Raw genomic sequence first — 175,386 nt, forward strand, 5'->3', positions numbered from 1 at the left:
AGCCGGGCCGTTCCGGGGGAGGAGTGTGCTGTCAGGGTGCGTCCAGCCTGATCACGGTCCAGCCGGTCGGCTGTCGGCTCCATCTGTCGCCGATGATCGCGCGTAGGCCCGTTTGCCGGGGCGTGCCGTTGGCCGAACGGTCACGGTGACCGCGCCGCTCCTCAGATCGCGCAGCGGCGTGCGGACGAACAGCGGGGCCGGATGGCTGATCCTCTCCGGCCCCGCTGTCGTCTGTTCGCGGTGGCCACTCACCTCAGCAGCCGGGGGAGTCATCCGCAGCCGGGATAGCCATCCGCAGCCATCCGTTTGAACGCTGCCTGCGATCCCGATCCGAAGATCCCGTCGATCGCGCCGGTGTAGCCCCAGGCTTCCTTGAGGAGGCGCTGCAGGGCCTTCTTCGTGCCGGTGCCGACGATGCCGTCGATCGCGCCGGTGTAGCCGTAGTTGGCTTGGAGATTGCGCTGGAAGGCCTTCCAGCTGTTGGTCCCGAGTTGCCCGTCGATCGCGCCGGTGTAGCCATAGCCCCGCAGCCAGCACTGGATGTTCTTGGCCTCGGTCGTGTTCAGGCCCAAGTTGTTCACGGCCAGCGGAGTGACAGCCTCAGCGCCCACCGCTGGCTTCGAGACCGACGCGGGCGCCGCAAAGCTTACGCCCGCCCCTGCCAGGCTTCCCGCGGCGATACCAGCGACGGCAATGGTGCTGAGGAGCCCCCTCGTCAAAACTCGCATTCGTTTACCCCTTTTGGCTTGAGTTGGAAATGCGGCACCTGACGGGCCTGGTGTGCCCATCATGAGTCGCAGGGCGAGCCAGTGTCCGAAAGCGGGACTCGGGAGCGGAAAACCTGGGCGCCCGTTAATGACACGTGCAGCACTCCAGGAATTGTTCAGCACCCGACTCCGCTACGGTAAGAACTGATGCATGCCTGCGGCACTGGGCGTCCGGATCGGCCACCGGCCCTGTCCTTCATGATGGCCAGGCCGGCCCGGGACCCGTCCCGGTGACCTGCACGGCCGCATCGATGAAGAGGGTGCTGGCGGTCGGAGCCAACCGGCTCCGCGGCCGTCGCAGGCACACACAACAGACGTTCTTCGAGGACGACAATCGAGACGCCGATACCGGCCAGGACGACGGCGGCCTGGCCCGCCCGGCGGGCCAGCAGCTCCAGCACGGCGAACTCCCGGGGTGTGAGTTCCACCCGGGTCCCGGCCCGGCGGCAGACCCGGCCGGCGACATCCAATGAGAGGTCGCCCACGGCAAGGACGGCCCCAACAGCCGTTCATCCAGGGTGCGTTGGTACGGACTGTGCACGCGTTGCGCTTGCTTCCGGTAGTCCGGGCACCGGCCCGGGCGACCGGTGGATATCGCCTCCACCACCAGGTCGCCGACGGAGTGGTCGACGCGCTCCACTCGCACATCGATCCCTGGAAACAGCACATCCTCGACCGTCTTGCTCGCCATGGCAGGAAACACCCTGCTGAAACGATCCCCCATTCCCGCCTCTGACCTGGGGATTCACGGAACTGCGGACAGAGCCACATTCAAAGATCCCTAATCAACACTTCCACCGTCGTCCGCAGGACTCGCGCAACACCAACCGCACGGACTGGTCCAGTTGGACGGAACGTGCTGTGCAGCCTGACAAACGGTGCTGTACGAACCAGCCATGACCCTTGTCTCGCCCGGTTCGACCACGCGGAGGGTGTCCGCTCTGGTACACGCAAGCGGCGGGCGGCATAGCGCCGTCCGCTACCGGCTCACCGAGCTCGGCCTGTCCTTGGAAACGCCGCTCTCCGCCCTGCGGGTCTGGGCCGACACACACATGCCGTCGGCGATCTGCCGCATCGCCTCCGGCCGAGCCGTCCTGCTTTCCGGCGATCGCGATGGCCGGGACCGTGATCCGCGAGAGCCGGTCCAGGACGTCCAGGCGGGCCATGGCGCGCCAGGCCGCCGCCCACTCCTCGGCCCGGTCCCGGCGTGCGCGTGCGTAGCGCACGCGCACGGCCCAGCCGTCGGCAGGGAGGGGTTACTAGTAACATTACAGAACTACTTTCGATTCAAAACTACCAGCCGGTTCGCCGGGGAGGAGAAGTCGTGTCCGACCACAGCAGCCACGTCAGCTACCAGCACGGGCAGGAGTTCCTGGCCGCGATCTCCGAGCGCTGGAACTACCAGATCCTGCGGGAGGTGTTCTTCGGTGTCCGCCGGTTCGGCGAACTCAAGCGGACCCTGGGCATCTCGGCGAACATCCTCACGGCGCGGCTCAACAGCCTGACCGAGCTGGGCCTGCTCGCCAAGCGCGCCTACCGCCCGGACAAGCCGTGGTACGAGTACGAGCTCACCGACAGCGCCCGTGAACTCGTGGTCCCCGCCATTGCGGCCATCACGCGCTGGGCCGAGACCCAGACCGCGGACGGCGACATCACACGGTATCCGCTGATGCACACGACGTGCGGGAACCCGACCAATCCTTACCTCGCGTGCAGCAGCTGCCATGAGCCGGTCGAGGCTTCGACTCTGCGGCCGGTCTCCGCCGAGGAAAGCGGCGCCGGTCAGAAGTAGGGGGTAAGGCCGGTCCGTGGTCCCGCCGGCCACCCGGGCTGGGCGCAAGGTGCCTAGTAGCGTTTTGAAACTAGTAGCGTTATGCTACTAGTGCAGGACTTGAACGTCTCCTCGTCCACGCAAAGGACTGATCATGACTACGAACTGGCTGGAAGGAACCACCGAGAAGCTGATCCCCACCTCGCTCGGCCTGATCAATGTGCGCGCCGGTGGCCGTTCCGACGGCCCCGCCATGGTGTTCTGGCCCAGCCTGATGATGGACTCGACCATGTGGCGGTACCAGTACGAGCACTTCGCCCCGACCCACCGCGTCGTGCTGATCGACAGCCCCGGACACGGCAAGTCCGACGCGCTGCGCAAGATCATTGATCTCGAGGACTGCTCGGACGCGCTCGTCGAGATCCTCGACGCGCTCGACATCGACAAGTGCGTCCTGGTGGGCAACAGCTGGGGCGGCATGCTCGCCGGGGTCTTCCCGGCCTACTACCCGGAGCGGACCGCGGCGGCGATCGGCATCAACTGCACCGCCTCCCTGCCCACGATGTTCGAGAGCATCTGGGCCACCGCGCTGTCCGCTTTCCTCTCGCTGCACGCGAAGATGCCGCCGCTGGCCGCCAAGGCCGCGCGCGGCGCGTTCGCCGGGCCGACCGCCGAGGCCACCAACCCCGAATTCGTCGAGTTCACCAAGTTCGTCCTGCGGGACGACCCGAAGTCGGTCGCGTGGGCGCTGCGCAGCATCCTCATCGGCCGCAAGGACGAGCACCGCCGCCTGAACACCATCAAGGACGTGCCCGTCCTGATCATCGCCGGCGAGGAGGACAGCCAGTTCCCCGTCCACGTGGTGCGGAAGATGGCCGACGCCATCGAGGGCAGCACCTTCCGGGTGCTTCAGCACACCGCGCACCTCGCCGCCCGCGAGAACCCCGAAGGCGTCAACGCCGAGATCGACGCCTTCCTCGCCGACCTGCCTGCCGCGGCCTGATCAGGAGGCCATCACCATGACATGCATAACAGGCACCGCACACGCGACGGCCGTGCCCGACTGGGTCCTGAAGTTCATGGACGCCATCGACACCCTGGAGTTCGATGAAGGATTCGCGCCGCTGACCGAGGACACCGACATGTTCTTCGGCACCGCGCACATCCACGGCGTCGAGGCCATCAAGGCGTTCTTCGTCAAGATCGACGCACCGCTGATCATCACCCATGAGGTCCTGGAGTACTGGACTGCGGGCGACGGCGTCCGCCTGCTGCGCGGCGAGGCGGTCATGGCCAAGAAGAGTGCACCGGACCAGGTGGTGCGCGCTCCGTTCATGCACATCTTCTCTCTCGACCGGGAAGAACCGGTCCGCGTCCGGACACTCCGTATCACCGCGGGCCCGCTTCAGACCGACTCCGTGATGTGACTCTGGAGTTACGGCCTGCTCCGCCCCTGCTGCGGCCCGCTCGTACTGGTTGAGGTCGGTGCGGGCGAGGCCCTCCAGCCCGGCGAACTCGCCCGGGGATGAAGGACTCCAGCCATGCTGGGGCGGCGTCGTGCGGGCCTTGGGCATACAGCCGGTCGGCCCGCATGCCGTGACCTCCCTGCCCACACGGGGAAGGCTGTGAGGTCAACGTCTGTGGCGGCCAGTGCTCTGGTGGGGCGGTTCACCGGGCGGGCGGCGGACGCTGTCGGGCGAGGGCGGACGCAACCAGAACTGCGGCATAGGCGGGACGGTTCGCGCTGGTCACATGGGCAACGACAGAAGACACACCGGACCGGAGGACCATCAAGGTCTGTGCCAGAGCCTGAGAAATGACGGCGTTGCGGGTCAGCGAAGTCTCTTGGCCAACACCTGCTCCCTGGTCACTCCACCGGGCAACAGGTCTCCAGGCTCTTCGGTGGCGACGAACCCATGGCGTTGGTACAGGGCGATGGCGGGCTCGTTTCCTGGGATCACCGCGAGCTTCAGTGTTGTGGAGTCCGATCGCAGGGCCCACGTCGTGACTGCTTCGATCAGCCGGTCTCCGACACCGTCGCCTCGCGCCTCGGGGCTGACCCATAGCGACCTGAGTTCGCTCGTCTCGCCGTCCCCAGGGATGCCTCTGACCATGCCGACAGGCAGGCTTCCCCGCAACGCGACGACGTTGTAGGAACCGGGGATGGCCAGACGAGCACGCCACTGCTCCTGTCCACCCCTGTGCCAGTCGGCGAGCCGGGATCTGAACGCATGCGGCGCTTCGGTCAGGGCTGCAACACGGATCTCCTGCCACAACGGCCAGTCATCCGACGTGATGATCTGCAGTTTCACCATGCAGTGGAGTTTGCCGCACGGCCGCAGGCTGGCCCGGCCGGCGGAAGTGCCTTGCACGGCCCAGGTCTGGGGGAGGAAGGCGAACACGCTGCACAACACGGCGAGATAGATCAGCTGGGCCCAGGTGGTGGCACTGCTGTGGACCAGGTCAGGCAGGTGGGTGACGGCGGGCGGCAGGAACAGTGCCGAGCCGACGACGGTCTGGGCGATCGTCAGGTGCAGCGGGTCCATGGGACGGCCCGCGGTGAGCCGTCCGACGAGAGCGACGTGCCCGCCCGGACGACTGCGGCGGCGAGCATCAGCACGTCTCCGAGCCGTGGTGCGCGCAGCCCGGCGCTGGAAGTGAGCAGCCCGAACGGCCACAAGGCAGAGTCCGGCGGCGAGGAAGAACGTCCACGGCAGCCGGGGGCCGCCGGTGCGGTCCAGCAGCGGTGTCAGCACGATGGTCAGGCTGATGACGAGCCCGGCGTTCGCGGCGCTGGTGTGCGCCACCCCGTAGGTCTCCATCACGAGCACGGCTGCCTGGGTGACTCCCAGCAGCGACCTGACGCGGACCTCCGCGCGGGTCCAGCGGCACCAGCGGCGCTTTTGGCGGCGGGAGGCGACCAGGGCACCACACGCGAGCGCGGAGATCGCATACCGGGCGAACAGGACCGCCAGGACCGGGAGCGCGACGGTGGCCGTCTTGGCCGCGAGATAGCTGGAACCCCAGACCAGCGCGACCGGGAGAAGTACCGCATCGGTGCGGCGGGCAACATGCATGCCCCCACGCTGCCCACCGGCCCGAGCGCACCGCCCGAAAGGGCGTCCGAACGGTCCTTGCCGAGTTGCACCGCGCCGCCGCACAGATCCAGGGCCGAGACCGCTGAGCCACCCACTACCGCTACCGGTATCGGTGTGCACATGCCGAGGAACAGCCAGGAGCGATCAAACGGCCTTCGCCGGCCGCCCTGCGGGGCGAGTTCTCCGTCCGAGGGCTCCTCGATGCCGGAGAGCCTGGTGAGCAGCATCCGGGTCGTGTATTCGGTGTGCTCGCACAGCAGTTGGGCGCCCAGGTCTGCGTCGCGGTCGACGGCGACCCGGGCGAGTGCCTGGTGGTCGCCGACGAGGCGCAGGCCGAGGCTGCCGTCACGCGCATCGCCGAAGAGCTCGGAGCATCGACGATCCTCGTGAACAAGACGTGGCCGCGTTGTGGCGGGCCTTGGAGGAGGTCGCGCCCCAGGCCGCGCTCTCCAGCGCGGCCGCCACGGTGGTGAGCCTGGTGCCGGAGGACGACGACACGGCGGAGACTGCGCTGCGCGGGGCGCTGGTGCTGCGCTACAACACCGTCAAGCCGTTCCTGTCGCTGCTGGGCGAGTCGAAGGCGCTGGACGCGGTGCCCGGCGGCAGCAGGATCCTCACCGGAGTGCAGCGGCTCCCGGTCCTGTCGCGGCGGAAGGCAGGCGAGAAGCCGTGCTCCGTACGCCGATCCGAGTACCTGCGCCAGGAGACCGAGCTGAGCCCGCGCCACCTCGCCGTCGAGTGCATCGACCGCTACCGACGGCAACAGGACTGACTGTGCGCCGTGCTCAACGCCGTCGACCGAGCGACGGCAGCCCTCCCGACACAGCCCGAACCTCCGGATCGTTCTTCGGCCAGAGGCGCAGCCCGAGGGGACTGCGACTCTTGCGTCGGCTCGCGGAGGCAGCAGGAGAGTGGCCTCCAGATGCCCGCACAGTGGGGCCACTTCGGGCCGTTCCGGACGCCTGTCGGCGCAGGCGGTGACCGTTTCGCCGGGGCCATTTACGGTCGTCGTAGCCACCTGATCGCTTCGATGCCGCCGCCTTCTCAGCTGGTCAGCTCCGCAAGGCGCTCGAACAGCTGAGCGTCGCTGGTGCCGGCGCGGCTGGACTCCTCGCTGAGCACCCCGAACATAGGGTCCCACTGGGTGACCGTCATCTCTTGGACCTGGCCCTCTGCGAGGTAGGGGTCGGTGCCGACGATCTCGAGCAGTGCCTCCTCATCGGTTGCTGCGAACACCAGCAGTGCGGTGCGCTCCCACGCCTGGCCCGGCTGTCCCGGCGTCGTGTTTGTGCGGGTGGTCGGTCCTGAAGCGCGCAGCTGACCCGACTCGACGCGTTCGACGAGCCACCGCAGGTGCGCATCGAGGTGGCGCGCCCAGCCGGTGGGATCACGGTGGACGTAGCTGACGACAAAGTGTGGCATGGCATGTCCTTCCCCGGGCTCTCGGCGATTCGCGCGGCCGCCCGGCAGATGCGTCAGCATGCTTGCAACCAGATTCGCATGCTTATATTGTAGCAGCATGCTTACGGATGGGCGAATTCCATGTTTCCTTATGCGGGTCCCGACCCGGCATGGTTTTCGGTCCGTCCCCAGCGGCATCGTGGCAATCCCTCGCGTGACGCACACAGCAGGCCTGTCGGCATGGCATCCCATCGGTTGCGCCGGCTCGATGCGGTCCTCCCCAGCAAGGCGTCCACCCCCTCCCGTTCATCCGATCGCCACCTGACGCGGCGGACCCTCATCCCGAACCTCAATGGAGAGGTGTGTCATGGCCCATCCAGCAGACATCCCGGCCGGAACGTTGAGACGTACGACGCTTGCGGCGGCGGTCGGTAACACGGTGGAGACGTACGACTATGCGGTCTACGGCTTCCTCGCCACCGTGCTGGCGAAGGTCTTCTTCCCGGCCTCGAGCCCTACGACCGCGCTGCTGTCGTCGTTCGCGGTGTTCGGTTCGGCCTTCCTCGCCCGCCCGGCGGGTTCCCTGGTCTTCGGGCCGCTCGCCGACCGGCTGGGCCGCCGGCCTGCCCTGGTCGCGTCGCTACTGCTGATGGCAACAGTCAGCACACTGATCGGCGTGCTGCCGTCGACGGCGACCATCGGAATCGCCGCGCCCGTCCTGCTCGTGCTGCTGCGGTTCGCCCAGGGGCTGGCGGCCGGCGGCGAGTTCACGACCGCGATCATCTACGTCGCCGAGTTCGCCCCGCCGCACCGGCGCGGGGCATTGTCGAGCCGCGTACAAGTGGGCAGTCTCGCTGGATTGCTCATCGGCGCTGTCGTCGTGCTCTTCCTCAACGCGGAGCTGACACGCGAGCAGATGCTCGCATGGGGCTGGCGGGTGCCGTTCCTGCTCGCGCTGCCTCTCGGCGCAATCGGCCTCTACCTGCGCAGCCGGTTCGGCGAGACCCCGGAGTTCCTCGCTGCGCGTAGCGAAACGTCCGCACAGGACGCCAATGTCAACGACCTGTGGGCCCGCGTTTTGCTGCTCGTGGGGGTGTCCGTACTGCACGTCATCGGCTTCTACATGACGTACACCTACGTCCAGAGTTACCTCATCCAGCTGGGTCTGTCCCCGTTCACCGCCACCTCGGTCATCGCCTTCGCGCTGCTGATCGGCCTGTTCCTGGTGATCGCGGGTGGCCGGGTGTCTGACCGGAAGGGCCGGCCCACAGCGCTGCTGGCGACCTCACTCACCGTGCTCATGATCACGTATCCGCTGTTCGCTGTGCTGTCCACCGCTCCTTCGCTGTGGCTCGTGATCCTCTGCACCGTGCTGCTGTCAGCCGGTCCGGCCTTCTACTCCGGCATCGCGCCGATCACTTACGTCCAACTCATCCCAGTCCGGATGCGCGGCAGGACCGTTTCGGTGTCCTACAACATCGCCGTGGCCGCACTGGGCGGCTCCGCGGTCTTCATCTGCCAGGCCCTGATCGAGCTGACCGGTGACAAGCGTTCCCCTGCCTACTTGCTGCTGGCCGCGGCCGCCGCTAGCGCGATCGCCGCGTTTGCGCTCACCCGCCGGGCCACCCAGCACGCCCAGCCCTCTCCCTCGCCCGTGTCCCTGTCCGCAAAGGCCGGTTCATGACGACTTTGACCCTGCCCGACGCCCACGCACTTATCGTGGCCGCGATGACCGCGTGCGGTCATTCAGCCGAGGCCGCCGAGACCATTGCGGACCACTTGCTCGACTGCGAACTGCGCGGTCTGTCCTTCGGAGGGCTCGCCCGCGCGCTGTCCATAGTGGAGCGCATTCGCACAGCCGACGCGCCGCCGCAGCCGATCCGGGTCGTCGCCGAGACGCCGGTGTCGGCCACCGTGGACGGCGGCGACCAGGTGGGCTACCTGGTCGGCATGCGCACGCTGCAGCTGGCCATAGCGAAGGCCCGCGCACAGGGAATCGCCATCGTCGGCGCACGCAACACTTGGTATACGGGGATGTTCTCGTACTACCTGGAGAAAGCCGCGAAGGCCGGACTCGCCGGGGTGATCGCAGGCAGCGCGCCAGCGCTCGTGGCCCCGCACGGCGGCACCGAAGCCCGCTTCGGCACCAACCCGATCGCCTTCGGTTTCCCAGCCACCCCGACTCCGATCATCTGGGACATCGGCACCTCCGCCGTGATGTACGGGGAGGTGAAGCTGAAGGCCCGACTCGGGGAGAAGCTGGCCCCCGGCCAGGCCTACGACGCCGCCGGGACTCCGACACTGGACCCGGCCGCCGCGCTCGAGGGCGCGTTCGGCGTGTGGGGCGGCCACAAGGGCTCCGGGCTCGCTCTGGTCGTCCAGCTGCTCGGCATGATGACCGGCGCGGCCGCCGACCCGCCCGGTGTTTCGGGCTGCGGCTTGTTCGTCGTGCTGTTCGACCCCGGCGCACTCACCGACGCGGGCGACTACCAACGGCGGGTCGCGGCGTTTGCCGAGATGGTCCGCGCAACCCGTCCCGTCGAGGGCGGCAGGCCGGTCCGGGTGCCGTTCGACCGCTCGGTGGCCTGCCGGGACGAGACGCTACGTCGCGGCACTGTCGATGTGCCCGAAGTGGTGGTCGCGGCCCTGCGGCAGGAGGCCGGACGTGCCTGAAAGCCCCGACGCCTTCGCGATCGAGCCGTCCCCGTCGGGCCGGCTCCTGTGCGGCGGATGCGCTCCACACGACTCCTGCCGTCTGGGCGTCGAGATCGCTGACGCGCAGGACGACAAGGTGCGGTTCGACGTCATCTGCCCACCGTTGTGGCACGGCGGGCCCGGCGTCGCGCACGGCGGCTGGAAGGCCGCGGTCTTCGACGATGTGTTCAGTGTTGTCGCACTGCGGGTCGAACCGCGGCTGGTGACCAAGTCGCTGTCGATCTCCTACCTCCGCCCGGTCCCGGTCGAGCGGCCCGTCGAGGTGCTGGCGCGGATCGACCGGCATGCCGGCAGGCAGTGGAAGGTCTCCGCCGACATGACGCTCGCCGGCATGGTGCCGGCCATCGCCCGGACCGAGTTGCGGACACGCCACCCGCATCACGTCGCCCGGCACGAGGCCTGGCCCGCCCGCCAACCGATGTCCCACAACGGATCTCGCGCAGAAAGCTGAGGGCACCATGGTCGAATTCTTCACCGGGCTGCAGCCCCTTCAGGCCGGCGAGACCGACCCCGACCGAATGATCTCCAGGATCCGGGAACTGGACCGCTCGAAGGCCATCGACCGGGTCCTTGTCGGGTACTCCTCCACCTGGCCGCACAACCACGCCACAGCGCCCTTCGCGCTGGCGCTGTCAGAGAAGTTCTCGCCGATTGTCGCGCACCGCCCCGGCGTCATGGCGCCGGTAGCAGCCGCGCGCTACTTCGCCACCCTCGATGTGCTGGCCCGCGGGAGGCTCGCCATCAATGTGGTCGTCGGTGGCTCTGACAAGGATCTGCGCCGTGAATCGGATGACCTGCCCAAGGCCGGACGCTACCGGCGGGCGGTCGAGTACCTCGACATCGTCCGCCGCGCCTGGACCGAAACCGCGCCCTTCGACCACCACGGCGAGTACTACACGGCCGAGGCGGTGAAGCTGCAGACCAAGCCGGTGCAGGGGCAGGTGCCGATCTTCATGGGTGGCGAGAGCGCCGACGCCGTGGACTTCGGCGCCCGGCACGCCGACCTGTACATGCTCTGGGGGGAACCGTTCGCCGGCACGAAGGAGCGCATCGACCGGGTCTCGGCGGCAGCCGAGCGTTACAACCGCCCGATGCGGTTCTCGCTGAGCCTGCGCCTCTTCATTGGTGACACCGACGACGACGCGTGGGCCCAGGCCCGGGCTGTGGAGCGGCAGATCGCGGAGGCCGCTGGAACTCCGACCTTCTTGCGGTCGTCGTCGACCGACACCTCCGTGGGGCGGCAACGGGCGCTCGCGCTCACGGCGGAGGAGCTGCATGACGACTGCTTCTGGACCGGGCTGACAAAGCTCCTGGGCGGCTTCGCCAACTCCCAGGCGCTCGTCGGCACCGAGGAGCGCATCCTGGACACCCTCGGCAGGTACCGGGAGCTCGGAGTCGACGCGTTTCTCGTGACGACCGGCGCCGAAGCGGCCTGGGACCCGTCGTTGGAGGGCTTCCTGGCTCGTGCGAAGAAGGAGCTGGCATGACGGTAACCACCGCCGCGGACAATGGAGTCCGAGGCCTTGAGGGCTTCTCCGATCTCGCCGACGGCACGGTCGGCGGTCTCATCGCTGCCCGCGCCGTAGAGCATCCGGACAGGCTCGCGCTTGTCTTCGAAGGCACCGAACTGACCTACGGCGCACTCGACGCGGCCGTCACCGACGTGGCGCGCGGTCTTATGTCAGTAGCCGCCACACCGGGCAGCTCGGTTGGGATCTTCCTGCCCAACCAGCCCGAATACCTGCTCGCCTGGCTCGGAGCGGCCCGCGCAGGCCTCGTCGAGGTCCCGATCAACACCGCCTACAAGGGCCCTTTCCTCGACCACGCGCTCCGCGGCACTGGCGTGCGCGTATTGGTCACCAATGCGGCCTTGCTGGAACTCGTCGCCGACCTGCCGGAAGTACCGCACACGCTCAAGACCGTCGTGCTGCTCGACGGCGACCGGCACCGCCGCATCCCGCCCGGGGTAGCGGTACGGACGTGGAGCGACCTGCTCGCGGCCGGCGACCCGGCGACAGAGCTCCCCCGCGTCGCGCCGCAGGACCCGGTCGCGATCATGCTCACCTCCGGTACCACCGGGCGCAGCAAGGGCGTGGTGCAACCGCACGTGATGCAGGTGGTCGCCGGGCGCGAGTGCGCGGTGCAGATGGCCACGACCGCCGATGAGAGGCTCTACACCTGCCTACCGCTGTTCCACGGCGCCGCGCAGATCAACATATCCATGCACGCCTTCTACGCGGGCACGACCGTGGTCCTCGGCCGTCGGTTCAGCGCCAGCAAGTTCTGGGACGAGCTGCGCACCCACCGGGTTACCCAGTGCAATGCCCTCGGCTCCATCCTGCCGATGCTCCTCGCGCAGCCCCCGTCCGACCGCGACTGCGACCACCAGCTGACGAAGGTGTTCGCCGCGCCCGCCCCGCCCCAAGTGCTGTATCCGTTCGAGGAGCGCTTCGGCGTGCACGTCGTAGAGGGCTACGGGCTCACCGAGATCAAGAACGTTCTGTACAACCCGATCGGTGCCCGGAAGGTCGGCTCGCTGGGCCTGCCCACCGAATCGTCCGTTCTCGAGATCCACGACGAGTCCGGGAACCGTGCCGCGCCCGGCCAGGCCGGGGAGATCGTGTACCGGCCTCGCCTGCCGAACATCATGTTCTCCGGCTACCACGACGATCCCGAAGCGACGCTCGCGACCATGAAGGACCTGTGGTGGCACACGGGTGACCTGGGCTACACCGACGAAGACGGCTACTTCTACTTCATCGACCGCAAGAAGGACGCCCTGCGCCGCCGCGGCGAAAACATCTCCTCACACGAGGTGGAGTCGGTGCTGCTTGCCTACCCCGGCGTCGTGGCCGCTGCTGCCATAGGCACGCCGTCGGAGCTGGGCGAGGACGAGGTTCTCGCCGTCGTGCAACTCGAACCCGGCTGCAAGCTGGAACGTGCGGAACTGTTCGCTCACTGCGACCGGTCGATGCCGCACTTCATGGTCCCCCGCTACTACCGCATCGTCGACCGGCTCCCGGTCACCCCGAACGGCAAGGTACGCAAGCACCAGTTGCGTGACCAGGGCCGCGCTGATGCCTGGGATGCGCTCGCCGCCGGGCTCAAACCCACCCGCCACACCTGAGGAACCACATGTCCCTACCCGATGCGGTACGCATCCGCGAGATCGCGCCCCGGTTGACCTTCCAAGACCATGTCGTCCCGACCGAAGTAAAGATCGAACTCGTTGGGCGGCTCATCGACGCCGGCGTCCGAGCGTTCGAGCTGTCCTCCTTCGTCCGGCCCGATCTCGTACCGGGCCTCGCCGACGCCGAGGAGGTGTTCGCCCGGGTGCCGCGGGTGCCCGGCCTCAGCCTCGGCTGCTGCGTCGGCAATACGCGCGGGCTCGCTCGCGCGGTCGGCGCGGGGGCCGACACGGCGTATTTCCTGCTCTCCGCTGACGAGGAATTCGCCCGCGCCAACACCGGACGGTCCACCACGGACTCGTTGCGTGAACTGGAGCGCATGGCCGCGTTCGCCGCGGACCGGAACATCGTGCTCGGCACCTACGTCATCTTCGCCTGGGGTGGGCCGACCGGCCCCGCCCGCAGCGGCGAGGACCTCGAACCGCTGGCCCGGCGGCTCCTCGACATCGGGGTGGACCATTGGATCCTCGCCGATTCCTCCGGCTACGCGGCCCCGCCCCAAATCCGCGAACTCCTCACCGCCGCGCTCCGGCACGTACCGCCTTCGAACCTGACCGTGCAGATCCACGACGGCCGCGGCATGGGCCTTGCCGCCCTGCTCTCACTCCTCGAACTCGGTGTCCACGCTATCGACACCTCCCTTGCCGGCAGCGGTGGCCACCCGGCGATGCCCGGCACCCAAGGCGGCGGCCTGTGCACCGAGGACGCCGTGCAACTGCTCCACTTGTGCGGGGTGGAAACCGGTATCGACCTGCCCCGCCTCATCGATACAGCGAATTGGCTCACCAGCGAGGTCGGCGTTCCCGGTAAGGGATTCGTCCGACACACCGGTTGCGTACCGAGCACTGCCCAGCCCGGCGAACCACTCGCCTTCACCTGGTGATAGCAACCAAGAGCTGCTGTCCCGTGCACCACAGCCGTCCCGACCAACACGGCTTGGGATCCGCGCCTCGGTGCCTTCCACCATCAGTCCAGTACGGCTTGCGCACCGCAAGCGAGATCAGCCGCTGAGTACCACTTCAGCGCTATGGGTCAAGGAGGACCAGTGACGAAAACCCGCAGGCCCACGATCGTCGTAGCCGGCGCAGGGCTGACCGGGCTCTGTGCGGCGGTCTCCGCCCGCGAGGCCGGCGCCCACGTTGTGCTGCTGGAAAAGGGCAGCCGTGAGGACGTCGGCGGGAACGCCGCCTTTTCCGGCGGGTTGTTTCTCTTCTGCTATGACGGGCCGGACGATCTGACGTCGATCACGGAAGAATTCGAGCCGGGCATGAAAGCCGACCGGATCGAGGCACCGCCCTACACCCGCCAGGCCTACGCAGCCGAGCTGATGGCGATGAGCGACGGCCAAGCCGAACCCCGGCTGGTCAACGCGCTGGCTGAACGGTCGTTGGCCACGGTCCGCTGGCTGGCCGCGAAAGGCGTCCGCTTCACATTCAACCGCACCCTGGGGGCCGAGGTCCGCGACGGCGTCCTGCACATCCCACCCGGCCAGGTGCTGACGTGCACCGGCGAGGGAATGTCGCGCGGGTTCGAGGTGATCCGTCCCTTGCTTGCGCACGCCGAGCGGGTCGGCGTGGAGATCCGCTGGTCCACACCACTGGCGGATGTGCTGCGCAGCGACGGCCGGGTTACGGGCGTCGCGATCGGCGACGGCGGCCAGACCGTGCCCGCCGACGCCGTGGTGATCGCCACCGGCGGCTTCCAGGCCGACCGCGAACTACGCCGCGAGTATCTGGGGCCGCAGTGGGAGTCGGTGCGTCTGCGCGGCACCCGCCTGGCCACGGGCGACGGGATCCAGGCAGCACTTCGCGCCGGCGCGGACAAGGCCGGTACCTGGTCGAGCTGCCATTCGGCCGCAGTCGACCCGACCATGCCCTCACCGGGGTCCAGCGAGGCCTCACCACCGTTCCCCCTGCACGGCTTCTGGCTCGGCGTGCTCATCAACCGCGACGGCGAGCGGTTCGTCGACGAGGGCCCCGGCCCGTGGGTCAAGAACTACTCGAGGATGGGCAAGGCGATCATGCGGCAGCCCGGGTGCGAGGCCTTCGAGATCTTCGACCAGCGGACCGCGGCCCGGGTGGCCGATGAGTTCGCCGGCGCGGCGGTGCCCCTCGTCGCGCACACCGTCCCGGAGCTCGCCGAGCGGATCGGGGTGCCCGTCGACCGGCTGACGCACACGCTCGAGACGTTCAACAACGCGTGCCCACCCGGCAACGACATAAGTGAAGATTGCGGCACGGACGGCATAACGCCACCTAAGTCCCGCTGGGCTACGCCCCTCGACCGGCCACCGTTCGTCGCCTATCCCGCCACCGCGGGGCTCACCTTCACGTTCGGCGGTATCCGGATCGACCCGGACGGCCGGGTTCTTGGAACGGACGGGGCACCGGTGACCGGTCTGTACGCGGCCGGCGAGGCTATCGGTGGTCTGTTCTACGGCGACTATCCCGGTGGCGCCGCCCTCATGCGCGCCGCGGTCTTCGGCCGCGCGGCCGGACACACTGCCGCGACCGAAACCAGGCCGACTCCTCACCTGGCCTGAAGAGCGCGGAGCAGGCCGGAAAGGGACGCACTGCGGTCAAGCTCGTCGATCCGATCCGCGATCGCCTGGCTGCCTGCCCGTCCGTAGATCGGGTCGGCAGCCAGGTGGAATCGCGCGATGACCTCTTCAGTGGTCATCGACGCGGGGGCGGCCCATGTTCCGGAGTTCGTTCTCCACCACGAGCGCGGCCTGCCGCAGGCGGCCATCGGTGGCGACGATGTCGTCCCGTCCAAGCGTGGCGTTCAACGTGTCGCTGATCTTGAGGACCTCGCGGCTCATCTCGTCCAAGGCGGCCAACCCTGCCTCGGTGACCTGGAGCGAGAGTGCCCGTTCGCTCTCTGGATGTGCGTCACGCGCAACGAAACCGCGGTTCTCCAGTTGGGTGACCATCCGCGTCATCGTCTGCGGCCGCACGTAGGAGCGGCGTGACAGCTGAGCGAGGGTCAGGCGGGGCTGACTGGCCAGGATCCGCAGGGCGCTGTAACTGGACAGTGTCATCTTCCACGGGCGCAGTCGCGTGTTCCCGATCCTGGTGACCGCCCGCTCGAACCGGAAGACGGCGTCGATCATCGAAGACGCTTCGTCCATACCGGCGGCAGCCTCGGTCGGCGAGCGACCGTCGTCGAACGGGTTGATGTAGGGGCGTCCGCTTGTCACCCATGCAGCATATGACTGCGGGACCGGAACTCAGCATGCTTGCCAGGTATTAAGCATGCTTGTATTGTGTAAGCATGCTTACGGACGTCGGCGATTCTTCACAACTGTCAGGCCCCGACGCTGCACGTTTCCGGGCCGTCCTCGGGCACTTCCCCAGCGGCATCACCGCTATCACTTCGCGCGATGCGCAAGGCAGGCCGGTGGGCATGACCGTCGCGTCATTCACCTCGGTATCACTCACCCCTCCACTCGTGGCGTTTCTGCCCGGCAAGACGTCGTCGACGTTCCCGGTCATCGCCGAGCGCGGCACCTTCTGCGTGAATGTCCTCGCTGCCGACCAAGAGCGGATCTGCCGTGCACTGTCGGTGTCGGGAGGCGACAAGTTCGCCGAGGTGGCCTGGCTGCCCGGGCCGCATGGCGACCCGGTCATCGACGGCGTGGTCGCCTGGATCGGCTGCACGGTCGAAGCCGTGCACGACGCCGGTGACCACTACATTGTCATCGGGCGTGTCGACGACCTCGATGCCGACAGCACGGCGTCGCCCCTGCTGTTCTTCAAAAGCCGCTACAACCACCTCACATCAGCCTGATGGGCGAGCATCTTGCAGCCCCACGAGGCGGAATCAAATCAGGCGTGCCTCAGAGCATTGACAGCAGGAGGTCCATCGACATGGAGCGCGGAGTTCTGGGCGAGCTGATCGCCGATCTGGCGGCGGAGTTCGACTCGCTGCGGGTGCTCATCACCTCTGGGACAGATCTGGTGCGGCCAACTCCCGCCGTCGGCTGGGACATCAGATCCAGCGTGTCGCACTTGATCGGCTGTGACCTCCTGGCCAAGGAAGCGATCGCCGCTCCCGATGAATTCCAGCGTGCCCGTCCCGCCACCGACGATGGCCTGGCCGAGCTTCTCGAAAGCCACATCGCGGCCCGCCGAGACCTCCCGGCAAAGGACCTGCGACAGGAATGGGATGAAGCCTTCGCAGCACTTCTGAGGGCTTTTGCGTCCTCGTGTCGAGACGAAAACGTTCCCTGGTTCGGGCCACCGATGAGCCCGGCGACGCTGGCCACAGCTCGCCTGATGGAATACTGGGCCCACGGCCAGGATGTCGCTGACGCCCTGAAGATCGTCCGCCAGCCCACGGACCGGATCCGGCACGTTTGTCACCTCGGGTTCGTCACGTTCGAATTCAGCTTCGTCAACCGCGGCCTGCCCGTGCCGCCGTCCCCACCGCGTGTCGAGCTGCGCCTGCCCAGCGGCCTGCCCTGGGTCCGCGGCCCAGAAGACGGCCGTGCCTTGGTTACCGGCGACGCACTCGACTTCGCCCTCGTGGTCACCCAGCGCAGGCACCGGTCCGACACGTCCCTGACCTGCCGAGGCGAAGTCGCCGAGCAATGGCTCGCCATCGCCCAATGTTTCGCCGGCCCGCCCGGCCCGGGCCGGGCGCCGAGCGAGGTTCCGTACTAGCGTGATGCGCCTGAAATGGTGGCGCTAAGAGGTCCTAACAGAAGTTGTCGGTCAAGTGACTGTCGGTTTGTCTGCTTGTTGGTCGTGTCATGAGGAAGCGTCAGTCGCGGCCGTGGATGGTGTCGGACGAACTCTGGGCTCTGATCGAGTCGTCGTTACTGACCGAACCGGGACCGAAACTGGTGGCGGGCAGGCCGCGGGTGCCGTGATCGACTCCTCCCACGTGCGGGCCGCTCGGCGCGGCGGCAAAAGCGGGCCCAGCCCGGTCGACCATGCACCGCCGGGCAGCAAGCACCACGTCATCACCGACGCTCAGGGCGTCCCGCTCGCGGTGTCGTTGACCGGCGGAAACCGCAACGACGTGACACAGTTGCTGCCGCTGCTGGAGAAGATCCCGGCCGTGGCTGGCGTCGTCGGCCGCCCCAGACGTCGGCCAGAGATACTCCTCGCCGACCGCGGCTACGACCACGACAAGTACCGCCGCCTGGTGCGGGTGTGAGTAGTTGCGGTACAGAAAGTGCCGCTGAGACTGATCTTGCTCCGTGCTGGGCTATTTCGCGGGGGCTTCGAGACGCCGCGGTAGGGCGCCGGCGCGCAGTTCCCGTAGATCGGGGATGTGGTGGTAGACGGTGCCCCGGGGAGACGCCGAGGAGCTTGGCTATCGAGGTGATGGAGCGGCCGGGGTCGGGCAGGAGGTCGCGGGCGGCGCGGATGACTTCCTCGGTGGCGAGGGTGGGGTGTCCGCCGATGCGGCCGCGGGCGCGGGCGGCGGCCAGGCCCTCGTTGGTGTCGATGACGATGAGTTCGCGGATGAACTCCGCAAGGGTGGCGAAGACGTGGAAGACGAGCCGGCCGCCGGGGGTGGTGGTGTCCAGGTTCTCGTGGAGCGAGGTGAAGCCGATCCCGCGCTCGCGCAGCTCGGCGACCATGTTGATGAGGTCCTGGAGGCTGCGGCCGTAGCGGTCGAGTGAGGGGACGGCGAGGGTGTCGCCGGGGTCGAGGAAGGCGTGGCATGCCTTCAGCTCGGGGCGCAGGGCGTTCTTGCCGGACTTCTGGTCCGCGAAGATCTTCCGGCACTCGGCGGCGGTGAGCGCGTCGATCTGCCGTTCGAGCTTCTGTCCGCCGGTGGAGACCCGGGCGTACCCGATCTTGATTTCGGTGCGGACGAGCGGTTCGGCGCCGAGCAGGTCCGGCCCGTCGGCCGGTTCGAGGGCGGCCATGGCCCCGGGTCATGTCAGAAAACGGTGGTCTGGGGTTGTCGAATGACCCCGGTTTACGCGGGACGGCCTCCTCCACCGCCGCCCACAGCGCGGCGACATCCGGGTCCGCGTCGTGCTCGGCGACCAGGTCCAGTTCCTCGGTGAGGATCTTCGACGCCTTCGCCAGGATGCGCGCCGCCTTCTCCAGCTGCGGCAGCATCGCCAACCGCTCCCGCTCCGAGGCCCGCCGCGCGGGGCTGATCAGCCGGTTCGCCATCAGCATCGCGAACAGGTCCAGCGCGTCATCGACCGCCTGCGCCTCCAGCTCCGCCACACCGCCGTCAGCAGCGCCGTGCGCCGCGGCTCCGGCGTCCGCTCGATCGTCGGTGCCTTGCCCAGCTGCCCGTACCGGGCCAGCGTGGACAGCCGGTCACCGGCACCCGCGACAGGTTCACCCGCCCGAGCGCGAATGCGGAGATCTCCTCCACCCGCTCCATCGCCCGCACCATCGCGGTGTCCGTCGACTTCACCGGCGGCGTGCGCAACCGCTCCAGCGCCGAGACCCGCTTGCCCTCCGGCACCGCCAGCAGCTCCGCCAGCGCCGGCGCGAGCGCGGGATCGGCCCGGTGCGCGGCGCGGGTCACCGCCTCGTACAGGCGCCGCTCGGCCGCCGTACGGGCCTCCGACACCTGCCGGGCCAGCACCGACACCCCCGGCAGCAGCACCCGGTTCTTCCGCAGCCACGTCACCGCGTGGTTGAACAGCGGCACCGGCCCCTCGGCGTGCGTCCACGCCCGCCCGTACAGGAACCCGCGGAACTCCCGCCCCCATCGCCGGTCGGTGAAGTCGCGGTACCTGAACCGCTCCTGGATCTCCTCCGCATGCTCGTACGGCGTCCGGCGCCGCTCGGGGCACCGCTTCACGCACGAGGCGTCGGTGATGCCGAGCTGCCCGGCCAGGTACTCCACGACCTCCCACGGCACCGCGAGCGGGTCCTCCCCGAGGAACCGGCCGATGTAGCGGACGGTGCAGATCTGCACGGCCATGCCCAGCCGGTGCGCGTCCGTACGCCGCAGCGCGATCAGATCGCGGTCGTCGTCATCGAGGAAGAAGAACCGCTCCAGCTCCGGGCGCGTGGGCACCTTGATGAACGTCCCGTACGCCTCGGCCTGCTCGTCAGTCAGAAACTCCACCGGCACGAGGCGGACCGTAGCCAGCGTCATCACCCGCCCGACGATCTTTCCGGGAACCCCAGCGAGGGCCCCGGCAGGTGAACGCGGCAGCGGCGCGGCCTGGGCATCTTCCGCTACGTGGTCGAGGGCACGATTGCCTGGCTGCACGGCTTCCGCCGACTGCGGATCCGCTGGGAACGATGCGACGACATGTCACGGAGCCTTCCTCGGTCTCGCCACCCGCCTGATCACCCACCGCCACGTCCAACGCCTGCGGTAAATCTCAGACTTAGAGGTCGCGCAGATAGGCGGCGTGGGGAGTCCCTGGCGACGAGGCGGGCACGGGTCCTGGTGATCAGGGGTTGCGACGCTCTGTGATCACTGGAGATAGACCTGCGTACGCGCTGCCGTCATGCTCAGGTCTGAGCCCAGGTGGTGGGGGTCGGTGTCAGCTGAGTGTTTCGCCGCCGTCGATGGTGATGATCTGGCCGGTGACGTAGTTGTTGGCCATGAGGAAGAGGGCCGAGGCGGCGGCTTCCTCGGCGGTGCCGAAGTGGCCGAGGGGAGCGGTCGATCCGGGGCGGCGGCGATCGCACGACCTCTTGGCAGAGCCGCACGCGCGAGGTCGCCGAGGTCAGTGGTGTGGTCGGCGTAGCCCTGCGACGAGGAGTTCGGCCATGCGGCGTGCGTCGTAGCGGGGATCGCTCTCCGCGCCGATGCAGAGGTTTCCGACGCCGCGCATGAGCTGGTACGCATCGATGTCGGGGGCGGATCTCGCCTGGCGACGGCTGCGGCTTCGAGCAGTTCGGTGCAGACGGGTAGGAGGCGGTCGAGGAAGTAGGCATGCAGCGCCTCGAACCCGGTGTTGTCGGCCTGCAGCACGGCGGCGAGTCCGTGTTTGGTCACCAGGAAATCGACGAAGAGGTTGATCCACTGCCCTAGGGCGTGTTTCGAAAGTAGCGCCGTCCGCCCGGAGGGCGGGCCCCGCGGCGTCTGGTGCGTGTGATCGCAAGGCGGAGGGTCGTCCTCGTAGTGGGCCTACTCGGACGATCCCGACAACGCAGCGAGCGCGCGTGCCAGGCGTCGCGGGGCAGGCGGGACTTTCGAAACACGCCCTAGTGCGGAGTGCGGGGACGGGTTAGTCGCCAGCAGGGCCGGACCGGCATCGGCGCAGGCGTCGACCTGGTGCCGATAGACGCCGATGATGAGGTCCGCTCGCGTCGGGAAGTGGCGGTAGATCGTGCCCACCCCGACGCCGGCCTTGGCCGCGATGTCGCGTACCGGCGCGTCTACGCCTGACGTGACGAAGACCGCGGCGGCCGCATCGAGCAGGGTCTTCTGGTTGCGCCGGGCGTCCTTGCGCCTGGACGGGGCTGCTTGTCCTGCGCCCTTGTCGCTGTCGTTCACCGCACTGCTCCTCCCGCTCGCCGCTTGCAAAGCGGAACCGTGTTCCGTATCTTTCGGAACAGGGTTCCGCTTTGCTCATGGTGCCAGAGCAGGGGCCCGGCAACCAAGCCATGCAATGCACCATGCTTCACCCGCAATGAGGAGACACGGTCATGCAGTACCGCACCTTGGGCCGCACCGGTGTGCAGGTCAGCACCCTCGCGCTCGGCGCGATGAACTTCGGAAAGATCGGGCGCACCACCCAGGACGAGGTCACCGCCATCGTCGACGCCGCCCTGGGGGCGGGGATCAACCTGATCGACACTGCCGACGTGTACAGCGGCGGCGAGTCGGAGGAGATGGTGGGCAAGGCCATCGCGGGCCGCCGCGACGACATCGTGCTGGCCACGAAGGCGACCATGCCGATGGGCGACGAGCGCAATCGCCAGGGCAGCTCGCGCCGCTGGCTGGTCACCGCTCTGGAGGACAGCCTGCGTCGGCTCGGCGTCGACCACGTCGACCTCTACCAAATCCACCGGTGGGACCCGAACACCAGCGACGAGGAGACTCTGTCAGCGTTGACAGACCTGCAGCGCGCGGGAAAAATCCGCTACTTCGGCTCCTCGACCTTTCCCGCCTACCGCATCGTGCAAGCCCAGTGGGCCGCCCGGGAGCACCACTTGAGCCGTTACGTCACCGAACAGCCCAGCTACTCAATCCTGCAGCGCGGCATCGAGACCCATGTGCTGCCCGTGACCGAGCAGTACGGGCTCGGCGTCCTGGTATGGAGCCCACTGGCCTCGGGCTGGCTGTCGGGCGCGATCCGCGAGGGCAGGGAGATCACCACCAGCCGCTCCACGTTCATGCCGCAACGCTTCGACACCACCATCCCCTCCAACCGGGCCAGGCTCGACGCCGTCGAACGGCTGGCCGGAGTCGCCGACGAGGCCGGCCTGACGATGATCCAGCTCGCGCTCGGCTTCGTGACCGCGCACCCCGGCGTGACCAGCGCGCTTGTCGGCCCCCGCACACTGGACCACCTGCACTCGCAGCTCGCCGCCGCAGACACCAAGCTCTCCGCCGACGTACTCGACGCGATCGACGCCATCGTCGCCCCCGGTGCCGACCTCGCCGCACACGAGAAGAACGACACCCCGCCCTCGCTACTCCACCCGTCCCTGCGGCGCCGCTGATCACCCCAGCGACAGCCTCCATATCCTCTTGTGCGACGTCCCGAAGCTGCAGCAGTGGATGGCGGTAGCAAATTCCGCTTCATGGTCGGCTTATGGGACTTCCATCACCTGGCGGTCCATCAGTAATCTGCCGCAGTCGGGCAGATGGGCTGCGTGAGGAGTCCCTGGCGACAAGGCGGGCCCAGGCCCGGTGATCACGAGTTGCGACGCTCTGTGATCACTGGGGGGACCTGTACCCGTGCTTCCATCATGGCTGTCCGCTGGGGTGCCACCGCCGCCGTATCAGCGACCGGATCGTGTTCGACAAGCTGCTGCAGCTCCTGCGGTTCGGCTGCTCCTACCAGGCGATCTCCGACACGACCTGCTCGGCGACCACCATCCGCAATCGCCGCGATGAGTGGATCCGGCTCGGCGTCTTCGCCCGGCTCAAGCAGATCGTGCTGGAGTCCTACGACCGGATCGTCGGGCTCGTGCTCGACCAGATCGCCATCGACGGCTCCATCACCAGGGCTCCCAGCGGCGGGGAGGTAGCCGGGCGCTCACCGGTCGATCGCGGCAAGCAGGGCTTGAAACGCTCGGGCATGACGGATGGTTACGGGATCCCACTCGGCCGTGTCCTGGCCGGGGCGAACCGCCACGACTCACCGCTTCTCGCGCCGACGCTGGACCTGCTGGACGACATCGGGCCGCTGCCCGACGACATCACAGTGCATCTGGACGCCGGCTACGACTCGGACAAGACCCGCGCCGAACTCGCCGCCCGCGACCTGCACGGCCGCATCGCGCACAAGGGGGAGAAGGCGCCGATCCAGGCGAGCCGGCGGTGGCATGTCGAGCGCACGCACGCCTGGCAGAACGCCTTCCATCGCCTTGCCCGCTGCTACGAGCGCCGTGCGACCGTCGTCAACGCCTTCTTCGACCTCGCGGACACGATCATCACCATCCGTAGCCTGATACGCCGAGCCTGGAGCACCCACCGCTGGGACGACCGCCCCAAGCGACGCCCATGAGCGCCCGCCTATCTGCGCGAGCTCTTATCCAGTTGCTGTGGTCAGTAGGGTTTGAATTCGGGGTAGTAGGCTGCGGCGGCGGTTGCGGTGTCGATGTTCCGTGGGAAAAGCGCGGCTTCGTAGGCGCGGATGGCCGCGTCGATGTCCTTGGGCTGTTCGGCGATGGCGTTGCCGAGCTGGCCTGCGTCGAAGAGCGCCCAGTTCGCCCCTTCGCCGTCCGGCGGTGCCAGGTGGGCGGCGTCTCCGATGAGCGTGACCCCAGGTATATGTTCCCAGCGGTGTCCGATCGGTAGCCCGTACAAGGGGCGGAAAATCGGCGGGATGTCGCTGTCCGCGACCAGGGCGACGAGCTCCGGCGCCCACCCCTCGAACATCGCCGCGACCGTGCGGGTGGCCGCAGGGCCGTCATTGAAGTCGATGCCGTCGAACCAGTCGAGCGGCTGGTCGAACATGGCGTAGGAGTGCAGGGTGTCCCCGCGCTCGCGCTGCACGCCAAGACCGATGCGGGTGGTTTCGTCGTAGGCGGTCATCGACCCGCCGCCGACCAGCGCCAGGGTGGCAGGGTGCCGGGTGTCGCTCTCATACAGGTACGTCTCGACCATCGAGCGTCCGGCATAGGCGGGCGTGGCGTCGGAGAGCAGCGGTCGCACCTTCGACCAGGCGCCGTCGGCACCGACGAGGATGTCGGTGACAATCGTCGATCCGTTGGCGAAGGTCACTTCGTGACGACCGTCGTCGAGGGTCCGAACGCTCCGAGTCTTGTGGCCCCAGACGACCCCGCCGGCAGGCAGGGATTCCAGCAGCAACTGTCGCAGCTCGCCACGCTGCACCTCGGGGCGGCCTCCGGCGGGGTCATCGGGCTGGTCCGCCAGGATGGTGCCGTCAGGCGCCACGTCACGGGATGCCTGGCGACCTTCGAGGACGAGGGATCGGAAGCCGTCCATCAGGCCGGCGGCACGGATCCCGTGCTGTCCGTTGTAGTCGTGGATGTCGAGCATGCCGCCTTGGCCTCGGGCCTGAGCAGACGCCTCCGCTTCGTACACCGTGGACGGGATTCCATGAACCGCCAGGGTTCGTGCCAGTGTCAGTCCCGCAAGACCGGCACCGATGATCGTTATCTGAGTCATACATGCGTTCCTTACTGCTGGTGGATGAACCGGCGGTCCTGCCCGCGAGGCTCCCGGCCGCCGTGCGGAGCAGTAGAGCCGGGTCAGGGAGAGCGGGGAGGCTCGATCCGGGACGCGAGCTGTTCCAGGAGTTCATGGAGCCGCGCCTGCTCTGCGGCGCCAAGCGGCGCGAGGATCGACTCCTCGACACGGTCCATGGCCTCTTCGAAACCCCGGATCAGTTCGGAGCCCGCTGGAGTGGCATGCACCCGACGGCTGCGCGTGTCATCCTCCTGCGTCTGGCGCTCCACGAGTCCGCGCCGCTCGAGTCCGGCCAGGAGCCGCGAGACGCTCGGCGCACTGGTGCGCATGGCCCGCGCGACGTCACGCTGAATGGCATCCGGATTCTTCGACAGGTACGCCAACACGGCACTCTGCTCGTGCGTGAGGCCGCGTTCCCGTATCCAGTCGTCAGCGATGCGTCGCTGCCCCCACACAATCCACCGCATCAGCTCCAACGTGCTCTCACGCTTCAATCTGCCCATAGTTAACACGCTAACTGTTGCTGCGTTAACAATCAAGTCTCCTTGGACTTTGCCCCACTACATGGACACACACGCTGCCGCGCCGGACCTCCTCAAGCAGAACCTGTCCGCGGTCACTCTCCGGCGATCAAGCGGACGCACGGGTTCGTCATACCGGCCGACGAGGTGCGGCTCGGGGTGGTCGTTTCCGTGACCTGTCCGCCGCCGCTGCGGCCGTAGCTGCCGCCCCGCGCCGGTTACGCGGAGCGCACCTACTGTTGACAGGGCCAGAACCTGTCACCCACGCCGATGTGGCCGCCGAGCTGACCCGAGCCCCGAACCGGGAGGTCGAGCACAGCCGGATCGAGCCCCAGCAACACCGGGAGGCCACGGCCCGACTTCTGTTACGGCCTCTGAGCCGGAGGCTATTTTCATGGCGTTTCGGGGCCCTCGTGCTGTCGAAGTCGTGCTGTTTGCTGAGGAGCGTGCGGAGTTGACACGTTGGGCGGGTGGAGCGGTGTCGGCCGGTGTGGCGGAGCGGGCCCGGATCATTCTGGCCTGAGCGGAGGGGCCTCAAATACCGCTGCGGCTGCGGACTTCGGGGTGTTTATGGAGACAGTGCGCAAGTGGCGTTCGCGGTTCGCGGCCCGGCGGACGGCGGGCCTGGTGGACGAGCCATGGCCGGGCCGGCGCAAGCCGGAGCTGGTGCTCTCCGAGGCCGAACGGGCGGAGCTGACGCGCTGGGGCGCGGCGGGCGAAGACCGCGCAGCCTGGCGCTGCGGGCGAGGATCGTGCTGCGGTGCGCGGAAGGCGGGTCGAACAAGGAGGTCGCCGCCGAACTCGGTGTATCGCAGGGAACGGTTAACCGCTGGCGGTCGAGGTTCATCCGCTTGCGGCTGGATGGGCTGAGCGATGAGCCGCGTCCCGGTAGGCCGCCCTCGATCCTGCCGGGCCAAATCGAGGATGTGCTCACGGCGACGTTGGAGTCCACCCCGGGCAAGGACACGCACTGATCGCGGGCCTCGATGGCGAAGCACTCCGGGCTGTCGAAGTCCACCATCGGGCGGATCTGGAAGAGGTTCGACCTCAAACCTCATCTCCGGGACGCGTTCAAGCTCTCCACCATCCGCAGTTCATCGCGAAGGTTGACGACGTCGTCGGCTTGTACCACGACGAGAAGAGCCAGATCCAGGCGCTGGACCGGTCCCAGCCGGTGCTGCCGATGATGCCGGGCATGCCCGAGCGACGCACCCACGACTACTGCCGGCACGGCATCACCAGCCTGTTTGCCGCCTTCAACATCGCCGACGGCAGCGTGATATCGGAACTGCCCATGACGTTCAGCGTGGGCTGCCCGTCCGGCGGGGTCTGGAAGGGGAAGGCGGCGCCCGAGGGCCCGGCGTCCAGTACGCGCTGATCTCCGAAGGCCGGCGCCGGGCGGGGCTGACCGTGTGCCGCTGCCGCAGGATCACAGCTCCAGGTTGCGGCCATCCGCGGCGCCCGCTCATCGAGCCCGCATCTCAACGGCTCGCCCGCCGCGCGGTCGCCTCCGCCCAGCAGGCGCCGACCTGGCCCCATTCCGCGGCATCCACGGCACGGGGGCAGGGGCGCAACGATCGTGGCCGCGGCTGCTCCAGGCCGAACACGAGAGGCTGTCGGTCAACGAGTAGAGGCCATCACCAGGGCACGACGCCGTTGTCGTCGAACTGCTGGCCGGTGGGGCCGTCGTCGGGCAGGGTCGCCAGCCGGATCGCGATCGCGGCGCCCTGCTCGGCGGTCCGGGTGCCGCTGAACCCGTTGAGGTCGGTGGCGACGTATCCGGGGCACGCGTTGTTGATCAGAATGCCGGTGCCGCTCAGCTCCTTGGCGTACTGGATGGTGACGGCATTGAGGTAGGTCTTCGTCGGCGCGTAGGCTCCGCTGATCCCTCCAAGATCGACACCCGGCGTGGTCTGCAGGGTCAGCGAGCCGACATGACTGGACTGGTTGACGATCCGCGGATGTGCCGAGCGGCGCAGCAGCGGCAGCATCGCATTGGTGACGCGGATGACGCCGACGACGTTGGTCTCCACCAGCCGCCGCACGGTCTCCAGGTCGATGCTCGATGGTTCCTCCGGCCAGCCGCCCGCGGCGCCGGCGTTGTTGACCAGCACGTCGAGCCGCCCTTCTTGCTCCTCGATCAGCCGCGCCGCAGTGGTCACGCTGGCGTCGTCGGTCACATCCAGCGGCACGGCGAACGCGTCGACGCCTGCCGCGCGCAGCTTCCCCACGGCCTCTGTCCGGCGCTGCTCGTCCCGGGCACCGACACCGACGCGCCACTCCAGCGCGCCGAGCCCGGCCGCGATCTCGTATCCGATTCCCTTGTTCGCGCCGGTGACCAGCGCTGTCTTCTTTTCGCTCATGGCATCGAGTGTGGGCGCGCTTCGATCAGACACCAATGGCCGTCTCGGTAAGGCACCAATACCTCAGCGACATCAATCGAGCCTCCGCCGGCGTGGACCGTGGGGGCGTGGAGATACGCGAGCTGCGGTATGTCGTCGCCCTCGCCGAGGAACTGCACTTCGGCAAAGCCGCCGAGCGTCTCCAGACAGCCCAGTCGCCGCTGTCGCGCGCCATCGCCCGGCTCGAACGACGGCGCGGGGTCACGTTGCTGGAGCGCACCAGCCGGAGGGTCACCCTCACCGACGCCGGGACCGTGCTCTTGTCCGAGGCGCGTGCGGTCCTCAGCGCGGTGACCGTGGCCGAGCGGCGTACCCGGCAGGCCGGGCAAAACCGACCCCGGCTCGTGCTCGCCGTCAAATCCGGCACCGCCGGGGATCTGCTGAGCAAGCTCCTCGACGCCTACCAGGCTGAACCCGGTGCGGCCACCGTCGAGGTGCTGCTGCGAGGCGCATCAACACCAGGAACTGCTGCGCGGGGGAAAGGCCGATGTGGCTCTTCTGCACCTGCCGTTCGACTCGGCGCTTGGACTCGACACCGAAAGTCTGTGCACCGAAGGACAGGTGGCGGTTCTGCCCGCAGCCCACCCCCTTGCCGGCCGCACTCGCCTTCGGGTGGCCGAAGTCACCGCGTTGCCGGACCTCCCGATGGCCCGCTGGCCCGACTCCGGTGGCGCTACCCGGAAGGACCCGGGGCAGAAGTCAAGAATCTGACACAGCTCTTCCAGCTGGTTGCGCTCGGCCGAGGCACCGTGATCGTGCCCGAGTCCGCCGTCGTCGACCTGCGGCCGGGATCTCGCCGCCGTGCCGGTTCTGGACGCGCCGCTGGTGACAACGGTGATCGCCTGGCCGCCGCTGAGTCGGCTTCGCGCGGTCGCCGACCTGATCGGCGTGGCAACACGTCTTTGACCAACCGTCCGCGTCCGCGCAGGTCAATCGACGAATGCAACACCCGCCGTCGTCAAGATGAAGGACCGGAGCAACTCCTCCGGGGTGGTACCAGGAAACGAGCGCTGCCGCTCCGGCTCGGTGTCCGCAAGCACATTCGCCACAACGCCTCCACCAGCACATGAAGGTGACTCCAGCGGCCACGGCGCCACGCCGCTCGGCCCGTGGCCCGACCGGCGCACTGTCACATGAGCGTTTCCGCTGGCCCGCCGGGGACGCCGGTGAGTAGCCCCGGCCGATCATTTCGGCTGTCGTGGCCGTACCCGGACGTGGTCGGAAGCGGCGCGGGTCAGAGTTGGTCGTAGATCGCGGCCAGGCGCCGTAGGACGTCGGTGGCAGCGTCCAGGGCGATGGTGTCGTGATGGGCCAGCGCTGAGGTGAGCGCTTCGGTCAGGAGTGTCTGGCGCTCCTGATGGCGGGCTCTGCCGGCGTCGGTGAGGGAGACCTGGACCGATCTCTTGTCGTGGGCGGGGCGTTCGCGGGTGACGTAGCCGGCCGTGACCAGGCCGTTGACCAGCTGAGTGGCTGCGGCTGCGGTGGTCTCGGTGGCCGCGGCCAGTTCTAGATAAGTACTTAGGTAGATCTCCCGGTTGCCCCTCACTGGAAGGACCACCGTCATGACCACTCGCTCGACCGGACAGAGCTGGGCCCTGGACGTCGCCCTGGCCCAGGGCGGCTTCGACGCCCTGCACCCCCAGGCCAAGGGCACCTTGGAGCAGCTCGGCCACGACCACACCGACTTCGACAAGGTCTTCGACCTGGTCGGCAGCGGCGCCATGCTGCCCAAGGCCTGGGCGACGGTGGCCGGACAGGCCGAAGAGCGCGCCGCCCACCACGAGCAGGGCGGCTTCCACCAGACCGCCGCAGACCTGTACCTGCGCGCCGCGGTGATGTGGGGCCGCGCCCAGTACTCGATCTTCGACGCCACCGACCCGCGCAAGCTCGCCTTCCGCGAGCGCGCCAACCACTGCGTCGAGCGCCTCGGCGCACTGCGCGAGCACCGCGTACGCCGCGTCGTGCTGGACTTCGAGGGCGGGCAGATCTTCGGCCTGCTGCACCTGCCCGCCGGCGAAGTCACCGCCGCCCCCGCCGTCATTCTCGGCCCCGGCATGGACATGATCAAAGAGGACTACATCTACGCCGCGGAGCGCTACTACACCTCCCGCGGCATCGTCGCCCTGTCCATCGAAGGGCCCGGCCAGGGCGAGACCCGCGCCAACGGACTGACCGTCGACCTGACCAACTACGAGCGCGCCATTAGCCGCTACATCGACCACCTGGCCTCACTCCCGCAGGTCGACCCGATACGGATCGGCATGTTCGGCATCTCCATGAGCGGCTACTGGGGCTCGCGCGCCGCCGCCACCGACCCGCGCCTGTCCGCACTGGCCGCCTTCGAGGCCGTCACCGGCGACTTCACCACCATCTTCGAGCGCGCCCAGCCGACCTTCAAGAACAACTACATGTACATGGCCGGCTACACCGACGAGGACGCCTTCGACCGCGACCTGGCCGCCCACATGCCACTCGGCGACCTCGTCAAGGACATCACCTGCCCCGTCCTGTACGGCATCGGCGAGTTCGACGAGCTCACGCAACTCGAGCAGGCCCTGGCCAGCTACGAGAAGGTCCGCGCACCGAAGGAGATGCGCGTATACGAGGACGAGTTCCACCCCCTGGGCGGCACCGCGGCCGAAGTATTCCGCTTCGGCACCGAATGGCTCGAGCGCGCCCTGAACGGCGAACTGCGCGAACCCGGCCGCGACGTACGCCACTACGTCCACCGCGACGGACGCATCACCGACCACACCGCCAACCCCACCTGGTGGCTCAACACCACCCCCGCCCAGGTCACCAACGCCCGCAACGCCTGACCCCGCTATCGGGGCGCCCCACCCACAAGGACCGCCCCGATACCGCACCCCACGACACCGCCCGACACCGCCCGACCTCCGTGGGCAACGGCTTTCCTCGCGACGGAGACTCGGTGATGGTCAACCCGTTCATCGAGGCGGAGAAGCAGGGCGGTCACAGCGTCAAGGGGGCGTGTGAACTGCCGAAGGTCTCCCGTGCCGCCTTCTACGTTCGCCGCAGCGGTGAGCCGGGACCGAGTGCCGTTCGCGATGCGGAACTGACCGGGAAGATCATCGGCAATCTGAATGCGGAAGCCACCGGCGAGCGTGTCCTTGGTGATGCACCGGGTCATGCGGCAGGCGGCTTCAAGAGTGAGGAGGCGGCTGTCCCCCGTAGTGCAAGTACGGGGGACAGCCCTTTTTCACGCGCGTTCACCCGAAGGTCAGGTCACACCGGCGGGATGCACGGCCGCAGGATGCCCGTCGAGGTGACGGTGGCGCCGCCGACGACGGCAGTCGCCTGGTAGGTGAGGTTGATGATCTGCAGCGGACCGAGGTTCACCGAGAGGGTGGCGGTACCCGTCGCGTCGGTCACCGCCGCCCCCACAGGCACACCGCCCACCAGGAACTGCACCGGGATACCCGCGGCCGCCGGCGTCACCGTGGCCGTCAGCGTGGCCGGGAAGAGGAGTGGATTGAACAGGTTGATCCGCCAGCAGGCGGGGAGAGCCTGCAGCGCTCCCGGAGCCGCCCCGGGCAGTACGACGATGGGGAGGGGGAGGGAGGCTGTGCCGGTGCAGTTGCAGGCGGTGCCGGCGGGGGTGGCGGTGACGGTGGCGGTGGCTGTGGTGGTGCCGGCGGTGGGGAAGGTGACGGTGGCTGTGGCTTGGCCGGAGGCGTTGGTTGTGCCGGTGCCGAGTGTTCCGCTTGGGCTGGTGAAGGTGACGGTGGCGCCGTTGAGGGGTTGGCCGTTGCACAGCACCAGTGCCTGGAGGGTGGTGGGCTGGCCTGCGGTGACGGTGCCGGTTGGGGGCAGGAGCAGGACCGTGCAGATGCCCTGAGGCAGTACGACGATGGGGAGGGGGAGGGAGGCTGTGCCGGTGCAGTTGCAGGCGGTGCCGGCGGGGGTGGCGGTGACGGTGGCGGTGGCTGTGGTGGTGCCGGCGGTGGGGAAGGTGACGGTGGCTGTGGCTTGGCCGGAGGCGTTGGTTGTGCCGGTGCCGAGTGTTCCGCTTGGGCTGGTGAAGGTGACGGTGGCGCCGTTGAGGGGTTGGCCGTTGCACAGCACCAGTGCCTGGAGGGTGGTGGGCTGGCCCGCGGTGACGGTGCCGGTCGGGGGCAGAAGCAGGACCGTGCACATGCTCGTTGTGACCGGAGCGAAGGTGCATGCGGGGCAGGTCCCGGCGGCTGCCACGAAAGTGGCCGTCACGGACTGACCCGAGGTCAGTAGCACCCCGAGGTCGACCGGCGTCACGACGCCGTTGGTGACGGGCGTCGACACCATCCCTCCGCCGGGCAGGGTGTACTGGACCGTGCCGTTGAGCGAGGCGGTATCACCACTGCAGGCGAGGGTTGTGCTGGCCTGCGTGGTCGTGCCCACGGTGGTTAGGGTGGTCGAGATCGTCCCGGGGGGTGCGGGGGTGATGGTGATCGGTACGACCTCGGTGCCGGTGATGGTGGCACCGCTGGTGTACACCACGGTGATGGTCTGGGGGCCGGACCCGACGGCTGTGAAGGTGACCGGAGGGGTGGTTGCGTCAGCCGCGACGGTCGCGGTCTGGATCTGGGCGTCGTAGGTGAAGGTGGCGGTGTTTCCGGCGCCTACCCCAGCAGGGACGGAAGTCACCTGGGCCGTGAACGTGGTACAGGCCGTGGGGGTGGGGGGAGTGATGGCGACTGGCATGGTGCAGCCCCTTCGAGTCGGTGTGTTCGCGGGGCTGCCACTCGCTGCCGGGGTGCCCAAGGGAACGGAACAGAGAACTCGAAAGCGATCTCTGTCCTGGCCCCGACAGGGAGATGGGCACCCCACAGTCGATGGGAACAGTAAAGCCACGGCTTGCGATGATTCACCACACTGGGTGCCAGATGCCAGCCTTTTGGCCTAGTGTCCTGGCGCAGAACCTGCCCGCTGCAGGCCTCCTCGAAGGGAAGACATGCTGCGTGGATGGAACGTCAGCCGGGGCGCCGCTGTATGGACGGCAACGCGGGGCCCAGCCACGGGGAAAGTGCTCCGCACGGGTGAATGGTGGTGGCCCGGCCTTGCCAGCCAGGCATGGGCGAGCGCACGGTGAAATAGAGTATGGCAGCCTATCCCGGACCGGAAACCCCGCTGTGGGGGGGAATCGGCTCTTCCGGACCGGGTTGGGCGTAACACTGACGACCATACCCGCGGCAATCGCGCCTCCTACACCCTTTCTGCCGGGCGACCGCCTGACTTGCGGACAGGACGAAGGACACCCTGAATCATCCGAGTGGACTTCCTGCGATCCAGAAGTCCCTCCGCCGGCACCGCATCACGGAGAACTTCAACGTTTTCGCGGTGGCCTTCACCACCCACGAGGTGGCGGCGGTCGATGCAATCAAGCCCGGGATGCGCGGTGGCCCGAACCTGGTGTGTAGGGCCGAGCGGCTTCACGCGCCTCACACGGTCAACTGACTTCTCGTTACCCCGCGCGGTCGGCGCCATCACCACCGCCGTGGCCGCACTGGATGTGGTGTCTCCCGCCGTCAGCGCTGGCCGGGAACTGGCCCTGGGGACATCTCCGCCCCCCACCGAGGAAGAAGCACTCGCCGGTCGGCTGACCGCCCGCCTGCTGCTCGCAACCGAGGCGAGCGAACCGCCCCCGCCTCCGGAGCCGGCCGTGGTGGCGGCCGCTGCGGTGTGGTCCGGCGCCGCGCGGCTGCGCGGCCACCAGCCGCGGGCCCTCCAGCCACGGGTGCGACGCACGCTGCGCCGAGCCGCCGCCACCTGCCCGGCGCTCGCTCCACTCGCCGATCAGACCGTCCCCCACAAATCTGACCCTGCGGTCCGCGGCCATCCGCGCGTTACTGGACCGCACGACCGAGGCGGCGCTGGCCGCAGGGGCATCACCGTGCGCTGGCCGCCGCAGCTGCGCACCGCCCTGGTCAGCCGCATCGTGATCGGCACACCCCATGGCACGCGGCCGGGGGCGGCCGCGTAGTTCGGCCTGCAGCACCTTCGGCGGGACTGGACGGGACAGTCGCTTCAACGATCCCGAGGTGGGGAGCCCACCGCCTCGGGGCCGTTGACCGTCAAGCGCTGCAAGGGGTGTTGCCTGGGCAGAAGCGGAAGTCAGGCCACCCACTCTTTGAGCTGGCGCACGAGTCCGGCGGGGTCGTCGCCGGTCGGGGTCACCTGGAGATTGGTGACGCCGGACTCGCGGAAGGCTTCGATCCGCTCCCGGACGTAAGAGGCCGGACCGACGAGGTTGGTCTGTTCAAGGAGTGGGAATGGGACCTTGGCCTCGGCTTCCTTCTTCTTGCCGTCGAGGTAGAGGTCCTGGATCTCCTTGGCCTCGGCTTCGTAGCCGTAGCGTCGGACGAGGTCGTTGAAAAAGTTCTTGCCGCGGGCGCCCATGCCTCCGATGTAGAGCGCGAGTACCGGCCGCGCGAGGTCGAGTATCTCCTTCACGTCCTCGCCGATAGCGACGATGCCACCGGCGACGACCTCCAGGGGCGCGAGGTTCTCGGAGCGCTTCGCGGTTCCCGCGGCGAGCGCGTCGCCCCATACCCCGGCGGCGCCCTCGGGGGAGTACAGGAAAGGCAGCCAGCCGTCGGCGTACTCCGCCGCGCCTTGGACTGATTTCGGTCCCAGCGCGGCGATGTAGAGCGGAACCGAGGGGCGTAGCGGCTTGGTCATGATCTTCAGCGGCTCACCAAGACCGGTGCCCTGACCGGCTGGGAGAGGGATCTCGAAGGAGTGGCCGCTGTAGTCGACCGCCTCGCGCCGCAGGGCCGCGCGGATGATCTCGACGGTCTCCTTGGTACGGCCGGTCGACTGGACGAAGGGCAGGCCGTGCCACCCTTCGATGATCTTCGGGTTGGAGGCGCCGAGGCCGATGATGGCGCGACCGCCGGACACGCTGTCGAGGCCGGCCGCAGTCGACGCGAGCATGGTCGGGGTACGGGAGTAGACGTTGAGGATGGCTGCGCCGATCTCCACGCTTGAGGTGCGGGCCGCCAGGTAGCCCATCAGGGTCGGCGAGTCGTAGCCGTACCCCTCGGCGACCCAGACGGTGTCGAGCCCGGCGGCCTCAAGTCGAGTGATGTGGTCAGCGGCCTCGTGCGGGTCTGTGCCGTAGGTGAGCATTGTCGAGATCTTCATGGTCCGCTTCATCAACAGGGCCTCACTTCGAAGTCGGCGAGTCGAAGCTTGCGCCCATGCCGATGCCGACGCCACCGTCAACCGGGATCACCGCGCCGGTGACGAATCGCACGTTGGGTGACACGAGCGCACTGACCAGGTCGGCAAACTCGCGGGGCTCCCCGATGCGTCCCATCGGTACCCCGTTCCCGAGGCCGGCCTTGGACAGCTCTGGCTGCCGTTCCAGCATTCCGCCCAGCAGGGCGGTGTCGAAGAATCCGGACAGCAGAGTGTTGACGTTGATGTCCTGCCTGGCGACCTCCAGGGCGAGGGTCTTGGCGTAGCCGATCACCGCCGACCACACGCTGACGGGCGCCGCCATGCCGATGGCCGGGCGCTCGACGACGCCGGAGACCACGTTGAGGATGCTGCCGCCTTCGGTGGTCATGTACGGCAAGGTGGCTCGCACAGACCTGACGACGTAGAAGAAGTGGCGCTCGAAGGCCCTCAGCCACGCCTCGTCGGTGAGCTCGGAGATGCGCCGGATCGGCGGTCCGCCGTCGTTGGTGACCAGAACGTGAACGGCTGGACCGAACCGCTCAAGGGTCGAGGCGGTGACGCGCTCGATGTCGGTGTCGGCCGAGCAGTCGGCGGCCAGCCCGAGGACTTTCTCCTCGCCGTATGCGCCGGCAAGCCGTTGCGCGGCGGCTGTGACCTTCTCCGCGCGCCGCGCGAAGATCGTGACATTGGCGCCTTCCTTCAGAAGACGATCGGCGATGGCGTATCCGAGGCCGTCGCTGCCGCCGCCGACGATCGCGACCTTGCCGGTCAGTCCGAGGTCCATCACTGAACTCCGATCGAGGTGAGGAAGGTCTCGGCGTTGCCGGAGAACACGTCGTCGAGGATGTCGGGGGAGAAGCCCTCCTCGCGCCACTCCTCGACCAGTCTCTCGTGGGTGAGCATCGGGTAGTCGGCTCCGAAGAAGACCTTCTTGCGCAGCCGCCTGCCGATCTCGTGCTTGAGTTCGTCGGGGAAATAGCGCGGTGACCAACCGTGGAGTTCCATCCACACGTTCGCCTTGTGCAGTGCGACCGCGATCATCTCCGACTGCCAGGGCCACGCCACCCGAGCCGCGATCACGTTCAGATCGGGATGCTTGGCCGCGATGCGGTCGACGTAGCGGGGGTGGCAGCCCTCGAGGGTGATGCCCATGCCTCCGCGGGTGCCGGCCCCGGTGGCCGACATGCCGACATGGACCAGGACGGGACGGTTGGCCTCGATGCACATGTTCAGACAGGTCTCCCATTCCGGCTGGTCGGGTGTCCCGGCCGGTGTGAACGAGTGGACCGTCAGTCCGACGAGTCCCGTCCCCTCGCTCAGGCAGCGTTCGAGTTCCTTGACATGAGCTGGTTGCGTGGGATCGATGCCGATCCAGTTGCCGAGTACGACGTCGGGGTGCCTGCGCGCATAGTCGAAGGCGTAGTCATGCTGGTCGCGGAGTGCACCGGCGTCCATGGTGTGGGTGAACGCGAAGTCGAGCATCGCCTTGACGTTGGCGCGGCGAAACTGGACGGCCTGCTCCTCCTCGCTGACGAAGCTCATGCCCCACTTGAAGTAGCCCTGCAGAGCCTCGCGGTCTTCGGCGGTCTCGTACGGGCTTCCCTTCCATCCTCGCTCTGTGCCCCAGTGGGAGTGGAAGTCGATCAGTCGGTCCGGCGGTGCGTTCACACTGAGTGCCTTTCGTGAATGGCCATGGGAAGGGCATCGGGATGGTCAGTGGACATTGCGGGTCGAGTCGGCCCAGAACGGCGCGCGCAGGCGCTTCTTGTCGATCTTTCCCACCGGCGTGACGGGAAGTGAGTCCACGACCACGACCTTCTTGGGCGCGTACATCGATCCCTTGACCTGCTTCACGTGGGACTGGAGCGCGGGAATGTCGACCTGTCGCCCCGGTCGCGGGACCACGAACGCGGTGACGATTTCGCCCCAGCGGCTGTCCGGCACGCCGATGACGGCGGCTGAGCCCACCGAAGGGTGCGTTGTCAGGACGGCCTCGACTTCGCTGGCGTAGATGTTGAAACCGCCCGAGATGATCATGTCCTTCTTGCGGTCCACGATGTAGATCAGGCCCTCGGCGTCCTGGCGGGCGAGGTCTCCGGTGTGGAGCCATCCCCCCTTGAGTGCCGCTTCTGTCTCGTCGGGGAGGTTCTTGTAGCCCTGCATCACCCCGCGGCTCCGCATGGCGATCTCGCCCACCTCGCCCAAAGGAACGTCGTGGCCGTCGTCGTCGATGAGCCTGATGCGGTTGCCGACCACCGGACGGCCACAGGAGGCGAGTTGCTCAAGGCTCGCGGTCTCGTGTGCGGCCTTGGTCAGGACCGTCCCGATGCCGGCCGACTCCGTCTGCCCGTAGACCTGGGAGAAGACCGGACCGATCCGCTCGCGAGCCTCCGCCAGGCGCACCGGCGACATCGGTCCGGTGGCGTACCAGATGACCTCAAGGCTGGAGAGGTCTCTGGTCTCCGGACGCTCCTGATCCAACAAGGTGTAGATCATCGTCGGAATGCCGTTCACACAGTTGATGTGCTCGGCCTCGACAACGTCGAGGAACCGGCTGGGTTCGAAGCCCTGCTCGATCACGACCGTGCCGCCACGCAGCAGTGCCGGGATGACGGCCAGCCCGGCCGCGTGGGTGAGCGGGGCCGCTGCCAGGTACCGCGGGAGGTGTGGCTGCTCGAAGTCGGCCATGTGCGCATAGACCATCTGCACCATCGACCGATGAGGCTGCATCACGCCCTTGGGTCTGCCGGTCGTCCCCCCGGTGTACTGCAGCCAGGCGACATCCATCTCCGTCGCCGGACCACGGTCGAGCGATCGAACCGCCGGGGGCTCGCCCTCGGGCGGACCACCGGCGGCGGGGATCACCATCAGGTGCCGCAGGGAGTCGACCTCGCCGAGGACCTGGCGTCCATGCTCCTCCAGGGGCGCGGTCACCACCAGCACCGCGGCCTCCGCGTCCTCGCAGACGGTGATGTGGTCCCTGACCGAGGCCAGGGTCTGCAGCCCGGTGAAGCGGCCGCCCAAGAGATACGTCGCGGCCTGGACGATCCATGATTCAGGCATGTTCGGACTGAGCATCGTGACCCCCACCCCGCGCCCCACTCCCCGACGGGCCAGCGCGGCCACGTACTGCGAGAGAAGGTCCCTCACGTGCGCATAGGTCAGTCGCCGATCACCAGCCACGAAGGCCTCGGACGAGCTGTGCCGGCTGAGCGCCTGCATGATCAGGTCACCTAGCGTGACTCCGGAGGATGCCGTCGTGGCGGCTGCCGAAGCCGCAGGGCCGTGACCCGGAAGGTGGTGAGACATGCCTCAAAGCGTGGCCGCCGAGCGGGCGGGCGTGCCACCGATGTTCCGCCCCGAATTTCGGATAACCCGCCAGGGTGGCAGAGGCAGTGCTCAGCCGTGAGCTGCACCCGCTGTGGAGCGGTAACGACCGGGCGTCTGGCCGACGAGATCGGTGAAGGCGTTGATGAAGCTGCCGGGGTTCGCCCAGCCAAGTCGGATCGCCGTCTCGGTGACCGAGGTACCTTCACAGAGTTCGAGCAGCGCTCGCTGAATCCGCAGCAGCGTGCGCCACTGATGGAAGCTCATCGACAGTTCGCTGCTGAACAGCCGACTGAGAGTCCGTTCGCTCGAGCCGGTTCGGTGCCCCAGCTCCGCCAGCGTCGCCGAAATGGCCGGGTCGGCGTGCAGCAGGTCGGTGACGGCCTTAAGGCGAGGATCGCTCGGCTCCGGCAGCCGTAGTGCCTCCTGCGGGGCGCGGATCAGCTCCGCGCCGATCACTGCGAGCAGCAGACGGCCACGCTCACTGGCGGCAGTCTCGTGCTCGCTGCTCATCGCCAGGTATGCCTCGCGCAGCAGCGCACTGGCCACGAAGACCGACGGCTCGGGCGGCAGTTCCTCGGACAGCGCTGCCGGAACCGGGAGCACGCGGACATCGGTCTCACCGTAGGAGCGACTGCTGTGGACATAGAAGGGCGGCACCCACGTGATGCGGTTGGCCGGCGCCACCCAGGTGCCGACCTTGGTCGTCGTGACGAGCGCCCCAGAGGCGGCGTACCGCAGCTGGCCGTAGTCATGGAAGTGCGCGGCGATGTCCTCACCGTGCGCCATGGGCTCGCAGACCGGCGAGTCGTCGGTCCAGAACACTGCTTGCTGCGCAACCTCAGCCACAGCAATCAGCATAACTTGCGTTGGCGGGCCATCAGAATAGGGGATGACGAATCCAATAACACGCCCGTGAGGGGCCACTCCGCATCGCTCATGTCCGAGGCGTACCGGAGCCGGCACTCGGGCCGGTCGGCCGCATTCTCGAACCGATGGGCGAGACAGCCACACCCAGGAGTGGACGAGCTGGACTCGGCGACCACGGCCACGCGACACTTCGACACCAGGGCCGTAGAGAACGGCCAGTCACCCAGTGCAAGAAATCGCCCCCCGACAGATCCGGGGGGGGGGGGAGTCGGCATAGGGTGCGGCGCATCCGTCTCTCAGCCACCAGACCTGACCACGTTGCGGTCCGATCACCACCAGCGTCCACCTCACCAGGCCGGTCGCTACCCAGCAGCACCGAGCCGTGCTGGTAGGTCTGGTGCAACAGGAACGAGTGGCGGGTGTGGTCGTAGTAGTCGTACGTCGTAGTAGTCGTACTCCCACTGCCATTCCTCCTCGAGCGGGAAAGGCTGACTGAGCACGCGTGCAGCGGTGCCATCGAAAGGCTCCGGGCTCCTCCAGCAGTCCGCTTCCCAGGCAGCCCAGCTGGCTGGCTTCTGCCCCACGGGCAGCAGACCACTCTCGTCCGGCGGACCGTCGTCGGTGCCGTTCGCGATCTCGGCCACCTGGTACGGCTCAGGCAACACCACGCCGTGCCGACGTTCCCATGCCTCAAGTGCCGCCCAGCCCAAAGGGCAGTGCCTCGGCAAAGCCAGGCCTGCCCAGCGCTCAACAAGACGGCCCCTGGAATTCGCCCATGCGGGGTGGGGCCTGTGCATGATGTACGTCCTGAGGACCGCCCAGCCCACCGGCCAGGTGGCACGAGGCGAGGACACAGGAGCGGATGCCTCCGCCCGGGCGGTGAGCCACTTATCGACCGACCGCACGCCGGGCAAGCTCCTTGAGCTCTATACGTGCGGCGGGCGTGCCCGACGGTCCGCACCAGTACGGGTGCCCGGCGATGTGTACCGAGAGTTCCTGCAGGCGTCGGCGGCTCCTCGCGGTGCTCGCCGTCGGACCGGATTCCGCGAGCTGCCAGTACGTGCGGTACCAGGCGGTCTGCGCCTCCACGAGGTCATGGAGGGCGTCGTGCTGGGCCATGCGCTGCATGGGATCGCTTGTTCGGATGTTGAGGCAAGCAGGCGCCCGGTACACGTGCAGCATGAGGCCGGGCGGGAAGGTCTCCGGCGATATCCCCGCGGGCCCGAGGACAGCTGGAGCCCGGCTGTCGACGAAGTGCAGCAGTACTTCGCCGACCATCCGACCACCCCGCCCCCCCCCGACCACGGAGGCGAAGATCGGCGGAACCCTCACCAGCATCCCGGCGGTACAGCGCAGCATCGACCCGGCACTGGTGCAAGGGCTCCGGCGGGCCTTCGCGATCGCCGATGCCCGCCCCGACCTGGCTGCGCGCTGAATCCACGCCACGCATCACCTGACGCGGCCGCACCACGCCCCTCGGCCGTCAGGGACGGTCAGTACAGGTGCGAGGTGTGCGGCTGCGGTGTTCCGAGCCTGTCCCGGACAGCTGCCTTGACCAGGCAGGACAGGTTCACGGTGTCCCGGACAGCCGGGATGCCTTGCTGGCGGGGATGCGCCTGGGAACAGTTGGTGTCATCGATGGCCCGGCGCGTCCCGTCCTGGTCTGGCTGTGCGGCGAGCCGGCACCGATCCGGGGGCCGGCGAGGCATCGCCGACTGGCTGATCAGCTGACGCAGGGCGGTCGTGGGCCTACTTCATTCGGGAGGAGATCAGTGTGAAACGAGGTAAGCAGCAAAGGACTTCGCGTAGATGGGTGCTCGTGGCGGCCAGTGGGACGCTGGCTCTGGCAGGGATGCTCGCCTCCGCCGGCACCGCTCAGGCAGCCACCCCCTGGAACGCGACGGGCACCCAGGCCGATGTGGTGGGGGCCTGGGCACATGGCGAGTACTGGGTATCCGGCGATACCAGCTACGCGAAGGTGACGATCACCGACTCGCAGTCGGACGGCGCCAGTGGGCGCGTCTACTTCCGTTGGCGTTTCGGGGATGGATCGACCAGCGGCGCGTACGGGCCGCTCACCGCCTCCGGGTACCAGAAGGAGACGACGCGGACGTACTCCTACCCCCGAGGGGCCCTCGACTCGTATGACCCGTTCGAGGTGAAGGAGGTCCGAGTCGACAACGGAGTGGAAGTCGACTGGGGCGGCTGGGATGTTCCGGAGCCCTTCAACAGCAACTGACAGACCATAGCCATCGGTCTCTATCTATGGGGTGGTCCCCGCCGTCTCACGGCGGGGACCACCCCATAGGACCTACGCGCTCGGGACTTACAGTTCGTCGACCGCCTCGCGGACGCGGTCAGTGTTCCAGGTGTCGCCATCTAACATGGGCCGCACAGTGGCCTCGTAGCGCTGGAGAATCTGGGGGGGGCGGCGTCGGCGCCGTGGCACCAGACACTCTCGAAGCGGCCAATCCAGCGCTCGATGCCCTTGAAGTAGATGCTGGAGTTGGTTTCTTGCGGGCCCCAGCGGCGTGCTGGTGGGCCCGGCAGGAGGTGGAGTCCACGCTCACCATCGACCAGTCGATGCGGCCCTCGGTGTCGGCGTCGGCCAGGACGGCTGCGAAGAGCCGGTCCCAGGTGCCGTCCGCCGACCAGCGTCGATGCCGCCCGTACACGGTCTTCCACTTGCCGGACGTGCAGGCAAATCCCGCCATGGCACCCCGTGCGGTTGCGGTACAGGATCCCGTTGATGACCCTGCGGTGGCCTGCCCAACGGCCGCCTCGGCTACCGGACTTCGGCAGATGCGGGCTCAGTCGAGCCCATTCCGCGTTCGTGAGAGTGCCATGAGCATGCCAACGACGTCAGTCACAAGGTCTGCCACGGCCAGAACCTAGCCACCCGTGTGTTCAGTCCCCGCTTGCGGGGACCCACGGAGGGAGGTGTCCAGAGCAGTCATGAGCTGCGCAGCGCGGCTCTTACCGCTGGGCGCGAGAGGGTATCGCTGGAGGATATCGATCAGGGCCGGTGTGGCTCGTTCGCGGGCCTCTTCGATCGCCCGGTTCCCGGCCCTGGGATCCTCGCCTGCGTCGATTTCGGCGATGCGTGCCGCATTCGCAGCGGCGCGCAGGATGTGGCCTACCTGGTGAGCCTTCGCGATCGGGTGCAGGTAAGCGGCAGATGCGGCATCGCCGGCGGCTTGCGCAGCGAGACGTGCGGTTTCAGTGGCAGTCTCCTTCGCCGCTCGGTGAGCGTCCATCGACGTGACGCGCTGGAGCTTGGTCCTGGGCGCACCGTTGATGAACTCCCATGCCGCATCGATGGCCGCCCGCGGTCGGGTGTCACCGGGGTTGGCATCCTCGAACACCGGGAGAACTTCCTGCGCAGTCTCGGCGACGTAGCGCGCTACGACTCGCAATTCGTCCATGGACAGTTCGAAGTCACCGTTCACGCTCGTCACGAAGGTGATCGTCGCACATTCAGGAGTGAGGCACGCTCGCGGGCAGGCCCAGCTCCTTGGTCCGGGCGGAGAGAGAGCTTGGCTCCGTCCGTGATCCGCCGGTTGGACCCTAGTCGCCGACATCAGTACCTGCGACCTGCCGTGCTGGCGCGGACAGAAGGCCGGCCGGCCCCGCTTCGATCCGGCGGGGGACAGCCATCTGTTGTGCCGAGACAGCGGTCGGAGCGCCTTAGACGGAGGGGTAGAGGGGCCGCTGCCGTTACGGCTTCCGCTTCGGGGTGCTTTTCGTGCGGCGCGGTGGCCGCTTGGCGTTCGGGTGGATAGCGCGCTGAAAGTCGGTTGCGGGCCGCAAGGACTGCATGCTGGCCGTCAGCGCGGCGTCGGGGGGCCCGATGTGGCCGTCGTAGAGGACTTCGACGAGATCGTGGGTTGGTTCGTCGTACAGGAAGACGACGCCTCGCGGCAGGCCGAGCTGGTGCTTTTTGGCCCGCAGGTAGCCCCGGAGGCTTTTCTCGGCGTCGTCGGGGGCCTGTCCGGCGGGGCAGGTGGCCCACACGAACAGCCATCCCTCGGCTGCGTCGATGTCTTGCGTGATAGGCACCGTCATGCTGCGGCCTCGGCCGTTGGGATCCGGGTGGTTGAGGAGCTGCTCGCCGTGGCGCGCGAACTGATGCTGAACGGCCTCTGCTATGGACAGCAACGTTGCACCGATACTCAGCCACCCGGTGACCTGACGTGACTGCAGTTCGTCGATGAGGGGGACGAGTGGCGTGGGCACCATCGCCGGCTTGGGCACAGGCTCAGAGCCCTCGTCGTCACACTGCTTGGCGTAGAACCACCTGTCGAGCGCATCGGTCCGGCTGCTCAGGTAGACCGGCTGCTGTTCGCGGTAGCGACGCAACTCCGCCGTGGTCGGCTCGGACAGGAACGGGAAGGCGACCCGTACCTGCGCCGGGTCGGGCTCGACCCACAGGCCCGCTTCGAAGAAGTACAAAAACAGGTCCAGCTCATCCGGGGCGCGGAACATGACGGTGACATCAGGATTGCGGCGTCGACGCAAGTAGAGGAGGAACTCGGCCGGGCGCGCCACGAGCTCGATGATCAACTCCAGGTCGTGCAGGGACACCGTCCAGGGAATGTTGTCCGGGTCGAGCAGGCCGGCCTTCACCATCTCCGCGGTCGCAGTCAGAACGGTCGAGAGGTCATCGAGACTGACGACGACGGTGTGTATCTCGCGGACATGGCTGAGGTCGACCCAGCCCTCGTTCTCGATACGCAGGCCACCGTCCCGCTGGATCGCGTCCCGCATGCGGCCGGACTGCTCGGCCGCTTTCGTGATGATGCCGGTCAGGTCGGTGCGGAGCCGTGTCCTCTTCCCTCCCCGGGACAGGGCGCTCAACGCGACGGCCTTGTCCTCCACAATGATGGCAACGTCGTCGAGAACGACGAGGTGGTCGCCCTCGACGCGCTTGGTGTACTTCGCCGGCTCCGCCGCCTCAGTTTCCTGGTCGTTCGCAGGCAGGTAGTACTCGAATGCGTCCCGGAACCGGGCCCCGGGAAGCACGCGGCCCAGCGCGTCACGCGTGCGCAACTCCAGAAGGTCTCCGCGGTGCTTGGCGTACTGGGCCCATACGGGCTGAGACGTCTTCAGCTGCTCCTCGAGGTTCTCCCGGACGGCGAACACGTTCAGCGCATGGTGCGGCAGCATGAGGCGCCCACTGTCGCTGACGATGAGCGGCCGGGTGCGCATCGGGTTCTTGCCGGTCGTGAACGCGTCGATGACGTCCGCAGGTCCATCCGTCCCAAGGTCGAGTCGGAACCGTTCGACCACGGCTCTGACACGCTCTACGGCAATGCCCGTGTGCGCGGCGATGTCGTCGACGGCGACCGTGGCCTGCTCGGCGCCGGGTTCGAACAGTGACATGAGGCTGGACCTGGCGCGCTCCTTCAGCCGGTCGTCCCCCCGGCCCTTGTGCGTCGCGGCCATCGCGATCTGCATGGCTCCGCCCATGGCATTGAGGCGGTCGTTCAGGCCCGCGTGTTGCAGGTGGTGACATGCGTCGAGGACAGCCAGGGCGTCGGTCGCGTCGAAGCCGAGCTGGTCGTTGAGTGCCGCGCGAACGCTCGGATCGCCATCGAGGAGCACAAGGTTGGTTTTCTCGACCATCTCCGAGTAGGACATGTTGCGCATCCACACCTCAGCGCCCCGAACGAGCAACGACATGAGCGCAAGCTTGTCTGCCGGGTCAACGGCGGCGAGGGACCGCAGCTGCGCGAGATGAAGAATTTTGCCCAGGTCGTCCTTCACCTCCGAGACGAAGTGGCTCATCTGCTGAAACTCGACTTCCGGGGCATCAGCCGTCGCCGTCTCATCCTGGGCGGCGAGAGCAACCAGCGCCAATAGTTCCAGATAGGCGGCGCCCGCCTCCGGGGTGACGGGCATCTGTCCCGCAGGGGCCAGCGGGAGGAATGCCAGGCGCGCCACCTCGATGAGCCGGATCGCGTCGAACCGCCGCAGCTTCGCGACGAGCTCCTGGACCGCGTCGTCGAATGCTGCATCTGCCTTCGCCACAGGGTCATCGCCGGCGACCGTCGGCACCAGCTCTACCAAGGCAGCAAAGGACTCCGCCATCACCTGCGCGTGCGGGTCGAACGCCGGCGTTGCCGAGCCGGCACGGCGCTTCCGCTTGTTGCGCGTGACGCGCCGCTTCGATCGAGAGCTCATGATCTGATCTCACCAGATGTCGGAATCGAGCGGGTAACGGTTTGTGTCCGTTTCGATCAGCCGGTCCGGCCCGGGCATGGCTGCCGACGGACGCCGAGCTGGAATGGGCCCGGCGGGTCGTGCGGGCCGCCGGGGACTTTGACGGCGCCGCGGTGCGCGTGGACGGACAGATGACCGACCGGCTTCCTCCGCCAGGCTCGGCCGGGGCTGCCCGCCGGGCCCGCCGCGCCGGCGGCGCCCCGCCCCGAGCAGGCCGCCGGCCGGGTCCGCCGCGGAGCCGCGCCCCGGCGCGCCCGCGCGGGAGGTCTCAGCGGCGGACGAGGCCGTCACGCGTCAGCGCGGTGGTGAACGCCGCACCGCTCATCCGGCACGGTCCGCGCGACGGCGCGTCAGGCCCTTCTGCTGCTGTCCCTCACCACCAGCCGGTACGGCGCTTTGGAGTCGGCCGGCGGCGGTGCCGTGCCCTCGATGACGGAGACGAGCGTGCCGACCGCGGTGCGCGCGATATGCGCTTTGTCGGGGGCGATGGTGGTGAGTGTGGGCGAGCTGTACTCGCCTTCCTGGATACCGTCGACACCGACCACGGCGATGTTCTCGGGCACCCGTACTCCCGCCTTGGTGAGCTCGCGCATGGCGCCGAGGGCGAGGAGGTCGTTGTAGCAGAAGACGGCGTCGGGCGGCTCGGGCAGGGCGAGGAGCCGGCGCATGGCCTGGGCACCGAGATGGCGGTGGAAGCGCGGTGTGGAGACGATGAGGTTGTCGTCGACGGGCAGCCCGGCCTGCTCCAGGGCCTGGCGGTAACCGATGGTGCGCAGCTGGGCGGTCTCGCCGGTGCTGTACTGCTGGTCGCCGATGGCGGCGATACGCCGGCAGCCCATGGCGACGAGGTGCTCGGTGGCCTCGCGGGCAGCGGCGACGTTGTCGATGGCCACGTGGTGGAAGTCGCCGTTGAAGATGTGTTCGCCGAGCAGCACGACGGGCACGCGGTTGGCGCGCCTGCGCAGTTCGTCCGCCGAGATGGCCAGCGGGCTCAGCAGCAGTCCGTCGAACATGGTGGCCCGTGACCCACGGCCGAGCAGCTCCCGTTCCCGCTCCCCGTCACCGTCGGTCTGGTCGAGCATGACGACGTATCCGTGCGCGCGGGCCGCGGTGATGATCTCACGGGCGAGTTCGGCGAAGTAGGGGACGTCGAACTCCGGCACGACGAGGGCGAGCATGCCGGTGCGGCCGCGCCGCAGGTTGCGGGCGACCAGGTTCGGCCGGTAGTCGAGCTCTTCCAGCGCCGCCTCGACCCGGGTCCGCAGTTCCTCGGAAACCGGCACAGAAGCGTTGACCACGTTGGACACCGTGCGGATGGAGACTCCCGCGCGCCTGGCGACGTCGCGGAGGGTTGCGCCGGCCATCCAGGGACCTCTCTCTGCTGGTGTTCCGTCTGCCGGAGTTCTCCGGCAGGGCTGCTCCGCTTCGCAGCAATCGAATGTTACCCAGGTATTGCATCGTTGCAAAAGGCGACGCATCATCTCTGCATCGTTGCAACCGGACGGCGGCGCAGACGCTGTGACGACGGCGGGCGCGGATGCGCGCCGCCCGCCGCACCGCATGCCCCGCCGGACCGAACACCCGCCGCACCGCACGTCGCGGTGGCCGCTTTCCCCCAGAGGAGCCGCGCTCATGTCCAGACCATCCGTTCCGCGCCGCAGTGTCCTGCGCGGCGCCTTGGGCGTCGGCGCCCTCGCCGTCGGCGCCGGCCCCCTGGCCGCCTGCGCTCCCGGCTCCACCGGAAGCGGACCGCGCAAGCTCACCGCGACGTCCAGCGCGTCGGCCAAGGGAGAGATCACCATCTGGAGCCGCTCGGGTGATCTGTACAAGGTCTTCGACGCGGCCATCGACACGTTCCGCAGGGCCCATCCGCACGTCACGGTGCACCATCAGGCCGTCGACATCGACTCCAAACTCGCCAACACGTTGATCACCGGGGCCGACCTGCCGGACGGCAGTTTCTGGGACGACGCCAAGATCGGAAGCCAGGCCGAACACCTCTACGACCTGACGGACCTGATCGCCCCGTACCGCAAGGACACGTCACCGTACAAGCTCTCGGTCAACACCGTCGACGGCCGGATCTACGGAGTCCCCTGGGACCTGGACCCGGGACTGCTCTGGTATCGCGAAGACCTGCTCGAGGACGCGGGGGTCGACCCGGCGGGCCTTGCCACGTACGACGATCTGCTGGACGCCGCACGGGCGTTGAAGGAGAGGAACCCCAAGGCGGGCCCGATCCACCTGGAGAAGGACCCCTTCCTCGGCCAGCTGTGGCTGGAGATGCTCGCCAACCAGCAGGGCACCAGTCTGGCGGACGCCAAGGGCGCGCTCCGTCTGGACTCCGAGGAGTACCGCACCATCCTCACCTGGGTCCGGTCGGCGGTCCACGAGAAACTGGTGACGCACACCGAGTACCTCAAGCAGGGCGACCTCGCCGCCCTGGAGGACGGCCGGCAGGCCCTCGTGCCCTGGGCGACGTGGTGGTCGTTCGCCCCCCAGCAACTGCTGAAGAAGACCAGGGGCAAGTGGCGGGTCACCCGGCTGCCGGCCTGGACGGCCGGCGGGGCGCGCAGCGGCGCGATGGGCGGCAGCAGCTTCATCATCCCGGCCAAGGCGAAGAACCCCGAACTGGCCTGGCTGCTGTACGAGTTCCTGTGCTTCAAGCAGCCTGGTTACAGCGCGGTGTACGGACCCGGCAGCGTCTACCCCGGCGGCCTCAACACCTCGGTGCCCAGCTACACACCCGCCCGGAAGGCCGACAAACCGCTCTTCAAGCCGGTGGACGCGCTCGGCGGCCAGGACCTGTGGAAGGTCGCCGTGGACGCGGCCGCCACCATCCCGGCCGCCGCGCCCATCCCGGCCTGGTGGGGCAAGTCGATCGACTACCTGGGCAACAATCTGCAGCGGCTGATGGAGGGGTCGATGACGCCCGACGACGTCATCGACGACTCCACGCGCAAGATCCAGCGCAACCTGGTGGACCGCGCGTGACTCCGGCAACCCTCACACCCCCGCGCAACGAGGAACACACGGCCCCGGCGCCGCTCCGCACCCGTCGCCGTCGGCTCTCCCTCACCCCCTATGTGTTCGTCGCTCCGTTCTACGTCGTCTTCGCCGCCTTCGGCCTGTACCCTCTGGTCTTCGCCCTGCAATTGAGCTTCACCAACTGGAAGGGCGCCGGCGAGGCCCGCTTCATCGGCCTGGACAACTACACCTACCTGCTGACCAGCCCCGAGTTCTGGGCGTCCCTGGGCAACAGCGCGGTGATGTGGCTGCTGATCGTGCCCGTCCAGATCGTGGGCGGCCTCGCCGCTGCGGTGCTGCTCGCCAACGCGCGGCTGAGGCTGCGGGGCATGTTCCGGGTGGCGTTCATCGCCCCCTTCGTCACGCCGTTGGTGGCCATGGCCCAGGTGTGGATCGTGGTCTTCGACTCCGATTACGGACTCGTCAACCACCTGCTGCGGCTGGTGGGTCTGCCCGGAGTCGACTGGCTGACCTCGACCACCTGGGCCAAGCCCACGCTCGCGCTGCTGTTCCTCTGGAAGACCACCGGATTCGCGGTCATCATCCTGCTCGCGGGGCTCCAGGCGGTGCCGTCCGACGTGTACGAGGCCGCCGCGCTGGACGGGGCCTCGCGCCGGCGCCAGTTCTGGTCGCTGACACTGCCGCTGGTGCGCCGCAGCATCGCGTTCCTGATCGTCGTACAGACCCTCGCGGTCTTCCAGATGTTCGCCGAACCGTTCGTGGTGACCCAGGGCGGACCGTACGGCTCGACCACCACCGGCGGCCTGTACCTCTACAACCACATCACGGCATCCGACCTCGGGACGGGAGCGGCCAACTCCTTCCTGCTCGTCCTCCTGGTGTTCGCCCTGTCCCTGCTGTCCGTGCGCCTGCTGCGCTCCCGAGACGAGTGACCCGTATGAAGCACAAGAGCCTGTCCCAGCCCAGACCCGGTCCTCTCCAGTACGTCTTCCTCGCCGGCCTGGCCGTCCTGTTCGTCTACCCCATCTGGTGGGCGATCAGTTCCTCCCTGAAGCCACCGAACGAGATCGTCCGCGCCCCGCTGTCGTTCTCTCCCGGCTCGGCCACGCTGCACAACTACCAGGCGATGTTCCACGACGTGCCGATCGGCACCGGTTTCCTCAACACGGTGCTGGTCGTCGTGGTCAAAGGGGCGCTGACCATGTGCTTCTGCCCGCTGGCCGGCTACGCCTTCGCCAAGTACCGCTTCCCGGGGCGGGACCTGCTCTTCGGCGTCCTCATGCTCACCCTGATGCTGCCGACCCTGGTACTGATCATCCCGCTGCTGCTGCAGATGAGCCAGCTGGGCTGGGTCAACACCTACCAGGCACTGATCCTGCCCGGCAGCATCGACGCCTTCAGCATCTTCTGGATGCGGCAGACCATCGCCGCGGTCCCCGACGAACTCCTCGACGCCGGGCGCGTGGACGGAGCCGGCGAGTTCGGGATCTTCGCCCGCATCGTGGTGCCCGTCATCCGCCCGGGTATCGCCGCACTCGGCGTGCTCACCACGATGAACATCTACAACGACTTCGTGTGGCCGGTCGTCGCCGTCAACGACGAGAGCCACCAGACCCTGCAAGTCGTCCTGTCCACCCTCGCCCAGAACGTCACCGGCAACCGCATCGGCGCCGACTTCGGGAGCGTCTGGGGTGAACTGCTGGCCGCCGGCAGCATCGCGATGCTGCCCGTCCTGCTGCTCTTCATCCTGCTGCAACGCCACTTCATCAACGGAATCCTCGCGGGCAGCGTCAAGGGCTGACGCCCGCACCGCACCCGGCTCGACACCGCGCCCCTTGAGCTCACGATCGGAGCACACCCACCCATGCCCGTCCCCCGCCCCGAGTACCCCAACCCGCTCTTCGACCGCTCGCACGCCTGGCTCAACCTCAACGGCAGCTGGGACTTCCGGGCCGACCCCGCCCAACAGCACACCGCGGCCGCCGCGGACGGCTACGACCAGCGGATCACGGTGCCCTTCGCCTGGGAGACCCCCGCCTCCGGCATCGCCGCGCACTGGCTGGAGACCGCCTGGTACCGCCGCACGTTCACCGTGCCGTCCGCCTGGTCCGGGCAGCGCGTCGTCCTCCACTTCGGCGCCGTCCACCACGAGGCCACCGTGTGGGTCAACGACACGGAGGTGGCACACCACGAAGGCGGCTACACACCGTTCTCCGCCGATGTGACGGACGCGCTCGGTGACGGCGAGCAACTCCTCGTCGTGCGTGTCCACGCCCCCGCGGACAAGCTGGACATCGTCCACGGCAAGCAGCGCAGCATGCCCCGCGACGACTACGACGGCGTCTGCTTCACCCCGTCGTCCGGCATCTGGCAGACCGTCTGGCTGGAGTCACGCCCCGCCACCCATCTCGCCACGCTGCGACTGCGCCCGGCCCACGACCTGACCGGTATCGCCGTCGACGCCACCGTGCGGGGCCCGGAGTCCGGCACCGCGCGGCTGCGCCTGCGGGTGCGCGGCGAGGACTCCACCGTCACCCTGGACATCGGCCCGGACGGACGGGCCGGAGCCGTACTGCCGGTGGCCACCCCCAGGCTGTGGTCACCCGAGGATCCGCACCTGTACTCCGTCGACGCGGAACTGACCAGCGCCGACGGCACCGACCGCGTCACCTCCTACACCGGGCTGCGTTCGATCGCGGTGGACGGCGAGGCGCTGTATCTCAACGGGCACCGGCTGTTCATCCGCGGCGTGCTCGACCAGGGCTACTGGCCCGACACCGGGATCACCGCGCCCGACGACGCGGCCCTGCGCCGGGACCTGGAACTCGCCGCGGACGCCGGCTACAACCTCGTACGCAAGCACCTGAAACTGGAAGACCCCCGCTTCGTCCACCACGCCGACACCCTCGGCATGCTGCTGTGGGCCGAGCCCGCCTCTCCCGGACGCTTCTCGCCCGAGTCCACCGCCCGGTTCGCCGAGCAGATCCAGCCCATGGTGGAACGCGACGGCAACTCTCCCGCCATCATCATCTGGGGCCTGTACAACGAGGAGTGGGGCCTGGACTGGGACCTCCCCGGCGACCCGGCCAAGCAACAGGCGGTCGCCGACGCCTACGACCGGATCAAGGCCCTCGACCCCACCCGGCCCGCCGTCGACAACTCCGGCTGGACCCATGTCAGAACCGACCTGCTCGACTGGCACTACTACGACGAGAGCGCCGCGTCATGGGCCGCCACGGTCGCCGATCTCCTCTCCGGCCGGCGCGATGACTTCCCCGTGAAACTCGGCCCGGACCTGGTCGTCCACAAGCAGCTCGCGGTCACCGGACAGCCGCTGCGCGGCCTGCCCAACCTCAACAGCGAATACGGCGGCGGCTTCACCGGCCTGGAACGCGCCTGGCACCTGCGCTGGCAGACACAGGAACTGCGCCGCCACGACCGGCTCGCCGGCTACGTCTACACCGAGCTGTACGACATCGAGCACGAGAGCGCCGGACTGCTGGACTTCCACCGCGGAGCCAAGGACCTCGCGGGCGTCGACCCGGGCCATGTGAACGCACCCACCACGCTCGTCCTGGACCTCACACCGGTCGCTCCCGGACGCGATCTGCTCACCGCCACGCGGGAGTTCACGGTCGGCGTCCGCGTCTCCCACCACGGCACCGAACCGGTCGAGGGCACCCTGCACACCACCTGGACCGCCGTGTACGCGGCCGCTCCCGAATCCCCCGGCAGCCCCGTGCCCGGGTGCCACGCCGAAGCCAAGCCGTACGTCCTCGGAGAGGCCGTCGAGGTGCCCGCGACGCTGCCCGAGGGCCGGACCAGCGGACGACTGCACCTGGCCCTGGTGGCGGAGGGCGGAAGCGTCGTGGCCCGTACCGCGCTCGACGTGGACACCCGGAGCGAGCCGCACATCGGGGACGATCCGCGAGCCGGCCGAGCCGAGTGAGCCGCACGAAGCAACCCGTTGCGGGCACCAGCCCCCCCTACTCATCCGCGAAGGAGTGGTTCCGTGCGCCTGTCCGCGCCCAGACACAGATCACCGGCCGTGCTCGGCATCCTGGTACTGCTGGCCGCGCTGATGTCCCTGTGGTCCTCGCCGGCCTCCGCCACACCCGCCGGACAGGTCCTGGCATCGCCGGACCTGTCCGCCAACCCACAGGGCGACAACAGCTACCCGCGCGCCATCCGCCTCGACCACGACGGCTCATCGGGCCAGACCATGCTGGCCACGTTCGCCCGGCGCAATCAGGGCGGCCCCAACTCGCTGCCCCTCTACCGCAGCACCGACGGCGGCCGGACCTGGAGCTCCACCCCCATGTCCACGATCACCTCACACACCGCGGGCTGGGACCTGGAAGCCCCCGTCCTGTACGAGGTGCCCCGCACCGCGAACGGCCTGAACGCGGGTGACCTGCTCGCCGCCGGCACCGCCTGGAAGGCGGGGGACTTCACGGCGCAGAAGATCGAGGTCTTCAAGAGCACCGACCACGGCCGGACCTGGCAGTACCTGTCCAACTGCACCCAGAGCAGCGGGATGCCGAACACCATCGGCCACGGCATCTGGGAACCGTGGTTCCTGCTCGCGCCGAACAACACGCTCGCCTGTTTCATCTCCGACGAACGGCCGGCGAACACCCCGACCAACAACCAGGTCATCGGCCACTACACCTCGACCGACGGCGGCCGGACCTGGAGCTCCGCACTCACCCAGGACGTGGCCTTCCCCGCCGACGACCTGGCCCGCCCCGGCATGTCGATCGTCGTCCCGGTGGCAGGCGGGAAATTCATGATGGCGTATGAGATGTGCCGGGACGCCACCGACGCCGACCACGCCTGCGAGGTGTACACCAAGACCAGTACGGACGGCCTGAACTGGGCACCTGCCGACGCACCGGGGACTCTCGTGCGGACCAGCGACGGCCGGCATCTGCTGCACACCCCGTACCTGGCCTGGCAGCCGGGTGGCGGCCCCAACGGCACGCTGCTGATGTCCGGTCAGCGCGTCGTCACCGGGCCCACGGGGAACAAGACCGTCATGGCGGAGTCCGGCACCGTCATCCTGTCCAACACCAACCTCGGCACCGGAGAGTGGACCGAGATCGAAGCACCCGTGAAGACGGACCCGACCGGCGGTTACCGCTCCGGCGAGCCGTCCTGTCCGGGCTACAGCTCCCCCATCACACCGCGGGCGGACGGCACCAGCTTCCTCTACCTGAGCGCGACCTGGCTCGGTACCGGCAACCAGTGTCAGGTCCGTTTCAACACCGGTCAACTCGGCGGCCCGGTCGGACAGGTCACCACCCCATGGGTCGCGGGCAAGTGCCTCGACGTCGACACCAACACCAGTGCCGACGGCAGGGCCGTACAACTCTGGGACTGCAACACGGCAACCGGGCAACGGTGGTCGGTGGCGCCGGACGGCACACTGCGCGCGTTCGGCCGCTGCCTGGACATCGACGGCAACGGCACCGCCAACTTCACCAAGGTGCAACTGTGGGAGTGCAACAACGCCGGCGGCCAGCAGTGGCGGCAGCAGGCCGACGGTTCCCTGCGCAACCCGCAGTCGGGCCGCTGCCTGGACATCCCCCAGGGCGCCACCGCGAACGGCACGCGCCTCCAGATATACGACTGCAACGGCCTCGGCACCCAGAAGTGGAACCTTCCCTCATAACACACTCCTAGCACCCCTGGCTCACTCCCAGGGCACACCAACGATCCGGCGGGCGCCCCGCCCCGCCGCACGGCAAAGGCCGCGTCCGGATCGCCCGGACGCGGCCTTCTCCTGCTCCGGGCCCGATCGGTCGCGTGGGCGTGGCCAACCGGCCCAGGCAGTGACGAGCCGTCGCCCCGCTTCGACGAGCCGGCCACCCGACCTCCCGCCGGCCCGCACCTCGCTTCACCCCCTCGTCCGGCACCGCGAGTACGCGACGTGATCACGCGCCGGAGAGGTCCTATAGTGGCCCGATGCCACTTGTGGAAGTGACCTACGCCCCGAGTGGCGCTGAATCGAAGCTCCGAGAATCGCTCGGCTTCGCGAGTCCCTGGCCGGGGCCAGCCGAGTGAGCCGCCTTCCCGCACCGCGAACCACGGTGATCGGGAGTTGCAGTTGCGACACCGACACGAAAGCGGACAATCCCTGACTTCTTGGTCAGATGGCGGGCTTCGGCAGGTGACCGAGGTGCTTGATTACGCGCTCGCGCAAGAGCAGGTACTCGTCCCAACGGCGCAGAGGGCCGGGCGGGCGTTCGACGACACGGGCTGCGGTTACAGCCTGGCCGCGTTTGAACTGCTCGTGGGTCAAGTCGAGCTCGACGCCGCTGGGCAGGCGGTTCCACCAGTGAAAGCCGTGCTGATCCCCGTCAAGGTGCACCTCACCGACCATGAGGTCGCCGCCGAAGATGTCATTGACGATCAAAGCTGTGATGTCACAGTGGCCCCAGGCAGGGTTGTCGGGATACCACTCGGCCTGATCGTCGGGCGAGCAGGTGTCGGCGGCCCAGCTGGCTCGCAGGGCCTTGTCCAGGACAAGCAGGTTCCAAGGAGTCATGGCGGCAGCATCGCAGCCACCGCTGACATCGCCCCAAGGGCCTTCGCCTGGGTCCGAGGCTGGCGAGCTCATCCGCGAGCACTCAAGGGTGTGATCCGCGTTACATATCTTCCTCTGGAATGCAACACGCTCGACGACCCCCGTTGCGAACCGAGCGTCGGGGGATCAGCCTGCCCAATCCCCACACGAGCACATCCGCACACGGGCTTTGCGGACACAAGCAGGTTCTTCGTGACCGACGCCGTCATGAACGGCCTGCCCCCGCACATTGCCCAGGTGATCTGCGGGCACAAAAGCATCGACACCACGATCGGATACAAGGCGGTCTATCCCGCCGAAACGATCGAGGCCCACCGGGCTTTCATTGCCCGCCGTCGGGCCTCCCGCCCCAGCGAGGAGTACCGGACCCCGACTGAAGAAGAGTGGGATGCCTTCCTCGCCCACTTCGAGAAGCGGAAGGTGTCCATCGGCACCTGCGCACGCGCCTTCGGAACCGCGTGCATTCATGAGCACGCTTGTGTCAGATGCTCGTTCCTCCGACCTGACCCGTCCCAACGGACACGGCTCGCCGAGATCCGCGACAACCTGATCGTCCGAATCGCCGAAGCCGAGCGGGAGGGCTGGCTTGGGGAGGTCGAAGGACTTCAGGTCAGCCTCGCCGGCGCGGAGAACAAGCTGGCCCAGCTCGACGCGGAAGCGTCCCGCAACCGGGTCATCCACCTCGGCATGCCGGAATTCCGCGAGATCGCCGGTCGCACCGTGGAGCATTCTTCCGCCCACCCCAACCGACCTGATCTCTGACGGTGCCCTGTCACTGGCGCCTGGCAGGATGACCGCCCATGAACGCTGAATCGGCCAAACTTGCTAGTCAGGAGGCTCCAATGAAGGTCATGCTGCGGGAAGTAAGCGACTCTGACCTGCCCGTTTTCTTCGCTCAGATGAACGATCCGGAGGGGATCCGGATGGCGGCGTTCACCGCCAAGGACCCATCAGACAGCGCCCACTTCCAGGCCCACTGGGCACGGATCCGCAAAGATCCAGCGGTCATAGCGCGCACCATCGTCGGCGGTAGCGGTGAAGTCGTCGGTCACGTTGCCGTGTTCGGCCCGCCCGAGGAACGCGAGGTCACGTATTGGATCGGGCGGCAATACTGGGGCCGAGGAGCTGCTACCGCTGCGCTGCGAGAGCTGCTCGGCGTCGAACCGCAGCGTCCACTGCACGCCCGCGTGGCTGCGGACAACGTCGGCTCCATCCAGGTCCTGAAGAAGTACGGATTCGTGGTCACCGGCAGCGAGCGGGATTACGCGAACGGGCGAGGCAAGGAAGTCGACGAGGTGCTCTTCACCTTGCCCGGATGACCCACACTGTCAAAGCCCTCAAGAGAGGTAGTAGGGGCGGGGCCTGAAGTAGTTCAGAGAAGCCTGCGTCCGATGCCCGATACCCGATGCCCGATGCTCCGCCTCGACCTCGCCCAAGCTCCCCGGCTGCTGGAGATCGAAGCCAACACCCGGGAACGGCTCCAAGAGGCCCGCCGGATGCAGTGGCTGGGCGAGGTTGCCGCCTTGCAAGAGAGCCTGCGGCACATCACCGACAAGAAGAAACAAGCCGACCGCCTTCGGCGGCAGGCCGACCACGGCGAAGTGCGGGACCGGCGCCCTCGGGTGAGGCAGCCCGCACCAGAGTGCCGCCCGAAGGCCGCAGACCGCTTCAGAGCCCGGACGACGTCCCCAGGTAATCGTCGGGAAGCGCGACTCCGGTGCGTGCCCGCAGTCGAGCCATGTCCAGCCGGTCCTTCTCGGTCAAGTCATAGCCACCGTGGCACTGCACCTGAGTCACTGCATCGACGCACCGCACCTCGTGCCCACCGATACTGCCGGCCACCGGCGCCGGGTAGTGGAACCGGTCGCCGTCCGGCAGCAGCTGATCCCCGCCCCCTCCCGCCGTTGCGGTGATGGGGTGCAGGTCGATCTCTCGGCCGGTGGCATCGGCCACCGCCAACGCGGTTGGCAGCCAGTCCCGGAGGACATGGACGAAGCCAGCCTGTTTCAGCGTCGTCCGGACCACATTGACCTGGTCGAGCAGTACGACGAGGTCAAGATCCGAGTGCTCGCGCGTGGTTTCGCCGATCAAGGCATCCACCCCCCCCACCCGCCATCCACCCACGCGGTCACTCCGGCGCTAGCCAGCAGGCCCAGCACCTCAATCACGTCAGACTCACGCATCACGAGGGCACCTTTCCAGACCTCTGGGCCTGCCACCAGCTGATTTCATAACCTCGGAGATCGTCAGGCCCAGGATTAACCGGTCCGACAACACTGACTGATTGAAGTACAGAGAAGCGTGTTCGCCTCCTGCGGCCAGGAGGCGTTCTTCGAAGGGCACGTTCACCCGCTGCGGACGCTGGGCGGTGTCCCTCGGGGCAAGCCCCGCTACGACAACCTCAAGGCCGCCGTCGCCCGCGTGCTCGGACTGAGCCGGGCCAGGGGCGAGCGGAAACCAGCAAACCGTCGCGCCCACGCAGTTCCTCACCGGACAGCTGGACTGGCGGCGCGAAGTGGCTGCCCGACTCATCCGGATTCTTCTTCACCGGCACCGACGACGACCCGGTCAGCTCCGCGCACGAGGTGTGGCTGCACCTGCGTCACGGCACGCCGTCGACGGTGGCGGTCGACGTGCCGTGGCTGCCGGGTGACGACTACCGTGCCGTCGTCGCCTCGGCGGACGGGCGGCATGCGGTGGCCGTGCAAGGGCTGTTCGCCCCGGTTCCGGTGGCGGTGACAAAGCTGCACGACCCGACGAACCTGGCGTGGCGGGAGTTCGTCACCGACGCTTCGTTGAACCTGGCTGGATTCCTGGTCGGAAACGAGTGGATCGCGGTTACCGACGCCGGGGCACCGCGCGGCCGAGTGGTGGCGATCGGCCTGAACAGCACCACCCCGGACGACCCCGCTCGTGGCGCACGATCGTGGCGGAGACCGACGTGACCGTGCGTGCCGTACGCCCGGTGGGGGACGTTCTCTACGTGCACGAGTTCGTCGAGACCTACTCCAGGCTGCGCGTGGTCGACCACGACGGCGCTGCGCGCGGAATGGTCCCCTTGCCGGGCAAAGGTGCGGTGGGGGAGCTGCCGTTCGCGATGATGAACATCCTCGGGCCCACGCCGACCGACCAGCTGCCGTTCGCGTTCTCGACGCTGACGAGCTCCTGGGGCACCTATCGGCACCGGCCGGGCGCGCCGCTGCTGGAGACCTTGCGGGAGCCAGAGGTCCTGCTGGAGGACTGTCTGATCGAGGACGGCTGGGCCACCTCCGCGGACGGCACCCGGGTGCCCTACCACCTGGTGCGCCGCCGGGACGTCCTGCTGAACCGGCCGCGTCCGGCTCTGATGTACGGGTACGGCGGCTTCGGCGCCCCGTGGGTTGCGCAGTACCCGGGGGCGATGGCCGCGTTCGTCGCGGCCGGCGGCGTGTTCGTGCACACGAACCTGCGCGGCGGCGGGGAGTTCGGCCGGGACTGGTGGCACGACGGCCGCCAGCAGGCCAAGCAGAACGGATACGACGACCTGTACGCGATCGCCGGGGACCTCGTCGCCACCCGGGCCACCAGCCCGAACCTGCTCGCCTTGACCGGGGGGTCGGGAGGCGGACTGATGTGCGGCGTCGCTGCGACGCAGCGGCCGAACCTCTGGCGCGTGGTGGTCCCGCGCGTGCCGATCTTCGACCTCATCGGCGCCTGCCGCGACGGCTATGGCCGGTGGATCGTCGATACGGAGTTCGCGCGCATCGACGACCCGGACGAGGTCCGGCGCCGCGCCACGTTCTCGCCCTACCACCTGCTCCGCGACGGCGTCGACTACCCGGCGGTTTCATCGAGGCCGGTGACACCGACCCGCGATGCCCGCCATGGCACGCCCGTAAGTTCGGTGCCCGCCTGCAGGCGGCCACAGGTGGCGACGCGCCCGTGTTCATCCGCATCTGGAGCGACTCCGGCCACGGCTGGGCCACCGACAAGGAGATCGTGCTCACCCAGCAAACCGAGTCGCTCGCTTGCATGCTGAAGACGCTGGGAATGGTTCCGCCGGAGCGACCGCCAGTCGCTGCCAAGTGAGAACCGGGGAATTGAACGGATGACATTCGAAGGAGGACCAGGATCATGTGGACAGAGACCACTCCGCCGCTGGCCGCGATGCTGCCGGGAACGCGATACTTTGAACTCGAGTCGGAGGCGGTGGGCGCCCAGTTCGGTGTATGGGTGACGACTCCACCCCGCTACGAATCCGAAACGGAACGCCGATACCCCGCGATCTATCAGCCGGACGGAAACCTGACAGCTCCTCAGACCGCTCCAGCCATGCAGATGGTGCGCGACGACCCGATCAATCCTGTAGAGCCCTTCATCCAGGTGAGCGTCGGCTACATCGGCGAAGACACCACCCGGCTGCTCGCGGTACGCGCTCGTGACCTGCTCCCCCCGGGCGAACCCCTGCTGCCCACCACTAACGCGGAGAGCCTGGATTTGCTCGTTCAGGCAGGGTACCTCGATGCAGACGCCGCAAAGCTCTATTGGCACAACCTGCAAAACCCTGCCGCCGACAAATTCCTTTCCTTTCTCGTCGACGAACTCCACCCACTCATCAGTGCAGAGTTTCGCGTCGATGACACATCGACCGGGCTGTGGGGCTTCTCGTACGGTGGGCTCTTCGCCACCTATGCTGCCCTGCGCCGGACCCCGTTCAGCAGGATCGGTGCCGGCAGCCCCGGCATCGTCCCTCAGTCGAAGGTATTCGAGCTGTACGACAGCGAGATAAAAGACGAAGCCGACTACAGCGGCCGCATGCTGCACATGACTGTCTGCGAAACAGAAGTGACAGCCGTATCGCCGTATCAAGCCTACGTCGGCCTCGGCGCCACCGAGTTCATTATCCAAGCGGGCAAGAACCCACTCAGCGGCTTCACGTTCAGCAGCAAGATCATTCCAGCAGAGTCACATGCCACCGGACTTGCAGCATCCTGGTTCAGCTTCTTGCGTCACTGCTACTCCACAAGTTCACCCGAGGCGACGATAATGTGCCAGTAACAGCCGCACTACAGCATCGTCAACCCATGTCCGGCAGGCGCTGCGGGCCGGGCGAAGGCGCGCTTGTCTGGAGATGGACAGGACGCGATGCGGTGGGCTATCTGCCGCAGGCTGAGCCAGCGGCGCGGATGGTCGTAGTCGTAGCCCTTGTCAGCATGCAGTTGACGGGGCGTCGGCGGCGCGGGCAACGGACGAGACGGTGATCAGCTCGCTGTCCGCGGTCAGCTTGTCGAGGACCTTCAGGCCACGGGCCCGGCGGCGCTCGGAGCCCGTCGGGCACCCGATCCACAGCAGTGCCGGGCAGCACGGCGTGCACGCCACGCCACAGCGCCCCCAGGCGAGCGGGTGCGGAATGGTGTCACCGGCCAGGCTGCTGCGGTGGACCTGATCGCGGCCGGCGATGAAGTCGCCGCGCGGTGGCTGGACGACCCGCAAGAGGCGGTCGCGCTGGTGCGCGAGCTCGCCGGCTCGCGCGGCTGCGCGCGTGGTGGTGCGGGAGACGGCCGGATTTCTGGAACCAGGCGCTGAAGGCGGGGATGATGCGGAATGCTGGCGCTGGCAGCATCTGAAGACGGGAGGGCCGTGCCATGGCGTCAGGGCTGCATGACCCGGACCGGCCGCGTGTCCTGCCCGGTGATTCCTCATGGCTGCACGATGTGCGGTACCTCGAGGAGGTGCTCCGCGTCGTTGCCCGAGCCGGCGGAGTCGCCGCGGAACGGTTCGACGGGGACCGGTTCGTGCTGTCCGTCGGCGTCTTGGAGGGAGCGGCCTGCGGCATCGGCCGCCTGGCCGCCGAGATGGAACAGCCGGCCGACTGTGCGGGCGAAGCCATCAGGGCGCTGTGCCTGCCCGGATGGGAGCTGGACTATCTCTGGCAGGTCCTGGTCGTGTTCCGCCGTGCGCAGGCCCGCGAGTCCGAGGCCGCCGACCTGCGCGAACTGCTCCACGATCTCGGGTACGGCCTCGACCGTACCGTCGAGCAGATCACCGAGGATGTGCAGCGTGTCGTGGCATGCTGATGCTGGACATCCCTGCTGTATTGACCACAAGCGTTGTTGATGGTGGCCAGTGCGGCCGAGGTGCCGGCCATGGCGACATGTTGCGGACGGAGAAATCGGACGGAGTTTTTGGTGCCGATGCCGGGTGTGCCTGTGCCGTAGGGCGGCCGTGGTCGAGCTGGGAGTCTGCGCTGCACGTGCGCGCTTATCGACTTCGGCACCGAAGCGCCTGAGCTGCTCGCTTGTGGTGCTGCGAGAGGTTCCCCTCAGTCTCGTCCCGCTGGAGATTGAGGGTGCATTGCGAGCCAAGACCTCAAAGTTTGACACCCAGGGCGGGAGCTCATAGGGCTCGGGAGTTGTGGCGGTGCGTCATTGCGGGAGCTCAGCGTCCTGTCCGCGTGCCGTGGGGTGACAGGCCGAGCAGCGGGAGCCACACCGTGTCCACGATCTCGACGATCTTCTCGTCCGGCACCGCGCCCATGGTCATCAGTACGTCGTGGCGCACCAAGTCGAAGGGCAGGTTCACCACGCGTTCGGAGCGAGGCGCATCCGTAAGCTCGCCGCGCTCGACGGCCCGGTCGACGAGCTGTGCGAAGGGGGGCGTCTGATCCGCAGGGCGCAGGCGGCTGCGCAGGTCGCTGAAGCTGGTGCCGGTCTCGCGGAAGTAGTCCGCCAGCTGGATGCGCAGGAGTATCACCGTGCGAGCCCGCTCGGCGTTGACCCTACGCAGGAGGGTGAGGGCGTCCTGGCGCAGGCTGCCGGTGTCAGGGATGTCGAGGGGATGCCAGTACCGGGTGAGTGTGGCGATGAGGAGGTCCTCGCGCTGCGGCCAGCGCCGATAGAGCACCGGTTTGCTGGTTCCGGCGCGTGCCGCGATGGCCTCGTAGGTGAAGCCGTTGTAGCCCAGCTCGACCAGCACCTCCCAGGCGGCATCGGTGATCGCGTTCTCCAGGGCGGCGCCCCTGCGCCGGGTGGGAGTTCCCTCCGTGCGCCGCTCACTCACCACTACCCCCTATGTCCATTCTCATGGTATTTCTCCATGCATTTAGATTCGCTTGCGTATCTTAACCTGCGGCTGTACGCTTGGCGCCCGTAAGAAACGGCATCGTGTCTTATCGGTGTCGTGCGCCACACAAAGGAAACGCACATGTCCATGATCAATGCCGCGCTTGTGGAGTCCTTCGACGAGCCGCCGCGCTTCCGCTCCATCCCCGCCCCCGAGGCCGCCCCCGGCCAGGAACTGGTGGACGTCCTCGCCGTCGGCGTGCACCCCGCCACCCGCGGCATCGCCGCCGGCAAGCACTACACGAGTCCCAAGACATTGCCCGCCCTGGCGGGTGCGGACGCCGTCGTCCGCCGGGCAGACGGCAGCCTCGGCTACGTCATGGTCATGGGCGCCGGCACCCTGGCCGAGCGCATCGTCATCGATCCGGCCGCCGTCATCCCGGTCCCGGACGGAGCCGATCCCGCACTCCTGGTCGCCACCATGAACCCTGCCCTGTCCTCATGGGCTGCGCTGCGCACGCGCGTCCCGTTCCAGGCCGGGCAGTCGGTTCTGGTGCACGGCGCGACCGGCAACGCCGGCTCGATGGCCGTCAAGGTCGCCAAGCACCTCGGCGCGGCGCGAGTGATCGCCGCCGGACGCAACCGCTCCCGCCTCGACGAACTCACGGACCAAGGCGCAGACGCTGTTGTTCAGCTCGTCCCCGACGAGGACGCCACCACGGCCGCGCTCGCCGAAGCCGCCGCAGAAGTCGACGTGGTCCTCGACTATGTGTGGGGGCCGCCCACCGAACTCGCCATGCGCGCCCTCCTCGGAGCGCGTACCCAGCACACCCGCCTGCTCGACTGGGTGCAGATCGGCGGCATGGGCGGAGACGCCATCACCCTGTCCGGGCACGCTCTGCGCTCCAACGCCTTCCGGATCCTGGGCAGCGGCTTCGGCTCAGTGGACATGCAGGTCATACAGCGGGAGTTCACCGAACTCGTCGCCGCGATCGCCGCGGGCGGAATGGCCGTGCGCCCGTACCGGTTCCCGCTCGACCAGGTCGAGGCGGCCTGGGCTCACCAGGACGCACCCGGCGAGCGCACCGTCATCCTCCTGTAACACGCCCGCCACCGGCTGCCCGGCTCGATTCCCGGCGCCGGCGGAGTGCTCGACCACCGCGAGCACCGAGTCGCCGGGCAGTCAGCTCAGCGCCCCGGTGATCAGGCAACATCCCCGATGGCGGCAGCGATCGGATCATGGCCCGCCAGCAGGCCGCCAATAATCGGCAGGTCACCACGGACGCCCGCAAGGGCGGCAATCCAGTGACCGGCTACAGCTTCGTCCACACAGCCATAGACGATCACTCGCGGCTCGCCTGCAGCGAGGTCCTAACCGACGAACGCAAGGAGACCGCCACCGCCTTCTGGGAGCGCGCCAACGCCTTCTTCACCGGCCACGGCATCACCGTTGAACGCGTACTCACAGACAACGGCTCCTGCTACCGATCCCGGCTGTTCAGCCGGACCCTCAGCGCCGCCGGCATCGTCCACAAACGCACGCGCCCTTATCGCCCGCAGACGAACGGCAAGGTCGAGCGTCTGAATCGCACCCTGCTCGACGAGTGGGCGTACGTGCGCCCGTACTCCAGCAACGCCGAGCGCACCAAAGCTCTGGAGGACTTCCTGCACGCCTACAACCATCACCGGTGCCACACCGCACTTGACGGTCAACCACCCATCAGTCGCGTGAACAACCCTGCAGGTCAATACATACGGCACCTCCAGGTCCTTCAGCGTCTGCGAATGTTTCTCCTCCGTGTCCATGTGGGCGCGGCTCACCCAGTCCTGGCGCCACAGATCGTTGCGGTTGCTGCGCAGATCCTCCGGCGGTTCCGGGTCGGCCACCTGCCCTGTCCAGGCGTCGCCCTCCTGGCCGTGGAAGAACTCCCAGGTGCTGTAGCGCCCGTGGTAGGAGGCGCCGCCGTCCTCCCAATAGTGCTGATGGTCGCTGGCCAGGTGGGTGTACACACCGTGTTGCTTCAAAAGCTCGGGCGTGGAGTTGTCGAACGGCTCCAGCGGACCCCAGCTGCGATGCAGGAAGTTGTGCCGGCCCGTGTGGAGTTCGCGGCGGGCCGGCATGCAGGGCATCGAACCTACGTAGCAGTTGTCGAACGTGGTGGAGCGGGCCGCGAGGCGCGCGAAGTTCGGGGCATGAACCCAGTCCGCGCCTTACGGAGGCAGCATGTGCCGGTTCAGGCTGTCGAACATGACCATGATGGCCTTCATGTACGGGGCCCCTCCCTGAGCTCGATGGCCGCGGGCCGGAGTTGCGCCGCCCGGATGCGCTCGATGTCGAACTTCTCCGAGCGGTCGAAGCCGAAGATGCCGTTCTGCTCCTGGAAGACGTCGGTCAGCTGCGTATAGCAGTAGCCGAACATGTCAGGGTGATCGAGCAGCGCGCCGACCAGTCCGTCGAATCGCGTGTAGAACTCCTCGACGCTGCGGACTCGGTCGCCGTAGCCCCAGGATGTGGTGGCGGACTGCGGCTGGTCGGCCTCGGCCGGGTTCCACCAGATGCCGCCGAACTCGCTGATGAAGAAGGGCTGTCCGCGGTAACCGATGGACCAGGATTCGCCGGTGCTGTCGGATCGGTTCACGTAGGGCTCGCCGGCGGACAGCGCCTGGTGATTGGCCGCGAACACCTTCGGGTCCTGTTCGTAGTCGTGGCTGTCGAACACGTCGGACTCGGCGATCCGGTGCGCGTAGCCGGACGTGTCGAGAACCGGCCGGGAGGTGTCGTGGGCCTTGGTCGCCAGGAACATGCCGCGCATCACGTCGTCCAGTGCGGTGATCCGGTCGCCGTAGTCCTGCCAGGTCTCGTTCATCGGGCACCAGCCGATGATCGCCGGGTGGGAGTAGTCCCGTTCCAGCACCTCCAGCCATTCCTGGACATACGATGCGTCCGGCTGCTGGTTCGTGGACTGGCCCTGGTCGGTATTGCAGCCCCAGTCGCCGAACTCGCCCCAGACCAGGTAGCCCAGTCGGTCGGCGTGGTAGAGGTAGCGTTCCTCGAAGACCTTCTGGTGCAGCCGTGCACCGTTGAACCCGGCCGCCTGGCCGAGCCGGATGTCGCGGATCAGGTCGGCGTCGCTGGGTGCGGTCATCAGCCCGTCCGGGTAGTAGCCCTGGTCGAGCACGAGCCGCTGGAAGACGATGTCGCCGTTGATGCGGATCTGTTTACCCGTGATGGCGACGCTGCGGAGGCCGGCGTACGACTCCACCTTGTCGACCACGTGTCCGTCCGCGTCGCGCAGCTCGATGTCGACGTCGTAGAGGTGCGGGTCGGCCGGCGACCACAGGTGGATCCGCTCCGGGGGCAGCGTCAGGCTCAGCCGCGCGGACAGGTCGAGGTCGGCACGTACCGTGTCGGCGATCACGTCGCCAGAAGCGTCGCGGACCCGGATGTGCACCGCACCGCCGGGCAGGTTGGCGGAGAGCGGCACCTCCACGTCGAGCGCTCCGGCAGCGACGTTCGGTGTGATGCGCGGGCGGCGGATGGCGGTCGGCGGCACGGGCTCCATCCAGACCGTCTGCCAGATGCCGGTGGTGCGCCAGTACTTGGCCGCGCGCGGGGCGTACGGCACCGACTGCTTTCCTCGGGCCTGGGGGGCCTGCGGGTCGTCGCGGGCGCGCACCACCAGGGGCACCAACTCCCCAGCGGGGGCGGCATCGGTGATATCGAAGGTGAAGCTGGAGAAGCCGCCCCGGTGCCGTCCGACCTCGATCCCGTTCACCCATACGGTCGCGTCGTGATCGACCGCGCCGAAGTGCAGCAGCACGCGGTCGCCCTCCCACGACCGAGGGACGGTGATCATGCGGCGGTACCAGACCGCCCGCATGAAATCCTGTTCCTCGACTCCGGAGAGCCTGGCCTCGGGGGCGAAGGGCACCACGATCTCATCGGCCAGCTCCCGCTCGACCAGCCCGCGCTCGCGACCGGTGTCGGACCGGTCGATCTCGAACTCCCAACTGCCGTTGAGGTTCAGCCAGCGGTCTCGCCGGAACTGCGGTCGGGGATACTCCGGCCGGGGCGGTTCGGACTGGTCAACCGACATGTGGTCTGCCTTTCCGTTCAGCTTGTCCATGCGTACAGCCTCAGGCCACCGGGTCGCGGAAGCGGAGGGTGAGCAGTTCGAAGGGGCGCAGTTCGAGCTCGACCCCGCTACCGGGCGTCGTCCCGCGGACCGCCTCGCTATCCACGGCACGCTCCAGGAGGTCGGTGGCGACGGCCTCGTGCCAGCCGAACCGGGTCCGCACGGTCGCGCGCGAGCGTTTGCCATGGGCCTCGTACAGGCGCACTACGAGATCTCCGGAGCGGTCCTCGGCGAGTTTGACGCTCTCGACGACGACGGCGCGGTCGGTGACCACGAGCAGCGGCTCGGCGGCAGCGCCCGGCACCGTGCGCAGAGGAAGGTGCAGGGCGTACCCGTCCGCGATGGCCTCGGGGATCCCACCCGGGCGAAGACTGACCGAGAACGCGTGCCGCCCCTGGTCCGCGAACGGGTCCGGATAGCGCGGCGCGCGAAGCAGTGACAGCCGCGCCGTCGTCATCGGCCGGCCGCTGGGCGCCTGCCCGCCTCGGATGTCATGGCCGTAGACCACGTCGTTGGCTATGGCGACGCCGTAGTCGGGCTCGCCGACATGGATCCACCGGTGCGCGACGGTCTCGAACCGGGCGGCGTCCCAGGAGGTGTTCTGGTGGATCGGCCGGTGCAGGTGACCGAACTGGATCTCCGAGGTGGATCGATCGGTCCGGATGTCCAGCGGGAAGGCGAGTTTGAGCAGCTTCTGCGACTCATGCCAGTCGATGTCGAAGGTGTAATCGATCTTGCCCTCGGACAGCCGGATCGACACGTTGATCACCGTCTTGCCACGCTCGTGCCGCACCACCACCGCATCGTCGACGATGTCGATCGACATCGGTTCGACGAGGTCACGGCCGCTGCGCTTGTCCTCGTCGTTGATGTCCCAGGCGTCCCACTCGCGTGGGGTGTCGCGGAAGAGCTGGAGGACGCCGCCCGCGACGCCCTGCGGCAGCAGTTCCCGGTCCGCGTCCAGATCGACGACCGAGACGAGCGTGCCGCTTCGGTCGATCTCGACGTGCAGCATCCCGTCGTCGAGCACGATCCGATCACCCGCCGGACGCGGTGTGGCCGTCGCGGCAGGCGTCGCCGGCCCCAGGCCCATCGCCGGTACGCCGTGCCGCGGGTACGGGCCGGCGTTGGCGGCGACCAGGGCGTCGTCCGCATCGGCGCGGAGCGCGTCGAGCGCGGTCGTTATCAGAGCCGTCAGCTCGTCCGCCACCCGCCCGTAGTCCCGCTCGGCGTCCTGGTGGACCCAGGCGATCGAGGTACCCGGCAGGATGTCGTGGAACTGCAGCAGCAGGACCGTCTCCCAGATCCGCCTCAGCTCGTCGTACGGGTAGGGGGCGCCCCGGCGAACGGCCGCGGTCGCCGCCCACAGCTCGGCCTCCCGCAGCAGGGCTTCGCTGTGCCGGTTGCCCCGCTTGCTCCGCGCCTGCGAGATCAGGGTGGCGCGGTGCAGTTCGAGGTACATCTCGCCGACCCACACCGGCGGCGCGGACAGCTCCGCCTCGGCGGCGCGGAAGAAGCTGCCCGGGTCGGCCAGCCGCACCCGTGGCGATCCGTCCAGGTCGTGCTTGCGCTCGGCCGCGGCCAGCATCTCCCGGGTGGGACCACCGCCGCCGTCGCCCCAGCCGTACAGCCCGAGTACGTGGCGCGCCTTGCCCTTTTGCCGGAAGGTCCGCTCGGTACGGGCGAGGTCGGCGGCGCCGAGGTCGGAGTTGTAGGTCTCCGCCGGCGGGAAGTGGGTGAACACCCGGGAGCCGTCGATGCCCTCCCAGAGGAAGCTGGAGTGGGGCATCGGGTTGGTCTCGTTCCAGGACGGCTTCTGGGTGAGGAAGTAGCGGGCGCCCGCGGCTCGGGCTATCTGCGGCAGCGCCGCGGTGTATCCGAACGAGTCGGGCAGCCACACCTCCTCGCTGTCCACCCCGAACTCCTCGGCGAAGAAGCGCTTGCCGAGCACGAACTGACGGGCCAGCGCCTCACCGCCGGGCATGTTGGTGTCGGACTCGACCCACATGCCGCCGACCGGGCGGATGACGCCGGCGGCCACCGCATGGCGGACCCGCTCGAACAGTCGCGGCTGGCTGTCCTTGAGCCAGGCGTACTGCTGCGCCGATGAGGCGGCGAACACGAACTCCGGGTGACGTTCGCTGAGGTCCAGCACGTTGGCGAAGGTCCGCGCCACCTTCCGCACGGTCTCCCGGGTCGGCCACAGCCAGGCACAGTCGATGTGGGCATGCCCCACCGCCGACACGATCAGCGAGCTGTCCGGCGCGCGGCCGGCCAGCACCGGCGCGAGGACCTCCCGCCCGCGCGCCGCGGTGCCGGCCACGTCGTCGGGGTCCATGACGTCGACCATCCGTTCCAGGGCATGCACGATCTCCGCGCGTCGCGCACCCTGCTCCGGAAGGACGTCGACCAGCCCGTCGAGGGTGGTCACGTCCTGCAGCAGTTCCCACACCTCCTGGTCGCGCCAGGCGACCGACAGGTCGGTGAGCCGGTACAGCGGTTCGTCGCCGGCCGTTGCCTTGTCGCCCATCGCCGTGGGTTCGTACTCGTAGGGCACCTGGACGATCGGGTTCGCGGCCGCCTCGATCAGCAGCCGGAAGGGGCCGTGATCGGGCAGCGGGACCCAGGAGTTGTACGGCTCGATCGCCTTGACGATCTCTCCGTCCGGCCGGTACACCAGCCCCTCGGCCTGGAAACCGGGCTGATCGCCGGTGAATCCCAGATCGACGACGAGTTCCGCCTGCCCCCCGGCCGCCCAGTCGGCGGGCACCTCACCGGAGACGTCGAACCACGTCGTGTCCCAGGGTCGTCCCCACGGCTCACCGAGCGCGAATGGCAGATACGGTTTCGTCACGGCGTCGGCGAACGGCACCGGTTCACCGCCGACCGTCCACGCGGTGATCCGGGTCGGACGGGTGTCGCGGTAGACGGCGGGCCGGATCCGGAACTTGGTGAACCGGCGGACCCGGAGCATCGCCAGTGCGGTGGCGTCCAGCTGGACCCGGCCGTTCGGGTTGTCGTCAACCAAGAGAGTGCCTCCTCTTGCTCATGGGATGTTGCCAGGCAGGGCGTGGCGGCCCGTCGCCCACGATGTGTCGGTAGACGCGAGCGGTCAGCCCTTGACGGCGCCGCCCAGGCTCGAACGCATCAGATGCCGACGCAGGAAGATGTACAGCACGGCCGGGGGCGCCATGTAGACGAGAGCGCTCGCGGCGAGCACGCCCCAGTCGACCTGGTGGAAAGCGGTGAACGAGCGGAACAGGCCGATCGAGAGCGGATAGAGGTCCGGCGACTGGAGCAGCACCAGCGGGGTGAGGAAGTCCCCCCACACGTGCATGAACGTCAGCATGGCCGCAGCGCCGAGACCGGGGCCGACCAGCGGGAGGATGATCCGGCGGATCGCGCCGAATCGAGTGTTCCCGTCGAGCCAGGCGGCCTCCTCCAGCTCGGCCGGAACGGCGTCGATGGTCCCCTTCAGCAGCCACAGTGTGATCGGCAGCGCCGCCGCGGCTTCGGCCAGGATCAGGCCGAGGTAGCTGTCGTCCAGCTCCATCTTGACCATCAGCAGGTACAGGGCCACGATCGTCGCCGGCGGCGGGATCACACGGATCAGCAGGATCCCGAACATGAAGGTCCTGCGCCCGCGGAACCGGTAGCGGGACAGCCCGTAGGCGCCGAGGAGGCCGCAGGCCAGGTTCAGCGCGGTCGCCGCGAAGGACACGATGACGCTGTTCAGGAACAGCCGCGGGGTGCCGCTGTCGGTGAAGAACCGGACGAAGTTGTCCGCGGTGAACGCCGGAAGTCTGACCGTGGGTCCCCCGTCGGCGTCCACTGCGGTGAGCGCGACCCATGCGAACGGTACGACGCAGAACAGGGCCAGCAGCGCCATCAGGGTGTACTGCAGTGCTCGTTGGACGACCGACCACGTCGGCGTACGACGACGCGGGGGACCGGCGGGTGCGGTGGCCGCCTGGGGCTCGACCGCATGCGTGGCCGCCATCAGACCTCCACCTTGGCCAGCCGGGCGTACGTCAGGCCCAGGATCATCAGCAGGACGAACAGGATCACCGAAGCGGCGCTGCCCAGGCCGATCTGGGAGTACTGGAAGGCGCGGTGGAAGATGTAGATGGAGGCCAGCTCCGTCCCCTGTCCGGGACCGCCCTGGGTCAGGAAGTAGACCAGGCCGAAGACGCCGACCGTCGTGATGGTGGTGAGCAGCAGGTAGAGGAACACCGGGCCGCGGATCAGCGGCAGGGTGATGTGCCGGAAGACCTGGAGCGCACTCGCACCGTCCATGCGCGCCGATTCGATCAGCTCGTCGGGGATGTCCTCCAGCGCGGCCTGGAACATGATCATGGCGAGCGCGATCCCGCGCCAGACGTTGATGATGACCACCGACGCCATCGGATGGTCCTGGAGCGGAGCCGCCGCACCGGAGCCGAACAGGGCGAGCAGCCGGTTGAGGGTGCCGTCCCCATTGGAGGAGAGCACGCTCGCCCAGGTCAGCGACGCGACGACCTCGGGCACCACCATCGGCAGCAGCACCAGCGCCCCGAACAGGCCCTTGCCGCGCAGCCACTTCGTGCGCAGCAGCAGCGCCGCGACCATGCCGAGCACCGTCTGCCCGACGATCGCCGACCAGAGTACGAACTCGCCCGTGCGGCCCAGCGATGCGAGGAAGTCCTCGGAGCCGAGCAGGTTCCGGAAGTTCTCCAGCCCGACGAACTGGGGGTCCCGTGCGGCCCAGCCGGTCAGCTGTGTGTCGGTGAGACCGAGGTAGACGCCGTAACCGGCTGGGGCGATCACGAAGACCGCGATCAGGAGGACCGAAGGCCCGAGCAACAGCGGCAGCACTCCGCGCTCCCGCCGTCGCCGGATCGGTCGGCCGGACAGGGCTTTGGCAGTGGTCATTCCGCCACCCGATTGTCGCCGAGCAGCTCCTTGGCCTCCTTCGCGAAGGCCTCGGCGGCCTGCCCGCCGTCTGCGCCCCCGGACAGCATCTTCCCCGTCGCGCCCTGGATCGCCTGGGACACCTGGTCCTCGCCGTCACCGCGCGGCGGCAGGATGCTGCCCGGCAGCTTGCGCTCCGCCTCGAGGAGCGACGGCTCGTTCTTGTACGGGGCGGTGCCGGTAAGGCCCTTGCGCGGCGAGACCGCCCCCACCGTCACCAGCTGCTTGGCCAGGGCCGTCCCGGAACTCAGCCACTTCACGAGCTCGACGGCGGCATCGGGGTTCTCGGCGTGGGCGTTGACGCTGTAGCCGTAGCCGCCGCCACTGACCGAGTACGGCTTGGTGCCCGATACCAGCGCCGGGTAGTCCCACGTGGCGACCTTCTCACGCAGGTTCTTCAGCGGTGCCGCGCCTTCGGGGCCCCAGTCGAACTTCCAGCCCCAGCTGCCCTGGGCCGACACCGGAAGGGTGCCCTTGACGAACTTCTCGTACTTGGTCGGCTCCCACGGGTTGGGGTTCTGCAGATCCCGCACCGGAAGGAGGTCGGCCTTGATGAGCTTGTCGTACAGGCCGAAGGTGGCCGACAGCCCCTTGCTCTTGAGCGTCCACTTCTTGGACTTGGCGTCGTAGAAGGTGCTGCCGGTGCCGGCCATGAGGGGGAAGAAGCCCTCCGTCCATGTGCCGGCGCCCCAGGCGGTGCCGGCGGGTATGACGATCGGGGCCTCGCCGGTCTTGGCCTGGACCTTCTTGAGCCTGCCGATCAGCTCGTCCCACGTACGCGGCTGCGAGGTGTCGATATTCAGCTGCTGCAGCACGTCCTTGCGGTAGAAGAGGCTCTGCACGCTCGCTTCGTGCGGGACGGAGTAGAAGCCGCCGTCGGGCTGGCGTGCGCTCTCCTTCGCCGACGTGTAGTACTGGCCCCAGCCGTCCCACTTGTCCAGGTAGTCGTCGAGCTTGAGTAGGTAGCCGGCGCCGGCCAAACCGGTCACGTTGCTGCCGCCCATGTCGAGGACGTCCGGCGCGGTGCCGGAGTGGAGCTGCTGCGTGATCTTGGTGTGGAACTGCTCGTCGGTGAGGGGGTCGGCGACCAGCTCGACCTTGATCTTTTTCCCCTGCTTGGCCATCGCCCTCTCGAACTCCGGGATGAGGGCCTTGATGACCTTGGCGCGGGGCTCCTGGTACTCCAGCAGCTTGATGGTCGCCGGGCCGTCCTCGCCCTCGTCCGCGCCCGAGCCCGAGCAGGCGGTGAGTGCCCCTGTCAACAACATCCCGGCCATGGCAGCGGCAAGGACACGGTTGCGGCTCATCGCGTCACCTCTCCTGACTGTGGTTCTTCCGGTCCATGCTTTTATCAAGTGGATCGGATAAAGTTTCGTGATCGTAAGTGGCGTGTTCGTGGCCAGTCAAGGCTTGAGTACAGGCATGTTTCCTGGCTCCGGATGCGCTCGATCGCGCAGGAATTATCAATCCAATTGATTAATTACGTAAGGCCGCGAGGATCGCTGGTCGTCGACGGATGTGAGGAGAGGGGCATGCGGCGAGGGAGCAACCAGCTGCGGGTGGCTGACTTCAACCAGGCGGTGGTGCTGGACCTGGTCCGCCGGTCTCATGGCGTCAGCCGTGCCGATCTACAGCGTGAGTCCGGTTTGAGCTCGCAGACCATCTCCAACATCACCCGCCGGCTGATCGACGACCGGCTGATCCGCGAGAGCACGCCGGAGGGCGGTGCCCGCGGCCGCCCGAGCATTCCGTTGGTCACCGACCCGGACGGGGCGTACTCGGTCGGTGTGCACATCGATCCGGCCCGGCTCATCATCGTGCTCCTCGGCCTCGACGGCGAGGTCCGGCTGGGCCGCCAGGACCATACGCCGCAGGCCACGAACCCGTCCGAGGTGACCGCCTTCATCGCCGACGCCGTCAGCGGTCTGATCACCGAGGCCGGCATCGACCGGGCCCGGGTGCTTGGGCTGGGCATAGCGGCGCCGGGCCCGCTGGACGTCGACGCCGGGCTGCTGCTCGACCCGCCGCAACTGCCCAACTGGCGCAACGTCCGGCTGCGCACGGACCTGCACGAAGCGACGGGACTGCCCGTCCTCCTCGACAAGGACGTCACGGCCGCCGCGACGGCGGAGCTCCGCTCATCACCCCAGTCCTCGACCTCGTTCGTCTTCCTCTACCTGGGATCCGGGGTCGGCGCCTCGGTGGTGCTCGACAACCAGGTCATCCGCGGCACCACGAACAACGTCGGCGAGGTCGGGGACCTGGTCGTCGACCCCGATGCCGAACAACTGGAGTGGAGCGGCCGGCGAGGAGGCCTGGCCGCCGCCTGCGTCCCGGAAGCGCTCGTCCTCCAGGCCGCCCGGGTCGGCCTGATGCCGCTGCCGAACCTGAACGACTACGTCGCCGTCGACGACGCCTGCTCCACGCTGTGCACCCTCGCCTCCGCGGGCGACGCCGTCGCGTTCCGCATCCTGGAGCGCGCGGCGCGCCGGGTCGCCGTCGGCCTCGGAGTGCTGGTGAACCTGCTGGACGTACCGCGGGTGGTGCTCGGCGGCCCGCTGTGGGACAGGCTCAGCTCGGTGTTCCTCCCCGTCATCCCCGGCCTCGTCGACCGCGAACTCGTGGCGGCGCGCGAGGAGGTGCTGGTGCAGGGGTCTGCCGTGGGTGATCAAGCGGCCGCCCAGGGTGCGGCCGAGCTGGTGATGGATCATTTCCTCGCACCTCGCGCCTCCGCGCTGATGGTGGGCTGAACCCTCATCACGTGCCCGGCAACCGTAGTCCCCGGTGGGCGTGCGGAGTCGAGCGGAAGGGCGGATCACACAGGTGCCGCTGCCGGAGAACAGCGGGTCGTGGTCCGTCCAACTGCCGAGCGGTCCGGTAACGGGGGTGGCTGAGGTGACCCCGGCGGGGTGGACACTCTGACAATGGAACTTGCAGATCCGAGGAAGGGTGTCCTGATGGGACGTAGGTCTCCGTATCCGGCGGAGTTCCGGAATGACGCGGTGGCCCTGGGCGGTACGGAGCCAGTCGGGGACGTCGTTCTGGTGGGAGATCCAGGCGAGCTCGAGCGGGTGCAGCGCGGAGACCCGCCTCGGTGACCGCCGCGCGCGGGGTGTTCGGCGCGGCGGCCAAGCGCGATGCGCATCATGTCATCGAAGATGACCGGGGTCGGCCGCCGTGCCGTCCCCCGGCCGCGGCCTGAGCAAGCCATCGCGGGTCCGCTCCGTAGAAACGACGACGAGGAGGCAGAACCTGTGGCCGTCCCATTCGAGGACCTGGCGCGCGCCCACGGTCTGGATCCCGCACGGCTGGTCACGGAGGACGCTGTTCCGATGTGAACGCTGCCGTGTCGTCCCGGGCGGGCTGCGTCGCCCGGTGCCGGACCACCGCCGACGTCCAGGCCGCCATCCGGACGCCCACGCGCTCGGGCTGCCGTTGTCGGTGTTCAGCGGGGGCAACGACTGGCTCGGTCGAGCCGTACGCGACCGTGGCCTGATCATCGACGTCTCGGCGATAACCACGATCGAGGTTGATGCCAAGGCGCGGACCGCCCGGATCGGCGGCGGTGCCCGTTTGGACGTGCTGAGCAATGCTCAAGCTCTGTGGATCGGGCTCGGGTTGGGCGCGACGGGCGTACCTTCCCGAGTGATCGATTGAAGGTCACCGAGTAGGCCGACGTTGGCGCGTCGGGCGGGAAGGCACGCCCGTGCTCAGCGTAGTCAATGCCGATGGCAGCACCTCGAACGGCTCCTTGATCGATGAGATCGTCCGCGAGGGCGCCCGGCGGATGCTTGCCGCCGCCCTGGAAGCCGGAGTCGATGCCTACATAGCCGAGTTGGCTGATCAGCGTGACGAGAAGGGGCGTCGCCTGGTGGTCCGTAACGGCCACCACCAGCCGCGGAAGGTTGCCACCGCGGCCGGGTCGGTCGAGGTTCGGGCCCCGCACGTGAACGACCGCCGGATCGACGAGGCCACCGGCGAGCGCAAGCGGTTCTCCTCGGCGATCCTGCCGCCCTGGGCCAGGAAGTCCCCGAAGATCAGCGAGGTACTCCCGCTGCTCTACCTGCACGGCCTGTCCACCGGCAAGGGGGAGAAGCCGCCACCGTGGAGGCCGACGCCCGCCCAGCTACTGAAGCTGACGGTTCTCTCTGTAGTCCCGATGATCTTTCCGGCGTACATCGGATGGGTGGTGGCCAGCCTGCCCTCGTTCGTGGGCTCCGCAGGGCAAAGGGATCGCGAGTGGCTCATCCTGATCAGCGGTGCGTGCCTACCTCGCCTTCACAGCCATCACGTTCCTCATAGCGACAGCGGCTGTCCTGTACCCCCTGCAGATGACTCCGCACCGCAAAGGCGCGCTGTGGTACGCCTATGCCGTCACGGCTGTGACGCTTATGGCATTGAGGTGGGCGCTTGCAGGTATTGCCGAGCCCGAAGTCCTCGGCCCTTTCAACGCCTCGGACATGTGGATCCCGTCAAAGACACAGCGATGAGAGCGAGCCGGTGCCGACCCTCGCCGCGCCCACGGCCCCAACTGCCTCCGGAACCCGTCGAGGAACGCTGTTCCTAACTTGATCTTTAACCTGTGCGGCGGGGTCGTGGAGTGGCTGACTTCTTCGTTCGTCGTTGCGCTGGCTGTGTTTTGTGGGGCGTGTGCACGTCGTGGCGGGGTGTCGGCCGGGTGTTCTTTCGGCCCGGTGGTCGTCCGGGACCGGGCCGGGAGGGTTTTGGTGCCTGGGCCGGGCAGGTGGTCGCTGGGCGGATGTGCCGGAAGTCCCGGCGAACGCGGGAGGGGGTGAGCCTGTCCGACGGGCTGGGTTTCTCCCAGGGCCGGCGCCGGTCGGCCGCCAGCGGTCGGGCAAGCCGCAGCTGGGTGTAGGCGGCGAGGACCAGCCAGGTCCATCGGTCGGCTGCCTCGGGGGTGCGGATCTTGGGGCAGGTCCAGCCCAGGGTCTGCTTGAAAAGGCGGAAGGTGTGCTCGATGTCGAAGCGCCGCAGGTATGCCTGCCAGAGCCGGTCGGCATCTGCGGGAGTTGCGTCGATACCTGACCACCACAGCCAGACCGGCTTGGGGGTGGCCCCGCTGGGCAGGCGGTCGATGTCCAGACGGATCACCGTTCCCTCGACGATGGGGAGGGTGCCGTCGGCTGCGGCCCAGGAGGAGCGGTGGGTCAGCTTGGGATGCAGCCGGTCCCAGGAGCGGGCGAGGGCGGTGCCATAGAGCCGGGTGTCGGTGACGGTCTCGGTGTCCGGGGTGCCCGCAGGTGTCGGGCTGCCCGAAGACGAACTCGCCTCCGTGCCGGGGCGGGCGGCCAAGGATGTGCGGCTGGCGGAGTGGGGCAGTCCTGCGCAGGACACGGTCCGAACGCATCCGGGCCAGCACCTGCACGGGCAGATCCCGCAGGAGGAAGGCCAGCCGAGGCGCGTCGTAGCCGGCGTCCGCGATGATGAGGACGTCCGGGTCGCCTGGCTGCCACTGCCCTGCGGCGATCAGACGCTGGAGCAGGTCGCGCAGCTGCCGGGCGGTGACGGTGGCGGTGTCATCCCCGGGAGCCAGCCGCAGTGCATCCAGCGGCGCGGTCCACGAGCTGCGGCCGGGCACGAGCGCGCAGATGATGGAGTCCGGCCAGCCGGGAACGGGGATGTGCTGGTCCTTGTCCCTGCCGTAGGTGTGGCACAGGATCCGCTGGGGTGAGGTGTGGGCGGCCGGCCGCAGCCAGCAGGTGATATCGATGGCCAGGACCAGCCGGCCATCGGCAGCCCGAGGCAGGGGCACTGCGGCCAGGGCCCGTCGCAGCCGGCCAATGTCGATCTCTCCGCGGGCCAGCGCCGCATAGAGCCCTCCATGGCCACGGCGGTGTTCGCCCACCAGTGACAACTCGGCCAGTGACCTCACCGGCCCGTCGCCGCACAGAACAGCGTCAGCCAGCTCGAACAACCCGTCCGAACGAGCGGTGAGACGGGAGTAGAACTCACCCCGGAAGCGTGACAGTTCAGCCAATGGCTCTCGCTGGGCATCGGCCATTGCGAAAACAGTTGGACACGTCCTGGCCTCTCCACGACGATTCGCGCTGTGACAGACAGAGCCGAGCGCCGGACCCCAGACTCCACGAGCCCGAAGTCCGTGCGATTTGTTGAGTTATCGAGCACGGCCATGATCGCCTTGCTGAAGGACGACCTGGCTCAAGCCAGTGCCGAAGTAGGCGTCGCTCTCACCGAGTACTTCGTCACCGACACGGCAAAGTGGGTGTGGCAGTATCGGGTCAATCAGCTGACCTCGGACCCGGGTTGCGCGGGGTGGCTCACGCAGATCGTGGTAGCCGAGCCGGAAGGCGCCGTCGTGGGGTATGCCGGGTTCCATGGGCGGCCGGATGAGGCGGGCATGGTGGAGCTCGGTTACTCGGTGGTCCCCGTCTACCGTCGTCAGGGCTACGCCAGGGCGATGCTCACCGCGTTGGTGCATCGGGCCACTGCCGAAGCCCGAGTCAGAACCGTGCGGGTGACGATCAGTCCTGACAACACCGCATCCCTGGCCACCATTTCCGGGTTCGGCTTCGTGGAGGTCGGAGAGCAATGGGACGAGGAGGACGGCCTCGAACTCATATTTGAAGTTCCTGTCTGATCAACAGACCTCCCCAGGGCGGCTCGCGCCGCATCGACCGAGCGACGCGGGCTCGGAAGAGGGGCCAGGCCGCCGAGTCCGAATCCTGTTAGCGGAGGACAGAGATGTCTATCGGAAGGGACTGTTCGTCTTGCTCTCCGAGACGGCCGACGTTGAGGTGGTCGGCACGGCGATCGACCGAGAGGAGTTGGTCCGGCAGTCGACCCGGCTGATGCCGGATGTCGTCGTCGCGGGATCCTCCTTGGTGCTCCCCGACGGCCCGGTGATGGTCAGCCGGTTGCCCAGTGCCGTATCGGGCGGCACCATCATGGCCGCCGAACGCGACACCGACGAACTGCTGTGTGCGGCGCTCGCGGCGGGCGTGCACAGCTACGTTCCGCTCAGCTCGCCGCGTGAGGATTTCGACGCCGCGATCCAGGCCGTCGCCGCAGGCGCAGCCTTTCTGCCGACCGACGTCACCCGACGTGTACGTCAGTAACTTCCACCTGGTGCCCCGTCTCACGGGGAGACCGGCGGAACTGGATCTGCTGAGCGAACGCGAGCGTCAGGTGCTCCTCCTCGTCGGGGACGGATGCAGCAATCGCGAGATCGCACGCAAACTCGGCGTCAGCGAGGCCACGGTCACTGGTTCTCCACGATCGGATGGTCCTCTTCGAAGACTTGCTGTTCAAAGCCGAGCACATCGGCCAGGTCGGCCCCCTGGCTGGCCGACACGGCGTCCGTGCCGGCCAGCCAGACTGCCGTACCCGCAGCCCGTCCGCCGAGACCGGGGTCGCCACCTGCGCGACCAGCCGGCGTCCGCCGGACGGCGAGGAGACACAGATCGACGCGAACACCGGCAGGGTGATGCGGTAGTCCAGCTGATGGCTGAGCTCCTCGGCGAGGTCTGCGGACACCCCTTCGGAGGCCAGCGAGGAGGACCAGCCGAGCTGCCAGCCGTCTCGCAGGATGCGATAGGGCTCCACCACCTTGTCCACGTGTCCCATCGAGTCGGCGTGCACGTAGGGGAAGTGGGCCTTGTCCCGGAAGTTCTCGGTCAGCAGCCGCATCCCGCAGTTCACGGTGTACGGCCGGCCCGCGCCGAGCTGCCAGCTGTCGTCGACGTACTCGGGCAGCCGTGGGAGAGGGCAGGAAAGGGTCGTCCAGGCAACTCCACACCAGGCCGTAGGCGACCTCGGCCGGATAGGTGCGCAGCGCCGCGTGCGGCCGGCTGCGGCCCGGCGGCAGGGAGGGGGTGCGCGTGCACCGCCCGCTGCCTGTTTCGAACAGCCAGCCGTGATAGGGGTATTCCAGCGCGCCCTCACGCAACTGCCCGAGCCTCAGCGCCGCCCCTCGGTGCGGGCAGAAGCCTTGCGCGACGGTGACGCGGTCACCGTCCCCGTACACCACGAGCTCCTCGCCGAGGATGCTGCCGCCCGCCACGCCGTTGTGCAGGTCGGCGACCCGGGCGACCGGGAACCACAGGTGCCGCAGCATCTCGTGCTCAACGGAATCCATCGTCACACCTCTGTTTCGGATGACTTGACACTCTGATGCCGCCCAGTCGTCGGTCGACGGAGAAAGGGAGATTTTGTCCACTATGGGAATCATTGAGACGCACCGTGAGCTGCTGAGCCGACTGCTGCCCGAAGACGCGACGGAGCAACTCGACGTGTACGAGGGTCAGTTCCACCGCGTGGTGATCGGCTCCGCCCGGGTGGTGTGCTTCGCCCGCACCGAGGCGGCCGCGGAACGGCTGCCCGACAGGGCGGCCAAGCTGCAGGCCCTCGCCGGGATCGACCTCGGCTTCCGCACCCCTCAGCCGCTCTCCGAGGGGGGTGCTCACAGCACGGATGAACCACCGTATCTGGTGCTGAGCCGGATCCCGGGGGCGCCGCTGGAGGAGGGTGCGCTTGAGAGCCCCGAGGTGGCGGAGACGGTGGCCCGGCAGTACGTCACGCTGCTCTCCGGGCTCGCGGCCGCGGGCAGCGACGAGAAGGTGCGTGCCGCTCTGCCCACGGCTCCCGCGGACGAGTGGCAGCAGTTCGCGGCGGCGGTGCGCTCCGAACTGTTCCCGCTGATGTCCGCCGACGGCCGGGAGCGTGCCGAGCGCGAGCTCACCGCGCTCGACGCCCTGCCCCATCTCACCTCCGCCGTGGTCCACGGCGACCTCGGTGGCGAGAACATCCTGTGGGAGACGGTGGACGGCATGCCGCGGCTGAGCGGCGTCATCGACTGGGACGAGGTCAGCATCGGCGATCCGGCCGAGGACCTGGCTGCCGTCGGAGCCAGCTACGGTCAGGAACTGCTGGACCGGGTGCTCGCCCTGGGCGGCTGGGCCGGCAACGGAACGGCCCAGCGGATCACGGCGATCCGCGGCACGTTCGCCCTCCAGCAGGCGCTCTACGCACAGCGTGACGAGGACGAGGAGGAGCTCGCCGACGGCCTCGATGGCTACCGGTGAAATCCGCAGGCTCCGGTCACGGCCCGGGCGGGGGGTCAGGCGCAAGCCTGGCCTCCCCGCGTCGTGACCTGCCGCGTACCAGTGCCGTCCGCTCTCGGGCGGCGCGGCCGGCGGACCGTGGAAGAGACAACAGCGGAACGAGCGCTCCGGCGGCGCGGGCGAACAGGCTCGGGGGCCGGCCGGGACCGCGTCCGGGCCTCGGGTCCGCAGCGGGTGAGCATGCAGTCCGGGGCGACGGCCGCGGGGGCTCCGGGCGTACGGCGGGCCATCTCGGCGACCGGCGCGGGCACCGGATCCGTGCCGAGGACGGTGCCCGCGCCGACCGTGGGGAGCGCGGTCATCGGGCGCTGAGCGGACGCAGGTCGGTCCAGACCGCCTCGATGTGGTCCAGACACGTCTGTCGCGTACCGATGGTTCCCTCGGCCCGCCAGCCGGCTGGGAGCGGCCGGTCCGCCGGTCAGAGGGAGTACTGCTCCTCGTCGTTCAGGACCACCTGGTACGCGGCGTCCGTGGAGGTGTCGTTCATCGTGTGGGCTCCTTCCAGAAATGATCAGTGAGTTCCGAGGAGTCGGCAGCGCCGGCGGGTGAGGCACGGGGAAGCCTCGGGACCTCGCCCGGCGGGGCGGCACTCGTCCGCCATCGCACGGGCCGTGTCCGCCTCGCAGAGGTCGGTGCCGTACTGCGGGAAGCCGCGCAGCCGGTCACCGACACGGTCGAGCTCCGCCTCCAGGCCCGCCGTCCACCCAGGCCGCGAACATCGACGCGCGGTCCGGCACCAGGTCGTACACGTGCAGGGTGTGCACGGCGGGGAAGTAGCGGGTCAGCAGTTCGGCGTGGGTCCGCGCCTGGGCGCCGCAGCCGATGACTGTCACCTCCCGGATGCTCCGGACCGAGGTGGCGCAGGCTCGCCATGGTGTACGCGCCGGTGCGAAGCGCCGACAGGTAGGCCGCCTCGGCGACGACGGCCGGGCGAGCGGTCTCCGCATCGAACAGGAAGCTGACGCCTCCCGCGCGGTCCCTGCTCTGGTCGGGGTTGGAGGTGGCGGCGTTGATCAGTTTCATCCCGTACACCGTCGGGTCGGCCGGGTCGGCCGCGCCGACCGCGCCGAGCATCGCGATGGAACGGCAGTAGCTTCCCTGGGAGTTGGGCCAGGGGAGGTAGCCCTCGGCGGGAAGCGCGGTCCGTCCCGCCGCGTGGGCGCAGCACGTCCTCCACCACCACCACGGGGTCGATGCCTGCGGCGCAGGCGCGCCCGCCCGATCGGTCGAGGAACAGCAGGTGCTCCGCTCCGGTCCCAGGATGGGGCACGGCTTGGGAGGTCATGTCGGCTGGGTGTCCTCTCACTGTCCGGAAGGCGGCGGTCGGTCGCTGACGGATCAGGCGTCGGCGCGCGGATGGCCCACGATCAGATGCAGCAACGCCTCGTCCGCACCGCCGGCCAGGCCGTAGGCACGGGCGTCGCGGTAGGCGCGCTCCACCGGACCGCCGTCGAGATACCCCGCCCCGCCGTGCAGCTGGAGCAGGAGGTCGGCGGTCTCGCGCTGCAGCCGGCTGGCGCGCAGTTTGGCGATGCTCGCCTGCCGCAGAGCGGCGGCTTCTTCGTCGAGCAGATCGAAGACTGCGCCGGTGTACTGCTCGACCAGCGCCAGTTCGGCGTCGAGTTCGGCCAGCCTGAAGGCGGTCGCCTGGTGCTGGAGCAACGGTCTGCCCAGCACGATCCGGCCCCTCGCATAGGTGGTGGCCTCGTCGAGCATCGTCTTGACGCTCGCCGCGCAGACCGCGGCGAGGAAGGCCCGCTCACGGGTGAAGACGCGGGTCAGCGCCTCGTAGCCGGAGCCGGACTTGCCCAGCAGGTTCTCCTCCGGCACCAGCACGTCGGTGAAAGTCAGCCGCCCATGGTCGCAGGCACGGTTGCCGAGTTTGCCGGTGTGCCGTTCTCTGCGGACACCGGGCAGATCCGTGGGGACCAGCAGCAGGGCCAGCGAGCCCAGTCTGCCCGCATGCCGTGGCGTGTCGTCCGTACCGGCGGGTGGTGTTGAACTTCCCCCACAACCCCAGTGGCGCCTGCGTCCTATGCCTCGCGCTGGACCTGCCCTTGATGCCCAAGCACGTCGAAGGCACCCGCGCGAAACTCAAACGCCTGGTCATCCTCGGATTCCTCGACGAGACCGAACCCGGACTGTTCGCACAGCCCGGCCCTCAGGCCCCGACAGCCCTCGCCGACCAGCAACCCTGATCCAGACCAACGGGCAAAACGCTAGAAGACTCGCTTATTGCCCGCTGAGCTCGCGCGTTGGCGTCAGGAACGAAGGGTGCGCAGGCCGGTGCGGATTTCGCTGACAAGGATCTCAGGCTGTTCCAAGGCCGCGAAGTGCCCGCCCTTGTCGGCCTCGCCGTAGTGGATCAGATTGCTGTAGGTGTCTTCGATCCAGCTACGTGGCACGCGTGGGATGTCCCTCGGGAAGACGGTCACCGCGACCGGAAGCGTCACCTTCGGGCCGGCGAAAGTGAGCGATTTGTTCTCCCAGTAGATGCGGCCGGACGACGCTGCGCTGTTGGTGAACCAGTAGAGGGATATCACGTCGAGCATGTCGTCGATGCTGAGAGCGTCCTCGGCGAGCCCGTGGTTGTCGGTCTTGGACTGGAACTTCTCGTAGATCCAGGCGGCCTGGCCGGCGGGAGAGTCCGCCAGGGCGAATCCGACAGTCTCCGGCTTCGTGCCCTGAAGGTGGTTCGACCCGCCGAGATCACCGGTGTAGAAGGCGAGGGTCTCCACAGCGTAGCGCTGCTCGGGCGACAAGGTGTCGGGTATCTGTGCGGGAAAGGCGTACTGGGTGTTCAGATGAATTCCGAGAAGCCCCTCAGGTTGCATGGCCCCGAGAGCGGTGGTGACGACGGCACCCCAATCGCCGCCTTGCGCGGCCCATCTCGTGTAGCCGAGACGCTTCATCAGCTCCACCCATGCGCTTGCGATGCGCGATACAGTCCACCCGGTCTGCGTGGGCTTCTGGGAGAACCCGAACCCGGGGAGCGACGGGACGACGACGTCGAATGAATCGGCGGCGTCTCCTCCGAACGAAACCGGATCGGTCAGCGGGCCGATCAGCTTCAGGAACTCGACGATCGAGCCCGGCCATCCATGCGTGAGTATCAGCGGCATCGCGTTGGGATTCTTGGACCTGACGTGGATGAAGTGGATGTCCAGCCCATCAATCTCGGTCAGGAATTGGGGGAAGCGATTGAACTCGGACTCGAAGCGCCGCCAGTCGTAGCCGCGCTCCCAGTAGTCGACCAGAGATCTGGCGTTCTCTACGCGAACCCCTTGCGACCAGTCGCCCACCGTTTCCGGATCCGGCCATCGAGTTCTGGCCAGTCGCTGCTTGACGTCGTCGATCTCCGATTCCGAGATCGAGACGGTGAACGGGCGGACGAGGGTCGAGGTAGGCGGCGTCGGTGCGGTCATTGCCTTCTTCTCTTCTCTTGAGCTTCGAAGCACAGCGCGACTCTCCGCTGCACACTGGTGTGCAGTCAGCCTCACTGTACACCGGTGTGCAATACTGGTGTCGTGTCCACCGAGTCCTCCCGTGTGCGCTCGATGAGCGAGACACGCGATCGCATCCTCGACGTCGCCCTCGATGTGCTGGGAGAGAATCCCGACGCCGGAATGGGAGACATCGCCTCCGCTGCCGGCGTCGTCCGTCGCACGGTCTATGACCACTTCCCCTCGCGCCTCGACCTGGTTCGGACACTCACGGAACGGGCCGTCACCGAGGTGACAGCCGTGCTCACCGAAGTCAACGCCTCCGGCGCGGAAGCGGACGCGACGTGGGTCGAATTCATCGCCCGCGTCTGGCCGGTGACGCACCGGTATCGAGTGCTGTTGGCGCTGCGCCGTGGCGAGTACGGCGAGGCGATCCACGGCCTGCTCGGGCCAGTCGATGATCTCCTCGCCGACCTCGTGAAACGGGGCCAGGACGGCGACGTGTTCGCACAGCACCTGCCGGCGGGCGTTCTGAGCCAGGTTGCCTACGGCGTCGTGTTCGCCATCGCGGACAGCGACCTGTCGAACGGGACCCTTGGCGCCCGAGCAGCGACGATCACGAGCCTGCTGATGCTGGGAGTTCCCGAGACGCGCGCAATTGCTCTCGTGGGCGACCAGCCCTGACCCGCAGCACTCGAGCGGAGCCGCGGATCGTCCTGCTCCGGACACGACATCGTCACCGCACCCCGCTTAGTATCCGGTGAGAACAGTGTGATCGCGACGATGTCGACGGGTCTCCAGGGCGTGTATCGAATGTACTGGTCACAGCCACTCGTTGATGGCCGCTACGAGGACAGTTGCCTCGTAGCGGACCGCGAGCTTGTCGTATCTCGTGGCTACGGCGCGGTGCCTTTTGAGACGATTGATGCCGCATTCGACCGCGTGCCGGGCCTTGTAGTCCTCGGCGTCGAATCGCGGCGGCCGACCGCCGCGAGAGCCGAGCTTCTTGCGGTTGCGTGCTTGGTCGGCCTTGTCCGGGATGGTGCAGCGGATCCCGCGTCGCCGCAGGTAGGCACGGTTCTTGCGGGAGGCGTACGCCTTGTCGGCGCGGACCGGACGGGGCCGGGTGCGCGGACGGCCAGCCCCCTGGCGGGTGACGCGGACCTTCTTCAGGACGGGCTCGAACTGCGGGGAATCGCCCCGCTGTCCGGCGGTGATCACAATCGCCATAGGCTTCTGGCCCTGCTCGACGGTCAGGTGCAGCTTGGTGGTCAGGCCGCCGCGCGAGCGCCCGAGGCTATGGTCATCCGGCTCGACGGTGATGCCGCCGGGCGGCTCTTTCTGCAGCTCCCCTTTTTCCTCGCCCCGGCGGCGTGCTGGTGGGCCCGGCACACGGTGGAGTCGATGTTGAGGTCCCAGGTGATGAGCTGCCTGGCGTCGGCCTGGGCCCGCAGTTCGGCGAAGATCCGCTGCCAGGCGCCGTCCCGCTGCCAGCGGCGGAACAGGTCGTACACCCGGGCCCATGGTCCGTACCGCTCCGGCACGGCCCGCCACGGGACGCCGGTGCGGGTGCGGAGCCGTATGCCGTCGATCAGTTGCTGCCTGGTCCATATCGGGGGCCGCCCTGACTTCTTGCCCCTGGACAACAGCGGCTCCAAGCGGGCCCACTGCGCACCCGTCAGTTCTCCACGTGCCACAGATCAAGATCATCTCACCTTGAGATCCACTTCCTATGCACGCCCTACGTAAGCTCCAGTTCGCCGACACGCTGGTCGCCACTCATCTCTCCGGTCAGTCGGAATCCAAGTCCGAGGTAGAAGGCTTCGGGGCCGTCGCTGCCGGGATGCCAGCAGGCGGTTAGGCAAGTGCCGCCACGGCGGCGGATCTCGCTGGCCACTGCCTGGACCGCGAAGCGGCCATAGCCGCGGCCTTGCTCCCCAGCGGCGATGTTCAGACGCCACAGCCCCGAGCGGATGTCGGTGCCGGTTCCGTCGCCGGCGAAGTCGATGTCGAAGAAGGCCATCAGGAAGCCGACAACTCGGTCGTCGTCGAGGATGAGCCGGGGCCAGGCGACGCCGGGATACACGTACGCCTCGGCGAGGGACTTGACGACCGGAGCGACCAGGTGGTCTTGGTCGGGACGTACCTTCAGGGCGATCGCGGCGTCGAAGTTGCCGGGAGTGATCTTCTCCAAGCGGGGCGTGGTCACCATGCGGGAAGCCTAAAGACGCAGTCCAGAAGGGCACACGCATTTTCGGCACCTGAGCAGGGAGCACAGCCAATCCGGCGTGCGATCGGGCAGGCACGGGGATCAGGCTTTGATCCATCTCACGACCGAGATCCACTTTCGACACACGCCCTAGTCGAGGGTGTCTGCCGAGCAGGCTGCGCAGTTGGCGTGCTTCCGTCTCATCGAGGTCGGTCAGCAGTTGGGCTTGCGCCTCGCCGAGGTGCTTCCGGGCTTGGGGGTGGGCGGTGGCGCCGTACGCATGACAGCTCGCGGCGACGGCGGGCAGTCGCGTCAGGCGAGCGGGTCGGCGTTCAGCGCGTGGGCGCAGCTGGCGGCGTCTTACGAAGCCCGGCTGCGGCTCGGGCCAGGGCGGTGAGGGGCGATGAGTGGTGGCCAGCTGGCCATGCGAGCACGGTCGTGATGTCCGGGGCGTCGACGACGGGCACCGCGACATGGTCGGGCCACTGCCAGGCGCGGCTCGAGGCAGGGATCACGAGTAGGGTCTTGCCGAGCGCGACGAGCTGAGCGAGCTGTGACTGGGTGTGCACCTCTGGCCCGGGACCGTCGGGGTAGGAGCCGTCGAGCCGGGGCCATCGGGCGATGGGAAGGTCCGGCACGTTGCCGACGTCCGCGAGGGTGAGCTGGGGACGTGCGGCGAGCGGGTGTCCCGATGGGAGGAGGGCGACTTGGCCTTCGGTGCAGAGGTCTTCGGTACCGAACCCGGCCAGGTCGTCGACCGGCCGGTGCATGAGGGCCACATCCGCGCGCCCGGTGCGCAGGAACTGTGCTTGCTCACCGACCTCGCAAAGGACGACTTCGACCGGTGCCGTGCCAGCCTCGGCTGCCGAGGCGAGGAGCCGCTGCAGCAGCTCGTGTGACGCACCGGCTTTCGTCACCAGTGACGCGACGGCGCCTCGGTAGGAGGCGAGGAAAGCGCGGAGGCCACCGTCGACGGCGACGGCCGCTGCGTAGTGGTCGAGCTCGGCGTCGTCGAACGTGTCGGGAGAGAGGGCCTTCACCTTCAGGAACCAGCCGACGTATTCCCGTTCGCGACCAGCGAGCAGCGTCTCGGGCAGGTCGGGCACAGTGTGGAACGCGAAATGCCAGGTCTTCCACGCCCGATCCGGGTCGGTGAATCGCTTCCGGGAGAGTGATGCCGGGAATTCCGGCGTCGAGCAGAGCAACCCCGCGAAGCTGGCTCTCGAAGTTGAGGGCGGGGGAGAAGGCGACCCAGGCGCCAATGTCGTGGGCGACCAGCCAGTAAGTCGACGCTCCGAGTGCCTTCACGGCGGCGTGGACGTGCGCGGCGACCGTGTGCGTGTCATAGCTACGCTTCGGACGCTCGGAGTGGCCCTGCCCCGGCAAGTCGATCGCGATGACGTGGAACCGGCCGGCGAGGCTGGGCATCACCCTTCGTCAAGCCCACCAGGTTTGCGAAAAATCCGGCGAGCAGGACAACAGCCGGACCGGTCGGCTGGCCGCCTTCGACGGCATGAAGACGGACGCCGTCCGCGTCGACAAAGCGGTGAGTGAATCCGGCCAGGTCGTGCAGGGGCAGGTCGGGGGGACAGGGTTACTTCCGGAGGCATGCCCAGCGCCGGTCACAGGGTCAGTCACGGCATCCTCCATCGGTGTGAGGTGTGCTGGTTCGGCGCTTCGCCCGAGGGGGAGGCCCACGCGCGCGGTGCAGATGACGAGAGCAGTCAGCGAGGTGCTCGAAATCCGGGCCCTACGGCGATCGATGAGGCGGGCGGGCCATGGCGGCTGGGTTGGCGATGCGGTCGAAGTCCTCGGCGCTGATGGAGCCGGAGTCCAGTGCGGCCTCACGCAGGGTGGTGCCCTCCTCGTCGGCCTTGTGCGCGATGACCGAGGCTTTGTCGTAGCCGATGACGGGGGAGAGGGCGGTGACCAGCATGAGGGACCGGTCGACATAGGAGTCGATTTGGTCGCGGTGCAGCTGGGCGCCCTCGATGCAGTACTGGCGCAGGTTGGCGCAGGCGTCGGTGAGGATGGTGGCCGCGTGCAGGAAATTGTTGATGACGACCGGGCGCATGGCGTTGAGCTCGAAGTTGCCCTGCGAGGCGGCGAAGGCGACGGCAGCGTCCTCGGAGAGAACCTGGAGGCAGACCATGACCATCGCCTCGCACTGGGTCGGATTGACCTTGCCCGGCATGATCGAGGATCCCGGCTCGTTGGCCGGGAGGATCAGTTCGCCCAGGCCGCAGCGGGGCCCTGAGGCCAGCCACCGGATGTCATTGGCGATCTTCATCAGCGGCACGGCAAGGGCACGCAGGCCGGAGGAGGCGCTGGCCATGGCATCCAGGCCGCCCTGGGCGGCGAACTTGTTCTCCGCGGTGCGGAAGGGGTAGCCGGTCGCGGCGGCGATCTTGTTGGCGATCTGCTCGCCGAAGCCGGGTGGGGCGTTCAGCCCGGTGCCGACTGCGGTGCCGCCCGCGGCGAGCTCGTACAGGCCCTCGGCGGAGGCGGTGACTCGGTCGACGGCTTGTGTCAGTTGGTGGGCGTAGCCGGACCACTCCTGTCCGACGGTGAGCGGGACCGCGTCCTCCAGATGGGTGCGGCCGATCTTCACCACGTCGCGCCACTGCTCCGCCTTGACCTCGATCGCCCGCTGAAGCGCCTGCACGCTGGGCAGCAGGTGCTCGTGGACCGCCTTGACCGCGGCGACGTGCATGGCGGTGGGGAAGGTGTCGTTGGAGGACTGCCCCATGTTGACGTGGTCGTTGGGGTGGATCGGGGACTTGCTGCCCAGCTCGCCGCCGACCAGCTGGATCGCCCGGTTGCTGATCACCTCGTTGGTGTTCATGTTGGACTGCGTCCCGGACCCGGTCTGCCACACATACAGCGGGAAGTGGTCGTCGAGCTTGCCCGCGATGACCTCGTCAGCGACCTTCTCGATCAGGTCGCCCTTCCAAGCCGGCAGCCGCCCGGCCCGTCCGTTGAGGATCGCGGCCGCCTTCTTGACATAGCCGTAGGCGTGGTAGACCGCCTTGGGCATCCGGTCGTCCCCGATGGAGAAGTGGATCAGAGACCGCTGCGTCTGGGCACCCCAGTACCGGTCCGCCGGTACGTCGATCGCGCCCATCGAGTCCGTCTCCCGCCGGGTTCCGGTCGCGTCCAGACCAATGGGCACGTCGAGAACCTCCGGGGTGTCCTCGTCCTTGCCCGAGCCCGACTGCCGCGCGGTCATGCCGTCGCTCCGTCGCCGTAGACGGGCTCCCACATGGCCTGGCGGACGGCTTGGCCGGGATCGGCCGGCTCGCTGGTGGCCACGCCCTCGCTGACCGCCGTTTCGACCACCGCCGCTGCGGTCATCGCGGAGGACTTGCGCAGGTTCTCCACAGGCGGCAGCAGGGAGGCGCCCGGTGCGCTGACGTCGACCTGGTCGGCCACCGCCCGGGCAGCTGCGAGCAGCATCCCATCGGTCACCCTCGATGCGCCGGAAACGATCGTACCCAGGCCCAGCCCGGGATACAGCAGCGCGTTGTTGGCCTGCGCGATCTCGTAGGTCACCCCGTCGTGCTCGACGGGTGGGACGGGGATTCCGGCGGCGACCAGGGCCTTGCCCTTCGACCAGGCGATGACGTCGGCCGGCATAGCCTCGATGCGCGAGGTCGGGTTGGACAGCGGGAGGATGATCGGACGCTCGGTGCCCTCGGCCATGGCCTCGACGACCTCGCGGGTGAACGCCCCGTGCACGGTGGAGGTGCCGAGCAGGATCGTCGGCTTGACCTGCTTCACGGTTTCCAGAAGGGAGATCCCGCCGTCGTCCTTCCTCCAGTCGGCGACCTCCGACGGATCGCGCGCGTAGGACTGCTGGAAGTCACGCAGGTCACTTGTGCCGCGGGTGAGCAGGCCCGGCTTGTCGATCAGCCAGACCTGGGCCGTGGCCTGCCGGCGGCCCGCACCGTCACGAACCATGGCATCGCGCAGCTGGTCGGCGATGCCCACCCCGGCGGTGCCCGCGCCGAAGACCACCACCTTCTGCTCTCGCATCGGCACATCGCTGACCTTGATGGCCGACAGGGCTGCGGCCAGGGTAATGGCACCGGTGCCCTGCATGTCGTCGTTGAAGATTCGGTAGCCGCCGTAGGTCTCCAGGATCCGCCGGGCGTTGCTGGGGCCGAAGTCCTCGAAGTGCAGCAGCGCACGCGGGAACATCGCCGAGGCCGTCCGCAGGTACGTCTCGATGAACGCGTCGTAGTCGGCGCCCCGGACCCTGGGGTGCCGGTTGCCCAGGTACAGCGGATCCTTCAGCAGCGCCTCGCGGTCCGTTCCCACATCCAGTGACACGGGGATGACGCGGGCCGGGTCGATGCCGGCTGCCGCGGAGTAGACCGCCAGCTTGCCGACCGCGATCTGAATGCCGCCCACGCCCCAGTCGCCGATGCCCAGGATCTGCTCCGCGTCGCTGCACACGATCAGGTCTACGTCCTCGGGCCCGAGTTGGAGCGTGGCGAAGGCCTTCTCGATGTCCTCGGGCCGGTCGATGGACAAGAAGACGCCGCGCGGGCGGCGGTACTCATGGGAGTACTTCTCGATCGCCTCGCCCACCGTGGGGTCGTACACGACCGGCAACAACTCCACCAGGTGATCGGTGAGCACCTTGTAGTACAGAGTCTCATTGCGGTCGTGCAGCTGCTCCAGATACACGTTCTTGGCCAGGTCACCGTCCTGAGCCTGCAGCTGCTGGTACGCGCGCTGCGCCTGCTGCTCCAGAGTCAGTACCGCGGACGGCAGGCGCCCGGTCAGGCCCAGCTCGTCCCGGTCCGCTTGCGTGAACCCCACGCCCCGGTTGCGGAGTGGATCAGTCAGAACGCGTGGAGTAGCCGGAGTCCGCGCGGTGTGCTTGGCCATCATTGCTCTCCCTATGCGCGTGTGCAGGCTGATACCGCCCCGGCGGGCCTGGGCCGGGAGCGTCACCCAGGTCCGTCACTACCGTACGCAGGCACCTGTCCCTGCCGCTCGTTGATATTGAGCCGGTTCGCCGGATCACCCGGGATTGCCGCCGCGGCCGGGACAATTGCGCGGGTATCCCCGCCGAGCCTGCTGACCCATGCTTGGCCTCACGACTATCGGGGATCGTTCAACGCCCACGACAAGGATCGCGCTTGGAGAATTACCTGCACCGTGCCGTCTGTGCAGGCACGATGTCTCTTCGGGCAGCTCAGGTCGCCATCGCGACGAACTGGGTGAAGGCGTACTGCGAAAGTGAAGCTCGGGGAATGTCCGGCTCGCATTCAGTCGCGTCAGCACGTGCGGAGGGTTGTGCTCAGCAGCCGGCCTCGTCCAGCCACTCAGTGACGGCGTCGGCAGCCTGTCGGCTCAGCTTGGGGCCCACTGCCGCTGCGTCACGCCGCAGGGTGCGCGGATCGATGTCCGCGGCGAGGAGAGCCTCGGCGTGGCCCATGAGCCAGTGTTCGATGTCACGGTGATCGGCCTCCAGGTGGAATTGGAGCCCGAGGACATGGGCTCCGACGGCGAACGCCTGGTGCGGGCACCTCGTGGTGGACGCGAGGTGGCGGGCGCCGACGGGCAGTTCGAAACAGTCGTTGTGCCAGTGCAGGACGGGGACATCGGCGAGGTGACGCAGGGCTGAAGTCATCCCGTCGGGTGTGAGGGCAAGGGGGGCGTATCCGATCTCTGTGGCTGGGCCGGGAGCGACTGCGGCCCCGAGCGCGCGGGCGAGAAGCTGGGCCCCAAGACAGATTCCCATCGTGGGTCTCCGCGTGGCGAGCCGTGCCCGCAGTGCGGTGAGCTCGTCGTGCAGGACCGGGTAGCGGTCGGTGTCGTTGGCACCGACCGGCCCTCCGAGCACGACGAGCAGATCGGCGCCGGTGATCGCGTCGGAATCGATACCTTCGGTGGTGACGTCGAGATGGCGCACGTCGTAGCCCCGATCGTGCAGCAACGGGTGGAGCAGCCCGAGGTCCTCGAAACCGAGATGACGAATAGCCAGGGCGATGGGAGGCATGCGGGTGGGCTTTCAGGTGCGTAGGTACGAGGCGCCGTTGAGGTCGACGATGGTGCCCGACGTCCAGGCTGCGGCCGGCGACGCGAGGAAGCACACGGTGGCGGCAATTTCCTCGGGGGTGCCGACCCGGCCGAAGGGACTCTGGCTACGGAGCAGATCCCCGTCGGGGCCGGTGAGTTTGGTGGACTGGCGTTCGGTGGCGACGAATCCCGGGGCCACCGACGTGACGGCGATGCCGTGTGGCGCCAGCGCGACAGCCATCGACTGCCCGAAGGCGTGCAGCGCGGCCTTGCTCGCTCCGTAGGCGGGAAAGTCGGGTTCGCCGCGGAACGCGCCGCGTGATCCGACGTTCACGATGCTCCCGCCGGTACCGCGGTCGATGAGGTGTCGGGCCACCGCCCAGGTCACATCGGCCGTGCCCAGCACGTTGACGTCCAGCATGCGTCGCCAGATCTGCTGCCAGGTGTGCAGTGGGACATCGGCGACCGGGTGGTGTGTGCCGGCCGCCGGTGCCACGGCGGCGTTGTTGACCAGGACATCGATGCTGCCGAGCGCCGTCACGGCCTCCGCCACGATCCGTTCGCCGGTACCAGGATCGCCGAGATCGCCTTCGATCAGCGTGTGCCCAGTGCCGGGCAGCTGCCGCAGCGTTTCTTCGGCGTCTGTACGTCGGCTGGCGTACTGCACCGCTACTCGGTCCCCGCCTGCCGCGAACGCCATTGCGATGGCCCGGCCGATGCCCCGGGAGGCGCCGGTCACCAGGACGCCCCTCATCGCGCGAACACCATCGACTCGTCGCGGAATGCTTTGAACTCCAGAGCATTGCCGGCCGGGTCGCGGAAGAACATGGTCCATTGCTCCGCTGGTTGGCCGGGGAATCGGCAGTGTGGCTCGATGTCGAAGTGCACACCGGCTGTCCGTAGCCGGTCGGCGGTGGTGTGGAAGCGTTCCTCGGTCAGCAGCAGGCCGAAGTGCGGGATGGGCACGGTGTGCTGTTCCACTGTGCTGACGCCGGCCGGTGCAGGTGCGGTGGGAACGAGGTGGGTCACCAGCTGGTGGCCGTGCAGGTCCCAGTCGACCCAGTGGTCGGTGGACCGTCCTTCCGGCAGGTTCAGGACGTCTCCGTAGAAGGTGCGGGCGGCGCCAAGGTCGTCGACCGGGATGGCCAGGTGCACAGCGGGACGGGACGACATGGGCGTCCCTCCTCTCGTGAGGGGATGGGCGAGCAACCCTGGCCACCTTCACTGGAAGATGTTCAGATGTCAACATTAGACATTGCGCGAACTTGTGACTTGCCTGATCGGTGCTCGGATGTCAACATCTGAACATGGGGTCCGCTCTGCCGAAAGCCGCTCTGCCGAAAGCCGCCCGCCGAGGGCTCGCCGACGAGGCAGCCGACCTGGTCCGCGAGGCGATCCTCGCCGGCCTTTTCCCGCCTGGAGCGCCGCTGCGGGAGGTTGAACTCGCAACGCACCTCGGCATCAGCCGCGGCTCGGTCCGTCAGGGCCTCGCCGAGCTGGAACACGAAGGCCTCATCCGCACAGGCTGGCACCGGGCGACCACCGTCATCGAGGTGCGAACTGAGGACGTCGAGGAGGTCTACGCCCTGCGCGCCGCGCTCGACCGCCTCGCTGCGACGACCGCGCGGCGGTCGGCGGGCACCGCCGACTTCGCCGAGCTCGACCGCCTCGTCGACGCGATGGACACTGAATGCCGTGCCACCGCCGACAGCCGTCGTCTGGTGGCACTGGACATCGCGTTTCACGACCAGATCTATGCCGCCGCCGGCAACGGGCGCCTCACTACGGCGTGGCACGCCATCCGATCTCAGATCCATCTGTTCCAGCTGCGCCGGGTCGAGTCCGGCTATGACCACTACCGTGCCCGGGTCGTCGACGAACATCGGGAACTGGCAGCCCTTTTGCGCGATGGCGACGTACGGACCCTGGCACGAAAAGCTGAGGAGCACGTCGACTCCGCTCGCCGCTCGCTGCTGGCGGGTCTGCCGAACGCGTCGCCTACATCGCCGTGATCGTGTTCGGTGGATTCTCGCTAGTGCTGTGCTCCGGACGTGAGATCCGCCAGGCCACGGACGGCCCGGAGCCGAAGGCACGCGGCGGCGGTGCCGGACGACCTTGGCCGAGCCGGCCAGCCTCGAGGCCGGGCTGGCCGGGGCGAAGGCGCTGCTCGTGCTGCTGTCCGGCGACCTGCACGCCGCCGGAGCCAGCCCGGCCGACACCGGCCCGGAGGTGATCACGCCGCACCACCAGGCGGAGGCCATCGCCGCCGCGCTGGGCTCGCCGGTGCGGTTTCACGACCTCACTTGCGACGAGGCCAAGGGAGCCATGGCCCAAAGCATGCTGGCCGAGTTCGCCGAGGACACCCTGGACATCCTCGGTTTCCCGAGCCCGAGGAACGCGAAATCAACGTGGTCTCCGCCAAGGTGCTCGTCGAGCGGTCAGTGCTCCTGGCCGAGCGCCTTCGCGAGCTCCTCGACGACGGCACCGGCAGCATGCGGGCCGAACTCCTGCCACTTTTCGATGCCCTACGGCAGATGCGCCGCCCGAAAGGCGCCCTGACCTGGACGAGTAAGCTCCACGTCCAGCGGAACCTGCTGGCTCTGGCCCGCGGCGAAGTTCCGCTCACTCACGCGGGCTTGAGCCAGCTCACCCCCTGGCGCTCGGTCGCCTACCTGCGCGACCTGCTCATCCAGGCCGGTGCTGCTGCTGTTCCAGCGATGGCTCGACGAGAAGCTGCCCGCCGTCAGGGGCGCCGAGCACCAAAGGCTGTTGGGACTCTTCGCCGCCTGGCACGTCCAGCGCCGCCTGAACATCCTGGCCGGCCGCGGTCCGCTCACCGGCAAGCAGATCCAGCAGGCCCGCAACGAGATTCACCTTGCGACCACTTCCTCAGCCACCTTGCCGAACGCGGACGGACCCCCGCCGACTGCACCCAAGCCGATGTCGATACCTGGTACGCGGGCGGCTACACATCCCGGAGCCTCACTCATGCCTTCCTGCGGTGGGCGATGCGGTCCAAACACATGCCGCCACCTGTCGTAGGCGACTACCAGGTCCTGCCCCGCGTCCGTCTCCGTGTCCATGCTCAGTGGCTGTTGTCGTTCCGATGTTGAGGGGTGCGCGTCGAACGGGAGTCTCGATCGGGTGATCGTCGCTGGCCGCGGGCATGAAGGCAGGGCCTCTTGGTAGCTCGGGGTTGCGAAGCCAACCGAGATCCAGGAGACCCTGTTGCCGCGGTTCTACGTCCTCGTGCCGGTGGAGTTCACCTCGGCGTCTTCGTCGTGTGATTGTGTCGCCCACCGGTTCGGAAACGCAGCCGATCACCCGGAACGTGTTCGGCGGTATCCGTCGGACATGACGGACGCGGAATGGGAGACGGTCAGGCCGCTGCTGCCGGTGCCGGCCTGGCTGCGCGGCCGGGGCGGGCAGCCGGAGGCATACTGCCACCGCGTGATGCTGGACGCAATCCGCTACCTCGTGGACAACGGAATCAAATGGCGCGGTATGCCGGTCGACTTTCCGCCGTGGGACCGGGTGTATGCGTTCTTCCGCCGCTGGCGCGACCACGGCCTGGTCAAGGGTTCCACGACCGGCTGCGCGGGCAGGGCCGCGAAACGCTGGGCCGCGACGCGGCACCGACGGCCGGTGTGATCGACTCGCAGTCGGTCAAGGCGGACGCCGTCGTCGGTGCCGACAGCCGCGGTTTCGACGGCGGCAAACTCATCAACGGCCGTAAGCGGCACGTCGTGGTCGACACGCTCGGCCTGCTGCTGGGCGTCATGGTCACCGCCGCGGACACCGGCGACCGCACCGCCGCCCACGTGCTGCTCGGGCAGGTCGCCGACGTGCACCAGCGGCTGGAACCGGTCTGGGCCGACGGCGGCCACACCGGCGGCCTCATCGCCTACTGCCTGGCCACGCTCGCGCTGGTCCTGGCGATCGTGAAACGCAGCGACGACATGCGCGGCTTCGTGGTGCTTCCCAAGCGATGGATCGTCGAGCGGTTCTTCGCCCATCTGATGCGCACCCGCCATCTGGTGCGCGACTTCGAACGCCGCACCGCCAGCGCCGAGGCGATGGTCTACTGGTCGATAATCCTGCTCATGACGCGCCGTCTTGCCCGGCCGGGCCCTGGGCGAGGGTGAACCGGCCCGGCTGCCGCGCGACCAGGCGCTTCGCCTACGACCGCAGCGCCTCCACCGTGGCCGGCACCGTGTCCAGACCGAACACCACCGCCAACTCCTGGCAGGTCAACGGCCCTTTATGGAGCCGGTGCCGGTCCGCGAGGGTGGTGAGGATGCGCTGATAGTCCACCGACATCACCGACCAGGCCAGCCCCTCACGCCACACCGGCACCTGCGACTTCGGCTTCGCCGCCTGCCTGGGCGCCGAGCGCGTCTCCGCGTCCCGTGGGCCGGGAACGGCCTCCTCATCAGCGATGTTGCCGTCGTCCGGAACCAGGACGGTGCCCACTCGCCTGCGGGCGATCGCCCACTCCTGTCATTCCTGCTCGGCCGCTGCCAGCTCGGCCTGGATGCGATCGGCTTCCTCGCGCAACCCGTCGACTCGACGGCGAGCGGCGAGCTCGTGCTGTTCCAGCAGTCCGACGACCGACGGCATCCGCACGGTGTGGGAGCGGTTCGTGATCGCCCGTGGGACGGTGGGCGAGGTTCTGGCGGAGCCCCGCGGAGGCGGGGACGCGGCGTCGGCCGTGGTGGTCGGCGAGCGGCCGGTGCAGGTCAGGCGGCGGTGCCCGGCTCAGTGGTGCCGCACTGGGAGGAAGGGCTCGTCCCGGCGGTTCTCGCACCGGACTACCAGCGGATCATGGACGTACTGGTCGGCGGGAACGGGATATGCGGGGAGGCGATGGACTGCCGTCAACTCGCGGCCGCGGTAGGACTGGAGCCGGTCCCGGCGAAGGTGGAAGGGGTGCGGTCGAAAGCCAAGCGGCTGGCCGCGCGGGGCTGGCTGGCGGAGGAACGTCCGGGGCTGTTCAGCGTGCCCGTCGGGCGAGGCGGCGGCTCATGACCATGCTCATCGACCATCGGACCACCGCTTCCGAGGTGCCGGTGCGCGTCTCGTAGTCGCGGGCCAGCCGGCGTGAGTGCATCAGCCACGCGAACGTGCCCTCCACCAGCCACCTCTTCGGCAGCACGGTGAGACCGCTGGTGCCGTCGCCGCGTCTGACCACGGTCAGCGCCATGCGCAGGACACCGCGGGCGAAGTCGGCCAGGCGCCCGGTGCAGCCGCCGTCGGCCCACACCCGCGTGATGTGCCAGTGCCGCTCGCGCAGCCGGACCAGCAGGGTCTGCCCCGCGTCCCGGTCGGTGACCGAGGCCGCGGTCACCATCACGGCCAGCAGCAGTCCGAGGGTGTCCACCACGATGTGCCGCTTGCGGCCGTTGGCTTTCTTCCCGCCGTCGAAGCCCCTGGTCGTGGCAGGCACCGACGCGGCTGCCTTCACCGACTGCGCATCGATGATGCCGGCCGTCGGCTCCGCATCCCGGCCCGCGACCTGGCGGACCCGGCCACGCAGCCGGTCGTGGAACTCGGCGGTCAGGCCCTTGTCCCGCCAGCGCCGGAAGAAGGCGTAGACGCGGTCCCACGCGGGGAAGTCCGCCGGCATCGCCCGCCAGGTAATGCCGCCCGCGACCAGGTAGCGCACCGCGTCGACCATCTGCCGGTGGCGATAGCTCTCCGGCTGCCCGCCGCGGCCCTCGAGCCAGCCGGGAACCGGCATCGCCTCGCGTACGACCGCCCACTCCCCGTCGCTCATGCCCGAGGGATACTTCGGTCGCCTGTACGGCCGGTCCGCAGCGTTCCCGAACCGGTGAGCGAGACAATCACACGGCGGGGACACCGAGTTGGACGCCATCGGCGCCGACACGGAAGACTTCAGCACCAGGGGCCTCCTGTTGCTCGGCTGGATTCGACACCCTCGAGCTGTGCAGGAGGCCCCGCTTTCATGCCCGGCCGGCCACGAGATGACCCGACCGAGTCGGCAACCTCGAACTCACGCCCACCATGATCGGTACGACAACGGCTTCTGAGAGCGGCTGGGTTTGTTGTAGGTAGCTCTGGCGTGTAACGGCGCGGTTGGCGTTTGCGCTGGTCAGGGCTGTCATGCTTGTCTGGTGGGTGGGGCTATTGGCCTCTGGTGCGGGGGCGGTGGTGGGTTTCGGCGAGGTGGTCGAGGCGGATGGCCTCGAGCGAGCCCTGTTTCTGGTCTCCGGCTCGGCCAGGGAGGGAGCGCAGCCCTTGATGTTCGCGCGGTTTCGGCCAGCGTTTACTGATTTCGGCGAATCAGGGTCCGTCCGGTCTGTCGAGAGCGAGGCCCGTCCCGGCGAGGAATCCGTCGAGGATGGCGTGCCGGTACTGCAGCGCCGTAACCGTCCCCTCAAACGAAAACGCGACGTCATCACCAAACTCCCCGGCTGGGCGGGCGCCCGGGGAGGCCGCGGTCGGCGGGTGCCCGGCTGGCGAACGTCCGGCGGTAGGCGGAGGGAGATACGCCCAGGATGTGTGCGAGGTGTTCGCGCAGGGACCGGGCAGATCCGAAGCCGGTGGTCGCCGCGATGTGCTCGATGGTCAGGGTGGTGGTCTCCAGCAGGGCGCGGGCGCGGTCGACGCGTTGCAGGGTGATCCATTGCCCGGGTGTCGTGCCGGTCTCCATGCGGAACCGTCGGTTGAAGGTGCGCACGCTCATGCCGGCATGCCGGGCGAGTTCGCCGAGTGTCAGGGGCCGGTGGAGCTGAGTGAGGGCCCACTCACGTGCGGCGGCGGTGGAGGCGCCGTCATCGGTGGGGACAAGTGCCCGCACGTACTGGGCCTGGCCACCCTCGCGCCAGGGCGGCACGACGCAGGCGCGGGCCACGTCGTTGGCGACGGACGCGCCGTGATCTCGGCGTATGAGGTGGAGGCACAGGTCAATGCCGGCGGCGACTCCGGCGGAGGTGAGCACGTCGCCGTCGTCGACGAAGAGCACGTCGCGGTCGAGCCGAACATCGGGGAAGGAGAGGCGGAAGTCCTCAGCTTCCCGCCAGTGCGTGGTGGCCGGGCGGCCGTCGAGCAGACCCGCCGCCGCGAGGGCGAAGGCGGCGGCGCACAAACCGACGACGCGCGTACCCGGGCGCAGGCCGGTGAGCAGGGGCAGCACGTCGACGGGGACCCCCTCGCGGCCCCGGTCCCGCATGGCGAGGGTGGGAGCGACGACGACGGTGTCCGCGTCGCGCAGGATCTCGGTGCCGTGCTCGATGGCGATCGAGAAGCCCGCGTCGCTGGTCACGGGCCGGGCGTCGAGCGAGCACACCCGCACCGCGTACAGCGGAGAGCCGTCCGGGGCGTTGGCTGCGCCCAGGACGCGGGTCGGAATAACCATCTCGAACGCGCGGACGCCGTCGAGCGCGAGAACGGCCACTTTGTGCATGACCAGATCCTGCCACAAGGTGGCATCCATGCCACTGTCGAGGTGAGAAGGGTGAGCAGAGCATGGCTGTCACGGGCAGAACGTGCCCGTTGTTCCTCCTCGAAAGGCCGCATGCCATGCACTCCGCCATCGCCCAGCACCTCGTCGGTTCCTGGAGGCTCGTCTCCTACCGGCTCACCGGCTGCGACGCCTCGTACCCGTTGGGCGAGGACGCGCACGGGCTGATCATCTACACCGGCGACGGCCACATGTCCGTTCAGATCAGTGCCCCCGGCCGGTCTCCGTACGCCGACGGCGAAGTACACGGTGGCACCGGCGCCGAGCAGGCCGGGGCGGCACACGGCTACCTCGCTTACGCGGGCACCTACACCGTCACCGACGACATCGTCGAGCATCACGTCGAGCACAGCCTCTTCCCGAACTGGGAGAACACGATCCTGCCGCGGCGTGCCACCCTGGACGAGAACCACCGGCTCCACCTGGCACTCGTCAAGCCGGTCATCGTCAACGGACAGGAGCGCGGCGGGGTCCTGACCTGGGAACGCTGAGTCACCCGGGACGCCTGGCGCCAGCCCCTGCCAGGTCGGCGAGGAGCCGGTCCAGCAGGAGTTCCTCCTCGATGCGGCGGCCGGACTGCTGCAGGGCGGCGGTGAGCCGGGGATCCCACGGCGCTTCGGCGGGCGTTTTGGTCCGTGGCCGGATATGCCGGGGTGCGCGGCCAGGGCGGCGCGGTAGCCGGCGGCGGTGCAGCGCCGCGGAGTCCAGGGGAGGTGACCGCGCAGGCGTGACGCGATGCGGATGCCGCCCCAGCCGAAGTCACCGTGGTAAGTACCTGACGCTGTCGGGGATCTTGGTTTCCGCTCTGTACGTGCACTGCGCGTAGTGGGAAGTTGGAGGGCCTGCAGCGGTCGGGTTGGTCCTCGACCTCAGGCTTTCCGCTCGCTGCAGAGGGGGCGACCGTGACTTCGGACCACGACATGCTGTGGAGTCGTTGCGCGCATCGGAGCCGTGTCCTGCTGCCGCTGGTGGACCAGGAGCCGTGGCGCCAGACCCGTCGCCACGAGCACCTGGGGCCTGGGGCATCAACATCGCGGAAGGCGAGCGTCTGATGGAGGTCTTCGCGGCCCTGACCGTCCACGCCGTCGCGACCGACACCTCCGTGTCTGCCTTGAGTGGTGAGCCCCTTATCGATCGACCGCACGCCGGGCGAGCTCCTTGAGCTCTGTATGCGCGGCGGGCGTGCCCGACGGTCCGCACCAGTACGGGTGGCCGGCGATCTGTACCGACAGCTCCTGCAGGCGCCGGCGGCTTCTCGCGGTGCTCGCTGTCGGACCGGATTCCGCGAGCTGCCAGTACGTGCGGTACCAGGCGGTCTGGCCTCCACGAGGTCATGAGGGAAGTCGTGCTGGGTCATGCACTGCATGAGATCCCTTGTTCGAATATCGAGGCAAGCAGGTGCCCGGTACACGTGCAGCATGAGGCCGGGCGGGAAGGCCTGTGGTCGATATCCCCACGGATTCGACGGCGGCTGGAGCCCCGCTGCCGCGTATCCACTATGGAGTGACAACCCCCGGGAAAAGAACGTTCGCTCCAGCGGGGCAGGCCACGGTGACAGCCATGATGGTGCGTCGCTGGGCCGCTGCTGCGGCCGGCATGCTGACAACCGCCGGCCTCATGGGTTCCGCTCCCTCCAGCTGGGCCACACCAAGCGCTCCGTCGTCCGTCACCGTTCCCGTATCAGCGGCGGAGCTCCCGGAGCCCCCGACGGCTGAAGAAGCCTGGGCGGAACTGCAAGAACTGATTCTGCCGGACCGCTGGAGGCCGCATCTCCAGCACGTCCGCGATCTCGTTGGTCGAGAAGCCGTTCAAATGCCAGGCGAACACCTGCCGCTGCCTCATCGGCAGCTGGGCCAGGGCCTCGTACACGTGTGTCTCGCCATCTTTGAGGACCACTTTCTCCAGTGGGCAGGAAAATGCCGGCCGGTCCGGCACCTCGTCTGTGAGTTCCTCCTGCGGGCGGGGAGCCTGGCGCGGGTACTGGCGAAAAGCCACCCGCCGCAGCCACGCCGCCGGGCACGTGATCAGGTGCCAGACCCGGAACGCCCCTATATAGGCGACTTGAGCAGCATCGGTAACCTCGTTCGGAGTTGCCCCGTATCACATAACATGCCGGATTAATTCCGACATGTATTCTTCGTGGTGGTTGACGAAGCTGGCGCGGATCACTTCGTTACGAGCGGCCGGGACGGACGACTTGCGTTGACTGGGAAAGCCCACTGGGAGCGTAGAGGTAGAGGCCCTGAGATGAGGCTTATCCACGAACTCCTCCCACCGGCGACCCGACCCGGACCCGAACGCGGACGCCGCCCCCGTCATGCTGCTCGACCAGCGTGCTACCCAGGGGCAGCATCCGCACACGCTCGCTGATGGACTGCTCCCGCAGCCGGGCCAGGCGCGCCCGGTCACAGCTGCCGATCCACACGTACAGCAGGCGCGCGACACACGCCGTTCCCACAGCTGTCGCGACTGCGATCTCCATGCGGCTCCTCACATCACTCTGCGGCGGTAACTCCTCGCACCGCCATCGACGTGTAGAAGTGCACAGAGGGTCCCGATGTGTGACATGCGACTTGAGAAAGAGTTGATTGTCCTGGCGGCGATGGAGCCCGACAGCTCCGCCCACCGGAAGGTGACGACCAAGCCGGTTCGCTAAGCTTGTTCTTTAACCTCTGCCCCTGCCTGGTGCTCCCCTTTAATGGGGTGATCATGGCGGCCTGATCAGACACACTGGTTCGGTGCAGCAGGATGAAGAACAGCCGCTGTCCGGCGGCAACGTCAGATGGTGTCGTTCGAGTCGGAGATACCGTCCGCCGTCCGACCGGACCCTGGACTCCCGCAGTGCACGCCTTGCTCACCCACCTGCACGAGGTGGGATTCCGAGCAGCGCCTCGTCCTCTGGGCATTGACGACCAGGGGCGGGAGGTCCTGACTTTTATGCCGGGACATGTGGTCTGGCCCGACCGGTTCTCTTTGCTGGAACCTGCCCAACAACTGGCTCGCGTGGCACGACTCATCCGGGACTTCCACGATGCAGTGCGGGACTTCACGACACCGCCCGACGCGCACTGGCAGGTGCTGATCCCTGCTGAGGGCAGCGACATCATCGCCCATCACGATTTGGCCCCGTGGAACCTAGTACTCCAGCAGCGTTTCGCTATCTGGCCTGGTCGGAGGCATCGTCGGGAGTGTGGTTGGCTGCTGGCATGTCAGGGGCGGTCTTGCCGGATCGCCCCTCCAACGAATGACGTCGTCGTCGGTAGTGACAGTGCCGGGCCACGGCCTGACGCCTTCGCCGCCATCGCGACCATCTCAGCGCATGGATGCGAAGTGGCGGGCGGGGCCGGTGTGCGGGGCCAGTTGCCAGCAGCCGGCGGACTTCTGCCACGGTGAGCGGAACCAGGGTGGAACCGTTTCTGCATCCCCCTTTGCCGCCGCCTGTGCCGCCGTGACCGCGAGAAAGGCATGCGCGAGCATGGCCAGGGTGATGTGCCTCATCCAGCCGACGTAGCGGCGGACTTCGTACTGGTCCAGGCCGCACTCGTTCTTCGCGGCCTGGAAGCATTCCTCGATCGCCCACCGGCGCCCGGCAACGCGCACGAGCCGGTCGACGTCGGCGCCCACCGGCGCGTATGCGAGGTAGTAGGCGATCTGATCGGGTCTGCTGCTACTGCGCCTGGCCAGCGCCCAACGGTGATGGGTCGGCCGCTCACCGTCGAAGTCCTCGATCACCGGGAGCTGGACGGCCGCCCAGTCACAGACGCGCGGGCCCTTGGCGCCGTCGCCGCACGAACGTTGCTCCCATGCCTCATCCGGCGCCTGGCTGAAGAGATAGTCGATCCGGCCGAAGCGGGGCACCGGCTGGGACTTCGGGACGGCGAGCACGTAGCCGACCGCGGCTTCTTCCAGCATCCGGCGAAAGCGCCACTCCTGGCCGTAGGCGGCATCCGCGGTCACCCAGGCGATCGGTAGCGGGGAGGCGAGTGCGCGCAGCACTATTGCCCTGGCCAGCTCTGGTTTGGTGGCGAAGGCCCGTTCGTCGGGGATCTTGGCGGCGCGGCAGCGTTCGCGGTCGTCCGTCCAGGACTTGGGCAGATACAACTCGCGGTCCACCAGGGCGCGTGCGCGGGTGGTGGCGTAGGCGGCGAAGACGCCCATCTGGCAGTTCTCGGTGCGGCCGGCGGTGCCGGAGTACTGGCGCTGCACGCCCGCGGAGGTGGTGCCCTTCTTGATGAAGCCGGTGTCGTCGAGGATGAGGACTCCGTCGGCCTCGCCGACCTTGTCGGCGAGGTATGTATGCAGGTCGTCGCGGACGTCGCCGGCGTTCCAGGTGGCTCCGTTCAGTAGCCGTTGCAGGCCGTCGGGGGTGCGGTGGCCTGCGTGTTCGGCCAGTTGCCAGCCGTTTTTGCGGCCGACCGGGCCGAGCAGGGCGCGGACGTAGTCACGCATGCGGCGTCGCAGTTCGGCGCGGCCGAAACGGTGGCCGATGCGCAGGAAGAGGTCGTCGAGTTCACGGTCCCAGTTCGCGTCGGCAAGGTCGTCGCATCACGCTGGGAGGCTGCCCTCATCACCGCGCAGACGGTTCTCGATGTCATTCGTTGGAGGGGCGGTCCGGCAAGACCGCCCCTGACATGCCAGCAGCCAACTACACTCCCGACGATGCCTCCGGCCAGGCCAGATAGCGAAACGCTGCTGGAGTACTAGGGCGTGTTTCGAAAGTGCTGGTCACAGCCATTCGTTGATGGCCGCGACCAGCACGGTCGCCTCATAGCGGACGGCGAGCTTGTCGTACCTCGTCGCCACCGCGCGGTGGCGCTTGAGGCGATTGATTCCGCACTCCACCGCGTGGCGCTCTTTGTAGTCGGCAGCGTCGAACTGCGGTGGTCGGCCACCGCAGGAACCGCGCTTCTTGCGGTTGGCGGTCTGGTCGCGCTTCTCCGGGATCGTGCAGCGGATGCCGCGCTTGCGCAGGTAGGCGCGGTTCGCGCGGGAGCCGTACGCCTTGTCGGCGCGAACCTTGTCCGGCCGGGTACGCGGACGGCCCGGCCCGAGCCGAGGCACCCGGATACGGCCCAGGACCACCTGGAACTGCGGGGAGTCACTGCGCTGTCCGGCCGTGATCACCAGCGACATCGGCTTCTGGGCCTGCTCGACCGCCAGGTGCAACTTGGTGGTCAGCCCACCCCGGGAGCGTCCGAGACCGTAGTCGTCCGGCTCGGTGAACAGACCACCGGGCGGCTCGATCTGCAGATCCCCTTTTTGCGGGCACCGGCCGCATGCTGGTGGGCGCGGGCGATGGTGGAGTCCACCGAGACGTCCCAGGTGATCAGTCCCTCGGCATCGGCCCGGGCCTGCAGTTGCTCGAAGATGCGGTGCCAGGTGCCGTCCCGCTGCCAACGGCGGAACAGTCCGTACACCGTCCCCCATGGGCCGTACCGCTCCGGCACGTCCCGCCACGGAGCACCGGCGCGGGCGCGCCAGCGTATGCCGTCTATCAGCTGCCGCTTGGTGTGTACCGGCGGTCGTCCGGACTTCTTCCCAGCAGGGAGCAGGGGCTCCAGCTTCGCCCACTGCGCATTCGTCAGATCGTGCCTCCCCATGAAGTGGATCTTGACACACCAAGATCCACTTCTGAAAAACGCCCTAAGCCGCACAACCAGCCGCGTCCGCGGCTTGACAACCGCATAGGGAGGTTCCTGAAACACGAGATCCACCAGAGCTAAAGGGCTCTATGTCTTCTGAGGAGTCAGTTGTCGCACCTCAGCGATGAGTCAATGACCGTCGCGGTCTCTCCTCTTCCGACGGGCAGATGGCTGCCTTCGAAGCTGTACTTGGCCTCACTCAGGGGGTCAGCACCACTACCAAGCGGGGGTTACCCCCATTACCTGCCGTGCCTCCACTGCGTAGCGTGATCGTCGTTCCCAGTTCTGTTCAATTCGATGGAGAAATAGCGACAATGAGGTACAGGCTTCGTCGGCGGGGTGGTCAACAAGGGAAGCGCCTCGTGGCCCTGGCGACGGCCACCGCGGCGATTGTTTCGGGGATGATGGTGTCGGGAAGTGGGCCGGCCGTCGCGCACGCAGTGGTGGAGCCATCCGTTCGCAGTGCCACCGCGTCACTGCGAAGTGACCTTGAGAAATATCTGGACGCTCAGGGCACTAAGGATCATTTCTCAGCGGTCTCCCTTCGGGTGACCTATGCCGATCAGCGACCTGATATCTCGGTCGATGCGGGGACGTCCCGCTACGGCGGTGGTCGACCGGTGAACAGCAAGGCGCTGTGGCAGATAGGCAGCAACACCAAGGCGTTCACGTCCGTGCTGCTGCTTCAACTGGAGGCCGAAGGAAAGCTGTCCATACGGGACAAGCTGGGAAAGTGGCTTCCCCAGTATCCGGCGTGGCGCGATGTCACCATCAAGCAACTGCTGTCGATGACCAGCGGCATCCCCAGCTACACCGAGCAGAATGCGTTCCTGAAGGATTTCGACGCCAATCCCTCCACGCGCTTCACGCTGGAGCGCCTGATGTCCTATGTGGAGGGCCTGCCACTGGGTCCCGCGAAGTACGAGTACTCGAATACGAACTACCTCCTCGCGCAGATGATTGTCGAACGAGCGTCGCACGATACTTACCATGAGCGGCTCGCCGAGCGCATCATCGAACCTCTCGGAATGAACGACACCTGCCTCCCCCCGGACTGCCCTCCGGACACGGCCTCGCGCATGCCGACGCCGTACTCCGCCCATTCCGTCCTGCCGAAGTATCTCAACAAGTCACTTCCTCGGCTCCGCCTGTCCTGGGCGCAGGGGGCGGGTGGCCTGGTGAGTTCACTGAGAGACATGACGGCTTGGGACAGGGCGCTGTACAGCGGTCGACTGCTGCCCTCAGCGCAGCAGCGCGAGCTGGAGTCCCTGGTCTCGGCGAAGACGAGTAAGCCCATCAAGAGCGTCACGGCCGACGATCCCATCGGTTTCGGGCTCGGTGTCGTGAAGTTCGTCCATCCTGTGGCCGGGACGGTGTGGGCCTATGAGGGGGCCACTTTTGGAAACCGGGTGCTGCACATGTACTTCCCGAAGACTGGCATGATCATCGCCATTGCTGTCAACAGCGCCGTTGGCGAAGGGGACACGCTGCCCGACCTCGCCGGTACCGTCTACAAGACTCTTTCGGCGCAGAAGGCACAGGCTCTCCCACGGCACCAGTAGCCCCGGAGCCAGCTGCGTGACTTCCAGGTAGCTGCACTGCGAGGTCTGAGCTCCCTTCTTCCTGAGCTTGGCCTTTAACGTCGCAGGTCACTCGGCCTGCTGAGGCCCCGGGAATCGGCAGGCCGTGATGCGGCCATTCTTCGCGGTGGCGACGAGGTGCTGTTCAAATGGGGCGTCGGCCTCGGTGCTGTCGCCTGTGTCATCGCCCTGGCCGCGCCCGTGGCACGGGTGCGGCAAGTGGCGCTCGCCGCCCAGGTCCTTGCGGAGTGCGCGGCACTGCTGGTGATCCTCAGTCACGCGTGACCCGCTGGCCGATTCCTTCGGTGCGGGACGATGGCTTCATATCGCCCTCCTGTCCGGTGGGTGGGCACGAAGGCGGCGCGGCCGGACACCTCAAGCACCACCAGGGCCTGGTGCTGGTCATCGCCTACGAGCGCGGCACAGCCGTGGGCTTTGGCTACGGCTTCCCTCGACATCGCCGGTGCCTGCGTGTCTTGGTCCCCGAACCGGCCGGAGACAAGTCCGGCGACCGCACGCCGTCCGAGGGGACACCGGACTCGCCGTGGCAGAGCCAGCGGTTCGCCAACCGCATCCGGTCCGGCACGCTCTTGTCCACGCAATGCTGGAAGCCGGTCACAGCCGCCGCTCCATCGGTCGGCAACTCCACATGACCCACCGGACCGTCACGAGCCTCGCCGACGCTGCCGATCCGGAAGACCTCTTCCGCGACCAGTGTGAGGCGCTGCCGTGGCGCCCGGCGGCCGCAGTTCTTCGTCGAGGTGGGTGGCGGAGCAGGGCGCCGAGCTCGATGTGACGCTGACCGAGTGGTGGGGCCGGGTCATCCACCACAGGTCGTGCTGGCTACCGACCGACGACCAGGGCCTCACGCTCGAGCAGGCGCTCGGCGAGCTCGCCCGCCCGGGCAGTGAGGCATGTACCGCCCGCCTGCGAAACCCGCCACCTTGTCCGGTCCTGACAGGGCCGGTCAGTCCCGCTCGCCCTCCGCGTCCACCAGCTCGCAGCTCGGTCAGCTCCCAAGCCACCATGTCCTGGAAGCCCGGCTGCGCCGCGGCCTCGCCTCCGTGCTTCGTACCGCAGGCGGGCGGGGAAGGCGGCCCTCGGCCCGCTGCCGCCGCACTCCTGCAACGCTCTCAGGGTTCATGACTTTCTGTCCGCTGTCGTCCCGGCGAGCTCGGCGGCGGTGAAATAGGCGAGCCACTCTTCGGTCCTCTCGCCACTCTCCTCGGCCTGTGCCAGTTGGGACGGCGCGGGCAAGATGACAGAGGCGAGGCCAAACACGGAGGCGGGGAGCACCCGCGTTGCGTCAGCTCTGATCGAGCCTCGTCTGTCGGCACTCGTCCGCGCTTGGTCTGCGTCTACCGCTCCCCGAAGCCCTCTTGAGGAAAGAGGTAGGCGGCGCCCCCTACACCGTTGGGTCAACCCCCGATAGCGGCTAACGTTCAGGACCCAGAGACTGGTAGATGAACAGAGCAGATAAAAAACCATAAGGAGTCGCAAAGTGGAATCGCGAACCTTTCGTGATGGCCTTGGATCCTTCGCGGCAGTCCCGAGCGCCTTCGCCAAGGCCCCGGAGGGCCTGCGGCCCGTATGTAAGATCTCCTTCAAGAGCGTGTATTAAGAATCGAGCACGAACCCACTAAAGCTGGAACATGTATTCTCATGCGATGGAATCCTGATTGGCATGGCGTCCGCAGATCCGGAGTCGTTCGACGCGGAGAGAATGTCACGGGATTGCGATCTGCTGAAATCGGCTCTCACGAAGCATCCTGGAAAGGTTCGAGAGCTAATCAAGGCAGTCCAGTCGACCGAACCCGACGCAGATTTCGGTCGAGCCCAGGCACTGGCGGAAGAAATGGGTCTAACGGAGGGAGCCTCACTCAAAGTGGGAGGGGGAATTATTCCCGTGCTCCTCTTCGCTGCCGCGCTCCTTCTTGCCGGCTGTCAGGCACATTGCAGCGGCAGCATCAAGCCCGACAAGTTTCCCCCGCCATAGCGATGAGGCGATGACGCTTGTCTCGCGGCGGACAAGACCCCTATGCAATGGTGCGCTGCGAGCCGTAGGTGCGTGACACGCTCTGGGCGCCTCGTGAACACGGGTTTCCTGACGTCGGTGCCGTGCTCGGATGTGTTCAAGAGGGCTGTTCAGCGAGCAGGGCGGGAGAATGTCCGTATGGCGACGTTCGTGCGTTGTGTCGAAGGGTGTGAAGGCTCGGAGCGCGGGGACGGCCTGGCGGCCACGCTTTGCGTCCGCTGCGATGGTTCCCTCTGCGTGCTTTGCCGTCGCGTCTCGGTGGAAGAAGTCGGCCTCGACGCCCCCACTGCTGTTATGGATTTGCAGACAGCCAACCTGAGGGGAGGAGGGCCCCCGCAGCAGAGGGAGTGTTGACCGCGGTGAGAAGACCCGTTGGCACTGGCCCCCTCGCCGTACGGAAGTCAACCGTGCCGCCGGAGAAGGTGGCGCCGTTGAAGGACACTCCGCCGCCCGAGAAGGTGGCGTGTGCGAAGGACACCCCGCCGCCGGAGAAGGCGGCGCCGTTGAAGGACACCCCGCCGCCCGAGACGACGCCGTTGATGTACGCCCTGCCGCCGCCAGTGATGGTCACCCTGCCTCTGGAGAACAGGCCGGAGAAGGCGGCGTGTTTGAAGGACACTCTGCCTGCGGAGAAGACGGCGCGGTCGAAGGACACCACCCCGCCGGAGAACACGGCGCCGGAGAAGTCCAGGTCACCGTCGATGGTGACGCCAGTGAGGTCGAGATTGCAGCCCTGCCAAGAGCGGTGCATCCCCTCGGGGATGTGGTAGCGATCTCCGATCACACGCAGAATCGTATGCCTGACCTCACGCATTGCGCGGTACCGGTCTTTCTCATCCCGGTGGACAGCGCGCCGCTACTGGCTGGGCGAGGTGCCATCGGGCAAGGGTTCGGAGAGGTCGCCGGGATCAGGAGGGAAGGGAAGCCGCAGGTAGGCACACAGGACGTCGATGCATGTTTGGCGCAGGTCTCGTGTGGGAGCGTCGTCGGCGAGGCCGGCCAGGGCGTGCACACCCCCGAGCCGGATGGCCGGTGCATCCTCACCGAGTTGGGAGACGGCGGTGGTGAACCGTTCAGTGTGCAGCCGGGTGGCCTCGCGCAGGGCACCGTCTTCATCGACCCGCTGACGCCGGTAGGCCACCACCAGGGCCACCAGCGCGCCGGAGCCGGCGACCACCCCGAAGGACATTTTGACCAGGTCGAACAAGGTTGAGGTGGTCAGCCGACGCTCGGGCTTGAGACCGTGGGCGCCAAGCAGATTCCAGCCCGCGAAGAAGGCACAGGCAGCCACCACGATCGCGGTGGCAAAGATGACGGCGAGAGCGGTCCCGACCGGCCACAGGCGCAGACCGTGCCGGGCTCCCCGCTCTTCTTCACCGTACCGAGGCCGGAACAAGTGGCGACTCATGCAAGTCAGGACTTCCTAGCCCCCCTACTGGTTGCGGCTAGGCGCTGGTAGACCCGACCCCCGCCCCGCCGCGCCTGACCCGCCGGCGGGGGCCGGCCCTCCGGCTTGACTTCGAGCGCGCTCCAAGTCCTAGCGTCGGAGGCATTCGTCAGCCCTCGAGGTACCGCCCGGTCCGCTGGGCAGGAGGAGTATCCGCGCATGATCACCCGAACCACGCTCGGCTCGCCCGGTCTCACCGTCAGCGCGATGGGCCTGGGGTGCATGGGGATGAGCGAGAGCTACGGCGCCGCCGACTGGGACGGCGGCCTGGCCACCATCGACCGGGCCCTGGAGCTGGGCATCACGTTCCTGGACACCGCCGACGCCTACGGCACCGGGCACAACGAGGTGCTGGTGGGCCGGGCCATCCACGGCCGCCGGGACCAGGTGCAGCTGGCCACCAAGTTCGGCATCGACCGCAGCGCCGGCGACCGGGCACGCCGCATCCGCGGTGCGCGGGACTACGTGCTGCGCTCCTGCGACGCCTCGCTGCTGCGGCTGGGCGTCGAGGTGATCGACCTGTACTACGCCCACCGCCCGCCCCAGGACGTGGAGATCGAGGAGACCGTCGGGGCGATGGCCGAGCTGGTCGAGGCGGGCAAGGTCCGCCATCTGGGCCTGTCCGAGGTCGACGGCGAGCTGCTGCGCCGGGCGCACGCGGTGCACCCGATCACCGCGGTGCAGAGCGAGTACTCGCTGTGGACCCGCGACGTCGAGGCGGTCACCCCGGTGATGGCCGAGCTGGGGGTCGGGCTGGTGCCGTACTCGCCGCTGGGGCGGGGGTTCCTGACCGGCGCCCTGGACCGCTCCACGCTGGGCGAGAAGGACTTCCGGCGTACCAATCCCCGCTTCGCCGGCGAGGCGGGCGAGGCCAACGAGAAGATCGCGCAGACCGTGCGTGAGGTGGCCGACCGGCTGGATGCCACTCCGGCCCAGGTGGCGCTGGCCTGGGTGTACGCCCAGGCCGAGCGGCTCGGGGTGGCGGTGGCGACTATTCCGGGCACCCGCAGCCCGGCCCGGCTGGAGCAGAACGCGGCCGCGCTGGAGCTCACCCTGGACGCCGAGGCACTGGCCGCGCTGGACCCGCTGAGCGACCAGGTGACGGGCGAGCGCTACACCCCCGCACACACCGCTGAGGTCGCTCGGGGTTAGCCGGTGGGCTCGACGCGCACGACGTCCAGCTCGACGACGTCGTTGACGGCGCCCACCGGTGACCTCGCCGGTCACGACCAGCCGGGGTCGGGCCGGCGGTGCCCCGTCCTGCTCGACGGCCAGGATCGCGCCCCGGTTGCCGGAGCCCGGGGCGATCTCGCCATAGGAGGCCAGCGCCCGGTCCCCGTCCGCGCCCACCGCGAGTACGCCGACGCTCAGCTATGTGTCGTCAACCGATGGCGAGCTCAAGCGGTCAGCGCATCACCGCTGTTCAGGAGGTCAGCGTAGACCTCTGCCGGAGTGCGATAGCCATGGGTCCTGCGCGGGCGGTGGTTGAGCTCGTGGGCGATGGTGTCCAGGTCGGCCTGGTTGAACGTGCGGAGGTCCGCGCCTTTGGGCAGGTACTGCCGAAGCAGCCGGTTGGTGTTCTCGTTGGTGCCGCGCTGCCAGGGGCTGCGCGGCTTGCAGAGGTAGATCGGCATCCCGGTCTCGGCGGTGATGGCCTGGTGCTCGGCCATCTCCCGGCCCCGGTCCCAGGTGAGCGTTCGTCGTAGCTGGGGCGGGATGCCGAGGAGGCTCCTGGTGAGGTGCGGCGTGACCTGCTCGGCCTTGATACCGTCGGGCAGCGCGACGATGGCCGGGTAGCGGCTGGTGCGCTCGACGAGCGTGGCGACGGCTGAGGGTCGGGTGCCCATCACAAGGTCGCCCTCCCGATGGCCGGGAACCTTGCGGTCCTCGACCTCGGCGGGGCGGGCGGTGATGGACACCATGCCGCGGATGATGTTCCGCCCGGTGGGCCGACGGGCGATCTTCGGACGAGGCATGGGCCTGCCTGACCGCAGCCGCTGGGTGAGGCTGCGGTCGATCGCCTGGCGCCGGCGAGGGTCGTAGAGCGAGAGGTAGATCGCTTCGTGCGAGATCTGCGTGGAGGCGTCACCGGGAAACTGCCGTCGTAGCCATCCTGCGATCTGCTCGGGTGACCAGCACAGAGCCGGCTTGGCTTCCACCAGGGTGCGTAGAGCGGGCCGTTGGGCGAGCTTGGCCTGCTTGGGGCGGCGCCCGCGTTCGTAGGCGGCTGCATCGGCCAAGGCTGCTCGGTAGCGGTTCCGGCCGCCGTTGCGGACGATCTCGCGGGAGACGGTCGAAGGGGATCGGCCCAGCCGCTTGGCCAGCTGCCGGGCCGATTCCCCGGCGGCGATACCGCGGGATATCTCCTCGCGCTCGCTGCCGCTCAGTTGCCGTCCTGACCGCTTGTGCGGGGTAAGGCGGACGCCGCCGCTCTGGTACAGGAAGCGACGGGCGTGCTGCATCGGCGCCCCGCCTACCTCGGCGATCCCCCCTCCAGCTCCTCCGCCGACGCGGGCTGCCCAGTGCTCACGCAGGTCCCGTACGACTGCCAGCGCCGCCAACCCGAGTCTCCTCGCCTTCGGCCCGACTGCGGATCGGTCGGACAGGGTGAGAACGCCTCAAGAATCCCGAAGTTACGTCACACAGCCGCAGAGCACACGAAGGAGGAAGAACCCCCTGGCCACGGGGGCAGGGACTCAGCGGGGCTCAGGGGAACTCACGGGATGTCGCACACTCATCGGGGACGCGGGGCGTCCGGGGTCAGGAAGTGGTCCTGTCCGACGACCTCGTCCAGCAGGGTGGGGCGCAGGCGGTCGGCGAGTGGGCGGGAGGGCTCCTCGTCGAAGAGCGGCAGGGTCGGTTCCATGGGTCTCTCGGTCGGTGGCGAGCGTAGCGAGACGGGGGTGCTGGCAGGCGTCGGCTCAGCCGCTGGTGGGCGCGCTGGGGGTGCTCATCGGGGGCCGGGGCGATCGCGTCGTGGCAACTGCTCGGCGACCAGGTCGTAGGAGTCCTCGACCGCTTCGGTGATCAGCCGTTTGGTGATGCCGGGTCCCGGCCCGAGCGTGATCCAGTGGCGTTTGTCGAGGTAGCGGCCCGGTGTGATCGAGGCGTGGGCGTGCACGTGGGTACGGGCGTGTTCGGGTTCGCACTTGACCGTGATGATCGGCTCGTCCGGGTCGTCGGTGACGATGAGGAACACCTTGCCCGCGACCTTGTACACCTCCAGCTGGGGGGTGAAGGGGCGTCCGTGGCTGACGTCGGGCAGTGCGAGGGCCGCCTTGCGGGCGGTGTCCTGGAGCCGGTCGCCGGCCGCGCTCACCGGGATGCCCGCGTGCCGCCGGCGTAGGTGTGCGGGTCGACGGGCTGCTCGGCCTTGGGCAGGTGGGTGACGACGAGCCGGTAGGACTCGGTGACGAGCTCCCGGACGAGGGATTTGTCCACGCCGTCCCCGTCCTCCAGGATGATCCAGCGCTTCTTGTTCATGTGGTAGCCGGGGGTGATGTGGCTGTTGTGGTCCCGCAGGGCGAGTGCCTCGCTGGGCTCCGCCTTGAGGATCACGACGGGACGCCCGGGGACCTCGGTCATCAGCATGAACACCTTGCCGCGCACCTTGAAGACCTCCCAGTCGTCCCCGAAGGGATGCCCCAGCTCGGCTCCGGGAAGCTCCTGCGCGCAGTCGGCAGCGGTCTGGTGCAGGGTCATGGGGCGTTGTCCTCCTTGAAGTGGTGGCGGGCTGCGGCGCTGAGGACCGCAGAGTGTGCGCCCCGCAGTTGCGGCGGCACAGTCCATCCTTGCCCGGAAGCCGCCGAAAAGGGGCGGTAGGCTGCGGACACATGATGGTCGATAAGCGACATCCAGGCTCGAATGGCCAGGCCGGACCGGCCGTGGTCCCCTTGTACGGCTTCCAGCCCCCGGTCGGCACGCCCTTCGGGCTGGAGGTGAGTACCGTGGAGGACTTCTTCGCCCAGCACGACGACTGGCCGTGGAACCCGCCCCGCCCGGGCCGCGCCACCTTTCACTACCTCATCGCGGTCACCGAGGGCGAGCTGCTTCATGACGTCGACCACCTCACGCAGACCGTCGCCCCCGGCCAGTGGTTGTGGGTGCGACCCGGACACACGCAGTGCTGGCATCCGCCCGGCACCGCCCGCGGCCCGTTCATCTTGTTCGAACCGGACGTCCTGACACCCGGCACCGCCCGCCTGCTGGCCCCGCTCACCTCGCACGAAGCTCCCGCCGTGCTGAAGCCGCACACCGACGACGCCGCGTGGCTTGAGCAGACGGCGCTCCAGCTCCTCGACGAACACCGGGCGCTCGGCCGCCGCCCCCTCGATGTCCACCATGCCCTGCGGCGCAGTCTGCTCGAGTCGCTGCTGCTGCGCCTGGCCAACGCCCCCGGCATCACCGCCACGGGCGCGGCGACGGCCGGTATGGGCCGTGGTGATACCTACGGCCGGTTCGCGGACGCACTGGAGCTGCACTTCCGCGAACTGCACCGGGCGGCGGACTACGCCGAGCTGCTCGGCTGCTCGGTCCGCACCCTCAGCCGCGCCGCCCGGGAGGCCACCGGCAAAGGGGTGCGTGACCTCATCGACGAGCGGCGCCTGCTCGAAGCCCGGCGCCTGCTGGGAGGTGCCCGGTGGGATGCCCGGAGTGTAGCCGCTCATCTCGGCTTCTCCGATACCGCGAACTTTGGCCGCTTCTTCCGCGGCCGCACCGGCCTCACCCCGGGTGCCTTCGCGGCCAGAGAAGACACGACCGGTCCGTGACCGGCGTGCGGCGCCCCGCATGCTCGCCGCTCAGTCGTTCAGGACAACGACGTGCTTGCCCGGGATGGTGCCGGACTCGACGTCGGCCTGGGCGTCCCGGACCTGTTCCAGACCGTGGTAGACCTTCGCGACCGGAGCCGTGAGGCGCCCATCGGCCAGGGCCTGGAGCTGGCGGGCGAAGACATCGGACGGCAGGTCGGTGGCCTGGCCCCCGTAGCTGGGTCAGCCGCACCCCACCGGGGATCATGAACGGGGTGAAGTCCGGGATGGACCACCCACTCGCCAGGGCACCCGTGAAGCAGACGGTGCCGTGCACCCGCACACATCCGAAGGTATCCGGCAAAACCGTGCAGCCCACCAGTTCCAGCGCCGCGTCGACGCCCTGCGGCACAAGGGCCCGGATCTTCTCGGCGAGGTGCCCGTCGTCCACGACCGGGTGGTCGACACCCACGGCCCGCAGCTCCTCAGCGCGGTCGGCGTGCCGCGTGGTGGAGATAACGGTGGCGCCGATCTCCTTGGCCATCGTCGCCGCGCTCAGACCCACCATGGAGGTGCCGCCGCGGATCAGCAGCGTCTGCCCGGCCTTGAGGTCCAGGCCCCGGGTCAGCGAGCCGTACGCGGTCTGGAACATCTCCGGCAGGGCACCGACCACGTCCCACGGCAGGCTGGTCTCGAACGGGATGACCTGCCCGGCGGGGACGGTCACGTACTGGGCGTAGGCGCCGTCGTAGGAGCGGCCCATGCCGCCCATCATGGTTGCGACCTGCTGTCCCGGGCGCAGCCCGCCGTCCTCGTCGGCCTCATCGACGACGCCGACGCCCTCGATGCCGGGGATGCGCGGGTAGGTGACGTCAGCGTCCGACTCCCCCTTGCGGGTGGTGACCTCGGACTCGTTGACGCCGAACGCCTTCACCTCGATCCGCACCCAGCCGGGCTTGCGGACGGGCACCGGCACGTCCTTGATCTCCAGGGCGTCGAGAGCGCCCGGGTGGGTGACGACGACGGCCCGCATCGTCGCCGGTGCGGTGCCATTGGCTGCTGTGGGGTGGCTCATGCCGAGCTCCTTGTCGTGTGCGTTCGCCCCCGGGTGCGGTCGTGGAGCCGGGTGAGGTTCCTGGTGCGGGCACCCGGCTGATCACGTCGGTCTTGACCGTTGTCCGTTGACTGTCAGGGGCGGTCGATGCCCTCGAACAGGCCGAGGGCCGCCTGGTAGTGCGCGGTGGCCTCGAAAGGCATGTTGCCGACGCTGCCCGAGGTGGGCCGGTCGACGACGGCGGGCCACAGGCGATTGTGCTCGCCGGTGGCGAAGTCGAGCACGATGTCGCGGATACGGGTGTCGCGCTCTGCCTGTTCGGCGCTGCGGCCCGGCTGCTCCTGGCCGACCAGGGCGTACATCTCGCTGCCGTGCACGGCGGGCACACCCTCGGCCGCCCCGATCACCAGGAGATGGGCGTTGCCGCCCGCGGCGGCGTGGGCCAGGGCGCCGCGCGCGGCGGGGAGCCCGTAGACGTAGTCCGCCAGGAGCGCGGCGCGGACCTCGGCCGGGGTGCGGCCGCCCTGGTCGTAGGCGTCGATGATCTGCCGGGCGCGGGAGCGGGGCAGGCGCCACGCCGCGACTTCATCGACGGTTGCGGTGGAGCTGGGTCTTGGGGCGACGCCGGCGAAGGTCGAGGGGCTGCGGTCGAAAGCCCGGCGCCTGGCGGAGCGCGGGTGGCTCCTCCTGGAGGCGTCGGGGGCATTCAGTGCCGGCCGGCGGCCCGTGGCCGTGCCAGACGCCGCCGGCCCATCCGCGTGACCATCGACCACCGGATCACCGCCTCGCTGGTGGCGGGCAGTGCCTCGTAGTCCCGGGCCAGACGGCGGGAGTTCATCAACCACGCGAACGTGCGCTCTGCCACCCACCGCCTCGGCAGCACCACGAACCCTGTCATGTCGTCGGTGCGTTTGACGATCTCCAAGGTCAGAGCGAGCTTGTCCCGGCACCAGCCGATGAGGCCGCCGGTGTAGCCGCCGTCGGCCCAGACGCGGGTGATGTCGCGGTGCAGGCGGCGCAGCCGGGTCAGCAGGCCCGCCGCGGCGTCCCGGTCGCCGATGTTCGCGGCGGTGACCGCGACGACCAGCAGCAGACCGAGCGTGTCGGTCACGATGTGCCGTTTGCGGCCCGCCACCTTCTTCCCGCCGTCGTAGCCGCGCGAGGCGGCCGGCACCGTCGCAGCGGCCCGCACCGACTGCGCGTCGATAATTGCGGCCGCGGGCTCGGCCTCACGGCCCTCGCGCTCACGGACCTTCCCGCGCAGCCGGTCGTGGAACTCGGCGATCAGCCTGTGCTCGCGCCAGCGGCGGAAGAAGGCGTAAACGCGGCCCCAATCGGGGAAGTCCGCGGGCATCGCCCGCCAGGAGATCCCGCCCGCGACCAGGTAGCGGACCGCGTCCGGCAACTGGCGGTGGCAGTAGCCCTCGGGCCGTCCGCCCCAGCCCTGAAGCCAGGTCGGCACCGGCAACAACGGCCGGATGGTCGCCCACTCCGCGTCCGTCATGTCCGACGGATACCGGCGAACCCGATCGGGGTGATCGGCCGCGTTGCCGTACACGTGCGCGAGGCAATCGCACGACACGGCGGGCGAGTTGAAGTCAACGGGCTCGGGCGCGTACAACAACGACAACAGGGCCTCCCGAACCGCTCGGAATGGGGTCGCACCCCCGAGCTACCAGGAGGCCCTGCCTTCATGCGCGCACCGCCGGAAAACCACCCGCCCAGGAACTCCGTTCGATCCACACGTTCCAAGATCCGTTGAGATACAACTTCTCAGCAGTTCATGACCGATGCACTGGTCATGTGGCATCTACGTGCCCGGGACGCTCAAGAGGCCGAGGAGCGCCGGTACGAGGTGGTGCAGAAGTACCTGCGCTGGCGGGACTACATAGACGGGGGCGTGGAGGGAATCCGTCGTTACGCAATCCGGGATAAATAGGTGCATAGGGTTCCCGTCGTCCGCGGTCGACGTGTTGCCCGTCCGCGGACGGCCCCCTCGGGCCGACGCGACTCTGACGACAAGTCGATGACGAATCACTTGGCAACGACCTCTCCAATCGGAATCTACATTCTTGTTCGCGGGCGGGTGGCGCCGTAGTCGCCGTCCGGCATCGCGGAGGTAAGGGGCACCAGCTCGATGTCGCGGCCGGTGCGCGGGGTTCCTTCCGTCAGGTTGTCCACCGCACTGACGAGGTAGTCCATGCCGCGTGTCGCGTGCGCCTGGGCGGTGAGAAGGGCGGGGGCGGAGGCTGCTTGGGTATGGGCGTGAACCGGCCGCTGCGTACAAGGGCGTAGCTGGGGTTGTTGGCGCAGCGTCCTCCAGGACGTCGGCTTGATCACCCCACCAAGCGAACGCCTACCGCCGCAACCGATCCGCCTACCCCCCGAGCCCCTTGTCGCCTTCCACCATGCGGACACGCGCCAGCCCTGGGGCGATCCGGAACGCGCCCGGACGCGCCCCCGCGCCTGGCGCCGCGCCGTATGAATGGTGCCGTGTCCCAGATTGTCAACGGCCATGTCGTTCTGACATGGCCGCCGTCACCCGGTCGACACCGGACTCCGTGAACGCCCGGCAGTCGTTGCGGCTACCGGGCAGCGGCGGGCCGATCGATGTAGACGGTGTCCTTGCGCGGTCGGCGGGCCGGCGAGATGGCCAGCAGAGGTGCCAGGTGATCGAGGATGCGGTCGGCGGCCGACTTCGAGATGCCGAACAACGGTGCCACCTGCCGCAATGTGAGGTTCGTGCGCCAGTATGTCGCCACCAGCAGCACCCGGTCCTCCAGCGGCAGCCGCCAGGGACGACCGCGTTGCACGTCACCGCCGTGGCGCCGCACCAGTGCCACCAGTTGATCGCCCTCCGGTGACTTTGGGGGGTCGGTCGTTGATGGGTTGTGCCAAGGCCGGGTCAGGTGACGAGTGCGGCCGGGTCGAGCAGCGGACGCGGTTGCTGCCGGCGCGGGTGGTGGTCTACTTCGTCCTGGCGATGTGTTCGTTCTTCGGACAGGGCTATGAAGAGGTGGCCCGGCTTCTGGTTCAGGGGCTGGAGCGTGAGGGCCGGTGGGCGACCGCTTGGCGGGTGCCCACGACGGCGGCGATCGGGCGGGCCCGGTTGCAGCTCGGGCCGGAGCCGTTGCGGGCCCTGTTCGGCCGGGTGTGCGGCCGGTGGCGGACGCGCGGACGCAAGGCGCCTGGTACCGGCAGTGGCGGCTGGTCGCGGTGGACGGCACAGTCTTCGACGTTCCGGACACCGCGGCGAACGCCCAGTTCTATGTGGTGAGACTTCATCGGCCGCACCCACGAGGACATCTGACAAATCCGCTAACGATCACTAGATGAGTGAAGCGATGACCTGGGGATCTAGTGATCGTTTCGGGATTCGTGACCGTGGTGTGGTGCGTCTTTGAACTGGGGTTTTCATGGAACTGCGGTAGCTGCAGGGGGCCCTGACGTGCAGATTTAGTGATCGTTTCGGAATGTATTGATCGCCACGGGATTTCCTTAGTGCTGCGCGGCTGGGGGAATTTGTTGGCCCTGGTCAGGGCCGATGTGGTGGATTGTTCCTGGGCCACGTCCCCCCCACGGCGCGAGTCGGACCGGCGACGACCGCCGCTGCCGGGGAGAGCTGTACGGAGGCGCCGCGCGCATGTGCCTGCCAGGAGTAGCGGGCCCGCGAGGACCCCAAGCGGCCATTGAGGAGCGGCTATGCCTCGTCCTCGTCATCAGGGCGCTTGAGGCCCTGGTTCAGCGCACGCAGCAAGGTGTGAGTGATGACCTGCGCCGACACTCTGCTCCAGGCCCCAGGACTCTGGCGTGGAAGGCCACACTCGGGGCCGGCCCCGAGTCGAGGGATGCCGGTACCAAGGTGCTGCCCTGGCCCGATGGCTCGGGCGTTCGCCGTGAGGAGTGAAGATGGCCCCGCCTCCGTGGCCAGTACTCACGAACACCGGCGCGGGACCTCTGACCGGTAGCACACTGGCGCTCCCGACCGCCGTCTATCAAGGGAGATGTTCGAGTGACCGAACCGATTGCCGTACTGGAACTGCGGATGGGTCGCTGCCAGTGTGGCGACATCGCTTACGAGGTGATCGGTGCCCCGGACGACCCCCACCTGTGTTTCCTGTGAGCACTGCATGCTTCTCGGCGCGGTCAAGACCACGCTCTTCGCCGACATGCTCGTTCTCACCGAAGCCTCCACGCTGCCCGGCGGCAAACTCATCGACCCCGACCGCGAACTCCTCCACTTCGAGACCTTCGTCCTGCTGCTCCTGGACTGGGTGCGCCAGTGGAACACCGAACACACCATCGCGGACCTGGACGATCGGACCCCGGCCCAGGTGTGGGCCGCCGACCCCACCCCCATCAGGACCGTCATCCCCCGGCGACATCCATGCCTTCACCCTGGAAGGCGTTGGAAAACCGCTGGCCATCACCAGCAAAGGAGTGCGCTGGCGGAAACGCGACTACTTCGCCGCCTGGATGGTGGGCAAGGGCGGCGAGAAGGTCCACCTGCGCTACATGCCCCACCACGACCACTACATCGAACTGTACGAACCGACAACCGGCCAGTACCTCGGCCCAGCCGTCATGGCCAACCAAGCACCCCCCGCTCTGCGCCGCGAACTCGACCGCGCCCGGAAACGCGAAGCCGACGAACTGCGCAACGGGCAGAAGGCGGTGGAGAAAAACCGCAAAGCCCGCTACGCGGCCATCAACAAAGGCCTCACGCAGCGGCTGGACGCCATCACCCACGATCGGGCCGTCCAAGAGCTACGCGACCTGGGCGGCGCCGACCACAGCGCTCAAGCACTGCCCGGCTTCCTGTCCCTTCCCGCACCGACGGACGGCTGGGCGGTACCTGAATCCCGCACCAACCCCACTGACTCCCACCGCCCCGATGACCCGGACCGCCCCGAGAAGGACACCCCATGAACACCGCATCGACCGAACCCCTCCGCGTCGGCCGGCTCCCCGCAGAGGCCGACGACCGACGACCATCACCTTGGCCTCCACGACGCCGCCCCTGTGGCCACTGACGCTGCGCGGTTCACCGAGGCCCTGGTGGACAAAGCCATCACCCGCAAAGCCATCACCCGCAAGGCCATGATCTGCGTCCACGGCCACGTCGGATTGGGCAAAACCTTCGCCATCAACGCCGCCTGCCGCAAACTCGCCCCAGGCGCCACACGATGGCTGCAGTTCGCTCAGTCCCCCAACGTGGCACAGATCCGCGCAGCGCTATGGGGTGCCCTGGAACTGCCCGGCCCGGCGCCGGTGAACACCGCCTGCACCTGCGACGAGCAGATCGGGCACGCCCTGGCCGGCGACTTCCACCTCCTGCTGCTGGACGAAGTGCAGCACCTCGGGCCTACCGCACTCGAATACATTAGGAGCCTGTGGGATGCAAACGACAGGACCGCCAAGAGCTTGTCCATCGTCTTCGTCGGCAGCGGAAACATCCGTCAGAAAGTCCTGCACCGCCCAGCCCTGTACTCACGCATCCACCGCTGGCAGCAGTTCAGCCCCCTCACCACGGCCGAAATCCTCACCGTCATCCCTACCTACCACCAGCTGTGGAAGGGTGCGGAGGAGGACCTGCTGTTCTGGATCGACGACTGCGCAGGACACGGCTGCTTCCGCAGCTGGGCCAATCTCACCGTCATCATCCAAGACGCCCTCGACGACGACCCCAACCTCACCCTCAGCAAGGACCTGGTTCGCCGGGCCCTCAGCCAACTCGACCCGACCGCCCGCTTTCCCGGCGACATCGGAACCGGCCACTGAACCCGCACCCTCGCCCGGGGCGCCCAGGCAACAAGAAACGTGCAGCTGCAGAAGAAGACTCCGGACATCCGGGCCGCCCGGGCCACCTCAGTCGACACAGCACCCACCAGCCCCCGATACCCACCGGAGACAACCACATGACCAAAACCCTCACCGGCGGCCTCCACGACCCCGGACAACCACCCCCTCGGCCAAGCGATGAACACGCAGAACGCATGGTCCTCGCCGCCCTCCTGCAGCACCCGGCATCAACCACTCACCTGACCGCGATCCTGGACACCAAACACTTCACCACCCCCGCCCACCAGCAAGTCTTCTCCGCCGCCGTCGCCGCATACAGGCGCAACCAGTCCTGCGCCCCAGCGGACGTCCTCGCCGAAATGGCCCGCCGCCAGCACGACCACCCCAGTGCCCCGACCGCGGCCGCCCCCGAGCAACTGGTGATCAGCCTGGCCAACTCAGCGCCGGTGGAAGCCGTGACGCTGTATTATGCCGCGATCATTCGCGACCTAGCCGCCCTGCGCCGCCGACACCAGCGAAACTGGCACCCCGAAGGGCTGCCTGACCCGCCCATGCGCGGTTTCCTCGTCGACGAGGACGACGACCATCCCTGAATAAACACACCATGTCGCCCAGCATTGCCTCACACACCGATGAAGTCGCCGTAGACACGCCGCTGTGGTTCCATCACCTGCAGCAGGTGGGCCGACTGCGGCTGGCCGGCCATGAGAACGTGCTGGGCCTGGGTCTGCTCGCGCTGGCTCTGGCGGCTCCACCAGGCGCTCAACAGCGCCGGCACACCAGCCAGTACCCCGCCGGCCACCGCGCCCACCACTCCGGCCCCACTGCTCATCCCTACCGGTCATCATCGCTCAGCACCACGCCCGGCCCAGGGTCGGCCCATCGGGCGTGGCCTCGGGGGCTTAGAGCGGGGGACAGGTGCGGGCTCCACGGGCTGCGGGACGGGTCGCGATCTGATCGGTGCGTACCCGCAGCGTCTTCTTCGTGAGGTCGGCTGTGCCCCGGGCCCGTTGCGGGTCCCATAGCCAGGTTTCGTCTCCGGTGACATCAAACATGAGGACCGGGTGACCGGTGGGCACCGGCCCTGGCTGCACAGCCGTCTTGGCCTCATCGAGCGGGCTCACACAGACCCGCCGGGCGCTGATGCCGAAAAACGGTGAAGGATCGTGCCCGGCTGCAGCCTGTGTAGCGGTGTGATCGGCAGCCTCAGCGGCGGAGGACAGCCCCAGTATTAAGGCCATCAGCATCATCAGCGTGGTGAGCGTGCTGACAATGACGATGCAGTACGACTTCGAGCCGGTGATCCAGTAGAAGTGCCGGGCCCAGCCGAGCGCGGCCAGCCCGCACAACGCGGCAGCGATGCACAGGCCGGCCGGTTTCACGCCAGCGAGATACATCCACAGGGGATCAACATTAGCGGTCGAAAGAGGGACACCAAGGCACACGGTCAGGTAGACGCCCTGGGCCAGGCGTCCCATCCAGGGCAGTACCCAGGCCAGAGGGAGAACGGCGATCGGGAGCAGAGCTACGGCGTTGCGGGAGAACCAGCTCTGACGCAGCGCGTACATACAGCCACGCAGCACCAGCAGCCCGCACAGTACGATCCCCGCCGGCCACAGGCCGCCCACGCTTCCCAACGTCGTGGATATCGCCCGGCTGATGAAGCCGCATAACCCCGCACCACCGACAAAGGTCAGCCCACACAGCCAGATGATCACCCGGGGGTGCCGTTCCCGGTCGGCGAACCACGAACCTACCCACCACGCTGCCGCCGGCACCAACGGCGCCAGCGCGATCTGCCACCACAGGCCCACGGCCGCCAGCACCCAGCCGAACAGCATCGCGGTCGCACCGACCGCCATGCCTGGAAGCCCCAAGGCCCGGGCGTGCCACGGAGCAGGATCCCGCGGACGCAGGGCATGAGCGGAGGCGATCCCGGGCCGCACATCATGAAGATCCTCATCGAAGGCCACACCTCCCAGATCCGGCCGCAGACGAACAGCTGCCAAAGCCTCCTGGCGCGTGCCCGGGCCGTCCAGACGTACCCGGCGGTGCACGTCCGCCGCCCCCACCTGCACCCACAGCCGTGCGGCCCAGCTGGGTCCCCAGCCGGTCTTCCGGTACACGTGCCAGGTACTGACAACCGTTCGTGCGTCTTCGGGCTCCAGCAGCGTGGCGTCACCGACATGTACCGTTACCCGGCCCGCCAGCGCCGCCATGACGCGGCGCTCAGCCTCACTTAACGCCCCCCAACGGCTGCCCCGCAGACGCACTTCCACCCGGTAGAGCGCCATCGCGTCATCCTGCTGGGCATGATCCACGCGGGAGAACAGCAGGCCGCACCGCTCCCACTGCTCGCGGGCGGTGTCCTCTTCCCTGCCGCCGGGCACGCGGACCATCACAACCGCACGGTGCGTGAAGTCCCCGGTCTGCGGCGACACGTCGGGCCTGTCACTGTCCTCGCTAGGCGGGGCGGGGACACGACAGGAGCGGAACGGGGCGACAAGCGCGCTTGCCATGATGGCGAACCTCCGGCACGGACCTGGCAGACACAGCGGAGCAACACCAGCGCGGTCGATGAAGGCACTCGCGCCGGAAGCCCGCTGGCCCGCGACTGCACTACGCAACAGTGACCCAGCGATGCTGCGACCTTCCCCCGGACTGTTGCGTCGCTCTTATCGTCCCGTCGCCCACTGACACTGCCGTGCACCTCGTGGCCCCGGAAGCGCCTCCATACGCCGGTCCCCAAGGTCGCTTCGCAGGCTGGGGCTGTTCGCACTTCCTTAGGTGGCGCGCCCGCAGGCGTGCCCCTCCCAGCGATCCAGCGTCGGCGGGTGCCGGCGCCATATCGGGCCCGACGTGCGAAAGGTGCGCACCTTTGGGATGCGGATGGGCGCCGTTTTCTCGACCTGATGCTGGGGTTCGGTAGTGTCATCCTCGGCTCGCCCGGCTGCGCGCTGCCAAACAGGGCCGCAAAGCGTCGGGCGGCGTGGGTACGCTGGTGCTGGACAACCCCACCCCCCCAGACAGTGTCCGTGTCCCGCTCCTTCGCGGTCTGAAGGCTCCGGCTCCTGGCAAATGCCGGCACCGGGCGGCACTCTCTCTTCCTCAGGCGGAGTGCGCAGGCCGAGCGAAGGAGACAGTCATCATGAGGTCGGGTGATGGTCAGGTTTCGTCATCTCCCGACACTCCCGCAGACCGGGGGAGCCCAGCGCCTCCTGCCTGGTGCAGGGGGCAGCAGAAGTAGGGGGCGTCGAAGTTCCAGTCCGCGCGTGGAGGGTAGCGCTGAGGTCTTACGCCGGAGGAAGACTGCATCCCAGGGGTTGCCTGCTCTCGTGCACGCTATGGGCTGTTGGCCGGTGAGAGCTGGTTAGAGGTTGTCACTGGTCTGCGGGTGGGCGGGTTCCGCGCTGCTGGTTGATGCGTGAGGCGCGCTCTTTCAGCGTGGCTGGCCGGGTGTCGTAGAGCAGCCTCAGGGCGTGTTCCAGGAGATCGACCCCGTCGAGGACATCAGCGACGGACAAAGAGTCCTCGTGGCTGGCGTCGTTGCCTATCCACTTCACCGCTTCGAGCAGGTCGGCTTCTTCCGGATGGCCGACGGTACGGAACTTCACGATGCGGTCGTGGGCCGTGAACCGCTGTGTCTTGCCTTTGGCTGTTGTCGCAGTGCGGGGGATGTTCTGATCGTCCAGGAGTGCTTCGGCTGCTGCTCGTACCCGGTTACCGGCTGAGCTCGGGTCCGCCCACAGGACAGTGGAGGCCGCCTGCAGTCGTTCCTCGATCGGAGCGGGTATCTCAAGGCGCGGCGCGGTAGGGAGGAGCTTGAGGGCGGGAAGGAAGAAGCGTGGTGTGAAGAGCGGGTAGAAGCTGTCCCCGTCCCAGCGGTTTTCGTCATCTCGCTGCTCGATCAGTTTCCAGTCGCCGGTAACCACGACGTACTCACGGCACTGCGCGCGGCCGCAGACCAGTGCCCCATGGAACTGGCCATGGATCCATTCGGGTTCCCAGAAGTCATGCTTGCGCCAGTCTCTGCTCTCCCAGCTTTCCTCCCGTGCGAGAGGGTGCTGATCGTCGGGGCCGAGCTCTCCGCGGAAGCAGGAAGGGCAGGGGATCATAGGCCAGGTGTCGTCTGTCCAGCCCCGCGCGAGGGTTTTCAGAACTTCGACTTCCATGACCGGCTCCTGACGGTGTCTGGAGGAGTTGCTGGGTGGGGACAGGCCTGTGGAACGTACACGCCGTAAAAGGGAGTACGGCTGGTATGAGGCTGTGGGATGGTACAAATCAGACGATGTGGACGCGTTCGGTGTTGCCGTTCTCGTCTCGCAGGAGGACCTCTTTTCCGTTGGCCATCTGCTGGGCGAGGAAGGCGTAGACCTGTACGGCCCGGTTGATGGTGTCGGTCTTGGATAGTCCGGTGATCCTCATGAGTGCGGTGACCGCCTGGGCGGCCACCGGGATGAGGGTGACGGTGAAGCGCTCGTTCTCCGTGCGTACGGCGTGAAGATTGTCCGCTTCTCGGGCCATGTCTCTCAGCCTCATTCAGGTCGGGGGAGGCACCTGCTTTGATGCCGGTCTCCCATCATGACATCTCCGCACCTGGGTGGCACCAATTTGGTGTGTGGATGTGGCCGATCAGGTGCTCCCAAGTTCTGCTGGACACAGCATGCAGCACCAATCTGGTGACTTGGCGGTGCGCTGTAGGTCTGCCGTCGTGTATTCTGGGGCTGCGGCGATTGCCGTGGAGTGCAGTCGATCAGAGGGGTCCACCATGCCAAATCTCCTATGCCAGCGGTTCAACGGGCGTCTTTGGAGAGCCCGTTGCTCGGCCCTCTACGACTCGTAGGGGCGAGCAGCTGGCTGGGAGTGAGTGATCGAGCTGAGTCGCGCGCCGGTTCGCGGTGCGGGGTTCGATCGCCGCAGCTTGGAGGACCCAGCCCTAATGATCGAGACCAATGCACCGGCCACCCTTCCGGCAATTGACGGCGAGCAGCCGTCGCCGCAGGCCGAGGTGCAGATCTGGACGACCTCCGTCGACCAGGAGGAAGCGCCCAGCAGCGAAGCGCGGGTGGACATCGAAGTGTCCAAGGCGAAGCTCAAGGCCGGTATGCGTGTCCCGGGCCATAATACCGGACAGATGATCAACGCGTCGACCCGTGTCCTGGGAATCACCGGCTCGGTGGCTGGCCCCTTCGTCGTGCTGAAGCTGTCTGTGGACCTGCAGATGCCCTGGCAGGGCATCTGGGCCCTGGCGCTGGTGATCGGGATCCTGCCCGTGATCCACGTCCTTCTCGGCAACCATCACGACAAGCAGTAGCCAGTAGCGGGCTGATCCTACGTTCGAATCGGCGCCGGATTTTGTCCGGCGCCTTTCGTGCCTGGTGGGTCAGCCAGCTGGGGCTGGGCAGTACCAACGGAACCAGGAGCTCGCGGCTTGCTCTCGAATCCGGCGTCTGGCTGGACGACCTCGAGTTGCTGACCGGCGTACGGCAGTCTCTGGCCAAGCTGATGCCATCATCCGAGAACATCGATCCGGACGACGACCTGTTCGATTCGGAGTGCGTCAACGTCGGGTACGACGAGGAAGCCTTCTGCGACGCGATGTGTGACAGTTCCGACGTGCCTGCTGAAGATGATGAATGACTCTGCGCTGTCAGGAGCCCATGGCCCCGGAGGTGATGCCTGAACAGGCCACGCCAGCCTGGGACTTAGGGCAGGGTGGTGGTATGGACAACAAGATCTGGGTGTTCACTACGAATGGCGAATGGCGGCAGGCGGAGGATCCGCTCGTATCACACCGGCATCTGGACGACTGGGAAGCCGAGGTGAAGGCAGCGGGCTACTCGTCTTGGGCCAAGTTTCCCCAGCAGGACGCGACCCCTCTCGCTCTGGAGATCTACCGCAGTGACAAGGCGGGGTCGGAGCTGCTGTTCATTGTCAACGTCTCCACCAGCTCGTACTACGAGACGGTGTATGCCGAAAGTGTACCGGCGCTGATGGAGCTCCTGGGGCGCTGGACACCGGTCGTTCAGGGTGCAGCCCTCGGAGCGTTGGCGGGACAACTCAACGATAAGGGCGTGATCACCTCAGTAGCCCGAAACCTGAACGCGAAGTAGGCACACCGGCCCGCTGAGTCCAGTCGCGGCCGAGAGCGTGACGCTCCGGGTCCCCAACAGCCACCGACCCTTTATGCCCACATCATGCCGAGTTCGTTTCAGGATTTTGGCCGTGGTGTGGCGTTGTCATGAGCAGGGGTTTTTCATAGGGGGAGTTGAGGCAGGTGCTGAACTGCGAGTTCAGTGATTGTTTCGGAATGTAGTGATCGTCGCGGGATTTCATATCCGTGGGGATGCCGCTCGCTCCCCGTGAGAGCGGTCCTTGCTGTCGCTCTGGGCCGGTGGCGTTGCCGTTGCCAGGATCGCCCTCAGCAGGAGCCCGTGCCGTGGCGCGAGTGGGCCGGTAGTCTTCCGCCCGGAATATAAGGGGTGGAAGTTGTATCTGGGGCGAGTCAGGGCCAAGGGCTTCAAGTCGCTGTTGAACATGGACGTTCCGCTGCGGCAGGGCGTCACGGTGGTAGTGGGGGAGAACAACGCGGGTAAGTCGAACTTCATCGACGCGCTTCGTCTGCTGACCGACCCGCTGGATGGTCGGCGCAGCAGGTGGTGGGAGGCCGAGGATGTCCATCCGTGGGCGGAAGCCTGCGCGGAATTGACCGCCGTCTATGGAGGGCTGACGCCTGCGGAGGCCGGCACCCATCTGCAGGCCCTGGTCCCCGCGGCAGAGGAACCGGGCCTGCCGGAAGGCCACTGCGCCCGCTACACCGTGCAGTTCACGCGCCGGCTGCCGACGCCCGGGCGCAGCGTCCGGTGTGGTCGGCGGGCCGACTGCTGGATGATCCGGAGCCGGAGGCGCGCCGCGCTATCCGGCACGTCTACCTGCCGCCGATGTGCAACGCCCAGCAGGAGCTGGCTTCCAGTGCTGGAAACCGGCTGCGGCTGATCCTCGCCGCAGAGCTGGGCGCGGAGGAGGCCATCAAGGACTTCGAGCGGGAGCAGGCTGACCACTTCAGGAGTCTGGAAGGGGACGAGAAGATCAAAGCGGCCCGCAAGAGGATCAACGGCCCGCTCGGGCTGCTGACCGCCGGGGCGCATCCCCAGCATATGGGGCTGTCGTTCGCGGACCTGACGCTGGTGTCCATAGCCCGGGCGCTGCGTACCCGGACGAGCGATGAGGGCCTGGCCGTCGAAGACATCGCACGCTCTGGTCTGGGTTATGCCAACCTGTTGTACATCGCCACCGTGCTGGCCGAGCTGGAAGCCGCCCGGGACGCGGATTTGACACTGTTTCTGGTCGAGGAGCCCGAGGCACATCTCCATCCTAAGCTGCAGATTCTGCTGCTGGACCGTCTGCGGACTCAGGCCCTGCGCTCTCAGCAGGCCCCGCCGCCCGCCGAGGGAGCGTCCCTGGGACGCATCCAGGTCGTCATCACCACCCATTCGCCGGTGCTGGCCGCGGCCGCCACGGTCGAGGACCTGGTAGTCCTCAGACGCTGCCGCACCCTCGCCCGCAGACCACGACAGCAGACGCCCCGGCCCAGGCGGACGGCGCCCCCGCCAGCGCTGACGCCGACACCGAAGCGGAAGAGAAACCGGCAGGCTTCGCGTTCACCACGGCCGCCGTTTCGGTGGCTAAGATTCCCTTCGCCAGACACGAAGCCGCCAAACTCGACCGCTACCTCGACATCACCAAGAGCGCCATGCTCTTCGGTACCCGGGTGATCCTCGTCGAGGGCCTGGCCGAAGCACTGCTGATGCCCGCCTTCGCCGAGCTCGTCCTGTCCGCGCTGCCGCAGGAGGAGCGGCGCAGGGCGAAAGCCGTCTTTCGCGGCACCTGCATCGTTGCGGGTGGTGATTCACACAACTCTCTGACTTGCAGACACCGAAGGGGTAGATGGTTCGCTGACACAGCCTTAGTCCGGTTCTTGGCACAGGCATGATGGCCCAGGGATCAGTCCTAATGGCGGCACTCTGGCCAGCGGAGACGAGGGCGGGAATATCCGGTTGTGGGATGTGGCGACCGGTGGGCTCCGCTCCACGCTGACCGGGCACGCCGACGACGTGAATTCGGTGGCGTTCAGCCCGGACGGTCACACTCTGGCCAGCACCAGCGACGACAGGACAATCCGGTTGTGGGATATCTTTCTACCTGACCCTGCCGCCGCAGTCAGGAAGGTCTGCGAAGCCGTCCATAGGGCCGTCACGCGAAGCGAACGAACACTCTATCTCGCAGGTCAACCTTCCAGCCCGGGATGTAAATCGTGAGATGAGCGGACCGGCCGTCACACCGCCGCGAAGCGGGTGACTCTGAAAGCTGGCGAGCGCCACCGAGTTCATACTGAGGAGCAGCCAGCCGCTCGGCTACCTCGCTACCGAGAGCCCTTGTACCTCACGGATCTCGAGCTCCCGCGGCGTAGAAGGCGGTCGCTCCTCGCCGCACCGCCGCGCTCGGGTGCGGCCAAGCCACTCGGCCGCGGCACCGACCCCGCCCAGTGGGCTGCCGAGGAATATGGCCGGCCCTACGACGCAGCCGTCACCCGATCACCGACGGCGTGCCCTCCTGCAGGCTGTCCTGTCCGTCGGTCGTGGTGGAGATGCTCGACCCCCTCTTGCTGGAACTCGGCCACGCGTCCTCGAACTGGGCGCCGGCCCTGGCAGGAACGCCGCCCTCCTCACCTGGCGGAGCTGGTTGGTCCTGATGCAGCTCACGCAGTGCACGCTCTCGGCCGGGCGGGTGTGCGCGTCGCATCGAGCTCGGTGATGTTCAGTTGGGGTCTGCGGTGGACGGGTCCGTGGGGTGAAGGGGCGCGCTGTGCGGGTCACTGGCGGAGGTGGTTTGGTGGCCGTGGAGCCGGTAGACCATTTCGTCGGGGCAGCGGAACATGCGGGCCTGTCGCCAGGCGGCATCGTAGGAAAGGGGGCTTTGGCTGCGGCGCTGGATGAGGAGGGCCCGCATGCTGGTGAGGGGGGCGAGCACGGCTCTCCAGAGGGTGAGTTTCACGGGTGTGCCTCGCGGAAGGTGCGCTGCTGGCCTGGCTCGGGTGTGGCGATGCCGGGGGGTGGGCTGCCACCGTTGAGGGTCTTGAGTGAGTCGAGGAGAGCGAGCATGGCCTGCTGCTGTTTCTCCGCGTCGTTGAAGCCTTCGCCGAGTTGCTCCCACTGCTGAAGTAGGGGGGACCACCAGTGGTCGCAGGCCTTGATCAGGCGGGCTAGGCGCTGTAGTTCGGCGACATGTTCGTCGTGCAGCGCGCCGGGGGCTTGATGTTCGAGCCGGTCCAGGACGACGAGGTCGGGGTGGTTGTAGAGGTGGGTTTTGAGGAAGTGCAGGCGTCGGATCCGGTTCTCGTCCGCCTGGCGCTGCGCGATGAGCTCCTTGGCTGCGGGCGATAGCCGCAGGGATGCCCTTGCGGACAGCAGGCGGTACTGCTGGGTGCGATGCCGGGGTAGGGCGAGAGCGGCGTTAATAGCGTCTTGGGCGGCTGGGAGATCCCCAGCGTCGAGGTGGGCGGCTGTCTCTGTTGCTGTGGCGTGGATGTGCGTGCGGACGGCTTCCTCGAGGTTGTGGCGGGTGCGCCCTCGGGGACGCCAGGTGATGGTGAAGACGGTCTCGAAGCAGACGCCTGCGGTTGCGCTGGGCAGGAGGCGAGGCTGGGGGCATGCACTGGTGCGGGCGGCGCGCTGCCAGGGCCACCTCATGTGACGTCCCCCTTGAGTGGGAAGACGGCTTGAAGACGGGTGTCGACGAGGTGGTGGTAGAAGTCGTCGGCCACGCTGATGCCGTCGGTGGTGGAGATCCCTTCCAGTTCCCGCATGAGGGCCATACCTGCCTGGAACATCTTGTGGCCGCGCAGGGACGGCAGAAGCCGGTCACGCAGCCGTGTATAGGCATCCGGATCGTCGGCACAAGCGCGGACCCAGGCTGTCAGGCGCGGGATGATCTCGGTGGCTGTGTCCGGGGCGCTGAGGAGGTCCTGCACGGCACGCTGCACATCGATGTCGGGTGCGGTTGCGGACATGAGCCAGGGTGTGCTGTCACCGCCCGCGGACATCAGGGCGAGGAAAGCGAGGCTGCCGCCTCTGGCGGAGGCTTTGTCCTGCTGCCAGTCCCTGACCTCTGTGACAAGGCGCGTTGCGCCGGCGGGCGTTTGGGCGATGTCCTCAAAGGCGGTGAGGACGGAGTCGCGAGTCGCGGCGTCTCGGGTGGTGTGAGCGATGCGGCGCAAGCGCACCATTGCCATCTTCGCTGTGGAAGTGGTGACCGACCCCTCTTCCAGGATGCGCCGGCACAGGGATATTACCGCCGGTGCGTACTCGTCCTGCCCCGCCCATCGGTAGAGGGTGGCCCAGGCCAGTCGGCCGATGTGCTCGTTGTGCACGGCGCTTTCCATCACCGCACTGAGCACACCGGGCTTGCCAGGGCAGGCGATGCTGCCCAGGACATTGAGATGGTCGGCTGTGCCGTGGCGCATGGTGAGGTCGGCGAGGGCTTCGACTGCCCGATCTTCGAGGTCGGTGTTGTCGGCCGATTCGATTAGCCAGGTGAGCAGGGGTTTACGCATGACGTCGTAGTTGTCCCAGACGTACTCCAGGATGGCCCGGCCGTACGCGGGCCGATCGAAGACCACGTTGTCCTGGGTGTCGACATCGGCGCCGACGTCATGGATGCGGCGCCGCAGCCCACGGCCGGCGAAGGCACTCGGGACCGGCGCGAGTGCGACTCCTGTGCCGGGTTGCATCTGGGTATGTCCGATGATCTCCTGCAGTTTTCCTGCGCTGCGGGCCACATCGGGCACGGACACGGACTGCCGGACCGCGAGAGCCAGCAGCAGACAGCGGTCCTCCACCGGAAGAGAGGGATTGTCGCCGCTGTGTAAGGCGGCTGCCTCGCCGAAGAGGCGGTCGAGTTCCTCTCGCCAGTCCGTGAGCGCGGCGGTGATACGGTCCTCCAGACTCACCTGTTCTTCGACATCGGCGCGGACCTGTTCCTGGGAAGAGGACTGGTGCACCCGGGTGTGTTCTTGCCAGGCCATGACCACGGTGCGGGCAGCCCGTACGGAGGCCACTGCGGTAAGCCCACGCAAGGACGCCTGCGCTTTGGGAAATGACTGCAGCTCGGTGACAAGTTGCGCGTAACCATTGGCGTGCAGGTGCGCTTCCACCACCTGCTGAGCCTCGGGCGCGGCGTGAAGGTGGACGATACGGATACCGGCGCGGCTGCTGAGACGGTGATCGTTCCACAGTTCCTGTGCCACGGTTAAGACCAGGTAGGAGCCACAGTCCCGGAGGTCCTCGGCGTGTGCGGACAGCGCGTCGAGGAAGTCGGCCGACAACTGGTCGTTCCCCGGGTCCTTGAGATCGAGCTGGAAAGCGTGCGCCTTCTCCAGGGGCAGCCGCCCCCTTTTCGGGGCGCTCCAGTCAGCATCCAGCTTCAGCAACCTCGTGTCGTTGCTGGTGTGTTCCGCCAGAAGGCGCAGAGCGAACGTCGTCGAGCCGAACGAACGAGGTGCCACGATGATGAGCACAGGTTGCAGCAAGCGGCCTGTGGCGGGGTCAAGCGATTGTTCCCACGCCGCAGCCCATTGGGGGTCTCGCACGAACGGCTGCTTCAGGAGCTGGCCGCGGTCGAGCTCGACGCCCTCCAGCAGGTCCTGTTTACGTGTTTCCATGATCAGGCGTTCGATGCGGTGTGCGACGACTTCGACGTCACCGTGCACGTTGGTCTGGGCACCGGCCGTTTCCAGGACATCCGGTACCGGCTCCGCGGGCGTTGCTCCCTGGTCGCCGAAGCCCTGCGCCGCGGGGGAGGGGGCCGGTTCGCTGGTGTCCTCGCCCGGGCCGTCGTGCCCCGGGCGCCGCCAGGGCAGCCAACCGTTGGAACCGTTGCGCTCGGCGTTTGTTCCTGGCCTGTAGGGGGCGGATTGCTGAGGGCGGACAGGGTCGAACTGTGAGTCGGACATGCGTGACACTCCAGTGTGTCGTGAACGGAAGGAGGAGAAGCAGGTGAGTCAGCGGCGTCAGCGCCGGCGGCGATCGATTCGCAGGTTCTCGATGGTTCCGGCGACCGTGGGGTCGTAGAGCGGCGCGTGGAACTGGAACGAAGGGCCGCCACCTGCCGACGCGGCATTCCCCGTGCTGGGGGCTTCCGAGTTGTCCGCGGGCGGATGCGAGGCTGGAAGGTCGTCGATGTACGGGCGCAGGGCCTGTGCCGACAGGCCCGGCACATGAAGCCAGCAGGGCTCTTCGAAGTCCGGTTTGTCACTGACACGGGCGACAGCCTCGAGGAAGTGAGACTGGCCGACATGCGGTGTACGCCCGGCGCGTACGGTGCGGCGGTACGTCGTCTCGGACAGGACGGTTCCCAGGAAAGCTCCGCTGTCGGCAGCGGCCGACAGGGCCTGCCGAGCTGCCTGGCTGTCGATCAGCCGACAAGCGTCATTGATGGCGTCGCCGCGGTGGTCGGGCAGCGACAGCGGCCCTACATGCAGACTGGCCCGAAGGCGGATCGTGGCCGCACTGGCCGGTCGTACCCGCTCGTGGCGGATCAGAGCTCCGTTGAGCTGACTCAGCAGCGGGTCTACGAGCCGGGGAAGTACTCGCGCCGGGAATACCAGGATCGCGCCGTCGCCGGTGTCTTTGAAGGTGCCATCGTGCTGGCGCGGGTCCTCGAGCGCGTTATGGGCGAGCACGGTGGTCAGGATGTCGTCCAGGTCGGAACGCGCAGGGGTCATTTTCGCTTCAGGGATGCGACTGTAGCCCTTCATATCGATCACGAGCAGGGCGCGTTCCGGCGGTACTTCGAAGGAATTGGAGGAGGTTGAAGATGCCACGAGACACCTGCCTTTCAGCTGGAGCGGTCAGATGGATGCACCATGCTGACCGGACCGAAGGGCGGGTGGTGCCCACTGCTGGGCACCACTACGGTGCCGCTTGTCACCTCTGGGTGCGCGCGTGGGACTGAATGGCGCTGATGTTACGGATGAGGAGACCTCCGCCGGAGGTGGTGTCCAGCCAGCCGTGCTCTCGCCAGGGCCTGAGCGCCGCTCCGACAGCGTTACGGGAGGCACCGATCATCTGGGAGAGCTCCGTCTGAGTCAGGCGCACGGCAAGCTCTGAGGCGGTGGCGGAAGCGGCCTCGACCAGGCGGCCAAGAGTCGACGCCAAGCGAGTGGGAACCGAGGCCGTGGCCAGTTCAAGACGGACGGTTTCTGCCTCCCGGACCCGGGCGATCGCGTGACGCAACAGCGGGGCGAGGAGATCGTTCTCCTCCACGAAGCTGAGGAAAACGCTGGCTGGAATGATGTGAACCTGGCAGGGCTCAGCAGCGATGACCGACGCGGTGCGCGGCTGAGAGTCCAGGACGGCCAACTCGCCCAGCAACTCTCCCGCACCGCGCACGGCAAGCAGTGTCCGTTCTCCGTTGTCCCCGGTCAGGGTGATCAGAGTTGACCCCGAGGCGAGCAGAATGACGTGCGTCCCGGGGTCTCCCTGGCGTAACAGCACACTCCGGGCTGGCCGGACCCGCGGTGGCGCGAGATCTTGCAAGCCAGTCCACAACTGGTCACCGATCACCTTGATGTGCGGCTGGTACACAACGCCCCCCAAATGTTGTGGCGTCCAACACCATCAGGAAATGTTCTCAACCTGAGATATAGGTGATCAATAGCCCCATTCCGGCCACTATCAGAGCCGCCAATATGAGGTCGACCGCGATGCGGGCGCCCTGAAGCTTCCTTCCGGCCAGAGCGGCCAGCACCCACAGTCGGCGTGCCTCCACGCACCGTTCCGCGTCCCCGCGTCCCTGCGCGACAGCAGCCGTGAAGGTCTCGGGGTTCTGAGCGTCCACTCCACCGACCAGCTCTCTGCGGAGACCGGTTCTAGGTACGACTGGGCGTATCACCCACAAAGCTGCGCCGACGGCGGCTCCCAGCAGCGCACACGTCAGCGCGAGCGAGAACGCCAAGACCCAAGATCGACTGCTGGCGTGGGGCAGGGCGGCGATACCGACGGTCAGCAGGCCACCCGCTACGCCGCACAGCGCCGTCGCCTTCGTGTCAGCCCGCTGCACCTCGGTGAAGGCGCGTGTGGCGTACTCCCTTAGCCACTCCGTCTGGCGCTGAGGAATCGTTGTCGTCACGGCGCTTACGCGGTCATCCATCGGAAGCTCCTTCTGAAGCGTCGTCCGCATGGCGATGACCGACACGATGCCTGGAAACCCATGGCGCAGGGTGCCCACCACGTGGCACTTGTTGCGCAGTGTTCGTCACGTCTTTTTGTCGTCAGGCAGGCTCAGTGTGACAAGCACGCACAGGACGCCACGGGGAACCGCCCGTCGGCCCAGAAGGTGCGGTATATGAGCGGCTGAGGCTGGCAGCGCGCCGACCGGACACGCCTCGGGGCACGCTCGTGATGCTGGGTGAAGCCTTGCTCAAGGGGCTGCTGGGCCGCTTTTTCTCTGTCCGACAGAGGTGGCTCACAGTACGTGGGTCGAGTGGGTATCGTTCCACCAACGGTTGAAGCGTACGTGCCACGCTGCAGCTTCTGTGGGGCTGATGTGGTCGATGCGGGCTTGGCGGCGGCCCAGACCGCTCGGGGAAGTGCCCACGCTCAGACCGCCCTGTTCCCAGATGTAGACCCGGTCGTGCCAGGGAACCTTCTGCGTGCCAGGGTCCCACGACCGGATCGTCAAGCTTGGCAGGTGTCCGTAGAGGTTGGCGGCGGGGGAAGCGACTGGAGTGATCCTCTGGCCGCGTTTCTTGTGTGCGGTGAGGACTCTGACCGGGACGCTGGTGCGGCGCAGCACCTCCCAATCATCGACCTTGTGCCCGAAATAGGGGTCGAGTACGAGGAGTTGGCTGCGGGCCTGCTCAAGCATGTCTCGCAGAATGTCCCGCGCCGTAGCGGGGTCGTCGGCGATCCGGTGGGCCAGCCCCTCCTCCAACATGCGGGTGTACTCGGCTTCGGCCATATCCAGGGACGACAGCCGAGTGACGGCATCGATTGGTGCAGGCGATGAGCCCACGCTGGTTGTCCTCGTGAGGCCTTCCGGCGTAGATGCCGTCACTACGACACGCTCCACGAAGTATGAGGCATCGAGGGAGTCAAGCAGACGGCCGCCGCGATCGTACAGCCGCAGCTGGCGCCGAAGTCCAGCACCGAGTGTGGGCAGGACAACAGTGATCCGCTCCGCTGTCTGCGAGGACAACGCAAGATCGGACAGACGAAGCCGCCGCGCCTGGACGAGTCCGTCATCGGTGAACTCCTCCAGATCCACTTCCAGACTTGCCGGGCTGGTTCGGCCGCTGTCGAGGACGATGTCTGCGTGTACCAGAGCGTCCACTCTCACATCCGAGAACCAGGCCGTTCGGCGAAGCCGTGCGACGGCGACGGCAGGTGTGGGTGCCTGGCCGTTGTGGGCAGTGAACCCGGTCAGCGTGGACAGGGGGGTTGCCAGGCGCCTGGACCCCGCTGGCCACACGTCTGGGAGGTCCGGCAGGGGGGCGGGCGGGTTCACGACGGGGAAGCGATAGCCGTGTACCGGGCGTGCGGCGGCCTGGGTCAACTGATGCAGCTCCGTGCGCATCCAACGACTGGCCAGAGCGAGAGCATCGGCAGGTGCCAGCTCCGCTCGCACAGTGTGCTCCACGCCCTGAGCGTCTTTGACGCGCACACCAGTCGTGACCAGCTGCTCCATCCATTGGCCTGCCCGTTCATGCGGACCGCCAGCGCTGGTCAGGGGGACACGGGCCAGGAGCCAATCGCCGTCGACGGTGGTGAAGCGGCTGTATTGGCTTAGCTCCACGCCAGAATGGGCAAGGGCGTGGCGATGCCGCAGGGCCCAACCGTCGCCATTGTCGGCACGCCAGTCCAGCCAGCAGACGGCTGCCATCTGTGCAGGTCCGATCAGCAGGCTGCCATAGACGACGTGCCAGGTCCCATCCCGGGCAGGGACGGCGGCCAACGAGGCGACGACAGCGCTGTCGCCATCCGTGTCCAGGCGGCCGAGCAAACTGGTGAAGGACGGACTCAGGGGATTGCTCACATCGACATTGTCGGCCGGTCACCACACAGGCCAAACATTCCCAGAGAACGTCGCCCAGCAGGCTATTCTCGGTGCTCACAGGTGAACATCTCGTACCGTGACCGCGTGGGCCCGGCCCGGTCCGCGCTCTCTCGCTCCATCCACTGCACAAGGACCGCTGCGCCCCGTTGGAACATCTGCTCCGCCTTGCTCGGACCCTTCCTCGAAAGCGTGCTGATCACAGCAAGTCGTTCTCAGAACTGTCCGTAAGACCGAGTTCCTCGTCAGTGAAAGGCTCACCGAGGTCGGGCATGGCAAACAGGGAACCCGCGCCGGTAGTGGTCTCAATGAACCTGACGAACCGGTCGACGGGCCGGTGTACCTGCTCTCTCTCCAACGATGCACGGCATGCGCGGCAGCGCCACGGGCGCTTCAGGGTGGTCCACTGAGCCCGTGTGCACGCTGGGCATGTCACAAAGTACGTGGAGGGCCCGAAGGGAGTCTCCCAGTTCGCGTATCCGCTGCGGGGGCGGTGGCCGGTCTCGGTCCGGTCGGAGGCCAGGGACGGCCTGCCGATGAGTACGAACTCGCCGCCGGGCCATCGGCAGGTGCAGGCGGTCTCGCATCGGCATGTGCGGGTGTGGGCCAGTTCTTTCGTCTTCTCGGTGCGCGGTATGCCGGGGCCTTTGACCTCGATCCAGGTGCCGAGTTCGGGTAGCCAGAAGTCGGGGACGTAGAGGGTGCCGGAGCCCAGGGTGATCGTCTCGGGTTCGTACGCCCACCGGATGTGGTTGTTGTCGAGGGTGGCGGCCCAGTCGGCTTCGAGCCGGGACCGGAACGTGGTGTCGCCGTAGCGGGTCGGGACGGCGTCCATAGACGGGCCGGGGCTGTCGGGAGTGCTGATCAAACCGGGCTCCTGTCCTGGAGTTACGAGCGTGCCGATTATGCCGGTTGCAGGCCGAGGCAAGCCCGGCGGACCCGCTCGTCGGGTGTGCTCTCGCCGCGCAGGGGCCACGGGTGTGAGCGCCCGCCCGGCCGCCTGCTGTGGACCTGCGGTTCGTTTCAGGTGCCGAGCTGGGCGGTGGCGGCGTCGATTTCTTTCATGGTGATGTTCTCGCTGCCGCTGCGGATCGCGATGACGGCGGCGGTGGAGATGACGTAGGTGAGGGCTTTGAAGTAGCCGCCGGTGCGCCGGTGTAGTTCGGCGGCGTGCTGGCTCAGGGCGTTTTCCTCGAGCCGGTACAGGCTCAGGTCGGCCTCGAAGCTTGCCAGGACGCGCCGGAACATCTTCTGTTCCTCGGTCTTGGTGCCCAAGGGGAGAGGGTGCAGCCAGGTCACCGGGAGCAGCGCGGTGGGGGAGGGCGAGACGGGTTCGGCCGGCCGTCCCGCCTGTTCGAGCCGTACCCGGTTCTCCTCGGTGACCCGGGTCAGGTCTCCGGCCAGGATGCGGGCCTGGTGCAGGCGGTGGCTGGCGCCGGTGCCGCAGAAGACGATGGAGATGCCCAGCTTGTCGCGCAGATACTCGAAGTAGGGCAGCACGTTCGCCAGGTGCTGTGGCGAGGCGCGGTTGATGTCGTCGATGAGCAGCAGACGGGTCTGTGCTGTCTCCAGGACGTAGTTGACCGGCAGGGTCACGTCCTGGTGCTTGCGCATCTCGAGGACTTCCTGGAGGTTTTTCGGCTCGGGGTTGAGACCCAGGTAGGAGCCGATCTCCCAGATCCAGTTCACCTTCGGCTCCGGGTCCGCGGGGGTGGTGATGTGCACCACCGGGATCGTGTTCTGCTGCCTGCCGTTCGTGACGGCTTCGATCTCCTTTTGTGCGGTGCGTCCCATCGCCCGCAGCAGGCAGGTCTTGCCGGTGCCCGGGGGGCCGTCGATGACTTGGTCCATCAGCCCGTCACGGCACCCGCTGTTGCGGTGGACCGCCTCGACGACCGTCTCCTGCATGTGGGTCGTCGCGTCGGTGGACACCATCCGCAGATGTCGGTGGTAGGCGATGGCCTGTTCGTCTTTCTTCCTGTCCTCAGTGGGACTGCTGCCCGCCGACAGGACGGGCGGCTCCACTTTCTCGTCGACGAAGTGGGTCCAGCCGGTGAGCTGGAACAGCGGCAGGGGCCGCATCGGGGTTTCTTTCAGCTGCTGGCGCAGGCGGGCCTTACGTTTGGCACGCAGTTCGATGGTTGCCTTCATCATGCTTCTTTCTCGTCACGGTCCTGGCTCACACCGGCAGACCGGCTCCGGGCAGGGAAACCTGTCGGCCCCGGGGCGGCCTGCGGCTGCATGGTTCACGGCCCCTGTCACCGGTCGCCTACATCTCCCATACGTCGCCCTCGTCCTCGGCACCGTCATCACCGTCCGGATCGAGGTCGTCGAGGAGTTCCGCCTGGACGACCTCGTAGGCAGCTGCCGGTGTTCCGGCCGCGGAGGCGTCCAACGCGCTGCCATCGCCGTCGTCGGGGAAGAGCGCTGCCAACGGATGCGGAGCCTGCCCGCTGTCCGACGGCTCCGTGCCGCCCGTGCCTGCGGGCAGCGCCGGCGGGGCGGGTACGGGCGGAGGAGCCAGAGGAGAGATGGGCTGCGCCGGGTAGGGCCGCAGCGTCGACAGGTCGAACTCCTCCAGATCCGCGTAGGGGTCCTGGGACGGCTGTTCGGTCTCCAACTCCAGCCCCTGGAAGGGCGGTTCGGTGCCGGTGCGCTTCGGCGGCGGTCTGCGACTGCGTCGTCTGCGGTCACGCTGTGCCAGGGACAGGGCGATAGCCTCCTCGTCCTCCTCGCTGCCGCCGGCCGCACGGTGCCGCTCGGCGTGCTCCTGCCACATGTCCGCGGTCCACGGGTCGGTGAGCAGGTGCCGCAGCCGGAAGTCGCAGGTCACCCAGGTGCCCGCCGTGTGGTCATACAGCCACACCCGCTCGGGGTGGTAGGGATCGAAGCGGCATTCCCACTGATCCTTGCTGCCGGGCAGCTTCGAACCGCCGCGCAGGAGGATCTCGCGGTAGTGTCCGGCGTCCTGCGCGACAGGCTGATAGGTCCGGTAGTCGATCATGAAGCCGCCCTTGCCGGGGGTGACCCACCGAGGCAGTAGGAAGAAGCGGTTCTGGGCGGGTGAGAGCGGCACGGGCCGGTAGCCACTGCGGGCGACCTGCACGGTGTACATGTCGTTGGGGGACAGCACGATGCCTGGACGGAAGGGGTCACGCAGCCCCGCATCAGGGGTCCGCTGGTACTCCAGAGCCACCCACTCCTGGGCCATCTGCTGGAGCTCGGCAATCGTGTACAGCGGCATCCGCTCGATGTCACGGCCCCGTTTTTTGTGGCTCCGGCCCTGCCAGCCATGCCGCACGTACTGGCTGAAGCGATGCGCGAGGGTGATGAAGAAGCTCTCGGCGAGCGGCTTGTCCGTCGGGGTCCTCTTGCGCGCCGGGCGGCGGGCGATACGCAGCCGGTCGCAGACTTCCTTGAAGTGCTCGCTCACATACGGGCTGCCCTGATCATAGATGATCAGCTCAGGGTGGATGACCGGGCGGGCGGCCGTGGCTTCGGTGAACCGCTCGTCCGCCGCCCGCAGCGCCCCGAACGGCAGGCTGGAGGCGGCAGCCGCGCTCAGCGGGTCCCAGCCGGGCATCACCGGCCAGGGGGCGAAGGCTTGCGCCAGCATCAGGGTCAGGTCGATCGCCCGGGTCGCCCGGCCCACCCGTCCGCTCTCAGTGTCCCCGGCATGGCTGGGGGTGATCATCAGGGCGCACACGCTGTGGTTGGCCACGTCGATCAGACTGGTCATCTCCGTGGCGGTGGGCCGGCCGTCGTCGCCGCGAGCCAGGATCCGCAGGGGCGTGGTGTCGGTCTGGGTCACCTGTCCCGGGCGCAGGACGGCCTCGCGCCCGCCGTGGGGGAGGGGCGGGGTGGAGGCCAGGGCGGCGCGGGCCCGTGTCGGCCCGGCCAGGACCTCGGCCAGGCCGGACTCCTTCATCCGCAGGTAGAAGGTGGAGCGGGAGGGCAGCAGGGCCGCCGCGGCAGCCGGGTCCTCAAGTTCCGCCGCGTACCGCGAGCGCAGGAGGTCCTCCACCTCCTCGCGGATCAGATCAATGGTCACGTCCGACGCGCGTGCGCGCTGGGCCACTACCTCCTGCATGGCGGTCAGGCACCGCGGGTCCGTGAAGCCCCCCGGCCGTTTGTCCCGAGTCCCGGGCAGCAGGACGGCAGGGTTCTCTCCGGCCGCTTTCCACTTGCGCCGCTTGTCGGCGAGCGTGTGGGCGGAGCAGCGGATGCCGTCGGCGGCCAGGCGTGCCGACATCGCGGCACACCGCTGGGCCAGCGTCGTCTCCGGCCCGAACCCCTGCTCGTGCTCGCTTCGGCCCGGTGCCAGACCGGTGTCGATCTCCACCATGCGCGCCTGCCACAGCGCTGCCTCCTCCTCCCGGCCCTCCTGCCGCCCCCACCCGCGCAGGGCGGCACCGACCGCTGTCGGCGCCTCGCCGGTGTCTAGGACAGCGAAGTCTTCCCCGCTCACCAGCCACCGGTACGACACCGCCAGGGGGCCCTCGCCGCCATCCCGCGGCACCAGAGTGACCTGTGGCCCCTGCCAGGCCACGACCTCCCACTCGCGCGCCTGCCAGCGCACCCGCCCCCCGATGCACAGCGACGCCGAAGGCCGGCCCCCACGTGTTCCCACCATGCGCCCCCTTCTTGTCCTTCAGGCCGTCCAGGCCACGGCGTCGGGCAGCAGCGGCTGCGCGAAGTCGAACAGCAGCCGCCGCTGCCAGAGCATCCGGTAGGCGAGGTCCAAACCCGTCAGCTCATCCAGCCCGCTCGCCGCCACCCCTGCCCGCAGGCCCGTCGGCTCCCTGAACGTCTCCAGCAGCGCCCGCCCCCGCCCGTCCTCGTCGCCCGCCGGGAACCGGTAGCCGGCCAGCCATCCCAGATTCCGCCCGCGCAGGCCCGACGGCTCGCTCACCTGACGCACCCGCCACCCAGCCGCCCGCGCCACTACCTGCAGTACCTCAAGCCTCACTGCCGGCAGGCTCTCCTTGCCGGGCGGCTTCAGTACCAGCACCTCACGCGCGCCATCGGCCGTGCGCGCCACGAAATCCGGGCACCAGCGGCGCCTCCGGCCTCCCGCCCGCCACCGCAGCTCCACCGGGCTGGCACTGAACGCCACCCAGGCAGGCTCGAAGTCCAGCTCCAGCGCCAGCCGCCACTGCCGCAGGCTGCCGCACACCACCGTCTGCTCCCGGGTCGCCACCGGCCAGTAGGTGATGATGCCCCTGCGACCCCGGTAGGGCACCGGCTCGCTCACCGGCCCGAACTCCTCCAGCGCCATCCCTCGAAGCCCGGCCGCGCTGCAGGAGTGCACCGGCCCGTACGGCTCGCGGTACAAGGCCACGATGTCCTGCCCTGCGCTCGGCACCACCTCGTCTTCCAGCAGGTCGCCAAGGCCTACCAGCGTGCTCATCCCGGCCGCCCCTGTCGTGACACCGTGCCGCCCCACATACCAACACCTCCGTCGGCCTCGACATCTCCTGCGTGGGCCTCGTCTGCAGGCCACAGTGCCCTGCCGCAGGGCGTCACATCTCGCATGCCGACTGCCCCAGTTGCCAGGGCAGGCAAGAGAACTCACCCAGGTCCCAAACCGGTTGGGCGTGGCGCTCGTGGCTGCCGGGCAGCCGCACCGGGGCAGCATGTTCGGCGTGACTGTTCTGCGGGTCAAGCTGAGCCGACTGCTCGCGGTGGTGGCTCAGCCAGTGGCGTAACGGCTCGATGCCCACGTCGGCGTCCACGCCCCATGCGGCCATGTCGTGCCGCACGCCCGCCAGCCACTTCTCCCGCGCGGAGCGGCCCCGTTTACCGAGCCGCTCGAAGTCCAGCATCCGTTTGGCCAACTGCGCAGCCTCGGGCAGAACCACCAATGGGGCAGCACGCACGCTGAATGCCTCCAGCTCCACACTCCACGCTCGCTGCACCCAGCGATCGGCATCCGGCAGACACGTCCAGCAATACACAGCGACCTGGAAAGCGTCCGCGAACAACTGCCCACCCACAGCACCGAATTGCTGCCGCAGTGTTTCCCACTGCTGCTGCGCCGATACCGTCTCCGGAAGCTTCTCCAGTGAGACCGTCACGGGCTCGCTGCTGCGGTGGTCATCTGTCCATTCCAGATGATGGGCGCACATCCGCCAACGACCTGGAGAGATCATCCACACCGTCTCCGTCACTCCGCGCGAGAGCCCGCACCCGGAGCACAACGGAACGAGATGCCCCTCCCTCGGCGTCCACGGCCACTTCCAGACCGCTTCCTCCCCCTCGGGCAGCAGATGCCGCTGCGCCAGGCTCGGCAGCGCCTCTTGCAATGTCTGCACGGAAAGCCCGCACAGCGTGGCCAGATACCGAAGTCCCAACGGGTTCACGTACATCTCGGTGACCTGTGGATAGGCCCGCACACGCTGTGGGTCACGGGAGGCTTGTCCGAATCCCACCCGCGTGAGCAGCTCATCCAGGTGCAGGCCCTGCCCGTGCGCCAAGCGGTTGACGAAGGAACCTGTTGACTCACCGCTGAGCGGCTCGACGAAAACCGGAAGCGGCTGCCTAGGACCGTACAACCCGCGTAACGAAGGCCTGTCACCCAACGCGACACCTCCCGCGAACTCGTCGCCTTCCTGGCCCCAGCACTCGCACGAAATGGAGAAGGCCCTGGGGCACCACGAGAGTTCAGCGTCCCGCTGGCTCAGCCATTCCGCCCCGGCAAGAGCCGTCGCTTCACTCGAAGGGATGAAATCCGGCCCGGATCGCACCCGCGTCCGGGCGGAATTCTCACGATGAACGTCGGTAGGGCTCGCCGCAGACACCGACCGGAGGGGCAGTGCCCGCAACGATGACCGACACTCTGAAGACCCCGCTGCGCGGTCACCAAGTCATCGCCACTCGAAACTGCCTCAACAGCATCCGCGAGGGGTTCCCCCGCATGACCGTGACGATGCCGACCGGCAGCGGCAAGACACTCGTCGCCATCCAAGTCGCCCATCAGGCAGCCCCGGTCGGCAACGTCCTGGTCGTCGTCCCCACTATTGACCTGCTCTACCAGACCGCCAACGCATGGCACGCAGAAGGACGCCCAGGCACTTATCTGAGCCTGTGCTGTGAGGACCCCGATCCCCTCCTGCCGGCCTACGACGCCCTCACCCGCGTCCGCAACGCACAAGAACTGGCTGCGCTGATCACGGCTGCACCGGGGCCGGTGACCGTCTTTTGCACGTACCAGTCGCTCAAGAAGGTCCAAAACGCGCACCAGGCACATCACCTCGCCGGGTGGGACCTGATCATCAGTGACGAAGCCCATCGCACCGCCGGCGACGCCGACAAAGCATGGGCACGATTCCACGACAACCACGCCATACCTGCCCGCCACCGGCTCTACATGACCGCAACCCCGCGCGTCGTCGATCCGGAAGCCGCTGAAGGCATCCTGGCGGACAGCATCGTCGCGTCCATGGATGACCCCCGCCTGTATGGCCCCGTTGTCTACCGCCTCTCCCTGGCCGAGGCCATCCAGGAGGGACTACTGGCCGACTATGAGATCGTCGCGGTCGAGGTCACGGACGAGGAAACACGTGTAGCTCTGAGAAACCTTCGGGGCTACAGCGTCACCGAGGAATCTTTGCGCCTGGCAGCCGCTCAGGTCGCCCTTCTCCGTGCCCAGCACACCTACGATCTGCGGCGCACCCTTACCTTCCACACCTTCATCGCCGACGCCACAGTCTTCGCCCAGACCCTCCGCGAAACGGCGGCCTACATGCCGACCCACATGCGCTGCGCATTGTCCGCCGGCGCCGTCCATTCCAAGCAAGGAGTCGTCGAACGCCGACAAGTGGTCCAAGACTTCATCGACACGCCACAGACAGGTCAAGGCGGTGAGCAGGCCCCACGGCGAGCCGTTCTCAGCAACTGCCGCTGCTTTTGCGAGGGGGTCGACATTCCCTCCATCGATTCGATTCTATTCGCCGACCCCAAGACCAGCTCCATCCAGATCGTGCAGGCTGTCGGACGGGCCCTGCGCCAAACGCCCGGCCAGGGCAAAATCTCCCGCATCATCATCCCCGTCTACCTCGCCCCCGGTCAGTCGATCGCAGAGGGAGTGGAGAACACCCGCTTCGATCTCCTGCATCAAATCCTGATCTCCCTCAGCGTCTGGGACGAGCACGTCTTCCACCGCGTACGGTTCCTCCGCGGTGAACTCACCAGGCGTCCCTACATCCCCGCACGGCCCGAACGCGCGGACGAGCTCATCGACATCTTCGATCTGCGGCACGTCTCAAGCCCCAACCGGATCTGGGACATGGCCTTCGAACAGGCGGGAGCCTTCTACGAGCAGAACCGGCACCTGGACGTCCCCAGCAGGTACCTCACCGAAGACGGCTTCTACCTGGGGTGGTGGATCGGCCGTCAACGCTCGCTGAAACAGTGCAACATGCTCCTGCCCGAGCGCGCCGCCGCCCTCGACGGCATCGGCATGCTGTGGGAACACCCACGCCACAGCATCGAATACCACATGGAAGTCGCCAGCGACTACGTTCGTCAGCACGGCCATCTCGTCCCTACCGGTAATGAGTCCCACGGCAACGTAAAGCTGGGCCGCTGGATCGCCGCGCGACGCCACGAAGACCTCGAAGGCAACCTCCCGTACTGCTATCACCGAGCCCTCAACGAAATCTACCCCTGGTGGAACAGCCGTTGGGATAAATCGGGACGCTGGCGTCGCACTTACGCCAGGGCCCTGAAAGCAGCCCGAGAAGGGCAACTGTCCTTCCCCGATGCCGCCTCCGACTCAGGCTCTGCTCTCACACACTGGCTCGAGGAACAGATCACCCGACTCTTCCAACTGACACGCACCCAATGGGACCTGCTGGGAGCACTGCCCTTGAACCACCCCCTCGCCTACCTGCTGCGCCGTCCCCGCGGGGCGTCGCAGCGGGCCTTCAGCAGGGGCTTGCACGGTGCCTACCTCTTCTGGCGACGCCACGAACACCTTGACGTCCCCTACGGTTACATGCACGAGGAGGGCGGCTACAGCCTCCACCTGGGGCGCTGGATCGCGGCCCGACGCCGACAGGTAACCCAGCTCAGAGCTGAGGAACTCGCCGCCCTCGAAGCCCTCGACATGCGCTGGATCCCTCGCCCCAGCTCACCAGGCCCGTTCCTGGTCGACTACTCGGCCATAAACAACCGAGCTTGTTGACCAGTCGCTGCATCCCCTGAGGGCCTGTGCTTCCGGCGGCCTCTGCCAGGGCCCAGCCGTTCTCGCGTTCCGCCTCGCTGAGCAGTCCCCACAGGCAGGACAACTGCCCATATGTCGGCCGACCTCTATTTCTTCCACCACGGAGTGATCAACGATCTGCACGCGCCACGTCACGGAGTGTCGATGCAGTACTGGGCCCGTCACCACCCGGAGACGCTGGCGGTATCTCAACAAAGCCGCCAACGCGGTTACACGGTGACGCGCCGCCAGGCCTCTCAACATGTGCCGGGCTGCGGTGGTCCGGCACATTTCTGGGAGGGCAACCGGGTTGGATACAGCAACCGTCATCCTGACGATCGCCTCGATCGTCACCGGCAAGGTCTGTCTGCTCGTCGGGCTGTGGCTGCGTCTGCGGTGGCGGACTCGGCACGAGCATGTACAGCGCGAGCACCTCACCTCGTTGACCCGGTCGATCGTGCAAGGTGGTCAAGGGGAGGTTGTGGAGCAGCGGCCCGACGGACACAGCGTCCGCATCAAGATCACCAGGAGTTCGGGGGAGAAGAGCGCGGCGTGAGTATCCATGACCGTGCTGCTGAGCGGGCAGCGGCCACCCGGGCTTTTTCTGCGTTCTACCGTGACACCATCAAGCCGTTGATCGCGTATGTGGTCGTCAGCGGCGCGCCTGCGGCGATCGCTGCGGAGATCGCCCAGGACTGCATGATCGAGCTGTTCAAACGGTGGGAGCGCGTCAGTCATCCGCGGGCCTACGTCTACAAGGCTGCGGCACGGATGTGGGGCCGTCGGGCCGCGAAGGTTCGGATGGAAGCGCCCCTCGACGCGCTACCCGAGCCGACGTCGCTGGTGCCCAAGCCCGATGCGCTGGCGGAGTTCGAAACCCGGCACGAGATGCTGCAGGTGCTGAAAGCCCTGCCCCCACGGCAACGGCAGGTCCTGCTCTTGACCCTTCAAGAATTCACTCCGGCCGAGATCGCAGAGCAACTGGAGCTGGAAGCAGGAACGGTCCGCGCCCACCTGATGAGAGCCCGCCGAGCCGCTGCTGCCCGCTTCGAGGAGGGGGAGGAGGAGCAGTGACCGACAACCAGCGCGTCTACCTGCACGCGGAGCTCGAGGGCCAAAGCAATCAGCCGCTGGTACGTCCGAAGGCGAGGACCGGCGGCCGGACCCGGCCACGCTACCAGGTCGCTATCGAGGCCCTGGTGAGCACAACGGCCGACCCTGCTCACGTCGCAGAGCTGCATACCAGCCAGCAGCGCATCTGCGACCTGTGCCGGGAGGCCAAGTCGGTGGCCGAGGTGTCGGCGCTCCTGTCGATTCCGCTCGGAGCCACCCGCCTCCTCGTCGCCGAACTCGCTGCGGCTGGCCTGGTGGCCGTCCACCAGGCGGGCAACGGCAACGCCAGCGGCCCACCAGAGGCGACGCTCCTCGAACGAGTGCTCAACGGGCTCCGCAACGACGAAGCAGTGGAGCGGTGGCTCGCGGATAGCTGCCAAGCGGTGGTCGACGACCTCGGCCATGCCCTGGACACAGAGGCAGGCCTTCGTGAGGTGCTGCTTCAGCACCACCACGACGCCGCCGTTGACAGTCTTGAGGATGTTCTGGACATCGAGGCCGGACTGCGGGAGGCCTTGGGAGTTCAAACCGATCTCGACAGCTGAGAGACCTGACCCGGTCAGCAGCGGTCCGTGAGGTGAAGGCGGTCTGGGACGGGGTGATGTCAGCTCCACGGCTACCGCCGTCTGCCGAGGGAGCGGCATCTGGGTGGGCGGTGATTGACGGTGGAGCAGGCTGCTGTCGGGGGATGTCGTGGTGGCGAGACGCGCAGCGGGCAGAGGGCGTCTCCGCAGAGCGATTCGTGGTTCATTCGGCGAACTGTGTACGTGACGGCGGCTTACCGTCGCGGGCTGGCGGGTCAGCCCGCCTGGCGGCCGCTGGCAGCCGGCCGAACCACAGCTCCGCGAGAGCCGCCCTTACGCCCTAGCCGTCGTCGCTCTGGGGTCAGCGTAGTTCCGCGCCATCACCACCCCTGCTCCGGGCTCTCCTCGTCACCCGCGGGAGTGAAACGCGGAGCAATTGATTGACGGACAGCGAGTCAATCGGTCGCAGCCTGCCGCCCGGGGGCCGACCGTGGGAGGGCTTGTGACCAGCGTCGATGTTGCTGCGGCCGCTCCAGCTGTCGGGCGGTGGGGATCACCGGCGCACTGCGTGCCCTGTCAGACCCGCTCCGTACGTTTCTGCCGCCAGCGCGCCACACACCGTGAGGCGCTACCGCATCAAGCGAGGAAAGAGATCACTGTGGATGAGCCGACTGTCACCGTGGACAATCTGCCGGACTTCATCAAGCAATGGGCCGCAGACTACGACATGTTCCTGCTACCCGCGTTATCGGCGTCGGACAGCCAGTACGCAGTGCAGCTTGGTCCTCAGGACATGGGCATCGAAGGCTTCTGCCACCTGGCATCCACTCTCGGAGCACGTGTCCTCTACCAGGACATCGACTGCTTCGACGTCGGCGAATTCGTCGACTGTTACACCGTCCCCGACGTACACACCGACAGCGAGAAGCAGGAAGACAAGCCCTTGGACGATGCTGTCCAGCAGGCCCTGACTGCCATCCGGACCAAGGCCCGCCCATACGACGGCAAGACCGCCCGTGTCGAGGTGAGTTTCGTGCACGGCGCCGTCGCCCACATCTGGGAAGCAGTAGCACCCTGGTACACCGCATTAGTCGCCGAGTGTGACGACGTCCATGTGCTGCAGCGCAGCGCCCAACAGGAACAGTACGAGGACCGGCACCAGGCCAGGGTGGCAGAGCGGCAGGCAGACGAAGAGCAGCAGGCAACCATGGCCGCGCACCTGGCTGAACGCCCCGATTTCCGCTCGGCCAAGAACGCAGGAGCACGCCGAGAGATTGCGGAACACGTCTTCCCCGAGCCGCAAGACAGCGAAGATTACCGTCACTCCTTCCGACTCAGCCGCGCTCTCGCGACCGCCCACGCCGCCGTCCAGGCAGCCGCCCGGGGGGTCTACGCGGAATATGAGTGTCGCCTCGATGAGTTGGCCGAGGAACTGCTGGCCAGCGGCAAGCTTGATCAGGCAACGGGTGCAGGGCCTCGTAGGATCCTGGCAGCCGACTTCCTCACTGAGCGCTCTGGGGGATACCCGCCGCCCGGCCGCACAGTGACGCTCTTGCTCGCCCGGCCGCCGCTGAAGCCGGGCAAGGCCCCGTCCTCCAGCGCGCTCTCATTGCCGCTGACCTGAGACAGGGAGCAGCTTGCGATGGCCGCCGCCGGAAAACGCAGCCACGTGGACCGGCGGCGCCCATAGCCGTCGGGCTGGCCTGCATGTATGCGCGAGAGCCTCGGATACACGCCGGACGTGCGTGCGGTGACGTCGACGAGGGCACCGGGACCTCCCGGGAGCGAGCGCCCGGCCAGGGAGACGCCGTCCACCACGGTCAGGGCGAGTCGGCGCCCGGCACAGGTGCCGAGCGACGAATGCGAGGGTGTCGCGGCGACCCCGGCCTGATCCGAACCATTCGCTCGCGGTGACGGAGCACTCCCGAACGCGTCCTTGCTGGCCGTCACCCTGCAGACCATGCGGGACCGGCTCCAGCAGTCTCAGCGGTACGCAGCGACTCCGGCAAAAATGATCGCGAGGGAAGAACCGGCGGCCCCACCAGCGACAAGCAGAGCACGCGCCCAGCCCGTGTCGGCATGTGCAGCGATCAAGCCTGCCCCACAGCCGATGTTCGCGGCGAAAGAGAGCGCAAGCAAGAGCGAGAGGACTTGGACAGACGACATCACTACTCCGTTCGAGAAGGAATCCTGGGCCGACGGGCCGACAGAGCCCAGGCTGTCTGTCCAGGCCGAGTGTCCAGCAGCCTTCTGCCGCAACTTGGACATACGGCAGCGAAGCCGCAGGCAGCGGCCTTACGATCTCGATGTCCAACACCGGTGCATACACCCGGTTGAGGACGGTTGGACATGAGAAAGGACGGGGCTTGATGACCGGCAGCGAATCCGGGTTTCTGAACACACTGCGAGCGTTGGGCACCTTCCGGCGCGAGCACCTGGGCAACCGGCCGTCGGACCGTGCCCTATCCCGGCTTGCTGGAACCTCTGCCTCAACGGTCGGTGACTGGCTGCGCGGCACACGCTTTCCACAACGCCTCGAACAGGTGCTGGCCGTCGTAGAGGGGATACGTTCCGAAGCCGACAGGCACGGCCTACCGACCGCGACAGCCACCTCGCTTCTCGACGACAGCCGCTGGCGCGCCGCTTACGACCAGGAACTGGAACGACGCACACAGAACACTCGAGCAGCCGTCGAACGGGCCCAGGCACTATCGGCGCAGCGGGGGGACCTCGGATGGCCGGTGCGGAACCTTGACGACCCGTTCACCATGGATGTCCATCACGCCATCGACGCAGGCGAAGACCCAAACGACACGGCGCTCCCTCTCCTGCCCACATACATCGAACGTGACCATGACGCCCTGCTGCACCGAGCCGCCAGACAAGCCGAAGAGGGCCGCAGCGCATTGACGACCCTGATCGGCGGATCCTCTACGGGCAAGACCCGCGCGTGCTGGGAGACGCTCCAGCGACTGCCGGGCACGTGGCGGCTCTGGCATCCGATCGATCCGAGCTATCCCGAGGCTGCCCTGGACGGACTGCCCCGGGTCGGCCCCCGGACAGTGGTCTGGCTGAACGAAGTTCAGCACTACTTGCTCACCATGGACCCCACGCTGGGCGAACGCGTGGCCGCCGGTCTGCGAGAACTCCTGCGCTCACCCGACCGCGGCCCGGTGCTGCTCCTGGCCACGGCACACCCCGAAGACTGGAACCGACTCACCGGCGCTCCCCACGGCACAGGCGACAACCATCCCCAGGCACGCGCCCTGCTCACCAGAGCAGGAAGCTTCACAAGAATCCCCGACACATTCATCTGCGACCCGCAGCACCTGCTCCAAGCCGCACAGAGCGACCCCCGAATCGCCGAGGCACATGCCCATGCCAAGGGCGGACGGCTCACGCAGTACCTCGCGGGCGTACCCGCGCTGCTCGAACGGATCGACACCGCTCCGCCCCTGGCCGCAGCCACCATCTGCGCCGCCATGGACCTGCGGCGTCTGGGCCACAGCCCCGCCCTGCCCACAGCATTACTGGAAGCAACAGCGCACGCGCTCGTCACGGACGAGCAGTGGAACCAACACGCTCATACTGGCTGGTTGAAAAACACCCTTACCTACCTGTCCACCTCCTGCAAGGGAGTCCCCGGCCCCCTCACCCTCATCAGGCAACGACCTGGCACATCGCCCCCGGACCAAGAGCACTACCGCCTGTCCGACTACCTCGAAGAACTCGGCCGCTACACCCGCCGCCGCTACTGCCCCGCTCCGCAGTTCTGGACCGCGGCACTGCAGTACGCTCTCTCCCGCGACGACCGGCGCGCACTCGCCCGAGCTGCGCACGACCGCGGCCGGGTCGGTATTGCCGCGTCGATTCTCGACGAATACAGCCTTCCTGGTCTCTTCGACCGCTCCTCCGACTACGCGCTCGGAGAGGAAGCCAGGACGGCCCGCGCGGAAGCCGCCCTGATACGGATCACGAAGGAGCGAGCACCCGACACACCGCGCGTGCTGGACCTCTTCTTCAAGGAGAAAGAGGCCCGTAGTCTGCAGGAACTCGGCGAGCAAGAGCGCGCTGACGCGATCTGGGAGGAACTCGCCGAAGCTCGCTTCCCCGGGGCATGCATGAGGATCGGCGACAGACACAAGGAAGCAGGGAGGCGAACGGAAGCCGAGCAGTGGTACCGGAAAGGCGCCGATTCCGGTGACCCCGAAGCCATGCAGGCGTTGGTGTTCCTACTTGCTGAAGACGGGCTCCTTGAAGAAGCCACCGAGTGGACCGAACGTATCGCCGACGTGGGCGACATCTACGCCTACTCCCGCCTCGCTTACCGATTCGAGGAGGTGGGCGATGCCAGCCGGGCCAAGGAGTACTTCCGCAAAGCCGTCGATGCCGGACTGATCGACTGCTACACAGACCTGATCCGAGTGCACTGGAACGAAGGAGACCAGGACACCGCACAGCGCCTCTACAATGAAGCCGTCCAGTCGGGTGAGACCAGCGGTCCCATGATGAAGGCGGAGCGCGCTGGTGAACACGCCACAGCGGACGAACTCGCTTTCACAGCGGTCGACCACGGAACAGTTCAGCCACTGCGACAACTGCTCTGGCACCGGCTGCAGCAACCGGACACCACCCTCGGCGAGACCCTCGCCCGCAAAGCCATTGACGCCGGCGAGGCCTTCATCGTCCACGGTCTGGCCGAACTTTTCTCCCCATCCGAGCACCCTCAGTCCCTCAAGGCCATGCAACGGGTATTCGAAAGCGCCGACGAGATTGGCTCGTCACACCCCGACGCATAGCCGGCACCGGCTGATCACATCAGCGAGGTAGGTCTTCACTGACATCGGCAACAGCACTTCCGACCCCTGAACCACAGGGCGGGGTCCTTGGCAGCCGGAAACAAGCGCAGCTCAAGCTTCGGCGACCAACCCGCTGGCCTGCTCGATCCGAAGAACGGCGTGGGCCTGGGCCTGGGCGGGCCGCGGGCGACGCTGACGAAGCAGCTGGCCGTGTGGTGGGACTATGAGAGGAGGTCAGACGGGCAGTAATCCCTCGCCGTTGGCGCATGATGCTCGGAGTCGTCCCGGCTACTTTTCCGGGGACCAGGAAGCCGACCGTCTGGCACCGCTGGGCGACGAGACCAGCGTCACCGCCCAACGGTCGGCCGTCCGCCGCCTTCGCGCCGGCGACTGCCGTGCCCTGTCCGGCATTGTCCTCTGCCCCCTGCCAGGCTCCAGGCTCGTCGGCCTGCGCCCGGGGTGACGATCATCACTTCGGGGCGGTGCCATCAGATCATGCAAATGAACGCCTAAAATATGCCTAAGCAATTTCCATCCTATGCCTAGGCGGATGTAGCCTTGAGGTATGGGTGATGAGCAATTCGACAGTGTGGAGGCGTTGCTGGAGGAGGCGCGGCTGACGGCGCGTATGCCGGAGCCGGCCGAGCGTCTGCGTCTGCGTCAGGCCGCCGGTCTCTCCCGTGCCCAGGTGGCGGCGGCGGTGGGCGTCGGCCGACAGACGGTCGCCAACTGGGAAGACGGCACCACCGATCCGCAGCCGCCGGGACGCTTCAAGTATCTGCGGCTGCTGGAGGGCCTGGCCCAGATTCACCCCGCAGCCCCGGCCCAAGGACTCGCCGAGACGGCCGCCCCGGTCGCAGGATCCGCTGTTCCGGAGACCGCGTGGGGCCCCGACGGGCTGGCCGTGCAGGGCGAGCCCGGCTCCTGCCTCCGCTGCGGCGTTACGACGCCCTATAAGGCCACCGACGGCCGTTCCCTGCACCCCGGTGCCATGTGCCAGCCCCCAGCCGCCGCGTCGCCGCCTCAGACCGCCGCCACGCCCGCGCCCGCTCCGACCGCTGCGCCGTCGGCGGCTCCGGCGCCGGTGCCCTCGCGGCCGCAGCGCCGGGCGAAGTCCGCGGCCCGCGCCCAGGCGGAGACCGCCGGCCTCATCGGCCAGGCCGTGCACGAAGAGCTGGAACGTGCTCAAGGTGACGCCGACGCTGCCATGAAGGCCCTGGTCAAGCGTGCCATTCCGGATGTCATGCGCCTGTTCGACGAAACCCGGGCCACCGCCCGCTATACCTACACCGCCTACCCGGCCCTGCCCGACATCCTCAAGAAGCCCTCGAAGAAGGAGCCGGACCAGATCTGGGAGGCCCGCCCCAACTTCCACCACCCCCACTACTCCCTCAAAAGCCGTGGGAGCGTCGCGGTCACCGCCCTGGACGTCAACGCCGCCTACCTCTCCGCCCTCAAAACCTGGCTCCCGATCGGGAAGCTGGAACACTCCACCGGCACGGACGGCGTGGACCCCAAGCGCTCCGGAGTCCACTTGATCACCCCCTCACCCTGGCATCACCCCCACCTGCCCGACCCCCTCGGCGACCGCGACCAACCCGGCCCCCTCTGGGTCACCAACGCCACCCTGCGCCTCCTGCTACGCCTCTCCGGGCCGAAATACGGCCTCCTCGACCCGCCGGTCATTCACGAATCGTGGACGTCCGGCGCGACCGAGAATTTCCTGGACGCCCTGCGGAAGACGCTCACCGCCGCACGGGAGACCGCCATCGTGGAGGACGACACCATCACCTTCGAATACATCAAGGCGATGTACTCGAAGTTCATCTCCACAATGGGCGAATCGATCCACAACCGCCAGATCATGCGCCCGGACTGGATGCACATCATCCACAGCCAGGCGTACGCCAACCTCTGGGGCAAGGCATACAAGGCCCACCAGGCCGGTCTGGACGTCATCGCCATGATGGGCACCGACGAGCTCCACGTCACCGGCGACTGGCGGAAGGTCTTCTCCGAAGGGCGGGGCGTCGCCCAGATGAAGATCAAGCACAGCGACGCCAAGGCGTCCGGTGAGTACACCATCGGCACGGCGGCCCGCTGATGGCCGGCACCAGCGGCCGGTGGAGAGACCTGGGCGCCTTCCGCGCCCGAGGCGTCCACGGCGGAGTGGCCCTGGCCGAAGGCATCGACCGCATGGTCACCGGCATCGAATCCCCCGTCGACTCCGAACGCGGTCTCGCCGCCCGCCTGCGCTACCTCACCGCCAGCGACGCCGGCTACGAGGCCATGGACCGCGCAGGCATCCACGTCCGCCCCCGCACCCTCATCGCATGGCTGGCCGGGGAACAGACCCCCACCAAGGCCAACCTCGCTCGCCTGGACGCCGCGTACTGGGACCTGCGCCGCCGCAACGTCGTCGCCGACCTCAAGCGCCGGCTCAACAACCGCGGCCGCGGAACCCGCATCGAGATCGACCCCGTCGACCAGTCCCGCGTCCAACACAGACACCAGCGCGACCTGGAGACCCGCAACATCAACGTCCGCGGCGCTGCATGGGACAGAGCCATCGACGCCTGGATCGCCGAAGATACGCAGGAACTCAAAGCCATCTGGGACGACATCATCCAAAGCACCCTCGGCACCGACTGGGACGCCTACACCCACGTCTCCTCCATCGGCTGGGCCGCCTGAAAGCCCCGTATCGCGAGAATCTCTATGGATCCAGCCGCTTTTGCGCAGGTCGGAGCATCCTCTTGAGCGCGGAACCACTCTCATCAGGTCAGATCCTCAAATCTGTCCAACCGGTTGTTCCGCGACGGCAGCGAGCTCCCTCGTCGGCCCCGGCTGGCCCGGCGAGGCAAGTCCCGTCACGGCCTACGCCTACCCGGGCCTACGGGAGCGGGGAACATCTCGCCGAGCACACTGCCGCAGCGCGCACCTTGGCGCTCTGGACGCCGAGTTGACGCAGTGCCGGAGCGCGCCTCCTGCACCTGCTGCGCAGCAGCCAGTGGCGTTTCCAGCCCGGGGCCGAGCCGGGCTGAGACGAAGAGGAACCTGAAGGCTGTGCCGTCCCTGCTCCCATGGCCGGGACCGCACTCCGCGTAGCATCTCGTAGAGTTCCAGGACCTCCGCGGTCACGCACCCAGGCCATACATACTTAAGGTCATGCCCTCTTCGCTTCGCCCACCGGCCCCCCGCCCCTGTGACAGCTGCCCCTACCGGTGCGATGTTCCCGCAGGTATCTGGGCGCAGGAGGAGTACGACAAGCTCCGCCGCTATGACGCTCCCACGCCTGACCAGCCACAGGCGTTGTTCCAGTGCCACCAGGCCGATGGTGACAGCGACGTGCGTCGTATCTGCGCCGGTTGGGCGGGATGCCATGGTGCTCATCTGCTGGCACTGCGGATAGCCGTGCTGGAGGGCCGCATCGAGGCCGCGACATACCAGACAGCGTCCGAGTACGTGTCGCCGGTGCCGCTGTTCGCCTCCGGCAGTGAAGCAGCCGACCACGGCCAGGCGGGCATTGACCAGCCCAGCGGTGAAGCCGACCGGTTGATCGCCAAGATCTCCCGGGTGCGTGGAGACCTTCGCACCTGATCGTCGAGGCGCCGCACCTGTGGCGAAGCACAGGCTGCCGCTATAAAGTCGGCCCGACTCAGTGACTTCGTGGAAACGCTGTCGCTGCGAGGGCTGGGAGCCGACCTGGCGGTCGTCGAGCGACTGACCGGGCCACGCCCGGACCGGCTGGCCATCCTTAACGATCTGACACCCGCACGCAGTCGGGGCAGGCCCAGAAATATGAGGTCGCCACGGCCAGCAGCGGTCTTCAGGGCGGGCAGGGCGGTATCGAGGTGGTCCTCGCACGGGCCTCGGCAGGGCTGGCGGACGGTACCATCCGCGGGGACGTCGGTCACCTGGATCAGGGGTTCGGCCGGCCCTTGTGGGACTTGATCACACCGGCGATCTGGCCCTGCGCCCGGCGCAGCCGGTTGACCACCGTCTTCAGTTCCTCAGCCGCCATCGCCAGTTCCACAACCCACACTCCTTCGTGATACCCCCACCCCCATGGGTACAAGGGGGATGTTGTGGGCGCCGGGCAGGTGGCCGGAGGCGTATTCGCCGGGGGGCGCACGTCAATGACGGTCAGCTCGTGCAGTCGGGCGTTGGCCTGGTCGGCGGTGAGGGTGGTGGTGGGTGCCACGGGGATTTCCCTTTGCTTGGTTGGGGTTACCCCTTCGGTAGGGGGCGCGACGGCGGCCCCCGCAGCCTGCCGCGACGCAGGGCACGGTCTGGCTCTACCTCAACCGAGTTCGCCCGGCCCTGCTGGACTGGTCAAACCGCTACGACCACCTGCGAGAGGTGACCCGCGACGACGTCCTCACCTACATCAAGACACTGCACGGCCACCAGCGCCACGACCAACTCGTCGCCCTGCGCTCGCTGTTCACCTGAGCCAAGCGGAACGGGCTGATCTTCCGTAACCCCACCAGTCGGATCAAGGTCGGACAATACGAGTACGCCGTGCTGCGACCGCTCGTCCCCGACCAGGTCGATCGCTCCGTCGCGGCGGCCACCACCCCGGCGACGCGGCTCATCCTCGCCCTCGCGGCGGTGCACGCCGCCCGGGTCGCCCAGATCGCCACCCTCATGCTCGACGACGCCGACCTCGGCAACCGTCGGCTGACCATCGCCGGACGCATCCGCCCGCTCGACGACCTCACCCTGAAGCTGCTGCTGGACTGGCTGGACCACCGACGAAACCGGTGGCCAAACACCGCGAACCTCCACCTACTGATCAACAACCAGACCGCCAACACGACCGGCCGCGCCAGCAACCACTGGATCAGCGCCGCGATGCGCAGGCAGGACGCGACGCTGGAACGGCTCCGCGTCGACCGCCAACTCGAAGAGGCTAGCTATGACCCACGGGCCTGACCCGCTCCACCTCGCCGAGGTGTTCGGGCTCGCCGAGAAGACCGCGATGCGCTACGCAGACACCGCACGGTCCCTGCTGCACCAGGCCGCTGAACAGCCACTTCAGTGAAGTCTGCTTGACCGGTCCACGCCTTTGCTGAGGATGAGCACGCCAGACACAGTCAGCATTCGGGGCCGATCGGCGGAGACGATGTCAGGACGAGGGCAGCGTTCCGCAACTGGGCCGCCCACGTCTGCTGGTCAAGCCCGAACGTGTACTCGATGCAGCAATCGCATTGCGGGATCAGCGCCACGAACGATTGCTCCGCCGCGGTCTCGACCTCCGTCTCCCACCAGTCGTCCGTCGCCAGGTCAGCGGGATCTATGTCTCCATCGATGAGTCTCGCCGCCATCCGGCGCAGAGCGTGGCGCCGTGCCAGGCCCCGATCCGGCAACTCGATCCCGGACTCGGCAAGTGCTTGCTCGAACGCCTTGCGAATATCGCGGGCATCCGCGTTGCGAGGCCAACCGGCGAGCTCGCACAATGTCGGGGTGTCCAGTCCGGCTGCGAGCGCCTCAGCGGCGATCATCGGCAGATCCTCCGGGCGTATCTCATCCGCCTGATAACGGCACGCCACCTCACCCAGACATGTGAGCCTACTCTGCACAGAGGTTTCCGGTTCTGGTGTCGTTCCTTCTGCTCTCATGACACCTACGGTGTCAGCACCGTTTCCAGGGAAGGCACCCAGGGGCGGGCCCGCTCGGCACCCACCCCGCGTGTTCGCCTGAACCCGGGGCTGAACCCACGAAAACACGACCGTCCGTCCTCGGGTTCCCGCAAAAGTCCTTCAGTTTCCGTGAACTCGCGGGCCTCCACCCGCAAGCGCCTCAGCCGCCTGCGCCGCACAGCCGCTGCGCACATCTTCCGCGGGCTCTGCTACGGCCTGGGGACCCCCGCCTCCGGTCTCATCGGCTACTGGATCCAATAGCAGTACCTGTGAGCTCTGCACGTCAGAACCTTCGGTGCACTTACGGCCGCCCGTTGTCGGTCACCTGGCAAGCAGCGCGTGCTCCGATCCGGCTTCAGCGCCCGTCGGATCCACCGGTGATCGCTCCAGCCGCCCCGGCACTGCGATCGGCCAGTTCGAGGAGGCCCTCGAATCGGTCGCAGCACGCCGGCAAATGTCGTTGGAGTCGCCGAGATGGCCGTTGGGTGTTGCGAACCCGGTGACCGTGGCGCGGCGCCTGGCTCGGGGCCGCCCAGCAACTCTCACAGCGTGAGCCCGCCGGCGATCGAGGCTGGATGAGCGCCGTTGGCAGCCGGTCGTCGCCGAGGGCCCTGTGCCGTGCAAGGTGGCGGCCGCACGGGGACGGAGGCACCGTCGGCGCCTCCGTTACCTGGCAGGTCCGGAGGCTCGGGCGGTTGCTTCGAGAGCAGGCAGTGCTCACAGTGTCGTGTCGGTGCGCCAGTCGCTCCCGGCCACCGGGACACCCGCGGCCTGTCACTTCTCGGCCGATATGCCGCCGACCCCGACGCCCGGGTGGAGCGGTGGCCTGGTGGCGTCACTCGGATGAACCGGGCCGGTGAGGCATCTGGGCGCGCGAGCGCGAACACGTGCGGCGCAACCGTCCGCGCTTTTACTGAGCACCCGTCGGACGGACACCGGCACTGTCGCGCCGTACGGGAGCGCACAGCACGCTGTGATCGCTGGCCTTCCCGCCAGCAATCGTCGGGTTTGCCGGTCCCGTGCCCGGCAGCCCTCGTGACACGCTTTTCCACCGCAGCTCCGACGGCAGTGAGTGGGCAACTTATGCTCTACGCACAGGGGCTGTGCCGCGGAGGGGCGGTGCCGTGGGCAGCCTGCAGAGCCATGCCGGGTACTGCTGACACCGCAGCGAAGGGGGACGCGTCGCCATGCCTGATCCCACCCCGCCTGCGGGCCGGCGGTCACAGGGCGGGGAGACGTACGCGCCGTGGGTGTTCGATCTGCTGCGCGAAGTCGCGCATCAGGGTCGGCGGTTCGACCGCCAGGATGCCTTCGAGCTCTTTCCAGCACCTGCCCTGGAGTGGGCAGATATCGAGCCGCTCATCACTGCTGCAGCCGCTGCCGGTCTGGAGCCGCTGGCTCCATGGTCTGTGCAGCCGGACGGACGAGATCCGACCACAGCCCTGGTGCGATACGAGCACAATGACGGGGGCGAGAGTGTCTGGAAGGCCGTTCACATCCGGGAGATGAACCCCCTGGCTTCCGGCTCGACATGGGGCGATGTCGTCTCACATGTGCTGGCACGCATGTCAGCGCTCTATCGCACGGTTCCCGATAATCGCCGATCACCTCGTGGTCCCGTAGTGGTCCCCGAGCTGGCCCCTGCGGTACGCACGGACACCACGGACACCGAGGAGAGCAACGCGTTGGACCTGCAAGGCAACCGGCCCAACGGGAGCGGAGAGCCGGCCGTCCTGCGGGTAAGAGCCCGCAGCAGCAGTGAGCCTTACGCCTTGGCGGAGCTGGACTCCGAGCACGCAACATGGGTGTACGAGATCCTGGTGTGCCTCGAGCATGCCGGGCACGGGCTCAAGCCGGATGACGCAGCGCTGCCCTTCCCCGACAACCTCGACTGGACACACGTCAAGGCCTTCATCGACGCCGCGTCCGAGGCTGAGGTGGCCCATCTGCTGGCATGGACCATCTTCCCCTCCCACAACGACCCCACCAGAGCTCTCGTCTGGCGCCATGACAACAGCGGCTCCGGAGCACTTTGGTCCGCCGTCGCCATGGCCGACCTCCTGGCGCCCGGAGATCTCCCGGAAGGCCCGCACCCGACGACGTGGGGGCAAGTTATTGAAGCGTGCATGACAGGCTTGCAGGACCTGCAGACGACGGCAGATGTGAAATACCAATCCGCAGGTGAACCCGCCCCGCAGATCCAACAGGGACTGCTGACGGAAGAAGCTGTGCGCGCTCTCGTCAACGACGCCCTCAACAGGGTGCAGCCGGCCCCCTCCCAGAACGATAGGGAAAGAACGCAAGGCCCAAACGGGAAGCCATCCGGGGGCGGTGACAGCAGGAGCGACCACGTGGAACGCACCCTCAAGCACCGCCGCCAAGCCGCCACCCTCATCGATCAGATACGCCTGGCGCGGCAATCCCGCTTCCTCGTCGCGGGCTCGTCACTGACGGCCTTCCTCCTACTCTGCGCGACGGCGACGGCCAACGCGATCGTCCGGCACCCAGACGCCATGCTTCCCTACAACGCGGCCTGCGTCGTGCTCCTGCTTCTCCTGCTATTCGTACGCCGAGCGGGACGCCGCATGAATACGGGGCACCCCGACGGAGCCGAACCGAAGTCGGTTGCAGCGCTGCAACTGGAACTCGAACTGCTGGAAGAACGGCGCATCCTGGAGGCCTCGGCCGGGGCCCGCTCGTCACGGGACCGCCAGCACTCCTACCGGGAAACCATCCCGCAGGAGATTGACCGGCTCCGACGGGAGACACGACGCTATCGCAGGGTGCACAACTTCTTTCAATGGTCCCTGTTCGTCGCGTCCGTGACGATGTCCGTGACGGCAGCGCTCTACGATCCTCCGCAGCCCGGTAAGTCGATCCTGATCGCTCTGGGCGCCTTCGTGTCCTTCACCACTGCGGTAACCGGCTACTTCAAGTACCGGGAGCGGGCCTTCAACCTCCAGCAGACCGCCGACGCCATCGAACAACACCTCACCGCCTACGATCTCGCCATCCCCCCGTACAACCAAGCTGATGAGGCGGCCAATCTCGAGCGGTTGGCTGAGAACATCGAGACACTCCGCGTCGAACAGCGCAAGCGTGAGCAACAACTTGAGCAGCCCCATCAAGGACAGCAAGAGGTCATCTGATCTGGCCGGCCAGTTCAGCGTGGGCTGTTCACGAATCGAGGTTCTGTTCGCGCAGGCCCCGGAAGAAGCGTGGGAGGAGATCTCCTGCGGCGACGGCGCGAAAGGGCCCCGCGTCTACGACTGGGCGGTGGTGCGGCTGCCGGCCGTCGCCGAGTTCGACCATCAGGGCGAGGTCCCTCACCGGATGCGGTGGGCACTGGCCCGGACCAGACAGCGTCCGAGTACATGTCGCCGGTGCCGCTGTTCGCCTCCGGCAGTGAAGCAGCCGACCACGGCCAGGCGGGCATTGACCAGTCCAGCGGTGAAGCCGACCGGTTGATCGCCAAGATGTCCCGGGTGCGTGGAGACCTTCGCTCCTGATCGTGGAAGCGCCACCCCTGTGGCGAAGCGCAGGCTGCCGCTATGAAGTCAAGTCGGCCGACTCAGTGACTTCGTGGAAACGCTGCCGCTGCGAGGGCTGGGAGCCGACCTGGCGGTCGTCGAGCGACTGATCGGGCCACGCCCGGACCTGCTGGCCATCTTTTACGATCTGCCACCCGCACGCAGTCGGGGCAGCTCCAAAAATACTGATGATGTACGGATTTTTTCGGTCACCCCTCGGGTGCGGCCGACGAGGAAACTGGGCCTGAGCCGCGTAAGAAGCAGCGCAACGGCAACAGTGTCGAAAGCACCATGCGCAAGCTGGCGCGGGACAGGTCCGACCTGCTGGAGGAGGTCACCGCAGGGAGGATGAAGGCATACACCGCTGCGGTGGAAGCTGGCTGGCGCAGGCCGCAGACCACGATCCCCCTGAGTGCCCCGGACTGTCGCTCGCAAACTACTCGACAAGCTGGGTGCCGAACAGGCTCGTCAGGTGTGCGTGACTCTGAGCCAATTCGTCGCAGAAACATCGAGTGATGGCTGACCTTCTGTCTCATCGGGGGGGATGTTCCGTTTGGGCGTGGTCTCGAGAAGATCGTGAGACGCAAACGGAGCCGTCACCGAGACCCTCGGACTACTGCTCGCGGTGCTCGTCACGGCCGCAAGTGTGCAGGTGGCGGCCCACTTGTCAGCCTGCGTGCGGCGTGACAGTGGCTTCTCGTCCTCGGCCGCGGGCTCGATCCCGAGGACCTGCTCCAGCATCCACTGCTGCACGGCGGTGAGCTTGTCCCACCCCAGGCGCTGGCTCGTACCCACCGCCCCAGATCCTCGCCCTGGCGCACGACGCCACCCGGCTCGGTGGGCAGCGCACTGCCCTCCTCCAGGTGCAGCCGGGTCAGATGGAACGCCCTCTGCCACTCCACCGGCCAAGCCGGACATCACGACGGGTCGATCTCCGCCAGCTGCTCGCGCCGCTCGGCCGATAGGGCACCGGCCGCCGACTCCACCAGCAGCCCCTCGGCACGCCACTCCTCGAGCTCGGCAGCCTTCCGGGCGGCGGCCCGCGCGTTCTTCAGCCAGATCCCCACGCGGTACCCCTGGCGCGTGGCGTCCAGCGGCGCCAAGAGGTGGCCCGCCTCGGCCGCCCACCCGCGCGCCGCCGCGAGCCCTTCCTCCCACGCGACATCGAAGTGCGACCACACCATGCCCAGCTTCTCCAGCTGCTCGACGCGAGCCTCGTCCATGTCCCCACGGGCCCACGGGCGTAGGAGCGGCGAGCATCCGCGATCCACTGCCCGAGAGGGAACGCGGCGAGCGAGGCCGGCCACCCCTCGGCCTCCACCGCCTGGTCGTCGCCGCCGGGCACCCGGTACGCGAACGGGACCTTCAGGTCGCCGTGCGCGGGCGCAGATGACGGCGGCCTCCACGCCGCGCCGCCAGTGCTCGTGCGCCTCCCGCCAGCCCGCTAAACGCCCGAGAGGTGAGCATGTTGTCCGCCGTCTCGCCAGGCCCGAGCAGGACCGGCACCACGAGCGAGGCGACCTTGCCCTCGCCCGGCTGCATCCGCAGCGCGCGGCCCACGCCCTGTGCTGGGCGAGCTGAGGTTTGGTGGCGAAGCCGATCTCCTCGGGGACGGCAGCCCGGGGGCACCGCTCGGGGTCGGCGCTCCAGGATCTGGGCAGGTACAGGCTCCGATCGATGCCGGCATGCCCGTGCCGGGAGGCGTAGGTGAGGTAGACAGCGGCCTGGGCGTTCTCGATCCTCCCAGCGGTGCCGGTGTACTGCCTCTGGACGCCGACGGTGTGCGTGCCCTTCTTCAGGCCGCCGGTCTCGTCCACCACCAGTACCGCCTGGTCGTCGGCGAGATGCTCCAGAACGAATGTGCGCATGTCGTCCTGGACGAGGTCGGCGTCCCACTTGGCCCGGCCGAGCAGGTGCTGCAGCCCGTCCGGTGAGGCGTCCCCGGTGTGTTCGGCGATCGTCCAGCAATTCTTGCGCGACAGGTCCGACAGCAAGCCGAGCACCAACTGCCTTGTCCGAAGCAGGGGTTCGACACGCACGAAGCGATTTGCGATCCGGCCCATCAGGTCCTGGAACATCGTCTGCCAGCGGTCAGGCACTACGCCGCCACCCGCGGCCACCGCCTGATCTTCAGTCTTCACAAACCGATGATCAGCGGTGGCCGCACCCACCTTCGGACCGGCCTGCACGACTCGATTACGGCCCGGTCACGGAGTGCCGCCTGGACCAGCCCGTGGCAGCCACGACCTCACCCGCGATGTCCAGAACAGCCCTACCATCCGTCACCACCCGCATAGTCTCTGCGGGGACGCGCTGGTCCAGGAGCCGCGCCTTGCGGGCACTGCCTTCCAGCTCTTGCTCCAGTTCCGAGCCGAGCTCCCGGCGCATCAGCCGCTCGCGGGCGGTGGCATCGGAGGCGGTGAGAAGGACTCGCACAATCCGGACACCTGTCCCCATGGCCCGCTGGAACATGCCGGTCTCCTCTGGCAGCACGCTGAGGGTGTTCGTATAGATCAGTCGGCGGTAGCCGCGCCGGGCGAAGTTGGCCCACACAGCGGCGAGGTTCGTCTCGGTGATCTCCGAGCGGTGAGGATCTCCCTCCGGGGCCGGGTGCACCTGCCCCATGAAATCACCATCGATGACCGCGTGAGGGACCTCCGCAGCCCGCAGCAACACCGAAACCTCCCACCCCACCGTCGTCTTGCCGACTCCGGCCCGCCCGCCGATCAGTAGCACTTCCGCGTGATCCATAGAGGCAGCGTGCCAGCCCGCATCCGTCTTACGCGATCCGATATCGAGCGACCCCATGGCCACATGCGCGACCAGCAAGATCACATCTACGGCTGGAGTATTAGCTGACAGGTCCGTGCTGAAGAGAAGCCGATCTGTGTGCTGAAACCTCAACCCAATGGGCGATCAAGTGATTTCTGCCCGGGGTCGTGGGTAGAGATGGACCGCTTCTGGACTGAATTCTTCTCGGCCAACGACATAATTCGCGAAACTCAACGAGATTGTCGGCTCTTTGATTCTTTTCAAGGGGGTGATGTCGGTGATGTCAGGCAGAGACGCGCGACAGTTGACGAAAATATCTTTCACATTGGGAAAGATATCCGGCACCAGGTCCAACTGGGTGTCTGAGCCGACAGGGGCAAGGTGCAGGTAAGTTACGGCATGTATGGGAGTGGCCTGCGCGAGGTCATATTTCCCGAGGGTAAGTGTCGATAGGTGGGGCAGGGCGGAAATTTCTCGCCATTCTGCTGGTGTAGGTGCTGCGTTGATCACCAGCTCCTGCAGTTGCGTCCATTTGGATATGCCTGTCAGGGGTATGCCGATCCATTCGGCGAGGCGTAGTGATGTCAGGTCTGCTGGTGCGGGTAGCTCTCCCAGGCTATTCCAGGGCAGGCGTGTGTAGAGAGCGAGTTCGGTGAGGTGGGGAAGAGAGGTCAGTGCGTTGAATGAGAAAGAGCCCGGGAGTTGAATCAGCCTCAGGTTGCGTAGTGGCAGTCCTGTAAGGTCTTCGAGGTGACTGAGTTGTGTGCAATTGCTGAGAGCGAGCTCCTTTAGGGCGGGGAAATCGCGTACGAATGTCAAATCTTCGAGCAGCTGACCCGAGTAGATTTCGATTTTCTGGGTGTGCTCAAGAGAGAGGTGCTCGGTGATCTCGGCTTGAGTGAATTCCCCCCTGAAGGCGACTTTGGTGACAGGCTTGAGGAAGCGGAGGGCGTTCCTCTGGTCTTGGGTCTGTACGCTCAGATGCAAGCGGTCTTTGAAGCGGAAAAGGATGTCCTGGGCGTATTGGTCTGCATCGAATTTCTCCCAGCCATCGACTAGCTCGTAGTTTGCCGGGGGAGAAGATAACGTTTGTGTGAAGTGTTGAAGGAAGGCGTATGCTTGGTCGCCGCCGATAACAGCAGACGTACGGAAAACCGCATTCACTTCATCCTGCTTCAGGCCCTGGGGACCGGGCAGCAGATCCAGGATGCCTGGCCCGAGCGCGGCAAGCTCCTCCGCTTCCTCAGAAGAGCGGGGAGGCATCAGGACACGCGCACGTTGTTCGACCAGTCTGCGGACCTCGGGCTCGATTTCGGTGGCGTACTGCAGGCTGGCGGCCGCCAGGAGGTGGAGTCTGCCCCTGTGTTCGCCCTCGGCATCACCGCGTTCGACGAGGCGGCGGAGTAGATCAGCGCTCTCGGCTGGGCGGGCGTGGGCGACAGCCATGCGTACGACGTCCTCCCACTGGTCGTCGTGTGCATTGTTGACCAGCAGGGGGAAGTCATGGGCTTCGATGGCGGCTTTGGCCCCGAGGTAGTCCTGGAAAGTGCGGTGGACGAAGTCGATAGTGTCCGCGGTGGGCTGGCGCAGAAGCCCGCTGCGGCCGACCAGGTGCGTCAGGACCTGGTCGGCAGTGCCCTGCTCGGCCACGGCCTGCATGGCTGGCAGCGCGTCGTCGACCAGGGCCATCGCGGTGGCCCGTTCCATCTCGGTCTGGCGGTTGCGAATGAGCCAGTAGGCCAGACGCTGCAGTAGCTGGACGCTCTGGTGTTCGGTGAGCTGAATGCCTTCCGGGACATCGATGCTGCGCTCAAGGTCGCGGCGCACGAGCAGCATCGACAGTGCTGCCTCATACAACTCCATGCGGCTGTGTGGCAGATGACCGCGGCGGTCCCGGTGCAGCGCGCAGATCAACGCACACATCAGGGGAGTGCTGGACAACTGCGCCAGGTCACGCTGAGCACGCACCGTCACCTGGAGCGCTGCTTCGAGATCATGAAGCTGTGACCGCTCGGCGTCGGTCGCTGCACTGTGCCGGGCGGCGGTATGCCACCGGCCAACGAACACCCCAGTGTCAGCGGCACTCATGGGCCGTACTGACAGTTCGGTGAAGTGCGACGAAGTCAGCCAGCCTTCTGGCACAGCTGACGGACGCGTGGTGACCACGAAATGTGCGTCCCTATACGCGGCCAAGAGTCGCTCGAGCCAGTCCCGCGTGGCACCCCGATGCTCCTGGGGGACCTCGTCGATGCCATCGACCAGGACGAGTGCCTCGCCTCTGGCGAGTACGTCATCGGCCCAGCCCTCAGGCTGCGAGGCGGCCAGGGGAGCGCCGACCGCAGTCAGGAAATGATGCGGCTCCGGAAGGGGGCCACGCCTCACTAGCGTCCGCAGCGGCAGGACGAACGGAATCCGCCCCCGCCAGTCCGCCAGTTCCTCCGGCAGTTCATCGCGCGCCGTGGAGACAGCCAGCCACTGCAGCAGCGTTGTCTTTCCGCTGCCAGCGAGCCCTCGCAGAAGAACGCGCCGGCAGTCGGCCAACGCGTGCTCGGCACGCTTCACCACGACCGATGGCCGATTCCATTCCTCACTGCCTGCAGACCAGTCTTCCGACCGCTCCGCCAGTTCCAAGCTCAAGTACGCCGCGTCCAGCGGCCAGCGCGCACGCTCCGGCCGACTCAGGTCCAGCCCTACGACGGTCAGCTGGGAATGCCGTTCCGTCACGTAGCTGAGGTACCGCTCCTCGAACGAAGGCTGCACTCTGGGCCGCACCGACCTGCGGGTAACTCTCCTCGGAGAGCCCTGGCGCACCTGCGGTACGCGGGCGGCGGCGTGGCGTAAGGCCAGCAATGGCTCCACATCCGTGCCCAGTGCCTTCGCCAGGGCCATCAGCGTGGTCTCGGAGGGCACCTTGTGGCCGTTCAGCGCCTGGCTGACCGTTGTCCGCCCCAGCCCGGTCCGCTGCTGCAACCCACCCATCTGCAGACCCCGCTGCGCCCTGAGGGTGCGCAGCCGTAGCGCGAGTTCCGCCAGCGGATCCTCGTGCACGTCCCCCATGTCCTGCTTCTCCGTCTCTCAAGCGACCGTCTTCGTTCATCTTTGTTCGCCCTGAACCCCGGTGAACACCAGAACTGCGAAATTCGCCGAAGTCCCCGTCGTCGGTTGTCCTGGGAAGAAGGCATGAACACCTCATCCATTCACCTGATGCTCCTGGTCCTGCTCCTCGCGGTCGTCGCGCTCTTGTGCATGCTCGTAGGAGCAGCGGCCGGTCTGCTCGCTCGTATCGACGGAGCCACCTATGCCACCGCTCTGCTGCGCGGTGCCGTGGCCTTTGCGGGCAGTGCCACCCTGTCCCTGGCGCTGCTGACCTTCGTCCTCGCGGTGCTGTGAACCGAGGATGCTTTGTCCTCCTACCTGCAGGCGAGAGCACGGCGCCCGCCCGTGGCGGGCGCTGTTACTGCTCGGCGCTGGGGTCCGGCCAGTGTCAGGGCGTCGACTACAGGACAGGGATTATCCATAGGTGCGCGGGCTTGTGTGGTGTGTTCGGTGTGGTTGCCACCTGGTCGTGTAGGAGATGTCTGGAAGCAGAGCCGGCTGGGGTCGGGCTTGGTTGTGTTTGGTGGGTGGAGCAGAGCTATGCGGCTGAGCGTTCGATCTCCCCGGTGACCGGTGTGGAGCGGTGGGTGGTGGCTGATGCACGTACCTATGACCTGCATGTGGAGGCGTGTGCGTTTTTGGCGGGTTGCGCAGTAAGGGCCGCTCGCCGAACACGGAGCGGGTCTACGCGGGCCGTCTCGCCCTCTATCTGAACTACTGCACCCAGCGCCGTATCGAGTGGTCGCGTCCGAGTTTCATGGCTCTGTCCGGGCTGCAGCAGTGGCTGGTCACCACGCCGCTGCCGGCCCGCAGCCGCCGCTCCCCGACCACGGCTGCGCCCCGCTACCGTTCGCAGGGTACGGCGAACGCGGTGATGACGGCGGTCACGGACTTCCTGCGCTTCGGCGCTCTCCACGGCTGGGTCCCCGCCCAGACGGCCGGCCTGCTGTCGGAGCCGAAGCTGCTGCGCTACCTGCCGGCCGGTTACGACGCCGGCGAGCGTGGCCAGTGGCGCCAGGTCCAGGTGTCGGCTTTTCGTTTCCAGGTCAGCGAACCCGGCTACGAGGACCTGTCCCCGCAGCAGATCCGCCGCATGATCGCGGATACGCCCCGGGCACGGGACTGTTTCCTCATCGCGCTGCTCGCCGCGACCGGCCTGCGGATCGGGGAGGCCCTGGGCCTGCGCCAGGAGGATCTGCACTTCCTGGCCTCGTCACGCTCGCTGGGCTGCCCGGTGGAGGGCCCGCACCTTCATGTGCGGCGCCGCACCGACAACCCGAACCGGGCCCTGGCCAAGTCCAGACACTCCCGATGCCTCCCCGTCACCCCCGACATCGTCGCCTTCTACACCGACTACCAGCACGAACGGAACCAGGTGGCCGCCGCGGCCGAGACCGGCATGGTGTTCGTGAACCTTTTCCGGCCCCCGCTGGGGCGGGCCATGACCTACCCGAACGCCAAGAGCGTCTTCGACCGGCTGGCCCGCCGCGCCGGGCACCCGGCTCGCCCGCACACGCTGCGCCACTCCGCGGCCACTCACTGGCTGCGTGAGGGAGTGGATCGGGACGTCGTGCAAAAGCTGCTGGGCCATGCCTCGCCGCTGTCCATGGACCGTTACCGCCACGTCGATGAGTCCGAGACCCGGGCGGCTGTCGACCGGGCCCAGGCATGGCGGGAGAACCAGTGAGCACGGCTGGTGCGCCTGCCGTCGCACCTTCCGCACCGACGAAGGCCACGAAGAAGTCGTGGGAGACGTGGCTGCGTGCCCACATCGATCCCGCGTGGCGGCCGGGGGAGTGGGACAGCGCCAGATGGCTGTTCACCGGAGAGGTCTGGGCCCTGGAGGAGAACCCTCGTCTGCTGACCGGGGAGGGACACCTGGCGCCGCATCGCGCCATCCTGCGGTTCATCGACTTGCTGCACGAGGCCGGGGTCGCCGGGATCGTCCGGCCCGCCTGCCCTCGCTGCCACCGGGTGGTCCGCATCGACAAGCCGCTCGACGGGCAGCGCGTCTGCCGCAACTGCATCGCCAAGTCCCGTTTCGAAGAATGCGTACGCTGCGGCGCCCGACGCGAGCCGGCCACCCGCAACGGCCAAGGGCGACCGCTGTGTCCGAGCTGCCTGGTCAAGGACCCGGCGAACCTGGAGACCTGCATCGTCTGCGGCGCGTCACGCATGGTCAACTCCCGCACTGCGGACGGGCCGATCTGCCCGAACTGCCGTCCCTTGCCCATTCTGCTCTGTTCGATCTGCGGCCGCACCGCACCCTGCATGCTCTCCAAGCTCACCGGCCTGCCCCGCTGCGGCGGCTGTGACAGGCGCCAAGCTCACTGCACCGTCTGCGGACGAATGCGCGGCATTCACTCCGGCACCGCCGACGCCCCCGTCTGCGGCCCCTGCACCATGCCGGACGCCGAGCTCTGGCGCCCCTGTCCCACCGGCGGACAAGCCGAACGGCTGCACGCGCCGGGACCGTGCCCCCGCTGCACCCTCAAGCAGCGGCTCCACGAACTCCTCGCCGATAACACAGGCTCCATAAGCCCGAAGCTGCAGTCGCTTCACGACGCCCTTGCCGACACCGAACGGGCTGGCACCGCGATGCGCTGGCTCTCCAAGGGCATCGTCTCCACCGTCCTGTCCGATCTCGGCTCCGGACGCCGGCCTCTCACCCATGAGGCCCTGGACGAGCTCCCTGAAGGCAAGGTCGTGGAGCACATCCGCAGCGTTCTTGTCGCCACCGAAGCCTTGCCCCGGCGGGACGAGCAGATGATCCATCTCGAACGGCACGTGAAGGGCCTCGTCGCCTCCCACACGTCGGCCCGAGGGCCGGAAAATCCTGCATCGGTACGCGACTTGGCACCTCCTGCGTCGGCTTCGCCGTCGCAGTCACGGCAAGGAGACCACGTACTACCAACTTCAGGTCGCGCGGCAACATCTGCGGGCAGCCGTCTATCTCCTGAACTGGATCGAGGGCCAGAACCTGACCCTTGCCACCTTCGCCAAGCCGACCTTGAACGCTGGATGACCAGCGACGATGCCCGCCTTCGCCAGGAGGCAGGCCACTTCGTGCGCTGGGCCCTTACTCAAAATATCGCCCAGGATCTCAGCTTCCCGGCCGAGCGATGGAACGGCCCCTCACAGCCGATGGACGACGAGGCCCGCTGGGCCACCGCCCGACGCCTGCTGCACGACGACACCCTCAAGCCCGAAGACCGCCTCGCCGGGGGCCTTGCGTGAAACGTGGCTGAATACTCTGAGTGAGCGTTCGCCCGCGCTGCGGCAAGGATGGGGACCGCCACTGAGGGCGGTCCCTGACAGGTTAGCGGATCGGACTGGGGTGGTGGGGCTGAGGCGGACACCTCAGCTCGTTCATGATCGGTGGTGGTCCCTCTCTTCACCGTTGCTGAGGTCTGTGGTTTCGGCGTCTGCGTCGGAGTAGGTGGGGTCTTCTTGGTAGCGGGCGGCGCTGGTGGCGTTCTGGGCGAGGAGGAAGCCGACCCGGCGAAGTGTGTGGTGAGCAATGCGGTACGCGAAGCCTGGGCCCTGCGATCTCCACAGTCGTCATCGCGTCGTCGCCGCCGACGCACGGCACCCGGCCTCCTCCCGGCCGACTGGCTGCGAAGCAGGACTGACGCCCACGCCCACCCGTGATGACCATCCGTCAGGTGGGCGGCGGGGCCCCCTGGGTGCGGTCCGGGTAGAGCGCCTGGCTGCTGCCCCAGAGGCTGCTGCGATTGAGGTGGTCAGGGTGCCGCCGGATCATGGCACTGTAGAAGCGCTCCGGTGTCGGCTCTGTTTCCAGCAGCTGGTCGGTGTCGTCGAGGTAGCGGCGGGTCTCGCGGATCTGCCGGTCCGCGTCGTCGTCGTACCGGTGGTTCTTGTGGCCGGCGACGATTCGGCGTGCGCCGAGTGCTTCCACAGCGGCGATGGCACGGCGCCAGGCGTCGCGTCCCCCGTCACGGGATTCGACGAGGTACTGGTGGACGCCGTTGTAGACGACGTCGCCCGCGACGACCAGGTCGAGGTCCGGGATGTGCAGCACGCTGGTGTCGTCGGTGTCGCTGTGCCCGACACCGAGGACGGACAGGGCGTGTCCTTCGAGGACGAGCCGGTTTCCGAGGTCCTCGGCGGCGACGGCCGTGACGGGTGATGCCGGGATCCGTCCGGGAAGGATCTTGTCCCAGAAGCCCGCGCGCGCCTCGGCGGTGCGGTGCATCTGCGCGATGGTTCCGCCCGTGGCCACCACCTGGGCGCCGGGAAACCGGTCGGTCAGACTCGGGGCGGTGAACCAGTGGTCGCCGTGCGCGTGGGTGGCGAAGATGTGCGTGAGCCTGCGGCCGACGGCGCGGACGCGGTCCGCGACGGCTTCCGCCTGGGCGGTGGTCAGCGGCGGGTCGACGAGTACCGCCTCGTCACGGCCGAAGACGAGCGTCGTGGACACCGGCGCCCAGGTACGCGCGCCCCCATCGGGCGTGCGTCCCGGCAGGGCGAGCGGGATCGCCTCGGACACGATGACCTCGTAGCCGAGCCGGGTGGCGCTCACCGCGCGGCTCCGAGCGAGACCAGAGCTTCCTCGGCCTGGGCCCGGTTCAGCAGTTGCACCAGGCTCCCGGGCTGTGTCGAGGCGGAGGCCGCGACGGCGACCGCACCGATCTGCGCGGAAGTGACCTGGGCGGGGTCGACGGCTTCGACGAAGCGGGTCGCCACGGGGCCGAGTTCGAGGAGGAACACGCGCTTGGCGCCCTGAAGCTCGACGGCGAGCACCTGGTGCATCATCTGGAGCGCGGTCTGCTCCATGCTCACCAGGCCGCTTCCGGGGATGGGGACGTGGGCGGACTCGCCGACGACGATGGAGTACGCGCCCTGCCGCGTCATGTGCGGCAGGGCCGCGCGCAACACGGCCATGTGCGCGGTCGCCAGGCCCACGAAGGCCGCCTGCCAGTCCGCCTCGTCGATCTCCCACAACCGCCTGCCGTGCCACCAGCCGCCGATCGGGGCGACGACGTCGTCCACGCCGCCGAGCCGGTCGACCATGGTCGCGACGAGCGCCTCCGCGCCCGCGAAGTCGGTGTAGTCGTGCTCGAACAGGTGCAGGCGCGCGGTTGCGGCCTCGCCGAGCAGTAGGCGGAACTCCTCCGCCCGCTCCTTGCTGCGTGTGGGCACCACCACCTGCGCGCCCGCCGCGAGATAGGAGCGCACGGCGCCTTCCCCGACCCCTCCGGTGCCGCCGGGGATCAGGACTCGCCGACCGGAGAGGTCGGGATGAGGGATGCTGTCGGACATCAGGATGCTCCTTCGGCCAAGTCGGGGTCGGCAGCAGATCCCGCCGACTCCTCGCGTTGGGCTATCCAACGTTGGCTGGCCCAACGTAACACTGATCGGTTGGGGCGGCCAACGTTTATAGTGAGTCCATGGGTGATGCGAACGACGACCTCCAGCCACCGGCACGACTGCGGGCACTCACGAGCTGGCAGGCGAGCAGGGTCTCCACGATCGGGGCCCGCATGACGGCGCGGTACATGCCCCTGACGGCGCGCTCCGACTTCGCCGTCCTCGCCGCACTGGAGGAGTACGGCGCGCTCAGCCAGGCCGATCTCGGCAGGCGGCTCGGCCTCGACCGCAACGACGTCAGCGGCATCGTGACCCGGCTCCAGACCGGTGGTCACCTCGACCGCCAGGCCGATCCAGGCGATCGACGCCGCAACCTCGTCACCATCAACCAGGCCGGCAGGCGCTATCTCGAACAGATCCAGCGGAACGCGGACAAGGCCCAGGCCGAACTGCTGTCGAGCCTGGACGAGGACGAGCGCGGGCAACTCCACGCGCTCCTGGTGAAGGCCCTGGAAGGACACAAGCCCGAACCCGCGTAGCAGGGTCCGGTACGGAGTCCGGTCGCGAACGCCGGCACCGCGCCCGCCGAGGATCTCATCCGGGCAGATCAGCCGACACGGCGGTCTCCTCCAGCCGGTCCACAGAGCTTCCGATCTCGGTCACGCTGCCCTGCTCGCAGCCGAGATCGGTGCGCGGCGGCCCAGATCGGTTCGCAGGGCGGCATTTTGGTCAGCGGCGGGATCCGGCTGGTGGGGCGGGACACGTGGCCGGCCCGGCCCGATTTGCGGGGGCACGCGGATCTTTTCCAAGGCGCGTTTCGAAAACCGCGGTGAGTCCCGCGTTCGCCACTGGGTTCCCCACGCTCGGCGTGGGCTTTTGAGCCCTGCTTTCGACGGCCCAGGTGCAGTTGTGGTGGTGAAACCCGCGCGCGAGGCGTCCCAGGCCCTGAATCCACTGGCTCGGCGTGAAGAAAACTGCCTCAACCTTCTCCCTGGCGGGCCCCTTGCGCCCGGGAATGGTCGCCGGCGGGGGATCGGCGTGCCGGTTGCCGGGGGGGGCTCGGCCGGGTGTGGCCGGGGCGCGCCTCTACCGTCCCGGGACTGCAGGTTGGTTGTACCGTGTCTCAGAGCGGTCCCATGGAGGGCCTGTGCGGGAACCCGGTTCGCGTCGTCGAGGCCGGCGAGTTCCTCGCGGACGATGCCTTCCGCCGTACGGGCGCCGTACGATGGGGTCGGCAGATCACCTGGCGACGGCGCGTCGGCCCGCCGATGCGGAGGTCCTCGGATCTCCCACGGGGATATTTTTTTGCCGGGGTCGGGGCCGCACGCCGTCGCGGTTCCAGGGCTGGTGCGGGCGGATGAAGGGGCCGGATCACCTGGGGCTTGCCCAGGGCCAGTGCGGCCAGCAGTGTGCCCGTCCCGCCCGCGCTCACCACCACGTCCACCGAGGGCATGCAGAGTCGCGGGCAGCGGTATTTTTTTACGGAAACAAAGGGCCGGGACACGGCCGTGGACCTTTGTCGCCCGCGGGGCTCTCGTCGACGTTTCGGGGAAACTTTCGCCAGGGTTCCCGGACCGTGGGCGAGTAACGGACACACGGGCGCTCGACGATCGGACCGACACAGCGTACCCCATCGCGGGCGGGGCTCCTGCCACCGGAGGTGCCGGAAAGTCAAACCAGCGGCGAACCCGGGGTCCGTCGGGTCCGGGGCAGGGCGCGCGTCCCCACCGTCCGTTGATGCTGTG

153 protein-coding genes and 31 pseudogenes are annotated in these 175,386 nt (G+C 67.8%); 86 read left to right on the top strand and 98 right to left on the bottom strand.

Annotation, left to right across the window (positions count from 1 at the left end):
• Window positions 1-269: 269 nt before the first annotated feature.
• Together PS467_RS41005 and PS467_RS41010 are read right to left on the bottom strand one after the other, a co-directional pair.
• Entirely contained in the window at window positions 270-728 is a 459-nt protein-coding gene (locus tag PS467_RS41005; protein WP_311039595.1) for a peptidoglycan-binding domain-containing protein, read from the bottom strand.
• Window positions 729-1,132: 404 nt separating this feature from the next.
• Window positions 1,133-1,276 (bottom strand): annotated as a pseudogene (locus PS467_RS41010) (response regulator transcription factor); the annotation flags it as partial.
• 815 nt (window positions 1,277-2,091) lie between these two features.
• Here PS467_RS41010 and PS467_RS41020 point away from each other — a divergent pair.
• The 3 genes from PS467_RS41020 (at window position 2,092) to PS467_RS41030 (ending at window position 3,965) form a co-directional block, all read left to right on the top strand.
• Window positions 2,092-2,559, top strand: a complete 468-nt coding sequence (locus PS467_RS41020; protein ID WP_311039596.1) for a winged helix-turn-helix transcriptional regulator — start codon at window positions 2,092-2,094, stop codon at window positions 2,557-2,559.
• Window positions 2,560-2,692: 133 nt separating this feature from the next.
• Window positions 2,693-3,541, top strand: coding sequence for an alpha/beta fold hydrolase (locus PS467_RS41025; RefSeq protein WP_311039597.1), 849 nt, complete (start codon window positions 2,693-2,695; stop codon window positions 3,539-3,541).
• Window positions 3,542-3,557: 16 nt separating this feature from the next.
• Window positions 3,558-3,965 (top strand): nuclear transport factor 2-like protein, encoded by a 408-nt coding sequence (locus tag PS467_RS41030; protein WP_311039598.1) that lies wholly within the window; start codon window positions 3,558-3,560, stop codon window positions 3,963-3,965.
• 405 nt (window positions 3,966-4,370) lie between these two features.
• On the opposite strand, the gene PS467_RS41035 is transcribed toward PS467_RS41030, so the two are convergent.
• On the bottom strand, window positions 4,371-4,853 hold the full coding sequence (locus PS467_RS41035) for a GNAT family N-acetyltransferase (protein WP_311040105.1): 483 nt from the start codon (window positions 4,851-4,853) through the stop codon (window positions 4,371-4,373).
• Between the two features lie 24 nt (window positions 4,854-4,877).
• Window positions 4,878-5,615, bottom strand: a pseudogene (locus PS467_RS41040) (DMT family transporter); the annotation flags it as partial.
• A gap of 335 nt (window positions 5,616-5,950) precedes the next feature.
• Between PS467_RS41040 and PS467_RS41045 the strand changes: the two are divergent.
• Together PS467_RS41045 and PS467_RS41050 are read left to right on the top strand one after the other, a co-directional pair.
• Window positions 5,951-6,028: pseudogene (locus PS467_RS41045) on the top strand (beta-ketoacyl-ACP reductase); the annotation flags it as partial.
• 2 nt (window positions 6,029-6,030) lie between these two features.
• Window positions 6,031-6,306, top strand: a pseudogene (locus PS467_RS41050) (hypothetical protein); the annotation flags it as partial.
• Between the two features lie 374 nt (window positions 6,307-6,680).
• Here PS467_RS41050 and PS467_RS41055 read toward each other — a convergent pair.
• Window positions 6,681-7,058, bottom strand: coding sequence for a YciI family protein (locus PS467_RS41055; protein ID WP_311039599.1), 378 nt, complete (start codon window positions 7,056-7,058; stop codon window positions 6,681-6,683).
• Between the two features lie 346 nt (window positions 7,059-7,404).
• On the opposite strand from PS467_RS41055, the gene PS467_RS41060 reads away from it, so the two are divergent.
• The 7 genes from PS467_RS41060 to tcuA all read left to right on the top strand — a co-directional run bounded on the left by PS467_RS41060 (window position 7,405) and on the right by tcuA (window position 15,482).
• Entirely contained in the window at window positions 7,405-8,721 is a 1,317-nt protein-coding gene (locus PS467_RS41060; protein WP_311039600.1) for an MFS transporter, read from the top strand.
• Window positions 8,718-9,710 (top strand): Ldh family oxidoreductase, encoded by a 993-nt coding sequence (locus PS467_RS41065; protein ID WP_311039601.1) that lies wholly within the window; start codon window positions 8,718-8,720, stop codon window positions 9,708-9,710. The genes PS467_RS41060 and PS467_RS41065 overlap by 4 nt, the downstream gene beginning before the upstream one ends.
• Window positions 9,703-10,203 (top strand): PaaI family thioesterase, encoded by a 501-nt coding sequence (locus PS467_RS41070; RefSeq protein ID WP_311039602.1) that lies wholly within the window; start codon window positions 9,703-9,705, stop codon window positions 10,201-10,203. Before PS467_RS41065 ends, PS467_RS41070 begins: the two co-directional genes overlap by 8 nt.
• A gap of 7 nt (window positions 10,204-10,210) precedes the next feature.
• Window positions 10,211-11,239 (top strand): LLM class flavin-dependent oxidoreductase, encoded by a 1,029-nt coding sequence (locus PS467_RS41075; protein ID WP_311039603.1) that lies wholly within the window; start codon window positions 10,211-10,213, stop codon window positions 11,237-11,239.
• A complete protein-coding gene (locus PS467_RS41080) occupies window positions 11,236-12,879 on the top strand; it encodes an AMP-binding protein (protein WP_311039604.1) in 1,644 nt (547 codons plus the stop codon). The genes PS467_RS41075 and PS467_RS41080 overlap by 4 nt, the downstream gene beginning before the upstream one ends.
• Window positions 12,880-12,887: 8 nt before the next feature.
• Complete coding sequence (locus PS467_RS41085) at window positions 12,888-13,823, top strand: hydroxymethylglutaryl-CoA lyase-like TIM-barrel protein (protein WP_311039605.1); 936 nt, start codon at window positions 12,888-12,890, stop codon at window positions 13,821-13,823.
• A gap of 162 nt (window positions 13,824-13,985) precedes the next feature.
• Window positions 13,986-15,482, top strand: coding sequence for an FAD-dependent tricarballylate dehydrogenase TcuA (gene tcuA / locus PS467_RS41090; protein WP_311039606.1), 1,497 nt, complete (start codon window positions 13,986-13,988; stop codon window positions 15,480-15,482).
• On the opposite strand, the gene PS467_RS41095 is transcribed toward tcuA, so the two are convergent.
• Together PS467_RS41095 and PS467_RS41100 are read right to left on the bottom strand one after the other, a co-directional pair.
• Window positions 15,470-15,619, bottom strand: a complete 150-nt coding sequence (locus tag PS467_RS41095; protein ID WP_311039607.1) for a hypothetical protein — start codon at window positions 15,617-15,619, stop codon at window positions 15,470-15,472. The genes tcuA and PS467_RS41095 overlap by 13 nt on opposite strands.
• Entirely contained in the window at window positions 15,609-16,139 is a 531-nt protein-coding gene (locus tag PS467_RS41100) for a MarR family winged helix-turn-helix transcriptional regulator (protein ID WP_311039608.1), read from the bottom strand. Before PS467_RS41100 ends, PS467_RS41095 begins: the two co-directional genes overlap by 11 nt.
• A gap of 74 nt (window positions 16,140-16,213) precedes the next feature.
• Between PS467_RS41100 and PS467_RS41105 the strand changes: the two genes are divergently transcribed.
• From PS467_RS41105 to PS467_RS41115, 3 genes and pseudogenes are all read left to right on the top strand, one after another.
• Window positions 16,214-16,729, top strand: coding sequence for a flavin reductase family protein (locus PS467_RS41105; protein WP_311039609.1), 516 nt, complete (start codon window positions 16,214-16,216; stop codon window positions 16,727-16,729).
• Between the two features lie 80 nt (window positions 16,730-16,809).
• Window positions 16,810-17,604: a TIGR03084 family metal-binding protein gene (locus tag PS467_RS41110; protein WP_311039610.1), complete on the top strand. Its 795-nt coding sequence runs from the start codon at window positions 16,810-16,812 to the stop codon at window positions 17,602-17,604.
• Between the two features lie 208 nt (window positions 17,605-17,812).
• A pseudogene (locus PS467_RS41115) lies at window positions 17,813-18,097 on the top strand (transposase); the annotation flags it as partial.
• A gap of 316 nt (window positions 18,098-18,413) precedes the next feature.
• Here PS467_RS41115 and PS467_RS41120 read toward each other — a convergent pair.
• Both PS467_RS41120 and PS467_RS41125 read right to left on the bottom strand, forming a co-directional pair.
• Window positions 18,414-18,824 (bottom strand): annotated as a pseudogene (locus PS467_RS41120) (recombinase family protein); the annotation flags it as partial.
• Between the two features lie 55 nt (window positions 18,825-18,879).
• A pseudogene (locus PS467_RS41125) lies at window positions 18,880-20,002 on the bottom strand (DUF4158 domain-containing protein); the annotation flags it as partial.
• Between the two features lie 90 nt (window positions 20,003-20,092).
• On the opposite strand from PS467_RS41125, the pseudogene PS467_RS41130 reads away from it, so the two are divergent.
• Window positions 20,093-20,255, top strand: a pseudogene (locus PS467_RS41130) (IS5/IS1182 family transposase); the annotation flags it as partial.
• A gap of 168 nt (window positions 20,256-20,423) precedes the next feature.
• On the opposite strand, the pseudogene PS467_RS42245 reads toward PS467_RS41130, so the two are convergent.
• The 3 pseudogenes from PS467_RS42245 to PS467_RS41145 all read right to left on the bottom strand — a co-directional run.
• Window positions 20,424-20,537 (bottom strand): annotated as a pseudogene (locus tag PS467_RS42245) (SDR family oxidoreductase); the annotation flags it as partial.
• Window positions 20,538-20,609: 72 nt separating this feature from the next.
• A pseudogene (locus PS467_RS41140) lies at window positions 20,610-20,920 on the bottom strand (SbtR family transcriptional regulator); the annotation flags it as partial.
• A 171-nt stretch (window positions 20,921-21,091) separates the two neighbouring features.
• Window positions 21,092-21,382 (bottom strand): annotated as a pseudogene (locus PS467_RS41145) (TetR/AcrR family transcriptional regulator); the annotation flags it as partial.
• Window positions 21,383-21,534: 152 nt separating this feature from the next.
• Here PS467_RS41145 and PS467_RS41150 point away from each other — a divergent pair.
• Together PS467_RS41150 and PS467_RS41155 are read left to right on the top strand one after the other, a co-directional pair.
• Entirely contained in the window at window positions 21,535-22,554 is a 1,020-nt protein-coding gene (locus PS467_RS41150; protein ID WP_311039612.1) for an aldo/keto reductase, read from the top strand.
• Window positions 22,555-22,784: 230 nt separating this feature from the next.
• A complete protein-coding gene (locus PS467_RS41155) occupies window positions 22,785-23,564 on the top strand; it encodes an IS5 family transposase (protein ID WP_432280792.1) in 780 nt (259 codons plus the stop codon).
• A gap of 41 nt (window positions 23,565-23,605) precedes the next feature.
• On the opposite strand, the gene PS467_RS41160 is transcribed toward PS467_RS41155, so the two are convergent.
• Window positions 23,606-24,691 (bottom strand): FAD-dependent oxidoreductase, encoded by a 1,086-nt coding sequence (locus tag PS467_RS41160; protein ID WP_311039613.1) that lies wholly within the window; start codon window positions 24,689-24,691, stop codon window positions 23,606-23,608.
• An 83-nt stretch (window positions 24,692-24,774) separates the two neighbouring features.
• Window positions 24,775-25,215: a MarR family winged helix-turn-helix transcriptional regulator gene (locus tag PS467_RS41165; RefSeq protein ID WP_311039614.1), complete on the bottom strand. Its 441-nt coding sequence runs from the start codon at window positions 25,213-25,215 to the stop codon at window positions 24,775-24,777.
• A gap of 656 nt (window positions 25,216-25,871) precedes the next feature.
• Here PS467_RS41165 and PS467_RS42250 point away from each other — a divergent pair.
• Together PS467_RS42250 and PS467_RS42255 are read left to right on the top strand one after the other, a co-directional pair.
• Window positions 25,872-26,207 (top strand): helix-turn-helix domain-containing protein, encoded by a 336-nt coding sequence (locus PS467_RS42250; protein WP_432280793.1) that lies wholly within the window; start codon window positions 25,872-25,874, stop codon window positions 26,205-26,207.
• Between the two features lie 149 nt (window positions 26,208-26,356).
• Window positions 26,357-26,611 (top strand): hypothetical protein, encoded by a 255-nt coding sequence (locus tag PS467_RS42255; protein WP_432280704.1) that lies wholly within the window; start codon window positions 26,357-26,359, stop codon window positions 26,609-26,611.
• 259 nt (window positions 26,612-26,870) lie between these two features.
• Here the strand turns inward: PS467_RS42255 and PS467_RS41175 are convergent, their stop codons facing one another.
• Window positions 26,871-27,596 carry an SDR family oxidoreductase gene (locus PS467_RS41175; RefSeq protein WP_311039615.1) on the bottom strand — a complete coding sequence of 242 codons (726 nt, stop codon included), beginning with the start codon at window positions 27,594-27,596 and terminating at the stop codon, window positions 26,871-26,873.
• A 107-nt stretch (window positions 27,597-27,703) separates the two neighbouring features.
• On the opposite strand from PS467_RS41175, the pseudogene PS467_RS41180 reads away from it, so the two are divergent.
• Window positions 27,704-28,541: pseudogene (locus PS467_RS41180) on the top strand (LysR family transcriptional regulator).
• Window positions 28,542-28,869: 328 nt separating this feature from the next.
• On the opposite strand, the gene PS467_RS41185 reads toward PS467_RS41180, so the two are convergent.
• Window positions 28,870-29,181, bottom strand: a complete 312-nt coding sequence (locus PS467_RS41185) for a MarR family winged helix-turn-helix transcriptional regulator (RefSeq protein ID WP_311039616.1) — start codon at window positions 29,179-29,181, stop codon at window positions 28,870-28,872.
• A 16-nt stretch (window positions 29,182-29,197) separates the two neighbouring features.
• On the opposite strand from PS467_RS41185, the gene PS467_RS41190 reads away from it, so the two are divergent.
• Window positions 29,198-30,454, top strand: coding sequence for an alpha/beta hydrolase (locus tag PS467_RS41190; protein ID WP_311039617.1), 1,257 nt, complete (start codon window positions 29,198-29,200; stop codon window positions 30,452-30,454).
• Between the two features lie 427 nt (window positions 30,455-30,881).
• Here PS467_RS41190 and PS467_RS41195 read toward each other — a convergent pair whose 3' ends face one another.
• A complete protein-coding gene (locus PS467_RS41195) occupies window positions 30,882-32,336 on the bottom strand; it encodes an Ig-like domain-containing protein (protein ID WP_311039618.1) in 1,455 nt (484 codons plus the stop codon).
• A gap of 793 nt (window positions 32,337-33,129) precedes the next feature.
• On the opposite strand from PS467_RS41195, the gene PS467_RS41200 reads away from it, so the two are divergent.
• Complete coding sequence (locus PS467_RS41200) at window positions 33,130-33,615, top strand: hypothetical protein (RefSeq protein ID WP_311039619.1); 486 nt, start codon at window positions 33,130-33,132, stop codon at window positions 33,613-33,615.
• Between the two features lie 131 nt (window positions 33,616-33,746).
• Here the strand turns inward: PS467_RS41200 and PS467_RS41205 are convergent, their stop codons facing one another.
• The 6 genes from PS467_RS41205 to PS467_RS41230 form a co-directional block, all read right to left on the bottom strand.
• Window positions 33,747-34,778, bottom strand: coding sequence for an LLM class F420-dependent oxidoreductase (locus tag PS467_RS41205; RefSeq protein WP_311039620.1), 1,032 nt, complete (start codon window positions 34,776-34,778; stop codon window positions 33,747-33,749).
• A 22-nt stretch (window positions 34,779-34,800) separates the two neighbouring features.
• Window positions 34,801-35,601, bottom strand: coding sequence for an SDR family NAD(P)-dependent oxidoreductase (locus PS467_RS41210; RefSeq protein WP_311039621.1), 801 nt, complete (start codon window positions 35,599-35,601; stop codon window positions 34,801-34,803).
• Window positions 35,601-36,485 (bottom strand): amidohydrolase family protein, encoded by an 885-nt coding sequence (locus PS467_RS41215; protein WP_311039622.1) that lies wholly within the window; start codon window positions 36,483-36,485, stop codon window positions 35,601-35,603. Before PS467_RS41215 ends, PS467_RS41210 begins: the two co-directional genes overlap by 1 nt.
• 45 nt (window positions 36,486-36,530) lie before the next feature.
• Entirely contained in the window at window positions 36,531-38,126 is a 1,596-nt protein-coding gene (locus PS467_RS41220) for an AMP-binding protein (RefSeq protein ID WP_311039623.1), read from the bottom strand.
• A gap of 90 nt (window positions 38,127-38,216) precedes the next feature.
• On the bottom strand, window positions 38,217-38,933 hold the full coding sequence (locus PS467_RS41225; protein ID WP_311040106.1) for a helix-turn-helix domain-containing protein: 717 nt from the start codon (window positions 38,931-38,933) through the stop codon (window positions 38,217-38,219).
• Window positions 38,934-39,902: 969 nt separating this feature from the next.
• On the bottom strand, window positions 39,903-40,292 hold the full coding sequence (locus tag PS467_RS41230) for a DUF8825 domain-containing protein (protein ID WP_311039624.1): 390 nt from the start codon (window positions 40,290-40,292) through the stop codon (window positions 39,903-39,905).
• A gap of 574 nt (window positions 40,293-40,866) precedes the next feature.
• Here PS467_RS41230 and PS467_RS41235 point away from each other — a divergent pair.
• Complete coding sequence (locus PS467_RS41235) at window positions 40,867-41,253, top strand: hypothetical protein (protein ID WP_311039625.1); 387 nt, start codon at window positions 40,867-40,869, stop codon at window positions 41,251-41,253.
• Between the two features lie 271 nt (window positions 41,254-41,524).
• On the opposite strand, the pseudogene PS467_RS41240 reads toward PS467_RS41235, so the two are convergent.
• The 4 genes and pseudogenes from PS467_RS41240 to PS467_RS41255 all read right to left on the bottom strand — a co-directional run.
• Window positions 41,525-41,828: pseudogene (locus tag PS467_RS41240) on the bottom strand (IS5 family transposase); the annotation flags it as partial.
• 77 nt (window positions 41,829-41,905) lie between these two features.
• Window positions 41,906-42,472 (bottom strand): putative immunity protein, encoded by a 567-nt coding sequence (locus PS467_RS41245; protein WP_311039626.1) that lies wholly within the window; start codon window positions 42,470-42,472, stop codon window positions 41,906-41,908.
• Window positions 42,473-42,731: 259 nt separating this feature from the next.
• On the bottom strand, window positions 42,732-45,197 hold the full coding sequence (locus PS467_RS41250) for a preprotein translocase subunit SecA (RefSeq protein WP_311039627.1): 2,466 nt from the start codon (window positions 45,195-45,197) through the stop codon (window positions 42,732-42,734).
• A gap of 389 nt (window positions 45,198-45,586) precedes the next feature.
• Window positions 45,587-46,600 (bottom strand): LacI family DNA-binding transcriptional regulator, encoded by a 1,014-nt coding sequence (locus tag PS467_RS41255; protein WP_311039628.1) that lies wholly within the window; start codon window positions 46,598-46,600, stop codon window positions 45,587-45,589.
• A 268-nt stretch (window positions 46,601-46,868) separates the two neighbouring features.
• Between PS467_RS41255 and PS467_RS41260 the strand changes: the two genes are divergently transcribed.
• The 5 genes from PS467_RS41260 (at window position 46,869) to PS467_RS41280 (ending at window position 53,898) form a co-directional block, all read left to right on the top strand.
• Window positions 46,869-48,230, top strand: a complete 1,362-nt coding sequence (locus PS467_RS41260) for an ABC transporter substrate-binding protein (RefSeq protein WP_311039629.1) — start codon at window positions 46,869-46,871, stop codon at window positions 48,228-48,230.
• Entirely contained in the window at window positions 48,227-49,156 is a 930-nt protein-coding gene (locus PS467_RS41265) for a carbohydrate ABC transporter permease (RefSeq protein ID WP_311039630.1), read from the top strand. Before PS467_RS41260 ends, PS467_RS41265 begins: the two co-directional genes overlap by 4 nt.
• 5 nt (window positions 49,157-49,161) lie before the next feature.
• The gene (locus tag PS467_RS41270) at window positions 49,162-50,025 is read left to right on the top strand and encodes a carbohydrate ABC transporter permease (protein ID WP_064455286.1); all 864 of its coding nucleotides are present in this window, start codon (window positions 49,162-49,164) and stop codon (window positions 50,023-50,025) included.
• A gap of 63 nt (window positions 50,026-50,088) precedes the next feature.
• Window positions 50,089-52,173: a glycoside hydrolase family 2 protein gene (locus tag PS467_RS41275; protein ID WP_311039631.1), complete on the top strand. Its 2,085-nt coding sequence runs from the start codon at window positions 50,089-50,091 to the stop codon at window positions 52,171-52,173.
• Window positions 52,174-52,236: 63 nt separating this feature from the next.
• Window positions 52,237-53,898 (top strand): ricin-type beta-trefoil lectin domain protein, encoded by a 1,662-nt coding sequence (locus tag PS467_RS41280; RefSeq protein WP_311039632.1) that lies wholly within the window; start codon window positions 52,237-52,239, stop codon window positions 53,896-53,898.
• A 477-nt stretch (window positions 53,899-54,375) separates the two neighbouring features.
• Here the strand turns inward: PS467_RS41280 and PS467_RS41285 are convergent, their stop codons facing one another.
• A complete protein-coding gene (locus PS467_RS41285) occupies window positions 54,376-54,774 on the bottom strand; it encodes a YunG family protein (RefSeq protein WP_311039633.1) in 399 nt (132 codons plus the stop codon).
• Window positions 54,775-55,005: 231 nt separating this feature from the next.
• Between PS467_RS41285 and PS467_RS41290 the strand changes: the two genes are divergently transcribed.
• Together PS467_RS41290 and PS467_RS41295 are read left to right on the top strand one after the other, a co-directional pair.
• Window positions 55,006-55,575, top strand: a complete 570-nt coding sequence (locus tag PS467_RS41290) for an integrase (RefSeq protein ID WP_311039634.1) — start codon at window positions 55,006-55,008, stop codon at window positions 55,573-55,575.
• 80 nt (window positions 55,576-55,655) lie between these two features.
• Window positions 55,656-56,132, top strand: a complete 477-nt coding sequence (locus tag PS467_RS41295; RefSeq protein WP_311039635.1) for a GNAT family N-acetyltransferase — start codon at window positions 55,656-55,658, stop codon at window positions 56,130-56,132.
• 349 nt (window positions 56,133-56,481) lie between these two features.
• Here PS467_RS41295 and PS467_RS41300 read toward each other — a convergent pair whose 3' ends face one another.
• Entirely contained in the window at window positions 56,482-56,937 is a 456-nt protein-coding gene (locus PS467_RS41300) for a nucleotidyltransferase domain-containing protein (RefSeq protein WP_432280705.1), read from the bottom strand.
• A gap of 497 nt (window positions 56,938-57,434) precedes the next feature.
• Between PS467_RS41300 and PS467_RS41305 the strand changes: the two genes are divergently transcribed.
• The 3 genes from PS467_RS41305 to PS467_RS41315 all read left to right on the top strand — a co-directional run bounded on the left by PS467_RS41305 (window position 57,435) and on the right by PS467_RS41315 (window position 59,850).
• Window positions 57,435-57,758 (top strand): hypothetical protein, encoded by a 324-nt coding sequence (locus PS467_RS41305; protein WP_311039637.1) that lies wholly within the window; start codon window positions 57,435-57,437, stop codon window positions 57,756-57,758.
• The gene (locus PS467_RS42340; RefSeq protein ID WP_311039638.1) at window positions 57,740-58,831 is read left to right on the top strand and encodes a prolyl oligopeptidase family serine peptidase; all 1,092 of its coding nucleotides are present in this window, start codon (window positions 57,740-57,742) and stop codon (window positions 58,829-58,831) included. Before PS467_RS41305 ends, PS467_RS42340 begins: the two co-directional genes overlap by 19 nt.
• Before the next feature lie 95 nt (window positions 58,832-58,926).
• Window positions 58,927-59,850, top strand: coding sequence for an alpha/beta hydrolase (locus PS467_RS41315; RefSeq protein ID WP_311039639.1), 924 nt, complete (start codon window positions 58,927-58,929; stop codon window positions 59,848-59,850).
• Window positions 59,851-60,000: 150 nt separating this feature from the next.
• Here the strand turns inward: PS467_RS41315 and PS467_RS42270 are convergent, their stop codons facing one another.
• Window positions 60,001-60,171, bottom strand: coding sequence for a hypothetical protein (locus PS467_RS42270; protein ID WP_432280706.1), 171 nt, complete (start codon window positions 60,169-60,171; stop codon window positions 60,001-60,003).
• Between the two features lie 57 nt (window positions 60,172-60,228).
• Here PS467_RS42270 and PS467_RS41325 point away from each other — a divergent pair, with 57 nt between their 5' ends.
• Entirely contained in the window at window positions 60,229-60,378 is a 150-nt protein-coding gene (locus PS467_RS41325; RefSeq protein ID WP_311039640.1) for a hypothetical protein, read from the top strand.
• 59 nt (window positions 60,379-60,437) lie between these two features.
• Complete coding sequence (locus tag PS467_RS41330) at window positions 60,438-60,869, top strand: hypothetical protein (protein WP_311039641.1); 432 nt, start codon at window positions 60,438-60,440, stop codon at window positions 60,867-60,869.
• Window positions 60,870-61,230: 361 nt separating this feature from the next.
• On the opposite strand, the gene PS467_RS41335 is transcribed toward PS467_RS41330, so the two are convergent.
• Window positions 61,231-61,854: a TetR/AcrR family transcriptional regulator gene (locus PS467_RS41335; RefSeq protein WP_311039642.1), complete on the bottom strand. Its 624-nt coding sequence runs from the start codon at window positions 61,852-61,854 to the stop codon at window positions 61,231-61,233.
• A 141-nt stretch (window positions 61,855-61,995) separates the two neighbouring features.
• On the opposite strand from PS467_RS41335, the gene PS467_RS41340 reads away from it, so the two are divergent.
• Both PS467_RS41340 and PS467_RS41345 read left to right on the top strand, forming a co-directional pair.
• Window positions 61,996-62,955, top strand: a complete 960-nt coding sequence (locus PS467_RS41340) for a quinone oxidoreductase family protein (RefSeq protein ID WP_311039643.1) — start codon at window positions 61,996-61,998, stop codon at window positions 62,953-62,955.
• Between the two features lie 104 nt (window positions 62,956-63,059).
• A pseudogene (locus PS467_RS41345) lies at window positions 63,060-63,605 on the top strand (integrase core domain-containing protein); the annotation flags it as partial.
• A 153-nt stretch (window positions 63,606-63,758) separates the two neighbouring features.
• On the opposite strand, the pseudogene PS467_RS41350 reads toward PS467_RS41345, so the two are convergent.
• The 6 genes and pseudogenes from PS467_RS41350 to PS467_RS41375 all read right to left on the bottom strand — a co-directional run.
• A pseudogene (locus PS467_RS41350) lies at window positions 63,759-64,037 on the bottom strand (sulfatase-like hydrolase/transferase); the annotation flags it as partial.
• Window positions 64,038-64,117: 80 nt separating this feature from the next.
• Complete coding sequence (locus PS467_RS41355; protein ID WP_432280707.1) at window positions 64,118-65,980, bottom strand: glycoside hydrolase family 2 protein; 1,863 nt, start codon at window positions 65,978-65,980, stop codon at window positions 64,118-64,120.
• 10 nt (window positions 65,981-65,990) lie between these two features.
• Window positions 65,991-68,963: an alpha-mannosidase gene (locus tag PS467_RS41360; protein WP_311040108.1), complete on the bottom strand. Its 2,973-nt coding sequence runs from the start codon at window positions 68,961-68,963 to the stop codon at window positions 65,991-65,993.
• A gap of 138 nt (window positions 68,964-69,101) precedes the next feature.
• Window positions 69,102-69,989, bottom strand: coding sequence for a carbohydrate ABC transporter permease (locus tag PS467_RS41365; protein WP_311039644.1), 888 nt, complete (start codon window positions 69,987-69,989; stop codon window positions 69,102-69,104).
• On the bottom strand, window positions 69,989-70,900 hold the full coding sequence (locus PS467_RS41370) for a carbohydrate ABC transporter permease (protein WP_311039645.1): 912 nt from the start codon (window positions 70,898-70,900) through the stop codon (window positions 69,989-69,991). Before PS467_RS41370 ends, PS467_RS41365 begins: the two co-directional genes overlap by 1 nt.
• Window positions 70,897-72,246: an ABC transporter substrate-binding protein gene (locus PS467_RS41375; RefSeq protein ID WP_311039646.1), complete on the bottom strand. Its 1,350-nt coding sequence runs from the start codon at window positions 72,244-72,246 to the stop codon at window positions 70,897-70,899. Before PS467_RS41375 ends, PS467_RS41370 begins: the two co-directional genes overlap by 4 nt.
• Before the next feature lie 225 nt (window positions 72,247-72,471).
• On the opposite strand from PS467_RS41375, the gene PS467_RS41380 reads away from it, so the two are divergent.
• The 4 genes and pseudogenes from PS467_RS41380 (at window position 72,472) to PS467_RS41395 (ending at window position 75,429) form a co-directional block, all read left to right on the top strand.
• Window positions 72,472-73,689, top strand: coding sequence for an ROK family transcriptional regulator (locus PS467_RS41380; protein ID WP_311039647.1), 1,218 nt, complete (start codon window positions 72,472-72,474; stop codon window positions 73,687-73,689).
• A 625-nt stretch (window positions 73,690-74,314) separates the two neighbouring features.
• Window positions 74,315-74,596 (top strand): FAD-binding protein, encoded by a 282-nt coding sequence (locus tag PS467_RS41385; protein ID WP_311039648.1) that lies wholly within the window; start codon window positions 74,315-74,317, stop codon window positions 74,594-74,596.
• A gap of 49 nt (window positions 74,597-74,645) precedes the next feature.
• Window positions 74,646-75,020: pseudogene (locus tag PS467_RS41390) on the top strand (transposase); the annotation flags it as partial.
• A gap of 178 nt (window positions 75,021-75,198) precedes the next feature.
• Entirely contained in the window at window positions 75,199-75,429 is a 231-nt protein-coding gene (locus PS467_RS41395) for a hypothetical protein (RefSeq protein WP_311040123.1), read from the top strand.
• A gap of 85 nt (window positions 75,430-75,514) precedes the next feature.
• Here the strand turns inward: PS467_RS41395 and PS467_RS41400 are convergent.
• Window positions 75,515-76,961, bottom strand: a pseudogene (locus PS467_RS41400) (NF041680 family putative transposase).
• A 129-nt stretch (window positions 76,962-77,090) separates the two neighbouring features.
• On the opposite strand from PS467_RS41400, the gene PS467_RS41405 reads away from it, so the two are divergent.
• Both PS467_RS41405 and PS467_RS41410 read left to right on the top strand, forming a co-directional pair.
• Window positions 77,091-77,558, top strand: a complete 468-nt coding sequence (locus tag PS467_RS41405; RefSeq protein ID WP_311039649.1) for a GNAT family N-acetyltransferase — start codon at window positions 77,091-77,093, stop codon at window positions 77,556-77,558.
• Between the two features lie 130 nt (window positions 77,559-77,688).
• Complete coding sequence (locus PS467_RS41410) at window positions 77,689-78,036, top strand: response regulator (RefSeq protein ID WP_311039650.1); 348 nt, start codon at window positions 77,689-77,691, stop codon at window positions 78,034-78,036.
• A 143-nt stretch (window positions 78,037-78,179) separates the two neighbouring features.
• Here PS467_RS41410 and PS467_RS42275 read toward each other — a convergent pair whose 3' ends face one another.
• Window positions 78,180-79,148, bottom strand: a complete 969-nt coding sequence (locus PS467_RS42275) for a Rieske 2Fe-2S domain-containing protein (RefSeq protein ID WP_432280708.1) — start codon at window positions 79,146-79,148, stop codon at window positions 78,180-78,182.
• Here PS467_RS42275 and vph point away from each other — a divergent pair.
• Window positions 79,138-80,001 carry a viomycin phosphotransferase gene (vph, locus tag PS467_RS41425; protein ID WP_311039652.1) on the top strand — a complete coding sequence of 288 codons (864 nt, stop codon included), beginning with the start codon at window positions 79,138-79,140 and terminating at the stop codon, window positions 79,999-80,001. The genes PS467_RS42275 and vph overlap by 11 nt on opposite strands.
• Window positions 80,002-80,338: 337 nt before the next feature.
• Here vph and PS467_RS41430 read toward each other — a convergent pair.
• The 4 genes and pseudogenes from PS467_RS41430 to PS467_RS41440 form a co-directional block, all read right to left on the bottom strand.
• Window positions 80,339-80,527 (bottom strand): annotated as a pseudogene (locus PS467_RS41430) (MbtH family protein).
• A gap of 175 nt (window positions 80,528-80,702) precedes the next feature.
• Window positions 80,703-80,873 (bottom strand): hypothetical protein, encoded by a 171-nt coding sequence (locus PS467_RS41435; protein ID WP_311039653.1) that lies wholly within the window; start codon window positions 80,871-80,873, stop codon window positions 80,703-80,705.
• 22 nt (window positions 80,874-80,895) lie between these two features.
• Window positions 80,896-81,114 (bottom strand): annotated as a pseudogene (locus PS467_RS42280) (hypothetical protein); the annotation flags it as partial.
• Between the two features lie 264 nt (window positions 81,115-81,378).
• Window positions 81,379-81,876: an acyl-CoA dehydrogenase family protein gene (locus tag PS467_RS41440; protein ID WP_311039654.1), complete on the bottom strand. Its 498-nt coding sequence runs from the start codon at window positions 81,874-81,876 to the stop codon at window positions 81,379-81,381.
• Between the two features lie 158 nt (window positions 81,877-82,034).
• Here PS467_RS41440 and PS467_RS41445 point away from each other — a divergent pair, with 158 nt between their 5' ends.
• Complete coding sequence (locus PS467_RS41445) at window positions 82,035-82,238, top strand: hypothetical protein (RefSeq protein ID WP_311039655.1); 204 nt, start codon at window positions 82,035-82,037, stop codon at window positions 82,236-82,238.
• A 63-nt stretch (window positions 82,239-82,301) separates the two neighbouring features.
• Here PS467_RS41445 and PS467_RS41450 read toward each other — a convergent pair whose 3' ends face one another.
• Window positions 82,302-83,465 carry an epoxide hydrolase family protein gene (locus tag PS467_RS41450; RefSeq protein ID WP_311039656.1) on the bottom strand — a complete coding sequence of 388 codons (1,164 nt, stop codon included), beginning with the start codon at window positions 83,463-83,465 and terminating at the stop codon, window positions 82,302-82,304.
• A 102-nt stretch (window positions 83,466-83,567) separates the two neighbouring features.
• Here PS467_RS41450 and PS467_RS41455 point away from each other — a divergent pair, with 102 nt between their 5' ends.
• The gene (locus tag PS467_RS41455) at window positions 83,568-84,167 is read left to right on the top strand and encodes a TetR/AcrR family transcriptional regulator (RefSeq protein ID WP_311039657.1); all 600 of its coding nucleotides are present in this window, start codon (window positions 83,568-83,570) and stop codon (window positions 84,165-84,167) included.
• 138 nt (window positions 84,168-84,305) lie between these two features.
• On the opposite strand, the gene PS467_RS41460 is transcribed toward PS467_RS41455, so the two are convergent.
• The 9 genes and pseudogenes from PS467_RS41460 to PS467_RS41500 form a co-directional block, all read right to left on the bottom strand.
• A protein-coding gene (locus PS467_RS41460; protein ID WP_311039658.1) for an IS5 family transposase occupies window positions 84,306-85,180 on the bottom strand; the annotation gives its coding sequence in 2 pieces (ribosomal slippage) (window positions 84,306-84,790 and window positions 84,790-85,180; 876 coding nt in all).
• 44 nt (window positions 85,181-85,224) lie between these two features.
• Window positions 85,225-85,695: a GNAT family N-acetyltransferase gene (locus PS467_RS41465; protein WP_311039659.1), complete on the bottom strand. Its 471-nt coding sequence runs from the start codon at window positions 85,693-85,695 to the stop codon at window positions 85,225-85,227.
• Window positions 85,696-86,024: 329 nt separating this feature from the next.
• Window positions 86,025-86,612 (bottom strand): annotated as a pseudogene (locus tag PS467_RS41470) (LysR substrate-binding domain-containing protein); the annotation flags it as partial.
• Window positions 86,506-87,120, bottom strand: a complete 615-nt coding sequence (locus PS467_RS42285) for an alpha/beta fold hydrolase (protein ID WP_432280709.1) — start codon at window positions 87,118-87,120, stop codon at window positions 86,506-86,508. The gene PS467_RS42285 and the pseudogene PS467_RS41470, both read right to left, overlap by 107 nt.
• 322 nt (window positions 87,121-87,442) lie before the next feature.
• Window positions 87,443-88,921, bottom strand: coding sequence for a class II fumarate hydratase (gene fumC, locus PS467_RS41480; RefSeq protein ID WP_311039661.1), 1,479 nt, complete (start codon window positions 88,919-88,921; stop codon window positions 87,443-87,445).
• Window positions 88,918-90,591 carry an NAD-dependent malic enzyme gene (locus PS467_RS41485; protein ID WP_432280710.1) on the bottom strand — a complete coding sequence of 558 codons (1,674 nt, stop codon included), beginning with the start codon at window positions 90,589-90,591 and terminating at the stop codon, window positions 88,918-88,920. Before PS467_RS41485 ends, fumC begins: the two co-directional genes overlap by 4 nt.
• 412 nt (window positions 90,592-91,003) lie before the next feature.
• Window positions 91,004-91,705, bottom strand: a complete 702-nt coding sequence (locus PS467_RS41490) for a glutamine amidotransferase (protein WP_311039663.1) — start codon at window positions 91,703-91,705, stop codon at window positions 91,004-91,006.
• Window positions 91,706-91,717: 12 nt separating this feature from the next.
• Entirely contained in the window at window positions 91,718-92,479 is a 762-nt protein-coding gene (locus tag PS467_RS41495; RefSeq protein ID WP_311039664.1) for an SDR family NAD(P)-dependent oxidoreductase, read from the bottom strand.
• The gene (locus PS467_RS41500) at window positions 92,476-92,898 is read right to left on the bottom strand and encodes a VOC family protein (protein ID WP_311039665.1); all 423 of its coding nucleotides are present in this window, start codon (window positions 92,896-92,898) and stop codon (window positions 92,476-92,478) included. The genes PS467_RS41495 and PS467_RS41500 overlap by 4 nt, the downstream gene beginning before the upstream one ends.
• A 134-nt stretch (window positions 92,899-93,032) precedes the next feature.
• On the opposite strand from PS467_RS41500, the gene PS467_RS41505 reads away from it, so the two are divergent.
• Window positions 93,033-93,737 (top strand): GntR family transcriptional regulator, encoded by a 705-nt coding sequence (locus PS467_RS41505; RefSeq protein ID WP_311039666.1) that lies wholly within the window; start codon window positions 93,033-93,035, stop codon window positions 93,735-93,737.
• Between the two features lie 103 nt (window positions 93,738-93,840).
• Window positions 93,841-94,284: a Rossmann-fold NAD(P)-binding domain-containing protein gene (locus PS467_RS41510; protein ID WP_311039667.1), complete on the top strand. Its 444-nt coding sequence runs from the start codon at window positions 93,841-93,843 to the stop codon at window positions 94,282-94,284.
• A 126-nt stretch (window positions 94,285-94,410) separates the two neighbouring features.
• Here PS467_RS41510 and PS467_RS41515 read toward each other — a convergent pair whose 3' ends face one another.
• On the bottom strand, window positions 94,411-94,599 hold the full coding sequence (locus PS467_RS41515; protein ID WP_311039668.1) for a hypothetical protein: 189 nt from the start codon (window positions 94,597-94,599) through the stop codon (window positions 94,411-94,413).
• A 480-nt stretch (window positions 94,600-95,079) separates the two neighbouring features.
• Here PS467_RS41515 and PS467_RS41520 point away from each other — a divergent pair, with 480 nt between their 5' ends.
• Entirely contained in the window at window positions 95,080-95,376 is a 297-nt protein-coding gene (locus PS467_RS41520) for a transposase (RefSeq protein WP_311039669.1), read from the top strand.
• Complete coding sequence (locus PS467_RS41525) at window positions 95,373-95,870, top strand: transposase (protein ID WP_311039670.1); 498 nt, start codon at window positions 95,373-95,375, stop codon at window positions 95,868-95,870. The genes PS467_RS41520 and PS467_RS41525 overlap by 4 nt, the downstream gene beginning before the upstream one ends.
• Here the strand turns inward: PS467_RS41525 and PS467_RS41530 are convergent.
• Window positions 95,827-96,345, bottom strand: a pseudogene (locus PS467_RS41530) (hypothetical protein). The gene PS467_RS41525 and the pseudogene PS467_RS41530 sit on opposite strands and share 44 nt — an antisense overlap.
• 129 nt (window positions 96,346-96,474) lie before the next feature.
• Between PS467_RS41530 and PS467_RS41535 the strand changes: the two are divergent.
• Window positions 96,475-96,753 (top strand): hypothetical protein, encoded by a 279-nt coding sequence (locus PS467_RS41535; RefSeq protein WP_311039671.1) that lies wholly within the window; start codon window positions 96,475-96,477, stop codon window positions 96,751-96,753.
• Here PS467_RS41535 and PS467_RS41540 read toward each other — a convergent pair.
• Both PS467_RS41540 and PS467_RS41545 read right to left on the bottom strand, forming a co-directional pair.
• Complete coding sequence (locus PS467_RS41540) at window positions 96,719-97,501, bottom strand: IS5 family transposase (RefSeq protein WP_311039672.1); 783 nt, start codon at window positions 97,499-97,501, stop codon at window positions 96,719-96,721. The two genes, PS467_RS41535 and PS467_RS41540, sit on opposite strands and share 35 nt — an antisense overlap.
• Window positions 97,502-98,143: 642 nt before the next feature.
• Window positions 98,144-99,151, bottom strand: coding sequence for a GlxA family transcriptional regulator (locus PS467_RS41545; RefSeq protein ID WP_311039673.1), 1,008 nt, complete (start codon window positions 99,149-99,151; stop codon window positions 98,144-98,146).
• 116 nt (window positions 99,152-99,267) lie between these two features.
• On the opposite strand from PS467_RS41545, the gene PS467_RS41550 reads away from it, so the two are divergent.
• Window positions 99,268-99,699 carry a lipocalin-like domain-containing protein gene (locus PS467_RS41550; RefSeq protein ID WP_311039674.1) on the top strand — a complete coding sequence of 144 codons (432 nt, stop codon included), beginning with the start codon at window positions 99,268-99,270 and terminating at the stop codon, window positions 99,697-99,699.
• A gap of 1 nt (window position 99,700) precedes the next feature.
• Here the strand turns inward: PS467_RS41550 and PS467_RS41960 are convergent, their stop codons facing one another.
• The 6 genes and pseudogenes from PS467_RS41960 to PS467_RS41570 all read right to left on the bottom strand — a co-directional run bounded on the left by PS467_RS41960 (window position 99,701) and on the right by PS467_RS41570 (window position 104,808).
• Window positions 99,701-99,916 (bottom strand): DUF2399 domain-containing protein, encoded by a 216-nt coding sequence (locus tag PS467_RS41960; RefSeq protein ID WP_432280795.1) that lies wholly within the window; start codon window positions 99,914-99,916, stop codon window positions 99,701-99,703.
• A pseudogene (locus PS467_RS41555) lies at window positions 99,862-100,056 on the bottom strand (DUF2399 domain-containing protein); the annotation flags it as partial. The pseudogene PS467_RS41555 and the gene PS467_RS41960, both read right to left, overlap by 55 nt.
• A gap of 279 nt (window positions 100,057-100,335) precedes the next feature.
• Window positions 100,336-100,470 (bottom strand): annotated as a pseudogene (locus PS467_RS42345) (DUF8825 domain-containing protein); the annotation flags it as partial.
• 418 nt (window positions 100,471-100,888) lie between these two features.
• Entirely contained in the window at window positions 100,889-101,203 is a 315-nt protein-coding gene (locus PS467_RS41560; protein WP_311039675.1) for an RNA polymerase sigma factor, read from the bottom strand.
• Window positions 101,204-102,520: 1,317 nt separating this feature from the next.
• Complete coding sequence (locus PS467_RS41565; protein WP_311040109.1) at window positions 102,521-103,702, bottom strand: IS701 family transposase; 1,182 nt, start codon at window positions 103,700-103,702, stop codon at window positions 102,521-102,523.
• Between the two features lie 231 nt (window positions 103,703-103,933).
• A protein-coding gene (locus PS467_RS41570; RefSeq protein WP_311039676.1) for an IS5 family transposase occupies window positions 103,934-104,808 on the bottom strand; the annotation gives its coding sequence in 2 pieces (ribosomal slippage) (window positions 103,934-104,461 and window positions 104,464-104,808; 873 coding nt in all).
• Window positions 104,809-105,212: 404 nt separating this feature from the next.
• Between PS467_RS41570 and PS467_RS41575 the strand changes: the two genes are divergently transcribed.
• From PS467_RS41575 to PS467_RS41585, 3 genes are all read left to right on the top strand, one after another.
• Window positions 105,213-106,412: a serine hydrolase domain-containing protein gene (locus PS467_RS41575; protein WP_311039677.1), complete on the top strand. Its 1,200-nt coding sequence runs from the start codon at window positions 105,213-105,215 to the stop codon at window positions 106,410-106,412.
• A gap of 156 nt (window positions 106,413-106,568) precedes the next feature.
• Entirely contained in the window at window positions 106,569-106,715 is a 147-nt protein-coding gene (locus tag PS467_RS41580; RefSeq protein WP_311039678.1) for a hypothetical protein, read from the top strand.
• A complete protein-coding gene (locus PS467_RS41585; RefSeq protein ID WP_311039679.1) occupies window positions 106,712-107,083 on the top strand; it encodes a hypothetical protein in 372 nt (123 codons plus the stop codon). Before PS467_RS41580 ends, PS467_RS41585 begins: the two co-directional genes overlap by 4 nt.
• Window positions 107,084-108,757: 1,674 nt before the next feature.
• Here the strand turns inward: PS467_RS41585 and PS467_RS41590 are convergent.
• Window positions 108,758-109,249 (bottom strand): pentapeptide repeat-containing protein, encoded by a 492-nt coding sequence (locus PS467_RS41590; RefSeq protein WP_311039680.1) that lies wholly within the window; start codon window positions 109,247-109,249, stop codon window positions 108,758-108,760.
• 72 nt (window positions 109,250-109,321) lie between these two features.
• Entirely contained in the window at window positions 109,322-109,861 is a 540-nt protein-coding gene (locus PS467_RS41595; protein ID WP_311039681.1) for a hypothetical protein, read from the bottom strand.
• A gap of 210 nt (window positions 109,862-110,071) precedes the next feature.
• Here PS467_RS41595 and PS467_RS41600 point away from each other — a divergent pair, with 210 nt between their 5' ends.
• Window positions 110,072-111,064 carry an aldo/keto reductase gene (locus tag PS467_RS41600; RefSeq protein WP_311039682.1) on the top strand — a complete coding sequence of 331 codons (993 nt, stop codon included), beginning with the start codon at window positions 110,072-110,074 and terminating at the stop codon, window positions 111,062-111,064.
• A gap of 245 nt (window positions 111,065-111,309) precedes the next feature.
• Here PS467_RS41600 and PS467_RS41605 read toward each other — a convergent pair.
• From PS467_RS41605 to PS467_RS41620, 4 genes and pseudogenes are all read right to left on the bottom strand, one after another.
• A pseudogene (locus tag PS467_RS41605) lies at window positions 111,310-112,389 on the bottom strand (IS30 family transposase); the annotation flags it as partial.
• A 257-nt stretch (window positions 112,390-112,646) separates the two neighbouring features.
• Window positions 112,647-112,778 carry a hypothetical protein gene (locus PS467_RS41610; protein ID WP_311039684.1) on the bottom strand — a complete coding sequence of 44 codons (132 nt, stop codon included), beginning with the start codon at window positions 112,776-112,778 and terminating at the stop codon, window positions 112,647-112,649.
• An 84-nt stretch (window positions 112,779-112,862) separates the two neighbouring features.
• The gene (locus tag PS467_RS41615) at window positions 112,863-113,231 is read right to left on the bottom strand and encodes an MmcQ/YjbR family DNA-binding protein (protein WP_311039685.1); all 369 of its coding nucleotides are present in this window, start codon (window positions 113,229-113,231) and stop codon (window positions 112,863-112,865) included.
• Complete coding sequence (locus PS467_RS41620) at window positions 113,228-113,614, bottom strand: MmcQ/YjbR family DNA-binding protein (protein ID WP_311039686.1); 387 nt, start codon at window positions 113,612-113,614, stop codon at window positions 113,228-113,230. The genes PS467_RS41615 and PS467_RS41620 overlap by 4 nt, the downstream gene beginning before the upstream one ends.
• Before the next feature lie 131 nt (window positions 113,615-113,745).
• Between PS467_RS41620 and PS467_RS41625 the strand changes: the two genes are divergently transcribed.
• Entirely contained in the window at window positions 113,746-114,681 is a 936-nt protein-coding gene (locus tag PS467_RS41625; protein WP_311039687.1) for a helix-turn-helix domain-containing protein, read from the top strand.
• A gap of 30 nt (window positions 114,682-114,711) precedes the next feature.
• Here PS467_RS41625 and PS467_RS41630 read toward each other — a convergent pair.
• The 5 genes and pseudogenes from PS467_RS41630 to PS467_RS41650 form a co-directional block, all read right to left on the bottom strand.
• Window positions 114,712-115,735: pseudogene (locus tag PS467_RS41630) on the bottom strand (alcohol dehydrogenase catalytic domain-containing protein).
• A 113-nt stretch (window positions 115,736-115,848) separates the two neighbouring features.
• Complete coding sequence (locus PS467_RS41635) at window positions 115,849-116,487, bottom strand: hypothetical protein (RefSeq protein WP_311040124.1); 639 nt, start codon at window positions 116,485-116,487, stop codon at window positions 115,849-115,851.
• Window positions 116,421-117,218 (bottom strand): IS5 family transposase, encoded by a 798-nt coding sequence (locus tag PS467_RS41640; RefSeq protein ID WP_311039688.1) that lies wholly within the window; start codon window positions 117,216-117,218, stop codon window positions 116,421-116,423. The genes PS467_RS41635 and PS467_RS41640 overlap by 67 nt, the downstream gene beginning before the upstream one ends.
• Before the next feature lie 560 nt (window positions 117,219-117,778).
• Window positions 117,779-117,916, bottom strand: a complete 138-nt coding sequence (locus PS467_RS41645; protein ID WP_311039689.1) for a hypothetical protein — start codon at window positions 117,914-117,916, stop codon at window positions 117,779-117,781.
• 407 nt (window positions 117,917-118,323) lie between these two features.
• Window positions 118,324-118,623 (bottom strand): annotated as a pseudogene (locus tag PS467_RS41650) (helix-turn-helix domain-containing protein); the annotation flags it as partial.
• On the opposite strand from PS467_RS41650, the gene PS467_RS41655 reads away from it, so the two are divergent.
• The 4 genes from PS467_RS41655 to PS467_RS41670 all read left to right on the top strand — a co-directional run bounded on the left by PS467_RS41655 (window position 118,599) and on the right by PS467_RS41670 (window position 122,109).
• Complete coding sequence (locus PS467_RS41655) at window positions 118,599-118,991, top strand: transposase domain-containing protein (RefSeq protein ID WP_432280711.1); 393 nt, start codon at window positions 118,599-118,601, stop codon at window positions 118,989-118,991. The pseudogene PS467_RS41650 and the gene PS467_RS41655 sit on opposite strands and share 25 nt — an antisense overlap.
• Window positions 118,992-119,833: 842 nt before the next feature.
• Window positions 119,834-120,643 carry a Mu transposase C-terminal domain-containing protein gene (locus PS467_RS41660; protein WP_311039690.1) on the top strand — a complete coding sequence of 270 codons (810 nt, stop codon included), beginning with the start codon at window positions 119,834-119,836 and terminating at the stop codon, window positions 120,641-120,643.
• 93 nt (window positions 120,644-120,736) lie between these two features.
• Window positions 120,737-121,495: an AAA family ATPase gene (locus PS467_RS41665; RefSeq protein ID WP_311039691.1), complete on the top strand. Its 759-nt coding sequence runs from the start codon at window positions 120,737-120,739 to the stop codon at window positions 121,493-121,495.
• A gap of 137 nt (window positions 121,496-121,632) precedes the next feature.
• Complete coding sequence (locus PS467_RS41670) at window positions 121,633-122,109, top strand: DnaB-like helicase N-terminal domain-containing protein (RefSeq protein WP_311039692.1); 477 nt, start codon at window positions 121,633-121,635, stop codon at window positions 122,107-122,109.
• A gap of 29 nt (window positions 122,110-122,138) precedes the next feature.
• On the opposite strand, the gene PS467_RS41675 is transcribed toward PS467_RS41670, so the two are convergent.
• The 4 genes from PS467_RS41675 to PS467_RS41690 all read right to left on the bottom strand — a co-directional run bounded on the left by PS467_RS41675 (window position 122,139) and on the right by PS467_RS41690 (window position 126,040).
• Window positions 122,139-122,348 (bottom strand): hypothetical protein, encoded by a 210-nt coding sequence (locus PS467_RS41675; protein WP_311039693.1) that lies wholly within the window; start codon window positions 122,346-122,348, stop codon window positions 122,139-122,141.
• 70 nt (window positions 122,349-122,418) lie between these two features.
• Entirely contained in the window at window positions 122,419-123,957 is a 1,539-nt protein-coding gene (locus tag PS467_RS41680; RefSeq protein ID WP_311039694.1) for a hypothetical protein, read from the bottom strand.
• 939 nt (window positions 123,958-124,896) lie between these two features.
• Complete coding sequence (locus tag PS467_RS41685) at window positions 124,897-125,688, bottom strand: DUF8608 domain-containing protein (RefSeq protein ID WP_311039695.1); 792 nt, start codon at window positions 125,686-125,688, stop codon at window positions 124,897-124,899.
• Window positions 125,689-125,797: 109 nt separating this feature from the next.
• Window positions 125,798-126,040 (bottom strand): hypothetical protein, encoded by a 243-nt coding sequence (locus PS467_RS41690; protein WP_311039696.1) that lies wholly within the window; start codon window positions 126,038-126,040, stop codon window positions 125,798-125,800.
• Window positions 126,041-126,455: 415 nt separating this feature from the next.
• On the opposite strand from PS467_RS41690, the gene PS467_RS41695 reads away from it, so the two are divergent.
• The 6 genes from PS467_RS41695 (at window position 126,456) to PS467_RS41720 (ending at window position 129,834) form a co-directional block, all read left to right on the top strand.
• On the top strand, window positions 126,456-126,830 hold the full coding sequence (locus tag PS467_RS41695; RefSeq protein ID WP_311039697.1) for a hypothetical protein: 375 nt from the start codon (window positions 126,456-126,458) through the stop codon (window positions 126,828-126,830).
• Between the two features lie 41 nt (window positions 126,831-126,871).
• Window positions 126,872-127,156 carry a hypothetical protein gene (locus PS467_RS41700; RefSeq protein ID WP_311039698.1) on the top strand — a complete coding sequence of 95 codons (285 nt, stop codon included), beginning with the start codon at window positions 126,872-126,874 and terminating at the stop codon, window positions 127,154-127,156.
• Window positions 127,157-127,239: 83 nt separating this feature from the next.
• Window positions 127,240-127,629 (top strand): hypothetical protein, encoded by a 390-nt coding sequence (locus PS467_RS41705; protein ID WP_311039699.1) that lies wholly within the window; start codon window positions 127,240-127,242, stop codon window positions 127,627-127,629.
• 376 nt (window positions 127,630-128,005) lie between these two features.
• On the top strand, window positions 128,006-128,512 hold the full coding sequence (locus PS467_RS41710) for an AAA family ATPase (protein WP_311039700.1): 507 nt from the start codon (window positions 128,006-128,008) through the stop codon (window positions 128,510-128,512).
• Entirely contained in the window at window positions 128,458-129,291 is an 834-nt protein-coding gene (locus PS467_RS41715; protein WP_311039701.1) for an ATP-dependent nuclease, read from the top strand. Before PS467_RS41710 ends, PS467_RS41715 begins: the two co-directional genes overlap by 55 nt.
• A 228-nt stretch (window positions 129,292-129,519) precedes the next feature.
• Window positions 129,520-129,834 (top strand): WD40 repeat domain-containing protein, encoded by a 315-nt coding sequence (locus PS467_RS41720; RefSeq protein WP_349256495.1) that lies wholly within the window; start codon window positions 129,520-129,522, stop codon window positions 129,832-129,834.
• A gap of 732 nt (window positions 129,835-130,566) precedes the next feature.
• On the opposite strand, the gene PS467_RS41725 is transcribed toward PS467_RS41720, so the two are convergent.
• From PS467_RS41725 to PS467_RS41775, 11 genes are all read right to left on the bottom strand, one after another.
• Entirely contained in the window at window positions 130,567-131,265 is a 699-nt protein-coding gene (locus PS467_RS41725; RefSeq protein WP_311039703.1) for a hypothetical protein, read from the bottom strand.
• A complete protein-coding gene (locus PS467_RS41730) occupies window positions 131,262-133,526 on the bottom strand; it encodes a hypothetical protein (RefSeq protein ID WP_311039704.1) in 2,265 nt (754 codons plus the stop codon). Before PS467_RS41730 ends, PS467_RS41725 begins: the two co-directional genes overlap by 4 nt.
• Window positions 133,527-133,583: 57 nt before the next feature.
• Entirely contained in the window at window positions 133,584-134,396 is an 813-nt protein-coding gene (locus PS467_RS41735) for a hypothetical protein (protein ID WP_311039705.1), read from the bottom strand.
• 103 nt (window positions 134,397-134,499) lie between these two features.
• Window positions 134,500-135,159, bottom strand: a complete 660-nt coding sequence (locus tag PS467_RS41740) for a Crp/Fnr family transcriptional regulator (protein WP_311039706.1) — start codon at window positions 135,157-135,159, stop codon at window positions 134,500-134,502.
• Window positions 135,160-135,205: 46 nt separating this feature from the next.
• The gene (locus PS467_RS41745) at window positions 135,206-135,724 is read right to left on the bottom strand and encodes a Pycsar system effector family protein (protein WP_311039707.1); all 519 of its coding nucleotides are present in this window, start codon (window positions 135,722-135,724) and stop codon (window positions 135,206-135,208) included.
• Window positions 135,725-136,039: 315 nt separating this feature from the next.
• Window positions 136,040-137,608: a hypothetical protein gene (locus PS467_RS41750; protein WP_311039708.1), complete on the bottom strand. Its 1,569-nt coding sequence runs from the start codon at window positions 137,606-137,608 to the stop codon at window positions 136,040-136,042.
• 217 nt (window positions 137,609-137,825) lie between these two features.
• Window positions 137,826-138,494 (bottom strand): PDDEXK family nuclease, encoded by a 669-nt coding sequence (locus PS467_RS41755; protein ID WP_311039709.1) that lies wholly within the window; start codon window positions 138,492-138,494, stop codon window positions 137,826-137,828.
• A gap of 155 nt (window positions 138,495-138,649) precedes the next feature.
• The gene (locus PS467_RS41760) at window positions 138,650-139,780 is read right to left on the bottom strand and encodes an AAA family ATPase (RefSeq protein WP_311039710.1); all 1,131 of its coding nucleotides are present in this window, start codon (window positions 139,778-139,780) and stop codon (window positions 138,650-138,652) included.
• 115 nt (window positions 139,781-139,895) lie between these two features.
• On the bottom strand, window positions 139,896-142,259 hold the full coding sequence (locus tag PS467_RS41765) for a transposase (RefSeq protein WP_311039711.1): 2,364 nt from the start codon (window positions 142,257-142,259) through the stop codon (window positions 139,896-139,898).
• A gap of 18 nt (window positions 142,260-142,277) precedes the next feature.
• On the bottom strand, window positions 142,278-143,036 hold the full coding sequence (locus tag PS467_RS41770; RefSeq protein WP_311039712.1) for a TnsA-like heteromeric transposase endonuclease subunit: 759 nt from the start codon (window positions 143,034-143,036) through the stop codon (window positions 142,278-142,280).
• 112 nt (window positions 143,037-143,148) lie between these two features.
• On the bottom strand, window positions 143,149-144,207 hold the full coding sequence (locus PS467_RS41775) for a TniQ family protein (protein ID WP_311039713.1): 1,059 nt from the start codon (window positions 144,205-144,207) through the stop codon (window positions 143,149-143,151).
• Window positions 144,208-144,452: 245 nt separating this feature from the next.
• Between PS467_RS41775 and PS467_RS41780 the strand changes: the two genes are divergently transcribed.
• The 9 genes and pseudogenes from PS467_RS41780 (at window position 144,453) to PS467_RS41820 (ending at window position 156,867) form a co-directional block, all read left to right on the top strand.
• The gene (locus PS467_RS41780; RefSeq protein WP_311039714.1) at window positions 144,453-146,813 is read left to right on the top strand and encodes a DEAD/DEAH box helicase; all 2,361 of its coding nucleotides are present in this window, start codon (window positions 144,453-144,455) and stop codon (window positions 146,811-146,813) included.
• A gap of 328 nt (window positions 146,814-147,141) precedes the next feature.
• Complete coding sequence (locus tag PS467_RS41785; protein WP_311039715.1) at window positions 147,142-147,387, top strand: hypothetical protein; 246 nt, start codon at window positions 147,142-147,144, stop codon at window positions 147,385-147,387.
• A complete protein-coding gene (locus PS467_RS41790) occupies window positions 147,384-147,905 on the top strand; it encodes an RNA polymerase sigma factor (protein WP_311039716.1) in 522 nt (173 codons plus the stop codon). Before PS467_RS41785 ends, PS467_RS41790 begins: the two co-directional genes overlap by 4 nt.
• Window positions 147,902-148,282, top strand: a pseudogene (locus PS467_RS41795) (DUF742 domain-containing protein); the annotation flags it as partial. The gene PS467_RS41790 and the pseudogene PS467_RS41795, both read left to right, overlap by 4 nt.
• A gap of 844 nt (window positions 148,283-149,126) precedes the next feature.
• Window positions 149,127-150,092, top strand: a complete 966-nt coding sequence (locus PS467_RS41800; protein WP_311039717.1) for a hypothetical protein — start codon at window positions 149,127-149,129, stop codon at window positions 150,090-150,092.
• 745 nt (window positions 150,093-150,837) lie between these two features.
• Window positions 150,838-153,267, top strand: coding sequence for a tetratricopeptide repeat protein (locus PS467_RS41805; protein ID WP_311039718.1), 2,430 nt, complete (start codon window positions 150,838-150,840; stop codon window positions 153,265-153,267).
• A 565-nt stretch (window positions 153,268-153,832) separates the two neighbouring features.
• The gene (locus PS467_RS41810; RefSeq protein WP_311039719.1) at window positions 153,833-155,371 is read left to right on the top strand and encodes a helix-turn-helix domain-containing protein; all 1,539 of its coding nucleotides are present in this window, start codon (window positions 153,833-153,835) and stop codon (window positions 155,369-155,371) included.
• Window positions 155,371-155,961, top strand: coding sequence for a transcriptional regulator (locus PS467_RS41815; RefSeq protein ID WP_311039720.1), 591 nt, complete (start codon window positions 155,371-155,373; stop codon window positions 155,959-155,961). The genes PS467_RS41810 and PS467_RS41815 overlap by 1 nt, the downstream gene beginning before the upstream one ends.
• Window positions 155,962-156,435: 474 nt before the next feature.
• Window positions 156,436-156,867: a DUF6283 family protein gene (locus tag PS467_RS41820; protein ID WP_311039721.1), complete on the top strand. Its 432-nt coding sequence runs from the start codon at window positions 156,436-156,438 to the stop codon at window positions 156,865-156,867.
• Window positions 156,868-157,216: 349 nt separating this feature from the next.
• On the opposite strand, the pseudogene PS467_RS42290 reads toward PS467_RS41820, so the two are convergent.
• Together PS467_RS42290 and PS467_RS41825 are read right to left on the bottom strand one after the other, a co-directional pair.
• Window positions 157,217-157,303 (bottom strand): annotated as a pseudogene (locus PS467_RS42290) (transcriptional regulator); the annotation flags it as partial.
• Between the two features lie 28 nt (window positions 157,304-157,331).
• Window positions 157,332-157,471, bottom strand: a pseudogene (locus tag PS467_RS41825) (rhodanese-like domain-containing protein); the annotation flags it as partial.
• Window positions 157,472-157,791: 320 nt separating this feature from the next.
• On the opposite strand from PS467_RS41825, the gene PS467_RS41830 reads away from it, so the two are divergent.
• Together PS467_RS41830 and PS467_RS41835 are read left to right on the top strand one after the other, a co-directional pair.
• Window positions 157,792-158,205, top strand: coding sequence for a hypothetical protein (locus PS467_RS41830; RefSeq protein WP_311039722.1), 414 nt, complete (start codon window positions 157,792-157,794; stop codon window positions 158,203-158,205).
• Window positions 158,189-158,314 (top strand): hypothetical protein, encoded by a 126-nt coding sequence (locus PS467_RS41835; protein WP_311039723.1) that lies wholly within the window; start codon window positions 158,189-158,191, stop codon window positions 158,312-158,314. Before PS467_RS41830 ends, PS467_RS41835 begins: the two co-directional genes overlap by 17 nt.
• Window positions 158,315-158,366: 52 nt before the next feature.
• On the opposite strand, the gene PS467_RS41840 is transcribed toward PS467_RS41835, so the two are convergent.
• The gene (locus PS467_RS41840) at window positions 158,367-158,774 is read right to left on the bottom strand and encodes a hypothetical protein (protein ID WP_311039724.1); all 408 of its coding nucleotides are present in this window, start codon (window positions 158,772-158,774) and stop codon (window positions 158,367-158,369) included.
• Window positions 158,775-160,162: 1,388 nt separating this feature from the next.
• Here PS467_RS41840 and PS467_RS41845 point away from each other — a divergent pair.
• From PS467_RS41845 to PS467_RS41850, 3 genes and pseudogenes are all read left to right on the top strand, one after another.
• Window positions 160,163-162,061 carry a DUF4231 domain-containing protein gene (locus PS467_RS41845; RefSeq protein WP_311039725.1) on the top strand — a complete coding sequence of 633 codons (1,899 nt, stop codon included), beginning with the start codon at window positions 160,163-160,165 and terminating at the stop codon, window positions 162,059-162,061.
• A gap of 31 nt (window positions 162,062-162,092) precedes the next feature.
• Window positions 162,093-162,266: pseudogene (locus PS467_RS42295) on the top strand (IS701 family transposase); the annotation flags it as partial.
• A gap of 20 nt (window positions 162,267-162,286) precedes the next feature.
• Window positions 162,287-162,421, top strand: a complete 135-nt coding sequence (locus PS467_RS41850) for a hypothetical protein (protein WP_311039726.1) — start codon at window positions 162,287-162,289, stop codon at window positions 162,419-162,421.
• Between the two features lie 938 nt (window positions 162,422-163,359).
• Here PS467_RS41850 and PS467_RS42300 read toward each other — a convergent pair.
• The 4 genes and pseudogenes from PS467_RS42300 to PS467_RS41870 all read right to left on the bottom strand — a co-directional run bounded on the left by PS467_RS42300 (window position 163,360) and on the right by PS467_RS41870 (window position 168,271).
• On the bottom strand, window positions 163,360-163,665 hold the full coding sequence (locus PS467_RS42300) for a helicase associated domain-containing protein (RefSeq protein WP_432280796.1): 306 nt from the start codon (window positions 163,663-163,665) through the stop codon (window positions 163,360-163,362).
• Between the two features lie 348 nt (window positions 163,666-164,013).
• Window positions 164,014-164,505, bottom strand: a pseudogene (locus tag PS467_RS41860) (IS701 family transposase); the annotation flags it as partial.
• Window positions 164,506-164,638: 133 nt separating this feature from the next.
• On the bottom strand, window positions 164,639-165,193 hold the full coding sequence (locus PS467_RS41865) for an AAA family ATPase (protein WP_311039730.1): 555 nt from the start codon (window positions 165,191-165,193) through the stop codon (window positions 164,639-164,641).
• Window positions 165,194-165,358: 165 nt separating this feature from the next.
• Window positions 165,359-168,271 carry an NACHT domain-containing protein gene (locus PS467_RS41870; protein ID WP_311033343.1) on the bottom strand — a complete coding sequence of 971 codons (2,913 nt, stop codon included), beginning with the start codon at window positions 168,269-168,271 and terminating at the stop codon, window positions 165,359-165,361.
• 123 nt (window positions 168,272-168,394) lie between these two features.
• Here PS467_RS41870 and PS467_RS41875 point away from each other — a divergent pair, with 123 nt between their 5' ends.
• The 3 genes from PS467_RS41875 (at window position 168,395) to PS467_RS41885 (ending at window position 171,547) form a co-directional block, all read left to right on the top strand.
• A complete protein-coding gene (locus PS467_RS41875; RefSeq protein ID WP_311033342.1) occupies window positions 168,395-168,604 on the top strand; it encodes a hypothetical protein in 210 nt (69 codons plus the stop codon).
• Window positions 168,605-168,956: 352 nt separating this feature from the next.
• Entirely contained in the window at window positions 168,957-169,997 is a 1,041-nt protein-coding gene (locus tag PS467_RS41880; protein ID WP_311033341.1) for a tyrosine-type recombinase/integrase, read from the top strand.
• On the top strand, window positions 169,994-171,547 hold the full coding sequence (locus PS467_RS41885; protein ID WP_311033340.1) for a hypothetical protein: 1,554 nt from the start codon (window positions 169,994-169,996) through the stop codon (window positions 171,545-171,547). The genes PS467_RS41880 and PS467_RS41885 overlap by 4 nt, the downstream gene beginning before the upstream one ends.
• A gap of 424 nt (window positions 171,548-171,971) precedes the next feature.
• On the opposite strand, the gene PS467_RS41890 is transcribed toward PS467_RS41885, so the two are convergent.
• Together PS467_RS41890 and PS467_RS41895 are read right to left on the bottom strand one after the other, a co-directional pair.
• Window positions 171,972-172,853 (bottom strand): MBL fold metallo-hydrolase, encoded by an 882-nt coding sequence (locus tag PS467_RS41890; protein ID WP_311039727.1) that lies wholly within the window; start codon window positions 172,851-172,853, stop codon window positions 171,972-171,974.
• Window positions 172,850-173,593 carry an SDR family oxidoreductase gene (locus PS467_RS41895; protein ID WP_311039728.1) on the bottom strand — a complete coding sequence of 248 codons (744 nt, stop codon included), beginning with the start codon at window positions 173,591-173,593 and terminating at the stop codon, window positions 172,850-172,852. The genes PS467_RS41890 and PS467_RS41895 overlap by 4 nt, the downstream gene beginning before the upstream one ends.
• A gap of 128 nt (window positions 173,594-173,721) precedes the next feature.
• Between PS467_RS41895 and PS467_RS41900 the strand changes: the two genes are divergently transcribed.
• Complete coding sequence (locus PS467_RS41900) at window positions 173,722-174,180, top strand: MarR family winged helix-turn-helix transcriptional regulator (protein ID WP_311039729.1); 459 nt, start codon at window positions 173,722-173,724, stop codon at window positions 174,178-174,180.
• Window positions 174,181-175,386: the final 1,206 nt, after the last annotated feature.

Origin of the sequence: Streptomyces luomodiensis (genome assembly GCF_031679605.1) — a bacterium.
Classification (GTDB): Bacteria; Actinomycetota; Actinomycetes; order Streptomycetales; family Streptomycetaceae; genus Streptomyces; species Streptomyces luomodiensis.

Excerpts from the sequence above, each read along its gene's own strand:
- PS467_RS41005 (WP_311039595.1), bottom strand. The coding sequence starts at position 728 with ATGCGAGTTTTGACGAGGGGGCTCCTCAGCACCATTGCCGTCGCTGGT.
- PS467_RS41025 (WP_311039597.1), top strand. The coding sequence starts at position 2,693 with ATGACTACGAACTGGCTGGAAGGAACCACCGAGAAGCTGATCCCCACC.
- PS467_RS41030 (WP_311039598.1), top strand. The coding sequence starts at position 3,558 with ATGACATGCATAACAGGCACCGCACACGCGACGGCCGTGCCCGACTGG.
- PS467_RS41035 (WP_311040105.1), bottom strand. The coding sequence starts at position 4,853 with ATGGTGAAACTGCAGATCATCACGTCGGATGACTGGCCGTTGTGGCAG.
- PS467_RS41055 (WP_311039599.1), bottom strand. The coding sequence starts at position 7,058 with ATGCCACACTTTGTCGTCAGCTACGTCCACCGTGATCCCACCGGCTGG.
- PS467_RS41060 (WP_311039600.1), top strand. The coding sequence starts at position 7,405 with ATGGCCCATCCAGCAGACATCCCGGCCGGAACGTTGAGACGTACGACG.
- PS467_RS41065 (WP_311039601.1), top strand. The coding sequence starts at position 8,718 with ATGACGACTTTGACCCTGCCCGACGCCCACGCACTTATCGTGGCCGCG.
- PS467_RS41075 (WP_311039603.1), top strand. The coding sequence starts at position 10,211 with ATGGTCGAATTCTTCACCGGGCTGCAGCCCCTTCAGGCCGGCGAGACC.
- PS467_RS41080 (WP_311039604.1), top strand. The coding sequence starts at position 11,236 with ATGACGGTAACCACCGCCGCGGACAATGGAGTCCGAGGCCTTGAGGGC.
- PS467_RS41085 (WP_311039605.1), top strand. The coding sequence starts at position 12,888 with ATGTCCCTACCCGATGCGGTACGCATCCGCGAGATCGCGCCCCGGTTG.
- PS467_RS41095 (WP_311039607.1), bottom strand. The coding sequence starts at position 15,619 with ATGACCACTGAAGAGGTCATCGCGCGATTCCACCTGGCTGCCGACCCG.
- PS467_RS41105 (WP_311039609.1), top strand. The coding sequence starts at position 16,214 with ATGCTTACGGACGTCGGCGATTCTTCACAACTGTCAGGCCCCGACGCT.
- PS467_RS41110 (WP_311039610.1), top strand. The coding sequence starts at position 16,810 with ATGGAGCGCGGAGTTCTGGGCGAGCTGATCGCCGATCTGGCGGCGGAG.
- PS467_RS41150 (WP_311039612.1), top strand. The coding sequence starts at position 21,535 with ATGCAGTACCGCACCTTGGGCCGCACCGGTGTGCAGGTCAGCACCCTC.
- PS467_RS41160 (WP_311039613.1), bottom strand. The coding sequence starts at position 24,691 with ATGACTCAGATAACGATCATCGGTGCCGGTCTTGCGGGACTGACACTG.
- PS467_RS41165 (WP_311039614.1), bottom strand. The coding sequence starts at position 25,215 with ATGGGCAGATTGAAGCGTGAGAGCACGTTGGAGCTGATGCGGTGGATT.
- PS467_RS42250 (WP_432280793.1), top strand. The coding sequence starts at position 25,872 with ATGGCCGGGCCGGCGCAAGCCGGAGCTGGTGCTCTCCGAGGCCGAACG.
- PS467_RS41175 (WP_311039615.1), bottom strand. The coding sequence starts at position 27,596 with ATGAGCGAAAAGAAGACAGCGCTGGTCACCGGCGCGAACAAGGGAATC.
- PS467_RS41190 (WP_311039617.1), top strand. The coding sequence starts at position 29,198 with ATGACCACTCGCTCGACCGGACAGAGCTGGGCCCTGGACGTCGCCCTG.
- PS467_RS41195 (WP_311039618.1), bottom strand. The coding sequence starts at position 32,336 with ATGCCAGTCGCCATCACTCCCCCCACCCCCACGGCCTGTACCACGTTC.
- PS467_RS41205 (WP_311039620.1), bottom strand. The coding sequence starts at position 34,778 with ATGAAGATCTCGACAATGCTCACCTACGGCACAGACCCGCACGAGGCC.
- PS467_RS41210 (WP_311039621.1), bottom strand. The coding sequence starts at position 35,601 with ATGGACCTCGGACTGACCGGCAAGGTCGCGATCGTCGGCGGCGGCAGC.
- PS467_RS41220 (WP_311039623.1), bottom strand. The coding sequence starts at position 38,126 with ATGTCTCACCACCTTCCGGGTCACGGCCCTGCGGCTTCGGCAGCCGCC.
- PS467_RS41225 (WP_311040106.1), bottom strand. The coding sequence starts at position 38,933 with ATGGCGCACGGTGAGGACATCGCCGCGCACTTCCATGACTACGGCCAG.
- PS467_RS41230 (WP_311039624.1), bottom strand. The coding sequence starts at position 40,292 with ATGGTCGGCGAAGTACTGCTGCACTTCGTCGACAGCCGGGCTCCAGCT.
- PS467_RS41235 (WP_311039625.1), top strand. The coding sequence starts at position 40,867 with ATGCTCGCCTCCGCCGGCACCGCTCAGGCAGCCACCCCCTGGAACGCG.
- PS467_RS41250 (WP_311039627.1), bottom strand. The coding sequence starts at position 45,197 with ATGAGCTCTCGATCGAAGCGGCGCGTCACGCGCAACAAGCGGAAGCGC.
- PS467_RS41255 (WP_311039628.1), bottom strand. The coding sequence starts at position 46,600 with ATGGCCGGCGCAACCCTCCGCGACGTCGCCAGGCGCGCGGGAGTCTCC.
- PS467_RS41260 (WP_311039629.1), top strand. The coding sequence starts at position 46,869 with ATGTCCAGACCATCCGTTCCGCGCCGCAGTGTCCTGCGCGGCGCCTTG.
- PS467_RS41270 (WP_064455286.1), top strand. The coding sequence starts at position 49,162 with ATGAAGCACAAGAGCCTGTCCCAGCCCAGACCCGGTCCTCTCCAGTAC.
- PS467_RS41275 (WP_311039631.1), top strand. The coding sequence starts at position 50,089 with ATGCCCGTCCCCCGCCCCGAGTACCCCAACCCGCTCTTCGACCGCTCG.
- PS467_RS41285 (WP_311039633.1), bottom strand. The coding sequence starts at position 54,774 with ATGACTCCTTGGAACCTGCTTGTCCTGGACAAGGCCCTGCGAGCCAGC.
- PS467_RS41295 (WP_311039635.1), top strand. The coding sequence starts at position 55,656 with ATGAAGGTCATGCTGCGGGAAGTAAGCGACTCTGACCTGCCCGTTTTC.
- PS467_RS41315 (WP_311039639.1), top strand. The coding sequence starts at position 58,927 with ATGTGGACAGAGACCACTCCGCCGCTGGCCGCGATGCTGCCGGGAACG.
- PS467_RS41330 (WP_311039641.1), top strand. The coding sequence starts at position 60,438 with ATGGCGTCAGGGCTGCATGACCCGGACCGGCCGCGTGTCCTGCCCGGT.
- PS467_RS41340 (WP_311039643.1), top strand. The coding sequence starts at position 61,996 with ATGTCCATGATCAATGCCGCGCTTGTGGAGTCCTTCGACGAGCCGCCG.
- PS467_RS41355 (WP_432280707.1), bottom strand. The coding sequence starts at position 65,980 with ATGGACAAGCTGAACGGAAAGGCAGACCACATGTCGGTTGACCAGTCC.
- PS467_RS41360 (WP_311040108.1), bottom strand. The coding sequence starts at position 68,963 with ATGCTCCGGGTCCGCCGGTTCACCAAGTTCCGGATCCGGCCCGCCGTC.
- PS467_RS41365 (WP_311039644.1), bottom strand. The coding sequence starts at position 69,989 with ATGGCGGCCACGCATGCGGTCGAGCCCCAGGCGGCCACCGCACCCGCC.
- PS467_RS41370 (WP_311039645.1), bottom strand. The coding sequence starts at position 70,900 with ATGACCACTGCCAAAGCCCTGTCCGGCCGACCGATCCGGCGACGGCGG.
- PS467_RS41375 (WP_311039646.1), bottom strand. The coding sequence starts at position 72,246 with ATGAGCCGCAACCGTGTCCTTGCCGCTGCCATGGCCGGGATGTTGTTG.
- PS467_RS41380 (WP_311039647.1), top strand. The coding sequence starts at position 72,472 with ATGCGGCGAGGGAGCAACCAGCTGCGGGTGGCTGACTTCAACCAGGCG.
- PS467_RS41405 (WP_311039649.1), top strand. The coding sequence starts at position 77,091 with ATGATCGCCTTGCTGAAGGACGACCTGGCTCAAGCCAGTGCCGAAGTA.
- vph (WP_311039652.1), top strand. The coding sequence starts at position 79,138 with ATGGGAATCATTGAGACGCACCGTGAGCTGCTGAGCCGACTGCTGCCC.
- PS467_RS42275 (WP_432280708.1), bottom strand. The coding sequence starts at position 79,148 with ATGATTCCCATAGTGGACAAAATCTCCCTTTCTCCGTCGACCGACGAC.
- PS467_RS41450 (WP_311039656.1), bottom strand. The coding sequence starts at position 83,465 with ATGACCGCACCGACGCCGCCTACCTCGACCCTCGTCCGCCCGTTCACC.
- PS467_RS41465 (WP_311039659.1), bottom strand. The coding sequence starts at position 85,695 with ATGGTGACCACGCCCCGCTTGGAGAAGATCACTCCCGGCAACTTCGAC.
- PS467_RS42285 (WP_432280709.1), bottom strand. The coding sequence starts at position 87,120 with ATGCCCAGCCTCGCCGGCCGGTTCCACGTCATCGCGATCGACTTGCCG.
- fumC (WP_311039661.1), bottom strand. The coding sequence starts at position 88,921 with ATGACCGCGCGGCAGTCGGGCTCGGGCAAGGACGAGGACACCCCGGAG.
- PS467_RS41485 (WP_432280710.1), bottom strand. The coding sequence starts at position 90,591 with ATGATGGCCAAGCACACCGCGCGGACTCCGGCTACTCCACGCGTTCTG.
- PS467_RS41490 (WP_311039663.1), bottom strand. The coding sequence starts at position 91,705 with ATGCCTCCCATCGCCCTGGCTATTCGTCATCTCGGTTTCGAGGACCTC.
- PS467_RS41495 (WP_311039664.1), bottom strand. The coding sequence starts at position 92,479 with ATGAGGGGCGTCCTGGTGACCGGCGCCTCCCGGGGCATCGGCCGGGCC.
- PS467_RS41500 (WP_311039665.1), bottom strand. The coding sequence starts at position 92,898 with ATGTCGTCCCGTCCCGCTGTGCACCTGGCCATCCCGGTCGACGACCTT.
- PS467_RS41505 (WP_311039666.1), top strand. The coding sequence starts at position 93,033 with ATGGGGTCCGCTCTGCCGAAAGCCGCTCTGCCGAAAGCCGCCCGCCGA.
- PS467_RS41520 (WP_311039669.1), top strand. The coding sequence starts at position 95,080 with ATGACGGACGCGGAATGGGAGACGGTCAGGCCGCTGCTGCCGGTGCCG.
- PS467_RS41540 (WP_311039672.1), bottom strand. The coding sequence starts at position 97,501 with ATGAGCGACGGGGAGTGGGCGGTCGTACGCGAGGCGATGCCGGTTCCC.
- PS467_RS41545 (WP_311039673.1), bottom strand. The coding sequence starts at position 99,151 with ATGCACAAAGTGGCCGTTCTCGCGCTCGACGGCGTCCGCGCGTTCGAG.
- PS467_RS41550 (WP_311039674.1), top strand. The coding sequence starts at position 99,268 with ATGCACTCCGCCATCGCCCAGCACCTCGTCGGTTCCTGGAGGCTCGTC.
- PS467_RS41600 (WP_311039682.1), top strand. The coding sequence starts at position 110,072 with ATGATCACCCGAACCACGCTCGGCTCGCCCGGTCTCACCGTCAGCGCG.
- PS467_RS41610 (WP_311039684.1), bottom strand. The coding sequence starts at position 112,778 with ATGGAACCGACCCTGCCGCTCTTCGACGAGGAGCCCTCCCGCCCACTC.
- PS467_RS41620 (WP_311039686.1), bottom strand. The coding sequence starts at position 113,614 with ATGACCCTGCACCAGACCGCTGCCGACTGCGCGCAGGAGCTTCCCGGA.
- PS467_RS41625 (WP_311039687.1), top strand. The coding sequence starts at position 113,746 with ATGATGGTCGATAAGCGACATCCAGGCTCGAATGGCCAGGCCGGACCG.
- PS467_RS41640 (WP_311039688.1), bottom strand. The coding sequence starts at position 117,218 with ATGACGGACGCGGAGTGGGCGACCATCCGGCCGTTGTTGCCGGTGCCG.
- PS467_RS41645 (WP_311039689.1), bottom strand. The coding sequence starts at position 117,916 with ATGGACTACCTCGTCAGTGCGGTGGACAACCTGACGGAAGGAACCCCG.
- PS467_RS41655 (WP_432280711.1), top strand. The coding sequence starts at position 118,599 with ATGGGTTGTGCCAAGGCCGGGTCAGGTGACGAGTGCGGCCGGGTCGAG.
- PS467_RS41670 (WP_311039692.1), top strand. The coding sequence starts at position 121,633 with ATGACCAAAACCCTCACCGGCGGCCTCCACGACCCCGGACAACCACCC.
- PS467_RS41675 (WP_311039693.1), bottom strand. The coding sequence starts at position 122,348 with ATGAGCAGTGGGGCCGGAGTGGTGGGCGCGGTGGCCGGCGGGGTACTG.
- PS467_RS41685 (WP_311039695.1), bottom strand. The coding sequence starts at position 125,688 with ATGGAAGTCGAAGTTCTGAAAACCCTCGCGCGGGGCTGGACAGACGAC.
- PS467_RS41690 (WP_311039696.1), bottom strand. The coding sequence starts at position 126,040 with ATGGCCCGAGAAGCGGACAATCTTCACGCCGTACGCACGGAGAACGAG.
- PS467_RS41695 (WP_311039697.1), top strand. The coding sequence starts at position 126,456 with ATGATCGAGACCAATGCACCGGCCACCCTTCCGGCAATTGACGGCGAG.
- PS467_RS41705 (WP_311039699.1), top strand. The coding sequence starts at position 127,240 with ATGGACAACAAGATCTGGGTGTTCACTACGAATGGCGAATGGCGGCAG.
- PS467_RS41715 (WP_311039701.1), top strand. The coding sequence starts at position 128,458 with ATGTGCAACGCCCAGCAGGAGCTGGCTTCCAGTGCTGGAAACCGGCTG.
- PS467_RS41725 (WP_311039703.1), bottom strand. The coding sequence starts at position 131,265 with ATGAGGTGGCCCTGGCAGCGCGCCGCCCGCACCAGTGCATGCCCCCAG.
- PS467_RS41730 (WP_311039704.1), bottom strand. The coding sequence starts at position 133,526 with ATGTCCGACTCACAGTTCGACCCTGTCCGCCCTCAGCAATCCGCCCCC.
- PS467_RS41745 (WP_311039707.1), bottom strand. The coding sequence starts at position 135,724 with ATGGATGACCGCGTAAGCGCCGTGACGACAACGATTCCTCAGCGCCAG.
- PS467_RS41760 (WP_311039710.1), bottom strand. The coding sequence starts at position 139,780 with ATGATGAAGGCAACCATCGAACTGCGTGCCAAACGTAAGGCCCGCCTG.
- PS467_RS41765 (WP_311039711.1), bottom strand. The coding sequence starts at position 142,259 with ATGGTGGGAACACGTGGGGGCCGGCCTTCGGCGTCGCTGTGCATCGGG.
- PS467_RS41770 (WP_311039712.1), bottom strand. The coding sequence starts at position 143,036 with ATGAGCACGCTGGTAGGCCTTGGCGACCTGCTGGAAGACGAGGTGGTG.
- PS467_RS41780 (WP_311039714.1), top strand. The coding sequence starts at position 144,453 with ATGACCGACACTCTGAAGACCCCGCTGCGCGGTCACCAAGTCATCGCC.
- PS467_RS41805 (WP_311039718.1), top strand. The coding sequence starts at position 150,838 with ATGACCGGCAGCGAATCCGGGTTTCTGAACACACTGCGAGCGTTGGGC.
- PS467_RS41810 (WP_311039719.1), top strand. The coding sequence starts at position 153,833 with ATGGGTGATGAGCAATTCGACAGTGTGGAGGCGTTGCTGGAGGAGGCG.
- PS467_RS41815 (WP_311039720.1), top strand. The coding sequence starts at position 155,371 with ATGGCCGGCACCAGCGGCCGGTGGAGAGACCTGGGCGCCTTCCGCGCC.
- PS467_RS41820 (WP_311039721.1), top strand. The coding sequence starts at position 156,436 with ATGCCCTCTTCGCTTCGCCCACCGGCCCCCCGCCCCTGTGACAGCTGC.
- PS467_RS41835 (WP_311039723.1), top strand. The coding sequence starts at position 158,189 with ATGACCCACGGGCCTGACCCGCTCCACCTCGCCGAGGTGTTCGGGCTC.
- PS467_RS41840 (WP_311039724.1), bottom strand. The coding sequence starts at position 158,774 with ATGATCGCCGCTGAGGCGCTCGCAGCCGGACTGGACACCCCGACATTG.
- PS467_RS41850 (WP_311039726.1), top strand. The coding sequence starts at position 162,287 with ATGTCGCCGGTGCCGCTGTTCGCCTCCGGCAGTGAAGCAGCCGACCAC.
- PS467_RS42300 (WP_432280796.1), bottom strand. The coding sequence starts at position 163,665 with ATGGACGAGGCTCGCGTCGAGCAGCTGGAGAAGCTGGGCATGGTGTGG.
- PS467_RS41865 (WP_311039730.1), bottom strand. The coding sequence starts at position 165,193 with ATGGATCACGCGGAAGTGCTACTGATCGGCGGGCGGGCCGGAGTCGGC.
- PS467_RS41870 (WP_311033343.1), bottom strand. The coding sequence starts at position 168,271 with ATGGGGGACGTGCACGAGGATCCGCTGGCGGAACTCGCGCTACGGCTG.
- PS467_RS41875 (WP_311033342.1), top strand. The coding sequence starts at position 168,395 with ATGAACACCTCATCCATTCACCTGATGCTCCTGGTCCTGCTCCTCGCG.
- PS467_RS41895 (WP_311039728.1), bottom strand. The coding sequence starts at position 173,593 with ATGTCCGACAGCATCCCTCATCCCGACCTCTCCGGTCGGCGAGTCCTG.
- PS467_RS41900 (WP_311039729.1), top strand. The coding sequence starts at position 173,722 with ATGGGTGATGCGAACGACGACCTCCAGCCACCGGCACGACTGCGGGCA.